Origin of the sequence: Sinorhizobium fredii, from assembly GCF_002944405.1 — a bacterium.
GTDB lineage: Bacteria > Pseudomonadota > Alphaproteobacteria > Rhizobiales > Rhizobiaceae > Sinorhizobium > Sinorhizobium fredii_C.
Map to the genome: position 1 here is coordinate 287712 of NZ_CP024309.1, position 212288 is coordinate 499999.

Consider the following 212288-nt stretch of genomic DNA (forward strand, 5'->3'; position numbering starts at 1 on the left):
CAATCAGTAAGTCGGAGGTGTAATGGCGCTCAGAATCTCGCTGTGGCCGTTGTGGACATTCCGAAATCGATGCGGCAGTCGGCTGTCAAAATAGTAACCATCTCCTGGTTTTAGAACTCGTTTTTGGTTTCCTACCGTAACTTCCACCATACCAGATAACACCATGCCCGCTTCTTGAGCTGTATGAGTGAATTCCTCGCCGCTATCCGCCCCTGGCGCGTACCTCTCGTGCAACATAAGCAGTTGTCGGTTGGGGTGATCCAAGCCTATGACGCGATAGGAAATTGTATCAATCTTTCCAATTTCCGGCAGTTCGGTTGACGCATAGAACGGCGAATACGGTAGGCTCGACTGCAGATCAGAAAAGAAACCAGTTAGAGTCGTACCAAGCGCGTCCAGAACAGCGCCCAAAGTGTCGATGGAAGGGCTCATTTTATCTCGCTCAATGAGAGATATGGTTGAATGAGATATGCCCGAACGAGACGCAAGTTCTCTTACGCCAAGGTCCCGTCGGCGACGCAGTTCACGCAACTTGCTTCCAATCTTCGGCATTCGTCAGTCCTTGTACAATTTAGTCCGAGATTATTACCCCACGATGAAACGAGACCATCAAGAGTGTAATCGCGGACTTTCCTGGTGATCATACTGAACGCGGGGGGTACTGGGCAATTGTCGGACTGCTCCAGTTGCAGGATGCTGGCGTCCATCATCCCACATTGGAGGTCGTATGTCGTCGCGTCTTGAAGCATTGAAAGGCAGATTTACCCAGATCAAACAACCGTCTCGGGATGCCGTCTCAGACACAGCCCCGGTCGAGAAAACCGTCAAGGACATCATTGCGGCCGTCCGCGATCGGGGAGACGCTGCGGTTCGCGAATACTCCCTTGCCTTCGACAAGGCTGACATCACTAACTTCGAGGTCACAGAGGACGAGAAGCGGCAGGCCGTTACTGATCTCGATCCTCAGACCCGCCAAGACACTGAATTTGCCATCGCGAATGTGCGTCGCTTCGCGGAAGCCCAGTTGGGCACCATTTTGCCGCTCGAGATCGAGAGCCTCCAGGGGCTTCACCTCGGTCATCGAGTCATCCCGATCGAGACTGTCGGTTGTTATGTGCCGGGCGGACGTTACCCGCTTCTGTCTGCCCCCGTAATGACCATTGTGCCGGCGAAGGTCGCAGGCTGCGACCAGGTCATCGCATGCCTTCCGCCAAACGCCCACCCCGCTATGATCGCCGGTTGCTACCTTTCGGGTGCCGACCGCATCTTCCGTGTTGGCGGTGCCCAGGCAATTGCGGCCATGGCATATGGTACCGAAACGATTCCAGCGGTCGATGCCGACTTGGCCAAGCGTCAGGTATTTGGCCAAGTCGGCATCGACCAACTCGCCGGGCCGAGTGAAATCTTTATCGTTGCTGACGAAACGGCGAACGCATCGACGATCGCAACCGATCTGCTGGCGCAGGCCGAACATGACATCCGCACCCGTGTTGGCCTCGTGACGACTGATCGAAAGCTTGCTGAAGACGTTCTCCAGGAAGTCGAAAAGCAACTGGAGGACCTGCCGACGGCTCCTGTGGCAGGTGCAGCATGGAAGGATTATGGCGAGATTACCGTTGTTGAAGACGAAGAGGCGATGATCGCCTATTCGGATTACATTGCAACGGAGCATCTCCAGGTCCACACCCGTAATCCGCAGGCAACCGCTAAGAAGCTTCGCAACTACGGCTCGCTCTTTATCGGTGAACTTGCCAGCGTCGTCTATTCCGACAAGTGCTGCGGTACGAACCACACCTTGCCAACGATGGCTGCGGGTCGTTACACGGGCGGTCTTTGGGTCGGTTCCTACGTGAAGATTGCCACCCACCAATGGCTGGACGAGCGCGGTGTTGCTGCTGTGGCTCCGGCCGCCGTGCGCCAGAGTGCGACCGAAAAATTGGAGGGCCACCGGCGTGCTGCCGCGCTGCGGCTTAGCCCCAAACAAATGGTCAGTTAGGTGACCCACATATAGGGCGCCCGCGCCCACCCTCGGAGGCGCACGTCGGATGCTTCAGAAGAACTTGATTCGGCCTAGACGACACCAAACGCGTGATTTCGAGGTCCGTTCGGTTCGATGGAATTGTTCCACCATCTGGCATGAATCGGCGGCGGCAAAACGACCGCTTGGTCGATTGCCGTCGCCTCAGAGGTGATCGAGGCACCTCATATTAAATTGGACGACCCTAGGAGATCGACAGAGGCAGTAATCCTCGCTGCCTCATTTTAGGAGGAGGCTTGCCGTGACAGGCGTGCTCGATTTTTCAAAGCAGCCGTACCAAATGCCACAACCAAGGGGCATGCCTTGTTCCTGGCCCAAGGGCTTGTGCCAACCAAGATGCTTGGGTCCCGCAGGCCGACGGAGTTTGGTTCAGGCCACTTCTGCTTTCAGTCAGCGAGGGATATTACGTTAATCTTCTTCGAGTGACCAAATCCGGAGTGCTTTCTAGGCACCGCCATAGCGGCCCGGTTCATGCGTTGGTACTTCGGGGAACGTGGCGATATCTGGAACACAATTGGATCGCCAACGCAGGGGACTATGCTTTCGAGCCGCCGGGCGAAACTCATACGCTCGTGGTGCCTATTGCCCGAGATAATCACGCTATTCCATGTGAGCGGTGGCTACGTCTACGTTGATCCCCAGAGCGTTCCCTTGGGGTACGAGGACGTATTCACCAAGCTTGCATCTGCTTCGCGCCACTACGAAGCGCTTGGCTCGGGTGAGAGTTTTGTAGAGCAGTTTGTTCGTTAGCAATTTGCCTTCTTCGCGAGCCGCCTGAGTGCCGTTCCGTCGTAATCTGCCCGCAACGATATCGCTTCGTCATGCCAACCTCCGTTTGGCACGTAAGCGGTGCATTGACCCCGTCTGGCGATAGCGGGTTATCGGGCTTGAACCTATGTCCGAACATAGAACGTTCCATATGATCGAAGCCGTTGCGAGTTCAAGGCTCAGGCGGTAGCCGAGAGCATGGAGCCCGGTGCGAGCGTTTCGGCGATAGCGAGGCGCATAGGGATCGACCCATCGCAGTTGTTCACATGGCGGCGCAATGCCCGTCTGAAAGCGGAGGCCGCTGTCGATACGGCTCGGGACGAAAGCTCCACCGCGGACATCATGATCGGCGACTGTGATCCGCGTGAATGTCGGGATCGACGAGCCCATCTCGTCAGGCTGATCCCCGCGGTACGCTCTGCATGATCCCGGCTGGTACGAAGGTCTTCTTGGCCAGTCATCCGGTCGACTTTCCGCAATTATGTGAAGCGTGCAGTTATGTGGAGTCCGCCGCGGCAATTGCTTGCCGCCTGCGGCGTTTGAGAGTGGGATTACTCGACATAATTTGTCGATCGTCCGATGGACTTCAGCATCGCGAGCAGCTTGTCGGGAGCAGCAAAGCGACCCGGCTTGAGCGACGGCGGTGCCATCGCGGCAAGCGCCTCCAGTTTTCGGTTGGATCGTTCCCGGAAAGGGGAGTGCGACCTCGTTGATTGGCCTTCGCTGCCCGACAAGCTGGGGAGCAAGGCTGTGGCGCAGGAGATGCGCACCGGCGCCCCCCCGAGTTCGACCCCGTCATGCCGCAACCGCTTCCGCACGATCCTTGAAACAGGCGCCGCACTCTTGAACGGTCCCACCGGCAGCGTGAACGACAGGAACAGATACGGACTATCCACCTTCGGTCGAGCGCGCAGGATGTAATCGGCGAGTGCGGCCCCGGTCTCCTCGAGGAGTGGCACCACCCGATCACGCTTGCCCTTGGCCCGCCGGACAAAAACCTCGCCAGTCAGTACGCCAGTCGATATCCCGCAGCCGAATGGCGCGTAACTCGCCGTTGCGAATGCCCGTGGTGGCGAGCAGCAGCAGGACGGCTCGATCGCGGATGTCGACCGGCGTCGTTGCGCCGATTGCATCGATCGCGTGCCGAACGTCATCCCATGCAAGGCGAGGCGGCAAATGCGCCAAACGCCAAGAGGGCATTCTTGGGACGACGCGGGCGAGATCTTAATGGCGACCAGCCCAATATAAAACCGAAGAAATGTTCGAATGTGAGAAGTCGCCGCCGTGCGACTGCCGGAGGTCGCCGATAGTGACAGCCGATGCTCGACAGCAGCAAGGACCTGCCCAGCCGTCAACGCCTCGAGGTTCTGGTCGGGATGATGATGGCGGAACCAATCCAGAAAGCGGCGGCCGCCCAGAAGAACGCCTTCGCGGGTGTTCGGCTCTAGCCCCCGCACCCGATGCAGGTAGTCCGAAAAGGAGGCCAGAAGCGGAGCATCCGGATCACACTCTTCACTTGGAACAGAAACAATGAACCGCTCCGGAGCCACTCGCCGTGCGTGTCCTAGCGCCGATACTGCCCCAATGCGCGAATCCGTAGTAAATGTGCGCAAATAGCTATCGACGACATCTTGATGGATCGGCATCGGACCGCAGCGCGTCCCGGCAAACTGGCGAAAGCGCGCAATTCGGCTCAGATAGATCTTGGCCGACGCTCGTTTGTAACCAAGCGCGAGAAAATGCTCCGCGAGGCGATCCATCTCGCCACCGAGCGCACCACTACGCAGGCGCTTGAGCACCCCACCATCCGAAAAATAGAACTCGAGCATATTACCCCTTCGGAATAGCGGCGCAGGGGGATCCCACACCCTCCGAGAGGCACGAAATATTATGTGGCGGAGAATTCCAGATTTGGCAGGCCGCGGCTGGCGCCGAGACGGCGTCCGCCACATAATCTCGCTCGACGCATAAATAGGGTTATGTGCCGAGCCACATAACCTGCTGCCGGTTTTGAGCCGCGTCTTGGCCAGGCTTGTATAGGCCGGTAGCCATCAACCTGCAGGATGCCGCTGAATCCGGCGATGTGACGCGCTACGCAGTCGGCGCCTCTGCTGTCCTCAAAACGATAGGCAACCATCGGCGGGCTGGTTCCACCGTAGGGTCGATCATCGCGTGCATCGGCCCACAGCCAGGCCTTGGTGGTTTTCCCGGAAGGCAAGGGTGGGCAAGGTCGTCTCGTCGGCGAAGACCCTTTCGCCCTCACTTAACGCGCTCCAGGATATAATCGGCGAGCATCTGCAATTCGAAGCCCAGATGCCCCATCCACTGCGCGATCAACGACCGGCTGACCTCGACGCCATCGCGCAAATAGATCGCCTCCTGCCGGTAAAGCGGAAGACCGTCGGCGTGTTCGACACGGCGATGTAGGCGAGCAGCCGCTCCGTCGGCAGGCCGCTTTCGATGTCCCCGGCCGCGCGGTCGAGTGCGCTCTGGATTGCCGAAAGGCCGGTTTCGACCTCCTCGAAAGCAAAGGACACCTGTTCGTCGTTGACGGCCGCTCGTTGGCACTTTTCTCGACGGCCTTCAGCCGGGCGACCGAACATACGCTCGATGACGTTGCGCTGCTTGTAGACAGCGCGTACTAGACCTTGCAGTTTCGACGTGGCGGGATCACGGCCGCGGTACCGCGCTCGTGAGCGGCTTCGCTACCGCCGAGCTACACCACCTGTAGGGACACGACCTGTAGGGACACGACCTGTAGGGACACGACCTGATAAGATGTTGGTCAGTCAACGCTGCTGTCTGATTTGTCGGATCAGTGACACGGTGCATTCTAATGTAACCAGTTGAATAAAGAAGAACATCCTTTCTGCTACCCCGTTTCTCGCAGTTGGCACGACCTTTGAGTGTCTCGCGTTCCATGAACATGAGTCGATCCGATATCGGTTTACGCTCCGGCTCAAAGCGTCTCAGAAGGGACCATGCCACATGCGTGTGATGTTTGGACCTTATGGTCGGCTGTGCGATCTCAATCGAATCAGCTCTCGGCAGCAACACAATGCCCCTGATATCCAAGCCAGCTGGTGCCCAGAGGCAAGTATTCGCATTCTCTAGGGGTAGTCACGGGCATCGTTTGAACGGATTTCAGGTTCAAGGGGAAGTACTTCCACCGGACGGCAGCCAAAGTATAGTCGAAGCATATTTAATAAATCGGCAGAAGGTTCTTGGCCGCCAGAGTGCCGCGGAAGACCACCAAATTCCAGCCCTACATGGAGAAAATACATGGACACCGTTGATCAACAGAACGTACTTCGACAAGCCGCGCAAAAGCGGATCAAGGCTTCACATGCGCTCGACGGTGACGCCGATCGCTTGGCGCGGTACTATCGTGAATGGGCTGAATCCTACGAGCTGGACGTCGACCGCGAACGCTACTGCGGCCCCTCGATCGTCGCGGAACTAGCGGGGGCAGTCCAGGCGGCTTATATCGGCGGGGAGCGAGCAGCCACGGCAATCCTGGACGCTGGCTGCGGTACAGGCCTAGTTGGCATTCAACTGGAGCATCTCGGCTTCCGTTTGATCGACGGCTTCGATCTCTCCGAGGCGATGGCCGAAATGGCGCGCCAAACTGGCGTTTACCGCAATGTTGAAGACGACGTTGACGTAAACAGACCCCTCTCGCGCTACTCGAGCGCAAGCTATGATATGACCGTCTGCTGCGGTGTCTTCACGCTCGGACATGCCGACCCGGACGGGCTGCGCGAGTTGGCGCGCGTCACGCGGCCGAACGGGTTCGTGATCGCAAGCACATGCAAGAGTTATACGGGGGCAATGTCGTTTGAGGATGAGGTGATGTGCCTTCAGGAGGCGAGCGTCCTCACGCCCGTACAGTGTCTGAACGACGGCAGATTCCTCGGGGAGGAAGACGCGCATTACTGGGTTTTGCGGGTGCTCGAGTAGCCCGCGAAGCAGCGTATGACCTGCGGATCTGTCCGACTAACGCCAGTGCTCACGCATCCCGCGCAGCGAGCAATCTGGTATCTTGTTTAGCGAGGTATTTTGCAAGGCACGGCAGACAAAGGATGCCAGCCAGCGCGCCGGCTGTTGGCGCTGGCGTCGATTTATGATGGCGGCTCTCGTGCTGATGCTGCTCGGCTCGGCAGCGTCACCGTTCAGATCGTGCGTGACTGGGTGGTGCGGTTCAACGCGCGCGGTCCCGACGGTTTGATCAACGGCAAGGCTCCAGGCAAGCCGTCGCTGTTGAACGATGATCAACGTGCGGCCTTGGCGCAAGCCATCGAGCGCGGCCCCACACCTATCTCGATCGCGTCGTGCGCTGGCGTCTGTGCGATCTGGCCCTATGGCTTTGGGAGGAATTCCGTGTCTCGGTGAGCGAGCAGACCCTGGGCCGCGAAGTGCGCTCGATGGGCTACCGCAAACTCTCAGCTCGCCCGAGGCATCATGCGCAGGATACCGAGGCAGCCGAGGCATTTAAAAAAACTTCCCCGCCGCAGTGGCAGAAATCGCCGGTGGCCCCGCCAAGGGCAAAGTGATCGAAATCTGGTTCCAGGATGAAGCCCGCATGGTCAAAAGAACAAGATCACACGTCGCTGGGCAAAGCGTGGATCCAGGCCATCCGCGCCGCACGACCAGAGAACTCGCTCGGCCTACATCTTCGGCGCGATCTGTCCCAGCCAAGGCAAGGCCGCAGCCCTGGTGATGCCTTGGTGTGACACCCATGCCATGAACCAGCATCTGATCGAGATATCGCGAAACGTCGCCGACGGTGCGCACGCCGTCCTGATCATGGACCAGGCAGGGTGGCATATGTCCAACAATCTGATGGTTCCCGAGAACATGACCATTCTGCCTCTGCCGCTGAAATCGCCCGAACTCAATCCTGTCGAGAACATTTGGCAGTTCATGCGCGAAAACTGGCTCTCAAACCGCGTCTTCAAATCCTACGAGGATATCGTCGACCACTGCTGTCACGCATGGCGAACACTGCAGGACCGACCCTGGAAGATCATGTCCATCGGTCTGCGGCAATGGGCCCGTGGGTTCTGATCAATGAGGGTTGGTATAAGGCAAGAGGAGCGATACATTCGTTCTGGCCTAGCATACGTCCAAGCGGCTCAGCGTTTGAATTTTCATGTGCGACTGAACGTTTTCCCAATGAACTGCGGGAAAAACCTGGCGCCCTCCGGCATTGGCGTGAAGGCCGGCACCGCATTTGCCGCTTCATGCTCGCGCACCGCACAGATAGGCTTGGATCCGTTTTTTCGTACAGCAGCCGAATCCGCACCCCTCCAGTGAAGGCGAGACGATCACCATGCCGAATGCGGCGTGTTGCTGGCCTAAGGGTACCAGATGGTGGTGCCGACCAGCGAATTCCCCTCTATGACCGCGAGGCCGCGGCCGAGCAAAAGGGACTTTCATTCCCCACGCCGATCCGGCCATTTCACTGCCGTGGAGAGAGTCTGTGCTGCTCGCTGTAGGGAGCTTTCCTTCCCACTGCTTTATGGCAATGGCGGATATGGGACTTATCCTCTCCTCAGGTCGTCAGCCGAAAATGGCGTGCCGCATGACAAAGGCCGGAAACCACAATTAGAGCAGACTTTCATTCAGTTCCAACAAACCAAGCCGCTCTACGCAAACGGGACGACATGTATTCCCATTCAATCATACTGGAATCGATGAATAACATCGAATAACTTTTCAGAATACTACCATCCTGGGTAGGGGCGCGGGGCCCAGATTGCGGTTAAAATGGGTTGCATTTGGCATTTCTCTTCATCGCCAGCTTGAACGGACGCGTGATACTCCGCTTGGGGATTAACAGCAAAATCGGCTTCGCTGTTCGCCTAACGTCTGATCAAGGAAACATCATGCTTCGAGTGCAACTTGGATTGGTTAGGGTTGACTCTCAGGCACAAAGCCAATTCGGCACCATTAGCGAAAGGTAATTAATGGATATTATAAAAAGCTTCAGGTGAAATAGAGGTCACTTGGCAAGGCTTTATTCCTTGAGAATCGGCATAAAATCAGGGACATTGAACATGGAGAATTACATGAACTAAGAGACGCCCCCCTTTCCGTGCCAGAGCCTGAACAAACTTCAGCAAAGATTACTTGATGGTTTTCGAATGCTTCGCATGTTGCGAAGCGGGGTTCGATTCTGATGAAGCCTTTATGGCAGGAAGGCGGAGAGTTGACATCATTTGGCCCGCGCCTCGTCGTCCTCGGGTACAGGTGAGTGGGCGGCAAGGCGGCTGCGTACTGGTATAGTGTCAATCGATGTCGAAAACTCACCCATCAATTTTCCCGCCTTTCTTGAGAGTCTAATCTAAGTGCAACAATGACGAGTGACGGGTAGGGATTACCCGCTATCTCGCAAATGCGCGATGAACACCTCGGCTGGTGTCTGATAGCCAAGACACTTCCTGAGCAGCGAATTTAGATGGTGGGCAAGGGCGACCAGCTGCTGCTGGCTCACGGCGGATAGGTCCGTCGTGCCGGTTTCCCAGTGCGCGCAGCTAGATGTTGTCACTAAGGAGGAGTGAAAAATGGCAATGCCAAGAGGGCCGCAGGCGTTCCCGCGGAGTGAATATTTGAAGCGTCTGTCCGCCGTCAAGGTGGAAATGGAGCGGCATGACGTTGACGCTCTTGTGGTCAATTCAACCGCTAACATAACTTATCTGTCCGGCTACACATCCAAGACTGGCTGGCAGCCGCAAGCCCTTATTGTTTCTTCAATAGACGAAGAGCCGAGCTTCATCACTTGCCGTAAAGATGCCCCTGCAGCGATCCATCAGATGTTTATCGAACGCGGTCGCATTTTCGCCTACCCGGAAGCTCTCCTTGCCGATCCTGACAAGGATGGCTGGGATACGGTGATCGATCTCCTTTTGGACAGTGGCTTCGGACGGAAATGCATTGGAATCGAGGCAAGGCTGTTCCCCGCCCAAACTCTCGAGAAATTAAAGGCAAGGTTGCCGGAAGCCAAGATCGTAGATTTTCGCAACAGGGTTGATTGGATCAGAGGCGTCAAATCGGATCTAGAGATTTCCTACATGCGTGAATCTGCGGCCATAACTGACGCAGGCATGCTGCGTGCCAAAGAATTGATCCGTCCGGGCGTTGCCGAGGCTGAAGCTGCGGCGGAAATCACCTCGACGCTGATACGTGGCGCGAACGGGAAGGCGGGCACGGATCTAACCCACTTCTTTCTGTGCGCCAGCCCGAGAACGTCCACCTGCCACATCCAGTGGGCCGAGGACGTCTTCCGGCAAGGTTCGCAGATCAACCTTACGATCGGCGGGGTTCGTCATGGCTATGTTTCGCCCCTGGCGCGCACATTCTCGATCGGCAAGCCGTCCGCGCGTCTACGCCGTGTGCATGATGCGCACATCGCAGGAATGGACGCCGCACTAAGCGCAATCCGTCCAGGTGTGACCTGCGGTGATGTCGCTGCCGCCTTCAGCACCACCCTTCACAAGTACGGCATCGAGAAGGAGTCGCGATGTGGCTACGCGGTGGGAATTGAATGGGTCGAGCCGACGGCCAGTCTCAAGGTGGGCGATGCTACCATCTTGCAGCCGAATATGACTTTCGATTTGATGCTCGGCAACTGGATCAATGAAGATCTCGGCTATGTAATCAGCGAGATTTTTCGTGTTACCAAAACCGGCGTTGAAACATTCAGTGCTCTTCCTCGGGAGATATTCGAGATCTAATCCCAGCGAGGATGCGCTGGAGACCGGCCAGCTGAAAGGCCCGGCCCGCGAGAGGCTGCTGGAGCGCGAACTGATGGGGACGAGATGGCGCTGCTGGAGAGCAGGTCACCCTTTAGCCTGCAGGACGCAAGGCGATAGGCCGAGCGCTCCGATGGAGCTGTGATTTATGCTTTGGCCTGGCCCGCGTGCCGGATCTGGCGAGCGGGCCTTGGGAGCGTCGCCATCTTTGAGCAACCGGTAGCGTCCGGTCGGGCCGTTCTCCTATTCGGTCCTCACCATTGTAATCGCGACAATCTGGATGAAATTCCCGCGCTTTTCGCCGTCAACTCCATTCAATGGCGGGGATCGCCGGAGGTCATGGCCACGCCTCTGCGTGAGGGCATGCGCACCTTCGTTTCGAAAAAGATCTAAACAGCTATTCACGGGCTCCTTCACCATCGCGCCTTCGCCAAGGAACAAATCTCTTGGGCGAAGGATGGCACCTAGTAAGTCGTGCCACACCGAATGGGTCAGCATCTCAATTTAGGCGTATATGACTGGGTCGGTCTAGAACGTAAGTTCGTACGGGCCGAGATTTCGTAGGTGTCAATTTATCATCAGGCACGCAGCTCGATTGCCGTGGATGACGTAAGCCCGGCAGTGAAATCCACAGTCTCGGGAAAGCTAGTAGGCGCTCGACGAGAGTATAAGGCATTTGTGGAACGCCGGGCCGCGGAGCTTGAGATGCATGTGTATTACGAGGCGGGCTCCACTTGCTACGGCGTTTACCGCCTGATCACGGAGCCTCGGTTTAGCATTGCATTTGGTTACGCGACCAGTTCTCCCGAAGACGCTCCGACCGGATGAAGAAGCATTTCAAAAGAGGGATTTTTTGAAGCGGGCATTTCGGCACGCGCAGCATTTTGGCACAACTCGCCGTGTGCTGTGCGCTAAAAATGAAATTACCAGACACTGATGCCAAGTAAAAGTTCTGGGCAACAAGCACAGCAAAGGGGAACTAAATTGAATGGACTTGTGAAAAGGTTCACAGCGACTGCATCGATCGCACTTGCGTCGTTCTCGTTCGCTATCTCGGCCCATGCGGGCGGAGTACTTGATCGCGTTCTTGCCACGAAGACGCTGACTGTGGCGACGGCTGCCAATTTCCCTCCGGCCTCATTCGTGAATGACAAAGGGCAACTCGACGGGTTCGATATTGAAGTTGCCAAAGAGGTCGCCAAGTATATGGGCGTAGAGGCCAAATTTGTGACGCCGGGGTGGGATATCGTAACTTCAGGCAAATGGGAGGGCCGCTGGGACCTTGCCATGCACATGTCTCAGACCGCGGCGCGCGCCAAGCTATTCGACCTTGAAGCCGTGTACCTCTACAACTACATGGTCGCCGTCGTTCACAAGGATAGCAAGGCGACCAAGCCTTCGGATCTTGATGGCAAGGTGATCGGTGTTACTGCGGGATCTGCAGAAGAATCCTATGCTAAACACACGCTCGAACCGTACAATGCTCCACCAATAAAGTACCAATTCGCGCCCGGCGAAATAAAGAGCTACGAATCAAACAGCAGCGCGAGAGATGATCTTCGATTGGGCGACGGCGTGCGTCTTGATGGAATCATCGATGAGGAACGAACTGCCAATGAAGCGATCAGGGCCGGTTATTCGTTGAAAATAATCGGCGAGCCCCTCAATTCCGCTGCAACCGCAATCCCGGTGCTTCACGGTGACAAGGAATTCAGCGACAAAGTGGCGGCGGCTATCAAGAGCATGAGAGAAGATGGCACGCTCTCCAAGCTGTCGATCAAATGGTGGGGCTCGGATCAGACCTCCGCGAAGTAGCGCCGCAGTGGCCCAGGTTAGCCTGGGCCAATTATCGGGAAGGAATTCTCATGCTTTATCAGGATACGGTCGAATCCGAGGTGCTTGTCCATAAGCCTTGGTTTATCGCCTCGATCTTCGCCCTAGTGCTTGCGGCGTTTCTGATGATCAATCTCACAGGCACTACAATGGGTGAACTCATGCGCCCAGTTATCGGCAACCCGCTGGAAAGCGGCCTCTATGGGCGCTTCGCGATCGCCTTTGTGATTGCGATTATATTCTGCGCCAATCTGGTGCTGATCGGCTTTGCGCCCTTGAAACTACAGATTGGTATTGTGTGGCTTGAACTGCTCGCCCTGTTCATCACTTTCTTCAAACTATTCAACCTGAGCCTGCCGTTTATTTGGGATAAGCTGCCAATCCTGATCGCGCAGGGGGCACTTACGACGCTGTATGTATCGGCAATCTCGCTGATCTTCGCGTCGATCATCGGAATAGCTGCCGCGATTGCGAAGCTCTCAACCAACGGATTTGCCTACGGAATTGCCAGCTTCTATACCTCGTTCTTCCGCGGTCTACCTCTTTTGATGCAAGTTTACCTCGTCTATCTCGGTCTGCCACAGCTAGGCGTCATGATCGACGCCGTCCCGTCAGGCATAATAGCGCTTTCACTCTGCATTGGTGCGTATATGACCGAAATATTCCGGTCAGGCATTGCGAGCATTGATCGCGGCCAGTGGGAGGCCTCCCGATCTATGGGTTTCGGCTTTGGCCTCACCATGCGCAGGATCATCTTGCCCCAAGCGTTTCCTGTGATCATTCCACCGATGGGGAACATGTTCATCGGAATGTTGAAGGATAGCTCTCTTGTCTCAGTTCTCGGTGTTTGGGAACTGACGTTCCTTGCTCGTACGATCGGTCAGCCAACTTTTCAGCACATGGAGATGCTGATCACGGCGGCAATTATTTACTGGATTATGTCTGCCTGCCTTGAAGTTATTCAATCCAGGATTGAGGCCCATTTTTTCAGGAGCAAGGTGCGATGACGAGTAGCAATATCCACCACGTCAAGAATGGCATGTACGAGGGCAGCCCCTCAGAGACTGACAAAGGTCCGTGCGCGCGGCCAGCTCCAACTGGAGAGGCACTGAATCAGGCTCATGCCATAACAACCGCGGACCCGATTATCGAAGCGAAGAGCGTATCGAAATGGTACGGCGCCTTCAAGGTACTGAAAGGCGTCGACCTCACCGTACGTAAGGGCGAGCGCATAGTAATATGTGGGCCCTCCGGTTCAGGGAAATCGACTCTGTTACGCTGCTTCAACCGGCTCGAAGCCCATCAGGAGGGCGAAATCACCGTTAACGGGATCAGGTTACACAATAAGATGCGCAACGTGACTGAAGTCCGCAAGAACGTCGGCATGGTGTTCCAGCACTTTAACCTCTTTCCCCATATGACTGTGCTGATGAACTGCATGGCGGGCCCAATGTGGATCAAAGGTGTATCCGAAGGCGATGCCAAGAAAACAGCCTTGAAGTTCCTCGAGCGCGTGCGCATTCCAGAACAAGCCAACAAATTCCCGGTTCAGCTATCAGGTGGGCAACAGCAGCGTGTGGCTATTGCACGCTCGCTATGTATGGAACCTGCCGTAATGCTCTTTGATGAGCCCACCTCGGCGCTCGATCCGGAGATGGTGTCGGAAGTGCTTGAAACAATGACGGGTCTCGCGCGCGATGGAATGACCATGGTCTGCGTCACCCATGAAATGGGCTTTGCTCGTGCCGTCGCCGACCGGGTGATCTTCATGGATGCGGGCCAAATTGTCGAAGAAGCCGCTCCCAACTACTTCTTCACCAACCCTCAACACGACAGAACAAAGCTTTTTCTCAGTCAGATTTTGAAGCACTGAGAGCCTTGGTGAAATGAGCGGGCGCCGTTGTGCGGACGGGTAAGTCGATAGTAGGTGCGCTGCGGGAGGTGGACCGCACCGCGAGGGGTTACTCGTTCACGAAATTGGCTCCCGGTCTCTAAGACTGGAACAGATCTAGTGTGCGGAATTTGTGCGAACTGAGCTGCGTCCGAAGCCAAAATAACATCACAGGGGCTCAAAAAAAGCTGAAACAAGAACGCATCGAAATGCGAACCTACTCATCAGTAACGCATATCATGACCGATGAGCCGAAATCATTCCTTAACAACATTCGTAACAAAGGAGCGTCATCGATGACGTCGCATGCCAGACTTGTGCTTGGAATTCTTGAGCTTGATGAAGGTCTGATGCCGGATAGCCCGTTCAATGTTCAGCGGGAAGGCGCACTTCAAAATCCAGAGACTTTTAGCGTACCAATCTTAACCGAGCTTGTGGATGGCGCACTAGCGGATACTGTCATTCGCGGTGATCCGTCACTTGAGGGCGCTTGCGTTGCAGCGGCTCAGCGCTTAGTAGCCCGAGGCGCCAATGTGATTTCCGCCGACTGTGGCTTCTTCATTCGGCATCAGGCAGCGGTCTCCGCAGCAGTCAATGTGCCCGTGGCGATGTCAAGCCTTCTCCTTATTCCGACTTTGCTCCGTCAGCTATCACCAGCTCAAAAGCTTGCGGTGATTACGGCAGACTCAAGGCATTGCAGTGAAGATTTGTTTGGTATCGAAAATCCAGCGGACCGAGCGAGAGTAGTTGTCGGCGGGATCGAAGGCGGCAAATACGTACGCGACGCGTTGTCACGTCCGCTGGTTCTAACCAGCATTGATCAGATTGAGCAGGAGGTCGGAGCTTGCGTCGCGCAACTACGCGCCAAGCATCCTGAGATAGGGATGTTGCTCTTCGAATGCACAGGGTTCCCATGTGTTACGAAGGCTCTCCGCCACAAAACAGGTTTACCCATCTACGACATCACAGATCTTTGCCGACTGACTCTTGCCTCCACTGGCAGCCTTGCTTTGCAGTAGGGCACGATCTTACTATTAGACCGCTACCAATGGAGCAATGGAGGCGAAATGTCACGCAGCCATTGCGCTGCTTGATGCCCCTACATCGTGTTTGTCGTCAAACGATTTCATCTGAGGAGATCTTGGAAATGCGTCCGTCGCGATCCGCCTCAAGCTATTAGATTACTCCCAGGTCTCTGCCAACCTCCACAAAAGTCTCAACTGCGCGATCGATATCGGCCAACGAATGTGCTGCCGACATCTGCGTCCGAATACGTGCTTGGCCTTTCGGTACGACTGGAAAGTAAAAACCTACAACATAGATTCCGCGTAACAGCATATTTTCTGCCATCTGCCGGGCCAAGAATGCGTCCGCCAACATGATAGGGATGATGGGGTGGTTCGCGCCGGCTAGGCTGAAGCCGGCACTGCTCATTTTGGTTCGAAAGAGCTCGGCGTTAGAGTAAAGCTTTTGCCGCAACACATCCCCGCCCTCGATTAGCTCAAAAACCTTCAGAGACGCCGAAGCAATAACCGGCGCCAGCGTGTTGGAGAACAGATAAGGACGCGAGCGCTGCCGTAGCCATTCGATGATCTCGGCCTGGGCCGAGGTGTAACCGCCCGACGCGCCGCCGAGCGCCTTTCCGAGCGTGCCGGTGATGATGTCGACCCGGCCCTCAACGCCGCAATATTCCGGCGAGCCGCGGCCGTTCCTGCCGACGAAGCCGACGGCATGGCTGTCATCGACCATGACCATCGCGCTATATTTCTCGGCGAGATCGCAGACGCCCTGCAGGTTGGCGATGATTCCATCCATCGAGAAGACGCCGTCGGTGGCGATCATCTTAAAGCGGCTGCCCTCTGCCTTCTTCAACTCTTCCTCGAGTGCGGCCATGTCATTGTTGGCGTAGCGGAAGCGCTTGGCCTTGGAGAGACGCACGCCGTCGATAATCGAAGCGTGGTTCAGCGCGTCCGAAATGATCGTATCCTCTTCGCCGAGTAGCGTCTCGAAGAGACCGCCATTGGCATCGAAGCAAGAGGAATAGAGGATCGTGTCTTCCATGCCAAGGAACGAGGATATGCGCGCCTCTAGCTCCTTGTGCTCCTCCTGCGTGCCACAAATGAAGCGTACCGAGGCCATACCATAGCCGTACCGGTCGAGCGCCTTCTTCGCAGCAACGGCGATTTCCTCATTGTCGGCAAGACCAAGATAGTTGTTGGCGCAGAAGTTCAAGACCTTGTCGCCGCCAACAATGGTGATCTCGGAGGACTGGCGAGAGGTGACGATCCGTTCTGATTTATAAAGCCCAGCGGACTTAAGTTCAGCTAGTTCCCTTTTAAGATGTGCGAGAAAGGTACTGGTCATTAACGTATCCACGTGCATCGGGTGCAAAAATGCGACGGCTCTTCCGCATAGCAGAGCCGTCGGCTTGGACGAGTATTGATCGAGTTACAGATAGGCTACCGGCGTCGACCAGCCCTTATCGAAATGCTTTTGCCAATACAGATCGGTAAGTTGGCGCGTTACCGGACCTACTTTTCCTGTGCCAACGGTGGAACTATCAATTCGAGTAACCGGCATGATGCCCCCGGCAGTCGAGGTGATGAACACTTCGTCCGCTTGGCTAAGCTCCTCACGAGGTAGGTCCGCGGCAGCAACTGCTACGCCGATTTCCTTGCATAGGTCGAATACCGTCTGGCGTGTAATCCCAGGCAGAACCCCAAAGGCTGGAGTCTTCAACTGACCGTTCTTGACAGTGAAAACATTAAAGCCCGGGCCTTCGGCAATGTTGCCATTGGTGTCCATAATAAGCGCGGTCTCGGCCCCAGCATCGTAAGCGTCGAAAAGGCCTTTCACCAGGTCAAGCCAATGGTAATTCTTGATTGTAGGATCCACTGAGTTTGGCGGGATTCGAACGGTTTCGCTTACGCCGACGTGCAAGCCTCGCTCCAGTTGTTCTTTGTTGGCTACAGAGCCGAAAGGCACAGCGAAGGCAATAAGCCGGTTCTCAGCGTCGCGCGGATCGCGACTAAATGTCGGTGAACCGCCGCGCGTGCATATCATCTCAACATAGGCTGATTTGTGGCCAGAAAGGGCGACGCAGTTCGACAGTATTCTCTCGACCTCATCTCGCTCGTAGGGCACCTTCATTCGGAGACGCTCCATTCCCCTGAAGAAGCGATCAAGATGAAGATCCAGTCTGAAGAAGCGCCCCTCCCAGACGTGGACGGTGTCGTAAGTAGCATCGGAGTGAAGGAATCCCCAGTCAAGGACCGAGACCTTCGCTTCTGACATTGGGAGATACTGCCCGTCCATGAAGGCGACGCCGTGAGGATAACGGCGCATATCTTTATGGCTAGGTTCGACTTCCGGAACGCCCACCATCGGCTCCGTCGTGGCAACTGTCATGTTTTCTTCCTCTAACCGTGGCTACGCCAAGATCTCTGCGCGCGTCTGACTTCATGCTGTCCCCCAGGGACTTCATGTACTTTCCACGCGCAAGCTTGTTGCTGTTAATCGTTCGCTCTATGGTTCCGTTAGATCTGGAACTGCTAAGGTGTGCATGAAGAACAAGAGGACCGAAGCCGCTTGTCCGGTCAATCCGGCACGCACTTATTCATTGCATCAAACTATGCGCATGCACGATCAAATCGCTGCCGCAAGCGCAATAGACACTTCAAAATACACCCTCAGTTGCGGTAAAAAAATCAGTGTGAATAGGCTTTGGACCAGAATACGAGGTTCGAACTTCACACGGTCGAGTGTGATCATGCTTCTAAACTTGCGAACGTTTGGATTGGTATAGAGCTTCGTCTTCACGAACACGTCGAACGCTTCGACGTCTTCTACTGCGACGATCAGAACGAAATCTGCATCTCCCGTGACCATGTAGCATTGGGTTACTTCTTTTGCGGCGCGCATAGCGCGCTTGAATTCGTCGACAAGATCTAGACGTTCCCGGTCTAATTCCACATTAACAACAACGGTCAGGGATTTCCCCAGAGCCTTAGGATCCACAAGCACAATGTCGGCAATTATCACACGGTCCGCTCGAAGCTTATTGACGCGCCGCATACACGAGGCTGCCGAAGAACCAACGAGCTCCGCCAGTTCCGCAAACGACAGTCTGTTGTTCTTTTGAAGTGCGGCGATGAGGCGTCGATCGAGATCATCCAGCATTATCTTGCAGCTCCAGTATTCGTTTTACCCGATCGGCAGCACCGAGGTAAACAGTTCAGCCATCTTAGCCCATGACTTTTTACGACGCACGCTCCAAATTCCGCCCGCAGGTGCAACGTACATTTCGCAAACGGGAGAGGTATGCAAGACAATAGCCCTGGGTTCTGGCGGATTCAATGACGGAAAGCTCGTCATCGGCCAACCGAAATGCAGGGGCTCTTCCCAATTCCATCCACGATGGACAATGAGCTCCGGTTTGGCTCGCGTCATTGCGCATCTCGTGGCGGGCCTGAAGCCGGAGATCAATGCAATGGATTTCTCCGTCAGCCGCGACGCCTGAGCTATTTCACTCGAAACGCCTGGGAGAACTGAACTATGATCGAACAGGTTTCAGCCACCAACGCGCTGGGCGCAATCGGTTCCTACGCGCAGGCGATCAAGGTCGGCGAATAGCTCTTCTTCTCCAGACAACCGCCGCTCAATTGAAGGGAATTGAGTTCTGGTGTTCTGTCGACCGGCCCAGCTAGAAATGCGTGCCGACTTACAAGTATTGTTAAATACTAGAATAACACCGCTCCACTCCGCGAAGTTTCTAGAAAGCGACAGATCATCACTGACGTCGGCCGGATGGAATGTGCTGAGGGAGATTGGCCAAGCCGGATGATTGCTATTTGTTACGGCCGCCCCGAACGAATTCTGCCGGCTGCCGCCATCCCAAAAGCGTTCACAACGTCCATTTCGAATGAGCCGGCCGCATCAAAGCAATCATGCCGAAAAACTGTATGGCCTCAATTCACACAAGCCTCGTTTCATAGGATTTCCTGTTGGCGATGCGAGCTGACCTTAGCCCGCTCGCCTGCCGCTATGCAGCAAGGATCCGGGCCAGGGCTAGCATCTGTGGCAGAGTAATCGGAACATTGCCGACGCTGGCCGGAACGGGATGCGACGCCAAGCGCGCAACCACCATGTCCACCTTAGGGGCAACATAGAGCAGTTGCCCGTGCATGCCTTGGCCCATATATGCGCCCAGCTCATCGTGTGTCACGACCCATTGCGTGCGATATTCGTAGCTACTGTTCTGCACGTCAGCTACTACCGACGCAGGCACCAGCTGCTTTCCGTTCCACTCGCCATTGCGCCGCATAAGCTCGCCGAAACGCGCCAGATCTCGTGCAGTTGCCGAAAGACCTGCACCGGCCATAGGCGTACCGGCGGAATCGACGAAGATGTATCCGTCTTCTTCGCAGCCCAGTGGAGCCCACAGTCGTTCATGCAAGAGTTCCGTAAACGAGCGCCCAGTCACGCGGTGCATTACCCAAGCCAGCGCATCCGTGTTCACGGTTTTGTAGTTCCAGGTTCCGCCGTGAACGCCTTCCTTGCGTATAGTGCAAACGTAATCAAACAAAGTCTGCGGCCCGTCTGAGCCAACCGGCCGAGGTCGCCAGCCGCAGGCGCGCGCATGCTCCCAGAAATGGGCGTGTTTATCGGTATACACTTCGCTGTAGTCTAGGCCTGTCCGCATGTCCATCACCTGGCGCAGCGTCGCGTCCTCGAATGCGCTGCCTCGCAGCTCCGGTACATAGTAAGCGAGCACCTTGGAGTCGTCGAGCACGCCTTCATATACGAGCGTCGCGGCGATGGTGCCAGCATATGACTTCGTAATTGAGTGCAACGCGTGCGGCAGGTGCGGCTCGAGCGCGCCGAAGTATCGCTCATAGACGATGCGGCCGCGATGCAGTACCACAATCCCGTCCGTGTAGGTATCGTAGAGCGCTTCATCGAAACGGAGCATGTGCCCGTTCGCATCAGAAAAGGTTAGCGCGTCGATGTCGGCGGCCCTGTCGCTGCGATCAAACGGTGCAGAGCCGCCCTGACCGCGCCACACGCTCACAGTCGGCACCAGCTCGCACATGTGCGACAGCGACCACCGCAGCTGCGGAAAATTTAGAAATTCGTCACTCTCGAATGTGATGCGCTTGTCATCGACTGGCGGCGAACCGCGCATCCAGCCGAGTTCATTCGGATCTGAAGCGCGACCATCGAGATATCGCTGTCCATTGAATTCAAACATGCCCATCGATAATCTTTCCGTGTTCATGTTGTAGGTTTATGCAACGATTCTTTTCTGACATGAGGCTTAGTAGCGTCTCATCTAAACTTGATATAGTCCGTCTGCCATTTCGTGTGCTAACAGGGAGTCACTATCCCTTTTCTTGGTATCGGGTGGCAGCTCTTATCCCGTCGCAAATGTGGGTTCCCCGTGAGGGCAACCCGTCACATCTAGCAACAAACCAGTATGAGGCAGAGCACCTCGGGTTCGACGTATCCTGATAACGCATGAGAATTTCTTCCTTTAGTGGGCAGAGTTTAATCTGCGCCGCGGCAGTGCTACCTTGGGGAAGTTTGGTCCGAGCCGTACCATTTGATCGACAGCTTGGAGAGCGAGCCGTCATCCTTCATGCTCTTGACGGCCGCCGCAATTTTCTCGCTGAATTCCTTGTCGCCATGAAGCACGGCGATTACCGCCGGCGCGGATACCAGTGGATCGCCGATTACTTTGAACGGGTAACCAGCTTTGATCATCGCTCTTGCATTCAGCTCCTCATCAAGAATGCCATGAAGACGAACGCCATCGCCTAGGCGGAGATCATCTGCTGAAGCAGCGGTAGACGGGTAGCTCTTAACCGCACTCGGCGTAAATTCGTACTTAATCGGTGGAGCGTTGTACATTTCGAGCGCGTGTTTAAGATAGGATTCCTCTGACGAACCTGCAGCAGCACCGATTACCTGCCCATCAAGGTCGGAAGACTTGGTCGCCTTGCTATCTTTGTGAACGACGGCAACAGTGTTGCCGTAGATGTACACGGCTGAAAAGTCGAATAGCTTGGCGCGGGGGGCTGTCGGCGTCATCTGTCCCATGGTGAGATCCCAACGACCGTCCCATTTTCCCGAGGCTACAATATCCCAGTCGGGCGTTACAAATTGCGCCTCGACGCCCATATACTTGGCAACGCCTTTAGCGACGTCGACATCAAAGCCGTCAAGTTGCCCCTTGTCGTTAATGAACGAGGCAGGGGGCCAGTCGGCGCTTGTCGCCACTGTCAGCGCCTCCTTGGCGAGAACGCGATCAAGTACTTCGCCCGCATGGGCGGAGCCTGAGCACGCAAGGACGATCGATGCAGTCGTTGTGAGCCTTCTTAAAAGCCTGTTCAACTTAGCTCCCCTTAGTTGTGTTGGTTGCCAGTACGCTAAAACTGCGATTTAGTGCACGTGATTTGATTGTTAACGCACAGCAATTGGCGGGTTGCGCCAAAATGGGGCGAACGCCGAAATAGTTGCTTCAAAAATGCCTTCTTTTGAAATGGTCCGGCATGGGGTCGCAGCGTTTTCAGGAGAACTGATCGTGCAATACAATGCGACTTCAACTGAGCTCTTAGATAAGGACCGTGAAGGCAGTAGCCAGTGGACGCTGCCTTAACGCAAGCGTAGGTTTCTCACACTTTCGGCTGGGCGCTTCAGCATGCTCTCCTGAGCGCTTCTGCCTTGCCGACGAAAGCGTCGTCCGTGAACTATCCGTGCGCCTCTGATAATGCTCTGTAATTTCAGCTTTCCTGCGGTGTAGTGTTGCAAGAAAGGCGCTCTCTGAGGGCGCTTTTCTTGCAATATGATTTTGCGGTTTTCTGCCTCGGCGCGGCGTGATTCACTGGCTTTAGCGGCGGTGAATCGAGGAGCGGCGATGTCGAGACCACGCGAGCGGCGCGAGACGGGAGAGCAGGACCTGTTCCGCGCCCGGCTGGATCAGATCATCAACATGACGCACGAACTGGTGCGGCTGGCGCAGACGATCGACTGGCCGGTCTTGGAGCGGCGCTTCGGTGAAGTCTATTGCGATGGCCCCGGCATGCCGCCGCTGCCGACGCGGCTGATGGCCGGGCTGGCGATCCTCAAGCATACGTTCAACCTGTCGGACGAGGAGCTGTGCGCCCGCTGGGGGGAGAACCCCTATTTCCAGTATCTCTGCGGCGAAGAATTCTTCCGCCACGACCTGCCCTTCGACCGCTCGTCGATGACGCGCTGGCGGGGCCGCATGGGCGAGGAGCGGCTGAGCGCGCTGTTGCAGGAAAGCCTGGCGGTTGCGGTCAAGACCGGGGCGATGCAGCCCTCCGACACGCGCCGGGTGATCGTCGATACCACCGTGCAGCCGAAGAACGTGATGTTCCCGACCGACGCGAAGCGGCGGCGCTCGGCCGTCGAGCCGGTCATCGGCCATCTCAAGGCCGAGCACCGCATGGGCCGCAACTATCTCGCCGGCGAACACGGCGACGCCATCAACGCCGTGCTGGCTGCCGCCGGCTACAACTTCTCGCTCCTCCTCAACTGGTTGAGGCAGCTTTTGTGGCTGCTGCTCGCCTGGCTGCTCGGGGGAGCGAACCCGCACGCCGCCTAAGTCCGCTTATTGTTCACGGCCGACGAAAGCCCTCCGTTGTGAGTTTGTTTCGCCAGTTCGATGACCTCTTGGCACCTGTCTGGATCCGCGGACACTTGCCGCAATGTACGCCGGCATGTTTGCAAGGGCGTAAAAAGCGACTTGCCCAGCTGTAGAATATGGGTGGCCCCTTTGTAAGCCGGTCAGGGCGTCACGGCTATTTCAAACTACCCCGCTTAATGGTCCAGGCGTTTCACGGAAAACATGCGATTGATCCCCAGTTCGCAAGCGGATGCGCAATTCTCCCGAAACATGATAGGCCAAATTTTTTACTTTCGGCCGATCCTCGGTTTTCGCGAATCGTCTCCTTTGCATTTAATATTAGAGGCGAACGGAGGTTCGGTTTCAATAAGGGCAACGAGCATGACCAACATTGCGAATTTCCAGCAGCTGAAACAAGAGGTTACTGAATGGCGCCGCTACCTTCATCAGAACCCCGAACTTGATTATCGGCTGCACAATACCGCGAGATTTGTTGCTGAAAAGCTCGCTTCCTTCGGTATCAATCACATCGAAACCGGGATTGCCGAAACTGGCATTGTCGCATTATTACAAGGGCAAGGAGGGGACGGGCCCACAATTGGATTGAGAGCGGATATGGACGCCCTGCCGATTACTGAGGCTTCTAGTAAGCCATGGTCGTCCACAGTTGATGGACACATGCATGCCTGCGGTCATGATGGTCACACCGCCATGCTTTTAGGTGCAGCAAAGTACTTGGCCGCCACACGCAACTTCAAAGGTACCGTCGCGCTTATTTTTCAACCAGCTGAAGAGGTGGAGCTTCCTTCGGGTGGCTTTAGAATGGTTCAAGAAGGAGTGATGGACCGTTTTAGGATATCCCAGGTGTACGGGATGCACATTGAGCCGGGTATGGACATCGGCAAGTTTGGTATCCGGTCCGGTCCAGTTATGGGCGCACAAGACGACTTCGATATCGTCATCAAGGGCAAAGGCGGGCATGCCGCATCTCCTCAAGAGACCGTGGACCCCGTAACGATAGCGGCGCAGATTATTTTAGGTCTCCAGACCCTTATCTCTCGAAAAACGGACCCCTTGGACTCGATCGTTCTATCAGTCACAAAACTGAAAGCTGCCCAAGCCTACAATATCATTCCAGATCAGGTCGAGATTTCAGGGACGGTCAGAACGCTGAAGTCAAGCCTGCAAGATTTTGCCGAACGAGAGATCCCTAAGATCGCCGAGGGAATTGCACGTGGCTTTGGTGCGGAAATAGAATTCAAGTATTTGCGGTCAGTGCCGGTTACTTACAACCATTCCGAAGAAACGAGGCATGCCGTTGCAGCGGCGCAGAGTTTGGTGGGCTCAAGTGCCGTGGACGAAGCCGTAAGGATTCAAATGGGTGCGGAGGATTTCTCCTACATGCTGCAGGCGAGGCCTGGCTCCTTCATATTTGTCGGCAATGGACCGACGGCTGCGTGCCATAACCCTGCCTTCGATTTCGATGACGAAGCGTTGCCGTACGGCATAGGGTACTGGGTAAAGTTAGTCGAAACTATCTTGGGGTGATAAATATCACCGCCGCTTTTCCGTGATGGGGCTGAGTGACCGCGCCAACGGCGCTTTCCCGATCAGACGGTGTCTTCCATACCGAGGCCCAGAGCAGGGTGACCTGAATGACCACCACGATCATTCGCAGCGTCGAAGAACTGCGCCGGACCGTCGGACGCTGGCGTCGCACCTATACGTGCGCAGCGGTCGTGCCTACCATGGGTGCATTGCATGAGGGGCATTTAAGATTGGTTCGTGCAGCCCTTTCCCAGGCCGAATGGGTCGTCGTTACACTCTTCATTAATCCGCGCCAGTTCAACAATGTCGATGATCTTACCGCCTGTCCACGGACCGAAGAGAGCGATTTTTTTAGGCTTCAAACTATCGGGGCACACGTTCTGTACGCCCCAGCCATTGAGGAAGTGTATTCGCCAGGCTTTGCCACGACGGTTCAAGTGGACAGTGTCTCGCAGGGGCTTTGCAGCGCATATCGCGCCGGACATTTCGAGGGGGTGGCAACGGTCGTAACCAAGCTTTTCCTCAAACGGCTGCCGATATCGCTTTCTTCCGGGAGAAAGACTTCCAGCAGCTTCATATCGTGCGCAGGCTGGTCCACGATCTCGATATTCCGATCAAGATCGTCGGCTGCCCAACTGTGCGCGACGTAGATGGGCTTGCCATGTCGTCACGCAATATGCGCCTTCCGGCTGTCGAACGCGAGATCGCCTCGACGCTCCCGGCGGTCCTCTTCGACACCGCCGATCAGCTGTCACGGGGTTTTCTTCCGCACGACGTCATCCCCGAGGCCAGGCGCCGACGTCGAAGCGCAGGCATTGATTATTTTGAACCGCGCTCGGAGGCCGACCTTTTGCCGCTTGACCACCTTGACAATCCGGCGCGGCTTCTGGTCGCGGCGACGCTTGGCCAAACACGCCTGATCGACAACGTCAAGGTTATTCCGTGGACAGAGCCGCCAACTGCAGTGGCCGTGCAGCCCCACCGGTTTTATGGAGCAGACCTAACCACAAATTCTGGCTGGCAGCAATGGATATCGCATTCAAACGCCGGTACCGTTGGTGGCGCCGGACGGCCGTTTCCCGCCAAACTAATCTTACGGACAATAGCTCAAACCCGTGAGGGCCCGAAAAATCTGGATGTCAACCAAGGAGTTAAAAATGCCCATCAGCAAAGGCCCCCAGGCCTTTCCACGAACAGAGTTCTTGCGCCGGATTTCCGCCGTAAAAGCAGAACTGGCACGACGGAACGTTGACGCGCTTGTGGTGTTCAACGCACACAACCTCACATATCTGACTGGATACACGACGCCCTCCGGCTATGTGCCGGAGGGACTCGTCGTGTCAGTTCACGAGGAAGAACCCACATTCATTCTGCGCCAAATGGATGCGCCCGCCGCAATTCACCAGACATTCATGTCACGCGAGAATATCATTCCGTATCCGGAAGAACTGATCGGTACTCCCGAAAAGGATGGCTATGATGCCATCATCGCATTCCTTCATGAAAAAGGGCTCGAAAAACGCGGCATAGCATTGGAGCTAGGGGACTTGCGCTTCCATGAGGTAACGAAATTCAAGACCCGCCTCCCGAACGCAAGGATTGAGGATTGTTCCAACCTGGTAACCTGGCTCCGAATAGTCAAGTCAGACCTTGAGGTCGCCGTTATGCGAGAGGCTGCAGCTATTACAGATGCGGCGATGATGCGGGCTGCCGAGGTTATGCGTGCGGGCGTTCGCGAGGCTGATGCTGTCGCCGAGATCGCCGCGACACTCGCGCGGGGAGCTAACGGACGGCCTGGTACCAATATTGCTGAAATCGCCTTCAACTCCTCTCCGCGAACAGGAACAGCTCACATTCCGTGGAGCGAGGATGTGCTCCGTGAGGGCTCACAGATTAATATCGAATTAGGAGGTGTCCGGCATAAGTATGCAGTCGGGCTCATGCGAACATTCTCGATTGGCAAGCCGTCGCAGCGTCTTCAACGAGTCCACGACGCGCACATTGCCGGGATGGACGCAGCGCTGGAAGCGATCCGGCCTGGAAACACTTGCAGCGACGTCGCAAACGCATTTTATCGCGTTTATGAAAGGCTCGGCTACAGAAAAGAATCTCGCTGCGGTTACGCTAACGGCATCGGTTGGCTCGAGCCGACCGCAAGTTTCCAAAAAGGCGATATGACGGTATTGAAGCCAAACATGACCTTTCACCTCATGCTGGGCAACTGGTTCGACGAGGATTTCGGCTACATGATTAGCGAATCAATTCGCGTAACTGAATCGGGCGTCGAGGTGCTGACCAAAACGCCCCGCAAACTCTTTGCCCTTTGAACGCCCGTTTATTCGAGGGGCCGCAACGACTGCCGTTCAAGCCGGATAGTTTGAGTTTGGAACAGCCTGGGTAACACTGCCATCATCGGCAAAAACAATGAGCTTGCGAGCCGGGCGCGAGCGTGTCGGCGATCGCCCATCGGATCGGCATTCGTCCGTCGCAGCTCTTCGCCTGGCGTCGTGACGCTCTGGACCATGCCTCCTCGCAGCGTTCGGCTGGCGAAGTCGCCTCGGTGCGCCCGGTTGCCCCGGTGATCGAGGTTGTCATTGGCGACATTGTCGTACGCGCCGGCGCAGATGTGTATCCCTCCGGCGGGGGACCGCCTTGCGAAGTTCCGCTTATCCGTGAGTCTGCGCTCTTAAGAGTGGACTTAAGAGCGCACTGAGCAATTCATGGGACATGCAGTTTTGCTGACCGGACCAGAGCGGCGGCGGCGAGGGTCGTTGGAAGATCGCGCGCAGATACTGGCGGAGGCTTTCGCGCCAGGCGCGGTGGTTTCTGAAGTCGCACGTCGCTTCGAGGTTTCGACTGGTCTGATCTACACCTGGCGGCGGCAAGCTTTGGTCCAGCAGGCCGAGCCCGCCTTTGTCCCAGCTAAGCTTGCCGACCCAGTCAGCAGTGACGCGGTCGAACTGGCCATGGCGGTGGACTTCCCGAACGGCGTCAAGGTGAGAATTGGCTCAGGAGCGCCCTGCGACCTGGCAGCCGCGATCATGCGAGCGCTCAAATGATCCCGATCACTTCCGGGGTGCGGGTGTGGATCGCGAGCGGTCACTGCGACATGCGCAAGGGCATGCAGGGTCTGGCTCTGCTGTTGCAGGAGGGCCTCGGCCGCGATCTTTTTGATGCGTCGAGCGAGATTATGTGGCGGAGGCCGTCTCGGCGCCAGCCGAGGCCTGCCAAATCTGGAATTCTCCGTCACATAATCTCGCTCGACGCATAAGAATGGTTATGTAGCGCGCCACATAACCATTCAACGGTGCGCTTTACGTCTTCCGGGCCAAACGAGCACAGTGCGTTTCATAATGCATCCCTCTGTTAGAGTCCGGGCAATCGAACAACCTTATCGTATTGATAGTCCTCGTAAAACTTGGCCGGCGATCAACTACACCCTGCACCCCTATCCGGACGGACTCTGAGGTTAGCGCTTAGACGGGGACCATCCACTGTGAGCCCGGCAAGATTGAGTTGCGGGCAATATTCCTTTCTTCGCAAGGCTCTTCGCCGATCCGACACAGATGCCGAGTGTCTCGGCCGCCTTCGTTAGACTAACCATCGGTACGTCCACTTTGGCGGCATCATATTCGGGAATTCTCAGGCGCTCGCGCATTTCGCGAACTCGCACAATCGTCCAGCTCTCGCCATCACCAGTCTTGCAAAGCATCCGATTGCGAGACACCGCGAGTTCCCGATCTGGCCAATGTCCGCCCAGCTTTCGCAACGCCTCGACGGCCGATGGTGCGAGCTCGGCAGGATATCTGCCGGTCTTGACGCGCGCCACGCGCACCTCAGTGTGCCAACCGCCGGTCCAATGGATCGAGAGCACCGCCTCGTTCGTCGCATCATCGAGATCGCAAATAATCTCCTGAACCAGAATGTGGATGAGCCGCTGCTTTGTTCGCGTATCAGTGGAGGGCGCATTCCATACGGTCGGCAAATTGCGCATTCCGATGAAGCCGGCCATTGATTCCGAAACGAAGCCGGCCACCCATTCCGATTTCATTCCGGCCATGATTCCGATCTGAAGCCGGCCAGTCGATGCTCCCCTGGGTCTTTGTGTTGAATGGCTCTTGATTGCCGCGCGGTCAAGCGGCGGATGGGGTCTGGCGCTGCTTTCGCAAGCTCTCGCCTGACAGTTCGATGCGGTAGGCATTGTGGACGATGCGGTCGAGGATGGCGTCGGCGAGCGTCGGATTGCCGATCATGTCATACCAGTGATCGACGGGCACCTGGCTGGTGACGATGGTGGATCGCTTCTCGTAGCGGTCCTCGATGATTTCCAGGAGATCGCGACGCTGCTCGTCGTTGAGCTTCTCGGGACCCCAATCGTCGAGAATGAGCAGGTCGGTTCTGGCGAGTGCCTTGAGGACTTTCGGGTAGCGGCCGTCGCCGCGCGCGAGCGCAAGGGTGGCGAACAGCCTGGGCAGGCGATGATAGGCCACGGAGAAGTCCTCGCGGCATGCTTTGTGTCCGAGCGCGCAGGCCAGCCAGCTCTTGCCGACGCCGGCAGGCCCGATCAGCAGAAGACTGTGATGTTGCCTAATCCAGTCGCAGCCGGCGAGCTTCAGGAACAGATTGCGGTCGAGGCCGCGAGCGGCGCGAAAGTCGATGTTCTCGACCTGGGCGTCATGGCGGAGCCTGGCGGCACGGGCTCTCGCCTCGAAGCGTTTCTGGCGGCGCGCGGTCGTTTCCCGTTCGAGCAGGATCGTGAGCCATTCACCGTGCTCGAGCTGCCTCGCCTCCGCTTGGGCCTCAAGCTCGTGATAGGCGCTTGCCATGCCGGAGAGGCCGAGCTCGCGCAGCATGTCGATGGTGGGATCTTGTCTCCTCAATGAAAGTAGCCGGGGCCGCGCAGGTTTGCGTGTTCCATGACGGCGGCGGGTTCGGTGGAATGCCTGTTGGACTTGTGTGTGGCGATGAGCGCAGTGATGGTCTTGCAGGTCAGGCCGCCGATCTCGACGGCGCGTGCCGACACGGCCTCGGCGCGATCACGAGGAATCTCGCGATAGAGGCGCAGGATGCCGAGGCATGTTCTGAAGCCCTGTTCGGGATGCGGCCGGCTGGCGAGGATTGCGGTGATCAGCCCCTCCGATGGACGCAGCCCAACGCCGGAAGCGATCCGGCGTCCACTCGGCGTAGCGCCGATGCGCGCTCGGCATGTGCACGGGGTCCGTCCCAAAACGCGGGCCCCATAGCGGCGCTGATGCGCGGCGACGCGCTTGCCACGGTGGAATATCTCGATCATCCGGGCAGTGGCGCGGATATCGACCTGCTGGCGGATGAGGCCGTGCGGGACGGAATAGAAGAAGCTCTTGAACTCGACATGGTAATCCGTCGAGACCCGTGCCAAGCGCCATTCGGCGAACTCATAGTCCTCGGCGGGCAGGCTTGCGAGTGCTGGGCGTTCGACCGTTTCGAAGAGATGCCGGCGGCTGACGCCAAGCCGTCGCATGACATGATCGTTGATGCGCGCGAGCATCTCGGCGATTGCGGCATTGGCCTCGGCGAGCGAGAAGAAGGTCTGCTTGCGCAGGCGGCCGAGAATGCAGCTCTGGGCGAAGCGCACGGCGTTCTCGACCTTGGCCTTGTCCTTCGGTCGTCGCGGTCGCGCCGGCAGAACGCCGACGCCGTAGTGAGACGCCATCATCCCGTAGCTGCGGTTGATCTCGGGATCATGGAAGCTGGCCCGGTTGACGCCAGACTTCAGGTTATCGGGCACGATCAGCCGGGGCACGCCGCCGAAGAAGGCGAACATGCGCACATGCGAGCCGATCCAGTCCGGGAGCGTCTGGGTCCAGGTGGCCTCGGCGAACGTGTAGCTCGACGCGCCGAGCACACCGACGAACAGTTCCGCCTCGCGAACCTCGCCGGTCTTGCGATCGACGATCGGCACCCTTTTGGCGGAATAGTCCACGAAGGCCTTGTCGCCGGCCGCGTGCTCCTGGCGCATCGTTGGCGAAAGACGCTGCTCGAAGCCGCGGACAGTTCGCAGAAGCGACTATAGCCGTACCCGTCGGGGTGGACGCTGCGGTATTCCTCCCAGAGGATAAGTAGCGTGACGCCCGGCTTCTTCAACTCGATGGAGAGCTCGGCCCAAACAGGCTCTTGGCGTCGCCGCTGGCCCTGTTTGACCCCGGCGCGAGCGAAAAGCCGATGCTCGAGCGCGTCGTCGGTCAGTTCTCCCGGCAGTGGCCAGGTCAGCCCCGCCATGGCCGCCCGCTTCAGATTATCCTGCATGGTGCTGCGCGCAACACCGAGCATCACCGCGATCTCGCGGCTGCTTGTTCCACTTCCGGCAAGCCGGAGCATCTGTCGTAATTGTCTCATGGTCAGCCTTCTCTTCGCCGGCATCAAACTCTCCTCGTGTACCGGGAGGCTTGATGCCAAAGTTGCTGACCCAGGGGGTATCGTCAGAGCCGGAAACTGGCCGACAATTGATCGGAATCGTGGCCGGCTTCAAATCGGAACGGTGGCCGGTAATTGATCGGAATGCCGGCCGGCTTCACGTCGGAATCCGCAGGCATATCCTGGGCAAGCTGCAGGAGCCGGCCATGATCGATGACTGGTCGCGCTGCTGACAGCCCGGTCAGTTCCTTGATCTTGCGCTCAAGCACGCCTACACGCTCCAAGGCATCATTCCATCGAGCCTCCAGTTCGCGTGCAAGATGCCGCTTGGCCGGATCAACAAGCTCATACCTGCGACTGGCCAGCAACGCCTCGCGGCGGGCGCCCTCAAGGTCCCGCTCAACTGCTGCGATGATATCTCTTTGAGACCGCTCGACCTGATCCGAGGCGAAGATCGCGGCCTCGACGGCCGGTCCGACACCGCCTCCAAAATCTGCGTTCCATGCTGTCTGAGCCAGAGCGGCCCAGGTCGTCATCGATTACGGTTACGGATGCAAAGCCGGCTGCTGCGGCGGCTGCAGCCAGATCATACTGCCGGCGCTGGCTCTCGAGATTGCCTGTCACTTGCGCCATAGTTGACTGACGGACATAGACTACCGCGGCGCGGCCGAGATGGTCAGACGTGATCTTTGTGTTCATCTGCGCCTCCCGTCTTCGCCGTCCTGTTCACCTCCAAAGCTTCCAGCAGAAGTTCCGCCAGCGCTTCCACCAACCCTTTGACATTCTTGACCGGAACCTGAGGATTTTGACGCTCCAGCTGTAGGACGAGCTGGTCGCGCCGCAATAGCTCTCATCGAACATCCAGTTCGGCAACTCACGTGAAAGATCCGGCCGCTCGTCCGTATAGATCGACATCAGCCTCTTGCCGCGCCGATAAGGCGAGATCTGCACCTTTCTCCCGAACAGGGGATGCCAAGGATATGCGATCGTCGCAAAACGAAAACCGTATGCAGAATGTTGGTAATTGGAACGAAGGGCTTCACGTAGGACGGGTTAATCAGCCTGATCTCATGGCCCAGCTTGCCGATCTCCCGCCCCAATAATGGGCGCTGGCGCAGGCTTCCATTGCGACGACACAAATGGGAAGGTTGGCAAAGAACGCAAGCAATCTTCCGCGGTTCAACTTCTTGCGCAGAGCAACTCTTCCGTCGGGGCCAGCGCCGTGAATCTGGAACACGTTCTTTGCCAGATCCAAGCCGATGATGCTAATCTCATTCATGGACGTCCTCCTTGCAGGTCCTAAGCACACCCGCATTCTGGCACAATTGATGCCGTCGGGGGGCGTCCACTCCACCGGCTATGCCGCCTATAACAAGCTGGTCCGCTCCGATGGCGGCAATGACGGCGTCACATTGGCTGGCTGCTGGTCACACAGTCGGCGCAAGTTCTATGAGCTGCATGTCGCGGAAAGCTCGAAGATCGCAACGGCGACGGCCGAGCGGATGGCGAAGCTCTGGCAGGTCGAGGAGACCGTGCGCGGGCAAAGCCCTGAGGCGCGTGTCGCGGTGCGTCAGCAAACCTCCGCCGCGATCGTCGCCGAGCTCTTCGGCCTCTGGCAGAAGACCCTGCCGCGGATCTCCGGCAAATCGAAGCTTGCCGAGGCGATCCGCTATCCCATCTCGCGGCGCGCCATCTTCGAGCGCTTCCTGACCGACGGCCGCATCGAGCTCGACTCCAACATCGTCGAGCGAGCAATCCGGCCCCAGGCAATCACACGCAAGAACTCGCTCTTTGCCGGCAGCGACGGCGGCGGCAGAAGCTGGGCGACCATCGCGACACTGCTGCAGACGGCAAAAATGAACAACGTGGATCCGCTCGCCTCGCTCACGCAAGCGCTCGAGCGCATTGGCTGGCCGAGCAGCGAAATCGAAGCGCTCATGCCGTGGAACTTACGCCGGCTGAACGGCCTCGGCTTGCCGCTTACCTCACAGGCGGTATTGCTCAAGAATCTCATAGCTTCAACCCCATCCTCACCGATCGCCAACGCTTTACGATCATCGAAGGTCACGACGCCGTCGAGCGCAATCGAGGTGCAAACTCCACATTCGGAGGCGTAGTTGATTCTGCGTACGAAGCAGGCGTTGAGCTGATCGTCCCGACGCTATTTCGAGCTCAATCAGGAGGACCTGTCGAGGATGCTGTTTTAACGAAGTTTGCGACATCATGGTCGCTGCAGCAGAAAGGCGATTTTGACGCCATAATTCTTTCTTCCGTTGCATGGGGGGAATGGTCACCCAGGCCTTTGCCGATCCAGAAGGGGTATTGATTGAGCAACTGAGAAAGGTTGTTGGCGACGATGCCCCCATATCGGCAGCTTTCGACCTTCATGCTCATGTGAAAGAAAGCACGGTTGAGCACCTGGATTTCTTGTCAGGATATCTGACCAACCCCCACGAAGACCGTGAGCGCGACGAACAGCCCACTGCTTTCGGCGTTGACGGAACGGCAATAGCGCTTTTTCTCAGAACTTCTGCTTCGCCCGCTTCGGCATAAAATAGGTTCGGATATTGACGAGTGCTTCGGCGACCTCAGCAGCATCCTGGCGGGTCGCTTTCCGTTTTGCCTCGCCGAGCTTGCGGATGGGCGCGACGATATCGCCAGTGGCGGCATGACCTCGAAGGACGGGCTGCCAAAGCTTGGGCGCGTACCTTGTGCCGAGCAGAAAGCACAGGTCCCAATCGAATGGATCAAAGGTCTGATCATCGATCTTGGTGAACCTGGGCCGATGGTCTTTCGGCGTTTCGGCGAGGCTTGCCGATATCCGGTTGTATTCCGCAACGATGGTCTGCACGGCCCGATGCTCGGTTGTTTCCATTGGCAGGTTCAGGGCCTCTGGGCCAATCAGCTCCGGGATCCACTGACGTGGGTCGATAAATCTCGGGCCGATGACGAGCGCCGTGAGATAGCCATCGAGACCGCTCATCGACCAGATCGGCGACACGGGACGACGCGCCCTGATGAAGGCTTCGAACGCCTCGTCATCGAGCTTCGGTCGTGTCGTCGTCGCTTGGCTGTTCTGTGTCATGCCGCCCGTCGCTCCCGATCTGCAATGTCCTCGCGTTCCGCCTTCCAAGTCCACGGCAAGAGGCTTTCCATCCGGTCGGCCTTCACTTTGCCGGAGATGATGCGTTCCAGCACATCGGCAAGCCATTTTTCAGGATCCACGCCGTTCAGCTTCGCTGTGTTGACGAGCGATGCCAGGACCGCGAAGGACTTGCCGCCGCGTTCGTTGCCCACGAACAACGAGTTCTTCCGCGTCAGAGCCACCGATTTCATCGAACGCTCGACCACATTGGAGTCCACTTCGATCCGGCCATCCTCCAGGAAGACTGCCAACCCGCTCCAGTGGTTGAGCGCGTAGGAGACGGCCTTGCCAAGCGCCGATTTCGACGACACCTCTTCGCCCAGTTCGGTGAGTTGGGCCTTGAGTTCGCTCATGACGGGCGCTGCCTCGCGACGTCGGACCACCAGCCGGGTATCGGCGCTTTCACCGCGCAGTCTCGCTTCGATACGATAGATCTCGGCAATCCTGGCAAGGATCGACGGGGCCTCAGCAGACCCGGTCATCTTGACGACTTCGACGAACTTGCGTCGGGCATGGGCAAGGCAGAAGGCCAGTCGCATCGGGGCGACATTGCTCTTCCCCCGGCGCTTGGCCAAAGTTTTAGAGGCTTGGTATCCATCGACCTGAAGCACGCCGGCAAACGACGACAATTGCCCCTCGATCTCGCGAGCGCTGCGGCTTTCGGCAAAAAAGAGCTGCCGCTCCAGGAAGGCAACGCGCGCTTTGAGATCGGCATTCTCTGCATCGAGCGAGAGAATGATCCGGCTCAATTGCGCGGCATCCTGAGGCAAGGGGGTGGGTCGAAGCGGCATGGCAGACCCTAGCACACAAGCCTGAATCTGCAAGCAAATCCAATAGGATCAGCCTGCTTTTGAGGGCCTCCTCACCGCGTTTCGTTTGACGCGCGTCCAGTCAATACCGGCCAGCAAAAGCGCGAACTCCTGGCTACTCATCTGCATCGCGCCATCGCGGATCGGCGGCCAAACGAACTTGCCCGCCTCCAGCCATTTCGTTGCCAGGATCATGCCTGATCCATCCCAATAAATGCAGCGAAGGCGATCGAGACGCTTGGCGCGGAACACGAACACATCGCCACAGTAGGGATCGGCCGCAAGCGCTGACGCCACCAGGGCCACAAGCCCATTCATCCCACGCCGGAAGTCGACGGGCTGCGTCGCCACCAAGATCTTCACGCCATTCGGCGAAAGTCCGATCACCGGCGCCCTCGCAAAGCCGCCACGATCGCCTGAGCCAACTCGGGCGCCACTGAGCCGAACACGGTCATCCGCGCGCCAGCAATCTCGATCTCAATTCGACCGGAATCCGACGACGCGCTCTGGGGAGGCGTTCGTTCTCCAACCACTGTCACCGGCACGAACATGGCCTGCTGTGCGCCGGCTTGCGCGGATCGTCGAGAGGTCAGCCCGGCTTCGCGGCGCCAGACATTCAGCAAGCCGCGATTGACGCCCCAGCGCCGGGCGACGGCCGAGATGTTCACATCGGGTTCTGCGCTTTCGGCAAGGATCCGCGCCTTCTCTTCGTCCGTCCAATTCCGCCGCTGGCGCCGACCGGTGATCACCTCGATCCGACGATACTTTCCCTCATGCCTGGCTTCATGCATGCCTTCATCTATGACTTCAAGCATGGCATCAGCGCGATCTCCAACCATCCCGTTCCACTCCCGTCGATGAAGGAGCTTATCTCGCTGCCGCAATCACAAAAGGAAAGGTGGGGTGTTCGTCGCGCTCACCGAAGACCAATCGGCCACGGCTAAACGTGCATTCCAAGCAACAATGCAGATCTTAGACGGTTTGTTCAACCCTGTTCTCGCCGCGACCTTTCTACCGATGCTGACTCTTGCAACGATACCACGATGGCTGGCCCGCTCCTCGAAATGCGCACGCGCAGAATGCGATCAGAGGGGGTAAGGTCCGGGACAAGCTTAGGTCGGGTGGCAACAGTGGACGCACCAGGTTTGACTTCTTATCGCTTGGATCAGTTTCCGTGGCAGCAGGCGCGTCCACTGCACCCACTCGATCAAATGAATATGCCCCACGACAGTTCACGCGTCGTCGCAAGTGAGCGGAACGAGGGGCCGCCCCCTGTGAACGAGTCCGCTAAAGATACTGCTTCTCACTGAATTCGAATTCCTACCCCATATCCGGCATGCGCATCTGACCCGGCGACATGTGCCCCACGTCAACTAGAATGGTCAGTCCGCCTCTTTTACAGCAGACAGAAATTTTTGCGTTCGCTCCCGCTGGGGGTTACCAAAAAAACTTTCTGGAGCGCCCTGTTCTTCGATCGTTCCGCCAACAAAGAAGCAGACTCGGTCTGAAATATCTCTGGCGAACCCCATTTGGTGAGTCACCATAAGCATCGTAAGCTTGAAATCTGCTACGATTTTTTTAATGACGTTAGTGACCTCACCAATCACCTCTGGGTCCAAAGCCGACGTGACCTCGTCGAACAACATCACCTTTGGTCGCATGGCAAGAGCGCGTGCTATGGCGACGCGTTGCTGTTGACCACCTGATAGTCTCGCCGGATGCTGGTCCTTTTTATCGATCATGCCGACCATACTCAGCAACTCTTCAGCTCGTTCACGAGCTTCCTTTTTCGGAAGACCCAACACCTGTACCGGACCTTCCATGCAGTTTTGTATTGCAGTCATGTGAGGGAAGAGGTTAAAATGCTGAAAGCACATGCCAATGCTTGTACGCATTTTCCTGAGGTATCGTTGATCTGCGGGAACGAGCGAGCCGTTGCGCGGCATATGTGTCAACGGTCGGCCGTCGACATATATCACGCCACCATTAATTGTCTCCAATGTCATCAGCATCCGAAGGACGGTCGTCTTTCCTGAACCCGACGGCCCGATGATGGAGACGACCTCGCCTTCGGCGACGTCAAGATTAAGTTCATCGAGAACGGTGAGCGTACCGTAGCTTTTGTTTACGTGCGCGAAACGCACCATAGGTTTCCCCGGTCCATCTAACCTTAACGGATAGTCGGCATACTTCATCATCAGTAAATCCCCAATTGCCGCCTGGTCCAGCTCTCAATCACTCTTATTAAACCCGCCGTTGGAAGCGAAATGACCAAGAATATAAGTCCAACAGTTGTGTACGGCTCAAGAAACCGATAGTACTCTGCCCCGATCGCGTTCGCATTGTGCATAAGTTCTGCCACTCCTATAACGGACAGCATCGGAGTATCTTTGAATATACCCAAAAGCAAGTTACCCATTCCAGCTAGAGCTGGCGGTATGGCTTGAGGAATGATTATTCGCACATAAGTGTCGCGCGTAGAAAAACTGAGGGCGGTGCATGCTTCCCACTGTCCGGCCGGCACTGCTTCGAGCCCCCCACGATAAACTTCCGACATGTATGAGGAGTAGTAGATCCCTAAAGTGATCATACCCGACATCCACGGCGACAGTTCTATGCCAATTTGTGGCGCGACGAAGTATACAAAGAAGATCTGCAGCAGAAGAGGCGTTGAACGAATAAACTCGATGCCCTCCCGAACCATGAAAGTCAGAAGTTTGATGTTTGTTCTCTGAAGTAACGCCAAAACTAGCCCGAGGACAATGGCCACTGCGTAGCCTGCCGCGGCCGCAGCAAGCGTGTACAGTGTGCCCTCTATCAGAGACGGGAAAACTTTCCAAAAGAAGTCCCAGCGCCAGTAAAGTTCCATGTTAAGTCCTCGAGAGCTTTCTGCGAACCCTCGCCTCGATGCATCTGAGACCCGGCGTAAGCAGGAGGCGCGCCAGCGCGTAGTATATGAGGAGAGCGGTGCCGAACGCCTGCGCGGATAGATACCTCATCTGGTTGATGTTATTCACTTGAAACATCAAATCGGCTACGCCAAGGAGCGAGGCCAGGGCAGTTCCTTTCAACGTGTCTATAAACATGTTGCCCCATGCCGGAAGCATGATCACCATTGCTTGCGGCAAAATGATGCGACACATGCGTTTGGCTGACGACATCGAAAGGGCATATGCTGCTTCCCACTGACCGCGTGGCACAGACAAGATGCCACCGCGCACCAATTCAGCGCCATAAGCGCCAACATTCATCGCTACTGCGATATAGCCCGCGGTGAATTTGTCGAGTGGTAATCCGAAAACCGGTAAAACAAAGTACATCCAGTACAGTTGCACCAGCAGTGAAGTTCCACGGAAAAGCTCGATGTAAGCGCTGGCCAGCCCTCTTACTAGCAAAGAGCTAGAGAGCCTCATGAGTCCGAACAATATGGAAATCATTATCATAAGGAGGGAGGCGATCAGGAACTGCTCTATGGTGACGGTAGTCCCTGCAAGCAGGTTCGGCCAATATTGTTCGAGGAATTCCCAATAGGTCATGGTAGCTCAGCACATATGAGAAACTGAAGCGGGCGCCAACCCCCGCTTTCGTGAACAGGCGGACTGCTTCAAGACTGTTTGCAAATCTCTTTCGAAGTTATCTTGCCGGGGAGCATCCTATCTTCATACCCATATGCCTTGGCGTCTTTCAGCATTTCAGGCGTCCCGATGTAATCCGCACTTGCACGATTGAACGCGGCGATGAAGTCTTCATCGTTTTGACGGAAGCCAAAGGCGACATAATTCCTATCTGGCATGCTTGCTGGATTAGTAGCCTCGAGTTCGCCGTTGGACTCCTTGGCCATTTGGTTGACGCCATCTTCGGCATCGACATAAGCATCCACACGCCCGGCCTTTAGTGCTGCGATCGCCTGGGTTGGACCAGGGAATACCATCAAGCGCTGTTCAGGAATTCCTGCGCGCTTCGCTTGCTCGATCGTAGCGTAACCGGAAATGACCGCGAGGATAGCGTCCTTCTTGGCAATGTCTTGATAATTCTCCAGTCCCTTGGGATTTCCTTTTTTCACCAGCACGGAATTGTATATTACGGTAGTTGGATCGGAAAATCCGATGGTTTCACACCGCTTGCTCGTCACATACATACCGGCAGTGATTATATCTACGCGGCCTGCCTGTAGTGCGGGGACCAGACTACCCCAATCCATCGTCTCGGACTCGATGTTTGTGTAACCCATTTTCTTTAGAATTCCGAGCGCGATGACGTTGTTTGTGCCAACCGGCTTCCCGTCGTCCGAAAGGTAGGATCCAGGTTGGGCAACGTAGAAGCCAAGTCGTATAGGTTTTCCTTCTTTGATACGATCCTTAAGAGGACCGGCAAAGGCGGAAGACGCAGACATTACAAGCAAAACACTTGCAGCGATAAGCCACCGAGCTAGGTTCTTCTTCACAATAGTTCCTCTCTGTTGCTAGCCTTCGCAGGCTTTTCTAGTTGATGTACCTTCCGTACGGGCGAACCCCGCGCACGTGACCACTCCTTCTAGGTCGGATTGCTGTCTTATCCCCATAGCAACCGGTTGCCCCTTTTTCTGCGGCCGAGATACGGCCGCTGCGCCATCGAAAACTTGCTCGAATTCGCCGCGGAGGTAATCTAGATGGTTCCCGACAGGCGTTTCTTTCAAAACGACTTAGCTTTTGAAACATGTGCCGCAAAAACCCATTGTGATGAAATTCCAATGACAATCGCAACTTTAATATGTAATGCCTGCTGCAACGGAGTTGGGAGGCGTTCGGGCGGGTCCTATCGTAACCGCGCGGGCGTCGGAGCCAGCACCCGCTCGACACGGCGCGAAGAAATTTTCGCATCGCACCGTTTTGTGCAAACGGAGATGTCACGCAGTTAGGCGATGCACGCTGTGGAGTTGATGGTTTAAAAACAGCCGCGCGAGATAGCAGCCCTGCAGTGCAGAACACGTGGCGGCACAGCCGAGACATCTTGCTCGACAAGCTCCCATTGATGAAGAACAGTTTGGCCGGTTCGCGGCTAGGCGGTAACTGAAAGGGCCGAATTGTAGGATTTGGGCGGACCGCCAGGATAATGATCGCCATGGCCGAACGGAAGGGGTTCGCCCATTGTGGCCAGGGCTCCCGCTAGCAGGGACCAGAAGGCATCACGTTGCGCCGAGCGCGGGTGACCGCGTTCAAAGTTGGCGAACATTGCAACGCGCAAATCATAACTTGAAGTTCGGCCGCCGCGGTTAACGTTCCCGTCGCGATGTCATGTCTGCTTTTGGTGCCGACCTTACTAAGTCTTATACCCGCCAACGGGAAACTTGCGGTCGTCACTGCCGATTCGAAGCATTGCACCCACGATCTCCTAGGCATCCATGCTGATTTTAATCGATCTAGAGTTGTAGTCGGTGGTGTAGAGGGGGGCATAATGTGGCAGAACGAAATGCGCCGTCCTGCGCGGCCGACCACCGTTGCCGAGATTGAGGCTGATGTAACCAACTGTGTAAGCCGCCTCCTGAATTCTAACCCAGAGATTGCTGCGGTTCTTCTCGAATGCACATTGTTAGCCCATGCGCCGGCTTTTGTGGCCGCCGTTTGACCAGCCGCCAGACCCGCCACACTTCGCGGTGGAAGCGGTTGAGCACCGGAAAGTGTGAGCAGAGGAGTAATTGATGATCCGAACGCGGACCGCTCACTGAGCTCGAAACCGTACTGACCAGCCAACGATGTAGTCCGGTTGTGATCAGAAATTACTGCGCGTATACATGAATTCGTCGACTATCCTAGTGAGCGAGGAATTCCGGTCGCAGATGTGATCGAAGCCCAGGCAGAGCTATCTCTGTGCTATGCGATTGCGCGTTTCTGGAAGTGCCGTGGTCGACCTCCCGGCAAGCTTTGGCGCGGACCAAGAAAACCACTAGAAGGGCCACGGAAATTGAGCCCCCGGGAACCCTTTCCCGCACCCTCCGATAAGTCGTGCCCCTGGGATTCCTGAAAACAAAGCACTTTCCGATTTTTGAGGCGAACCACCTGCAAGACGCTATTCAGCCTACGTGAGACATTGAAGGCGCTTGACATGGCAGGAGGCTTTCAGGGGCCACGTGTAGATCGTCAACTACCAGCCAGCGTAGTATCCGTGCCGGCCGGGGAACTGTAGAAAACTTGTATGCCCGAATGAGAGAAGCTGATGCCGTATTACGCTCGAACGACCGCAACGCAAGGAAAGGTCAACAGCCAATGGCAAGAAGAGCACTTATCTTGGTTGAAGGTTCAAGGACTAACGGTCTGCTATACGTTCAAGCGGCCCAGCGTCTTGGACTTCACCCAATCACCCTGGCGGCTGATCCAACTCAGTACGACTATCTTGCGGCGGAAAGCATTGAGGCCATCCAGGTCGACACCCACAACTTCGATGCACTGGTGCGCGTATGCTGTCGGCTGCTTGCGACGTATGATATTGCTGGCATCACTGGTTTTACGGCCCTCGATGAGTCGCTCTATTTGAAAGTTGCCAAGCTCTGCCGGCATTTCTATTTGCCGGGGCCGGACCCGACGTCGATTGAAAGATGCAGCGACAAATTTACCCAACGTCAGTCCCTCGCGCAGGCCGGCGTTCCAGTGCCCGCTTACCAACTGGCAGAAAATGCGATGGAGGTGGAAAGCTCCGCCGCGCAGATCGGACTGCCGGTGATTCTTAAGCCAGTTGAGGGCAGCGGCAGCAGCGGCGTCCGGTTGTGCCGCGATGTAGATGAGTTAGCCGAGCATACAACATATCTGTTGGGAGGGGCGTACGAATGGCGGTCTTCGCCGAAGATACTGGTCGAAGAGTTTGTACAAGGCCCATTCTATGAAGCTACTACTATCGGATATGCGGTCATTGCCTTCGGTGCTGCCGACTTTAACCGCCCACCGCATTTCATCCCTTGCATGAGCATGTTTCCCGCCCCCCTAACTGAAGAGGAGCAAGGGCGTATTGCTGATGTTTCGCTGAGTTGCTTGCGAGCTCTAGGTCTCGGCTGGGGGCCAGCGAATATTGAATTCCGCTGGACGAACCGTGGCCCAGTCGTAGTGGAAGTCAATGCGCGTCTTCCGGGTTGGACCACTCCTCAGTTGGTTCAGCTCGCTTACGGCGTCGATATCATCAACGAGCACATCAAGCTTGTCATTGGCGACGAAAGCAACCTGCGCCCAAAGTGTTTGAGCATATCGGCCGCCCGATTCTTAGTTGCTGATCGCGATGGCATGCTTGGTCGGATCGAAGGCGACGGGCGGGCGGCAACCGTACCGAGTGTCGTCGAAGTCAAATTTTACGTTGAACCCGGCACTCCGATTGTGCGGAAAGGTGATTACCGAGACATGATCGGACATGTCATCGCCGCGTCGCCCGACCGCACTCAGACCGAGACCATACTTCAACGTGCCATCGACCTAATCGATTGGTCGATCACACCACTTCCCCGCAAGGGGTCATCGCCGCCTGAACCTTCGTCGGATATGGAATAGATATGGAAGGGACACTAGCGCGGCGTGCGGATGGTTGCGTATGCAATCTGATTATCAATCTGAGCAGGCGACGCGGGACATCCTCCGCATCTGAACGAACTCTCGATGAAGTGTGAGATCTCAAGGGCGCTCCGCGTCAAAGACTGCTTAGGTTCATTGAGTTTAGGAGGGAACATTGAACAAGCTTCTTGGCAAATATGTTGATTACCAAATGACCTCGCCTTTGGAAATGGCGCATCATTCGGCGAAGATTAAGCCACTTGCGGCCGACCTCACTAAAAGGGGAATTCTGCTTATCGCAACTTGCTTACGAGTTGAGGCATATAGTGAGGAGTCCGCGCTTAGAAGTCTTAATAGCCCGGTGTTTGCGGATTTTTCATGCAAATTCGTCAAAGGTACTGTCGCTATTGCGCAGCGCCTCGCAGAAATTGCGTCCGGCGCTCATTCCCAGATCCTTGGTGAGAATTACATCAGCGAGCAACTCACGAAAGCTATTGAACTTCTTGATCCAACACTTGCGATTTATCAGATCGCACGATTGGCAATTGACGTAGGTCGCGCCTCGCGCGAGCGGCAGCGGTTCGTTGCATCGTTCAACTACGATCAAATCGTTCGAGAAATCATAGCTGACCGATTTCAGTCTGGAGAGGCACCCGACTGCTTTTACATGATCGGGGCGGGTATGCTGGGTCGCGAGTTTCTCAGGAGTGGTGTGGGAGAGAGGTTCCGTTCAACGATAGTCGTAACGCGAAATCCCAAAAACCTACGCAAGCGTCTCCGCTCCTACACAGACAGAAAAATCTCGTTCATGCGTCCAGCGGAGATTGGATCCGTACCTGAGCCTCGGTCGATGGTAGTAATAGCGACCGCCGATGTCAATGATGACTACAAAAACACTCTTCAAAACGCACTGGTTCGGTTGGGGCCACGCATCATAGTGGATTTATCGTCAATTCCGGTGCTTTCAGAAACGATTGCCAGCCAGTTCAGGTACGTAAGTATGTATGACGCAGAGTTTTTGCATTTCATCGACAAGAACAATGAGCATTTAGCACAGCAACGGTCGGCCCTGTGTTCCGACATAGATGCCTCCCTCCGGATGGAACAAACCCATCTTTCCGCGCGGGCTACATAGCGCTCCGATATGCATTGCATTCGTTGGCCGATATCGATCGCGCAGTTGAGACTTTTGTGGAGGTTGGCAGAGACCTGGGAGTAATCTAATAGCTTGAGGCGGATCGCGACGGACGCATTTCCAAGATCTCCTCAGATGAAATCGTTTGACGACAAACACGATGTAGGGGCATCAAGCAGCGCAATGGCTGCGTGACATTTCGCCTCCATTGCTCCATTGGTAGCGGTCTAATAGTAAGATCGTGCCCTACTGCAAAGCAAGGCTGCCAGTGGAGGCAAGAGTCAGTCGGCAAAGATCTGTGATGTCGTAGATGGGTAAACCTGTTTTGTGGCGGAGAGCCTTCGTAACACATGGGAACCCTGTGCATTCGAAGAGCAACATCCCTATCTCAGGATGCTTGGCGCGTAGTTGCGCGACGCAAGCTCCGACCTCCTGCTCAATCTGATCAATGCTGGTTAGAACCAGCGGACGTGACAACGCGTCGCGTACGTATTTGCCGCCTTCGATCCCGCCGACAACTACTCTCGCTCGGTCCGCTGGATTTTCGATACCAAACAAATCTTCACTGCAATGCCTTGAGTCTGCCGTAATCACCGCAAGCTTTTGAGCTGGTGATAGCTGACGGAGCAAAGTCGGAATAAGGAGAAGGCTTGACATCGCCACGGGCACATTGACTGCTGCGGAGACCGCTGCCTGATGCCGAATGAAGAAGCCACAGTCGGCGGAAATCACATTGGCGCCTCGGGCTACTAAGCGCTGAGCCGCTGCAACGCAAGCGCCCTCAAGTGACGGATCACCGCGAATGACAGTATCCGCTAGTGCGCCATCCACAAGCTCGGTTAAGATTGGTACGCTAAAAGTCTCTGGATTTTGAAGTGCGCCTTCCCGCTGAACATTGAACGGGCTATCCGGCATCAGACCTTCATCAAGCTCAAGAATTCCAAGCACAAGTCTGGCATGCGACGTCATCGATGACGCTCCTTTGTTACGAATGTTGTTAAGGAATGATTTCGGCTCATCGGTCATGATATGCGTTACTGATGAGTAGGTTCGCATTTCGATGCGTTCTTGTTTCAGCTTTTTTTGAGCCCCTGTGATGTTATTTTGGTCGCCCGGTCTCCAGCGCATCCTCGCTGGGATTAGATCTCGAATATCTCCCGAGGAAGAGCACTGAATGTTTCAACGCCGGTTTTGGTAACACGAAAAATCTCGCTGATTACATAGCCGAGATCTTCATTGATCCAGTTGCCGAGCATCAAATCGAAAGTCATATTCGGCTGCAAGATGGTAGCATCGCCCACCTTGAGACTGGCCGTCGGCTCGACCCATTCAATTCCCACCGCGTAGCCACATCGCGACTCCTTCTCGATGCCGTACTTGTGAAGGGTGGTGCTGAAGGCGGCAGCGACATCACCGCAGGTCACACCTGGACGGATTGCGCTTAGTGCGGCGTCCATTCCTGCGATGTGCGCATCATGCACACGGCGTAGACGCGCGGACGGCTTGCCGATCGAGAATGTGCGCGCCAGGGGCGAAACATAGCCATGACGAACCCCGCCGATCGTAAGGTTGATCTGCGAACCTTGCCGGAAGACGTCCTCGGCCCACTGGATGTGGCAGGTGGACGTTCTCGGGCTGGCGCACAGAAAGAAGTGGGTTAGATCCGTGCCCGCCTTCCCGTTCGCGCCACGTATCAGCGTCGAGGTGATTTCCGCCGCAGCTTCAGCCTCGGCAACGCCCGGACGGATCAATTCTTTGGCACGCAGCATGCCTGCGTCAGTTATGGCCGCAGATTCACGCATGTAGGAAATCTCTAGATCCGATTTGACGCCTCTGATCCAATCAACCCTGTTGCGAAAATCTACGATCTTGGCTTCCGGCAACCTTGCCTTTAATTTCTCGAGAGTTTGGGCGGGGAACAGCCTTGCCTCGATTCCAATGCATTTCCGTCCGAAGCCACTGTCCAAAAGGAGATCGATCACCGTATCCCAGCCATCCTTGTCAGGATCGGCAAGGAGAGCTTCCGGGTAGGCGAAAATGCGACCGCGTTCGATAAACATCTGATGGATCGCTGCAGGGGCATCTTTACGGCAAGTGATGAAGCTCGGCTCTTCGTCTATTGAAGAAACAATAAGGGCTTGCGGCTGCCAGCCAGTCTTGGATGTGTAGCCGGACAGATAAGTTATGTTAGCGGTTGAATTGACCACAAGAGCGTCAACGTCATGCCGCTCCATTTCCACCTTGACGGCGGACAGACGCTTCAAATATTCACTCCGCGGGAACGCCTGCGGCCCTCTTGGCATTGCCATTTTTCACTCCTCCTTAGTGACAACATCTAGCTGCGCGCACTGGGAAACCGGCACGATAGTGCGCAGCCCTCTTCGCCATTCGTTGCAACAACTATCTCTCTCGGACTGTTGTACGGTCCAACAGGAACTTGCTGCCGATGAAAGCCCATCCAACGACAATTAAAGAATAACGCATGTGAGAAAGGAATTTTCGTCGGACGGTAGCCGCCGCTGAAATGTACATGACACCAAAGGATGCGATTTGAAACGCAACAATTGTCGAGGAAAGCTTTTGAAAATCGCGAAAGGCAGACCCGCTCTCGGGTAGTTGACGTCTGGGCAGCTCTGATCCTACCCGCGTTCGAACGCAGGACTGATGCTGTCGTTGAGGAACATCATGATCGCTTCGCCGCACGAGCAGAGCGCCCGTTTGCGCTCGACCCGGCGTCACAAGGGGCACGTCCTCGTTTACATCAGCGGGCGCCAATTCGCCGACGGACACTGCCGCTTCTGGGCACCTTGCCAATGGCTGGACAACGAAGTTCAACCCATACAATCGGCGGCTGACGATCGTGCCTCTCTCCCCGATCGATTCAGTGAATGCCCGCGATGAGGTCGACGGCCTTTTCTAAAGCCGCCACGCCAAGACCATCGTCAATGAAGCACTGCACCCAGGAAGTCATTCGATCATTCGATGTAACCTCAGCAGCAATAACCGAGTAGAAACGCCTCAGCTCCAATGTCTAATGGAGTTGCGCCTACCGGCACTTGGAGGTCCTGACAGACGAAATCGACCAAGCTTTCCATCACGCAAGCCTTTCCCCGAGCATCTGCCGCGCGAACGCGTCGTCATTGCCGCGCCAGCGAACTGCCCGTGCTGCGGATCGGCCAAACTGGCGAAGCTGGGTAACACGTCACCGAGACGCTGGAAGTGATCCCGCGTCAGTGTGTATAGCCCCGGGGACTTAACTGACGGGTGTTCGGAGAGATGGCTGACATCGATCCCGAAACCTCCACCGAGCTCGACCGGGTCGCGGGCAATGAGCTTGCGATCGAGCCAAGTCGCGCCATCAGCCTTGATCTGCGCCTCAAGCGAGAGAGCGGAACGAACGGCCAAGGCGACACGGCGGGCGCCCTTCGCGTCCTCGAAGGAACGCAGTTCGACAATCGAGCCCGGCGCGCTGTCGCCCGCCGCCTCGATATCGGGAACACGAAAACCGGACCGGATATAGTCTCGGTCGATGACGAGGTCCTGGCCGTCGTCGGCGCGCCCACGCCAATGACATGGACATGCGGATTGTCGGTGTTCCAAGTGATCGACGCCGACCCAGTCGAGCCTCATCCCGAGATCCTTCTCCGCCTGCGCCATCAGCTCGCGGTTCAAGCGTTGGAGGTCCTCCATATCGGCTGCATCTTCCGGCGAGACGATGAAGCGGAACTGGTGTGGCGGTCGTCGTCTGAGCGGCCGGCGAACGCCTTGGCATCAACATCATCACTCTCGGGCCCGAACAGGCGCGCCTTTTCGCCATCACGGGTAATCGAGGTGTCGCGCGAGAGGCGCGCACTGTCCCTTGTTGCGCACGACGCGCGCCTTAACCATGCAAAGCCGCGTGCGACTGGTGATCAGCCGATTGGCGCGGACGCTGGCAACAAGGCCCCTGCTGAGGAGCGGGAGACACGCCCGCCGACCTTATCCACGGCAGCGAGCGCCTGGGCGGTGTAGGGCCGCGCCCTCTGACTCCGGGAGGATCGGATGCATCCGGGCCGGACTTGGAAATCATCGTCGCCGCGCATCAGCATATCCGGCGCGATGTCTGATCTTCGTTGAACGACAACAAAAATTTGGATGCCTGCACATCGTGGTTCGCGCGGACGATGTGCGCAATTGACCTAAAAGGCCATTCAAAACAACCGACCGTCCGAGTCGCGATGTGCGAGGCTTTTATCTTGCCACACCCGGTTGCCTCGTCGGCTCCCTCACCCTCTGCCGCACGAGTTACGATCCGGACCGCCGCAGCACCAAGAGCAACACTACTCATCGCTGCCGCTCCTCATCGGGTACTCGGCGGACGAAGAGGCCTTCGGAAGCCGGTGCGAGAGCCGAGATCGACGATCGCTGTCGTGTTCCCCGAGCGTTTCGACCGCCTGCCCGCCGACGCGTCTTTCGCTTGATGCACATCGGGTCGCTGCACAAAAAACAACGGCGCATCGGTCCGTTCATTGCGCCGAGAGCGCGCGACTGGCGCAGCTTCCGCGTCAATCATCGGCACGAGTTTTGCCATGTAGTCGATCGTCTCACGGGCAGCGGATTGCCCGTGACGAGGTGCTTTTCGGAGCGGCCTGGTCCGGCATTGTAAGCGGCGAGAAAACCCGGCGAGCCGTAAAGGTCGTGCAGTTCGGCAAGGTGGGCAGCGCCGGCCAGAATGTTGTCGGGGGGATCAATAGCGTCATCGCCAAGCTGATGGCGAATGCACAACTCGGCCCACGTCGCCGGCATGATCTGCATCAGGCCCATCACGCCTTTCGATAAAATCGCGGACGGATCATTGCGGCTTTCGACCCGCATGACGGCGCGTATCCAATGCTCCGGAATGGCGAAGCGTTTGGCGGCTGCGGCGATGAACTCGGCATACGGATCGTACGCGACCGAGATGAATGCGTGGTCCGCGAGCCCATCACTCGACGGCGGATCGGCCGGCACTGGACCACCAAAAGAGAAAGTCAGCACGAGCGTGATCGGCAACGCCATGATCGCTCGCATTACGCAATGGCGGCCCGTCTCTCGAACCGCAGCGAGCCTGCCATCGTGCTCGCTGCGGTCCAGGGCAAGGCTTCGCCGCCGGCCGGAGTTTTCCGGATGGGCAGCGCCCGGAAGGCATGATCGCCATCCGAACAACCGGCCGCCGCCCTTGACCTTCGCTCCGCGCGCCGGCCATCCGGAAGGTGATTGGGTCGAGGGGATTGATCAGCGTGCAATCGATCACGTGGATTGGGCTTGAAGCGCTGCGGGAACGATTGTTTCGCATGGCTCACCCTGTTCGTCGCGCCGGCCTTTGCGCATCCAGTGGAGGTTCCAGATATCCATCTTGGTGTCGGATTCGAACATGCGGGCGCGGATCGGCTCGACGAAGGAGGGATCGTCGATCGGTGCGGTCCCATGCCGCCGACTTCCTGACCCGGCGGCAAAGACGCGGGTGGTTCGGCGCGTTCTCGACGTCGGTCTTTTCGGCCGGCAGGATCGGGACTTCATGTCAAGGTCGTCGAGAGACAGTCTAGCGGATCGACGCCATTCATTTTGCAGGGTTGCAGTAAGGGTGGCCACCGTCGCCCGGGTTCGTCCACCGCCCTCGCTGCCGCCGAATAGACTGTTTTTTCTCGTAATTGTTTGGGGCCTGATCGCCCGTTCGACGATGTTGGAGTCGATCTCGATGCTCCGTCAGTCGGAAAGCGCTCCAGCCCCTCTCGCCGGGTGAGCGAGTAGCGGATCGCCTCGGCCGTTTTGGATTTTCCCGAGACCTTGCCCAGCTCCTTTTCCCAGAGCTCGAAGAGGCTGGTGACGAATTCATCTTCTGTCGTTTGCGTCCCCATGCCAACCCTCAAAATTGGTCGGCCCACCACGAATCAGACGACGCTCAACTCAGGGATCCAAACACGCAAAATGCGGCACTTCGTTCACACAGACCCGTACGAAATCCCAACACCTATCCCACATCGTCAACAAGCAGAATATTCATTTATGAGCTCTTTCACCCTCTGTCTGCGCTGCATCTCGGCACGTGCCCAGCCCTCCCGCATGTTTACGCATTTCAGTTGCGCATCCCTAAAGAGCGTTCTTGCCAAAGATACCTGGACATCGATCGACCGATTGCTGGGTCCGCCTCCGAACTCCAAAGAGTCCCTGCACTCCTCAAGAGTCGCCGGCAACACATCAGCTAGGTGGCTGGCAAGCTCGCTTCGGCAGTTTGCTGAGCAGCCATCTTGAGAAAGGCGCGTTGCGATCTCCCCCACTTGTGTGTGGGCATCCCTAAATGGAACCCCTCGCGAGGACATTCGTTCGGCGGCGACGGTTGTCATTGCCAAGCCGTCTTCCAGGTTTTCCCGCATTGATGGCGCATTGAAGGACATGAACTTCAATATCAGCGATGTAAGCGTGATGGCCCGTTTGAGGGCATCCTCCGCAAGGTCGAGCGGGGAGCAGCCGTAATTGCTTGCTTCGATCGAGTTACTGAAAGGCGCTTTGCAGCTAGCCGCTGCCGCGGAAACGTAGGCGCCGAGCACTGTGCTTGCTGATCCCTTAATGTGTTCAAGCAGAAATGGGTTCCTCTTTTGAGGCAACATGGAAGAACCGCCGGCAAGATTGCGAGGAACGTCGATGAAGGCGAACTCACGCGTCGTCCAAACCTGCAGGTCCTGAGCCAAACGACTGAGCAAGATTGACACGCCAACAAAGAGTGAAAGGCCCTGTAGATGTAGATCTCGGCTCGCAACCGCATCAAGAGAGTTGAACGACGCCTGTTCGAATCCCAGAAGCGTAGCGGTTTTCATTGGATCTATCGGCATGCTGGTGCCACCGCCGGCTCCGGCCCCCATGGGGCAACTCCTGACCTCTTGAAGAAGTTTATGAAGCCGCTGGCGTTCGCGCCCGAGAGCGAAGAAGACCCCGAGCAGGTAGTGTCCCGGCGATCCTGGAAGTGCAATTTGGTATTGACTGTACAGTGGAGCTATAAGTCCCGACGCTTCTTCGACTCGCTGAAGCAGGACATCTTGTGCAATTCCTATTTGTTCCGACATGGAACACGCCGCTTCCCGAAGAGCCAGGATAGAAATGGTCGCGTTTAAGTCGTTTCGAGACCTCGCAAGGTGTAGCCAACCGGCCTTCTCCGGGCCTGCTCTGGCGGCAAGTTCGGCCTCATAGGCCAGATAGAGACCACGCGGAGCACTGCGGCCGTCCAAAGATTGAAAGCCCTCGTCCTGGAGGTTCAAGATGTGCTTGAGTAGACCGGCTGCGGCGGCTTGGCTGATCAAGCCCTGGTCTGCGAGCATCACCAGATGTGCCTCGTCTACGATAGACTGGTACCGCAGAAGGCGACCGTCACGCGAGATTTCGATAGCCGGAGCAAGCAACTTCATCGCTTCGGGATGTAGGTTCCACTTGCCCTGACTTGATCCGGCGACTTGCTTGTTGTCTGCTTCGCCAGCAGTCGTTTCGATATTAATCATCATGGAATCGATCATCAGTTCAGCTGCCGTGACAGCGGTATCGAGTTCATCGCCAACGCCTACTGCGTAGGCTACTCGGTCTCTGAAGTCGCCGTTGATCTGTAATTCCTCCCCCTCAGATTTCAGAAGACCCGCTTCGGGCACAGTTGCCTCTGGAGTTCGAGAAAAACCCAAGCGTTTTAGGTTCCCGGACTTGTGAGCAACTCGGAAACGGATAGCTCCCGCCCTTTTACTCGGTCGTGGGGGTGCAAACGCTTCACCGCCATAAAGCTCGATCACCATGTCCGGGATTGATGTGCCCAAGGCGTGCGAGAGCATAACTGGAATCATCCCTCCAGCCAGCCTGGGATTGACCTCAATAACGACGGGGCCGGAGTCCGATATCACGAACTCAACATGAGCCGGTCCGAAGTCCAATCCTAGAGCCGATACCGCGCCTGCGGCAAAAGAAGCCAGTTCATCCAAGGACGACTGCGGAAGAGGGGCCGGGAAGTCGTGCCCCACCTCTACAAAACAGGGAGGCGGCCCCTTGTGCTTGGCGATAATTCCAAGGCAATGTAGCGTCCCATCGTATGCAATCATTTCTGCAGAGTATTCCTTACCCTCTACGAATTGCTGAATGAGGATCTCGGGGCTGCGCAAATCCACTTGATCAAGCAGCACGTCGTGTGCACTTTCAAACGCCTTGACAACGGCTGCGGCACTGTCGCAAAGCCTTACACCGCTACTGCCGCTTCCGGAGACCGGCTTCACGACGACAGGGAAGATAGCTTGGGCAAGAATGTTCTCGACGTCTCTGAGGGAAGTGGCCAGCCGAGTTTCGGGAACCGAAATTGCTTGTCGCTGCAACTCGGTCACTTGCTTCCATTTGTTCCGGCACGTAGCTATGGCGTCCGGACGCGCTGCTGGTAACCCGATCGCCTTCGCGACTCTTGACGCTGTTTCCACAAAGTAGTCCGACGTCGAATACGTCCCTGCCAAACGTGTTAGCTTTGCGGCGACCCCAATGATTTCATCCGGATAACGCGTCTCAGCTTCTATTATTCTTGCGACGGATCCCTCAAGAAAGGGATAGCGGGCAGGATTACGCGTCACGAGATAAGGTTCAAAGCCTAGGACTCTTGCCCGTTTCATCAATAGCTCGCCAGTCCCTGTCGTGTTGCTTTCCACGAAGAGGAAACTACCTCGGTTCATCGAAACTCTCCAACTCGTTTAGGACAGCTTCCCGACTTCTCCGGTTCCAAAAATATCTGTTCCATGGCGGGAAAGCAGTCACGGGATGCTCCTCGCTAGCCGGAGCGTCCAGAAGAATACCCTGATCCGAAGATCCGTTCTGCTTGAGCCCCTCGTGATCGTAGACAGCTTCAACATAGCGATGGCCTTCATCAGGACATATGACGACCACGGTCTCCTTTGGAAACTGTCGAGCGCGCCAGTGCCCAACGACGTAGCTCGCCCCGGAGGTTGGACCGGCGAAAATGGCGTGCCGCTGGTGGAGGGCACGCGTTGCAGCAAATGCCAGCGATGCCGATATGAAATGCACCTCGTCATATAGTTCATGCTTGACATTCTTGGGGACAAGACTATTGCCTAATCCTCGCAGTTTTCTTTCGCCGTCCGGTTGGCAAAAAATGACGCTATTGAACGTGTCCACTCCGATCAGGCGGGCGGCCGGGGATTTTTGGCGGAGGCGCTCTATTGTTCCGCAAGTAGAGCCGCCTGATCCAACAGACCCCACTAACGTCACGGCGGCGCCGAGCATCTCCGAAATCTGGTCGGCGAAATCCTTGTAGGCTGCCGGATTGTCAGGTGTTTCATATTGACGAGGCCAGAAACATGAGTGGCCGAACTGTGTCATTCTAGCGTGCAATGCGTCGAGACGGCTCCTTTGATATCCACCCTCCCTCGCTTTTTCAGTCACTACGAAAACTTCCGCGCCCAGGGATCTCAACCTGGTTTCCAGTGCCCTATCCATCACTGGGTCTGTAAAAATCTCGAGCTGTAATCCGATTTCCCGGCAGACTACAGCCAATCCCAGGGCGAAGGTCCCGCTCGACGTCTCCAAAACTTTCGCGTCGGGCTTCAACGTCCTCCGATTCAACGCTTGTTCGAGAATATACTTCGCAGGCAGAAGCTTCATGAATGCGAATTGCGCAAGATAAAGATTTGTCCCACACCGAATAATGCGCGGTAGCGAATAGGCATCAGAATAGCTGGAGAATGGCAGGTGTTCTCGGTGCAAGTGTTCTCGGACGGTTCTCATACGACTGGTCATCAGTGTTAACTCATAGTCAGATATATTTTCGGCGAGTTATCAAAAGGCCTTACGTGGTCCACTACGGACCGAAGCTTCCGTGGGAAATCAGGTGCCATCCGATCAAGCATTATTCCGATCATCGTACCGCTGTGCGCCACTATAACTCCGAGCGCGCCGGTCTCCTCGGATGCTTTTAGAGTCGAAACTAGATGCTTCTTCGGAACCCGTTTCTGATGCAGGAGCGCACTTGCGGTAGCTATTTCGCCTACTGCAGCCACGTCGCCCTGCGGAATTGCAACCCGCGCTCGCTCGAGCAATTCGTGATACTGCGTTCTCTGATAAGCGGAGACTTCCCCTCGCCGTTGATCATAGTCGACTGTCTCGACCGTTCCTCCTTCATCGATACCGACGATAGCAAGGGGCGGCATTTGCCCGAGGAAGGAGAGAAGGCTGCATGATCGCTGTTGATATGCGACCGTGCCGGGGTACATCACTCCATCGGATGGCTCGATCTCCGCCATTAGCTTCTCGATCAACGATGTCCGGACCCTACGCTTGAAGCAGGAGGCGATTGACCGTGCAGTCGCAACAAGATCTGCGGACGAACTCGCCAGGCCTTTTCCTTCAGGGAGCTCAGATTGCAAAAGGAGGGTTCCTCCCGGGACACTGAGCGCAGTCACAAGGTTCTCAGCCAGTCGTTTTGCTTTGAACTTATGTTGCGGATAAACGGTTACAGATCGTGTGCCTGCAATCGGCATGAAGTGGGCCCGCGCAAACACCGCGATGGGCATCGTGATCAAGAAATGAGATTCACGGGAAAGATAGCCGATCGGCAATTGGCCTTGCAGCAACTCGCCGAATGTGCCGCAACAAAGAGCTTCACCCTCGCCAGAAGCAATACCAGGCTGCTGCCCATCCTCAACCACGAATTCGGCCGTATCTTCAGCGTCGAACGTCTGATGTTCCGTGTAGGGCCTCCAGACCTTGTCAGCGGCCGCTTTCACAAGTACTGTGGCGGTGGTGACGCTGGCCACGCTTCCTAGAGGGTCGATGGAACGGGTGGGATTCTCGATCGACATATCACTTCCTCACCGGGCTCATTGACATCTGAACTGCTGTGGGGAACGACACCCGGACGCCGAACCAGAATCGCGTTCCCGTGTACCGGGCCCAACTCCGCGACCGATATTCTTAGGATGGCCGATGAGGCTTTTTCGGTCTAGCTACCAGTTCGGGTAGGGCGTCGCAGATGCGATCCTAAAGCAGAATTCGCTAAGACTTACAACGCTTATAGCAACCGCCTCCTGACATGCATCCTTAATCATATGTTTTGGACTTGGATCACTGAACATAGCCAAAGCAAAAGCGCCGTTGTAATGAACTGGCACAGACACTCGAGCGGATCAACGTCAGTGGAGCTCCCTTGGAATCAGAATGAGATCATGAATGTCGGACCAAGCGTCAGGCGAGGTGCATAACTGGCGGTGTGGAGCACGTTCTGGCGCCCTCCAGTTTGCCAATTTTCAGCTGCGACGGATTCAAACCTGCCCGCATTCGCGTGCTCGCAACGCCCCCCGCGGCCTGAACGATCGCTTGCTCGCCTAGCCGCTCTGTCGATCGCTGGTAGCCAAAAAACTCATCGAGAGTTTCCACGCTGACGCGAAGACGAGCGATGACGAAATGCGGGCCAGCATACCCGGAGCCTTATGCCAAGACCGGTGGGCAGCTCTTTAAGCGCCTTCAGACGCTCAATCCGAGGAGGTGAGAAACCTCGCAGCAGACATTATTGTCAGGTTTGTCCAGCAACGGCATAGCGGTACCCGCCTGACTTGCTGCTGCATCCGGATTTAAATGACTGGCAGACAAGAAAAGATCTCCTTCCTTTAAAATTGGCACAACTTTTGAACTGCTCGCAGGAGTGACGACGATCCGCAGCCCTTGAAACGAAGGAAGGAAAGCAGGATGTCAGCTCTGCGTAGACCCACTAATGTCATCGAGAAAAATCTTGATCTCTCTCTAAGAGAAAAAGAGTGTATTTTGTGGGTGGCACGAGGAAAATCGTCCTGGGACATAGGAGTTATTATGAGCATATCTGAAAACACTGTAAACTTTCATATAAAAAACGTAATGCGAAAGTTAGATGCTGCCAGCAGAACCGTTGCCGCTATCAAGGCAATAAACCTCGGACTCATCGAGTTGTAAGATCCGCGATCTTCGAGCTTAGCCACGATCCGCCTTTTCGGCGTGCCACATTTGCGCACTTGCGGGGTGCAATTCATGTGATTCGAACGCACGTGTGGTGCGATCTTCTTGAAATCCGGCATTTCAAAGCGGTGCTGCATTTATTGCACTTGCGTTTTAATGTAAGGGCGACGAGCTCCGACCTTTCCTTCCCTGCCCGAGGTCGCGAGATATGCTCCTCCCTCGGCAGGAGCGGAACGGATTGATCAGAGATCGCGCTGAAGCCGTGCTCGGAAGTCCCTTTTAATGCCTGATGGTCTCTTTCATCACGGCCACGATCGCGGAGGACTCCTCTCTGCTAACGAGATGTATGTCAACCAACACTGTATTTGTCGGACCCGCTTCACTATTGCACTCTCATGTAACATGTCGACAATTATGAATATATTTTCTGCGATCCGTTCTGCATCGTTGGCACCCGCGTTGCATTGAACATGAGTCGTTCCGATCGGTTTGCGCCGAGGCTCAGGGCGACTCAGAAGGGACCATGCCACATGCTTGCAATGTATGGGACCTTGTGATGGGCTGTGCGATCTCAACCGAAAACAAATCCTACTCTCGGTAGCAATACAATGGTTCGATGGCCAAGCAAGCCCCGCGCCCGAGGCATCCGCAGTATTCGCGTTTCAAGAAGGGGGCCGATAATCATTGGCTTAGACGATATCTCAAATTCGGTGCTTCAACCGGACCGGAGCCAAATTGCATCTGCACGGAGGCGCACGTCCTCACGCCGACACAGTGTTTGAAAGACGGCAGGTTCCTCGGGAAGGAGGACGCGCATTACTGGATTTTGCGAGTGCTCAAAAAGCCAGCGGAACAGCGACTATGACCTGCTCGCTTCAGCCGGCAGCTTGAGCGTGTTCAGCACTTCTATCCATAGATCGATAAAGCGGGTGGTTTCCGAGGCCCCCGGAAGGCGCCACGATCAGCCCCCACAGCGCCCTGCGCAGCTCTCGGGCCATTCCGCGGTATCTACCCACGAGATTCGACTCATTATCTGCAGCAGATCGGAGACTTCGGCGAGCCGCAGCGCACCGGGCGGCGGTACGCGCAGGGTGGTGAGCGCGCCGCGGCCTCGCATTGGCCAGTGCAGTTATGACTGGGCTGCAAGGTCGGTGGCCATGCGAATAACTCCTGAGGAGGTTGCCTCCGTTGGCTGGACTTAAGTGGACCGGGGCCCATGGAAGGCGGTCAAACACGAAATGGGACTGTGTTATTAGTCACATGTGCCGAGCGTCAGCCATTTAAGAATGTATTGCTATAACTGTTGACCGCCGGCGCGCCGCCGAGATGCACGTAGAGGACCTTCGATCCCTCCGCAAAGAAGCCTTTCTGGACGAGGTCGATTATTGCGTGCATGGATTTGCCCTCATAGACCGGGTCCGTAATTATCCCTTCGAGCCGGGCACACAGGCGAATGGCGTCTTTCGTACCGTCGGACGGAATGCCATAACATGGGTACGCGTACTGCTCGAACAATCTCACATCATCGTCCGCGATTTCCATGCCGAGATCGATGAGTTTTGCCGTGTGGCGAGCAATCTGGAGCACCTGCGCCTTGGTCTGGTTGGGGGTAGCGGAGGCATCGATACCAATCACGTTTCGCTGTCGCCCGTCCTTGGCGAAGCCAACGACCATGCCCGCGTGCGTTGAACCCGTCACCGTGCAAACCACGACATAGTTGAAGGCAAATCCAAGTCGCTTCTCCTGTGCGCGCACTTCCTCCGCGAACCCGACGTAACCCAGCCCACCATACTTGTGAACAGATGCCCCGGCCGGAATCGCATAGGGTCTGTCTCCCCTTTGCTTCACCTCGGCGAACGCCTGTTCCCAACTGCGGCGGATGCCGATGTCAAAGCCCTCATCGACCAAGCGTACCTCTGCTCCCATGATCCGGCTCAATAGAATGTTGCCGATGCGGTCATATAGGGCATCCTCATGTGGTACCCAGCTCTCCTGCACCAGGACGCATTTCATGCCGATCTTAGCCGCGACCGCGGCGACCATACGCGTATGGTTCGACTGCACGCCGCCGATCGAGACAAGCGTATCGGACTTCGACGCAATCGCGTCGGGGATGATGTATTCGAGTTTGCGGAGCTTGTTCCCGCCTAACGCGAGTCCGGAGTTGCAGTCTTCGCGTTTGGCGTAGATTTCCACCTTTCCGCCTAAATGCTTGCCAAGGCGGTCGAGCTTCTCGATCGGTGTAGGCCCAAAGGTAAGCGGGTAGCGTTCGAATTTTTCCAGCATGTTCTCTCCAATGAGACGTAATTGAGCTGAAGCCAGCTATGCACGACGCCCGCTAAGACGCGTCTTTCTAATTTTAAGTCGACTGCTCTCTTTCGCCCCTGCTGGTTAGTTTCCAACGAAGTCTATGTCATCGAGACAATAACCACATCCTCGCGTTCTCCGTTGAAACAAGCGCCTACGGACCTGCATCCCCCTCGGTTGGAACGACCTGAAACTGGTCGCCTCGTGGAATATCGATGTCCGCCCGAGGAGTGGCGACGTGCTATGCGTGGGACCCAAGCGCGGAAGGGTTCATTCATCATTCTCATGAGACTCGTGCAATCATTAGCGAAACTTCTTGCGAGGCTTCTCGGTTTGGCAAACTCTCTGAATGCGGCAAGACCGCCAGATTAGAAAGAGGACACCTCCGAAATAACTTATCTGAAGAAGCAGCCAACCAGCCAACGTTGCGACGATTACCTGGCGAATGGAATGCGAGAAGAAATAGGCCGTCAGAGCATTACTGCAAAGGAACAGTGCCAGGACAATACAGAAGAGTCTAAGGGGCAACGCCGTTCTCCTGGTTGCCATCAGGCAGCAATCTTGTCAGCCGCAACATGGGTCTGACAGTTCTTCGGGCAGACGCGGGCGCAGGCTCCACATCCGATGCAACGGCCGGCCTGGTCGACGACCATGATCATGCGATTGAGCTCGCCATCGAAGTCATCGTCCTCGTCGTCGCAGATGCCAAGGACTTCACCCGCGTCATCGACGCCGTAAAGGTGCATGACCTCGCGCGAGCAGACCTTGAAGCAGCGGCCGCAGCCGATGCAGGTCGTGCCATCGATAGCAGTCAGATATTCGGGCATCCAGTTCGAGCCGTCGCGGGTAAGGAAAGGGCTCGTCATCATGAGTCCTCCAGCGCACTGAGCTCTCTTTTCGCTGAGTCCAGGTGGGCAAAAGCATCGAACGTCTTCTCGGCGACCACCTTGATCTCGCGCCAGTTGACTGGGAGGTCCTCGGCAAGATCGTGTAGTTCCATCTTCGCAGTTCCGGCTCGCGACTGCAGTTTGCGAACTTTTTTCCTGAGTTCCTCAACATCCGACATGATCTTCTTCCTCGGGTCAGGCCCGTGCCGCGTCGGGATAGGCTTCGATGGTCGCTATGGCATCATCGACCAGTTTCGAACCCGCCTTTGCGAGTTTGCCGAGTGTGTCGAAGCCGAACCGATGGACATCGCGCAGGGTCTTCGAAAGAACCACCAATCGCCCGGTCGTGAGAACAACGCGACCGAAGCCCTCAGGGCTCATCATCATGGTCGACGATGCAAGCAGCCCGGAGCGCTCCTCGATCGCAAGAGCCGCGCAGGTGTAGAAAATCTGGAGCCTCCACAGCACGTCTGGATCGGGATCGCCGATGATCGGGATCTCACGGCGCTGCTCCTTCGTGACGATGAAGTCTGCGAGCAGGTCGGCGTCGGATTTATCCTCCCACATTCCGTAGGTGTCCTGGGCGCGGATCAGGCGTATGAGGCTTTTGAGGAAAGGCGTGGCAAGGGCCTTCTCGTCCGCCTCGACGGCATGGATGACCGGGGTAACCGACGGTGATCTCATCGTTCAGTCCTCGTCCTCGAAGGATTGCTTTTTGGCGGCGCCCGCTTCCATCAGCACCCTGCGCAGCCAGGGTGGAGGACCCGTCCTGAGCATGGTCTGGGTGCGGGTTAATACGTCTTCAATGGACTGGTTTTGCGGCACTTTGATCGGATGGATTCTTGCCGAAACAAGCTTTGCTGCGGAGGGCCCGCCGATTGCCAGACAGAATAGGAGATGACACCCCTTCAAGGCCTCCACCTTCGGAGTGATGCGGTCATCGCCCTCGCTCCGGTGCTTGCCGCTCTCGTCCGAAACATCTTCAAAGGCGACAGCTTCCACGAAATTCCAACCATCGGACGTCACCTCGTAGACGGCGAAGCACTTCGCCGATCCGAAATGGGCATTGAGGCTCTTCATATCCTGCGTGGCAATCGCTACCCGCAAGGAACCTGTTTCCCCTTTTGGCCCCTGTGGGCGAACCGCGTCAGTGACGAGAGAAAGTCGGCGGGCGGCTGTCATCTGGCATTTCCCGGTTGCGGAACGGATCGAGTGATCGAGGCGTCGGCATGTGCTGATTCGCCTGGAAGATGTTGGCGACATCGAAGATCAGGTCGCGTGTCCCCTGATAGAGGGTCGTGAGCTTGTGCTGGCTGCCCAGTCGGTCGAAGATCGGGAACCCCACGCGCATAATCGGAATGCCCAGGCGCTCGGCCGCCTGGCGTCCGTGCGAATGGGTGACAAGCAGATCAGCGCCTCCGGCAAGACCTTCCAGATCGCCAAGATCACCGACCTGGACCTGTTTGGCAGGCACTTTCTCAAGAATGTTCGAGGTGCCGGTTGTCGTGACGGCCGCTGAAATTTCTGCGCCCATGCCGGTAAAGAAGATGGCAAGCTGGTAAAGCTGGTCGGGCTCGGCGGCGATGGCAATTTTCTTGCCGCCGAAATGAAAATGCCCGTCGAGCAAGGCGTCCTGCAGCTGTGCGCGGCGACGACGGATTTTCGCTGGCGCCGGCGCACCGGAAAGGGCAGAAAGCAGGGAGACGAAACGGTCTGTGTCCTTCAATCCTGTGAGCGACTGGAACAATGCGTAAGGCACTCCGGTCAGTCTCTCCAGCACCTCCGCCGGACGGCGCATATGCTCGCCGATTGCGATGCATTGCACAGCCGTGCCAAGCTCCTGAATATCCTTGACGGCCGTGCCGCCATAGGTGGTCGGCACCCAACGGTCGTCAGGTACCGTACCGTCGAGCGAGCCGGAAAGGTCGGGCAAAATCACCGCCTTGAGCCCGAAGCTTTCCACCGTCTCGCGCACATGCTCGATGTCAGCGACCGTGAGGTTCCAGCCTGGCAGAATCGCGATCTTCTTGCCCTGCCTTGCCTGCTCACCGCGCAGCGTAATCCTTTGGATCATGGCGGTGACAGCCTTGGCCCAGCCCTCCTCGATCGCTCCCTCGAAATCCGGCGTGTTTGCCAGCACGATCTCGGTGCCTGCGAGTTCTTTCGCGCGCATCATCTTGATGTTTGCGAGATCCCTTGCAAAATCCTCGCCACGTGTTTCCACCAACGCAGTGGTACAAACCCCGATTAGTTCCGGGTTCGTGCGCGTCTTCAGATTGAGGATCGCCTCTTCCAGATGGTCCATGCCGCCTAGGATCGTCGCCACCTCGTCCATCGCCGTCGTCTGCAACGGGACGGCTTCCTTGAAGTGCCTCACGAGGAGGACCAGGGCGAAGCTGGTGCAGCCCTGGCTGCCATGGAACAAGGGCACCGCATCATTGACTCCCAGAAAGGCGAGCGCGGCACCCAGCGGCTGCGAGGACTTTAGCGGATTGACCGCCACCGATTTGGTTTGGGGAAGGATGCGGGTCATCGGCTCACCTCAGCGCTTGCCGAAGCCGTCGGCTGTTGTAGGGATGCTCTTTCACAGTCGTGGAGTGGCTCGGGTCCGCTCTGTGTGCTAGGCAGTTCTTCCTCCAGGGCAGGTTGGTATTCCCATGGTGCCGGCTCCAGCACCTGGCGCCAGATCGGATTGTGAATGGCAAGGTCGATCTGACGTACGAGTTCCACCATGCCGTCATAGCCGGCATAGGGGTGGTGACGTTCCTGGTTGATATCGAGCCAAGGAGTCTTCGCCTTCAGCGCGATGAATTGCGTACGCCCGCCCGAGAGCATGATGTCGGCCTTGCCTTCTGAAAGCAGGTCGTAAAGCTCGCGCGCAGACATCGACTCGAACATGTGGTTCTCGTCCTCAAGGATCTGCTTGATGCGCTCCTTGTCCTCGATGGTCGATTTCTTGACGGAGGTGCCGACGATCTCGACGCCGATCTCCGTCAGCGCATGGACGACCGACCAGGACTTTACCCCGCCGGTATTGAGCAGCACGCGCTTGCCTTCAAGCCTCGGCCGATACGCCTCAAGCTTCCTCCACGCAATCGCCTCCTCCTTCTCGATCAGGGTTTCCGTGCGCTGGATCAGCTCCGGATCGGCCCCCTTGTTCACAAGCAGCTTGGCGATTTGCCGGAGTGCTTCCGATGTGTCGGTGATGCCGTAGAACGAGCCCTCGAAGAAAGGGATGTCCCAGCGCTCCTCCATCTTGCGGGCAAGATTGATGAGCGCCGTCGAGCACACCAACATGGCCGCCCGGGCACGGTGCGCGGAGGCCACGTCGAGGTAGCGCGCGTCACCCGGAATGCAGGCGCGCACGCGAATGCCGAGACGGTCAAGGAGCGGCTTCACCAGCCAGAACTCGCCGGAAAGGTTGAACTCACCCAGGATATTGATGTCGTGAGGCCCTATATCGTCGGGCTCGACCGTGCCGATGACATGATCAAGCAAGGCCTCGCCGGCAAGCTTGTTGCCGAGGTTTTTGGAGCCGACGAAGCCTGGCGCGTTGACTGGCACCACCGGCAAGCCGAACTTTTCCGCCGCGCGCTTGCAGACCGCCTCGATGTCGTCACCGATCAGTGCCGTCACGCAAGTCGAATAGACGAAGATCGCCGGCGGAGCATACTTTTCCTTGATCTCGCGGATCGCCTTGAAAAGCTTCCGCTCCCCCTGCCCCATCACCACGTCGAGCTCGGTGAGGTCTGTCGTGAAGCTGGTGCGCCATAGCGTTTGCCCCGACGACGCCGCGCCGCGGTTGTCCCAGGAATTGCCCTCGCAGGCAAGCGGTGCATGGATCAGGTGCGCCACGTCGGTGATCGGCTGCAGCACGATCTTGGCCCCGTCGAAAGCGCAGCCGCCGGCTGCCGCCCCGGGGGTCAGCGGCTTCGAGCAGCCTTTCTGGCGCGCCTTTGCATCCTTGCTGCGGTTCTTCTCGCAGGCGGGCTCGTCGAAGACATCATTGATTTTAACGGTGAGCGGTGACATTGCGCCGGTTTCTTAACTCCATTGGGGAAGACGGCCGGCCTTGAGCGAAGGCCAGCCGCCGCTGTTAGCGGGTCAGGTCGAAAGAATAGTCCGTCACACCCGTCTCGCTCGTCTCGCGATCGAGCTTGTCGAAGATCTTGTCGAGGATTGCCGTCAAGACGCGTAGGCCCCCTTGGTAGCCCATGAGAGGGAAGCGATGATGATGGTGCCGGTCGAAGATCGGGAACATCAGCCGGATCAGCGGCGTGCCGGTGTCACGCTCCAGGTATTTGCCGTAGGAATTGCCGATCAGCAGGTCCACCGGCTCTGTAAAGAGCAGCGAGCGCATCGCCCAGAGGTCCTTGCCCGCCCAGACCTGCGCATCCTTGCCGAAGGGCGAGGATTGAAGCAGTTCCTTCATTTCGGTTTCCCAGGCCGTGGTGCCATTTGTGGCGAGGCAGTGGGTCGGCTCGCCGCCGGTCTCCATGACGAACCGGGCGATGGCGTAGACGAAGTCGGGATCTCCGTAGATTGCGTATTTCTTGCCATGCAGCCAGGCCTGGCTGTCCGCCATGGCGTCGACCAGGCGGCCGCGCTCCATACCGATTGCCCCAGGGATATCCTTGCCGGAAATCTCCGAGACCTTCATCAGGAATTCGTCGGTCGCCTTCACCCCGAGAGGATAGTGGAACGAGACCGTCGCCTGCCCGACCTCTTTGCAGTATTCCAGCGTCTTGCGGGTGTTGTAGTGCTGCAGCGACAGTGTCGCTTCGGCATTGAGTGCCGCCTTCACGTCCTTGATCATCGTGCCGCCGTCATACATGCGATACATTCCGTCCGACGGCGTGTCGAACTGGTCGGAGGCGTCCTGGAGGAACGTGTAGGACACCTCCATCAGGTCGAGCAGGCGCTTGAGCTCACGGTTGTTGCCGACGCAGAAGCCGTCGAAACCCGGAATGATGTTGATCGCCCCGCAGGTTTCCTTGCGCTCCTGGCCTTTCCAGAAGTGCTCTAGAATGCCCTTGACCATGACGTCGTAGCCATCGACATGGCTGCCGACGAAGGCGGGCGTGTGTGCGAAAGGAACATCGAAGTCTGGCGGGACCGAGCCTTCGTTCCTGGCGTTTTCGATGAAGCCGTGCAGGTCGTCGCCGATGACCTCCGCCATACAGGTGGTCGAGACGGCAATCATCTTCGGATCATAGAGCGTATAGGTGTTGGCGAGCCCGTCGACCATGTTCTTCAGGCCGCCGAACACCGCAGCGTCCTCCGTCATCGAGGACGAGACCGCTGATGACGGCTCCTTGAAATGCCGCGACAGGTGCGAACGGTAATAGGCAACGCAGCCCTGGCTGCCATGCACGAAGGACATGGTCCGCTCGAAGCCAGCGGCAGCAAACACCGCGCCGAGCGGCTGGCATGCTTTGGCGGGGTTCACGACGAGCGCTTCGCGGGCGAGGTTCTTTTCGCGGTACTCCCAGGTCTTGGTGTATTCCCGCTGATCGGTAACGATCTGGTCCGGGTGCGGGCATTCAAAATTCAGCCTCTTCTCGGCAAGCATCTCCCTATATTCCGGCTCGCGGAACAGCGGAGCGTGGTCGAGAACTTTTTCGGCCGACTGCGGCATGGTGGTTACCTCTTTTCATCTGGCGCACCAGGACGGCGGCACAGGGATGTCGAGATGTTTCAGATTCCCCCGAATGGGGTCGGGGACATGAAGGGCCCCCTGCTCCTCGGAGGCCCTGGTCTTCATTCGGCAGCCAGCGCCATCGGCGGCCCGGCCTTTTTCTTCCAAGGGGCGTCGTAGAGGTCCCAGACCGGGCTGTTGATCGCCAGATCCATGTCACGGGCGAAAATCGCGAAGCCGTCGTAGCCGTGATACGGCCCGGAATAATCCCAGGAATGCATCTGACGGAACGGAATGCCCATCTTCTGCACCGGATACTTTTCCTTGATACCGGAGCCAACGAGATCAGGGCGGATCCCTTCGATGAACCTTTCCAGCTCGTAACCGGTCACGTCGTCATAGATTAGCGTGCCCTCTTTTACGTAATGCCCGGTGCGCTGATAGTCGTCGTTGTGGGCGAACTCGTAGCCTGTACCGACGATCTCCATGCCGAGGTCCTCATAGGCTGTGATGACGTGGCGAGGACGCAAGCCGCCGACATAGAGCATCACTGTCTTGCCTTTGAGGCGCGGCCAGTACTTGTCGATGACGGCGTCGACCAAGGGGCGGTACTTGGCAATGACCGCCTCGGTCTTGTCCTCGATCGTCGGTCCGAAATGCTTGGCTATCTTGCGGAGCGACGCTTCGATCTGGGAGGGACCGAAGAAATTGTATTCCATCCAGGGAATGCCGTACTTTTCCTCCATGTGCCGGCAGATGTAGTTCATCGACCGGTAGCAGTGGATCAGGTTGAGCTTGGCCTTCGGCGCCCGCTCTACCTCAGCGAGGGTCGCGTCCCCCGACCAGTTGCCGACCACGCGCAGCCCCACTTCCTCAAGGAGAATGCGCGAGGCCCACGCGTCGCCGCCGATATTGTAGTCGCCGATGATGTTGACATCGAAAGGGCCGGCCTCGAACTCTACTTCCTTCTTGTCGAGGACCCAGTCGCGTATAGCGTCATTGGCAATGTGGTGGCCAAGCGATTGCGAGACGCCTCGGAAGCCCTCGCAGCGCACCGGCACGATCGCCTTGTCGTGCTCGTCGGCCTTTTTGCGCGAGACCGCCTCAATGTCGTCACCAATCAGGCCGATCGGGCATTCCGATTGAATGCTGATGCCATTGTTCAACGGGAACAGCTCTTCGATCTCGTCGATGATCTTTTCGAGCTTCTTGTCGCCGCCGAATACGATGTCCTTCTCCTGGAAATCGGAGGTGAACTGCAAGGTCACAAACGTATCGATGCCAGTCGTGCCGACATAGTAATTGCGGCGCTGCGACCAGGAATACTGGCCGCAACCGACCGGCCCGTGTGAGATATGGACCATATCCTTGACCGGACCCCACACGACACCCTTGGAGCCGGCATAGGCGCAGCCGCGGATCGTCATTACGCCGGGAACGGACTTGATGTTCGACTTGACGTCGCATTCGGAAAGGATCTCTCCCTCCTTGCCGGCCTCGTCTCCGCTCTTCGCGACGCTCAGGTGCTTCTTGCGGCGCTTCGCCGCCTTGTCTGGATAACGCGACAGCACCTGCTCGATAAGCTTCTCATTGAGAGCGCCGTCATTCTCATGGTCGAGGCTCATGGGCCCTGGTCCCTTTCAGGTTCGGTGACGCCTCGCCGACGAGGCGTTGTTCTTTAGGAAGAGCGCGCCGGGGTCGATGCCGGCGCGCTCCTGCCGGCGGCGGGGGAGGTTAATGGGCAGCCGCCAGCGTGGCTTCCTTGGCCTGAAGCTCGGCAAGCATCTGCTCGTCCGTCTTCATGATGCCAAAGTCGAGCAGCATGTCCTCGAGCTCCTCCATGGTGATCGGTGTCGGGACGGTACCCTGGCCCGAATTGGCATGGATCTTCTCGGCCAGCGCGCGATATTCCCCGGCCTGCTTGGAATCCGGCGCATACTGGATCACCGTCATCTTCCTGAGCTCGGCGTGCTGGACGATGTTGTCACGTGGGACGAAGTGAATGAGCTTGGAATTGAGCTTGGCAGCCAGCGCCTCGGAGAGATCGAGCTCGCGGTCTGTCTGACGCTCGTTGCAAATCAACCCGCCGAGCCGCACGCCGCCAGAATGGGCATATTTAAGGATACCCTTGGCGATGTTGTTTGCGGCATAGAGCGCCATCATTTCGCCGGACATGACGATGTAAATTTCTTGCGCCTTGTTCTCGCGGATCGGCATCGCGAAGCCGCCGCATACCACGTCGCCGAGCACGTCGTAGGAGACGTAGTCGACGTCGTCATAGGCGCCGTTCTCCTCAAGGAAGTTGATAGAGGTGATGACGCCGCGGCCAGCGCACCCGACACCCGGCTCCGGGCCACCTGACTCCACGCATTTGATGCCTTTGTAGCCGACCTTGAGCACGTCCTCGAGCTCCAGGTCTTCAACCGAACCCTCCTCTGCGGCGAGATGCAGAACAGTGTCCTGCGCTTTCGAGTTCAGGATAAGGCGGGTGGAGTCGGCTTTGGGATCGCAGCCGACGATAAGGATCTTCTGCCCGAGATCGACAAGGGCTGCGAGCGTATTTTGGGAGGTGGTGGACTTGCCGATGCCCCCCTTGCCGTAGAAAGCGATTTGACGCAAATCTGACATGTTGCCTTCCTTCCTTCGTTCCATCCAGCGCGCAATGGCGGTTGGCAGCCCGCGCCGCCTCGCAATGAAGGGTTCAAAAGTCGTGCCAATTTGGCAGAGCTCGCCCAGGCAAGAGTCTTTTGTTTGTTTCCAGCTATTTAGCCTCCGACAGGACGAAACATGTTGCACAACAAGCCTGTGTCGCGGTTTCGACAAAGCCTACAGAGCTGACGGCGCCAAGTTTGAGGCCGCCGCATGTTGAGCTTGCCTTCGCGGGAAGTCTGATCGGAAGATCTTTTCTCGTATTCACCGAGCCTGCATCCTCGCCGTCTGAATTGAGAACGCGGCCTGGGTACCGTCATGCCAAGAATGCCTAGGCGTCGGCGCTCATGCTGTACAAGCCGAGAGCTTCGCCTCCGAACGGCCGATGGAGCCGGGTGGGGGTGCGGCCGATGGCGCTGGCTGACCCTTCGGAGAGATACCAGCCGCCGGCCTATGTCATACGCAGGGACTCCACCGGACCCCGCTGCATTGGAGGCGGAATGCGACGGTCTTCAAGACAGGACGGGCATTGCAGTTTCTTATTCTGTCTCCACTTTACCGTGTGCTAGCTCTCGTTCGAAGCCACGGGGAGTGACAGGGGCGGATATGTACAAACCGGTGGAACGATTAGGAGAGAGGCTGACATGCCAAGGCAGCTGGCAGGAAGCTGTGCCTGCGGCACGTCATAAAGAAGTAGGCAACCGCCTGGCGTAGATGGTAGGGTGAGTCATGACGAAAGCTACGGAAACAACCCGCTCAGCGGTGACAGGCAAGTTTGTGACGCAGCCCATCGGCGGCAAAAAGGCTGCCAAATTCGCCCAGGTCGAAGGATTGGAGATGAATGCCGCTTCAAAGGCGCTTTCAAAGAAGCTGGCCGCAAGTGGGCTTAAGGGTGAGGCGTACCGTAGCGAGATCGTCAAAGCCTTCAAAAAAGGCTGGCAGGTGGTCCGCTACAATGCCGTCGAAGACCCGCTGTGCTATCCCGGCAGCCATGTGCTGCGCAACAAGGCGGATATCAAGGACCAGGACCACGAATTCCGCCATCAAGAACTTTTTCGGGACCGAAGACGAAGAGACCTCACAGGGCAACCAGATAGGTAACCAGCGCATCCTTTTCTTGCTGTGCAAGCTTTGTTCCCAGAACCAGGTTGAAGAACTCGACCGTGTCGGCGAGTGTCAGCAGCCGCCCATCGTGCAAATAGGGCGGAGAGTCCTTTATGCCGCGCAGTGTGAAAGTCTTGATCGGACCATCCGATGACATTACGAGATCATTGACCTTTTGGCCGACCTTATAGAAGCGCTCAAGCTTCAGGTCGTGCAAGTTGTTGTCCATGAAAGCGGTCCCCGGGAAATGGCAAAGGGCGCAGCGACCCTTGCCCATAAATACCCGTTCGCCCTCCAATTCCTGCTCACTCGCAAGGCTTGGATCGAGGCGTCCGAACGCGTCCAGCTTGAGCGCTGGCGGGAAGTCGATCATATTCTGCATCTGCGCCATCAGCGAGGCCTGGCTCGCGCGATCGAGCAGGTTCACCCCCTTTCGCGCCGCGCTCACATGATCGCCGTTGAAATAGGCCGTGCGCTGCTCGAACTCAGTAAAGTCTTCAACCGACCGAAGAGACCGTTTGGAGCCATGGATCTGCTGATTGAACAGTCCGCGCAGGCTGGTAGTGTCGAGACGAAACCGCTGCGCCTGTGGCCGGACGTCAGGGGTCAGGTGGAAGGCGGCATTCGTATGGAAGTTGGAATGGCAGTCCAGACAGGCAACGCCCAGGCTCTCTTCGGCAACCTTGCGATCCTCGGTCTCATTAAACTCTTCTTGCGGAAACGGCGTTAGCAGCAGCCGAAGCCCTTCCATCTGCACCGGCGTAATGATGCCGCTCATGATCTCATAGAAGTTCCTGGTCGTCAGAAGCTCGCCACGCGACACGTCACCAAGTTCCGGATGCGTGGTCAGGAAGATCGGCGGCGGGAACTCCGGCGTCAGGTGATCGGGGAGGTCGAAGCCGACATCGAAGCGCCTGAGATCCCTGCCTTCCCGGCGGCCGATCTCATTAATCTGCACCTCGGGAAAGACTTGGCCGCCCGTCGCCTGCTTTACATGTGGCAGCGGCAGAAAGCCGCGCGGCAATAGCGCCTGGTCTCTGATCTCGTCTGGGCTCTTGGCGGCCAATGTGTCCCAGCTTACGCCCTTCGGGAGTTTGACGCGAACGCCTGCCTGAACCGCCTTACGGCGACCTGACATCATCACACCTTTTATCGGACGGTCGGAAAGATCGTATCGCTCCTCAAGCAAGCTGCTCTGACGTTTCATGACGCGCGGCTTCGTACGTTCGTCGAGTTCCTTCGCCTCGGAAAACGGGATAGTCGGAAAACTCCTATAGATCAGATCAGCAGGCAGCGGATAAGTCGCGGTCGCAAGGGCATGCGCGGAAACTGAGAATGCGATAGTTATAGCGATCAGAATAAAAGCTATGATCTCACGCAGACCTGACATGTTGCTTTCGCCTTTTCCACTACAATGCCGGACGGCAGGCTTCGTTTGCCGGTGTTCAGTCACCTTCAAAATTTGTGCCAACAGATCAGGGACATTGTTTTGCGATGTGCTCAGCTGCTTGAACGAGAGCGCGGCCGGACGGACGGTGGGCGAACATCAACGTGTCAGGTACCTGACACGTTGATTCGGCGGCTGCAGTCTGCATTGCTCTTCCAGCCAGTGACGAAGCGGATTACATTCTCCTGGCTGCCTGGGTGGGGTGAGATATTCGTCGCGCGCGGCAAAAGCAGTGGAGCTGGTGCATACACTCCCCCGCGAAAAGACATTACCCACTGACTGATAGAGCTCTCACAGCAGCGAGTTTGGACAGCGCGGCGGTTAGCGGTCTTTCACAACACGGCCGCCTTTGATGATCGTGCGAATGCGCTTGGAGTCGGCAAGGATCGACAGGTCCTTCAGAGGATCGCCGTCGATAACGATCACGTCTGCGAAAGCCCCCGGTCCGATGATCCCGACCCTCCCCTCCAGCTGGAGGACCCGGGCCGCATCCACGGTGGCGGAGCGGATCACTTCGTGTGCCGGTAGGACTCGGCCGCGTAACTCGAATTCTTGCGCTTGATACTCGTGCATCCCGCCGAGTAGATCCGAGCCGTAGCCCATCGTTACTCTGGCTTCTCGCAAGGTCTCCAATGCCATCAGACCCGCGGTTAGGACGAAATCGCTCTTTTCGAGCGAAGCCGCCGGCATCCCATGTTCGGCGCCCTCGCGTGCCAAAGCGGCATATGTGATGTTCGTAGGAACCACTACGGCGCCGGACTTCCGTACCCGCTTGGCGGTCGCGGGGGTGATATGATTTCCATGCTCAATCGACCGCACCCCTGCCTCAAGCGCCTTGGAAATCGCTTCATCCGTGTAGAGGTGGGCGGCAACATAAGTGTGCCGGTGCGCCGCTTCCTCGACCACCGCCTGCAGTTCTGGAAGGCTGAACGCGACCGCATCTATGGGGTCGGTTGGCGAAGAAACACCTCCGCTGCCCATGACCTTGACGAAGCGCGCTCCCGCCTTCAGCTCCTCCCTGGCCGCCCGTCGCACTTCCGGTTCACCGTCGCAAATGCGGCCAAGCGCACCGAGCTGGTCGACGTAATAATCTGAAGGGCGCCGATTGTGCCTATCGCGAAAATCGGTGTGGCCGCCTGTCTGAGACAATGCCTTGCCGCAAATCACAAGACGCGGTCCCTCGATTAGCCCGTGCTCGACGGCGTCCACCAGGCCTTGATCGGCGCCGCCCATGTCGCGGACCGTCGTGAAGCCACGGCTCAGCATTCCGCGCATGGTATTTGCGGCATGGAGCGCGACGAGCGTGTTGGGCAGCTCTGCGTTCGCGGCGAGGTTTCCTTTCACGGCAACCACATGCACGTGACAATCAATCAGCCCCGGCATGACGAAGCGCCCCGCCGCGTCTAAAATGCGAGCGTCGGACGGGGCCTTCAAGCGCTCTCCGACTTCGGCGACGAATCCATCCGCGAGCAGAACATCGACCCGATCCGCAGCACGGTCGGCGGTGCCATCCACGATGGCAGCATTGCGAATAACGATTGTTTTCATCCGTGTGCCCCGTGGTTTTCGCGAAAAATCCACCACATACGCCATCACTTCCAGAAATGACGTGCGGCGCTCCGATCTTGTCTCGATAGGTTGGCCAAAGCACTGATCGTCAGCCTTCACGGAGACTCAGCTAAAATCGATTGCGTCGCGGAGGAGAGTAGCCGCGGGCGAAGAAGGCGGCGCGCTCACCGTTGTCTATGCCGAAACCATGACCGCCGACGTCGAGTTCGTTGAGGTAGGCCGATAGCCGGTCGTCCCGTTTCGTGGTGGCGAGCAGGATCGGCGGGTAGAATCGCCCTGGTTTGAATAGGCCGAGATTTCTTCTCCGGGTTTTCAGTATCGCCGCATTCGTCGCTCCAGCTCGCGCTACGAGTAGCTTCGTAACGGCGCATATCGATAGCGGAAAAAAGCTGCAACGCCCAGAAGTGCCAATGTTCTCGGCGATTGCTTCCCGACCCAGACGAGGCTCCGAGGGCCGGAATTCCCAATCGGGGATTGCGCATTCTTTCCCTCGCTTCCCTGATAATCAAAAGTTATGCCAACTGCACATGACCTTCTTCCCGGATGGGTTCACGAGCTAAAGTGGGAGCAATCAACAGCTGGCCGAACACTCCCGTGTCGCGGACGCGACATCCCGACAGCCGCCGGCTGCTGCTCAAGGTCTCAATGCGCTCCGGCGCTAAGCCAGAGGTGGGACGCTCAGGTGTGGCATCATGATCGCGGAGCCCGAGCGCATGCTGCCTGCCCATACGCACGACGCTCGTGCGGATTAAACCGATCAGACGTAGACGGATCACGCCCCGGGACGCCGCAGCGTTCGAGCTTCCCCGGCCGATCCGGACAGCTAGCCCTTTTTTGATCGAGGCGGCCGCTCCCCGAACTGCACTGGGAGCGGGGAAAGCGTGTGGTGATTGCCGCCGGCAGCCTTGGCGCGCTTCGCCGCTAAGGGGTGACATGCCGCCTACGCGTGTGAAGGCCGCGGATCAGAGCTGAGCCGGACAATATTCGTGCTGGTCCGGACTGTTGAGGAGCTCGGACGCAACAAGCGGAGAGGCCAGTCGGGACCCCTCCTCTACCAGCATCTCGCGCAGCCAACGACTGGCAGGATCACTATCGTGAAGCGCAGGCCATTGAACGGCCTCGGTGAACGGAAGGTGTTGTGGCAGCGGAAGCTCGACGACTTGGAGGGGAAGGATTTGCGCGAAATGTTGCGCCAGGCGCAACGGCATGGTTCCTATACGATCGGTGTCCGACAGCATGGGCGGAATCATGCTGTAGCCGTGCACGACGACGTCGATCCGTCTCTTTTGATCGTACTCCAGCAAGAACCGTTCCTCCAGGCCTAGCCTCAGGGTGTCCCCGAACCCAACGACAACGTGCCCCATCGACATGTATCTTTCGAATGTGAGCGGCTCTGACAGCTGCTTGTTCGAACGACAGCCGACACACACGTGTACATCGTCGAACAATTTCGTTCGAGGATGAGCGTTAGACATGAATATCTCCGGCAGAATCAGAAGATCGACGTCGCCCCGCTGGAGAAGGTCCCCATAGTCGTCGGTGGGAGGCCGAAAATCAAAGCTGACGCCGGGAGCTTCACGCGTCGCACGCTCCACAACCCTTTCGAAAAACACGAGCGTCACGTAGTCGGAAAGGATGATCCTGAAGCGACGATCCGATCGGGCCGGATTAAACGGCTCCCAGGATATGATGGAGAGCTGAATGTGCTGCAGAGCCTCCCGAGCCGCGGCCGCCAGCCCTTGCGCACGAGGTGTGGGGATAAATTCGCGCCCCGCCATTGTAAACAACTCATCACGGAAATAGCTGCGCAATCGCGCGACGGCTGCGCTCATCGCCGGCTGACTGAGATTGATGCTGCGTGCCGCCGCCGTGACGTTACGCTCGGTCATCAGGGCGTCGAGCGCGACGAGGAGATTCAGATCAAGGCCTTTAAAACGCATGTCTCTTTATCCATAACGTGGATGTATATCGCATCCCTTATTAGTAATATAAATTGACGTTTTCACAGCACAGAGACCCGGTACGGAAACTTTAATTCGCGAATTGGACATTAAACGCGAATTTGAACATTGCGGTGATTTGTGGACGCGTGTTCGGGAAAGTCGAGCGATCCAGCCTCGCCCCGCGGCAATTTTCAGCGGGTAAACGGTCGGCCCTGCCATATGTTCTGACTTCGGTCGACACGTTTTGGCGGTCGTCGACAGCGAGTACGGGTGTCAAACAACGCGGAGCGAGTTCCTCCTGCGTCGCTTGCGAAGTTCATCTTTGATGCGGACTGCGAATTGCCGACTAAATTAGATGAAGCGGTTGGACGTGACGGATGTGGTGAGGAGAACGTCGGCGACACCGACGGCGATCATCCGACGGCGCAGAGGTTTATCTGCGGCATCCCCGTCTTTCGATTTTCGCGCGGACCGTCATGCTATTATCGCGTGAGCGCCTTCGCCATGCGCCTTGTCAGGGGGACCTACGAGAATGCGACCCGCTAACGCGCCTCCTCGTTGCGGACGGATTTTCTCCATAGTGTGCCCTATAAAGTGCCGAGAACCTCCCGAATTGAAAGAATCCCCATTTCAGGCAGATTTCCTTCAAGAGCATATGGTTCTCTGGATCGAGGAGGTCCTCCCGCGCTGCCCGCAATCGAAGCATCTGTAGATAGGCTGCAGGCGTTGTGTCCTTGAAAGCTCGAAATCCCGCTTCGAGTGCTCTGGTGGAAACACCCGCTGCATCTGCCACCATTGGCATCGTAATCGGCTTGTTGATATTGGCGTACATGAACTCGATCCCGCGGCGCACATGTCCGGGAGCAATCATGCAAGGCTTCTTATTCAATAGATGCGACAACCGATGAGGCACCATCCTTATTACCATGTCGGCGAGTGCCTGCGTAATATGGGCCATCGCTACAGGGGACTGAATGAGGGGGCCATTATCGCGGATGCCTTGGATTATCGCTTCCGTGACGTTGCCGATTGTCCTGCCGACCGGCGTTGACAGATCCACTTCGGGCAACAGGTCGAGCGAGCCATTGAACGGCACATCGAAAGTTTCGCCAATGGTCCGCTGAATCAACGACCAATTAAGCACCAACTCGTCTATCAGATTGGATTGCCCGTGCATTGAGATGCCGTCAGGCTCAAAGTTCCTGTAAAGAAGCAGTTTCCCGGGTTCGGCCCCGGCCATGCGAGAACCGTACGTGACCCCCATGCCACCTCTGCGCGGCACCACGATCGATAGGTGCTCTGTTGCACCGGCACACCACTGAGCACGGAACTGAAACCCTGTCTGATGGTGACCAGTAATCAATACTGCGCTCTCAGAGGCCGAAAGATCGATCCCCCAATGGAAGTCTTGAGCACGGCCGACGAGCTCGGCGTCGAATGTGCCGAAAACCCCTCCCAGGGTTTCGATCATGCTGTCGAACGTGGAACCACGATATCGAAAAACGGCATCACCGGCGCTATTTTCCATCATGCATTCTCCAGGTTCAGTATTGCTGCTTTTATCGTTCCTGCTGGCTTCAATTTCCAAGGACCTGACGAGAGATGTGCATGCATTCCAATTGCGGCGCGATAGTGCCGGATGTCCGCGCTGCGCCTTGTTACCGCCGAAGACTTGCTTGACAGGAGGTCCTTGAAGCCGAGAAAATCGTCCCCTAATTGCGTTGAAGCGCGGCTCGGACTGACCATGATTTCCGCCGAATTCGCACTGAGCGATTTATAGCAACTGCTCGTCTTGGGAATAGGCCAGTGGCTGGGCGGCGGCCGCACTCAAGGCCGGCTGGCTGAGACTGCGTGCCGCGGCCCGTGACGTTAGGCTCGGTCATCAGGGCGTCTGCGCGACGAGGAGATTTAAGTCAAGAAAGGTCACTGCCAGAACTCCAACGGACGCACGCCAGATCCGCCGACCGGGGCATGCGCCATCGGTCCCGCCGGGCACCGGCTTTGGACTGCGGGCGAGATCGCGTGAGCTCGCCAATGAGCGTCGGCACTTGGGACAAGCAGTCAAGGCGGCTCATAGTTCAGGTCCGTTCCGGTCGATCATCTTGGCGGCGGGCCAGTCGGAGAGCGGCCGACTAACAGGCAGGACGATGACCAGTGGGTCCTCGACGCGCGTCGGCGGCAGGTCGACACGCGCGTGTGGCAGCGTGGATCGTACGCTGATCCCAGACATAACAGTCACCAGGCCGTGTCGGCCGAACCGCTCAATGTGTTTCCGCAGCTGGTTGCGGACGGTACCGAAAGCGAATGGAACTTGAAACTCGTGCAGTGTCGGAAGCATGACATGTATCGAATGGGCGATTCCGAGTCCTTCGAGATCCGGACGCACTCCATACAGGCCGAGTTCAGCCACGAGCAGGTCGACTCCGTCAACCTTGATGAAACGGCGCAGCAAGCCCATGTGAGCCGCTACACCGCTGGAATCGTAGGCGATGGCACGAAGCTCAGGTCTTGCCCCAGCCCAGCTTTGACTGCCTTCGAACGGCTTCGCATTAAAGGCCCCTGTCGGTCCATAGGTCCTTCGAAAGAAGTCCGTGAGTTCGACATGGTCGGAGAGTTGCAACTCGTTTTCCCAACACAATTTCCACTGCACGTTAGAACGCATGCAAAGACCTTTTTTTGCTGTTGAATGAAGTTCGGAAGCGTCGACCTTACGTCCAAGTTTCCTGCTCGCATCGTCAAGGCGCAGTCGGATCACAGCGCGGGCTCCACCGGTTTAACAGGACCTCATGATCGCCGAGGATCTGGCGGATCAGAACGTGCATTAACCCGCAGGAATAGCTGGCGACCGATCTCACGGAGCCGCAACAGGCGATGTTCAGGAAGCTGGAGACGCTGGGCGCGGAAGCGGCCGGCGCATTGCCAGCTATAGCATCCGCCAGAGCCGTCGCGGACGAGTTCATTGGACAGGAGGTCAAACGGCGCATCCCAATTCAGCGGAACACATTCTTCAAGTCCATGCTGTTCGTCCGGACCCCGGCCGTTCTCCAGCCACCCCTTGCGCACCATAGTGTGCGCGACGCGCGCGCTTTGATGCAAAGCAGCGGAAAAGTTTTGGACGACATAGATCGGATCCGGGGCGCCGGCATGCGACAGCTGTCTATCGTCCCTTCGTACCGAAAACGCGCCCCAATGCGAGGTGCAGGGGCGGCTGGGCTTGTTCGTTTCCGGAAGGCTGCGAAGTCCAGCATGAAAGGATCCTGTTCCGACGCTTAGGCCCGCCTGGGCCTGGTGTCGCGACGACGGCAAGGGCATTAAGCTCGCCAAGCCCTTTTAGCGCATCCTAAATTGGGCGTATTTCGATGAACTGACAATCTATATAGAATATCTGCCAGGCCGCTGTTCAGGCATGGCCAGGCACGTGACGAGCGAATGGAGGGTGTCCGGCGCCAAGCAGCCTATCAAGCGGATATCGGCAGGCACGCGATCCGAGGCCGGTGTTGCCCCCATGAGCGCTGGTCGGCCTGAACAATTCTGGTGGAGGTGAAAACCACCAGCAGGCCTATCCGCGGCTGAAGGGGTGGTGCGGTCCTGCGTTCTCGCAGCGGACATGGCCGCGTCCCCACATGAGACCTTGAAAGCCATCGCCTCCTTGAACCCGCGATTGATTTCCCAGGCGGATGCCTCCAAGCGAATGATCACGGATCTAACTGCGGGCAGCTACGCCGAACATATGCGTCGGTCTCCTCAACCGTGACGCATTCGAGATCAACTCGCTTGGATTACCATGCCTCTTTGCTCACACCACCGACGACGTCGCTGCCAGGGGCCGCACCACGAGCTCCGCCGAGCCGAGATCAAGATCTGTAAAGGCAGGGCGTCATTTAAGCTCCATCTATTGAGGATGTGGATCGATGCCATCTACACAATCAATTTATCAAACCTGTCAAATGCTATTAGATGAAGTAAAGAACAAAGGCAGGAGGTTTTGCATAGGTACGATGGCGTCCGTCTCCATAATGGCTATTTGGTCAGGATCACTATCTCAGCCATTCATAAAAATAGGCTGAGGGAGATCCAGGCGACTCCTGTCGTGATCAACCGCAGCGCGACGCACAAGCGGCGCGGTCCCCACCACCGTGATCGTTGGGCTACAGGCAACTCGCCGATAGCTTCCTACAATGGTACCGCCGCTCTTCCGGAGCCTCGCCTAACAACTACAGTTCGGCTCGAGGCACTTATCAGGATAACTACATGCCGCAAGAAATCTCAATCTCCGATGTCAAGGATCTGATCGGCAAGGAGATAGGCGTCTCCGACTGGATCACCGTACACAAGAGACCATTGACAACTTCGCGGGGGCAACCGGAGACTTCCAGTTCATTCACACCGATCCGGTTCGCGCAGCAATGGAGACACCGTTCGGCGGCACGATCGCGCATGGTTTCCTGTCTCTCTCGCTGCTCTCGGCGATGAATTACAATTGCCTGCCGAAGATCCGCGAGCTCACGATGGGGATAAATTACGGCTTCGATAAAGTTCGCTTCATGGCACCGGTCAAGTGTGGCGCACGCGTGCGCGGCCGCTTCACCCTGGCCGACGCTCGCTTCTGTGCCGCCAGCATGCTGATGATTGCCTATGACGCTACAGTTGAGATCCAGGGGGAAAGAAAGCCGGCTCTGAATGCAATGTGGCAGACAATGATCCAATTCGATGCAAAGCTCATGTCTGAGCAGGCCCGGCGGGCGACTTTTGGCGGCACGCGCAGGCGCACTATTCCGGCCGCCGCACAATAGAGGTCGGCTTTCCCTCAACGGGCAGCGTTTCCCTGGAGGGGAGCGATCGACATCGCCTCGACTTGCGAGGGTAGCTGAGCCTCCTCTTCGGCCTCTTCGGCCCGAGCTTGCAATTCTTACATGCTCGGCCTTGCACAAGAAGATCGCAAGGTGGCAGCTCCGATCTCGCTCTTGAGAGCCAGCTTCGCGCATTCGGCAATGCCGCGGTCAAAGGTTCTAGGTCTCAAAGTGGTCACCATCATGCGACGCCTGCCTTGCAATTGTCATACTTAAGGAATTATGCTGCACTGCACCATAATCGGTTTGTCCTGCCCTGTGGTTGCCGTCTCCCTGTGGTGCATGATCGAAGGAGTTACCATGCCAAATTCAGCGAACAATACAGGTGCGCCTGTGGCGAAGCGAGGCCACGTTGATGTCGGTGATACTGTTCGGCGATGTCGAGAAGCGGTTGGATACAGCATTGAGGATCTTGCATTGACCTGCGGACTGACTGGCGCAGAAATCACCAGGATTGAACTGGGTGATGATGTCGACCCGGACAAGCTCAGGCGCATCGCGGCGGCACTTCGAGTGCCAACCTCCACCTTCCTGCTGGACTAACGGAACGGGCGTCACGCTGGCAGCGATACCAGACGCCTCTTGTTTGCACCGCTACGGCTTTGATGGAACTCACCATGATCGGCGACCACCAAATGACCTTATAGCCATTGTCCACGGACGTACTGGCTTTTGGCGGCAGCAAGGTCGGGTTCAGCCCGGCCTTTTTGTGTACGCTACCTGACTGAACCGGCCCACTCTGTTGTGCCGCTGCCAATAGGGCGTACACTGCTCTCATCAGCGGCTGGTTACACGGGCGCCGCTGGCTGGAAGATCTGCGCTTTCGCCCCAACCGAGCGAGATGCGCAATGTATTCTGGCAACGATTCCTATAGCCCTGCTCTCTCACCTGACGACCTCGACTTGCTCCAGAGCATCCTTGATGAGGAAATCAGGGTCCGACGCATTCCGATCACAAGCGACCGAGCCGATGAGCTTGCCGGAAAGCTCATCAGGCTGTTTCAGTCGGGAGTGAGACAGCCTGATGTCCTTCGTTTAATGATCAGGACCGGGTGAAAGCTCGTCGCCAAGCACGGCCGCCTTGACGGCGGTTGGGGCGACTTCGCCATCAATCGAACAAAGGTCGCTCGTCCAATCGTGGCGGGTGATGACACGCGCGTGTGGATAAACCATCGCCATCTCGCCCATTTCACCCGAAAGTTTCAGCCTGACTCTTTGTCGGTTTTGACGAGGAGCGAGGCAAGACAGGGATGACCCACGCCGGCATTGAGGCTTGAGTAGGTTTGTCGACCGGCGCTCCTTAATGTCGTTCTTGGCGGGCCTAACCGAAAGGCCACCTGTACGCCAGGAAATGAGGTCTGGAAGAGTGAAGCCATCAGATGCACCCACCGCGAGCGCAGCGATCACCAGCCCGGGCGCTCGAAACGGCAGGGATCGTTGTGCGCGCCTATGGCGATAGTGCATGCCCTCTCCCCACCTGTCGTTCTGAGGAAATCGTACTGCAGCGCGTCCGTCGGCAATAGCTGTACAAACGGGTTGGGCATCCTTTTCGTCAGCGGCAACAACCCCGCTGCCGGCCGAGTGTGGAGGGCCGCCCGGATCGTCTCATTCTGATCTCCCGCTCAATGCCGAAGCCGCTTCTATAGAGGTCTCGGGTTACGAAGGTCGACTTTAGAACTGTGCGATTTCGCCGCGCCTAACTCGGTCCAGATCGGTTCGGCATCAGGCGTGCCGATCACCATGTCGAACACTTCCAAAAATGGTGTAAGAAGACTCACGCGAGCCGTCGGCTGCAGCGCGACAACCAAGATGAGACGAAGCGTCAATCAAGATGAGACTCGGCAGCAGCGGTGGAACGCAGAGAGGGCGTAGCCCGAACGGAGTTCTACCGCTGCTGCCGCGCCGATTCATCTGGTGATTGCGGTTCGACCGGTACGTTGGGTTCTTCGAAGAACGGGGAACCACCTCTGTGCCAGGTCGTCACATAACCGATCATCAGATGAGGCTTTTCATGAAGTTACGACAAGAGCACAGGGTTGAGGTCGCCACCGCGAAGGCGTCGCTCAGTAGAGCAACGGGCTATCGCATCGAGAAGAATGCGCAACTGCCATCGCAAGTGAAGAAGCCGCGTGGGCGTCGGCGTCCCGATCCACTCGCCGACATCTTCGATGCCGAGGTCGTGCCGCTGCTGAAGGCGGCACCTGGCATCCGCCCGGTCGCCGTCTTCGAGGAGATGTTGCGCCGCCATCCCGACCTCAGCGAAGGCGTTCGCCGGACAATGGAACGGCGGATCCGTGCCTGGCGGGCTATCAATGGCGACGAGCAGGAAGTCATCTTTCGCCAGGTTCATGAGCCTGGCCGACTGGGGCTTTCCGACTTCACCAACATGAACGAACTGGGGATCACGATCGCAGGCCAGCCGCTCGATCACCTGCTTTATCACTTCCGGCTCGCCTATTCCGGCTTCGAACACGCCCATGTCGTCCTCGGTGGCGAAAGCTTCGTGGCGCTGGCCGAAGGGCTGCAGAACGCTCTCTGGTTCCTTGGCGGCGCGCCGCTTTACCATCGCAGCGACAGCCTGTCGGCCGCCTTCCGCAATCTCGATGCTGATGCCAAGGAGGACCAGACGCGGCGCTACGCCGAGTTCTGCGCGCACTACCGGATGACGCCGACCCGCAACAACAAGGGCATTGCCCACGAGAACGGTGCGATTGAGAGCCCGCATGGCCACCTCAAGAATGCCATCCGCGATGCCCTGTTGCTGCGCGGCACCCGTGACTTCGACGATCTCGCTGCCTATCGCGGCTTCATCGATGAGATCGTCAGCCGTCGTAATGCCCGCTATGGCAAGCGCATCGACGCCGAGCGGGCGGCGCTGCAGCCGTTGCCGGGAACGCGCACCAGCGATTTTGAGGAGGTTGTCGTGCGGGTCTCGCGCAGCGGCGGCTTCACCTTACGCAAGGTCTTTTACACCGTGCCCTCACGGCTCATCGGGCACCGGCTGCGCGTGCGCCTTTACGACGAACGCCTTGACCTCTTTATCGGCGGCACGCATCTGATGACTCTCAAAAGAGGGCGTGCGCATGCCAGTGGCAAGCACGACCAGGTGGTCGATTATCGGCATGTCATCCATTCGCTGCGCAAAAAGCCGATGGCGCTCCTTCAGCTTGTCTATCGCGACAAGCTGTTTCCGCGGCAGGAATACCGAAGGGCCTTCGAGACCCTGCTCGACCGGCTCTCCGACAAGCAGGCCTGCAAGATCACAGTCGAGCTTCTGGCCTTGGCCCACGATCGGGGCTGCGAGAGGGAATTGGCAGAGCGGCTCGCCAAAACACTCGATGCGGGCGAACTGCCGGACATCATCGCGCTGAGGACTTTCTTCGCGCCCGATCCGGCACAGTTGCCCACCGTCAACGTTCGTCTCGCCTCCCTTCAGGGCTATGAGGCCCTGATTGACGCGCGTCATCTGGAGGACGCCGCATGAGAAACGCCCCTCCCATCGACGCCGCCACGCTCAGCACGCTGCTCAATGAACTCCGCCTGCCGGCCATCAAGGTCCTTTGGCCTGACTTTGCCGAACGGGCCGACAAGGAAGGGTGGCCAGCGGCCCGGTTCCTGTCGGTGATCGCCGAGCACGAACTCGCCGAACGCGATCGCCGCCGCATCGAACGCCATCTCGCCGAGGCGCGATTGCCACCGGGAAAGACGCTCGACAGCTTTGACTTCGACGCCGTGCCGATGGTCTCCAAGGCACAGGTCATGGCGATCGCCGCCGGCGATAGCTGGCTCGCCAAGGGAGCGAACATCCTGTTGTTCGGCCCGCCCGGTGGCGGCAAGAGCCATCTCGCCGCCGCAATCGGCCTCGCGCTCATCGAGAACGGTTGGCGGGTGCTGTTCATGCGTACGACCCAGAAGCTGCAGGTGGCACGTCGTGAACTTCAGATCGAATCCGCCATCGCCAAGCTCGACAAGTTCGATCTGCTCATCCTCGACGATCTCGCCTATGTGACCAAGGACCAGGCGGAAACGAGCGTGCTCTTCGAGCTCATCTCCGCGCGCTACGAGCGGCGATCAATCATGATCACCGCCAACCAGCCCTTCGGCGAATGGAACAGGGTCTTCCCCGATCCCGCCATGACACTCGCCGCCGTCGATCGTCTCGTCCACCACGCGACCATCTTTGAAATGAATGTCGAAAGCTACCGGCGTCGATCCGCAATGGAAGCCAAACGCCAACGCGGCAGGCCGGCTTCCTTCGCGACAATGAGAAATGCCACCGAGATCGACGCTGCGCGACAATCAGAACCCAACGAAGCCCTTGCCAGCGACAATCATGATGATACCGTCGCCGACGACCGCGACACCAGAATCTCATCCAGTTTGTCGCGCTGATCTCAGCCAGATTGTCGCTTTACAGTCGGCGCTACCAATGCATCTGCAGTATTTCAAAGAGATAGGAGAACGGCATTCTTCGGCCACTCACGGACCAACTTTCATGACAGGAAGCCTCGCGTCATCGCGGGACGGAAAGCCTCAGAAGCATGCTGCCGGAGACAAGAGCGATGCCGAGAACCTGCCGGGGGCCAAGTTCATCTCCGAAAAAAGTTGAAGCGAAAACGCTTCCTGCTACTGGCACGAGCAGCGTCAAGTACGCGGCCCTGCCGACGCCGATGCCGGCAATTGCGTAGTACCAAAGCCAAAACGCTACAGCACCGTTCAACACACCCGAATAGAGAATAGCTAGCACATCGTTCCAGCTTGGAAGCGGAATTGATCCGTTAGGCACCACCGTGAAAATGAAGAAGAAAGGAAGGTTCAGGACGAAAGCCAATATGCATTGCAACGCTACTCTACTGATCCCGGAAATTGAGTGGGAAGGCTTTCCCGCCAAGATTGTTGCAAAAGCCCAGGCACTCGCGTTGATGATCACCAGTATGGCACCCGCCCCGAAGCTGCTGCCACCGATGTACAACAATACGCCGACGACGGCTACGATGGGTGCAAGCATTGCGAACGGATGGAGGCGCTTTCCCGACACAATCTCGATCAGGCTTGTGATGGCGGGCATCGTGTACATCAACGTCAGAACCGCCGACGCTGGAAAGAATGCAAGAGCGATCACATTGACCGTCGACACGACGAACCCGTTGATGACTGCAACGATGAGCGTGTTGTGTCGTTCTTCGATTGACGCTGTTCGAAGCTCCCGCATGCTCTTAGGAAGGAATACAGCTATTGGAAGAAGGCCCGCCAGTAGACTGTAAAAGCGAAAGGGCCAAACACCCAAGTCTTTGATTGCCTCGCGAGAAAGGGAGAACGCTGTGCTCCAAATCAACACCACGGCTCCCCCGGCCAGCAGGGCCAGCAAGGACCTCATATCAAAGGCCGCCCTATTATTCCGCGTCATACCTGACGACTACTGCTATTCGTTTTGCCTTCGGCCGAGCAGTCACCATCGACACAAAATGCGGAATCAAGCGGGCGCTGGTATCAAAGATCAGCGCCTGAAACTCGGTCGGGACCAAACACGCTCTAATCGCCTTGCGATCATCGGTCTGCACCATCGTGAGGCCGCCATGGTTCGGTTCCCACCCCTTCGTCAGATTTAGAACGAGACCGAAACTCTGGCCCGGGTCTGTATGCGTATATAGAAACTCCCCTTCGTCAAACCGGTTGAAGTAGAAGCGCCGGATGGCCGTGGCTTGTCTTCCGGTGATCTGCTTCAAGAGCTCAAACATGGGTTCCGAAGACAAGAGTGTCTTCACACCCCAAAATACGAAGTTCCGGTTGCTGGTTGGGGTGTCTTCCAAACGCTTGAACGAATAGGAGAATTCGCCAGCTGTATAATCGGCGATTGCCATTTCGTGAGCAGCGGCTGCCCGGCTGTCCTGATAGTAATCCGCCACACCATCTCGATTTTTGATGATTGCTGACCAGAAGCGATCCTCGATCCTCTCGACGCCCTCGGCGATCCGCGGCAAGCCGGGCAGGAATTCGGATAGGTCGAAATAGACGAACCCTTCGACGTCAAACGTCTCGCGCAGCGATTCAATCTTGCTCAAAAAGCACCTCTTCACGCGTCGCGTATGTCCTTAACGACATGTGGAATCGCGTCCCCACGAGGTTGCAGTTGTCGTACTTTGTAATAAGTTTCAGGACCTGATCGGCTACAAGACCCGCCATTACCGCCAACGATGGTGAGCTTTGCCACGCGTTGACGCTGCGATTGCCGTTGGCGAACTCATTTTTCAGCCGGGCTTCCTGGAAGCTTCTAACCAGTGCGTCATCACTATAGAATCGGTCTTGAGAAATGCGCCGCAGGTCTTCGAATGAGGGGTGGCTGCCGTCATTGAGATAAATTGGACCGACCGATATATCGAGCGGGTCACCGCCAAGTTCGATCACCGGAATCTGCCGATCGCGAGCGATCTCGTGGACTATCCTCTCGACGCTGTCCTTGCGATAGTACCCCAAGCTCGCCCAAGCCAGAATTGCAACGGTAACTCCTTTCAGCAGCTCTCCCAAGCGAACACGATCCGGTAGGGCAAACTCGTAAAAGGGTTCGACGCGAACATGCGGATTATGCTTCCGAACGTTTGCGGCCGCGGCATCTACTTTTCGTGCCCCAAGATCAGTGGTGTTGTAGAGAACCTGGCGATTGAGATTGGAAAGCTCGACATCGTCCCCATCCACGATCCGCAATGTGCCGATTCCGGAACGTGCAAGGAGGAGGGAGCACCACGTTCCCCAACCCCCCATTCCCAGCACGAGCACACGGGCCTGCTTTAACCGCTCCTGATAGGCTGTCGCATTATCCACCCGATCTTCGTCGATGAGTGAGAATTGCAGCACCTGCCTGTCGTAGCGCTCGATCTCCTCTGAGCTCAACAAGCTGGAAAATCGGGAGCTCTCTTCAATAAGTCCGAAGCCAGCAAGAGCTGAGACAAAATCGTGCACGTCACCGTCCGTGACGTCGTAATGTTCTGCCTTAAGCTCCTTCAGTATCCTCGGCATTGTATGCTCGCCGTCTAGTCTCGAAAGCACAAGTGCAACCCAAGGCGGAGGAGACTGGATGATCTTTGATTTTCCGGGTATTTCACCGATGCAAATGCTCCCGTCCTCTGCTACGAGAACATGGTGGGACCGCTTTAATAAGGGTTTTGCATACTCCACGAGATGCCTCGCTCAAAAGGAAGGGCGAAGTCGCGCATTGACTTCGCCCCCGGATCTACAGCCTAGACGAGGATAATCTTGCCTTTGCTGTACGTTGCGTCTTCTTCGCTGATAGCGGAGATGCGCTTTTCAAGGTCAGAAAATACAAGCTTCTTCATACTCGTTCCTTTCTTTCGAAAACGCGCCACAATCGGCGCAACCCACCGTCGGTGACCTTTCGAGCACGTCAAGACGTGACATCGCGAGGCGCAGACAATTGTGATGGAGCCTTACTCCACCGATTGCGCTCGGCCGTTTTCGGCAGAGCACTTGCGGTCACCAGGTCGCCAGCGCCCCGCTCGAAGGAGACTCAAATATCGTGCCAGTCGGGCCGGGAGCGTGGCAGATCTTTTTTCCCGTGTCGTTCAAAGGCTTGAGTGGATGTGCTTCGAGGTGGCTCGCCGAACAAGACCGTCGCAAAGCGGACAAATCCGACGCGACGCGTCCTCCTGCTCCAATCACGACGTCCCGATCTGTTATCGGGGACAAGCCACAGTTGCGGCCGGGTGCCTGAAAACCGTTCTAGGAAGCGTGGCCGAGTGGTTTAGGCACTGGCCGCGACGCGCAAGGGACGGTGTCGGGATTCACTTGACTGGCCTATGTCGCTGTCTACGCGGTCGAGGACGTTAGTTTTGATCCGAGTACCGGGCTCAAGTTCACGATCACCAGCAGATTGTCCGATCTGCGATAGTCATCAATGGACGGCAGCGCGTCACACCTTCGACTTCCGCCACCCCGCGGCCCAAGCCTCGAACTCCGAACAGAACCAACGCTCCCCATATTGCGGGCTGATCTTTGTCTGCGAGTAAAATCTCTGACCAGGCACGTGGAATATCCGCTCGCCGGTGTCGATGCTGATATTGCCTTTGATATCGCAGGGTCCAGCAGAACCGCCAGTAAGTGAGGCAAGAAGGTCGCCCGCAGTCATGCCCCCGGCTGCACCGACGGCAAGCGCGGCGATCAGCAGGCCAGGATAGGACAGTACAGACCGTCTCTGCGGACGGCCCAGGTGTGGGCGGTAACGCATGCCCCTCTCCGCCAGATCTTCGCGTCATGAGGGTAGATGGCATCTCGCGCCGGCAAAAGCTGCCCAAATGGGTTAGTGCGTAGCGAGGCGGAAAAAACCCTCCTTAATGGAAGATGCAACCGCCAGCAGTCGCTAGAAATTCAAGTAAATATTGACGCCCGGGCGACGGTTGTAGCGGTAATCGTCGCGGTAGCCGTAACTCTGGCTGTAGTCGTAGCGTGGGAAGCACCTGCCGTAGTATCGGCATGAGCGCCAAGCGTCCCGCCTGTTCCAATAGTTGTCTCGCCAATTGCGCCGCTGTCTGACCTGCTCAACCGCGCCCATCTGCACGTGCTCGAGTTTCGAGGCGAAGATCGGCGCAGCGATTAACGGCAAAGCGAAAAACGCAGTCAAGACTGCGGCTGTGAGGGCCGATAAGAACTTACTCATGAAGGGATCCTCCTCGGTGCTAATGAGATTGCGCCGTGGAGGCTGAACCGCCGATGAATGAGTGTACGCATGACAGAAAAGTCCCCTCGCCCACGAAGAGCGAAGGGCTGGCGCCAGTGTGAACCGTCGCCGGGAGCGCGTTGATCCGGTGGTGAGCCGGCAGCCTGGCGGCTGGTGGTGGCAAGGTGCGCTCGGTGTTCTTAAAACTCGTCGCGTCGCCAGGAAGCGTAGCTAAACCAGTCACGCTCGCCGCGCGTATTGATGCAGCGCTTGCATGCCATGGCCAGATTAGATGGATGGCCCGTACCGCCATCAGCGCTGCGATGCAGGTGTTCCAGTGTAGCTGCATATGGCCGGGCAGCGTCGTAAGGAGGGATATGGCTTCCTGCCCCTGCGTGATTTGTACGAGGGGAGTGAGACGGCAGGAGTGCGTAGGTGAGCGGTTTTACTGACGAAGAGCGGGCAGCCGAGCTAAAGCGACGCGACGATGCGATTAAACGGGAAGCGGTAGCCCAAAAGGCAGCGATGCGTCGTGCTGAGCTGGCGGAGCTGGCGCGCGCGGAGACGAGTGCCTCCATTGTGGCAGCCCGATGCGTTGGTGGGAGGCCACGAACCCCGAGATACCTTTGTGCGACATCTGCTTCCGAGGAGACTGTCACGCCGCCGATCGCTCCTGCGGGTCCGCCTCTTTCGCGGGCCGCTATTTCAACTCATATACCGTCGCATCGTCCGCCCTTTCCCGTATCCCCTTAAACGACGGATGCCGCAGCTTGCCCTCGTCCGTCCAGGCGCGATACTCGACCTCAGCGACGAGCACTGGCTCGCAGAATACCGCGCTCTTCCGCTTAAGGTTCACCGCCGGCGAGTCCGTCGCAATCTCCTGCAGCACTTCGCGTAGCTTCCTCGACTCCGCCTGCGTCCATCCGGTTCCGCAGCCGCCGACATAGACGAGCTCGCCGCCTCGGCGTGCCGCCAGCAGCAATCGCCCCATGGCGCCAGACACAACCGACGGCTTGTAGCCGACCGTCGCAAAGCTGTCGCGCCGCGTGCAGGTGATCTTCAACCAGTCTGAGCGCCGGCCTGGGCGGTATGGGCGCTCACGGTGCTTGGCGATGATACCTTCGATCCCGTGGGCGCAGGCGATACGCAGGAACTCATCCCCGTCCGCCTCCACCTCTTCCGAAAGCCGGATGGCGTCGTCTCGCCCATTGAGAACCTGCTCGAGCAGCCGTCGGCGTTCGCGTTGGGGCAGCCGGCGCAGGTCGCAGCCATCGAGATAGAGAAGATCGAAGGCAAAGAAGATGATTTCATCGGGGGCATGCGAAGCAGGGCGGCGACCCAGCGCCCGTTGCAGCATGCCGAAGTCGGAGCGGCCCTGCTCGTCGAGCACGACCGCCTCCCCGTCGAGGATGGCAGACTGCACTTCGAGCTGTAGCGCTGCGGACGCGATTGAGGGAAAGCGATCCGTCCAGTCGTAGCCGCCGCGCGTGATGATGCGCACGCGATGGGGCTCGATATGTACGGCGAGCCGGTAACCATCCCATTTCACCTCAAAGGCCCAGTCCGCCCCCGTCGGAGGCTTGTCGACGAGCATCGCCAGACAAGGGTCGACCCGCGCCGGCATGTAGTCGGGCGGCGCTGCGGGCGGCTTTCTCGAGGATGCGTTGGCCATCCAGATTAACGCGCAGGGCAGCCCCGGCGTTCGGCGCGCCTAGGCGCCCCCAGCTTGGGTGGACAAGGCGATGCTATCTAGGCGATCCACCTCACTCTTCAGTTGCTGAAGTGTGGTGTATCCACAATCTGACAAAGAAATTATTTCCATGATCATCCAAGCAACCCATTGACTAAATTGAGCGACATTCTCTTCCGTAACATGCCGATGATCGCCCCGATGAACAGCTTGCGATCTCAACTCATACAACCTGCTAATAGCATTCTTCGTTTCTCTATAATGATCAACGTCTACAAATCTAAACCCACCAAATGTTAAAACGCTCGTAAGTCCAGATGAAACGCTGTGAGTTATACGTTCTCTTTCAATAGAAAAAAAAGCTTCGACGCAACTCCAGTATTTTACTATTCTCATGACTAATGCCGAGTCACGATGCGCATCGTAGAACCAGTACACAGCCCTTTCTATCGCCAATTCCACTTCGGTCTTTTCGGATTTATCCAATATTGAGAATGCGATTTCTATCATCCGCATCCCGTCCGAGTCCTGCGATAGTTCAGCATCTACCGCAAATGGCTGACCTCTAGGAAATGTGTAATGTGTAGACAGAGCTTTTTCGCTTTCGTCCCAAGACATCCACGCCGATCTTCCCAGGGCATCTTCGGCTGTCATGCCCGTGCTTATCCGGAACCCCGCGGCGCCCTGTTCGTATTTTGCGGCGGCCGCAATCGCGAGCAGACCAATGGTTAAGGCAGCATGTTCTGAGAACACACGTCGCGCCACTTTGGCAGTGCCGTATGCAGAGCCGAGGAGCCAAAGCCTGGCACCACTTGCCTCAAGCACCGAAGTAATCTCTGAAGAGCTACAAGAAACTCCGGCCAAGTCCAGCCAGCCAACGGGATCACGCAGAATCGTCATAGACCCAACTTGGTATGAACTCCCCCTTTCCAGCACTGCTCCAAACATTGGAACTAGAAACTGATGGGATCGTATATCGACGCTCAGACACGCAGAGACTGCATCTAGAACTTCATTGGCTCCCTCTGGCATCTCCCTCTGCGCCAGCCAACCCTCTACCACCTTCCTCCATGCGTCCCAGACGTCAGAGTATTGAGCCTTTCCCTCGAAATAATTATATTTATCTATCAATTCGACTGTTCTCGCGAAATTGGAAAGACCGTGATCACTCAGGTAGATGGTCTTCCGCTCTCCAATCCTCAGTTCACGCAACAACGTTTTATCATTCGGAATATCGCCGATTGAACGCGGAAAGATAAGCGATCTCGGTTTGAAGATTGCCGCCGCATGTGAAAAAAGAACTCTCAATTCTTTTGGCGTCAACTTCATCCTTGCCACCTCTTAAACCTTGGCAGAACGGGTTGCGCGACGCGGCGCGCCCGCTATCCGGCTGGGCAGATTCCAAGCCTTGCGAGGCGCATGCCCAACGTGCGACGCATCAGCCCTCTTACTAAACCAAGGTGGACACGACAATGACCGAAGAACAGCGCGAGGCCGCCGAGAACCTGCGCGAAGCGATGCGGATTTTCAACGATGCCGTCCGCAATGCAACTTATCGCGGCTTACACGTCGAGCTGCAGGTAGTCGAGATGCGCATGAGCAAGGGGCCGACGCCAGTGCCGCAGGTAAGCGCGTCGGCTCGTCTCTGAGCCTCAAATGAGGTCTCCTCTTTTCCCCTCTGCTCTCCTAGCGGTCGCCGTTTCCGCGATTTCCCTCGACCCCGCCTACTCCGCCGACACGACCACCGGCCGTGCAACCGCCATCGACGGCGACACCATTGAAATCATTCGCCTTCGCGGTGTCGACGCGCCGGAGAGCTGGCAAAACTGCGAGGACGGCGACGGCGCATCTATCGTTGCGGCAAGGAGGCAGCATTCGCACTCGAACGCTTCCTCGCCATGTCCCGCCCTGCCCACTGCGAAATCCTCGACCGGTATGACCGTTTCGTCGGCGTGTGCTTTCGTGCCCACGGCCGCGAGGTCAATCGCTGGCTCGTCGAAAGCGGCAACGCGGTGGATTGGGCAAGATACAGCAAGGGCTCATACGCTAGCGTGCAACGGGCAGCGCGCTCTAACGGCGCCGGGATTTGGCGCGGCGAGTTCGAGTTGCCTTGCCAGGCGCGCGCAGCGCGTGCAAAGCGTGATGCGTCTTGCTAGCATAGAGCGGTCGTTTGGGGTGATATGCGGCGCTTTATCTATCATTCGTCAGCGCGTATTGACAGGACTTGCATGCTCGGCTGTCTCCACCTTGGCGTGGGCGTTCGGTGCGACGTCGCATGTGCTCGGTGCAATCGCATGGTCAATCATCTTCCTTATGTACTTTGAGGTGACTCGCTGGTGGAAGGGTATGTTAGGGATTCTCGCTCGATCCAAGGACCTATTTCAACCGAGCTGGGGTAGCTTTGTTGACTGGATCTGCGGGATTTGCCGCTTGGTATTTCGGCGCTGAAGCAAACGCACTCTGGGTGATCGCGATGGCCGCAGTTGCCTCTGCTTGCCTCCACAATGGTCGAGGAGAAATCCAAGAGGCATGGCAAGAAACTGAACTGCTGCGCTTTGAGCGACTGCGCCCCGATGTTGGCGAGAGCGATGCGGCTTGGCTCCAGGGGGTTAAATCAGAGTGGCCGGAAACATCTGAGAATGAGATACGGACGTTCATGCTACGGCGTGCCGCCATGAAGCGTCGTGGCTAGGGCCAAGTCGGATTAAAAAAGATCGGATGATTGGGGCTCCGGCGGCCTCCCTGCATGGGAGTAGCGGGAGATCGGTCTTCCGGGCAGGCTCCAATGGTTCAACCGATTAGGAGGTCTGCCATGGAATTGTTTGTCGGTCTTGATGTGTCTATTCGCACCACCAGCGTCTGCGTGATGGAGGCGAGCGGTAAGCTCATCCGGGAGAGCAAGGTTGAAAGCGAGCCGGATGCGATTGGCGCCCTGCTTCATGCGATCGGCGGACCGTATAAGCGGGTCGGCCTGGAGGCCGGACCGCTGTCGCAGTGGCTCTACAGCGGCTTGGCTGCCGCAGGCTATCCGGTGATCTGCGTCGAGACGCGGCACATGAAGGCCGCGCTCTCGGCGCAGATCAACAAGACCGATCGCAACGATGCCCGCGGGATCGCGCAGATGATGCGCGTCGGGCTTTTCAAGCCTGTGCACGTCAAAACCGTCCGGAGCCAAGAGATCCGGATGCTGCTCACCGCGCGCAAATTCGTTCAGACCAAGATCCTCGATGCGGAGAACAACCTGCGCGGCCTGCTGCGCAACTTTGGCCTCAAGGTTGGCGCCGTGACCCGGCTGCAGTTCGAGCGGCGCATCATCGAGTTGCTCGAACAATCCCCGCATCTGCGCTTGGTGATCGACCCTCTCCTGGAAGTCCGCCGCGTGCTGAGAAAGCAGTTTCAGCACCTGCAAAAGGCGATGGAACGGCTGGCCGAGAGTGACGACACCTGCAAGCTGCTGATGACGGCGCCCGGCGTCGGCCCGCTGGTCGCCCTGAGCTTCCGGGCCGGAGTCGACGAGCCAGCGCGTTTCGGCCGATCACGATCCGTCCCGGCTCACTTCGGATTGACGCCCTCGCGCTATCAATCTGGTGAGATCGATCGGGACCGGGGCATTTCGAAGTGCGGTGATGCCGGTATACGATGGGCGCTGGTCGAAGCCGCCGGGATCCTGCTGCGAATCTCGAAGCGGAGCTCGCCGTTGAAGGCGTGGGGCCTCTCCGTCGCTCGTCGGCGGGATATGGCGAAGGCTACCGTGGCGGTGGCTCGACGCCTGGCAATCATCCTGCATCGGATGTGGGTCGACAACACACCCTATCGCTGGGAGGCCAAGGCCGCCTGAGAGAGCGAGTTAAGGGTTCCGCGTCGCCGCGCGGATAGAGGTCCCGTTCAGGGACGAGTGGGCGGGCAATCTCGAGGCGGGGCTGGACGTCAGCTCAGGCTGACAGTTTCGGAAAAAAGATTGAGATGCCCCTCCATCCGACCCGATCATGAAGCGGTTGCGCGCCGACTTCGCAGAGAAGCCAGACTCCTGACGGGCACCCATCATCTTCCGGCGTGCCAAAACCGTTGTTCGCCAACAATCAAGACAACGACCGACGCCGCGCCTTGTAGGCGCGGAGAGGATGTCCTTTGCTTGACAGACCCAGCCCAAAAAGAGAAGCCCGCCGAAACGGCGGGCTTTTGATTCGTTTTCGGCGGGTGCTAAAGTCCGCATCTCTTGGTCTTTCGACTACTAACCACACAAGGTGTGGCGCGTGGGGAAGCCGTTCCCACCTCGAAAACTATGCTCCTTATATGGGTCATGTGGTGCGTTATGTCAACTGCACTAACACTGCACACACGGTTGTATGGTGCCACTGTACACGCCGCTTTCTACCTTGCCCTCGTCGTCCGCTTCTGCGCCTAACCCGACGAGCGGAATTGCCGTCCGCGACTTACTGAAATCGGTGTCCGGGACTTACTGAAACACGCAAATGGTCATGCAGCAGCCACTCTTGCGGCTTCCAATGCCAGGCGCCAACTCGATCGCCCCCAAACTCCGCGGAGACGCCGACCAACGCAAAGGTCATTCACACCCGACAGATCGAGGCCAAGGTAGATGCGCTCGCCAGGCTCGAGATGACGATGCCGAGCGGCTCCATGCGGGCGCCCTGCGGGGAGTTCAGAACTTTGTAGAGCTCCTGGCCGCGTGCCTGCGCCAACTCGTCACACCGCAGGTGCTGAGAAAAGGCCCTGACCAGAACGGAACGAGGTCGCCGCGATGCGTGCAACAAGGTGATGAACTTCAGTGGCCGGCTCGACAATCTCGAGCTCCAAGCACCACTGACAAAGAGGTCGGCAGGCAAGCTGTTGCTCACGCAACCCGCGCCAGCGGGCGGTTCGGTAGAGGCGTCGGTATTCCTCCGCCCCTTCGCTGCGAATGTCATTCAGCATGAGGCCTACGATGCATCATGAATAGCTGAAATAAGTACGAACGGAATCGATACAGCGTGGGAACAGAAGATGCTTCTCTAACCCGCCAGGATTAGCGATGCGCATCCGTGCGCGGGGGAACTCGGCCGATACAAACTCTAGGCTTGGGAACCTGCGATTCCCCTCTGCGTTGTCCTCCGATCAACGAGGAGGACCTCTGATGGCAGACGACAAAACGAAAACCGCCGCAGATCGCCGCCTGGTCTCAGGCACCCAAGAATACGAAGTTGCATACTTCGCGAAAAAGCACGGCATCAATGCCGCGGATGCGCGACGGATCATCAAACAGCATGGCGGCGATCGGGACGCTGCGGACAAGGCGGCCAACAGACTGAAGGGCTAACGTTCGTGTATGATGCGAAGGAAACTTAGGGCTTCAAATGGCCATGGTCCTCAATCAGGCGCTCGCGGATCTAATCAGCGAACATATCAGGCAACCATGTGACCGAACTCAGGGCCATGCTCTCGACCGTTAACGAGATCACCATGCATGCAGAGTTCACTGTCGGCCGGGACTTCATAATCTACGGAACGGCGAAGGATCACAGCGGAAAATGGGCTATGACGCCGTTCGCTCATATCGTGCAGTTGAACGTCTAAGCAACAAGCGGCCGCTCAATCCCGCCATGCAGGAGAGCGGCCGCACGATCGCCCGTCGCCACGGGAGGGTGGGCGTCAGGCAATAAGTAATACTTAAGGCATTAAGTAATACTTACGTTTATTCTTGCGTCATTATACCTTAGTATAATAGTGTGGCGCCATCGCTTTGGGAGGAGCAAGGATGGTTGTACGCGTCGAAGCCGATAAACTTTCCACGCATGCTGTTACTAAGGTGTGGAATATTCACGATTTTTGCCGCCGGCAACGCTTGTGCCAGGAGGAAGAACGGCGGCTAACCCTCATCTTTGGCGATTTCGCCACGGCTTCTGAATTGCTTTACAATGCGAAGCGCTCTCCGAGGTGGAGATATTAGGGTTGAGGCAGTCCCGGCGACCTCGCGAATTTAAACGTCCGCGGTTCGGCAGCGCTCCAAAGAGAAAAGGCCGCTCGATGGCGGCCTCTGGGAAAATCACCCACTCAAAAATATACGATTTGAGAAGGTGCCCGACCGGACATCACGCGGCGATTTTCTCTGCAATCGGCGTAATTTCCGCCCTCGCCGTCTCGTCAAGGCTGATAAGTCCACGCTTCTCCGCATATGCTGGTGCCTGCCCCTTGATGGCTGCAAACGGAGGTGCGGTGGAGCCGTGATCCTCAAGCGTTGGACTTCTCACGGGTGCGGGGCGCGCTCCGCCGCCTCCGCCATTTCTGCCGTCGTCTCCAGGCCGCCCGTCGTCGCCGAGGGCTTCCCGTGGCCTGCCGGCCGTCGATGCGCGTGATGAGTATCTGCAGCAGCTCGTGCTCGGTGATGCCGTTGTCCGGCGGCAGGTAAGCTTTGACCTGAACCTAAAAAGCGGTAGGTCACTTGCGCAAACCGCAACTTCGCAGAAGCCCCGCTGAAGTCAATATCCGATTGTAGACAGAGATCGGTCCTTGGATTGAGCGTCGCGTCATGGATCCTTTGCGTCACCGTAATTCCGAGGCGATGGGCGAAATGGTGGCTAGAGCAGTCCACGTGAGGGCCGGAAACCATATGCTGTCGCGCTCCTGCGAATTGAGAACAGCCTGTAAGCTAAGTCGATGTTGGGGCCCGGCCCCCACTTCACAATCACCGATCTGAGATCATTCGCAGCCACTATTCGCTCAAGAAGGTCATCGCGGGCATTGATGCCGAACCCTAAAAGGATTTTGCCTCCTTCTGCAAGGAATGCTTGGGCCTCCGACAGAAATCTCTCAAGCTGGCCGTAGCCGGGATCAAACGCTCCACGCTCAATGTCATCGCTAAATTCGAATTTTGCTGGAACGAGATTCCAGGGGTAGTTCCAAAAAATGATGTCGAACTTCTTTCCAGGAGGAATATTACTGAAGATATCACTTCCGATTACGTCGACATTTTCAATACCGTTTCTTGCGGCGTTTTCCAACGTGTTCGCGACAGCCCGCGGATTGATATCGCAGGCTAGCAACGACAGCGCTCCGGTCTTTGCCAAAAGGAGACCCGGGAGACCGAAACCGCAGCCGATCTCCAAGATCCGCTTTCGCGCAAATGGAGGGAAGTTCTCGCTAAACCAACGCCAACTTTGGAAATCTTCGGGAGGAAAAACGCCTTCTCGCACGATCAGATCGAGCCCGAACTCCCGTATCTGCCGCGGAAAAGTTCTCTGTTGACTAGTCCTGAGTGTTGCCCGGATTTTATCGACTTCGCTCAAATGTGCCCTCCGAGATGGGGACGCGCTAGCGCTGCTAGCCGCTCAACTGTTTTATGCCCAAGTGGCAGCTTTCTCAGGCCTTGAGGCAAATATGCGGGTTAATCCAGCCGAACGTTTGCGGCATGTCGCCTTCCACAGACAAGCCGGCGTTGAATGCTGCCCGGCGCGACAAGTGCAGCTATTTGGCCCCGTCGAGAGTCGCTGGAATACCAACGGCCCCGACGGGGCGAACCACCTTTCTCGGCTAGCCGAAGCTGCGGAACGCGGCTTCAGGCGGGACTAGAAGTCCATTCCGCCACCGGGCGGCATTGCCGGCGGAGCTTCCTTCTTTGGCTTCTCGGCAATCATCGCTTCGGTGGTGACGAGCAGGCCGGCAATCGAGGCCGCATCCTGTAGCGCGGTGCGGACGACCTTGGCAGGATCGATCACGCCCATCGAGAAGAGATCGCCGAATTCCCCCGTCTGGGCATTCCAGCCATGGGAGAATTCCGCCTTCTCGCGCAGCTTGCCGACGATGATCGAGCCTTCCGCACCAGCGTTTTCCGCGATCTGCCGCGCCGGAGCTTCGATGGCGCGGCGAACGATCTCGACGCCGACCCTCTGGTCGTCATTGACGGTCTGCACGCCATCGAGAGCCTTGACTGCACGCAGAAGCGCCACGCCGCCACCTGGCAGGATGCCTTCCTCGACTGCCGCTCGCGTTGCATGCAGCGCATCGTCGACGCGGTCCTTGCGTTCCTTTACTTCGACTTCCGTCGAGCCGCCGACGCGGATGACCGCGACGCCGCCGGCGAGCTTGGCAAGGCGCTCCTGCAGCTTCTCGCGATCGTAGTCTGACGTCGTCTCTTCAATCTGCGCCTTGATCTGCGCGACGCGGCCGTCGATGTCGGCTTTGGTGCCGGCGCCATCGATGATCGTCGTGTTCTCCTTCTCGATCGAGACCTTCTTGGCGCGGCCGAGCATGTCGAGCGTGACGTTCTCCAGCTTGATCCCCAGGTCTTCGGAGATCACGGTGCCTGCCGTCAGGATTGCAATATCCTCGAGCATGGCCTTGCGCCGGTCGCCGAAGCCAGGGGCCTTGACCGCCGCAACCTTTAGTCCGCCGCGCAGCTTGTTGACGACGAGGGTGGCAAGCGCCTCGCCTTCGACATCCTCGGCAATGATGAGGAGCGGCTTGCCCGATTGTACGGCAGCTTCGAGAACAGGCAGCATCGCCTGCAGGTTGGAGAGCTTCTTTTCGTGGATCAAGATGTAGGGTTCCTCGAACTCTACCCGCATCTTATCTTGGTTTGTTATGAAATAGGGTGAGATATAACCCCGGTCGAACTGCATTCCCTCGACCACCTCAAGTTCCGTCTCCGCGGTCTTGGCTTCCTCGACCGTGATCACGCCGTCATTGCCGACCTTCTCCATTGCTTCGGCGAGGTAACGGCCGATCTCCGCATCACCGTTTGCCGAGATGGTGCCGACCTGGGCGATTTCCTCATTGTTCGAAACTTCTCGCGCTTTGTTTTTCAGCTCGGCAACGAGCGTATCGACGGCGAGGTCGATGCCTCGTTTCAAGTCCATCGGGTTCATGCCGGAGGCAACGGCCTTTGCGCCCTCCCTGACGATCGCCTGCGCGAGCACCGTCGCTGTCGTGGTGCCATCTCCGGCGATGTCGCTCGTCTTCGAGGCCACCTCACGCAGCATCTGCGCGCCCATGTTCTCGAACTTGTCTTCAAGCTCGATTTCCTTGGCCACCGTAACGCCATCCTTGGTGATGCGCGGTGCGCCGAACGATTTATCGATGACGACATTGCGGCCTTTTGGCCCCAGCGTCACCTTCACTGCGTTCGCAAGCGTATCGACGCCGCGCAACATGCGATCTCGGGCATCGGAATGGAATTTTACGTCTTTTACACCCATGATTTGCTCCTTCGCTGAATTCTGGTCAGTGGCAGCTCTCAGGCGGCCTTTTTATCCGCGCCCAAATCTTCGATGATGCCGAGCACGTCGGCTTCCTTGAGGATCAGCAGGTCCTCGCCGTCGATCTTGATCTCCGTGCCCGACCATTTGCCGAAGAGCACGCGATCTCCGACCTTGACGTCCAGTTCGACGAGTTGACCTTGCTCATTGCGAGCACCCGGGCCGACGGCGATCACCTCGCCTTCCTGCGGTTTCTCCTTGGCTGTATCGGGGATGATGATGCCGGCTTTGGTTTTCTCTTCGGACGAGACGCGGCGGACAAGAATGCGATCGTGGAGCGGTTGGAACTTCATGCCTTCCTCCTGGATAAAATCAATCGGTGATGCTCTCCGCCAGATGAATGCACTGCGGACGGGCAAGGCCGCTCCGGCTACTGGCAGCGGTTGATTCTGGTTCAGTTGAAAGCTGAATTCAAGAGTTTTTAGCACTCGTTGGTCGAGAGTGCTAAAGTGCCGCAGCAAACCGATGGAGCTTTGGCTCACACCGACCTCGAAAGGCCAACGAGCTCTGGCTCGGTTGAGACGGCGGCTTAACCAAGTGGGCTGGCCCCGCGCTTGGGTAGAAGACCGACTTGCGGCGAGGAAGCGATATCGAGGGGATTTTCAAAGAGAGCGGCAACACCGCCTTTATGGAAAGCTGGCGATTAGGAGGCGCACTTGTCGGGAGCAGCGCCTCATCGCGCGGCGGGTGTTATTGAACAACGCGATTAAAGCCGGGATCCTCCAGAGGTTCCTGGGCACGCGGCGAGACCATACGAGACGCCTCCTCTACGAGCATCTCGCGCAGCCAACGACTTGCCGGATCACTGTCGTGAAGGGCGGGCCACTGGATCGCTTCGATAAACGGGGGAAGTGGCAGCGGAAGCTCGACGATCTGCAGGGGTATTGTTTTTGAGAAATGCTGCGCCAGCCGTAGAGGAATGGTTCCTATACGCTCGGTGCCCAACAGCATTGGCGGGATCATGCTGAAGCCCTGTACTGCGACCTCGATACGTTTCTTGAAACCATGCTCGAGCAAATACCATTCCTCGAACGAGGGCTTCCGCGTATTTCCGAACTTCACCGCAACGTGGCCCATCGACATGTATCTCTCGAATGTAAGCGGCTCCGACAGCTGCTCGTTCGTTCGGCAGCCGACGCACACAAATATATCCTCGAACAGCGCAGCGTGAGGATGCAACGACATGCGCGCTTCCGGCATAATCAGAAAATCGATTTCGCCTCGCCGCAGAAGCTCCTCGAAGTCGTCGGCAATCGGCAGACAATCGAAGCTGACGCCAGGAGCTTCCCGCGCCGCACGCTCCACGATCTTTTCGAAAAACACGAGCGTGACGTAATCGGAGAGCACGATTTTAAAGCGGCGATCCGAGTGGGCTGGTTTGAACGCCTCCCAGGAAACAATGGAGTGCTGGATCTGCAGCAGAGCCTCGCGCACCGCCGGGGCGAGCCCTTCCGCCCGCGGCGTCGGGATAAATTCGCGCCCCGCCATTGTGAACAGCTCATCACGAAAATAGCTGCGCAACCGGGCAACGGCCGCGCTCATTGCCGACTGGCTGAGATTGATGCGACGCGCCGCCGCCGTAAGGTTACGCTCGCTCATCAAAGCGTCGAGCGCGACGAGGAGATTTAGATCAAGGCCCTTGAACCGCATGCGTCATCTATCCAAAACGTGGATGGTTGCCACCCCGAAACCGCCAGCATTCTTAATTAGTAATACAAATTGTTCGAAATCAAGGCGGACGCCGCCACATTTATGCAGGATCGCCCGAGGCGGTCGGTAACCCTTTGAATGGCCGCTGCCATTCAGCCGCGGGGCAACCACCGGGAGACAGCACGTTGGCTGGAAGTTGCTTGAAACTGCGCCAGCTCTGACCTTATCGCCCATCATGTTGAGCGGAGCCGGACCCGACCTTCGCCGAGCGGTGGCGCGTGGCCGAGCTGATCGCCGGGATGATCCTGTCTCCCCAAAGTTCAATTTGCCTCAGCGTCGTCTTCTGGTCGAACTCGCCCAATTGGGTCTGAATGGCAATTTGCGTCGGCTTCAGCACGCCAATTTCTTCAAGCAGGCGGTCGATCACCCGATTCACATTGCCGATCGGCAGGTTCTCGCGCATGCTCTCGAACGACAGGTCCTGTTTCGTCGGGACTTCCTCAAGCATATAACCGTCCTCGCTCTGCTGCCGGCGCTGTTGCAACGCTTCAGATAGCCGCCGCTGAAAGCGGGCGTTGTCGAGATAGCTGTTGATCTCCGCCTCGTGGTCGCTGGCATAGCAGCAGCGCAGCAGTGATATCTTGGCTTTCGTGACATTTTTTCTCTCGCAGATCGCTGCCTTCTCGATGCTTTCGCGCAGCGTGCGCAAAGCGTCCAAGCCGTTGTGAAATGCCGTGACGAACAGATTGTGGCCCTCACGATAGGCCCGCCTCATACTGCGCGCGGATCCGGCCGCGATCCAGATCGGCGGGATCGGCTTCTGGACGGTCCGCAATGAAATCGCCGTCGGAGGTATCTTCTGATACTGGCCGTCGTGTTCGAAAACCTTCTGGCTGAGCCCCTTGAGAAGGATATCCAGGTACTCGGAAAAGACGGCAGGCGCCTCGTCGAGATCGACACCGAAGCGCTCGAACTCGAACTGCTGGTATCCGGAGCCGACCCCAAGCTCAAGGCGACCATCCGACACGATGTCGGCGAACCCGATCTCGGCAAGCAGGCGCTGCGGCTGATAGAGCGGCAGTACGCAGACGGCGGTACCGAGACGAATCGTGCTCGTCAGGCCGGCACAATGCGCCACCATCATCAATGGAGAGGGAACGAGACTGTAATTATTGAAGTGGTGCTCGGCAAACCACGCCGTGTTGAAGCCGGCCTGCTCCGAAAGCACTACCTGTTCGATTGAGTTGCGGATGACCGTGTCGGGGGATTGATGATAGCCCCGTTGGGCGGCAAGCAGAAATGTCGCGAATTCCATAGCAAATCCTTCGGTACGGGAGGGTTCTCGATCCGGCTGATCGACGGCGTCGCGACTTGATGTTCATGGAGGACGTTTGCGAACTCGACGGTCGACGATTCGCTCGCCATTCGAAGGTCGTGCCACGAAAGCTGGCATCATTGCAGCGTGCCGTCGCTCGCCCACTAAGGCATGATCGACAACCATTTGGCGGCCGCCACCGGGTATTCTTCGTTGACTCCACTTTCAAATCCAGCTTCATGAAAGGACGTGCAGCCGCCGTCCACGCATAAGGTCGACCCGTTGACGTATGAGGCTTCAGGCGAAGCCAGGAAGAACGCTGCTTCGGCGACGTCTTCAGGTTCTCCCGTCTTGATCGGGATGCGCCGGCTCACCGCTTCCGGGGCGACGCCGCCGACCTCTGCCAACCCGGAGCCTCCGGAAGCGCGTATGTAGCCGGGAGCGATGGTGGCCGTCCGAATACCGACTGGCCCTAGTTCGGCCGCCAGACATCGTGTCAGGATCTCGATCCCTGCCATGGAGGCTTCATAGGCGTGACGCTGTGGGAGGGGCAGAAAGTTGACCATCGATCCAACGTTGAGGATTACGCTTCCGGGGCGCATCATCTTGATCGCCTCACGCGCGCAGGTGAACACGCCTGTGAGATTGACATCCAGGACACGCTGGACCTGTTCTGTTGGTTTTTGGCTCACCGCAACAGAAGGCTCGTTCGCAGCGCTACCGTTAATGAGTACGTCTAGCTTGCCAAAGCGCCCTCGTACCTCGTCGAAAAGCGCCACCACGTCGCTCTCGACGGCAGGGTCCACAGGTTTCGCCATGTGCTTGCCACCGAGAGCGCCCGCAAGCTTTGCCGCCGCAGCGCCGTCTCTATCGGCAATTACGAGGGTATCACCGTTTGCGGCAAAGCTTCGAACAATGGCCGCGCCTATACCGTTCGCTCCGCTCGTGACAAGCACGATTCGCTCCCCGCTGTAATCGGCTGGACGGGAGAGTTCGGCTTCTGGTGTTCCATACACCGGTGGGTGCGCGTCGCCCGGCTGGTTGAAAGACATCCAACCACCATCAACCGTCAGAACCGACCCGTTGACGTGGGCCGCCTGTGGGCTAGCCAGAAAACGCACAACCCCGGCGATCTCGTCCGGACGCGCCATGCGCCCCATCGGTACGCGTCGGCGAATAGCAGCGAGATCCGCCTTGCCGGCACGTTCCAGTTGGCTCACCATCGGCGTCCGCACATAGCCGGGCGCTACTGCCGTCACGCGGATGCCGCGCGGCGCCAACTCGCATGCCAATGTTTTCGTGATCGAGATCAGGCCTGCCTTCGAGGCGGCGTAGGGGCGTTACGCCGGGGATTGCCGAGCACGCCCGCCAGAGAGGCGACGTTGATGATGACACCGCCCGGATGCATACGCCGTGCGGCTTCTCCGGCCATGGCAAAGGGACCGATCAGGTTTACTCCCAAGGCACGTCGGAAAACGTCGACACCGGTGTCAATGGTCTCAGCCATCGACGGCCCGACACCCGCGTTATTGATGAGCACGCCGATCTGCGCGAACCGTGCCTCGACGCGATCATAAAGCGCAAGAGTATCATCCTCTCGCGAGACATCGAACTCAAGGCCGAGATGTCCGGCGCCGAGACCGCGGACCAATTCGAGCACGCCGCTGCCCGGGAGGTCTACAGCGACGACCGTGTCTCCATGCTCTGCAAAAGCATCGACCAAGGCACGGCCAATTCCGCCTGCAGCACCTGTAATGATGATGACGCGTTCTGCTTGCTTCATGAAGATAATTTCTCCTGACCAGCGTTAGCGTTTGGAGGCGAAGGGGCCCGTCGCGTACGGCGGCAAGTTATGGTGACGCAGTCTAGGCCCCGACAGATGTGGTGCATTCCAACGAACCGCCTCATTTTCGTACTCGTGAAGGAATGCGGCGTTTGCCAAGCGCGTAGATCGGGTCATCCGGATGCGATGTTCCGATCGGCTGCCTGAGACCGAACCGCTCAATCTCTGACATCGCCTGAGGTGTCTGCTCCTCGAGCCAATCGTAGACCACCGTGCGCTCGGCAATTCTCCACTCCCCTTCCCGCTTCTGAAAAAGGTCGCAATAGCGACCACATAGGAGAACCTGGCGTATTGTCCTGCCGCCGTCCGGCCCGCGTTGGAGCGCAGTGAAGTAGCTTTCGACGGCGGCTTCAGTCGGGCTGATAAACTCGATTAGAATGTTCGTGATCTGATGGATGTTGCGCGGTTCGGTCTTGAAGACACCCAGCGCGAACTCAATGAAGCCCTCAGCCGAACCGGCATACGCCCCGTGATTGTCATGCGCGTCGGGCCAGTAGGAGCTGCGCAGCGCCGCCTCGTCCGCCCGGTCTATCCCGCGGCAGTACCGATAGAGACAGTCGCGGATCGCTTCGCGGTCGTGTAATTCGACAATTTTCTTGTGGTCCATGGCCTTGTCGCAAGTCTTGAGTTGGAAGAGGCGTGTCCGCGCATCCCGTTATGCAGGTGCAGTTTTCGGTGTTATTCGCCGGTCAGCAGCCGCACGGCGCGCCTGCCTGCCCGCTTGCGCGTCGACTGAAACAGCTCAGTGCCTTAGATTTTCGCGGAGCTTGGACAAACCCGTTTCTTGGGCAGAGGCAATCCTGGTCTCCGCGGCTGCCTTCTATTTGACCCCTCCACGGGCTTGATTGAACAATAGCCGGGTGAGCAAGGCATCGGCTGTGGCATCGATTTCCAGCGCACGCTCGGGGCAGGATCGAGCGCCTCGAGAGGCGAGGAGTTCGTCCCTCTCCGCTACCTCGATGTCTCCAGGTAGGATGTAGCCTTCGTCATCCAGATTGAAGATGCCCGGCGCCTGCGCCCAGCAGCGAGCGTGCCCTTGGCATTTGTTTTTGTGGACGATGATGCGCATGCGCTACTCCATGTCTTTGACCGCGCCTATGGTCAGGACCACTCTAGAATCAGATTCTCGATTCCGAACACATGACCGCCAAAGGTGATGGGTGCCGTACCTTCCTTGATACGGAAGTCGGGAATGCGGGACAGCCATTCCTCCAGACCGATGACGATCTCCCTCCGGGCAAGGTGCGAACCAAGACAACGATGGGGGCCATGGGCAAAGGCGGTGTGGCGGTTGTCTTCCCGTGCCAGATCGATCGTATTGGGACATTCGAATTCCTCCGGATCGCGATTGGCAATCATCGTGGCGCAGGAAATGTAGTCGCCCTTGCGGATGGGCGCGCCATCGAAATCGATGTCTTTCGTTGCCACGCGGATCATCTGTACGGTCGAATAGGCGCGCAGCAATTCTTCGGAGGCAAGTCCGATCCGATCCGGTTCGCTGCGCAGCAATTGCTGATCTTTAAGATTGCGGGCGAGATGGGCTAGGTCAAATCCTATCGCCGTTGCTACCGTGTCGAGTCCCGCGACGAACAGAAGGACCCCGATGCCACGGACCTCCTCATCGGTCAGCGGGCGACCGTTGACCTGCGCCCCAACTGCGAAGCTCATGAAATCGCCGGCCGGTTCCTTGCGGCGCATGGCTGCAAGTTCGTCGATAAACCCCAAGATCGCCAGGGCCGCCGCCGTTCGTTTGACATTCTCTCCGTGAAGCAGATCCCTTCCCCAGCCGACAAACGTGTCCAGCTCCTTATCCGATAGACCAAGAAAGCCAAGGAAGATACTGACAGCAAAGGGGAACGCGAAATTCTTCATAACGTCACAGCTTGTGCTCGGCGCCAAGATCCTGTCGATCAGCGTAATCGCGCGCTCTCGGATGACCGGCTCCAGAACCATGACCCGCTTGGGCGAAAACAGCGGGTTAAGCAGCGAGCGAAAGACGCCGTGCGCAGGTGGGTCGAGTTCCAGTGGTATCATCGGCCAGTTTTCGCCAAGCGCGGAGGCAAAGATGCTGCGATGGCTGGAAAATGTCGCGGTGTCCTGCAGCACTCGGCGCTGGTCCTTGGCGCGCGTGATGACCCAGGTTCCCCGGCCATCCCGCGTGTTGTTGGGAGAGTAAAAGATCGGCGGCGCGTCATGGACACAAGCGACAGCTGCGTGAGGATCCCCGTTGGGCATGCGTTGCATGCCAGGGGACGTGAACAGACTAAAGTCCCTCACCATTTCGGGCGGGACATGATCTGGAACCGGCTTGCAGGCCACGTGGTGTCTCCTCAAGGTCATGCACTCATGCACTCGACTTTTCGCCCGGCGATCATCGATGTTGATTACTGGGGCGGCCCCGTCTTATCCCCCATCTGCTGAACGCTCCCCCGACCCACGCACCAGCGCGGATGAGATCGGTCGCAAATCTCAGCAGCAGAGCATCCGGGCCCCTGGTCCAGGAAGACTGAGCTTACGCGCGCTGAAGTTCAGATGTTGATCAATCACCCGTGAGCTCCTTGAGGTACTGCGGCCATCCGCCCTGCCAAAGCATCGATGCAAGTTCCATGCCGTTGCCGCCGCACGACTTATCCACACCAGCTGCATGCCTTGGACAACTATTTTGGTCCGGTTTCCGACATAGTTGTTCTGCTTCGGACACAAGGAGCCTTGCGGGTAGACACGCGAGAGAGAACGTTGCGAACGCCGCAATCCAATCGGAAGTATGAACCGGCCTAAGCGGGATGAAATGGCCTGCCATCACATACTTGAGCACGATTACCTCCACGCGAGAGGCCTGTGCCTGCTGAACCGCCCGAGGTTTCTGGAGCACCGGAAGCTAGGGTTCTCCGGTGACTTTCCTGGGGGAAAGAAAGGGAAAACTCTAACCGAAATCGGTCTAGCTTGAGGCCATTTCAGTTCTAAGTTTTGGCGAAGCGCACGTGGCGGTTACATCCGCTATGTCAATGCGTTCTATCCAAACAATCAATTACTCTAATTAGCCGACAAGGCATATGAATGAGTTTAGCGACGCGTCGTCGGGCTGTTTGATAAGGTGGATCGCAATGGAAAACACAATTCGAGGCGGCCAGGGTAGCAACAGTCTCTTTGGCAGCAATGGGGATGATATGATCCTCGATCCGACGGGAGATGATTGGATCGATGGTGGTACCGGCAGCGACTCTATCTCGGCCGGCGAGGGCAATGACCGGGTCTTCGGTGGCGTGGGCAATGACCACGTCTTTGGCGAGGAGGGCAACGACTATCTCTACGGCGACCTTGGCCGCGGCAAACCGCGCATCCTCGCTGCGACCATCCTCAATGCGGACAACGACAAGCTCTATGGCGGCCCCGGCGACGACGTCCTCTTCGCGGGCGACGGTAGAGACTCTCTGACCGGGGGTGCCGGCCAGGACACCTTTGTATTCCAGTTCCACAACCCGGCCCCTGGAATTGATAAAAACTACGGGCCAAACGCTGACCACACCACCATTGTGGATTTTGACCCAGCGCAGGATACTTTCACCTTCGATGCAGTAGGTCTTGGCAGCGATGGTATTGAAGCGAATTTCGTGAACCACGCGACGCGTGGCAATCAGGTGGACACTTTCTACAGCGGCCCCGCCGATGGAGCGAACGGCGAGCACGTCGTAGTGATCACTGATCACAGTTTCGCCGATGGCTCGGCGGCAGCCAGGGAAATTTCCGGCGAGGCTGCAGGCGATATAATAGCCTTTTTCAATTATAAGACCATGACGGCGGACCTGGGTTATGTTACCTCCGAGAACCAAGTGGACGACTTCGCGCACCTTGGCAACGTGCAAAGTTTGCTCCACTTGGCTGGCCTGGGCCTGACCGCGTCGGATTTCATGTTCTTCTGATGCGGGACCGACTTTGGCGCACATGGATTGGTGATCTGTATAGTTGCAGCTCGCCCTTCATTGGGAAAAGCACTTTGAAAAAGGCGTCGCTCCAGACGCCGAGTCCGACAATCCTGCCGTTCTCGGAAAGCTCTATCAACGCCAGTGCGTCCGCGGCGCCCTTGCACCGTTAATCCGCGATTGCGAGCAGCTACTCATGGGCAAAAGCACCCCGAGTTGCTCCAGTCTGCTATGAGGCACATCGCGGCCATCTTCAACATAGGTGGCCTTAAGCGCGGCACTAACGCTCAGAAGCTGGGAGGTATAGTGATAGGTCGACCCATCGAAGCTCAGCGCTCACAGGACCGCGGGATTGAGATCCCCAATCCCGGCAGATGCGCCTTCGCAACGTCGCGCGCTTGCGCGTTGGCATGGCATGGTCCTCACGATCAAACCGCTGCAATGCGTGATTATCTACCCTCAGTCCAATGGCATGGCCCTTGTTCTTCTTTGGCAAGATCCCATCAAAGCACTAGAGCTACTAACAAAAACACTGCTCCGGGCAGTTCGTTCGAGAAGATGGAGGATTAGCCATCACGAAGGGTGCACTCGACGGCTGTCTGTCGGGAATGCCTTTTGTTCCAGGTCAATTGAGAGATCCAGAAAGTGGCCGAGTCAAACTCGACAAACCTGCAGGAATTGCGCGCTGCCATCCCCGGCGGCAGGGTACTGGAAATAACGACCACCACAGGCTGCGTCGTCGGATGTTCTTATTGTCCGCAGGAAAAGTTCGTCAACCGGCAAAGAGCAGTATCCCGTGTGAAGCATCTTTGTCTTGACGATTTCAAGCGATGCCTGGCGCGCGTACCGACAGCTGTAGACGTTAGTTTTGCCGGCTACTCCGAGCCCTGGCTCAATCCGGATTGCACCGAAATGGTCGAGCATGCTCACATGTCCGGCCATGGCATCCGGATTTTCACGACACTTGTAGGAATGAACAGGCGCGATCTACGACGCTTGCAGGCGCTGCGCTTCAGGGTATTTGTGGTCCATGTTTTCGATGACGGCGCGTACATGAATAGCCGCCTTGTCCGTGGAAAATATCTGGACTTGATCCGTGAACTGGTCGACTCAGATATTCCCTCAATTCGATTTCTAGTGTTGGGTGAAGTCCATCCCGATATCGCCGGGATAGTTCCTGCGGGAGCGCTAGTTCGGACGCGACCGCTGAGTAGCAGAGGTGGAAGCGTCGATTCTAGGATCGTCGAAACTCGACCGCGCGTGGTCGGAGCACTGACATGTGCTGAGGAACGACAGTATCGGAATGTTCTTCTCCCAAATGGCGACGTTGCTCTCTGCTGCATGGATTTCGAGCGGCGCCATGTCTTGGGCAATCTCCTGCGCGACGAATATCAAGAGCTCTTCGAAGGGCCAGTTTTTAGGGAAATCGCCGATCGCATGAACGGCAAGGATGGTTTTTTGCTTTGCAGGGTATGTGAATTTGCCGAAGCAAAAAAGTAGATTGCTGATTTCTATGCCGGCGGAGCGCCGTGAAGTTGATGACCGCTGCGCCTTGAGGGCGTAGCAGCTGCACGTACGCGAGCAAATCCCTCCAAACTACTCAATGGCAAGCAATCTCCTGCTGTCATATTTCGTTTGTTTCGAACGTTCACGCTAAACGCTACAAAAGCTCGGGTCGAGCCCCAGAAGCGCCAAATGATCTCCTCGACGTCACCTGAGCGCTAGCATCGGCGAAATCTTCCAAGGCGCGGCTATAGGAGGTGGCAGTCAAGCCTTGCCATACTGCTTGCAACACACCGCCGCAACGGCGATCGTCGCCGCACCTATGGAACGCGGTCCGACGTGCTTGGTCGGGGGGCCGACATTCTTGTCTGAATTCGAACACAAGAAAGTTCGCGGCCTAGACACGTAGGCAACAAAGCAAACGCGACGACCCGCGCAAGAGAGCGTAATCCCTGCAATCTGGAATTGGCATGGCACTTGCTTGACCGGAATGTCGGCTAGGTCGATCAGCGTGAGCCTTAACTAAGCAGCACTGCGTTAGTTACTATTCTAGAGGAGCAATATCGATGGCCATGAAGAGGAAGGTTCCCTTCGTCACGTTCCGCACGCGTGTTCGCGATGAGTCTATCCGTGGGCCAAACCCATACCGGTGGGAAACCAAGACGTCGGACGACTATTTCAAGGGCAAGCGGGTCATCCTGTTCTCGCTGCCGGGCGCCTTCACCCCGACCTGCTCCACCTACCAGCTGCCCGATTTCGAGGATCTCTACACCGAGTTCCGGAAGGAGCGCATCGACGAGATCTACTGTCTCTCCGTCAATGATGCATTCGTCATGAACGCCTGGAGCAGGGCCCAGGGGCTGAAAAACGTCAAGCTCATTCCCGACGGCTCGGGCGAATTCACCCGCAAGATGGGCATGCTGGTCGCCAAGGAGAATCTCGGATTCGGGATGCGTTCCTGGCGCTACGCAGCAATAATCAACAATGGCGTGGTGGAGCAGTGGTTCGAGGAGGAAGGCCTGTCCGACAACTGCGAAGCCGACCCCTATGGCGTCACTTCTCCGCAAAATATTCTTGAGAGGCTGAAGGCCCCGGCCGCCGCATGATCTAGAGGAGCAGCCACCGTTTCACCGCTACCATCACGCACGGCAAAGTGCGTCGCTCGACAGGAGTTTCGCTCTTCATGGAGCCCTTTGTAGGCCTTCTTCAGCGTCAGCAGCAATCGCTCGTGATGACGCCCCAACTCATCGCGTCGATACGCTTGCTGCAACTGGCGCATGCCGAACTGCATCAGTTCGTCGAGCAGGAAATAGAGAAGAACCCATTCCTGGAGTTGGCGTCAAACGATACCGCCGCCTCTGCCGATTCATCGACCTCCCCGGGGGAAGATCCAAGCATCTGCGCGCGCGCAAACAACGCAGATGGGCCGAGGGCCGAAAACTCGGAACTGCTCGGGCAATGGAAGTCGATCCGCGACACAACCAACACCGCCGCCGGCGAAAGGCCTGCCCTGGAGGAGTTTGCCGCCTCAGCGGAAACATTGCACGACCATGTCGCCCGTCAGATCGCCCTTACTGCATTCACGCCACAGGAGCGGCTGATCGCCGGCGAGCTTGCCAGTCATCTGGAAGACACTGGGTATATTCATGTAGACCTGTTGGAGCTCGCCCTGAGGCTGAATATCCAAGAGGCTGATGTAGAACGGGTTCTCGGAACCTTGCAGCTCCTTGATCCACCCGGAATATTCGCTCGAACTCTCAGCGAATGCCTGGAGATACAGCTACGCCAACGAGATCGCTTCGACCCGGCGATGGCGGCGTTGATCGCCAATCTTGAGATGCTGGCGCAACGCGACTTTCAGGCTTTGACGCGGCATTGCGGAGTTGACGAAGACGACCTCCTCGACATGTTGCATGAAGTCCGCACGCTCGATCCCAAGCCTGGAAACCGATACCAATCCGGAGCTCCGGACTATATCATACCCGACGTCTGGGTTCTGCCCTCGCCAGGAGGTGGATGGCAAATCGAGCTTAATCCCGACACTCTGCCCAAAGTGCTCATCAACCAAACCTATTTTGCCGAAGTCTCTCGCCTGACCGCAGACAATTCAGCAGATCAGGCATTCCTCAACGAATGCCTGGAAAACGCGAGCTGGCTGGTTCGCAGCCTCGATCAGCGCGCCAAAACGATCCTCAAGGTAGCAACTGAAATCGTCCGCCAACAGGATGTATTTCTAGAGCATGGCATTGCCCATCTTCGGCCGCTCAACCTTAAGACCGTCGCTGAGGCGATCGACATGCACGAGTCGACTGTAAGTCGGGTGACATCGAACAAGTACATGCTCACTCCGCGCGGCGTCTTCGAGCTAAAGTACTTTTTCACGGTCGCGATCGCCTCCACCCAAGGCGGGGATGCGCATTCCGCTGAAGCTGTCCGCCATCGCATCAAGGCGATCATCGCCGCAGAAGCCGCCGATGAAGTGCTTTCCGACGATGAAATCGTCGCCCGGCTCAAGGAAACCGGCATCAGCATTGCGCGCCGCACCGTCACAAAATATCGGGAGGCAATGAACATACCCTCCTCCGTGCAACGCCGCCGCGAAAATCGTGTACGGATTCAATGGCGATCAAAAGCCTGACGGCCCCCGTTTCGCTGGCCGATGATCCCGAGCGTATCCCGGCGAGGCCGCCTAGCCGCCTTCCTCCGGTCCGAAGCAACTCTTGAACTCGTTGCATTCCCGGCAACTCGGCGCGGAACAAAGGGAAAAGCCTTCAGCCTCGCAGAGCTTGTGGTAGAGATACTTCTTCCATTTCATGTTGTTTGTGTTGCCCTCCGCGAGCTTAGGGAAATGCGTTTCAAGCAAACGGCTGAGCTCGGACCGGTCGACGAGGCCGAGCTCCTGCCAGAGATGGCCATCGCGCAAGGCACGCCGGGCGACAATCTTGGCGAAATGGGCGCTCGCGGGGTTGCCGGGGCGGGCATGCGTCGTCAGCAGGCGACGCAGAAGTTCTTCTTCCATGCCCGGCTCGGGATCGCTCACCTCATCCAAGGAGAAGCCGTGGATGAGGCTTGTTGGAAAACAGCGCGTCAGGATGTCCAGCAACTCTCCACTTGAGAGGCCGGTTGCCTCGGTCGCCGTCGCCTCTCCCGCCTCGATCTCCTCCAGCGCACGCGAAAGAACACAGGCAAGCACATGTTCGTCGAAATCCATCTCGAGGTCCATACGCGGCCACCCGCCAGTGCCGGACGGTTGTGAGTGTCGCCGCCGACTGGACCGGTAGGATATACGCACTCCACGGGTGATGCCCGTCCCGGAGAAAATGCGCATCTGACGCCGATCTGACATACTGCTCGTCCTTCCGTTCTCATCCATGGATGTCATATCGGTCGGCAGGTCCCGCCACCCATGACACGGGAATTTCAAAACTCGTGCCAGCTGCGCGAGAAACCTCCTGAAACCCGATTTTCCGAGCTTCATTCAACAACTTAAGATGAGAGTTTGAGCAGGAACGGGTCGAACACGGTGTCTCGGAACAGACAAAACCCGACAGCGCCGCCTCCCGATGCGTCAAACAATCGTCTCGGGGTCGATTCTCGGCGCCGCCGGATGCGAGCACGTGGCGCGCTGTGCCCGATACCCGAAGACGAAACGAAGAAGACCGTCCCAAAAGGTGTCACGATCGCCCAAGCTCGGGCGCTGGTTGGTACGGTGCTTGCAGATTACGCTCGGGGCAAGCGAAAGCTGTGGGGCCACGCCTAGGCTGCTCGCGCGACCATCGATATTCAGAAGGCTGGATGTAGCCCACATGAGGAGGAGCCGCGGCGAATGACATGCATTGTCGGTCTTACCAATAATGGGTCAGTTCACATCGGCGGCGACAGCGCTGGTGTGGGCGGCCAATCGCTTACCATCCGGGCCGATCGCAAGGTTTTCCGCAAGCAAGACTTCATCTTCGGATTTACGAGCTCCTTTAGATTGGGCCAGTTGTTGGCACACTCCTTCGATCCGCCGGAAAGGCATGCCAAAACAGATGTCTACGCATTTATGGTAACCGAGTTTGTGAACGCGCTTCGCCGATGCCTTCAAGATGGCGGCTTCGCACAGAAGCACAACGAAGCTGAGAGCGGTGGCACCTTCCTCGTCGGCTATCACGGACGGCTCTTCAAAATCCACACGGACTATCAGGTTGGCGAGGCGGCCGATGGCTTCGACGCCTGTGGATGCGGCCAACAAATCGCACTGGGCGCGCTTTTCGCATCGGCCGACTCTCCGCCTCATGAAAGGTTGGCGATAGCGCTCAATGCGGCCGAGCGCTTTTCAACCGGCGTACGCGGCCCGTTTCACTTCGAGACGCTCGAAGCCGTTGAGTGAAGAGGTCGATGCCCACGCCCCGCCCGTGCGGCACACCAGGTCTCTGCTAGCCTTCCAAAAGCGCCTGTCGCACCTGACAGGCCTTCGCTCGCATCTCTGCAGCCAGACTGTCGGGGTCCCAAGCCTCGAAGGCAAGGCGTTCTTCCGCCCCAACCATCAACCAGTGAGGAAATTGCGGTCGCGACCATGTTGCAGCAAAATCTTGCCAGACCCGCTGAACGTGGGAGAATTCATAAGGCCGGAACCAGGTCAGAGCGGGTCTGCGAACGCAGGCGCACACGCCGCACTTTCAGCCGATCTCGCCGAAATACGCTCATGATCTTGCGCAGGGGGTTTGGACGTCAGCCGGTAACAACTGCCGCGTGAGAAAATGCATCTCACGACATCGGGCACAATCTGCAGCAACCATCGATGACTTGGCAGTGCCGCGGAGAGCGAGCCGAGGCGAAGTCCAGTTAAGGGCAACCCAACAACGATACTTTGTTGCAGCGTATTGGCTGGCGCCCGGTTTCCTGTCCCATGTGCGACGATGTCGGACATGCGACACCAGCGTCAGAGGCATATTGTTGTTTGCAAACAGTTTTTCCTTTGGCACGGCGGATGCGTGATTGCCCGCCGAACGTATCCGTCCGAGGGAACCCAACGCATGATCACGCTCACCGAGAATGCCGTCGCCGTCATGAAGGCTGCTCTTTCGCGATCCGCCGAGCCGGTGGAAGGTTTTCGAATCATGATCCAGGCGGGCGGCTGCTCAGGCTTCAAATACCTGATGGGGCTGGAAAGCTCGCCGCGCGAGGACGACGCCGTGATCGAGGCCGACGGGGTAAAGGTGTTCGTAGACGTCGCATCGCAATTGCAAGTCGCTGGCATGACCGTCGACTTCGTCACGGAGGTCGAATCCGCCGGATTTGTCTTCGACAACCCAAACGCACAAGAGACCTGCGCCTGCGGAAAGTCCTTTGGCTGATCACCTGACTCAAGTGAGAAGAGCCATGGGAAACAATCGCGGAATGGTCGAGGAATCTTTCTTCAACGCGGTGAATGCCGGCGTTCTTGAGATCACTAGGGTCGGCGCCATCTCCTGCGGCAATAGACTTGACTTGATGACAAGAGTCGATGCGGGAGCGATCACTGCGGCGAGATCCCATCTGTTGCGCTGCAGCTCTGCGATCGCCGCCTTGCCGGAATTTGCCGAGCGCATCTTCGGTACGGCTGCCGGCGGAGCGTGCCGCCTGACCCATCGGGAGACGGTGCGGTTTATTGACAGGCTGCTGCAGGAGAGGACGCACCGCCCCGCGATACGAATTGCTTCGAGGGCCAAAATCCGCGGTATGGGGCGCATCTGGCCACGCGAGCGAGGCGCCCCAGTGTGCAAAAGCTTCAGTGTTGATGAAAGGGTGATCATCAGGACATCCGCATCAACTGTCTCCCCACCAACCGGCAAGTCACTCACGACACGGAGCCTGGTAGCAGCGGAGTTACATGTTCCAAAGCATTGGAGGAAATGCTTGTCGGGGGCCGTGCAGCAATGTTCACCGAAGCCCTCACTGCGTGAGAGAAGGCGTGTCGGCAAAACAAAGGCCGCCGTCGATGCAAAGTCGACCTGTCGCATCACTGTCAAGGACTTGCGTTCGCCTGAAGCCTGTCGGGACCGCGACACTCCTGATCTCAGCGGTGTTCAGGCTGCCTCAGCTCACCACGTGCCTCGGTCCCGTGTCTGGCCGCCTCAGTCATTAAGCGCACGAGCAATCAAGGGGGTCGAGCACACAAATGTTCACGTTGCTCCCCGCCAGCCGAGAATGCGTCCATGAGATCTATCTATCTGGATAACAACGCGACGACACGAGTCGATCCCGAAGTGGTTGAAGAGATGCTGCCATTCTTCACGGATCAATTTGGAAATCCTTCTTCGACGCACGCGTTTGGCTCTTCCGCCGGCGTGGCTGTGAGAAAAGCGCGCCGGCAGTTGCAGGCGCTGATCGGCGCAGAGTTCGACTACGAGATCGCGTTTACCTCAGGCGGGACGGAAAGCGACAATGCAGCGATCCTTTCGGCGCTTGAGGTTTTGCCTGAGCGCCTGGAGATCGTGACTTCTGCGGTGGAGCATTCGGCCGTGCTGACGCTCTGCGCGGATCTTGAGGAGACGCGCGGCATCAAGGTACACAGGGTCCCAGTTGATCGCCTTGGGCGGCTAGACCTCGACGCGTACAAGGCCGCGCTCAGCCCGCGTGTGGCAATCGTCTCGATCATGTGGGCGAACAACGAAACGGGTACGATCTTTCCCGCGATCGAACTCGCAAATTCAGCAAAGGAGGTCGGTGCCCTTTTCCATACCGACGCAGTCCAGGCCGTCGGCAAGGTTCCAATCGACCTCAAGTCGACTGCAATCGACATGCTTTCGATCTCCGGCCATAAACTGCACGGTCCGAAGGGAATCGGCGCCCTCTACGTGAAGCGTGGCGTACCCTTCCGCTCGCTGATCAAGGGAGGGCACCAGGAACGGGGCAGGCGCGCGGGTACAGAAAATACGCCAGGCATAGTCGGGTTAGGCAAAGCAGCCGAACTCGCCTTGAAATTCATGGACGATGAGAACACACGGATAAAATCACTGCGAGACCGCTTGGAGAAAGGTGTTCTCAAGCGTGTTCCATACGCCGTCGTCACCGGCGACCCACTGGAGCGCTTGCCGAATACTGCGAACATCTCCTTCCACCAGGTCGAAGCCGATGGCATGCTGTTTCTCCTCAGCCGTTATGGGATTGCCTGCTCCTCCGGCTCCGCTTGCAGCTCCCGCTCGCTGGAACCGAGCCATGTCTTGAAGGCAATGAACTATCCTGATAGCGCGGCACACGGGACAATCCGCTTCTCCTTCTCACGCCACAACAGCGAGGAGGATGTGGACCGGGTGCTCGAGGTGATACCCGGGATAGTCGAGAAGTTGCGCGACATGCCCCGATATGGATCGCCTGCGGAAGAGCGGCGATCTGGTCTGCGCTGAGGAGAAGAGGCGGCCTCGGCTCATGAAACGGCAAATCTTTCTCAACGATACCACCATGCGCGACGGTGAGCGGGCGCCTGGCGTCGCCTTCACTACGGCAGAAAAGTTGGGGCTCGCCGAGTCGCTCGCCGCCGCCGGCGTCTGGGAAATCGAGATCGGCACGCCGGGCATCAGCCCCGACGAGATCGAAACAATTCGCGCGGTGGTCGCATTGGGTCTCCCCGTTCGGCTCGTCGCCTGGTGCCGGATGACGTCAGAGGATCTCGACGCAGCAATTGAATGCGGGGTGCCCGCCGTCAATCTGGCCCTGCCCGCATCGGACATCCAACTGACCGGCAAGCTCGGCCTTGATCGGGCAGGAGCGCTCAAAGTCGTCGAGAGGGTGGTCGGGCGCGCAGCCAATCGGGGACTCTTCGTGGCGGTGGAATGCGAGGATGCATCGCGCGCCGACCGGGCTCATCTCGCCCATGTGATCGAGACGGCTGCGCGCGCGGGCGCAAGCCGCGTCAGGCTGGCCGACACAATCGGAGTTCTCGACCCCTTCTCGACGTTCGATCTTGTCTCCGAGTTGGCGTCACAGTTCCTGATGGATCTGGAATTTCATGGTCGCAACGACTTCGGCCTTGCTACCGCCAACACGCTGGCGGCGATCCGCGCCGGGGCGTGGCATGCCTGCGTAACCGTCGGCGGCCTGGGCGAGCGCGCCGGCAATGCCGCGCTCGAAGAGGTCGCTGCAGCACTGGCTGTGCTCGACGGCGAAAATATCGGCATTTCCCTCAAAGCGTTACCCGAGCTCGCCGCCCACGTGGCGCGTGTCGTCGGCCGCCGCATACCAGCCATCAAGCCGGTGGTCGGCGCGGATAGCTTCACCCAGGAAACCGGACTGGATGTCGCAGAGCTGCTCAAGGAACCCTGTACTTACCAGGGTCTCGATCCGGCTCTCGTTGGCCGCCGCCAACAGATTGTCATCGGCAAGCATTCTGACGCCACTGCCATTGCACAAGTGCTGAAAGAAAAGGGGCGCGAACTTGACCCGGATCTAGCAGCCGCGATCATCTCCCGCGTCCGCTCCCAGGCGTGCGAGACCAAATCGACCGTCACTGAAACCCAACTGGTCAAGCTTTACGACGAACTATGTCGTGCATCGTCAGACCGCTATCTTGGAAGCGAGTGAGCCGGACAATGTCATTCCGCTCCGCCAGCTTGGTCGATATGGCAGCCGTACGCCGTGAAAAAAGCGTTCCGTGATCGCCGATGACAGTAACGCTCCGGCGTGCTTGCCGATTCTAACGCGCCATCTATCGTCGACCGGAGAATACAATGTGCAAGTGTTCTAATAGGACTGACCATATTAATGCTAGTGACATCCTCGCGCGGCTGAAGGGTCTGTCGGCTGCAGAGGAGTTCTTTGCAGTGCTTGGCGTCTCTTATGACCCGAAAGTGCTCGATGTCTCGCGACTCCACATCATGAAGCGTATGGGCCAATACCTCGCCGAAGAGGACTTCTCCGGTCTACCCGATCAGGTGATCGCGGCCCGGGCCCACGCCATGCTGGAACGGGCCTACGAGGATTTCGCGACTTCATCGCCCCTCAAGCACCGGGTCTTCAAGGTGCTCAAGGATCACGATCCGGATAATCCCGCCACATCGGCCCGCGCCTTTGTCCCGTTAGACTCCGTCCTGAAACCGTTTGGGAGGGAATGAGCGCGTCGCGCTTGCGACAAGATGCTGTCGAAACTCCGACAAACCAGTAGCGGCGCAAACACCCCTTGTCCGGAAATCTACATTCCTTTCAGTCGCATAGGAGAGTGCGGAGCGTTTGGCACAAATGATGCTGGCTAAAGGCGACAAACCGGAAAATTCGGACAGGGAAGAGTAAAAGACCGCCATGCACATCCTAATCTGTATCAAGCAGGTGCCGGACTCCGCTCAGATACGCGTCCATCCGGTGACGAACACGATCATGCGTCAGGGGGTGCCGACCATCATCAACCCCTATGACCTGTTCGCCCTTGAAGAAGCCCTCAGATTGCGCGACTGCCATGGCGGCGAGGTCACCGTGCTGACCATGGGGCCGCCCATGGCAGAGGACTCATTGCGCAAGGCCCTCACTTACGGCGCCGACCGCGCCGTGCTTTTGACGGACCGGTATTTTGCCGGCTCCGACACCCTGGCGACCTCATTCGCTCTTTCTCAGGCCATTGCAAAGATTGGAGAGACCTTCGGTGCGCCTGACATCGTCTTCACGGGCAAGCAGACGATCGACGGCGACACCGCCCAGGTCGGACCCGGCATCGCCAAGCGCCTCGACTTTTTGCAGCTCACTTACGTCGCGAAGATCGTTTCGATCGATCTCGATGCGCGCGAGATCACGGTGGAGCGCCGCTCGGAAGGAGGCACGCAGACGCTGATGACCAAGCTCCCCTGCCTCATCACAATGCTGGAAGGCACCAACGAGATCCGCCGCGGCTCTCTCGACGACGCGCTGCGCGCCGCACGCAGCCAGATCGTGAAGTGGAACGCGGCCGACGCCGGCATTGAGGACCTCACCAAATGCGGCCTGCGCGGTTCTCCAACCGTCGTCAAGCGCGTCTTTGCCCCTACTGCGCGGGCCGAAAAGGCGGAGCAGATCGACACCACCGAAAAGACGTCCCGCGATCTTGCTGAAGAATTGATCGCCGGGATCTTCTCGCGCCAGCCGGCGCTGGAAGACGAGCTCGCCTTCGACGGCGACGATTGAAGGCAAGGAGAGCCGATGTTGGACACGAAACGAGACACCCCTCCTCCAGCCGCTGGCCGGGCCGGCATGAAGAAGGAGCTGCCAGAGCATTTCAAGGACTATCGGCACGTTTGGGTCTTCATCGAGCTGGAACGCGGCCAGGTCCATCCCGTCTCCTTCGAGCTGCTCGGCGAAGGCCGCAAGCTCGCTGACCAGCTGGGCGTCGAGCTTGCCGGCGTCGTTCTAGGCCCGCCGGGGGAGGCTACCTGGCATGCCGTCGCCGAGGCCTTCGCATATGGGGCCGACCTGGCCTACATCGTCGAGGCCCCACTGCTCGCCGACTATCGCAACGAGCCTTTCACCAAAGCGATGACGGATCTGGTCGAGACCTACAAACCGGAGGTTCTGCTTTTGGGTGCGACGACGCTCGGCCGCGACCTTGCCGGTTCCGTGGCGACGACCCTGTTGACAGGGCTAACCGCCGACTGCACCGAACTCGACGTGGATACCGACGGCTCGCTTGCGGCGACACGGCCGACTTTCGGCGGCTCCCTGCTCTGCACGATCTACACGCTCAACTGCCGCCCGCAGATGGCCACCGTGCGGCCAAGGGTCATGGCCATGCCGGAGCGAACGAACAAGCCGGTCGGTCGCGTCATTCAGCACGAAGTGCCGATGGTAGAGGAAGAGATCGTCACCAAGGCCCTCGGTTTCCTCTCCGACGGCCAGTCGTTGAGCGCCAACCTCGCCTATGCCGACGTCGTAGTTGCCGGCGGCCTCGGTCTCGGCGCGGCCGAGAACCTGAAGCTCGTGAAAAATCTCGCACGGGTGATTGGGGCCGAATATGGCTGTTCGCGCCCACTGGTCCAGAAGGGCTGGATGCCGGCTGATCGGCAGATCGGCCAGACGGGCAAGACTATCCGGCCGAAGCTCTATATAGCGGCCGGAATCTCGGGCGCCATCCAGCACCGGGTTGGTGTCGGGGGAGCTGATCTCATCGTAGCGATCAATACCGACCCGAACGCGCCGATCTTCGATTTCGCACACCTCGGCGTCGTAACCGATGCAATCCGCTTCCTGCCGTCATTGACGGAAGTCTTCACCCATCGGCTGTCGCCGCACAGTCGCGACAAGCTTGCGAACTGAGGAATACGGGCCATGACCGAGGAAAAGTTCGACGCCATCGTTATCGGGGCCGGTATGGCCGGCAACGCGGCCGCTTACACGATGGCCAGCCGCGGCCTCAAGGTGCTGCAGCTGGAGCGCGGTGAATACCCGGGTTCCAAGAATGTCCAGGGCGCCATCATGTACTCGAACATGCTGGAGAAAATCATCCCGGACTTTCGAGATGATGCGCCGTTGGAGCGGCATCTGATCGAGCAGCGGTTCTGGATGATGGACGACACATCCCACATCGGGATGCAGTACCGCTCGGATGACTTCAACGAGTCAAGACACAACCGCTATACGGTCATTCGCGCCCAGTTCGACAAGTGGTTTTCCCGCAAGGTGCGCGAGGCGGGAGCGACGGTTCTTTGCGAGACGACGGTGACGGAACTCGCCCGCGACAGCGACGGAAAGGTGATCGGCGTTCTTACCGACCGCACCGGCGACATGATCCTTGCGGACGTGGTCGTTCTCGCAGAAGGGGTCAATGGGCTTCTCGGCACGCGGGCTGGCCTGCGTGAGACGCCAAAGCCTCAAAACGTGGCGCTCGCAGTCAAGGAAATGCATTTCCTGCCCGAAGAGGTGATCGACCAGCGGTTCGGCCTGAAGGCAAACGAAGGCTGCGTGATCGAGGCGGCGGGCACCATCTCCCGCAGCATGGCCGGGCTCGCCTTCCTCTATACCAACAAAGAGTCGATCTCGATCGGCATCGGCTGCCTCGTCTCGGATTTCGCCGCGACAATGGAGAGCCCTTACGAGCTGCTCGAAAGCTTCAAGAACCATCCGTCGATCCGGACGCTGATCGCAGGTTCGGAGGTCAAGGAATATGCCGCTCATCTCATTCCGGAAGGTGGTTACAGGGCCATCCCGCAGCTCTTCGGAAACGGCTGGGTGGTGGTAGGCGACGCAGCACAGCTCAATAATGCGGTGCACCGCGAAGGATCCAACCTCGCCATGACGTCCGGGCGCCTCGCCGGTGAGGCTATCTTCCTGGTCAAGAAAGGTGGGCGGCCAATGACGAAGGAAAACCTCGCCCTCTACAAGTCAATGATGGACAAGTCCTTCGTCATCAAAGACTTGAGGAAATACAAGGATATGCCTGCCCTTCTTCACACGAATTCCCGCAATTTTTTCACAACTTATCCGCAATTGCTGTCGCAGGCGGCACAGAATTTCATGCGTGTCGACAGCACCCCGAAGCTCGATAAGGAACGGGCAACCACTGCCGCCTTCATCAAGGCTCGTTCGCGATGGGGGCTCGTCGGTGATGCAGTGCGCTTGGCATTCGCCTGGCGCTGAAGGAGAGATGAGATGACGATTGCTGTCACCAACTTACGTGTAGAGGACAAGCTCTACCAGAACCGCTACGTCGTCGACTCAGGACGTCCGCACATTAAAGTGCGACCGCACAAGTGGCCGAGCGCGAACCTCTTCGCCCTGACGAGCGTTTGCCCGGCCAAATGCTATGAGTTGAATGACAACGGCCAAGTCGAGATCACCGCCGACGGGTGCATGGAATGCGGCACATGCAGGATCCTGTGCGAGGCAAGTGGTGAGATCGAGTGGAATTACCCGCGAGGCGGCTACGGCGTCCTCTTCAAGTTTGGTTGACGAGGCTCGCGCGCGTATCGGAACCAGCATTCGCTTGTTCAGGTTGTCGAAAACATGCAAAAAGGAGTTGGGGTAATATGCTTCCAAAGTTCAGAAGCAAAAGGTCGCTTGGGAGGAGCACCTGACAACCACTGAGGAATTTCAATGGCTCACATGCTGCGCGGTCGGTTCGAAGAAGGAGGGCGGTCTGGATCAGGCACAAACAACAAGGCGGATCCCTTTGTCAGCGGAATTTACCAGATATCGAAAGTCCTGACCGCACCTACCCGGCTGGAGATCACGCTCACCAATGTCGTGAACATCCTCTCCTCGATGCTGGAAATGCGTGACGCAGCAATCGTCGTCCTGGAAAATGAAAACGAGCCAGAAATTGTCGCGACTGCGGGCATTACACCCTCACCTCATTCCGGCAGCGGCCGAGTTGTATCCCAGGCCGCAATCGACGAGATCGTTGCTACCGGAGCACCGGTCGTCATACAGGATGCCAGCAAGTCGGAGCTCCTTCAACTCGACCGTCAAGCGTCTTCCATCGGCACCACCATCCCAGGCCGCTTTATTGGTGTTCCGGTAAAGGCCGAGCGCAAAATACTTGGCACATTGTCGATCTTTCGCGTCAGGGGCGACACCACCGACATTCCCTATGACGATGACGTAGGCTTTCTCACAATGGTCGCCAACCTTGTCGGCCAGACGATCTGGCTCCATCGCAGTTTTGGCATCGATGACAAGCGGCTCACGGACGAGGAACGCAGCCACGAGAGCTCTCCCGACGGTGAGCGGAACGACATCGGCGGGCGGTTGCCTGCCAAAATCGACTGGATCGTCGGGGAAAGCCCCGCTGTCAAGGAGGTGCTCGCAACCGTTTCGGCCGTGGCCCCGACCAACACCACCGTACTCCTGCGGGGCGAAAGCGGCACCGGCAAGGAATTCTTTGCACAGGCCATCCACGAGCTTTCACCTAGAAGGAAGAAATCTTTCGTAAGATTGAACTGCGCCGCGCTGCCCGAAGGCGTTCTTGAATCGGAGCTATTCGGGCATGAAAAGGGTGCCTTCACCGGGGCTATCTCGCAGCGCGCGGGCCGTTTCGAACTGGCAAACGGCGGAACACTGTTGCTTGACGAGATCGGCGAAATCTCGCCTGCCTTTCAGGCCAAGCTGTTGCGCGTCTTGCAGGAAGGTGAACTGGAGCGGGTCGGCGGCACCAGAACGCTAAAGGTCGACGTTCGGCTAATATGCGCCACCAACAAGAATCTCGAAACGGCTGTCGCCAATGGAGAGTTCAGGGCTGATCTTTATTACCGCATCAATGTAGTTCCGATTGTGTTGCCGCCGCTCAGGGATCGACCCGGCGACATTTCTCGCCTGGCGAAAGTCTTCCTCAAGCGATTCAACAAGGAGAATGGGCGCGAACTCACATTCGCGCCGGCGGCGCTTGACCTGGTCTCGCAATGCCGCTTCCCCGGGAACGTCCGTGAACTTGAAAACTGCGTGCGAAGGACGGCAACTCTCGCGCCGTCAAGGACGATCGGTCCGTTGGATTTCGCCTGCAAGAACAGCCAGTGCCTCTCGGCGCTTCTGTGGAAGGGACCGAACGGTTTAATCGGCGACAATGGCATCGATGAGCCCACCAGAGCGAGGACAATGTCGGCTGGATCCCCGTTTGCGGCCAGGCGCGACGGCGCCTCTCTAGGCGAGGTCTCCTCCAAGGCCTGTGATCCGAACGATCCTGCTTGCCCTGCAATCGGTGCGCGCCTGACTGAGCGCGAACGGCTGATCGACGCGATGGAGAGATCCGGCTGGGTTCAGGCCAAGGCGGCTCGCCTCCTCGGCCTCACGCCACGTCAGGTTGGTTATGCCATCCGCCGGCATCAAATCGAGGTGAAGAAGTTCTAAGCCTGGTGTGGTCGAACGGCAGGCCCGACCTGCCCTCCTCCCCTCATGCACTCGAGCCGCCCCGCCATCTTACCCCGTGTCTTGTCCATGTCGAATGCCTGACAAATGACTGTCTGGTCGCAAATGGAGGGAAACGGACAATGAAGCTAAGCTGTTGAAAAGAGCAGCTCTTTTCATTGGCATGGCCTTTGCTTTTTGAACCGCGACGTTACGCAGCAACGGAGCCTTCAATGTCCCCACCGATGATTTCGCTCAAGAGTCTGACCAGCACCACGACCATGAACCAGCTGCTGGCCACCGCGAAGTCCACTGCTTGCGCCGCGTCATCGTGCGGTTCGTCCGCAAAGCCGCACGACGTCGAGCCGACTGTCTGGGAGAAGATCAAGGATCATCCCTGCTACTCAGAAGAAGCGCACCATTATTTCGCGCGCATGCACGTCGCGGTCGCACCAGCCTGCAATATCCAGTGCAATTACTGCAATCGTAAATATGACTGCGCCAACGAAAGCCGGCCTGGGGTCGTCTCGGAAAAGCTGACGCCTGACCAGGCGCTCAGAAAGGTCGTTGCGGTCGCCAATGAAGTCCCGCAGCTTTCCGTGCTCGGTATCGCCGGACCAGGCGATGCCTGTTATGACTGGAAGAAGACAAAGGCGACATTTGAACGCGTGGCCCGGGAGATCCCCGATATCAAGCTGTGTCTTTCAACCAACGGTCTAGCGCTGCCGGACCATGTCGGCGAGCTTGCCGACATGAATGTTGATCACGTGACGATCACCATCAACATGGTCGATCCAAGAGTCGGCGCGAAGATATACCCATGGATTTTTCATGACCACCGCCGCTTCACCGGGCTGGAAGCCGCCAGAATCCTGCATGAGCGGCAGATGCTGGGTCTGGAGATGCTGACGGCGCGCGGCATCCTCACCAAGGTCAATTCGGTGATGATCCCCGGTGTCAACGACGAGCACCTGCTTGAGGTGAACAGATGGGTCAAGGATCGCGGTGCGTTCCTGCACAACGTGATGCCGCTGATCTCCGACCCGGCGCATGGCACGCATTATGGCCTGACCGGGCAGCGCGGCCCGCGGGCGACCGAACTGAAGGCGCTTCAAGATCGTCTCGATGGGGGTGCGAAGCTGATGCGCCATTGTCGGCAGTGCCGGGCCGATGCAGTCGGCCTGCTCGGCGAGGATCGCGGCGGCGAATTTACCCTCGATCAGATCCCGGATGAGGTCAGCTACGACGCCAGCAAGCGCGAGGCCTATCGTGAGGTGGTCGCGCGCGAGCGAGGCGATCACGTGGCTGCCAAGAAGGAGGCGATCGGAGTGATCAAAGCGGCGGGCTCCAACGGATCGCTTCATTTCGCAGTGGCAACGAAGGGCGGCGGCCGAATCAACGAACACTTCGGACATGCAAAGGAATTCCAGGTCTATGAAGCCTCGGCGAGCGGTATCAACTTCGTCGGGCATCGCAAGGTAGAGCAGTATTGCCGCGGCGGCTGGGGTGAGGAGCATGCGCTCGAGACCGCCATCGCCGCGCTCGAAGGCATAGATATCGTCCTGTGCGCCAAAATCGGACATTGCCCCAAAGATCAGCTCAGGGATGCTGGTATCCGAGCAATTGACGATTATGGCTATGACTACATCGAGACGGCCATCAGCGCACTTTATGCCGAAGAGTCTGGGGCCGAACCACTGACGGCCACTGCTTGAGCCCGATTCCAACCGAACGAGGAGCTGAAAATGGCCTTCAGGATCATCGCATCCCAATGCACCCAGTGCGGCGCCTGCGAGTTCGAATGTCCCTCCGGCGCGATCAAGTTCAAGGGCGAGGCCTACGTGATCGATCCGAACAAGTGCACCGAATGCAAGGGCACTTTCGAGCTGCAGCAATGTGCCTTCGTATGTCCAGTGCCCAAGACCTGCGTTCCCGTTCCGGCATAGTCAGGATTTCCCCCCGGCACGCGTTGCGCTCCTTTATCGATATCATGCAGTCCAAAACGGAAAGAACGCAATGGACCTTTCACGCGAACAGGAGGTCGAGATCCGCAAGCCGCCACTTTTCATGCCCGGTGAGCGGGTCCGTGCTACACGCCACGTAAAAAATGACGGCACCTATCCCGGCAAAACCATCGGTGAAAACCTGGTGCGGAAAGGCGACGAAGGCTATGTGCGCGACATCGGTACCTTTCTCCAGCAGTTCTACATCTATGCCGTCGAATGGATCGATCGCGGCACCGTTGTCGGCATGCGCGCGCGTGAACTGACGAGCACTGAGAAAGCCGCCACCGTTGTCAGCGAAGGAACAGCAAGATGAAGGTAATGATCCGCAGAACCAGCGCCGGCTTGTCGGCCTATGTTCCTAAGAAGGATCTCGAGGAGCCGATCGTCAAGGTCGAAAATGAAGACCTGTGGGGCGGGGCTGTAACGCTCAAGAACGGCTGGCGGCTCGCCCTCCCTGACCTGCCGCGCGATACGCGTCTGCCGATCACCGTCGACGCCAGGAGGATTTTCGACGACGACTGATGCTGCAGAAAATCGAGGACAAACGGCAAGAGAAAGCAGCATGAACACCATCGTGACCACCGACCGTTTCCTTTTGGTGCGCAACAGCGATGCGGAAAAGCGGCTTCACCTGCTGAAGGAAGCGCTCGCCGCCGATACGGTCGTTCCCTATCTCGGTCCGGGTCTTCTAAGGCTCAGCTCTGCGGGGCCGACTGTACCGCACGAGCCGAAAGCCGTCGCGGCGGCACTCAACACGCGGGCGCCAGCCCCTTCCAGAATACGCACCAATATGTGGTCGGTCGCGCAATTCATCGAACAGCGCCGGCATCGCCGGACGCTTCAAACCTGGATGGCCGATATATTCGCTCCGCCGGTGGCGCCGACCATTCTGCATGCCTGGCTCGCAACGCTACCCCTCTCCCTCATCATCGATAGCTGGTACGACGCGACGATGCGGGCGGCCCTTGCTGAGACCGGCCGAACGGACGTGGTTGAGATACAAGGCGTCACTAGGGCAACCGGATACGACGACATCTGGACGAAAGCCTACGATTTGTCCGGGAGGGAAATCGGAATGGGATCAGCGGCAAAGACGGTTCTCTACACGCCGCACGGCAGCGTCAGGCCGGCGGCAAATTTTCTCGTCTCGGATTCCGACTATGTTGAAGTCCTGACCGAGATCGATATTCAGACGCCGATCCCTGAAGTGGTGAAGGAGCGGCGCACCAACAGGGGCTTCTTCTTCGTCGGCTGCCGCTTCAACGACCAGATGCTGCGCACCTACGCCCGACAGATCATGAAGCGCTCCAACGGCCCACGTTTTGCGGTGCTCGATGCGGCAGCGCTGACCAACAACGAACGCCGTTTCCTTGCAGCAAGCGCGATTACGCTCATCGACATGCCGACTGGCGAGGCTGCGGCTCGGCTTGTCGGATGAGGAAAGTGCAGCCAAGGAGTGCTGCGGAGACGAAGCGTCCGTCAGCCGTTCGTCGGGCGGTCGATACTTGAAGGCAGTCGCAGGCCCATTTCCACTGGACGTCGATCATCTCGGCTATTGAGCTAAACGTGGTGAGAGGATAGCGGGTTAGGGAAATCTGAAACGTCTCATGACCTCACGTGGAGAGGGCATGCGGGATGCCTCCTGAAATAACACGTCTCGCATCCAGAGGCTTGCCTGATCGCTATTGTGAAGCGCCGGCCATTGGACGGCCTGGTTGAATGCGGGCATTGGTAGCGGAAGTTCTACGATCTGCAGGGGAATAGTTTTTGCGAGCTGATTGACAAGGCGTAAGGGCATCGTCGCTATGCGCTCGGTCCCTGAAAGCATGAACGGAACCATGCTAAAGCCCTGCACGACAACCTCGATATGTCTCTTAAGCCCGTGCTCAAGCAAATACCATTCCTCAATGGAAGGCGTCCGGGCATTCCCGAACTTCACCACAACGTGCCCCATCGACATGTATCTCTCGAATGTAAGTCGCTCTGACAGCTGCTTGTTCGAGCGGCAGCCTACGCACACGAGAGTTTCCTCGAACAGGGTCGCCTTAGGATGCGCGCGCGACATGAACAATTCCGGAAAGATGAGAAAATCGGCCTCACCGCGCCGCAGGCATTCATCGTAGTTGTCGGCGAGAGGCAGCAACTCGAAGCAGACGCCGGGCGCCTCCCGGGCGACACGCTTCACGACCTTCTCAAAAAAGACGAGCGCGGCGTAATCGGAGAGAATGACCTTGAAGCAGCGATCCGATTGGGCCGGGCAAAACGGGTCCCAGGAGATGATGGAGATTTGGATGTTCAGCAGGGCCTCGCGCACTGCGGGCGCGAGCCGTTCGGCACGCGGGGTCGGAACGAGTTCGCGGCCAACCATGGTAAAAAGATCGTCATTGAAATAGGTGCGCAACCTGCCGACAGCCGCGCTCATGGCAGGCTGGCTCAGGTTGATGGTGCGTGCCGCCGCCGTGAGATTACGCTCAGCCATCAGGGCGTCGAGTGCGACGAGGAGATTTAGATCAAGGCCCTTGAACCGCATGTCTTCATCTACCCGTCGCGAGGTGTCGAGAAGGGTGACGAGGCTTGTTGGCAGGCAAAAGCTTACCTTCTTCCCAGCGTATCTGCTTCCGACATGGAATTCGTTTTAAGCAAAAGAAATGAAGGGCCATGAGCACGATCGAGCTGACTGCATAGAAGAAATGGGCAGGTGACGTTAAAGCCGGCTGCAGAGCGGCTTTAGCTCTCGATTGCCGCGTCAGACGCCGGTAAAGCCGCCGGTCTCATCAACCTGCTCCAACTGAGGAGGCATATTGACCTAGACCTGCAAGCGAAGTTGCGATCGCGAGCACACATTGGCCTGTCGCATGCGCGATTTTGTGCTTCCGGTTCCAAAGACAAAGCATGGTGAGATGCGGTAGGCCACAGTGCCTAAGCCTCCGACGACGCGCCAAAGTCTTGGACCTGGCGGAGGGGAAGATCAACGACACGACAAGCCCTGTGCCAGCAGCGCCGGCAAAGAGTCCGAGCGCTCCGGCGATAGCGAGAAGAGCATTGTGATTCATTTCCGTGGCGCCTCGCTTGATGCTCTATGTTGAAATTGAATCAGAAGTGCACTTTCGAGACCTTGTCGTTCGGGATACCGGAGAACCAAGGATTCGAGCGACACGGCCTGCGCTTGCAGGACATCAGGGGAAAGTTCCGGCGCCTCAGCATCCCGGCATGCAACTACGGAGCTTGACGACGGTTTCTGAGAAAAAACCAGAGAAAACTCCGCCGCCCTTGGCTGCGTCCGAAGAATAGCCGGCGTGCAGACGTCGTCGAATTTGAGGACATTCTGGTCGTGCGCAATGACAACGCTGAGCATCGGCATCTTACCCCTGCGGCTTCTCTAAGATGGAGCCTGGTTCGCCTCCTCCTACCGGTCACGGCCGGCAGGACACGATTGAGGACGCAGCGGATTAAAATCCGCGGCCATCCAGTGTTGGAATCATGCACGACTGGGAGGTTTGGTCGCGCAGGCGGGCCTCAGTGCCCGGGCTTTCGTCAATGCAGCATTACGCGGTACCGGTAAAATCGATTGTATGGATGGACTCCATTCGCGTTATGGATGATAAACGCAAGCAGCGACCGCCAGTGCTGAGGAGAACAACGGGGCATTGGAACGCTGCCGACCGCAGATTGTCCCTGAACCGAAAAACGAGAGCACCATCGAAAGGCAAATTGCCTGCGTGAAGTCCTATCCGGTTGCGCCGCCGAGCTTTCGACCGACGCCACCAATGGCCGTTCGAGCATCGCGTAAGCGGCAATGCCCAGAAGCGTACCCGATAGTACCGCTGCGGCCATCGCAAACGCTCAATCGAGGTTGAACGTGGCTACGGCCTTTGCCGCCAAGGAGATTGCGAACGTGGGCCAAAGATAGATTGAATAGGATGCATTGCCGAGAAGGCTCGGGACCCTCAGGCTAGGCACTCGTCCCGCGGCCTCTAACGTCAGCGCGCTGAGGACCAGCAGCACCGCCAGCGGACCGATCATCCATTCGTCGAACGGCAGATGAAGAATATCCACAAGAGCAAAGCCGCCGAATGCCAAGGCCGTCAGCGCCAGGCCAAAGACCACGGGGGCATCCTACCCTTCAGCCAGAGCCCGCTAACATTCCGGCTACGAACTCCAGAAATGACGGCCCGCGTATAGGTCAGCACCACCGCGTTTTTCGCAGCGGACTTCGAGACCCGCAATCACCAGCAGCAGGAAAAGGCCGACGACAGCCGGCAGACGCCAGTAGATCGGCACGACGCGGCGGATGCGATCGGCAATGAACTTCGCGGGGGCCAACGGTCGGCGCTCGCTGATGACCCACATGACGAAGCCGCTGATGACGAAGAAGACATCGGCGCCTGCCGCACCGACAGCGAAATGATGCCCGGTCCTCTCGGCAGCGTGAAGGATCACGACAGCGAGGGCGGCGCCGGCCCGCAGATACTGGATCGCCCGGATTGTCCCCATCGAAGGCCTCCTAACTGCTATCGCGGCACTCACCCACCACCATATGCGGTGGCTTTCACAGTCCCCCAATGCCCGCGGGCCATCCTTCAACGATCATTGGATCGGAAGATTTTGCATCCGAACGGATGCACGTTCGTCCCAGTACGCAAAGGAGATGCGACTTTCGCGCACAGCGAAGACGCCACATCCTCGCCGGCCGGATGGATCGCGCCATTCGAGTACTGCGCTACCACCTATTTCGTATATGACCTCTGGAACGCAGGTCATTCCCGCGACCGCGAAATCCTCCTCAAACATTTTCTGGATTGCAGAGCGACCTTCGACAGAACGCTGCTTTGCTGGAAGGTGCAGGGCATCTTCCCGATATAGTTCTGCGACGGCGACCGCATCACGCCTGTTGAAGCGTCTAATCCACTCTTCGACCATTTCACGCGGCTTCATAGGGATGTTCCTTCCGCCGGGCAGGATCATCGGAGCTCGCTCTGAAAGACGGCTCCTTGACAGTAATAGGAGACACTCATGAACGCCTCGTCAGTGTTCAAGAACGTTGGTCCCGCACGCCCTAGCAAGACACCTTGGCGCGTGCCGCGTTGACACATCATAGACTGCCGCTCCCGTATTGAGCGCAATTCGTTCCAAGACTTCGCAAAGGGGCGTCATTTCTCCTCCATCCATTGGTCGAGGAATGCCTCGATCTTGAGCGCAAGGGCGACCCGGTCCTCTTCGACCGTCTTCAGATGCAGGTCCGGATTTTCCGGCGCTTCATAGAGTGAGGAGACGCCGGTGAAATTTGCGATTTTTCCCGCAAAAGCCTTCTCATAGAGCCCCTTCGGATCGCGGCGCGCGCACTCGTCGATCGGCGTGTCGACAAAGATCTCGATGAACTCGCCCTCTTCCATCAATTCGCGCGCCATGCGCCGCTCATCGCGGAATGGCGAGATGAATGAGACGAGAACGATCAGGCCGGCATCGGCCATAAGCTTCGCCACCTCCGCTACGCGGCGAATGTTCTCGACGCGATCCCCGTCGGTAAAGCCCAGATCCCGATTGAGCCCATGGCGCACATTGTCGCCATCGAGCAGATAGGTGTGCTTGCCGCGGGCATGCAGGATTCGGTCGAGCGTATTGGCGATCGTCGACTTGCCGGAACCGGAAAGCCCGGTAAACCAGAGCACGGCAGGACGCTGGTTCTTCATTGCGCTGCGCGCGCTTTTGTTCACATCGAGCACATGCCAATGGACGTTGTCGGCGCGGCGGAGCGGGAAGTCGATCATGCCGGCGCCGACGGTTGCGTTTGTCACACGGTCGACGAAAATGAAGTTGCCTGTCGCCCTGTTGTCCTTGTAGGCGTCGAAGGCGATGGGTGACTGCGTCGAGATGTTGCAGACGCCGATCTCGTTCATCTGTAGCGATTTCGCGGCTTCGCGGACGAGGCTGTTGATGTTCACCTGATGCTTGAGCGTGGTCACCGTTGCGTTGACGCTGTCGGTTTCGGTCCTGAGGATGTAGCTCCGCCCCGGGAACATCGGACTTTCATCCAACCAGATCACATGCGCCTGGAACTGGTCGGCCACGTACGGCTGCGCGGCAGCGGGGACCAGCATGTTGCCGCGCGAGACATCGACCTCGTCGGCAAGGACGAGTGTCACGGCCTCTCCCTCCCCTGCCGCCTCGCGGTTCCCGGCATAGGTCACGATCTCCTTGACTGTGGATCGCTGGCCGGATTTGGCAATGACCACTGGATCGCCGACGGAGATATGGCCCGACGCAACCTGACCCGCATAGCCGCGAAAGTCCGCGTTCGGCCGCATCACCAGTTGGACTGGAAACCGGAACGGCCGCTCCTTTGCGGGTGGGTCGAGATCCACTGTTTCCAGGTATTCGAGGAGTGCGAGCCCCTTGTACCACGGCGTGTTCACCGAGGCCGAGATTACATTGTCGCCATAGCGCGCCGAGATCGGGATCGGCTGGATGCTGGCAAAGCCGAGTTCCCTGGCAAAGGCCAGATAGTCGGTTGCGATCTCGTCGAAGACCTGCTGGCGGAACTCGACGAGATCGATCTTGTTGACCGCCAGCACGACGTGGCGGATGCCGAGCAGCGAGGCGATATAGGAATGGCGCCGGGTCTGCTGGAGAAGGCCCTGGCGGCTGTCGACGAGGATGACGGCCAACTCGGCCGTCGAAGCGCCGGTTACCATGTTGCGGGTATATTCCTCGTGGCCGGGCGTGTCGGCGACGATGAATTTGCGTCTCGACGTGGCGAAATAGCGGTAGGCGACGTCGATGGTGATGCCCTGTTCGCGCTCCGCCTCAAGGCCGTCGAGAAGCAGCGCCAGGTCGATCTCATTGCCGTTCGCCGCCCCGACGCGTCGGAGATTGGCCAATTGATCCTCGAAGACCAGCTTTGCGTCGTAGAGCAAACGCCCGATCAGCGTCGACTTGCCGTCGTCGACGGAGCCGCAGGTGATGAACCGAAGGATCGATTTGTTGTCGTGCTCGGCCAGTTGCGCCTCAATGTCATGCGGCGGCATCGACGGCATATACGACATCAGAAGTACCCCTCGCGCTTCTTCTTTTCCATCGCCGCGACTTCGTCAGTGTCGATCAGGCGACTGTGCCGCTCCGACGTGCGCACCGTCATGATCTCCCGCACGATGTGCGGAACCGTGGCAGCCTCGGAGTCGATCGCGCCGGTCAGTGGGTAACAACCGAGCGTACGGAAGCGGACCATCCGCTCCACGACCTCTTCGCCGGGTTCAAGCGGCATGCGGCTGTCGTCGACCATGATCAGCATGCCGCCGCGGCTCACCACCGGCCGGCGCGCCGCGAAGTAGAGCGGCACGATCGGGATATTCTCCTGATGGATGTATTGCCAGATATCGAACTCGGTCCAATTGGAGAGCGGGAACACCCGCATCGTCTCACCGGCACCGACGCGGGTGTTGTAGGTCTTCCACATCTCCGGCCGCTGGCGCTTCGGGTCCCAGCCGTGCTGGGCGTTGCGGATCGAGAACATGCGTTCCTTGGCCCGCGACTTCTCCTCGTCCCGCCGCGCTCCCGCCAAAGCCGCGTCGAAGCCGTATTTCTCGAGGGCCTGCCTCAGCGCCATAGTCTTCATGACGTGGGTGTGCAGGTTGGACCCATGCGTAAAGGGATTGATACCCTGCTCGACGCCGTCCTGGTTGACATGGACGAGAAGTTTGAAGTCGCGTTCTCGCGCCATCCTATCGCGAAACTCGATCATTTCCCGGAACTTCCACGTTGTGTCCACGTGCAGGAAGGGAAAGGGCGGCTTTGCCGGAAAGAACGCCTTCATCGCCAGATGCAGGAGAACGGACGAGTCCTTCCCGATCGAGTAAAGGACAACCGGGTTCGAAAACGTCGCGACTACTTCTCGAAGGACATGAATGGCTTCGGCTTCAAGTCTCCGAAGGTTGGCAAGGGACATGTCACTTACCCCTCCGGCATCAATGCGTCGTCAAGCTCGAAGAATCTCGCGTAAGGTCCGCCTGCGAAATGACGCCGCAACTCTTCGAAATTTTCTACCGTGTCGTCCAGCGGCCGCTGTTCCAGGCGCTGAAGGGTACCACTGCCTGAAAGTTGCAACGCAGGAACGCCCAGAAATCGCCAGGCCGTTTCCAGGCATGCGGTAGGTTCACGCAGAAGTTTCTCGTACTCGATCTCAAGCAACCTGCTCGAAGCGAAGGAGTCCGCGACGCGAGCATGAAACTCATCAGCGGCCCTGAAGTAGTCCTCGCAGGAGGCGATCGACAAGTTGACGCGTGGCGGCGGAGCCGTATCGTCATCCGAACTGAATTTCAGCCATTGGCGGCTTTGCCTTGCCTGCACCAGCGAACGCAGCGACTCCAAGGTGTTCCTGCGAGACAAAAGGATGACCTTGAGCCCTGGCCAACGCGCCAGCTCGTTGAAAAAGCTTGGACGTTCCTGAAACTGCGGTTCGTTGATCTTGCATCCAACATGCGTGACCTTCTTGTCGCTCCGCGTGGGAAATCGCAGATAAGCGAGTTCCAGAAGCTCGCGATCGCTGCGTAGCAGGCGATCCTTATCGGGCCAATTCGCGTCATACGTGTTAAGGAGCTCACCGTTGCTCAACACGTTCGCATGCTCATTCAGCAACTCTTCAAGGTAGTGCGTTCCAGTTCTCGGCATTCCAAGGATCGCAAATGGCTGAGGCGCCGGTGCGGTATGGGTCATTGCACGTGTTCCCGACTCAAATAGTTCATGAAAGTTTGGGTGGCGCCAGCACGACGAACTCGCCCACCCCGTTCCGCAGCGAGTCCAGTTTCACCCGCGTGACTTGTTGAGGATTGCTCAAAGACGGCCACAGAAACCCAATTTGGCGTGTGTTGCAGCAGGACGCCGCCTCGGCTCATGGCCCTGTCGTTCCATAGCGCTGATAGATCGATTGGATACCATCCAGGACTTCGCGTGACAGGTTGACTTCCAGGCTGGCGATGTTGTGCTGCAACTGCTGCACGGAGGTGGCCCCTATCAGGGTCGTTGCCACGAATGGCCGGCCTCTGACGAACGACAACGCACCGTGCACTGGATCGATGCCATGTTCACGGAAGAGCGACGTATATGCGAGCGCCGCGTGCTGAGCCCTCTCGTTGCTGTAGCGGAAGAACCGTCCGAACAAGTTCAGCCGCGAGCCAGTTGGCCGGTGGCCCCCCAGGTATTTCCCGGTCAGCGTGCCCATAGCGAGCGGCGAATAGGCGAGGAGCCCCACCTGTTCGCGCAGAGCCATCTCGGCGAGACCATATTCGAAATCCAGGTTGAGCAGATTGTAGGGATTCTGGGTGCTTATCACGCGCGCCAACCCTTGTGCTTCCGCGTGATGCAGGAAGCGCGCAAGGCCCCAAGCTGTCTCGTTGCAGAGCCCGATGTGACGGACGCGGCCGCTCTCGACGAGCGTGCTCAACGCTTCCAGCGTCTCCAGGATCGGAACAGTATCGTCGTCCAGCTCGTACTGGTAGTCGAGCAGCTGGAAGACGTTGGTGCTACGATCTGGCCAATGCAGCTGGAAGAGATCGATATAATCCGTCTCAAGCCTTCGGAGACTGGCGTCCACGGCCTCGAACAGATTGGCGCGAGTGTAGCTGACCCGGCCGTCGCGCACATAAGGTAGGTTCGCTTTTCCTACCCGAGCAGGCCCGACGGCTTTTGTTGCGAGCACAATGTCCTGCCTGCGGCCGGTCTTTCGTATCCAGCTGCCGATGTAACGCTCCGTCAGGCCATGCGTCTCCAGGCGGGGCGGCACGGGGTACATCTCTGCGCTATCGACAAAGTTTATGCCGGCATCGAGGGCCGCGTCCATCTGCGCGTGCGCCTCCGCTTCGTTATTCTGCTCTCCCCAGCTCATTGTGCCCAGGCCAAGCACGCTTATCTTCAGACCGCTGCGGCCAAGTTCGCGAAGCTGCATCGCGATTCTCCTTCTCGTGTGGTCGTGAGTAGCGTCAAGACATCAGGCGCCGACGAAACAGTGCCGCCGACAGAAAGAACGGCAAGATTGTGTAGAGGCAAAGCGCGCCCATATGCAGGCCTATGCTGCCCGCGGGGCGGCCAAGCATTGCCGGACGTATGAGGTCGATTGCATGCGATAGCGGCAAGAATTGCGCTACCTGCTGAAAGGTCTGGGGCAGCTGCGTGATCGGAAACACCGCGCCGCACAAGAACAGCATTGGTGTGAGGACGAGCGTCTGGTAGAAAATGAAGTAGTCGTAGCTGGGCGCAAGCGACGTGACCACCATCGCCAGGCTCGCGAAGGCAAATCCAGTGAGCACGATGACCGGTAGCGCATAAAGGACGGACGGCCAGGTCGCATAGCCCAGCACGGTGGCGACAATCATGATACCCGTACCGGCGAGAAACGCCTTGCTGGCTGCCCATGCCAACTCACCGAGAACGATGTCGCCGAGTGTCATTTGTGTGTAGAGGATCCCTTCCCAGGTTCGCTGGGCGTTCATCCGCGCAAAAGCCGCGTAAATCGTCTCGAATGTCGCAGCCGTCATCGCGCTTGTCGCCACCATGCCGCCTGCAAGGAACGCAACGTAAGACGTGCCGTCGACGCGACCTACAACAAGTCCGAGGCCAAGGCCGAGGCCGAACAGGTAGATCATAGGGTCGGCCAGGTTCCCGAGAATTGACGCAAGTGCTACCTTCTTCCAGGCCAGATAGTTGCGTCGCCATACCGCGATCCAGTTCCAAGCGTTGGCGGGCAGAGCCGCGGCACAACCTTCACCCATAGCTCACTTCTCCATCTCTCGACCGGTCAGCCGCAAAAATACATCCTCGAGATTCGGCGGACGTTGCAGGACACGCAATCCTGCGCGCTCGCGCAGCCGCACTCGCACCTTTTCCGGATCGGGCGCGTAGCAAAAGAGTGTCTCGCCGCTGATTTCGATGCGATCGGAATATGGTCTAATCAGAGAGTCCAGTTCATGCGGATTGCCGCCATAGATCTCGATGACCTCGCACCCGATCAGTTCGTCGATCAGCGCGTGCGGACGTCCTTCTGCGATGTTGCGACCTCTTTCGAGCACGCAAAGCCGATCGCATAACCGCTCAGCCTCTTCCATGAAGTGGGTCGTCAGGATAATCGTCTTACCGCGGGCCAGCAGGAAACGCAGGCGCTCCCAGATGAGGTGGCGCGCGTGCGGATCGAGACCGGTGGTCGGCTCGTCCATGACAAGCAGCTGCGGGTCATTGATCAATGCACGTGCAAGCGTCAGGCGCCGCTTCATGCCGCCCGAAAGTTCGGAGACTCGCGCATCCACCTTGCTTTCCAGGCGTGCGAACTCAAGAAGCGACGGCATGACCGCCTTGACCTTGCGTGTGTTCATGCCGAAGTAGCGTCCGTAGACCAGCAGGTTCTCGCGTACGGTGAACTCAGGGTCGAGGTTGTCGAATTGGGGGACCACGCCGATGCCCCTTCGCGCCAAGCGAGCCCTTGCCGGCACCGGCACGCCGAGCACAGTAATCTTCCCCGCATCAGGCGCTGTCATGCCGAGGATCATACGCGCAATCGTGCTCTTGCCCGCGCCGTTCGGTCCAAGCAGCCCGAAGCATTCCCCCGGGGCAACACTGAACGACAGCTTGTCGACCACAACCTTGTCGCCATATGTCTTGCTCACGCCTGAAAGGTCGATTGAAAACATGGACATGCGCTCATCTTGCCGTGAGGGCGACGCCGTCGGCTGGCGCTTCTTGGGTTACCTGCGTTTTCGTATAGAGCAGGCCGTCGCACCATACGTGTTCAATGCGTCCCCATTCGCAGGCCGCGGCAGCATCCGGGAAGAAGCCCCGTCCATGGTAATTGGCACTCGTGTTGCAAAGCAGCGGAATGCCCGTCAGCTTTTCATATTCGACGATGAGCTCGGCGACTTCATGTAGAGAGTGCCTGGATATGGTCTGCAATCGTGCCGATCCATCGAGATGGACAACAGCCGGAATTTTGTCCTGCCATTCCAACCGCGTCTGATGATCGAACAACATATAGGGATCCGGAGTTCCAGGGCTGAATATATCCGGCGCCCGGTCCTCCAGGCATATCGGCGCCACGGGCCGGAAGTGTTCGCGAAATTTGACGTCGTTCAGAAAATCCTTCATTTCCGGCGAAGTCGCGGCTGCCAGAATGCTTCGGCCTCCCAGCGCTCGAGGCCCAAGCTCGGCGGCCCCGGAAAGGAAAACCACGGGCTTGTTGCTGGCGAGGATGGTGGCAAGTTCGGGCATGCCGCATAGCTGGGCCTCCCATCCCGGCGGCACACGCCCGATCTGCAGGGCCGGGCCGCTGTAGACCGACCATTCCAGGGGCACGAAACCTTGCTGCTCCACCATTGCGCAGCAAGCGGCGCCGATTGCCGAGCCGCTGTCATTCGGAAATGGCGGTACCCAGACGGCATCGAACAGGCCGGTCTCCCGTAGTGCACTGTTCCATTTGATATTGAGACCGCAGCCCCCGGCTATACACAAGTTCTGAGGTCCCGGAAACGAATGGCGCCGCACAGCATTTGTCATTTCCTGGACAAGGAGACGCTCAAGGAAGAGATGAAACGACGCAAGCACGTCTTCCGGTGCCTTCGTCTCCAAACGCACCACGCTGGCTTCGAAGAAACCATGCACAGCTGCGAGCGAGGACTCGGCGTCCGTGATGTTGGCGCGGTAGCGGCGGGCAAGTGCCGTATCGGCCGCAAAGTGCTCCTCGTAAAGCTCCTGAAATACCGCGACGATATCTTCGTCAACCGAGCCGAGCGCGATATAGGCCATCAGCTTGCCAGCCACCCCTAGGTCCCAACCTCCCCGGCTCGCCTTCCTATAGGGTCCGAAATAATGGCCCGCCGCGGCGTAGGCCTGGCCTATCACCGGGAACAGGCTTTCGAGAAACCGTGCGCCTCGGCCGTCCACATGATAGAGGCGCGGAAAGATGCAGCCGTCCCAAACGAGGCAGAATGCGGGTTGTCCGGTGTTGGCGAAGGGGCTGGTGCAGTATGCGGAGGCCACGTGGGCCGTAACATGAGGATAGCTCTTGTAAGGAAATACCCGGTCGTCGAGAATGAGCCCGGAGCCGTCGAGGGATTCGAGAAGGCCATCGGCATGGCGTTCGACATAAGGTGCCCCTTTTAGAGTTAAGGGTGCCACTCCACTGAGGACCTGGAACTGTGACTCGTCCTCCCCATCCCAGCCGTCGATAACGAATTGATCGATATCGCGCGGATTGAGACCGTGTTGCGCCAAAGCGGCGACAACTGCGTCGAGATTGTCGACGGTTTGATATCGCGGATTGTTGTCCCGCTTCTCCTGCTCAATGCAGAAGACGAGCCGTCCGTCCTCGACAAGCGCAATCGCCCCGTCATGGGTCAGCTTGATACCACAGATGCGCATAGTGTCTCCATGTCTAAAGTCGACGGTTCAGTTCGTCAGGAAGCAGAAACCGGATTGCGGAAGCGGGCGATCAAGCAGTCTTCGTTGACCGACTCGCCCCGGCACTCGAGCCGTTCTACCTCGAACAAAGTTTCGTTCAGCATGCCGATGACCGTCTCAGCACCAGCAACGTGGCCCCAGCGACGGCAATTGGCGTCGCGCGCCGATCCGAAAACCAGATGTCCTCCTGGCGCAAGCATCCGCACCAGATTGCGGACGGCGGCCCGCATCTCGGCTATTCCTCCAACGTAGTAGAGCACTTCCGCCACAACGATCAGATCGAACCGCTCATCAGGTGAAAACTGTTGAACATCAGAGACTATCCAGCTGATGTGCGGCGGCTCATTCATCCGTCGGCGCGCTCTTTCTATAGCTTGAGGCACAACATCGATCACGGTGAGGCGTTGGCAGTGAGGTGCTAGCTGCACCGTGAAGGCGCCGGCGGCGCACCCCACTTCGAGCGCATTTAAGATAGATCCCTGGGCAAGCGACAGGCGGAGCATTTGCGTGTGACGCTCACGCTCGAATGGATTGGCATCGAGTCCCCACGGATCCTCTGCCGCCAGTTCATGATTCAGCAATTGATAATTATCGATCTGTGTCAACTCGATCACCTCGGGTGTGTAGCTCTTACTCGTCGCTGCAAATGCATTCAGACGTCACTAGCCTCGAAGAGTCGCGCGCAAGGTTGAGCCTTCGAAGCGGTGTCATATGTCCCGAACATTCTGTAGCGCGACATTCAGTCGTCGGACGTTGGACGGGGGCCTGTTCCGCCGCTTTCTTCGACGAGCTGCCAGCAGAGCTGCGCGACAGCCAGTCGCTATTGCTCAGTGTGCACAACGCGTAGGCCTTCAAGGGCAGCAACAGAAAAATGTTGATGAATGTGTGCAGAGAAAAGCCCAGGAATCGGAGTTGGCGGGCCCGAAACGCTACAACGGTGCAGCGAACCATCGTCATGGCCACAATCATCAGGGCTGTCCACCAAGGCACGGTGCCTGTCAGTGCGAGCTGTGCGAGCCCCGTCAGCACTGATAGCGCCAGAAGCAGTGGCCCGAGATTCTGTCCGACCACGTCCAGCGTCAAAAAGCGATTGAGGCCGGGCAGCAGGCGCAGCCCAAGCAACGTATCCCGGAACGTGCTGCGTGCCCAGCGCAGTTGTTGGCGCAGATACGGCCCTAGTTTGTTCGGAACGACTGTAGCTGCGATTGCGCTCGGCACGTACTCGGTTCGAAAGCCTGCCTTTAACATCAGAATGGTGAGATGCCGATCCTCACCGAAGTCGCTCGGCTTGCCCCGGAAATATTGTGACTCGTACTGGTCCAACAGCATAACGAGCGCAGAGCGGCGATACATGGCACATGGGCCGCAGCAGCACATAACGGCACCGAAGCGAGCCTGTGCCGCACGCTCCTCGTTGCAAGCCAGCCAGTACTCCATATCGATCAAACGGGTCAGCCAACTGTCGCTGCGGTTGCTGGCCGTCAACTGTCCCATGGCCGCACCGACGGCCGGATCCTGCATCTTGGGTACGAGCTTCGTGATGACATCGGACGCGAGTATCGTGTCAGAGTCGACGTTTAACACCAGATCGCCATGAGAGCGGCGTATCGCGGCGATCTGTGCCTTGCGCTTTCCGACATTCTGAGGAAGCAGAATGATATCGAACCTGGGGTCGCGCGCGAAGGTCTCGTGCACGGGTCGCAAGGCGTCGCGATTGCCAGAACCGTCATCCACGACATAGACGCGCATTTCCCCGGCGTATTGCTGATCTGCAATGGAAGCCAGGCACTGCGAAAGCGTGTCCGGGTCTTCGTTGAAGCAGGGTACGATGACGTCCACGCTCGGCAGCCCGTCGAAGCCGACCGGGCGCTCAGACGCCGATGAATCGAATGCCGGCTGAGAGTAAACGGCCTGCATGCTTTTATAAGCAGTCGAAAGCAGCGCATAAAGCGAGATGGCGACGGTACTGGTTGTATCAAGAAAATTCATGGGATCTCTTCTTCAGTGATCTTGAGGAAGCGAGCGGATTACAAAACCGCGGCCATGCAAGGCCGGAATCAGTCTGGATAGCGCCAAGATGGTCTGCTCGCGCAGATTGCGGCCAGTGCCGGGCTGCATTTCGTTGGGAGGACATCCGTCGTGCAAGAGCACAATTGCGCCCGGCCGGACAGAGTCGAGCACTGCATCGACAATGGCGTCGACGCCAGGGCGGGACCAGTCTCGAGGATCTACCGACCAGTGGACCCCGGTCAGCCCAGCCTTCGCCGACGCCGTCAGCACTTCTTCGCTCCAGATGCCATACGGAGCACGGATGTGCCGTAGCGAGGCGTGAGGGGACGACGCCTTGATGGCCCTGTTCGCCTCGAGTATTTCACGCTCTACTTCGCCTGGTCCGCATTTGGACAGGTCCGGATGTGTCATCGTGTGGTTAGCGACCTCGTGCCCTTCCGCTACCATTCGCTGGACGAGGCTCGACTGGTCGGCCGCGAACTGGCCAATGACGAAGAATGTTGCCGGAACCCGGTGTTCCGCCAGCAAATCGAGGATTGCCGGCGTGCAAAATGGGTGAGGACCGTCGTCGAACGTCAAGTAAACGCTGCGCTCAGCGATAGCGTCAGTGCACCCGCTGCGCACTTCAGACAAACAATCGGGGTGTGTCATAGCTCTGGTCCGTTTCGATCGATGATCGAGCCGGTTGGCCAGTCGGAGATCGATCGTTTAACCGGCAGAACGATGACAAGTGGGTCATCGATGCGTATGGGCGGTTTGTCGAGACGCGCCTCTGGCAGGGTGAACCGCACCTGAACCCCAGACATGACGGTCAACAGACCGTACCGGGCGAATCTCTCAACATGTTTGCGCAGCGCGTGCCGAACTGTGCCGAAAGCGAAGGGAACGCCAAGCTCCTGCAGTACTGGAAGCATGACATGGATCGAATGCGCGATCCCGAGTCCCTCGAGGTCTGGACGTACCCCGTACAATCCCAGTTCAGCCACGAGTTGGTCGACGTCGCCAACCTTGATGAAACGGCGCAGCAAGCCCATGTGGGCAGCAACTCCCCCGGAATCATAGGCGATTGCCCGAAGCTCAGGCCTTGCTCCGGCCCAACTTCGACTACCCTCGAAGGGTTTTGCATTGAACTCGCCGGTCGGCCCATAGGTCTTTCGAAAGAACTCGCAGAGCTCTACATGGTCGGAGAGTTGCAACTCGTTTTCCCAGCATAGACGCCATTGCACCTCAGAGCGCATGCAAAGACCTCCTCATTTTGCTGCTGCTAGCGCCCGATCACACGATCGAAGCTGCGAGCGATAGTTGAATCGTCAGAGGCTGTCGTCAGCGATCGCAATGACCTGTAACTGGAACGCTCAAGCCTTTCGTAACACCCTTCCGGAACTGCTGGGCTGCCTCACCACTTCCGGTCCTTCCTGCGCCACTCGCAAATGTGCCGTCGATGGAACTTGATTTCCGTCAAGTGATGGCCTTCTAATGGAGCAGGCGGATAAATTCGTAAAATCGATTGTTTGGATGGCATGCATCCACGGTATGGATGGCTTGGCGGCCCACGAGCTAATTTGTCCTGTGTCGTTCTGGACCTCTGACGGGCGAGCTGGCAGGCGCTCAGCATCAATGGGCTCCGTCCGGCCGTCTGTCGCGGTTACGCACCGGCTGAGGATGTCCTCAGATCGAAAACTAACGATCCTACTTCGGCCCGCCTGGGGATCCGATGGAGCGGACAGCCGCTCGGTGGAGTCGCAAGACGTCGCCCAATCGGCGGCCGCGTCCTAACGCCAGCAATTGCAAAGCGCCAATTCAACATATGGATGCATGCCATCCATACAATCGATTTTACCAATGTTGCGGAAAGCGGCATGGATGAAAGACGCGAATTCTCGTGCAAAACCACTTGAACCGTCGCGCCTAATGTTAACTGCTACACGGACCTATGCGAGGACATGCGACCGCTACACGAATACAACCCCGTATTTCGATGAGTGACGGCTTTCACTTCGCGCAGGCCTCACGCGGAAATCTCTCCGTGATTGTGTGCGTCTGCCTGGCCTTGGCGGCCACTAAGCAAAATGAAGACTGACCACCGGGTAGATTGAACAAGACAAAGTTCCAGTGTGGAACGGCAGATGCAGCTGGCCCGCTCAGCTTCGTTGCGCAGGGAATGAACCAGGAATTTGGGTGAGGGCAATGGCCGATCAACTGGCAACCGAGATTATCGAAAAGATAAAAGCTCATGCTGACAAAGACAAAGAAATTACGATGGACTCGGAGCTCGGGGATCTTGAAATCCATTCGCTCGAACTGACCGAGATCGTCTTTGATCTCGAGGTTGCCTACGGCATTGAAATCGAGATGAGCACTTCCGAGGCCTGGAGCAATCTCAAGAACGTCGGCGACCTCGTCGAGGCGACACGCGCTTTGATTACGGCCAAGAGTTAGCTTTCGCATGGCCCGGTCCCGTATCGTTATAACCGGCCTCGGCGGCATCTGCGGCTTGGGCGTCAGCGTGCCCTCCATCTGGGAAGCGATGCGCGCAGGCCGATCGGCGATCGGCGAGATCACCAGGGTCCCCCTCCATAAGACGAAAATCCGCACAGGGGCAGAGGTCAAGCAGTTGCCCGAGGTCGAGTTCGATCGAAAGCGTCTTGCGACGATGGACCGCTATAGCCTGCTGGCAGTTCTTGCCGCCGGCGAGGCGCTTCGGCAATCGGGGCTCACCGCCGACAATGTCAACACCGATCGCACCGGCGCGGTCGTCGGAACAGCCATCTTCGGTGCTGAGACGCTTGAAGAGAACTACCGCGGGCTCTTCATCGCCGGGAAATCACACACGAATGTCTTTGCGGTGCCTCGCTCCATGCCAGGCGCACCGGCCAGTCAGGTGAGCATGGTCTACGGGCTGCGTGGGCCGGTGTTCGGCGTAACGTCGGCGTGCTCGTCGTCAAACCACGCGTTCATATCTGCGATCGACCAGCTGAGGCTCGGCAGGGCTGACGTCATGTTGGCCGGCGGTACCGACGCGCCGTTCGCCTACGGTGTGCTGAAGGCTTGGGAGGCGCTGCGCGCCGTCGCCCGCGAGACTTGCCGGCCGTTCTCGGCCGATCGGGACGGCTTGGTGCTCGGCGAAGGCGCGGGCATGGCGGTCCTCGAAACCTATGAGCACGCCGTGGCGCGCGGCGCTCCGATCCTTGCCGAGCTTGCCGGCACTGGAATGTCCGCAGACGCATCCGACATTGTCGCACCGACCGTCGAAGGCCCGATCGCCGCAATCAAGGCCTGCCTTGCCGATGCCGGGCTCCTGCCCGCGGACATTGACTATGTCAACGCTCACGGCACAGGCACCAAATACAACGACCGGCTCGAGACCCAGGCAATTCGCCGCGTCTTCGGCAATCACGCCGATGTCCTTTCGGTGTCCTCGACCAAGTCGATGCATGCCCACTGCATGGGGGCATCCGGCGCTCTCGAGCTGATTGCCTGTGTCATGGCGCTTCGCGACGGTCTAATCCCGCCGACCGCGAACTACCGGGAGAAGGATCCCGAATGCGACCTCGACGTGACACCCAACATTCCGCGCGAGCGCAAGGTGCGGGCAGCGATCAGCAATTCTTTCGCCTTCGGCGGCACCAACGCCGTGCTGGCAATCACGGCGGCCTGACGACTCCACGCGAAGTAGAAGACCTAACGATGTTCGTGGTTTACTCAATCAGGGCTCGCCTGAGTGGGTACCGAGCCCTTGCGTGTCCGCAACACGCAGTTGGGTACCTCGGGGCAGACTTCGTACACGTCAAAAGAAAAAGAGCTGCTATAGCTCTGGCCCGTTGCGTTCTATCGTCATACCGGCGGGCCAATCGGAGATTGACCGTCCCACTGGCAGAACGATGACAAGTGCATCTTCGATACGCGTGGGCGGCTTGTCGAGACGAGCTTCCGGCAGCGTGGACTGCACGCGAAGCCCCGACAAGACAGTCACTGGACTATGCCTGCCGAACCTCTCAACATGGCGCTCCAGCGCGGGCCTGACCGTGCCGAAAGCGAACGGAACCTCAAGCTCCTGCAGCGTTGGAAGCATGACGCGGATTGAATGACTGATTCCGAGTCTTTCGAGATCCCGACGCACCCCATACAAGCCAAGTTCAGCCACCAGCAGGTCAACCGCACCAACCTTGATGAAACGGCGCAACACGCCCAGATGGGCCGCTACACCGCCCGAGTCATAGGCAATCGCACGAAGCTCTGGCCTCGCTCCGGCCCAACTTCTGCTGCCTTCGAATGGTTTGGCGTTGAATTCGCCGGTCGGACCATATGTCTTTTGAAAGAACTCAGCGAGTTCGATATGGTCGGCGAGTTGCAACTCATTTTCCCAGCACAGCTTCCACCGCACCTCAGAGCCCATGCACAGACCTCTCCTTCTTTGTTTAGTTCTGAGACAGGCTACGCGATTGAAAGCGAGCTTCTGAAGCGGGCACGCACAATGCGCTGCTAGCCGATGAAGCTCGTGGCATAGCGCGATGTTCCAGAGCTGATACGTGTTCCAACCACTTCGGTTACTTCCTGCACCACTCGCAATTTGCCGTTGATGCCTTGATTTCTTTCGATTGACCACGATCTAATGGAGTAAGCCGGTAAATGCGTAAAATCGATAGTTTGGTTGTCATGCATCCACGCCATGGATAAATGAGGAAATGCGTTTCAAGGGCCTTGATCTAAATCTCCTCGTCGCGCTCGACGCGTTGATGACCGAACGGAACCTCACGGCTGCGGCACGCAGCATCAATCTCAGTCAGCCGGCCATGAGCGCGGCGGTCGGGCGCCTGCGCACCTATTTCGACGATGAGCTCTTTACAATGATTGGCCGTGAGCTGATTCCGACGCCACGTGCGGAACGGCTTGCGCCGGCGGTCCGCGAGACCCTGCTGCACGTCCAGGTCTCGATCATTTCCTCGGATCCGTTTGACCCGGCCCAGTCGGATCGTCGCTTCAAAATCATCCTCTCCGACTACGCTACACTCGTCTTTTTCGAGAAGATCGTGGAGCGCGCTGCGCGCGAAGCGCCCGGCGTCAGCTTCGAATTTCTGCCTCTTGCGGACGACTATGAGGATCTCCTTCGGCGCGGCGACATCGATCTTCTGATCCTGCCGGAAATCTTCATGTCAAACGCTCATCCCAGAGCGAAACTGTTCGACGAGGTACATGTGTGCGTCGGTTGTCGCACGAACGAGCAACTGTCGGAGCCGCTTACATTCGAGAGATACATGTCTATGGGGCATGTTGTGGTCAAGTTCGGCAATACGCGCAAGCCATCCATCGAGGAATGGTATTTGCTCGAACACGGCATGAAGAGACGTGTCGACGTTGTCGTGCAGGGCTTCAGCATGATCGCGCCCATGGTATCTGGTACCGAGCGTATAGGGACCATGCCTCTGAGACTGGCGCAGCGTTTCGCAAAAACAATTCCCCTGCGGATCGTCGAGCTCCCGTTGCCACTTCCCCCATTCACCGAGGCAGTCCAATGGCCTGCCCTTCACAATAGTGATCCTGCGAGCCTCTGGATGCGCGATATGTTGGTAGAGGAGGCATCCCGCATGGCTTTGCCGCGGGAGTCCAGGTGACGTCCCGGCGTCCCGGTTCAAGCGTTCAAGCCGCAGCGCGGGGTGCCGCCATCGTGGTGCAGAGTACAACACGGGCGTCTTAGCTGAGCCTAATCGCAGCCGCGACAAACATGGCTGAGCTTCGAGCTGGTGTACTCATCGTCAGGCAACTCGCTCAATAATTTCCGACCGAATGGTTGTCGCGGTATAGAGCGAAGCCTCTAATGGAAGGCTTCCAAATGCGAGTTGGCACAGCAGATAGTTGGCGCCTGCCGCGTCCAGCTGATCAAGAAGGGCTTGCCGCACAGAAGCTGCCGTTCCTGCTACGCACAATTCACTTTCGATCGCTGCATCGAAGGTCAAAGGGAGATTTGGTGGTGTCGGGAGCCCGTTGAGTTCGTAGAGAAACTTAAAACTTTCGAGCCACCGGGCGTAGGCAGGCATCGCGAGCGAAACCGCTTCTTTTTCCGAGCGTCCGATTACAACCATGCGAAGCAGGCCCAGAAACGGCGCTCGATCGCCGATGTCAACGCTGCGCTCTCGGTGGGCGCGGTAGGCGTCAGTAACCTTGCGAACTGAAGAGGCAGGCCCTACGCACGCGATGTTTGAACCGTGCGCAGCCGCCCAGCTTGCGGACTCCGGTCGATTGGTGGCGATCCATGTCGGCGGATGCGGACGCTGATATGGCCTCAGCGTCAACGGAACGCTGTTCAGCTCGAAATAGTCGCCTTGATGGGATAGCGTGCCCCCTCTCATCGCATTCATAAGTATCTTGCTGGCTTCCGCATAGCGTTCTGGTGCCGCGTCCGCACCGATCCCGAAGTAACCCAATTCGATCGGGAGAGAGCCGCGCCCTATGCCCAGCTCTAACCTGCCACCGCTCAATTGGTCCAGCATGCAGATCTCTTCAAACGCGCGTAGCGGATGACAAAGGCTAAGCAGCATTACCATTGGGCCGAGACGAATCTGCTGGGTGCGCTGTGCGACGCTCGACAGAAACAGATTTGGCGACGGACCTCTCCCATGAGGGGTAAAATGGTGCTCTGCGAGATGATACGCATAGAAACCGAGGCGATCACACGCCTCCGCCAGCGTCAGGCGATCCGCGTATTGTCGGGCGATATCGCTGCCGTCCTCGTCCAGGTGATCGAAGATGCCGATGGCGAGGTTAGAAGAAGAGGCGTTTCTCATTCAATTATCTCCAACTCTGGCGCGGAAATCTGGATATTTTGGCCGTCGGCCCCAAGCGGCCGCTGGGATTGATGTGTCTCTGGTCCGAGAATTGCCTTTGCTCCTCATTTCGATATTGGTCCTCTCAGCGGCATCGGACAGCGCGGCAGCGGTGACCGTCAATCCGCACGGCTTAGCCCTGGAGCTTTGCTGAGTGGCTCCAGCGAAAGGCGATGCCATTCTTGGTTCGCGGTTCTACGAAGCAAGGATGTGGGCTTGGCTGAATTTGGAAGATCAGTGAGTTAAGCGTGCCTCTGGCTTAGCAGTCAGAATCAACGGCCAGGGTCGTGCTGAAGCCGGCCAGAAATGTCTCTGACAGCTGTGAGGAAAGCATCCATTTGGGCTCTTGTACCGATGCTGACGCGAATGCAGTTTTCGAGGCCATCTTCAGGGAATACGGCAACGAGTATCTTTCGCTTCTTCAGAGATGCTTGCCACCAAGTTCCGTCTTGCCCTGGAGGCACTTGGGCCAGCAGGAAATTGGCATTGGAAGGTGTCACGGAGAAGCCAAGTTGCGACAGCGCCACGCACACTCTCTGTCTTTCCCGCTTGATATGTATGTGGTTCTCTTCATACGCTTCACGATGGGAAAGGATGCCGATGCCAACGGCGTGGCCGATCACGTTCATGTTGAAGACGTTCTGAAGATTACGCAGCCTTCCAACAAGCTCAGGATGACCCAAACCGAAACCAATCCGAATGCCGGCGGCGGCATAGCTTTTCGAAAATGTTCTCAAGATCAGAAGGTTCGAATAGCGATCGAGAAGGCGCAACGCATTGTCCGGCGCAAAGTCGACATAGGCCTCATCCAGCACGATCAATCGGTCCGACTGGGCTACGAGGCTCTCGATTTCGGCAACCGGAAGAAACGTTCCGGTAGGATTGTTCGGATTGGCTAATAGGATGAACTTGGCATCCTTGGCAGGGCCGAATAGCAGTTGCTCTGTCGGCAGCAAACAAGCTTCGGTCAATGGTATTTCGAGAAATCGAGCGCCCTGCAAAGTGGCTAGTTTGCGGTTGAACGAAAATCCTGGCGAAATCATCGCCACGGTGTCGCCTGGACTAAGGAAAGCCTTGTAGATAAGCCCCAGAAGTTCAGAGGATCCGTTACCGGCGATCACCTGATCCCTGCACAGCCCATACGCTTTAGCGGCTGCTTCCCTCAAGCTGATGTTATCATCTTGCGGATAGAGATATTGGCGTTCGAGCGCCGCAACGGCGCACTCCATCACGGGCGCCGGCAGCGCAAATGGATTCTCATTCGTGTTGAGTTTGACACAACGAGCATCAGGCACCGTACAAATGGACGGCAGCGCATTTAACTCACTCGCCTGTTGCGAAAGAGATGAAAGCACGCTCTGCAGTTTTGCGTCAGGCATATCTTTCTCCGTTTCAGTCTCCACGTCCGAGGACTCGCCGTGTAGTTGAGTGCTAAGCGGAGTGGAGCCCAGTTTTGCGTCCCACTTTGGAGCGTGGCCGAATCTTCTGCGTCAGATCGCCACGCCGTAGAAGCAGGCTCACGAGACCAGACTGACAGAGGAGGGTCAACAATTTTTCTTGCGAGATGATAGGATTCTATCTTTAAATCTATCATCATGATAGATTTCTAAAGCTCGCGAATCTCGGTCGAATTTGGAACATTTTCCGGCAAGTAGATGTCGAAGGGCAGGTCGATTTGCCCTGAAGGAATTGCCGTTCCGGTTTCGATGACCCGCGCCATCAACGTCGTCAGCTCGCGGCACAGCCGCCGTAATGGCGTGGCGATCGCCATCGTGATGACGCCATCTACCAGCGCCGCCCGTGAGTCCGGTGTAATCTCATTGACGATCGCGACAAGATCCCGGCTCTCGCGCCCCTCGCGCAGAGCCGCGATGGCTCCCTCCATAGCGCCACCGGGCACATAAAAACCGACGAGCTCAGGTACATGGTGAATGAGATCGAGAGTGGCTTCATAGGTGAGCTGCCGTGTCTCAGGGCTCACCAACGTAGCGAGCACCTCGAAGCTCTGCGCGTTCTCACGGAAATACGAACGGAAGCCGATCTCCCGAAGCTCCTCCCCCAGGCAACGGTGACTCGCAACGAAGACCGCCACTTTGCCCGGCCGTTTTGCGGCCTTGGCCACCATCCAGGCAGCCGTTCGCCCGACTTGCCGGTTGTTAAGCCCGACATAGCCGGCGCGCGCGCCCGCAGCGAAATCGGAAAGCAGGGAGAAGACCGGGACGCCCTTTACCTTCAAATCTTCGACTGCTTCCGTGATCGTCGGGTGGTCCGGAGCGACCATGGCAATCGCATCGCAGCGTGCGCCCATATTTTTGAGTAGCACGACCAGGTCGCCGGGTGCATTCGACGTAACGAACTCGATGGACGGAATGCCATGAAAAGAGGATGCGGCCTTCACTGCCGCCTCGACTTCGCGTGCAAGGCCGGCAAAGAAGGGGTGCGCGGGCTTCTTGAGGATAAAACCCAGCCGGTAGTCAGGGAGATTGCGCTGCCTCCGCTGCTCCATGAGGCGAGCCGTAGGATAGCCGAGCGCGCGCGCCGCCTCGTAGACGCGCCGCGCGGTCTCTTCCCGTACCGGATAGCGGGCGTTCAAGACTCGATCGACCGTCGCAACGCTTAGTCCGGATTCGCGTGCGAGATCGCATATTGTGGGACGCTTGGTCATGGCTCTGTCTGATAAATCGTCATCGGAAAGGATGCAAAGACATGATGTATTTTGATGGATATTCATCAATCCATCCACCGCATCGATGCAGCATCGCAGCAGAAGAGCGGCCGAGGCAGGGACGCGATAAATGGAGGTAAAGCGTGCGGGCGAGGTCAACTTTTCGTTGTGCCTACGGTTCCCCTGGAAAGCCATGGCCGGGTCGCGCAACTCCCCTCAGCAAGGCCGGGACGATCGCCCTGTGCAAGGGAATTGCCGCGGCGAAAAAGAGCCCACCGATCGAGCTGCGGCGGCGCACCAAGGTGGTCATTCCGATAACCTGGCCATCGGCAGGGCCGTCACGAACATCCACCACAATACGAAAATGCAAGTGCCGCGCATCATAGCCGACGACGGTTTCCCGATTGCCGCTATGCATGATCGGAATGCTGCCGATCAGGTCGGATTGCGTGGGCTGCGGGGCTGCGTTCAGCCCAAGGGCAACTGCCACGCAGTTGCGCCATTCCCCAAAACTTCGCAACCAGCCCGCTGCGTTCCGAAGTGCTCGTAGTGCCGCTTCGGCGGCAGTCATTCGCTCGGCGAAGAGGAGAAGCTCGTGACGATCGGCCCAGTCTGCTCCCGGAAGCCAAGGGTTCGGCAAACTGACGGGCACCCTTCGTGGTCTCATGAGTGCTTCCTTTCGCCTTTGCTAGACCGGGGCGCTCGCCGCCACCCTCAATGATCCATGATTGCTCCGGAAGCAGGTACCGGCTAGGAGGCCGCTTGTCGCAGCCGAGCGCCAATCGTCGCACAATGCGTCCGGCCAAAAAGCTGCAGCGGCTTTAAAACGACATGCATCAAAGCCAAGGAGTAAGCCATAGAGGCGGAACGCTGGAGCACGGCAATGGCGTCGGCAGAGCAGGCCGCCTGCTCAAATGCAAATCGGTTGGCAGTTCGCGAGCCCTGCGTCACGGCGGGCCCGCTACTGCATGTCTCGTTAAAATCGACCTCGATTTGAGGACAAAGACATGCAGCAATTCAAAGTGCCACAGCGTCCTTTGCGCGTCTGATAAGACGCGCGGCGCTGTAGTCAATCAGGAGTTGGCGCCACTGGTCCGCTCAGCGGCGCGCTGCACGATTGTTGCGCCAAAAAGATGATTCGGGTTATCGTCCGCGCAAAATGCGCCGAAGATCATTTCGGCTTAGCAAGGTATTCCAAACTTACAACGGAGAAAAACCGACCGGACCAGAAAAGAAAAACCGCCCCGAAACGAATCCGGAAGCGGTTTGCTAAATAATCAATTTTGCCAAATCGTAACTAGCAAACCTCACTTCCCCCGTCAACTTAAAAAACACCGTTTCGGTGAATGGGTTTGCTTTGTCTGGTCTCCAACACAGGAGACGAGAGTGCGAGAACCGACGCCACCAAAGCGGTCGATCGGCCGTAGACAGACGCCCACACGTGCCGAATTCCGCCGGCTGGCACTATCGGCTGAAATCGGGACCGTGACACGCGGACAGCTCGCCGTGCTTGCGCAGAATCTGCCCTGCACGGGGATCGTCAATGCGACCGAAGCGTATCTTTTGACCACACTGATCAACACGGCACCTGCGGAAGCCTTCGACAAAGGCGGCCGGCCAATCATCTTCAAGTCGAACCAGCAACTCGCTTTCGAAATCAATCGTTCGGCTGGACGCGTAAGCCGGCTGCTGTCGAGGCTTTTCGATGCCGGGCTGATCACCATGCAGGACAGCGGCAACTACAAACGATATCCCACCCGAGACGTCGAAGGCGTCATTGTCGACGGCTGCGGGATCGACCTGCGAATACTCATCGTTCGTTACCGCGAGCTTGATGAACTCGTAAGGCAAGCCAGGGTCGAAAAGGCCGCCGCAAATGCCGCGCTGCGGCGGTATCGCGGGACGTTGCGAAACCTGCGACGAGCGCTCGCATCCGCCTACTGCCTTCCCCAGCGCATCCGGGCGCGGCTTGAAGTGCGTCTTGAAAAAGTCGCCACCTTGGTCGGCATCGCGACGCGGGCACCAAGCGCCCTTTTACTCCGCGCGACCGCGCTTCTTGAGTGGTTTGTCGAACGGGCTATGCGTCTCCCCCGTCGACCTGAAGTCGCGTTCGCGCCACAAGATTCGGCATGCAGGTGTGCCGAAAGCGGCATGCACAGACAGAGTACAAGCCCTGATTCACATGAAGAGAGTAGCGATAGCCAGTGTACGGCTACTGCCGGACCAATGACTTCAGCCAGGGAATTGACTCCTGAAGCAGGCCGCAGGCGCGCAGTCAAACAACCACGTCGTTCGCGGCAGGAGATGGTCGCACTGCAGGACATATTGCGAGCCATACCAGCACTGAGCACTTACGGTTTGGCGCTGCCCCGCAGTTGGGCCGATCTCGCCCGGATCGCTCCGCAAATGTGCCGAATTGCCGGTATTTCGGACGATGCGCGGCGCCGCGCCGTCGATCAGATGGGCGAGCACCGGGCCGCCGTTGCGATCGCGATTACCCTCCAGAAGCTCGATCGGCAGGAAGTCTCCTCGCCAGACGGCTATCTGCGAGCAATGACCGAGCGGGCGGGCTCCGGCGAACTACACCTTTCCCGTTCGATCTTCGGGCTCGCAGCCCGCTACACCATGGAGCCGCTGCCTTAAGTTGGAAATGAAAACTTGGGCACGTGAACAGAAGAGCGTTCAAGTGTGCTCTTTCGTTGTCGCATGCCCGACAATATCCGACAAACGTCACAACAGTCTTGAAGTACCACCGTACTTCCAGGCGAATTTCTCCTTGGCACGGTAGGTGCAAGGCTATTTCCAGCCGCATCACACGCCGGGAGAAGGGCTTTGTCGCAAACTGATACGCAACGACACGAGTGCTCCACGTTTTCACACGTCGGCGCCGTTAGCGCCCACGGCTTGCACGACCGCCCTTCGTTCAACACGAGGAAAGAACGTGGCGCACAGGATCTAAACACATTCACCAGAAAAGTGGTGCTTGCACCTGGGGATCGTAGGGCAAGGGAACTCGGTCGGGCAGTGCACGACAGGCGTCCGGCTCTCACGCCAGTGGAAACCTGTTGCAGCGGCGCCGTCGCAAGATCTAGAGATCGTGCGCCCCGTTGGATGCGGACGCAGGATCGAAAGGGACCGACCCATGCCGATTGCCATGAAAAGGCTGCGGACGAAGCGCCTCGCCAAAAATGGCGTTGAAGCGGTGGTAATGTGCGAACGGGCTACCGCGTGCGTCTATCGCCGGGCTTAGCCTCGCTCACGTGTGCAGGAGCAACATGCAGCCTCCGGCGCCACCGCCTTTTCGAGCGTAAGCTCAACAATGCCCTTTGGCTGAATAGGTCACTCAGTTGCCAAGCAGGTGATTGGCCGTGGGCATTCGCCCCAATGGGCGGTCGGAAATACCCATTCAGCAACCAACTCCGAAAGCCGTGCGCAACGGTGGAGTTTCAACCGGAGCAGTCCAATCCCGCTTCTTTGGGATGGCGTCCTGGCACGGTTCCGGATCTTCCACGATCAACCCGCGAGGGGTCCGTGCGCCAAGCTGCGGCCGCTGCCGCTTCGCGTTGCGGTGATCGCGTCCGGAAGCCGTGCCCTTGAGGAGCCATCGAGCGGGATTGGCCCGCTCCGATTGGAGGCTCTCGAATGTCGCACGATCTCTCACTCGCACAGTCCCACGCATTTCAGCTTTCCCGCGACCTGATGGTCCCGGTCACCCTCTTCACCGTCGACGGCCAATACGGCGTTCTCCCGTCCGACGAAATCGAGCCGGACGACGTTCTTGAAATCGTCCATGAATACACGCCTTGGCCTTGAGCCACCGGCATAGCCTGCGGCCTGCCGCTTGCGAGCGGCAGGCCGCAAGGGAGGCTTCGCCGCGGCCGACCTTTGCATGATTCACCAAATTGCCAGCCGCGCCCTTGCGTCCTTTGCTCTTCGCGGCCGCTCAAGCGGCGGACGGATAGAGCTGACGAATTGGAGGCGATCGCTCTCGCGATCGGAAGGAAAATGGAGAGACGAGAAATAGAAGCGCTCCGCGACAAGGTAAGCTGCGTCGCGGTGCTGGAACAGGCCGGTTTTGCCAACGACGCCAAGGAAAGCACCCGGCGGGCCCTGAAGTTTCGGCGCGGCGGCGAGATCATTATCGTCACGCATGAGGGCCGCGGATGGTTCGACCCTCTCAGCGATGCAAAAGGCGATGTCTTCGGGCTCGTCCAGCATCTCGATCGCGTCGCCTTCCTGGAATGCCTCGAAAAGGTCGCGGGCCTCGTGGGGTTCGAAGTTTCCGGCCCCAAGTGGCAGCCTCTCATTGCTGACGACCAACCCGATCTTTCTGTTGCCGATCGCTGGCAAGCGCGACGCCGCCCTTGGCCAGGCTCATCGACGTGGCGCTACCTCCATGATGAGCGCTGCCTGCCCGTGGCTCTGCTTCGCGCCGCGATCAAGGGCAACCTCCTTCGCGAGGGCCCCCGCGGCAGCATGTGGGCCGCACATACGAACCAGGCGAGTGAAGTCACCGGCTGGGAGGCGCGGGGTCCGCAATACCGGGGTTTCTCCTCCGGAGGAACGAAGGTCCTTTTCCGCTTCGGGTCTGGAACTGCACTGCGCCTGGCCGTCACGGAAGCTGCCATCGACGCCATGAGCCTCGCGGCAATCGAGGGACTGCGCGACGGTACGCTCTATCTCAGCACCGGTGGCGGCTGGTCGCCGACCGCGGCCGCGGCGCTTCGCGAACTGGTCAGGCAGCCCGACGTCCAACTCGTCGCGGCCACTGACGCCAATCCCCAGGGCGAGCTGTTTGCCGAGCGGTTGCGGGTGCTCGCCGGTGATTCCGGCTGCGACTGGACGCGGCTCCGGCCGTCGGAGGAGGACTGGAACGAAACGCTGAAGCTTAATGAAAAGGAAGAGAGGAAAAGGAGGGAACGGGGAAAGGCGTGCCGCATGCGCGCCACCCGCGTCAAGGGAGGCTTCGCCCGGCTTCAGCCGGCCCTTGACCCGGCCAGTCGCAATGCCGGCGGCCCGGAAGGGGTCATGAAGGACTGAAGGGGATGGCGAAGTCGAGAAGGCTGTGCCGCGCTTCGGTCCGGAATCCGCGCAAGGAGCCGCAGATGACCTCTTCTCCCGCAATTCGCAAGGTGTTTCAGGGCGTCGCAAGCCGCCAGCAGATGTTCCGCATGTTCGACCGCCATTCCCAGCGACCCAGTCGTTGGGAAACTGACGCCACCCCGCTCTACGCCGGGGAATGGTTCGAGATCGCCGAGCCCGAGCATGATTACATGTTCGACGTTTTGCCGCCGCTGTGGATCCGCGGCTCGATGTTCGGCATGCGCGAATTCCTGACCGGCTCGGTGACGAGCGTATTCTTCGCGCTCAGGATGGACGAACAGACCCGCTATTTCCATGGCTATTGCGACCTTTCTGACAAGGCGTCCGTCGAGGCCATGCGTGTCGCCATTGTCGAACGCGAGAGCCGGCCGTTGCGCGCAATGACGCGCGAGGAGCGCCTCGAGCATATCTGGAGCATTACGTCCGACGATTACCGCGGCTATGCCGGTGAGCGCTGGCCCGCTGTGGCGCGCGGCAAGCGCACGGTGCTGCTTTATGGCGGCAAAGAGGGCAGCTTCCTGAAGCTCCTGGAAGATCTCACTGACGACGAGGTTGCCGCCAAGCTGCCTGTACAGCTGCGCCATCTCCCCTCACCGATCGCAGCATGAGGAGGTGCTGCCATGCTCATTTTCCCGATCGCATCAGTGCGCGAAGTGATGGCGCGCGGCCGCGGCGATGCCACAGCGAATGGCGGTTACCGCAGTTCCTACTAGGGACTGAGGCCCGGTAAGGACGAACAGCCGGGTGTTTAACTGGCCGGAGATTACGGCGTCTGCCTTAAGTCGAACTGCAAGCTCGCCGACAGTGCGAAAGCCGTCGTCGTCTATGCCGACGAATGCAATCCGGCCGGGAAGAACACTGGTTCGAGGTCAAGCGCCGGACAACTGGAGGCGATGATGGCCGCCAACCCCGGTGCCACGCATCTGCGCATCGTCTTCACGTCCGACGCCATGCAGTTGTTCTTGGTCGAGCGCGACTAGCGCTTCGCCACCGTATCCGTACCGGCGGCCATAGACGGCTGCTCCCTTTTCACCCTCTGCGAGCCGGCTGCTGTCTTCCGACGACCGGAAGGCGACGCTCGCTCTTTCATAAGGAGCTTTCAATGAGCAACGATCCCTTCACCCTCGACATGTTTGCCGGAAGCGCGCCATCGTCAGGTCTCGGATTCGGCGGCACCGTCTTTGGCGGTTTCGCCGCCAATGACGACGATCCGGATCCCACGCCGCCCGCTCCTGCCCCGGCGCGTGCCCTCCCGGCGGTCATTCCGAGGGCGCCCCGAAACGAGTGCGAGCGCGCCAACTTCTATCTCGACGATGGCGATCGCGGTTTGGCCGCCACCTGGAAGGAACGCGCGCGCATGAACCTCGCGGCCATCATCACAGCCGGTGAAATCGACAAGCAGGATCGACCAGCCACGCGTGACGAGCAGACGCGGCTGGTCCGGTATACCGGTTTCGGCAGTTCGGACCTGGCGAACGGGATGTTCCGCCGACCAGGCGATGCTGGTTTTCGTCAAGGCTGGGAGGATCTCGCCGGATCGCTGGAGGCGTCGGTCACCGGGACGGACTATGCTTCGCTTGCGCGCTGCACACAATACGCCCACTTCACGCCCGAGTTCGTTGTCCGGGCAATCTGGCAAGGTCTGCAGCGGCTCGGCTGGCGCGGCGGCCGCGTGCTGGAGCCGGGGATCGGGACAGGTTTGTTCCCGGCGCTGATGCCGGCCGAGTATCGTGACACCAGCTACGTTACCGGTGTCGAACTCGATCCGGTCACGGCGCGCCTCGCGCGGCTGCTGCAGCCGCGGGCACGCATCATCAATGGCGACTTTGCGCGGACCGACCTTTCTGCCACCTACGATCTTGCCATCGGCAACCCGCCCTTCTCCGATCGGACGGTCGCTCCGACCGGCGATATCGTTCGTTCGGTCTTCGGCTGCATGACTACTTCATCGCGCGGTCGATCGATCTCCTGAAACCGGGCGCCCTGGCCGCCTTCGTCACCAGCGCCGGCACAATGGACAAGGCAGAGGGCACCGCACGCGAACACATTGCCAAGTCCGCAGACCTGATCGCCGCGATCAGACTGCCTGAAGGCAGTTTTCGGCGCGACGCCGGAACGGATGTCGTGGTCGACATCCTCTTCTTTCGCAAACGCAAAGCAGGCGAGCCGGAAAGCGACCTTTCGTGGCTTAACCTGGAGGACGTCCGACCGGCTGCCGAGGACGAGGGTGCGATCCGCGTGAACAGGTGGTTTGCGCAGCATCCGGGCTTCGTGCTCGGCGATCATGCCCTGACCTCCGGTCCCTTCGGCGAGACCTATACGTGCCGGCCACGCGCCGGCGAGGAGCTTGAAGCGGCGCTGACGGCAGCCATCGCGCTTCTTCCGGAAGGCCTTTATGACGGCGAGCCGACCGCCATCGACATCGATCTAGAGGAGGAGCTTGCCGAGATCGTCGATCTGCGTGCCGACAATCCCAGGGTGCGCGAGGGCAGCTATTTTGTCGACGTCAAACACGGCTTGATGCAGGTCGTCGACGGTGAGCCTGTTCCGGTTCAAGTGCGTAAGGCCCGCAGTGGCGCGGGAATTTCGGAAAAGCACGTCCGGATCATCCGCAAACTGATCCCGATCCGCGATGCCGTGCGCGACGTCCTGAAAGCCCAGGAACTGGACCGGCCGTGGCGCGAACTGCAGGTGCGGCTGCGCATCGCCTGGTCGAGCTTTGTGCGCGATTTTGGCCCGATCAACCACACCACGGTTTCGATCATCGAGTATGAGACGACGGGCGAGGTTCGTGAAACCCATCGCCAGCCGAACCTTCTGCCATTTCGCGATGATCCGGACTGTTGGCTGGTAGCTTCCATCGAGGACTATGACCTCGAAACCGACACCGCCAGGCCCGGGCCGATTTTTTCCGAACGCGTCATCGCGCCCCCTTCCCCGCCCGTCATCACCTCCGCAGCCGATGCCTTGGCCGTCGTCCTCAACGAGCGCGGTCGGGTCGATCTCGATCATATAGCCGAGCTTCTGCATTACGACACGGATGCGGTTCTCGATGCACTCGGTGACACTGTTTTCCGTGATCCGGCGGACGGCTCCTGGCAAACCTCCGACGCCTATCTCTCCGGCGCCGTGCGCACCAAGCTTGGGATTGCGGAAGCCGCGGCCGTCCTCGATGCCGCCTATGAGCGAAACGTCCGTGCGCTTCAGGCAGTGCAGCCCGCCGACCTTCGCCCCTCGGACATCACAGCCCGGCTGGGTGCTCCCTGGATTCCGACGACCGATATCGTCAACTTCGTGCAAGAGACGACGGGCGCCGAGATCAGGATCCATCACATGCCGGAACTCGGCTCCTGGACCGTTGAGGCCCGGCAGCTGGGATGGACGGCGGCCGGGACATCCGAACGGGGTACAGACCGACGTCACGCCGGAGAGTTGCTCGCCGATGCGCTGAACAGCCGGGTGCCGCAGATCTTCGATGTGTTCAAGGATGCGGACGGCGAGCGACGGGTGCTGAATATCGTCGATACCGAGGCGGCGCGCGACAAGCTGCAGAAGATCAAGCAGGCCTTCCAGAATTGGGTCTGGACCGACCCTGATCGTACCGACCGGCTGGCACGTGTCTACAATGACCGTTTCAACAATATAGCGCCCAGGCGCTTTGACGGCTCGCATTTGAAGCTACCCGGCGCCTCTGGCGCCTTTGTTCTTTATGGGCACCAGAAGCGCGGCATCTGGCGGATCATCTCGTCCGGCTCGACTTATCTCGCGCACGCCGTCGGTGCGGGCAAGACGATGACCATGGCGGCCGCGATCATGGAACAGCGCCGGCTCGGGCTGATCGCCAAGGCGATGCTGGTGGTTCCGGGCCATTGCCTCGCCCAGGCCGCCCGCGAGTTTCTCGCCCTCTATCCGAACGCCCGCATTCTTGTCGCCGACGAGACCAACTTCACCAAGGACAAACGCGCTCGTTTCCTGTCGCGGGCGGCGACCGCGACCTGGGATGCAATCATCATCACCCACTCGGCATTCCGGTTTATCGCCGTGCCGTCGAGTTTCGAGCAACAGATGATCCAGGATGAACTGCAGCTCTACGAGGAACTGCTGACCAAGGTCGACAGCGAGGATCGAGTCTCGCGCAAGCGGCTGGAGCGGCTTAAGGAAGGCCTGAAGGAACGGCTGGAAGCGCTTTCCACCCGCAAGGACGACCTGTTGACGATTTCCGAAATCGGCGTCGACCAGATTATCGTCGATGAGGCGCAGGAATTCCGCAAGCTTTCCTTCGCCACCAACATGTCGACCTTGAAAGGCATCGATCCGAACGGTTCGCAGCGTGCCTGGGACCTCTACGTCAAGTCTCGCTTCATCGAGACGAAGAACCCCGGCCGCGCTTTGGTTCTGGCGTCCGGCACGCCGATCACCAATACGCTTGGCGAGATGTTCTCGGTCCAACGCCTGCTCGGCCACGCGGCGCTGGCCGAACGCGGGCTGCATGAATTCGACGCCTGGGCCTCGACCTTCGGTGATACGACGACGGAACTGGAGATCCAGCCATCCGGCAAATACAAGCCCGTCAGCCGTTTTGCTTCCTTCGTCAACGTGCCGGAACTGATCGCCATGTTCCGCAGCTTCGCCGACGTGGTGATGCCTGAGGATCTGCGCGACTATGTCAAGGTGCCTGATATCTCGACCGGCCGCCGGCAGATCCTGACGGCCAAGCCGACCCAGGCCTTCAAGAATTACCAGACGATCCTCGATGCCCGTATCAAGGCGATCGAGATGCGCGAGGGACCGGCGCAGCCCGGCGACGACATCCTTCTCTCTGTCATCACCGACGGTCGCCATGCCGCCATAGATCTCCGCCTGGTCGACGCGGACAATGACAACGAACCGGACAACAAGCTCAACCTGCTGGTCCAGAACGCTTTCCGCATCTGGCAGGAGACCGCGCAAAGCACGTATCTTCGCCCCGACGGCAAGTCTTTCGATCTGCCGGGTGCGGCGCAGATGATCTTTTCCGATCTCGGCACCATCAATGTGGAGAAGAGCAGAGGTTTTTCCGCCTATCGATGGATCCGCGACGAGCTCGTGCGCATGGGCGCTCCGGCATCCGAAATCGCCTTTATGCAGGATTACAAGAAGACAGAGGCGAAGCAGCGTCTGTTCGCCGATGTGCGGGCCGGCAAGATCCGCTTCCTGATTGGCTCGTCAGACACGATGGGCACCGGCGTCAATGCGCAGCTTCGCCTGAAGGCGCTGCATCATCTCGATGTCCCGTGGCTGCCCTCTCAGATCGAACAGCGCGAGGGCCGGATTGTCCGGCAGGGCAACCAGCATAACGAGGTCGACATCTTCGCCTATGCCACCCAAGGCTCGCTCGACGCCTCGATGTGGCAGAACAACGAGCGCAAGGCGCGCTTCATTGCCGCGGCACTCTCAGGCGACAGTTCGATCCGCAGGCTCGAAGACCTTTGCGAGGGGGCCGCAAACCAGTTCGCCATGGCCAAGGCGATTGCGAGTGGCGACGAAAGACTGATGCAGAAGGCGGGGCTCGAGGCCGACATCGCACGCCTGGAACGGCTGCGCGCTGCCCATGATGACGATCAATACGCGGTTCGCCGACAGATCCGCGATGCCGAACGCGATATCGAGATTTCGATCCAGCGCATCGGCGAGGTCGGCAAGGACATCGAACGCCTCGTTCCGACGGCTGGCGACGCCTTCGTGATGGTGGTCAAGGGCGAGACCTACGAAGAGCGCAAGCTTGCCGGCCGGGCGCTGATGAAGGAAATCCTCACGCGCGTCCAAGTCCAACAGCAGGGTAGAAGTGCAATCGCCGCGATCGGCGGCTTCGATCTGTTGTTCGAGGGCGAGCGCTTTGGCAGGGAGAATGGCTACCACTACCAGACGCTCCTGCAGCGAACCGGCGCCACTCAGGAGGTCGCTCTCGCCGTCACCGTGACGCCGCTCGGCGCGATCTCCCGGCTGGAGAAGGCGCTCAATGGATTTGATGATGAACAGGAGCACTATCGTCAGCGTATGCAGGAAGCTGAGCGGCGCCTTGCCTCCTATCGTTCGCGCGAGGGCGGTTTTTTCGCGTTTGCGGACGAACTCGACGAAAAGCGCCGGCAGCTTCGGGACATCGATGAGGCCTTGGCGACGCAGGCGCGCGGAGAATCGGGGGACAGGGCAGAGGCAGTCTAAGCCTCGAGGCCGTGTCGATTGCAGAGTTTTTAGATGCAGTGCAGCATGCAATCAGCTGCACACAATAAATGACTTCCGTCTGCTCAACTAATGTTCATACTGCACGCAGCTGATGCACATGGCGGCCTCTCCTCCCAGTGCCGCTGCAGCAGCTGTTCCCCTCTGGAGGTTCATTGACCTTCACACTTTATGGGCCGCGGTTTCCGCTGGCCCATTTTTTTGCTCTTTTTGACCCTGTCCATTTTCTTAGCCGCCCAAAGCTTGACGCGTGCCCCTGCGAGCAATCCTCGCGCTGTCCTGGAGCATCTGACACTTTCGGTCTTGTGAGCGATCAGCCGCTTGTCCATTTTGTGGCCTTCGGTTGTTGGGACAGATTGGAGCTAGCGAATGCCTGAAACACGGTCTCCCAGACTTGCTGTACTCATTGACGCTGACAATGCGTCGGCAAAAATCGCTGACGGCTTATTCGAGGAAATAGCCAAGATCGGCGAAGCCAGCGTTCGACGCATTTACGGCGACTTTGCAAGCGCTCGCTCGAAAGCATGGATCGATGTCCTCGCGAAGCACGCGATCATTCCCCAGCAGCAATTCGCCTACACGACCGGCAAGAACGCATCGGATATCACGCTTGTGATCGACGCCATGGACCTCCTCCACAGTGGCCGCTTCGACGGCTTTTGCCTTGTATCCTCCGACAGTGATTTTACGCGCCTCGCCTCGCGCATCCGCGAGCAAGGCATCGATGTCTTCGGTTTTGGCGAGCAGAAAACGCCCGAAAGCTTCCGCCAGGCGTGCCGCCGATTTATATACACTGAAAACCTCCTCCCTTCGGCGCCTACAAATGGTGGCGACGCCGCCCAGGCAGCAGCGTCGCTCGAGCCGCCAAGTGCAGCGACGCCGATCATCAGAAAGATCATTGCCCAGATGGAGAGCGAGGATGGCTGGGTACCGCTCGGCGCAGTCGGAACGCAACTTGCAAACCTCGCGTCTGACTTCGATCCACGCACATATGGATTCAGGAAGCTTAGCGATCTCGTGAAGAAGACGAACGCCTTCGAAATAGATCACGCAGATGGAAGACCACTGCGGATCAGAGTCAAACAGCCTCCTGCCAAGAGGAGCGCCAAATGACGTTTTCCGTGGGCTCTGTGAGCATGTTGCGGCGTGCCGTAGGCATGAAACGCCGGAGTGGCACCGGCTGATGTTTTCAAATCATCACTCGGACGTGCTCTACGCATCCTTCGATTAGTGTGGTGAGGCTGAGATCAAGGAAGAGGCGAAGAGAAATAGGAGAAAAGTGGAGGAAGAGTGCTCGCAGAGCGGGTAGTCGGGCGGCGCTGACGCTCAACCGCGCCGCTCGCAATCCCGGCCACTCGTCTTCGCAGGGCTATGAGCCCCGCTTATCCTTCGTGGCAGGAATGCTCGGCCGCAGTTGCACCCGACCGCCCGCTCCGCGGTCCGGGAGATGTCTTCGGAGAGATGAAGACGCGAGAAGGACAGGCAGAGGGCCGTGTCCAAATCCCCGACAAGGAGCATCCCATGCAACTCATGAAGGTCGATCCGCGTGCGCTGAAGGACAACCCCGACAACACGCGTCAGTCGAAGTCGACGCCGCAGGCCGACGCCCTGCTTTTGGCGACGATCAAGGCAGTCGGCATGATCCAGCCGCCCGTCATTTTCCCGGAAGCCGGCGGCAATGGCTACGTCATCGAAGCCGGTCACCGGCGCACCCGTATGGCGATCGCCGCCGGTCTTGAGGAGATCGACGTTATCGTCGTGGAGGCGGCCAACGACAACGGCGCGATGCGCTCGATGATCGAGAACATTGCTCGCGAGCCGCTCAACCCCGTCGACCAATGGCGCGGCATCGAGCGGCTAGTGGCGCTCGGCTGGACCGAGGAGGCGATCGCCGTAGCGCTTGCCCTTCCCGTCCGCCAAATCCGCAAGCTTCGGCTGCTCGCCAACGTGTTGCCCTCCATGCTCGATCAGATGGCCAAGGGCGATATGCCGAACGAGCAGCAGCTGAGGACGATAGCAGCCGCCTCGAACGACGAGCAGAAAGAGGTCTGGAAGGCGCACAAGCCGAAGAAGGGCGACATGGCGGCGTGGTGGCAGATCGCCAACGGTCTTTCGAAGACCCGCATGTATGCCCGCGACGCGAGTTTTGGCGACGATCTGCGCCAGGCCTATGGCATCGAGTGGGCGGAGGACCTGTTCGGCCCCGCCGACGAAGACAATCGCTACACCACCAATGTCGAAGCCTTTCTCGGCGCCCAGCAAGAATGGATGACGAGCAACCTGCCGAAGAAGGGTGCGATCGTCGAGGTCAACAATTGGGGCCAGCCGGACCTGCCGAAGAAAGCCGAACGCGTCTATGGCAAGCCAGGTAAAGGCGATTGCACCGCAATGTACCTCGATCGCGAGGGAAAGGTGCAGAGCGTGCACTACCGGATGCCGGAGGTCAGGAAGTCCGCAGGTCAGACCGGCCCGGCAGCCGATGGGGCGAAGGAGGCCAGCGACAAGGCGGCGGTCGCCGCAAAGATAAGGCCTGATGTCACGCAGAAGGGCCAGGACATGATCGGCGACTTTCGCACCGATGCGCTGCATGAGGCGCTGGCCAAAGCTCCGATCGAGGACGACATGCTGATGGCGCTGTTGGTGATGGCCTTTGCCGGCACGAATGTCCGGGTCGATTCCGGCGCCAACGACACCGTGTTCGGGTCGAAGCGGTTCCAACGTCATGTCGCGCGCCTTTATTCCGCGGATGGCAGGTTGTCGTTCGATATGAACAGCTTGCGCGTCACCGCCCGCTCGGTCCTCATCGATGTGCTCTCGTGCAGGCGCGGCATATCGAACAGCGGCGTCGTCTCGCGCATTGCCGGCGCGGCGATCGGTGCGGACGGTTTCCTGCCGAACATGGGAACGGAGGATTTCCTGCTGTGCCTGTCGCGCCAGGCGCTAGAGGGCGCGGTTAAGGAGGCCGGCGTCCAGCCCCGGCCGAGGGTGCGCGAAACGCGTGCGGTACTCGTCGACCACTTCGCGGGTGATGCAACCTTCGTCCTTCCGGCTGCGCTGTTCGCGCCCGACCCGAAGGACATCGCCGATCTCCTGAAGCATGGCGATTCCTTGGACGAAGAGAATGGCCTGGTCGAAGAGGCGACCGGCGATATCGGGGGCGGGGTGCAGCCGGACGCTAGTGGCGACGCCCACGGTTCAGTCGCACAGGATCTGGATCACCAGGATCCTGACGCTGATGCGGTGACGACAACTGATGACGCGTCCGACACGGAGGAAACCGCCTACGGGATCGCGGCGGAATAGCAGACCCTCTTTTCCGCATGATCTTCCGCCGCCGGTCGCCCCGGCGGCGGTTTCTTTTCCACATCATCAAAACTCAAAGGAGGATGCGCAAATGTCCGCGTCTCTGATCTATGACCTCGCCCCGGTTGGTTCCATCGTCGCCTGGTCGGATGGCACCCCCCGACCGCCTGAGCGTTTCAGGAAAAAGCTCGCCGCGTGGAAGACCCGCAACAGCCAAGGCCGGCTGATCCGCAAGGTGGGCGAGCGCAGCGTCGGCGCCACCAGCCTTTCGCCAAATTTTACGCTTCACGAGGGCGATCTCGGCGCAAATGGCGTCATCGCCATCCGCATTCACCGCACCTTTTCGCTCGATAGCGACCTGGCATTCAAGGTCGTTGAGCGGCCTGTGCTCGGAGCTGTTCGCGTCTTCGATCGGGCCGGCTCGTGCGCCGAACTCGTCCACCTCGCCTTCAATAGGCAAGCGGCCGAGAAATGGCTCTCCGGACATGGCTATCCCAACGCCGTCTTCGAGGAGGTGACCGCCGACGAGATTGCCGCGGATCATATCGAGGGGAGGGCCGCGGCATGAGCACGGTGCGCTCGTTGCCCACTGAGGTCTCCACCGCTGAAAATATAGGGGTGGAATTCGGCCGAGCCGCCGACGGCATGACTGTCGCGCGTATCGGCGATCTCGTCTTCGCAATGGTTCCCGCCAGTGACGGCCGTTATTTTCTCGCGAGTGCGTGGCGCGTGTCGCGGCCGCTCGCCGCGCTGAAACACGAGGATTTCTATTCCCATCATGGCTCGGTCGCGGACGAAGCGGCCTTTCGCGACCGCATGATCGAACAGGCGGACCATTGCCGCGAGTTGGGGCTGCTTTCCCGCAAAAGCGTCCGGGTGACCTGCAGCACGCCCTGGGGTCCGTCGCAAGGCGCCACCGTCTACGCCGATGGTATCGTCTCCCACATGACGGCCGGCCATGGCGGCTTCCAACTCTCCTCCGCTCGCAATGCCAAGGTTCACCCGACGCTCATGGCAGGGGGCGGCTGGTACGAGGAGGATGCCGCCTGGGCGATCGTTGCACTTACCTTTCCGGACTTGTTCACGGCCTACGAACGCAAGTGCGCCGACAAGACGGTCCGCGACAGATGGCCGGATGCCTGGGAAGCGATCTTCGGTCGATCGCTCGCACCCGGTGAATCTTACGAGAAGGACGCCCAGGCGTTCGCACGCGAGCATGTCGAGGACTGGATCGTCATCTCAGCGCTGCGGTCGGAGCGTCATCCCGGCATGACGGAGGTGATCGCCACGGTCGGCGGCAAGCGCGGCGACCACGTGGACGAGCGCCGCTTCCTTGTGCCGAGCGACGAGTATGCGGTCGGCCGGTTCGGTTTCGTCATCGATGAGGCGAAGCATGCCGCCTATGACGGCCCCTCCAGCTTCGCCGGTTGGCGTGGGAGGGCGGCGTAATGGCCAATTCCGAACGACGGGCTGGCGAGCTTGCCAGAATGAAAGCGGCGCGGCGAAAGACACAGCACCAGCTCGATCTCATCGACCGGCAGATCACGCGGCGCATGACAGCGCTCATTCCGCTGCTCGGCCGGCGCCAGGCTGGCTACCGCCGCGGCAAGCCGCAGGAGCCGGGTGCCTTCCTCGAACACTACCGCGCGAACCTGGCAGCTCTGACGGCTGAGCGCCAGCCTGAGGTCGACGCTCTTAGCCGGAAACTTGCCCGGCAGGACGCGGCAATCACGGCATTTCGGGTGCGGGTGGAGTCCGATGGTGCACCCGTCGCAACAGCCCGGAGGGCGTTGCCATGAGCACGATCGGGGACCTGGAGCGAAGAGCCGGTATCGGCACATCGCCAGCCGAGCGAACCGCGTTCCGGCGGCAGTTCCACCACCTCGAAGGGGAAGCCTTTCTGAACGCCGGCGCCGCCGAGCTCAGGCGCCTGATCGCTGCCAGGGAAGTAGAGTCGGATGCCCGGGCAAAGACGCGTGTTGCCCGTTGTCGCCGTGAAGTAATGCCGCCCCTGACGGCGGAACAGCAAGCGGCGCTTGAGGCCTACGCCGCCAGGCATGGCCGCCGCTGGAAATCGATCCTCAGCAACGCCTGGATGGGCGGTCCACAGCATGATGACGGCGGTCTGCTGCGCGGCCTTCGCAACTCGCACGCTCCGACCTGGCTGCAATCATACCGGTTGCGCAATCCGGCCAGGCGATAGCCCGAGCGTGTCCAGCGGGTGGAGAAGACCGGGTTTGGCGGGAGCGCCTCTCGTTCATTCGCGGACGTCATCTTCCTCCCCACGCCGGATTGCCCTTCGGTTTTGCTGCGGTCTGGACCGGCGGCCGTGCGCTTCAAGGCCGCTGTCGCGCCGCGGTGCGGCCGGACCCCGCCGTCCTTCTCGGAGCCGGCTCGCGTGCTCCGTCGAGGGCAGCTTGCCCTCAACGCACGCAAGCCGGCTCCGCTCGTCCAGGTGGGGCCGGACCCTGAGCCGCCCGTCTTTCCGCCGGTTTGGGGTGACCGCACCGAAGGGCAAGCCGGCATGGGTCGGAGCCACTCCGGACGACCTCGAAAGGAAACGAACATGGCCAAACCCGCATCCTCCTCCCGCCAATCCGCACGCATCGTGCAATTGCGCAAGGGCGCCACCGTCGAAATGGTCAGGCTCACCTGCCCCGACGCCAGCCAGGCGCTGAAGATCGCCGAGAGCTTCGGGACCGCCGTCATCGACAGCGACGGCATCCGCGACCTGCATGAGCGGCTTGTCATCGAGACAGCCGACGCGCTCGGCGACGGCCTTGGCGACAAGGCCATGCAGATCCACCTGCAACGGATCGTCGGCGCCTACGTCGGCTCCGCTCACGGCGCCGGCCAGTTCTACAGCCGCGCCGTCACCGAGGCACGCGATGCTACCGCCAAGGCCGCCAACGATGCCCGGGACGAGGACCTCGACGGTCCCGTCGGCTATGACAGCGCCGCCCAGCGCAAGCGGGAGTTTGCCGCCGACATGGGCATACAGGCCCATTCGCTCAGAATGGCGGCCGAAGGCGCCGTCGCTGCCTATGCCCAGGTAATAGGCGAGACCTGGAAGCCTTTCGACAGGCTGGTCGAGCAGCCGGGCCACGCACTCAATCGCAAGGCTGCCGAAGCGCAGATCTCCGCCTTCGACTAGGGCATTTAGCGGGGCTCCGGCCCCGCCTTCTCGATTAACTCGACTTCGGCTGGTTCCATGGCGGGACCGGCCCTTTTCGTGTCGCGGACGCGGCAACGAGCAAAGGGAAAAGAAGCCGATGGCGCGCTCAGCGCAGCCCGTTCCTTCGGCGGGCCTGCAGGAGCTGCCGACGGACGCAACGGCTTTGCCGTCCTCCACTTCGTTGCGGCCGTTCCGGTGCATCCGCCGGCTGACTTGCTCCTGCCCTCGTCCCTCCGCAACGGGCCGCGACGGGCGCGGCCCCGAAACGGAGGTTTGGATATGAGCAACACAGAAAATCAGTGGGTCGATCTCTACAGCCGCATCACCGACAAGATCATCGAAGATCTGGCGAAAGGCGTGCGGCCCTGGATGAAGCCATGGAATTCGGCGAACACGGCAGGCCGCATTACCCGGCCGCTGCGCTATAACGGTCAACCCTATTCTGGCGTCAACGTGCTGCTTTTATGGTCTGAGGGTATTGCACGGGGATATACGTCATCCACATGGATGACGTTCAAGCAGTCCCTCGAATTGGGCGCCGCGGTGCGCAAAGGGGAGACGGGCACGATCGTCGTCTTCGCCAGCCGTTTCACCAAGTCCGAAACCGACGGGAACGGCGGCGAGGTCGAGCGGGAAATCCCCTTTTTGAAGGCGTACAGCGTCTTCAATGTCGAACAGATCGACGGGCTTCCCGACCAGTATCATCACCGGCAGGCGCCGGTTCTCGATCCAGTCGAGCGCATCGAGCATGCCGATCGGTTCTTCCGCAACACCGGTGCTTCTGTTCGCCACGGCGGCAACCAGGCCTTCTTCTCGCCGGCCGCCGATCTCATTCAGATGCCGCTGTTCGAGAGCTTCAAGGACGCTGCAAGCTACTACGCGACCCTGAGTCACGAGGTCACCCATTGGACGGCGCCGGACAACCGTGTGGGCCGCGACCTCAGCCGCTACGCGAAAGACCAGACTGAGCGTGCTCGCGAGGAATTGATTGCCGAACTCGGCAGCTGCTTCCTTTGCGCCGACCTTGGAATTGTTCCCGAGCTCGAGCCCCGCCCCGATCACGCGTCCTACCTCAGCTCCTGGCTGAAGGTCCTGGCCGACGACAGACGGGCGATTTTCCAGGCGGCAGCGCATGCGCAACGGGCCGTAACGTTCCTGCATTCGCTGCAGCCCGACGCAGCCGACGAGCGGCTCGCTGCGTAATGACTTGTCAGCGCCGGTCGTTGGTCTCGCCAGCGGCCGGCAACTCTCGGCCGTCGGTCGCGGTGGGTGTGTCACGATCAGTCGCAAGGTCCAGTTTGCCCCAGATCGAGGTTTTCCGGTCGATCGGCTTGAGCTTCCGGGACGGCTTGGTTTCGACGATAAACGGCTCTGTCTGCTGACGCATAGATCCCCAGGCGACGAATCGCGAGGCGCGACGATAGCGCGGAGGATGGGCAATGCAACGCCCCACGCTCGGTGGTTCAGCGAGGTTTGGGTTTGGCATGTGGTCAGGACAGCGGACCGATCATTGCAGCGTTCGGGGAGCAGTCGAGGGACGGGCCGCCATTACCATATCCCTTCGACCACTGCGCCAGGCCACGACCTTCGCGGGCTCGATGAGGCATGTCTGATCGAAGACCGGCTTCGCCTCGATCGTCTTCCCGCAACGGCCTTCCAAAACTTTCTTCCCCTGAGCGCGATGCGCTCATTCCTCGCGGAACAATAAAGTTTCTCCGGGCCGCCCTCCATTTCATTCCGGCCTTTCAGGTGCAGTCCGATCGTCCCCGATCCTTGCGACAGCCATCGAGGCCGCGATGGGCGCGGCCCGAAACAGCAAAGGAATACGACAATGGCAACCATCGGCACCTTCACCACCTCCGAAACCGGCTTCAACGGCTCGATCCGCACGCTCGCCCTCAACGTCAAGGCCCGCATCGCCCGCATCGAAAACCCCTCCGACAAGGGCCCGCACTTCCGCATCTACGCAGGCAATGTCGAGCTGGGTGCGGCCTGGCAGAAGCGCTCCGAGCAGGACCGTGATTACCTCTCGGTCAAGCTCGACGACCCGAGCTTCCCCGCGCCGATCTACGCAACGCTCACCGAAGTCGAAGGCGAGGACGGCTACCAGCTGATCTGGTCCCGCCCCAACCGGGACTGAGACCCGGACAAGGCCCCGCCCGCAAGGCGGGGCCACTTGGTGCAAGGACAAGCCGGAAGCAGGATCGAGCCTGCCGCCGGCTTTTTCGGTGCGATGCGGAGAGGGACTATTGTCTGCTCAGATGAGGTTATTGTGTCGGGAGCAAATGCCGGCGTCAAAGGACGCGCGGTTCCCCCAATTTTGCCTCCGCTTCGTACCTGCGCTCCAACAAAATCGGCTCCCCCACGCGCCGGCTCCGCCGGTCGCTTCCGCGTTCCTTGACCCGCGTCATCTCTTCCCGCCCTGCGGCCTCGTCTTTCACGAACTCAAGGAGATGAGACGATGACCATCGAACAGCACATCGAAGAATTGCGGGCCGAGCTCAAGAGCGCCTGCGATACCGTCGAGCGCCGCCAGATCCAGGCCGAGCTTGAGCTGGCCCAAGCTGACCTGGCCGTGATGCTTGCCGAACAGGACGGTGCGATCGAGACCGGGCCGCCCTTCTGAGGCGGCACCTTTTTGAGCCGGTCCGCCGGATCCACCGGGGTCACGGCTGTCAGGGTTTCCCCCCCCCGACCCTGTCCTCCGGCTGCTCGCCTGCGTAAAGGACGGCGCGGCCCAGCGGCGCCGATGAGGCATCATGGCCCGCTCCGGCGAGTCTCTCATGTTGGCGCGGAGGCGCGCGGACGATAGCCGCGTTTTCGCTTCCGTCGCAGCAGATCGAGAAACAGTTCGACGGCTTCCTCTTCCCGCCCGAAATGATGGATCATTGTCTGACCCTTTGCGCCAATGCGACCCCACGTCCTGAGCAGGCAGATATCCCCGAACAGGTTCGGCTCGATCGACATGGCGTAGTAGCGCGCCATGTTCCTTGCCGCATCCGTGCGTTCCACATAGAGGTGATAGGGCTGCGAGATCATGAGATCAGAATCGCCGATCCCGGGAATCACGTCCAACGACAGTTATGAATCGTTCGGCAAGGATCGATTCACATCAGTGATAATAAGCGAGGCCTTCCGCAGGGATTTGAGCAAAACGCCTGCGGCGCACGCCCCATTCGCTCGCCAAACCCGCGAGAGCAGTTTTGGCCATCCGAGTGACGATTGTCTCGCGACATCTTAGCCGCACCACCCGTGTCTTGCGCCATCCCAGCGCCTCGCGAGGCCTTCATCGATGAGACTGTCTCCTAGTGAGCGCCCTCCTCGCGTGACGGTACGGAGCTTGCGGCCGTATTTGTCCTCGTCGCTCCAACCGGCCGATAGCGAGAATTTTCCGGCATTGAGCAGCGCCAGCAGGCGTGCCTTCGCCGCCTCGCCTTTGATCCGTTCCGCCTCGCAGCGCGGCGGGCTGAGTTCCGGCGTGTCGATATCCGCGATGCGGATCTTCTCCCCCTTGAACCAGAACGTGTCGCCATCGACGACGCAGTTCTTTCGCGTGCTATCGCCGCAGAATGAAAACGCGGCCGCCGACGTATCCGTCGGAGGCATGTAGGTGAGAGCGAGGACACCCGAGAGATCGCCAGCCCCGCCGAAGGCAAGCCATCCTCCCGCAGCAATGATGATGGCTAAGATGACCGCTGTCCGCGATGTGTGCCGGCCTTTCTTTCCCGATCGGGGCCATTTTCCCTGTGGGCGATTTCGATCTTTCCTGCCGCCGGACTTCCGCGCGCTTCTGATCGGAACCACATTCGATTTCGCCACTTGCCCGTCCTCTTCAGTTTGGCTCAACCTATCTTGGACTCGGTTTCATCTGTCTTCACGGACATGCCGAGCTTCGGGTGGTGTGCGAGGAGCGGGGCGCAGTCGGTCCCGCCTCCCTTCGGGCCACTTTGTTGAGGCTCCTGCGGCTGCGCTGTTCCCACTCCTCGCACGACGAGAATTCCCGAAATCCCGCCCTTAGGCGGCCGCTATGCTGATTTCTCCGATGCTCTTCATCTCTCCGGATCGACCTTGCTCGTTGCACTGCGCGTCGGCCGATCAGGCAAGCTCGCTGCGTGTTTCTCGGCTTCGGAAAACCGGTTCTTGCCCACGCACCCCTTCATATCGTCACGACGGAACCAGATCGCGCGTCCGCAGCGTAACGGTGCATTTCCAGCGGTGAAAACGATCTGTTCGTCGGCACGCATGCGCAGCACCTCATGCGGCTGGATCAGCGGTCGAGCTGCAAGTTGCTTCGATCGTGTGCGCGATGACCCTTTCGACTGGACACTGCGGCTGACCTGGTCGATCTCCACCGTCGTTGTGCCGCAACGGCGGGAAATGTATTCCGCAGTCTCCGGATCGTTGATCGCGGCGAAGGAAATCCAGCTGGCGCTCTCGAACCACTTGCTGGCGGCTTCCCGGCCGCCATAGGTCTCGCGCATCTGACCGATCGACTGGTAGATCATGGTCAGCGTGATCCCATACTTACGGCCGGCGTCCCGGGCGGTCTCCAGGATCCGCATGTAACCAAGGCGCGCCACCTCATCCAGGATGAAGAGTGCCCTCCCCTGCATCGCCCCATTGCGGTTGTAGATCGCGTTCAGAAACGAGCCGATGATGACGCGTGCCAGGCCCGAATGCGTCTCCAGTGTCTTGAGATCGACGTTGATGAAGACGTCCGTCTTTCCTCCGGCAAGATCAATCGTCGTGAAGGTCGTTCCCGAAACCAGGGCGGCGTAGTTCGGGTAGGACAGCCAGTGCGTTTCCTTCACCGCATTGGCATAGACCCCCGAAAAGGTTTCCGGCGTCATGTTGACGAAGGCAGCGACATTTTCCTTCACGAAATCCGAGTCCGAATTTTCGTAGATCGACTGCAGGCGTTGGCGCAACTTGGGTTCCGGCTCGGAGAGATTTTTTCGCACCTGCCGGAGCGTCTGGTCGTTTTCCTTCGTGTGTCCGGAGAGACAAACGTCGGCCATGAGCGCTGTCAGCAGTTGCAGAGCCGAGCCGCGAAAGAAGTCATCGCGAACGCCACGTGCGCCACCGCTGTCGCTCATGATCCACGAAGCAACGGAGGCGATATCCTCCTCTTTCGTTCCGCCGAAGCGGCCGATCCAGTCGAGCGCGTTGAAACCGATCTCGGAGTGTTTCGGATCGAGAACGAAGACGTCGCGGTTGGCGTCCCCACGGTGCTTCGAAACCATCGGCGCTACTTCGTTTGACGGATCGAGGACGACGAGCGCGCCGCCCCATTTGAGTGCCGTCGGGATCGTGACTGACGTCGTCTTGAAGCCACCGGAGCCGGCGAAGACGATTCCGTGCGACGAGCCGAACGAGCCGTCGAAGCAAAGCAGGGGCGACGTGCCGCCCGCTCCCCACGTCTCGGCGCTGTCGGCGCGAAACGATTGTCCAGCGACGCTGTCCCTGTCGACACGGTAGCGCTCGCCAATGACGATGCCGCCGCTCTCGGGAAACAGCGTTCCGGCTTGTGACAGCTTCATCCAGTCGGCCTCGCCGTGCAGAGCCCGCTTGCCGTAGATGCGTTTCGGTTCGGCTCTGGCGAAAGCGCCGTTGCCGCCAATCGCTACCTGAATGCCGAACAGCGCCGACATCAGCGCGATGGTGGCCCCGATCGCAGTCGCGGGATCAAGATAGTTGAATATGGACTTGCCGGCCGGGACCTGTTCGGCGAATGCGGAGAGCCTCATTGTCTCGCGTATGGCTGCGATGAAGAGCGCCCCTATCGCACCCGCGACGACGCCCCATCCGATCGTCCTGATCCTCATCGAGCCCGCGCTCGCGAGCAGGAAGGAGATACCGACGAGCGACACGACGATATAGGGCAAAGTGATGCCGGCACGGCCGAGCATCCGCCGTGCGGCATCCGTCTTGCCGAATTCGGAAAGCCATTGTTCGATCCCGCTCATGCCCGTGGCCGAGAGGATCATCAACACGCAGGGTGCAAGGAAAAGCAGGATCCTAGTCATTGGCCTCACCGAAGGCCTCTGCACCGATCGCCATTAGCCGGGAGCGCTCCTGCTCGTCTTCCTTCAGCCGACGCCTGGCATCGATAAGGAGCCCAAGCAGCAGCGCCCGCTTCTCGTAGCGTAGCCCCGCCTTGACGATCAGTCCGCCGAGTTCGATTTTTTCGCGCGTATCCTTCTTGCGGGTATCGGATGTCGTGGTTCTTCGCATCCGCTCAAGCCTCGCCAGCCCTGCCCTGAGCCGCGCCAGCCGCGTTCTGCGGGGATGGCGTGCTGCTCTCTCCGGCGCCGGCCACCCTATTCCGTCCGGGCGAACGGGCCTCGCCTCCGCGAAAGCGTTTCGCCACATCCTCAAATGCCGCCTGCAGTTCACCTTCCTCGATCTCGATCTCGCCGAACCCGGCCTTGAGCGCGATCCGGCCGATGCGCTCGGCCTCGCGGGTCTCGGCTAGCTTGAGCTGCTCCTGGAGCTTGGCGATTTCGTCGCGAATTCTAAAAGCTGGTTTTTTCATTTCGACGGTCTCCTTTGGGCGCGAAAGCCTGTCTTTCGAACCCAATCTTCCGGAGGTGAGTGCGGAACGCACTACTGTGAATCATACAATCGCCAACGGCGATGCTTTCGCGAATGATCCCGGCCGCTCGGCGAGAGCGGCATCCAAGGGCGCAATTATACGTCGCTGGCGCGACGTTCTTCTTGAGGCCTGGCGGGGCCGATCTCGCTGTCGAACACGTTGATTCGGCTCGTAATCGGGAAAAATTGCGCCATGGCCGTCCCTCATTTCTCTGTCAGCATCGTCGCTCGCGGCTCCGGCCGCAGCGCCGTGCTTTCGGCGGCTTATCGGCATTGCGCCAAAATGGGCTTCGAACGGGAAGCCCGGACGATCGACTACACCCGCAAGCAGGGGCTCTTGCACGAAGAGTTCGTCGTTCCGGCCGATGCACCGGAGTGGCTGCGGGCGATGATCGCCGATCACTTGGTGTCTGGCGCGTCCGAAGCCTTCTGGAACAAAGTCGAGGGGTTCGAGAAACGCGCCGATGCGCAACTCGCCAAAGACATAACGATCGCGCTCCCAATCGACCTTTCGACGGAGCAGAACATCATGCTGATACGGGATTTCATCGACCGCCACGTCACCTCGAAAGGTATGGTTGCCGACTGGGTCTATCACGATGCACCCGGCAACCCGCATGTGCACCTGATGACGACGCTGCGACCTCTTACCGAAGATGGATTCGGCGCTAAGAAAATTGCAGTCCTCGGGCCCGACGGCACTCCGATCCGCAACAATTCCGGCAAGATCCTCTACGAGCTTTGGGCCGGCAGCGCCGCCGACTTCAATGCCTTTCGCGATGGCTGGTTCGCCTGCCAGAACAAGCATCTGTCACTTGCCGGCCTCGATATACGAATCGACGGCCGGTCCTTCGAGAAGCAGGGAATCGAGCTCACGCCGACCATTCATCTGGGCGTCGGGGCCAAGGCGATCGAGCGGAAGTCAGCGGAAGCCGGCCGGGACATTTCGCTGGAACGGCTGGAGCTGCAGGAAGAGCGTCGAGCCGAAAACGCCGGCCGCATCCAGCGACATCCGGAGATCGTTCTCGACCTGATCACCCGGGAGAAAAGCGTCTTCGACGAGCGCGATGTCGCCAAGATCCTGCACCGCTATTTCGACGATGCCGGCCGGTTCCTCAGCCTGATGGCGAGAATCCTGCAGAGCCCGGAAACGCTCCGCCTCGAGCGCGAACGCATTGATTTTGCGAGCGGGCTTCGTGCACCGGCGAAATACACGACGAGGGAGCTGATCCGGCTCGAAGCCGAGATGGCCGACCGGGCAAACTGGCTCTCTCTACAATCGTCCCATGGTATTCGAGACGCCGTGCTGGAGGCGACTTTTGCGCGTCACACTCGTTTGTCGGAAGAGCAGAAGGCCGCTATCGCTCACGTTGTTGCGGGAGAAAGGATCGCCGCTGTGATCGGCCGTGCCGGCGCCGGCAAGACGACGATGATGAAGGCGGCCCGCGAGGCCTGGGAGGCCGCCGGCTACCGCGTTGTAGGTGGCGCGCTTGCCGGCAAAGCCGCCGAGGGCCTGGAAAAGGAAGCTGGCATTCTGTCCCGCACGCTATCGTCATGGGAGCTTCGCTGGAGCGAGGGCCGTGATCTGATCGACGACAGGACCGTCTTCGTGCTTGATGAGGCCGGAATGGTCTCGTCCAGACAGATGGCGCTGTTCGTCGAAACGGCAACCAAGGCCAGCGCAAAGCTCGTGCTCATCGGCGATCCGCAACAGCTCCAACCGATTGAGGCCGGAGCCGCGTTCCGCGCCATTGCCGATCGTATCGGTTATGCCGAGCTCGGAACCATCTATCGCCAACGCGAGCGGTGGATGCGCGACGCCTCGCTTGATTTGGCACGTGGGAATGTCGGCAAAGCGATCGAGGCCTATGGCGCACATGGACACGTCAGTGGCTCTGAGCTCAAGACCGAGGCAATGCAGGCGCTGATCACCGATTGGAACCGCGACTACGATCCAGCCAGAACTTCGCTGATCCTCGCTCATCTTCGTCGCGACGTTCGCATGCTCAACGAAATGGCGCGCGCAAAGCTCGTCGAGCGCGGCATCGTCGACGAGGGATTTGCCTTCAGGACTGAGGACGGAAGCCGCAAGTTCGCCACCGGCGACCAGATTGTCTTCAAGAAGAACGAGGGCGCGCTCGGGGTCAAGAACGGCATGTTGGCGAAGGTAGTCGACGCAGCGCCCGGCCGCATCGTTGCTGAAGTCGGAGAAGCCGAACACCGGCGGCGGGTTACGGTCGAGAGCCGCTTCTACAATAACGTCGATCTCGGCTATGCCACCACGATTCACAAGAGCCAGGGTGTCACCGTCGATCGGGTCAAGGTGCTGGCGTCCTTGTCGCTCGACCGCCATCTTGCTTACGTCGCCATGACACGTCATCGCGAGGATCTTGCCATTTATTACGGCCGTCGGTCTTTCGCCAAGGCCGGCGGCCTGATTCCGATCCTGTCGCGGAAAAACGCCAAGGAAACCACGCTCGATTATGCGAACGGCCGCTTGTACCGCCAGGCGCTCCGCTTTGCCAGGGCTCGGGGTTTCCACCTCGTCAGCGTCGCCCGAACGCTCGTCCGCGATCGGCTCGAATGGACAGTCCGCCAGAAATCGAGGTTCGCCGAGCTCGGCGCACGTCTCTCAGCGATCGCCGGCAAGCTCAGTTTGTCTGCTGCCGCAGCCGGGACCTCTCAACCGCGCACCGTCAAGGAGTTGAAACCCATGGTCTCCGGCATCACCACCTTCGCGAAATCTCTCGAGCAGGTTGTCGAGGACAGGCTTGCCGCCGATCCCGGCTTGATGAAGCAATGGCAGGAAGTCTCGGCACGTTTCCATCTTGTCTATGCCCAGCCGGAAGCGGCGTTCAAAGCCGCCGATGTCGACGCGATGCTGAAGGACGGAGCTGCCGCAAAAACCACGATATCCAGGATCGGTTCGGAGCCCAAAGCCTTTGGCCCGCTGAAGGGCAAGACCGGCATGCTAGTTAGCCGCGCGGAGAAGCAGACCCGTGAAACAGCCATCGCCAACGCTCCCGCACTGGCGCGGAATCTCGAACGCTATCTGCGTCAACGGACCGTGGCGGCACGCAAGTATGTAATCGAAGAACGCGCCATGCGACTGAAGGTGGCATTCCACATCCCGGCTCTGTCGCCGGCGGCAAAGCAGACGCTCGAGCGCGTCCGAGACGCCATCGACCGAAACGATCTTCCCGCAGGGCTCGAATACGCGCTTGCCGACAAGATGGTGAAAGCGGAGCTCGAAGGATTTTCCAGAGCCGTTTCGGAGCGTTTCGGCGAACGGACCTTCTTGCCCCTTGCCGCCAAGGACACGGGCGGACAGGCGTTCCAGTCTGTGAGCGACGGCATGTCGGAAGCGCAGAAGGCGGAGTTGCAATCCGCCTGGAATTCGATGCGTACGGTGCAGCAACTTGCAGCCCATGAGCGCGCCGCCGAGGCGCTGAAGCAGGCGGAAACGATGCGCCAGACGAAGAGCCAGGGACTCTCCCTGAAATGAGGGCTGGAGCTGAAAAACGCCTACCGATTATCCCGCGACGGAGGCTAACGGCTAGCATTCTGTCGGTGGCCGCGGCCGTCATCGTCCTTATCGCAGTAGCTGGCTTCCTGGGCGGCTATCGGATCAACCAGACTCCGAGCGAGGCTCTCGGTCTCTGGCGCATTGTTCCGCTACATCGTCCGCCGGGCGTCGGAGATTTGATGTTTGTCTGCCCAGCCGGGACGGCCGCCATGCCCGAGGCGAGAGCGCGGGGATATCTCCGCTCCGGTCTTTGCCCGGGCCGTGTCGCGCCGCTCATCAAGACAGTCGTCGCCGTCGCTGGGCAGCATGTCGAAATCGGCGCCGAGGTGACGATCGATGGGCGCGCGCTTCCTTCCTCCGCTCTGGCAGAGCATGACGGAAAAGGTCGGCCGCTGAGGCCTTTCCCAAGCGGCGTCGTGCCAGACGGACACGTCTTCCTGCATTCCTCGTTCGTCGGCTCCTACGATTCCCGCTACTTCGGGCCTCTCCCGGCTTCCGGCGTTCTCGGTCTGGCGCAGGAGGTGCTGACCTATGCGCCGTGATTGGCTCCGGCCAACGCTGCTCATCATCGCGTCGGTCATCGCCGGTACGGTAGCATGGAACGGCCATGTCTTGCTGCTGCCGATCGCGCTGGGATTCCCCGTCCTGTGGTCGCTGGCGCGAACGAGGTCCGCGGCAACACTCGTTTCGATCGGGTACTTCCTGGCGGCGTCGCGTGGCCTGCCGCAAGGTGTGGCAACTTTCTATGCCTCGGATCTCTGGCCGGGCCTGCTGCTGTGGCTAAGTGCCTCCGCTAGCTTTGTCTCGTTACACGCGCTGCTTTGGACGAAGGATACCGGCAGCCTGCCCTACCGCTATGTCCAGGCGGCCGTCCTTATGACGGTTCCGCCTCTCGGTATTACCGGCTGGGCTCATCCCGTCACGGCTGCCGGCGTGCTTTTTCCGGGATGGGGATGGTGGGGCCTGGCGGCGACGACAGCCGGCGTTGCGGGTCTCGTCTCACGCCTAAGGACGGCTGTTGGTATCGCCCTCGCAGGCTTCTGGCTCGGGTCCGCCGCGTTCTGGACGGATCCGACGCCACCGCAAGCGTGGCAGGGCGTCAATCTCGAACTGGGTGCTTCGCTTGGGCGGGACACCAGCATACAGCGTCACCGTGATCTGATTGCCAGAGTGAAGGATCGAGCAGCCGAGGACCTCCGCTACATTGCTCTTCCCGAGAGTACCTTGGGTTTCTGGACGCCGAGGATCGAGCGGCTGTGGACGCGGTCGCTGGAGGGGCGGGACATCACGATTCTCGCGGGTGCCGCGGTCGTCAACGCACGCGGATACGATAACGTGCTCATCGCGCTGTCTGCCCAGGGCGGTCAGATCCTCTACCGGGAACGTATGCCGGTGCCGGGCTCAATGTGGCAGCCGTGGCGAGCGCTTTTAGAGGAAAGCGGCGGGGCGCGGGCGCACTTCTTCGCAAACCCGATTCTCACTCTCGGAGCCACACGAGTCGCACCACTGATCTGCTATGAGCAACTGATCGTCTGGCCAATCCTTCAATCGATGCTTAGTGATCCGGATCTGATCGTGGCTGTCGGCAACGGCTGGTGGACAAAAGGGACGTCCATTGTCGCCATCCAGCGTGCCAGCACCGCGGCCTGGGCGAAGCTGTTCGCAAAACCGGTTGTTTTTTCCTTCAACACCTGATGGCGCCCTCAATACACGATGCCCAAGGAAACACCATGCTCGACGCTGCCCTGATCAAAGACTGTGCCCACCCTTCCCTGAAGCCGGCGATCGTTGAACAGTTCGTGACGGCGGCCGGATCGGCCGATCCCCTCTCCGTGACCGTCAGATCGGGTGGTCGATTGATCCTTGTCCCGCCGGCCAAATCAGCCGACGAAGCGTTGGAAATCGTGCGGCAATATGCGGGAAACGCGGTGGTCCGTGTCGGTCTGACGCAGTTTCCAGTTGGCGTGGGAGTCAAGGACCCGGCGGACCTCAATCGGGATTTGCTCGACGCTTGCCAAAACGTCCGCAAGGGCACGGCTATGTTCGCCAAGATCATCAGGATCGTTTCAAAGTGGTACGGCAATCCCACGCACGATAAAGCCTTCCTGCAGATCTTCGAAGACGCCGTCTACGCATGGAAAACGGGAGAGTTCGAGGGGGTGAGGGTGTTTCAAGCTCCCGATCCGGGAGGGAGCGTCACGATGGAAAATGTATCGCCGGTGCGTGCGGAAAACAAAAACAGCGACATCCACCCGGAAGAAGCTGCCACCGAACCGCCCGACGCCAGCAAGATTGGTTCAGCCGAGATGCGGATCGACCTATCGAGCATAGGCGGTAAATGACATTCTCGCGCGACGGAGACAGACGGGAATGTCCCGATTAAAAATGGTCATTCCGGCCGAGGCCTCCATTGCCAGACCTAAGTGGTTGACAAACCGCAAAACTGGGTGGGGAATTTCTCCCACTGCCCCACCTTTTCGGCAGGTGTGGCGTCTATTCCCGGTTACATCTCTGCGCCAGGTGCGGTTTAACCCGGCCGCTTTGTTTTGCCGGAACTAAATTAGAAAGCCTGCGTTTAGTACCGTCGCACACCAGCGACGTAAATGGCAGATGTAAATAAGGAAGCGGTGTTCTCTGTACGCCCTCAAAAATGCCGCTCCTGCCGCTCCCCTATCCGGGCGGCTTCCCAGTTCATGGCTTGTAACAAGGCAGTGTCCGTGTCGCGCGGGCACTGCCTTAGTCGTTGCAGCTCCCGCCGAAGCAAAGCGAGATGCGAAGCATGATGATATTCGATGATGACGTGGAGACAGCGCTAGCTTTCGCCTGCGAAGAACTCCGGATGACGCGGGAAGAGCTGATGCGCCTCCTCGTTCGCGAGTGGCTGGAGTCCTATGCTTACCTGCCCCTCAACGACTTGGATGAGGGCAGCGAGACTGCGGGAAGCGCGTAGGTGCCGCGGCCAAAGCCGAAACGTGTCTCACCGATTGTGCCCTAAGCTGCCACTTTTCCTGCGAAGCCGACGAATGCTATCATCCTTCTTCATCATGGATGGACTGGCCCTCATCGGAGTTCATCTGGCGTTGGCGGAGAGACACGTAGCTGACGGTGCTCGCCACGTGGTACTTCAGCGTGAAATCGTCGCCGATCTAGAGAGCGGCGGCCACAACACCGAACCGGCGCGTGAACTCCTTGCGGTCCTCGAGCAATCGCTTGCCTTTCATCTTTTCGATCGCGACCGGCTCATCAGAGAGAGAGAGAGAGAGAGAGAGAGAGAGAGAGAGAGAGAGCTGCCGGATGGCACCGACTCCGACACCGATGAACCTGTTTGAGTGCAGCACAGGTACGATCATACGGAGCGCTGCTGCCGTCCCTTCGTGGTGTCCGGAAGGGTTCACGAGGGTTACGATCTGGCCCCGGCGGGGTTGTTTCTATAAGGCGTACTCGTTCATTTCTTGTTCACGATTGCTACCGTAAAGTGTTGACAAGGCGCGGATGCGCGCCATTCGATCAAGCGGACGATTGCGTTCCTCGCCTCGACGACGGAAGCAAACGTTGCCAGCCTCTTCTTCCAAAATGGACCGTTCAAAGCGCCATGGAAAACACGCAACTCAGCGTATGGGAAGATTTTTTCCAGTTCGATCACGCACTCAAGGTGATTTCCGATGCCGTCCCTCAGCCGATCATTGTGAAGGACAAACATTCGCGCTTCCGCTTCCTTAACAATGCCGCCTGTGCTCTTCTCGGCAGAGCACGCAGCGATCTGATCGGACGCACGGATCACGACATCCTATCGGCGGCAGAGGCCGATCGCATACGTGCGATGGACCAACAGGTTCTTGAGACCGGGGAAGAATTCTCTTTTGAGGAAGACATCACTGCAGCCGACGGAACCGTCAGAAACCTGGTGACACAGAAACGCCGCGTCGAACTCGCCAGTGGCGGCTCGAAGGAGATGTTGCTGGTGGTGACGATGCTGGACATGACCGCATGTCGTAGGGCAGAGGCAGAGCTCCGCGCCAGTGAAGAGCATTATCGGTCCTTGATCGAGCTCCATCCTCAGGTCCCGTGGACGGCGCGCCCATCCGGAGAGCTTCTTGAAGTCGGCCCGCGATGGAAAGAGATTACCGGCTTCGAGGTTGCCGATGCGCTCGGGACAGAGCGGGCGAAGGCGGTGCATGCTGATGATGTTGAGGACGTGGAGCGGCTGTGGTCCAGATCGCTTTCAACCGGGGACCCGCTGGATGTCGAATTCCGGCTGGCGAGCGCCGAGGGAGGCCACCGTTGGTTTCGCAGTCGCGCGGCTGCACGAAAGGCGGGGGACGGTACGATCATCCGGTGGTACGGGATCCTGGAAGATGTCGACGATCGCCGAAGAGCCTTAGAGGCCGTTAAGGAGAGCGAGGCCCGGTTCAGGGCAATCGCGGACGACGCGCCAGTGATGATTTGGGTGACTGATGAAAACGGCGCTGCCACTTACCACAGTCGTCTCTGGCTCGAAACAACCGGCCAAACCACCGAGCAGTCCCGAGGTCTTGGATGGGCCGATGCAGTTCATCCGGAGAAACGACAAGAGGTTGAGGCTGGGTTCGAGGCGGCAATGCGCGACCGAAAACCGGTTCGCGTGGAATACCGTCTCCGTCGCGCCGACGGGACTTGGGCCTGGGTCATCGATCTCGGGCAGCCACGCTTTGCCTTCGACGGGCGGTTCCTCGGCTATGTTGGTATTGCCCTCGACATCACCGACCGCCGCAAAGCGGAAGTAGAGCGATTGCTGGCGCAGAAGCAAATGCACCACATGGCACGACACGACGCGTTGACAGGACTGCCGAATTGGCAGTTTCTCCGCGAGGAGTTCGAGTGCATATCGGACAATATCGTGCCCGACACGAAAATCGCAATTCTCTGCCTTGATCTCGAAGGCTTCAAAGCGGTCAACGAGGCATACGGTCGAGCCAGCGGCGACCTGCTGCTGCGCCGTGTCGCCGACCGGCTGCGAAATTGTGTCAAGCAGTCCGACATTCTCTGTCGTTTGGGCAGCGACGATTTCGTCGTCTTGCGCACCGGGATAAAGAGCAATGATGAAGCGCGCAACCTTGCTCAGCAGCTTATCGATGTCGTTGAAGTGCCGTATGAGCTCGCAGGATCGCATGTCGATCTTGGGGTTATTGTCGGACTTGCGGCTGCTCCGAAGGGTGACCAGTCGATAGACGAGCTTATCCAGGCTGCCGATATAGCGCTTGATCAGGCCAAAGCCGGTGGCCGCGGCACATATGTAGAGTACGAGCCGGGAATGGACACGCATCTCCAGGCAAAACAGCAGATAAAGGTTTTGCTTCGGCAGGCGCTCGCAAACAATGCGCTTGAAGTCCACTACCAGCCGCTGGTCAACCTCCATACGGGCAGGCTCACGACATGTGAGGCGCTGGTCCGATGGCCGCAATCAGGACGAGGCCAGATCTCTCCGGCCGAGTTCATACCGGTTGCCGAGGAAGCTGGCCTGATCGGGCCACTTGGCGAATGCGTCCTTCGTCAGGCCTGCACCGAGGCAGCGAAATGGCCGCTCGATATCAGTGTGGCGGTCAACCTATCGCCTGTGCAGTTCGACCGCCGTCTTGCTGCGACTGTCTGCGACATATTGAAAGAGACGGGACTGAATGCCTCGCGCCTAGAGCTCGAAATCACCGAGTCGGTATTGCTCGATGAATGCGACCGCAATTTTCAAATACTGAAGGAGCTCCGGCAACTCGGAGTCAAAGTCGCGATCGACGATTTCGGAACCGGCTATTCGTCGCTGAGCTATCTGAGGAGCTTTCGGTTCGACAAAATCAAGATCGACCGCAGCTTCGTTTCCGATCTGCCGGCCGGGAAGGAATCGCTGGCGATCCTCAGGGCGGTTGCCGGAATTGGACGCACGCTGGGAATCACCACAACCGTGGAAGGCGTCGAGGCTCCAGACCAACTCGAGATTATCAAGGCTGAAGGCTTCGATGAGGCGCAAGGTTACCTTTTCTCACGTCCCCTGCCCGCTGCACAGTTACTCGAGCTTATGCAGTCATGGGGTGACAAGTGTTCGCCATAGCAAGTTGCCGACTGACTGCCGACAGCGGCCCGATCTTGTCCGTCAGGCAACCTTTGAGAAAGAAAAGAAAAAGCCCCCACTGCTGCCAAGACAACAGGAGGCTTCGCGCCCGAGGGTTCGAATTCAAATGGGCAGCGACAATAGTGAACCTAAGGCGCACTGCAACGGCTCACCAGCGGCCGGTGAAGAGACTGACACTCGCGTTCGGTATCTCACCCACACCTTGTTCATGGCGAATCGCAGTGTCCCGAGCGTCGATCCTGAGACTGATAAGAGGCTGGCGATCTCGATCAACCAGCCTAGATTTTCTAACGGCGCCGCGTCGGCGTCGTCGGAGGGAATACGATGGATTTCGCGCAACCCATGAGTTTTGATCCACTTGGATCCGACGCCTTGGAAATGATCGAAAGGGCGCTCCACGCCGAACTGCAAAGGCGCGCATTTTCACGCAAGTCAGAAGAAGCTGAAGCGCTCGCCGCGGAGGTGATTGCAGCCTACCACGCCGGGGTTCGTGATGATCTCGGTCTAAGTATTGTTGCAGGGCTGGCTTAAGGCCCGGCGGGGCTCCGTCCCTACTGTACGCCCCTTTAACTGGAAGTTACGCTTTTGGGAACCAATTCCGGAACACCGGAGTTTGTCCTCGTCGCCCTCACCTCAGCCGACAAAGGCAAAAGCAGCGGCGCCTTCGATCCCCTCGGACGCCGCTCTTTTTATGCGTCAGCGCTCAGCCACCATTGTGACGCCGCACCGCTCTGAAATCTGGCTTGCGCTTGTGCAAACGGAAGTGAAGTCAGTATACGCCCGCAGGGGAAGGTCACTGGATCGCAGAACAAATTCAGTCACCTTGCGGAACGAACCGATCATGTGCGTGCCCGAGGCTGACAGCCCGCTTGTCCAATACCGCGGACGAGATCTCAAACGCATGCCGGATGAGGATCTCTATCCTCGCTGCTGCCCAGGCGGTCCGATCGTTCCTACGCCTGGGCCTTCCCGGCGAACGCCTTCGAGAACGCCAACTCCTCATTCTTCGGCTCAAAACCTTCCGGCTAATTCTTCTGGATCTATTGGATCTCTATTGCTATCTGGCGTCATCGCGGCGTGCTCGTGGCTGGCGCTGATAACCCCGGCACTCTTTTCATGAAGATGGGCAAAACCCCGGCAAGGACGCCGCTGGCACCTTACCGCTTGTTGTCGTCGCCGCTCTCACCTGCGCGGGGGGCCTCCATAGTCGTGTTCCCATTGATACATTATGCGATTCTAAACGCACAAAAACGGAACAAGAGGCGTACACCGGGGGTCATCAGGGGGCGTGAGGCTGCCTTACCTCGCGTTCCGACCTGTGTGTGTGTTGGTGACTATCGCCAGGGCCGCACCATCTGGCCTTCAGAATGAACGGAACGGTTGGAAAAGTGGATTGAAACGCCTCATTCCATACAAGCACTAAAGCCATGCCGAAAATCCATGCCCGATCGCGATCCGGCATGGACTGGACGAAGAATGGGTGCCGCAATGAGCGATTGGCTTGGTATACACGATACGACCTACCTTACACACTCATCAAACGGTTCTTCAAAGCCTCTGGCGAAGCCTTTAACACTGCAAAGACGAACGAAGAAATCAAAGCGACGGGGATGCACACGAGCAGTGTTTGAAGGTCGGATACGATCGCTACGATTAGCGAGCTGGCAAAGAAGCAGTCGACCTCGCTGTCATGGGAGGTTTTGTTCTGGTTGCGGCCGTCGTGCTGGTGTTGATCGCGAAGCAGTGGCGCCGGATATCAGCAACACTCAGGCAGTTACGCAACGACTTCGAAGCCGCGGGGCTGATGCGAGCCAAGGACAACGGACGGGACAAGGCGGACTTGCACAAAAGGTCCAAGAGCGGTTGAACGAACTGGAAAACAACGCGAAAGCTAAGGGAGGGAGCATGAACTTTTGGGGCCATTGTGCGGCCGGAGTATTGATTGCTGCGGCTATTTTCTCGACAACACCACGCTACCAGATCAGCAACAGTGGACATGAAGCGATGCGGATCGATACTCACACTGGCGAAGTCAGTTATTGCAAAGCCATTGCAATAGATGAAGTGCCGGTATGCTCGGATTTCGGTTCGCGCAGCCTTAAGCAATATCGAGCCTAGCGGCAAGCAGCAGCGCAACAGACACAGCCGACGAGCCAAACGCCGGTCTCTGACGAAGATTTGCAAACATGGTTCAACGATCTGATGAATGGCAAGGCCCAAACGCGAGCCGACTAGTTTTCACCCTCATATGGAATTGAAGTGCCTTACCTTCTCCTTGGTTTACTCACTGCGGTTGCAACAACCGCAAGGGCAAAAAGTCTGTTGGAAAGCGAGAATGGCTACAGGCACGCGCTGGTTTCGAGCGTGTTCTCTCCGGGCATCTGGTACGAGAAGTGTCCCGGCGACAAAAACGCGCCGGAGTTTGTTCAACGCCGCGAACTCGCTCTGTCGGGGATAGCGGGCTCAGTGGCGACGACAAATCACTTGGCGAAGACCTTGTAAGAACCCACTGCAGGCAAAGACTGACAGAGCGAGCTAATGGCCCTGATCTTCGCGAACAAGGGTCTCCAAACCATAGTGGTCTTCTAGATCGAACCGGCGAGAGAACGTTTCGAACGCGTGAGGAACCGCATCAAATCTGCGGAAGCGTGAACCGTGTTCACGGCCCATTTCGAATAATGCGGGTGATCTTGTCCGATGGGTAATAGATCACCTCTTCCCCCGACAGAACGAACATGCCGTTCGATGTGACACGTAGAAGTCTTGCGTTCACATAGTTTCGATCATCGGCAATGATGCGATACGTCTCTGGCGAGGTTTTCGCTTCCTTGGCGGCGTAATTGCCGTCAATAGCTCCCATCGCGACAACGGAAAAGAAGAAGAGCATGATAACCAGGCCAAGGCGAAAATGCGTACCACGTGAGGCTACCATAGCCACAAGGGTTCCAGCGGTGGTGTTAGCCAAAAACCATGTAGTTACCCCACGCCCATAATCGGCGCTCAAAAGCGGCATTAGAACGATCGAAGCGACCATTGGCCCTAGCGTGAACAGCGCAGCAACCCATGGGTGAGCGTTCCGGCTTTTAAAGGCCTCGAAGTATAGGAATGCAAGGGCAAGCGATCCTGGCGCGTAGTGAGACAGGTTAAAAGCGGTGGCGGAGGCGTCGTAGAGACCACTAGGCAAAACAAGGTTCCACGCAGGCAATCCAACTAGGTCAACAAGGCCGTAGGAATATCCGAGCGCATAGGCCGAGATGGCAGCCACGAATGCGGCCAACACTGTCGTAAGGTCTTGAAATGTCATTATGTCCTGCCCGAATCAAAGTTTTGCAAGAAAGTACCAAATCTACACAGCGGCTACATACTGATCTTGCATTTCAGCTCTAACACAACTAATCGATGAGCCCATTGAAACACTAGCGGTTTCGGGGGAGACGCTGGGCAACAATTCCAAAAAACCACTCAAAATAGAAGTGGCTGAGCCGATTTCGAGCCCGACGCCTTGGCCAAACGCCAATGCGCGGCTTCTTGGGCTGGGCGTCGGCCTACCAGTTAAACCGCTCGATCGGCTCGCCCAGTTCAGTCCCCTCGAATTCGAACGCTTCACTCTCGAATGGGCGACAGACTATCTTTCGCGTGTTGAGCATGTCGTGGAAGTTCAGCAGCGTGGTGGTGCCGGTGACAAGGGCCGCGACGTAATCGTCTGGATCGATCCCACTGATGTTAATCCCCGGCGCTGGCGCCTGTATCAGTGCAAGCACTACTCCTCCCGTCTCGGTACGGCGACTGCATCGAGCGAAATTGGCAAGGTTCTGTATTACACCTTCATCGGTGACTACAGTCCACCGGAAGAGTATTGGTTCGTCACACACCTAGGGGTCGTGGGACCGCTGCAAGACCTTCTTGATGAACCTTCCAAGCTGAAGGCGCACATCTTGGCGAACTGGTCAGACCAGTGTGCCGACAAGATAATGAAGGAAAGCGTTTTGCTGTCAGCAGAACTAATCAAGCATATCCAGGCCTTTGATTTCAGCATCTTCAAGGCAAAGCAGCCGCTTGACCTCATCAACGAGCACTCAAAAACCCGCTATCACCTGCCAGTCTTTGGTTTGCCGCTGATCGATCGGCCGAAACCTCCAGCCCCTCCGTCAACGGTTGGCCCCGGTGAAATGGGATACGTCTCCCAGCTGTTTGACGTGATCGGTGAGAACTTGGGCGTTTCGGTAGGGCAAGTGACGGACTTTGCCCACAGCGATCCCCATCGGCGGCTTTTCGAGAGATCACGTATCACCTTCTTCTGCGCAGAGAACCTCAAGGAGCTGGCGCGTGACCAAATGGCTGACGCTGGGTTCTTCGAAACTCTCGTCGATGAATTTCATGACGGACTTTACCATGTGCACACGGACGATGCCGGAACCGGCCTCAAGAACCTGAAGGCGACAATTCAAGCAGCTCAAAGCCTTCAACTGGGGGGTCATGCGCTTTCCCAGCATGTCGTTGCCAACGATCGGGAGGGGATCTGCCATCACATGGCGAATGACGATCGCATCCGGTGGTGCAAAACATGAGTTCTGACCTGCGCCGCAAATCTCGACCGTTTAACTCGCCACTCGAATGCGGGTTGCGAATGCTCTTCATTCTCACTGCTCAAGCCGAACGGTTCGCCGACTTGCAAAGGCTTGTGAACTACGATTACTTACTAGTGCACTCTGGAGACATCCCCGACGGGCCCAAAAGCCTCCACCCGGATGTCCCGTTTCGCGGGAATGAGTTGCTGGTCAAGCGTGATCTTGTACACGCCGGGTTGACTGCAATGTTCTCGAGAGAGCTGATCGAAAAATCCTTTACGATCATGGGCATCATGTATCGTGCCAATGAACTGACTTTAGCGTTCACAAAGCTCCTTTGCTCAGCCTACGCGGACGACTTGCGTGCACGCTCGCAGTGGCTCGTCGAGCGATTTGGTGACATGCCGGATCACGAACTCGAGATATTCATGGGCGCTAATGTTGGCAAGTGGGGAGCTGAGTTCGACCGCTTCACCGCGGCGCGAGATCTGGAACTGTAAAAATGCAACTTCGCAAGATACGCCTGTCAGGGTCAGATGTACCCAGTGCAGAAATCGCGTTCACTGTGGGCGCAAATGTACTTGCCGGCCAGTCGGACACAGGCAAGAGCTACCTTCTCCATTGCCTGGACTTCATCCTCGGAGCTGATGAGCTAAGGAAACGCATACCCGAAGCTGAACCATATTCGCAGCTCCATGTCGAATTTCAGGAGCCCCTTGGCGAATACCTCACTCTAGAGCGCAACCTGTCAGGGGGAGAACTTGCTGTTCACAGATGTCGGATGGATGAAATCGTCGAAGATGGCGAGAGGGTAATCCGGAGCAGATCTGGAAGCAGTCAGGCCAAAGATCTGTCATCGGTATTGCTTCCATTTGCTGATATGGCCGGCGAAGCGAAGCTTCGAAAGAACGACCGCGGAGAAACGCAGCGCCTGACTGTCAGGACCCTCTTGCCAATTTTCCTCGTCAACGAAATTGCGATGATCGATGAGAAATCGCCGGTCGTCGGTGACGGAACCTTCGATGCCACGGCTCGCAAACGCATGTTCGCTTATCTGTTGTCCGGTAAGGACGATTCGGGGATCATTGCAGCCGAACGCCGCGATATCATCCGTGCGCGGGATCAAGCAAAGCTTGGACTGATCGCAGATCTGCTTGAACCTTTGGAACGCAAGGTCAAATCCTTTTCCGATGACCCTAACGACACCATCGACAAGGTCGACAATGCGATCGGATCGATCACGACGGAGCTTAATACGACAACCGAGACCCGCACCGCAGTTCTTCGTAACCTTCAGACAGAAATAGCGGAACTACAGCGCGCTGAAACACAGATCATAGCAATAGGTGAAGTACTCGATCGGTACAAACTCCTATCGGCGCGATACAAGTCTGACCTGGGGCGGCTCGACTTTATCGCTGAAGGTGCACATTACTTCGATGGCCTTCAAGAGGTTCACTGCCCTTTATGCGACCAGCCAATGAGCCGAGACCATTTGCATGTCGCACAGGAAAGAAGTGCAGATGTTTATGCGGGCGCACGAGCAGAAGCCTCCAAGATCAAGGCACTGAGTACGGACCTGTCTCAAGTGATCATCACCCTTGAGGAACGGCTGGCTGACTGGCGCGAAGGCGAAGCCACATCGAGAAATAACATCAAGGACTTCCAAGAGCGGCTGGATCGTCAGCTGGCGCCGGCGCTTTCAGACTTGAACTCCCGGCTCGAGAAACTGATACGCCGGCGTGTTGAACTCGAAGGCGCGCGCAACGATAAAGATCAACTCGACAATCTTCAGTTGATGAAGGCTGAGATCGAAAGAACGAGCACTGGCAAGACCGGCACGTCGAAATGGGAGCCGCTGCCATCAGTCGCATTGCGGAATCTTTGCAAATGCATCGAAATGGTCTTGATCGAATGGCAGTGGAGTACCGAACCTCGTGTTGAGTTTGATCAAGCGGATTTCGATATCGTTGTCGATGGTCAGTCGCGCCAGTCGCACGGTAAGGGTGTGCGCTCAATCCTTCATTCAGCCTTCGTGATTGGGCTTCTGCGCTACAGCGCCGAATACGAGAAGCCTCACCCTGGTTTCGTTGTGCTCGATTCGCCTCTGACGAGCTATCGCAAGTCTCCATCAGTCAATAACGGGGACGGACCGATCCCACCGATGATCGAAGTGGGCTTCTGGAAATCCTTGGCTGAGGTCACTTCGAAGATTCAGGTCATCGTGATCGAAAACAAGGAGCCGCCCAAAGAAGTGGCTGACGCGGTTTCGTACACATGGTTCGCCGGCGACGACGCGAAAGATGGCGAGCGGAAGGCGTTCATTCCATCGTAGAGAAGAGACTGGTTTGCCAAATCCGATCCCAAACATGGCAAAGCGAACTTGAAACGCTCTCGAAACTCGGGAATTGCGGCAACCCATCTCTGTTGGAAGTCGGTAAGGGAATTTTCGCGCAACCAGTCCGGCCTCTTCAGATGTAAAACTTGATGACGACGTGACCAAGTCCGTGATTCAAGCAACCCTCTACCGGCCCATCCTCATCAAGGTATCATCCATTCTCTGGAATAGCAGATTTTCAGGTGGCTCCCCCACGTCGGCTCCCTCGTAACCATACGGCCGAGGCCGCGGTCGTTTCGATTTCGCTAGCCGGGGTCAAACTAAAGGGCTGCAACGCCCTCAATACATGTCGTAACATCGTCACCGATCCAAATCTGATCTTCGACCAGCTCCACATGAACGCGTCCTTCGCGTCCAAGGACGGTACCCTGGCTGGCAATGTATGACGGAGGCGCGATGCCGTTGCCAATTAACCATTGAGCGATGCCAGCGTTTAAGCTGCCGGTTACCGGATCTTCAAAACCGGCCGCGGTAAAGGCACGCACCTCGAAATCCGAGTGGGCTGGGATGCTCGCGCGGCCGCAAGCCACGCCTGGCTGCGCGCCAGGCCTACTATCTGCTCTGGCGCTGCCAAGAGCCCGTGGATCTCGTATCGGCTTAGCTTCTCGTCCAGGCCCATTTCTAATCTCGAGCCAGCGCAGTGCCGCCGCTCGCCTCAGTCTCTCACGATTTCACCGAAGAAGCCAGTAAGAGGGCGCACGGATGGGTCCCGTGCTGCGCAACCAGAAGCCGAGAAACATCCCCGATTAGCGCTCAGAGTCACTCAGCGCTTGCTTTGTTCGCTGCTTGTTCTATTTTCAGGTTGTCTAGCTTAATCGCTTCGTCCACAGCTTGGTGTGCTTTGTCCACTGTTCTGACGCGAGTCGAGGCGAATCACCATTGAGCGACAGACAGGCTCATGCAAGTTCAGGATGGAACAACGGACCATGAGATGACCAACGCACAGGAAATCCGCGGGAACCAAATGCAAAACAGACCCATCTCCGATGAGTTCGTGTGTTGGTCCCGTATGCAAAGCGAAGCTGGGCAGGGACTTTCCAAAATCCTTCAGCGCAAAGAAAACGAGCGTCAAGCCGGAGAAGGCATTTTTTTTGGGGCGTTGGGAATGCCCCGTCGACGATGATTCCAGCCTTGGCCCGCCTCAAGCGGGAGATTCCCATGTATTTCTCAATCATGAAGAGCAAGCCCAAACTCGTCGACTCTGCACCGTCAAGCGTTGTTGTCTGGCGCCGGTATGTCGATCTTCATGGGGCGGAAAAACCTCTACCGCCGTTCGCTCTAATCACTAGCCGCGGGAATAGCGGAAGTGGTAGCCAGAAGACTAAGCATTTTGCACTTGTATGCCGATCTGACCAAGAACTGAAACTTGAGAACGGGCATGCCTTCGATCATCACATGTACCGGAATGCCGGAGCGAAGGGCGGTCAAGTCGGCGCATCGCAAGTCACCGCGTTGCTGACCCGCGACCCTTCAGTGGCGGCTGGAATAGCTCAGTACGAGATCAACTTACGCGCTAAACTGACCGGCAGCTATTGGGTGCGTCTCACCGACCCTTTGCCACTGTCAGAGTCGCAAATTTCCCTTTATAATTGCGCAGCTGCGCCCAGCGCCGTGGATTGGATCGAGTTCGTGTCAGATCTTCGGCAAAGAACCTCGACACGCGCCGAAGTCGGAGCGCAGCTGGGTCTGTTTTAGAAAGTAGCGGCTCCTACTAAATTGGAACCATAGACGGGACTTGCGTGACAACTGAAGCTCAAAAGCTCCGCCAACAGTTGAGACGTTCCGGCTTAAGTGAAAAAGCCATCGACGCAGCTTGGCCGGCGTGGTGGTCAGATGAATTGGAAGCAAGCCCGTCGAGCCGTGCCGAACTCCGGTTTACGCTGGCACGAAAACTCGGGCTCAGCCCGAAGCCTCTCTTAGGTGAGCGGGTCGAGTTTATTTGGCGCGACCGGGCTCGCTTCAAGCATCTCGCGGCTGGAGACGATGTTCGACAGGACGCTATTACGTCCTTTGGGGTTTCTGTCGGCAAGCTGCTAATCAAAGCAACACCTGCTGTTGAGTTTCCCCCCGTGCGCGCCGATGAGCTTCGCGATGCTGTGCTCTCACAGGCGCCATTTGTCGACCTTCGTTCACTTGTTACCGTCTGTTGGGGGCTAGGTATTCCGGTTATCCATTTGCGGGTCTTCCCCCTCGACCGGAAATCCATGCATGCCATGGTCGTTGAAGATCAAGGAAGATACGCTGTCTTACTCGGTCGAGATTCTCAGTATCCGGCTCCGATCGCCTTTACCCTTGCACACGAGTTGGGGCACGTCATGCTTGGGCATCTTCGTGGAACCTCTGCCATAGTCGACCTTGAGGAAAGTGAGTACGACGTTCCAGGAGACCCTCAGGAAGATGAAGCAGATACGTTCGCGATTTCCCTTCTAACCGGGTCAGCGAACCCGGAGATCACTACCAATGTGGACAACTTCGGCCCGAAGGCTCTAGCTCAGGCGGTGCTCGACGCCGGCCCAAGGCACGGGATCGAACCAGGAACCCTAGCCCTCTGCCTTGCCCACCGAACGCAGAAGTGGCCCGCCGCGATGGCAGCGCTCCAGCATATCTACACCACGGGGAAACCAGTCTGGCAGGAGGTGAATGGTATAGCGAATTCGCAGCTAAAATGGACCGAGTTGAGCGACGATTCCGCCAGTTTCCTCGAAAATGTAATGCTTGGGCCCAATGCATGAACTGATATTGGTCGACAACGACGTCGCGTTGAAGGTCTGTGCGTACGCCAGCGCCACTGACCTCATTGACCTCGGCTCAGCGCCAAATCACTCGCTAGCGATGCTCCGCGTCGCGCGCTTTACGATCGATCGCCGTGTTCAAAGGGCGCGATATGTACGGGATCCCGAGAAGCTCCAGTCTCAATGGACGATTCTCTCGGCGGCGATAAATTGGATTGAACCTACTACGGAAGAGGTTGAGTTCGCTGCCGAGCTCGAAGAGAGCGCGATGAACTTGAACGTAGACCTTGACGGCGGCGAGAGCCAACTCTTCGCAATCCTCGTTTCTCGGCTCTCACCCTTGTTACTCACCGGGGACAAGCGAGCTATCGTTGCAATCGAAACCATTGGTCAGTTGCTTCCGGCCGGGCGTGTTGCCTGCCTTGAGCAAGTTATTTCCACGGTTCTGCAAAAGATTGGTGTCGATGTACTTCGCGAACGCATCTGCAGTGAACCGGATGTTGATCGCTCCCTATCTATAGCTTTCGCATGTCACAGCAATTCATATCTCGTTTCTGTCACTTCGATCGAAGAAGGTCTGGCAAGCTATGTTGCTTCTGTCCAACGGTCGGCGCCCTCGATAATCGTCCCGACCACTGATCTCTCAGCGGTAGTTTCTTAGAAAAACTGCGTACGGGGTCTTTAGCTCTGCTACGAGACTTATTTGACGATCGAAGGCGGGATCCTCGACGTTTGCGAGTTCAGGTTCACTAAGGACCTCAAGGCACGCCTTATCCACTCTGCCATTGATGTATCGGCTGCCGAGGCGCCCCGCACTTGGTCCGACGGGAACCCGCGTCATGTTCAGAGGCAGCTTGAAATTGTCCTCCAAGATTTCATCAATGACCAAAGCATATCGTGATCCTCGCACTTCAATTGAGTCCGGTATGGTCTCCCACTTAATTCCGTCAATTGAATACTCAGCTGCACATAACGGTTCAGCAAAGTGGTTCGAAACCATGGACTCCATACAAAGATGGATGCGCTTGCCAGTTCCTTGGAAGGCCTTTGCGAACGGCTGTACCATTGACGTCGGGTGGCAAGTATTGCCACCATATCCCCAAAGGCCATATCCCGTGTTTTTGATTTCCTCAGTTTTACGTTTGATAATATCTGCCAGCGTCTCTTGAGCGTGCGTCCCTACTTTCATGAACAGAATGCCGTTTCCTGGGGCAATAAGATTAGTCACCTTGTCTCTCCAAAAGTTCCAGCTCGTATTCGTCGTCAGAAGCTTTGCCGTAGTCTGGCCTCTTCCGCTCACGGACAAACTTCACCTTCGGCGCCTGCAGTTTGCCGTAGAAATTTTCGAGGCGCTCCACCGCGGTTGCGGTGCTAGGCTTGTACCGCTCCCCATTTTTCGGAAGCGAGTTTACAAACAAGTTGCATGAACGAAGCTCCGGCGCATCATCCAAATGATACTCGTGAAGCTTGCGCTGCATGCGCGAAACGTAAAACCCGCGCTCTAGCGAGAAAGCCTGAACACTGGCTAGAACCTGCTTCGGCCAATCCAATTCGTCATCATCCGCGATAACGATCATGCCCTCGCCTTCATATCGGACGGCTTCAATACCCCGCTCTACAAAGACATTTACACTCTCGCCATTGTTTGACGCACCCCAAGGTGGGTTCGTGTAGAACAGGTCGTATTTCGTTCGATCCGGAAAAGCGTCCAAACAATTGTAGAGCTCAGCATCAAGATGCTCGAGCCGCTCCCTGTCGGCAAACCTTTTGACGGCGTTGACGGTTCGCTCGTCGAAATCGAAGACCGTGATCTTGGACGGTCCAAACGACAGAACTTGTCGCGCCATGAGATACGCCACGCAGACGCTAATCGCGTCTCCATCTCCGATGAAAGCTAGCCTTTTCTTGTCCGCCCAATCCGCCACCAGTTCGCTTTGGACGACCATGTCGCCCGTCTTCATGTGGATCTGATCAAAATCTCTAAGCGGCCGAGGGCGATTTTGGACCACATCAGATACCGCATTAATCGCTCGATGGAGATCAACTTGCTCGCGCATCCTTGCCCCCGTCTACCTGCTTAGCCGATCGCCAAGCCGACGAATAAGGGCGGCCTGATCGATGCTCGAATCGAAGAGGTAGACCGGCCGACCGATAGCTACTCCATAGGTCGCAGCAACCCCTGCCTGAAGCGAAGTGTGCATTCGCGCCTCCTCGTGATCGATCTGAGGCCGGCCTTCTGCGTCAGAGTTGATCCGCTCTACAGTGACGTTCGGTGGGGTGAACAAAACCCAGATCTCATCCGGTGCAAGAGCTTTCACCTGAGCCTCTGAAAATGCGGTGATCCGGTACCCAAAGTCCTCCTTAGTGACTGGATGGCTGTCTATTACGATTGGATAGGTTCCACGGTTGGTATTAACAAACTCCAAGAGCTCTTTGTCGACCGCCGCAACATCCTCTGGAGTAACCACGTTCGCCGAAAGGCGCCTAAGGTCAGCTTGGCTTCCGATCTGCGCCCGCTCTTTAACATAGCGAGTGAGCTCGGCCCCATACTCCCAAATCTTGAGCCCCGGAATTTGCTGTTTCAGCAAACGCGCAGTCGTACTTTTTCCGGCCGCGGGTGCGCCGGTCAGATATACTGTCTTCATCAACCTCATCCCAACACCACTTGTGGTAAAGTAGTTGATTCCTGAATGACTACAACAGGTTTTGTGCTCGCTATTCGGCTGGCTTCGCCTTGCGCCACGCGGCTCGTGTCTTTGGAGAAATAGCGATTGCTGCGAGCACTTGGGCGAATCTTAGGTGGTCATTAACCATCTGTATTAACGCCTAAAATTTGACAAACGGAAGTCAATTTGCCCAACACTTCCGTCATCCGGACGCCATTTACCGCGCCCCGTTCATTATCATAGGTTCCAAGTATCGATATCAGGGTTAGGCCGTGTATATCTTCGGCTCCAAGCGGGATATTATACATGCTTCTATTCCCAAAGGTGGCGACTTAATCGGGATACATCCGAACACCGTGCTTCTGCAAATCTACGCGGTTCCGCAGCAACGGCACTCTTGGGATTTAGATGGACGGCGACATTAAGCAATCTTGCCGTCCCAAATAGACTAAAATGCGACGCCGACCCAGGGGATGCCACGGCCGACATCGGCAATATCGGCGGATAGACCTGCAACTGACGATGACCGATCCGCGGGGAATGTCCGCCGATTGCAAATGAGATCTACTCGCCTCGCCCAAGTCAGCCGGATTTCGTCACGAGCGCGGCTGGGTCAACACCCAAAGCGTCTGCGATCTGACCGAGAACGGTGACGCTTGCTGAAGCATCAGCGCGCTCGATTTTTCCGATATAGCGCGCGCTCAGCCCCGTGAGGTCTGCCAGTTCTTCCTGCGTGAGGTGTTTGCCATGACGTATCCGACGCAGGTTGATCGCCATGACCTCCTTGAGATCCATGACGTGAGCGGAACTGAAATAGGAAGAATCGTTCCAGGAACGATAGTTCCGATTCGTTTCCGCACGTGTTATTGGTTGAGCCGCCGCGCATTACTTTTAAGTTCGATGAGCTGGCGATTCAGACCGTGCAGTCACGGCGCAAACGATATATTGCGCACGGTAGTGTTCTTGTGAGTGGGTGGCGAAATGAAAGTTGAGGACAAGCGGATGGCCGAGCGTAACGCATCCGGGAAAGCCGAGGAACCCACAGAGGCAGGATCTCGCTACAGCTCACTGAAGAAAGAAGAACTGGCGGACTTGGCGGTTTCGGCAATCCTCCAGCATCGGCGTCTTCTCATCGCCGATGAAGCTGTCTATCAAGAATGGCTCCGCGCCAGCGCCGATCCCTCCGTCTCGAGCGCAGTTCTTCAGAGCCTGCAGGACGAGCATTTGGCTCGGCAGAAAAAGTCGCAAGCCCAGCAGGAGGAACTCTCTGAAATCGTCGAGGCTCTCGGGTATGTCCCTGATGTTCCCCCGGAGGATGAGGACTGATGCTCAGATCAGTCCCCGGTCTTTGACAATCGCAACAAGCTGGGCAACCGTCTTGGCGTCGAACTTTCGCCGCGCGCTGTCCAGATAGTGCTGCACCGTCCTCTCTTTGATGCCCGTCAGCTTGGCGGTGTCCCCCGCGCTCCTCCCCTTTATCGCCCACATCAGGCACATGGCTTCCCGTGGGGAAAGCATCCGCTTAGGCGCGACGAGCATCGTGGCGCCGATGATCTTCAGGCGGTAATGAATCGTCATGACCGCCTGAAGCGCCTTTCGACCGTCCTGCAGTTTCGAAATGTCAGCCTTCCGCTCCGATGACGCCAGGGTCAGCATCATCTTCGAGCCGAAGCTACCCTCGACCGGAATTGTCACCCCGCTATAAATGCCATGTTCGACAGCTTGGTCACGAAACCGTCGGAGCTCGGAAGTGCCGCGATCCGGCCAGTCGTCCGCCGTCCAGGCAAACACGTCCATACGGCGCTTGGCCTCCGTGACGACGGGGTCGATGCGAGCGTAGTGACTGTTGAGATAAACGTCCTGCCATGGCTTTGGATAGGAATTGAAGGTCCGGACTTCCAGGCCTTCGGTTTGCAGATAAGCGAATCGCTCGAATCCGCATGCCTGCGCGAAGTTTTTGACCGCGTTCTTGATCATACGTTCATCGTGCGCGGCTTCCGCCATGTCGATTAGGGAGCGAAAGTCTTCGTCCACTGCTGTTCTCCTACCCACTTGTTTTCTACGAGCCTTCCACCTCGTCGTGCCTGTTGCAAAGCGTTGATCAGATGCCTGTCGTCCAGAGCTGACGCACATTCAACCCAATGTCGACCTAAAACACGAGGAAGAATGTAATACTTTTGTCGCGGTGTGGCTCGACGCGATGCTAACGAATGAACAATGAACCGGCCCTCTTCCCGTCTAGCGGCCGTTGTAGGCTGAAGGAAAAACAATGTCTTGATCCACGAGCACATTGAACTTGTAGCCAGGGCGTACGCGGATCGTCGGCTGAATACTCAAGTTCTTCGAGATCGTCTCTTCAGCCACGCGACCGAAGCTCTCCGCGAAATTGCGCCGTGCCGCGTCCGACGCCATATCCTGAGACGCCAATGTCGAGCTTTCGGGCATGGACATATCGATTCCGGTCCCGATCAGTGAGATCAATGCGGCCGAACCGAATACCCGCCAGAGATGACGATCCACCTTGTCCTTGAATCCGCCGTAGCCTTCCGCGTCGGTGCCGGCCATGCCGCCGAGCTGCAGCGTCGATCCGTTCGGAAAGATAACGTCGGTCCAGACGACAAGTACCCGCTCCTGGCCCAAGGAAATCTTCGAATCGTAGCGCCCGAAGAGTTTCGCACCCTGCGGGATAAGCAGCCGATAGCCTGTGCCGCTGTCGTAGACGTTCTGGCTGACCTGCGCGGTAATCCGGCCCGGCAGATCGGAATTAAGGCCGGTGATCAATGTCGCCGGAATCACTGAGCCGCGCTTCAGCTCATAAGGCGACATCTGTGGCACGACCTGGGCCGGCAAATAGCCGAGATCCTTGATATCCTGGTTGAAGAAGTCCTCCTTCGAGATCTGGGCGTTCGGATCGACGTTCTGTCCCATCAACCCAGATTTCATGGCTGCGGCATAAAGATCGGAGGCGCTGGTCGCCGTTGTGTCCGTGTTGTGGCGGCCGCTGTCGGTGGCATCTGCCGACGCCTTCTCAGCCTCGGAGATATCCACCTTCAGCGGCGAGTCGAGAGCGGTTGCACGCGCCTGGAGGCGAGCCATTCTCTGGCGCTGAGCTTCACGCATATATTGTTCGTCCTGCTCTCGTTTGAGGCGCGCCTTCCAGTCCTCCTCGGACTCCATGCGTGGCCGCCTTTCTTCGCGCTCAACTCGGCGGCGCTCTGCGACTGGCTCCTCCGTCTCGACTTTCTGCTCGACAACGGGGGTTGGCTGAAACGCTTCGCGTTCAACCGGCTCGCCGATGATGCCGTCGGTGACTCCGCGTTTGAGCTGGTCGCCGAAGGTTGTCGCCGGCGTGTTAGAGGCGCTGTCGATATTGTCGCCACGGTTGAGGGAAAGACCGCGCCAGGACAGGCCGATCACGACGGTGCCGCAGAACAGCACCACGAGGACGATGGCGAAAACGATTGGCAGGCGATTGAGGCGGCGGATACCCTTCTGATTATCCGCCGGATTGGACGCGCCGAGCTGGAGCGATTGCACCATGATCTCCTCCCCTCAGTTGCGCTGCATGATCGAGAGCGGGCTCGCCGGCGTGGCGCCGGCCGCTGTCGGCGTATAGACGCGGCCGAGTACGATGGAGGGTGTTGTCAGTCGAGCAAGAACCTGGCCGTCGATCCCGTCGATCGCATAGGCCAGGTCTACCGGTTGGACGTCCTTTGCGGTCTTCCCGTCAATGATGACGGTGTATCCCCAGCCCTTCAGGGCAGCCTCGAGCGCAGTCGCGAATTCCGAACTGTCATTCTCCATCCTGATCGTCGTCGTGCCGGCAGGGCCGATCTGTTCGGCAAGCCGACTTGTCATGTCGCCGGCAATGGCGCTTGCACTTGGTCCGGAAAGAGAGACCGGAGCGGTAGCGGCCGTCAGTGCCTTGTCGGTCGTCTGGCAGCCGGAAAGAAGTGTGGCAGCGATGAGGGTGAGCTGCAGCTTTCGCATGGTCATCCTCCCCGCCGAATCGTGATCTTCTGCTGCCGCCAGCCAACGCCGGAAACGAGGATCGCCTTGTCGACCGCGTAGTCAACGATCATCATGTCGTTCTTCATGCGATAGTTGACGATGCGGTTCTGCCCGCCGGAAACGACGAAAAGAACCGGTGCATCCTGGCCGGAAATCGACTTCGGGAACTGGATGTAGGTCTTGGCGTCATCCGAATAGACCCGCTTCGGCTTCCAGGATGCGACGCCGCTCACCGAATAAGAGAAGTTGAGCTTGTCGGGCGCCGGTCCGGGAATGCCGCCTGACTCCAGACGGGCATTGATGTCGGCGAGCCTGGTGGAGACATCCTCAGGATATTCGAAACCGATCCGGGCCATATACTGGCTCGGATGGGACTTCAGCTGAATGTGATAGGTGCGCCGGGATGTCGTGACGACCATCGAGGTCAGAAGCCCCGATTCGGAGGGTTTCACGATCAGGTGGATTGCCTGCCCGCCGGTCACGCCCGAGGTAGCCGGCTCGACCTTCCAGCGAACGGTATCGCCGACGAGAACGTCTCGAACCATCTCGCCGGCCTGCAGCTCGATGTCGCAGACCTGAAGCGGCGAGCAGACGACGGAGGGCTGGGTTTGGCCGAAAAGGAAGATGACCTTTCCATCGGAGCCGGTGGTAACGAGGCCTGGCGTTCCCCGCCACTTCCTAGAAATGTTCGTTCCCTTCATCTCATTCGTGGTCATGCTCTGCGCCTGGGCGCAATCTACGAAAAAGAGCCCTGCCATGCAGCCGGCGGCTGCGATCAATCCTGTTTTCTGCATCGGAAAAATCCCCCCTAAAGCTGTGCCGTCCAGTCGAAATCCCGGACATAAAGACCGATCGGATTGAGGCGGATAGTTGCCTCGTCCTGCGGCGTTGTCAGCGTAACCGTCGCGATGCCCCGAAAACGGCGCGTGCCGGTTTCCTTTCCCTTGCGGTCGCGCTCGAATTCGGTCCAGTCGATCTGATAGGTCTGGTTTGAGAGAGCCACGATGTTGTTGACCTCGATCGCGACTGTGGACGTTTTCGCCTTCTCGAATGGCGAGTTGCCGCGGAACCACGCGTTGATCTTCTCCGTAGACGGATCTGCAGTCCTGAGAAGCGCATAGGTCCGGTCGATGTGTTGCTTTTGCACCACGGCGTCCGGCGTGATCGAGCGGAAGCTGCTTACGAAGTTGCCGAGCGTCGCGCGTACTACGCGGGCGTCGGCATACTCGATCTGCTCCGGGAAGCCGGCTGTTACCGACGTCCCGAGTTTGTCGACCTCGACGATATAGGGCACGAGCCTGACCTGGGTGCTCAGGTACATCGCGTAACTGAACCCGATCACGGCCATGGACAGGCCAAGGATCCCGACAAGACGCCAGGCTGTGGCCGCTTTGACATAGGAGCCGTATCGTTCCGACCATTCCTGGCGCGCGGCGAGATACGGGTTCTCGGGGGCGCGGTTCGCTGCCATCGATCCAACCTTTCCTTTGCTGTTAGTCGTTGCGTTCGGGAGGTCGCTTTGGAGCGCTGTGCCCGCTGCGGCTCTCGTCGAGCTTGGCGTTCGCGAGCCCGAGGAGCGAGCCAGCATAGGCACCCGGCGAGCCGATCGCCTTCTCCTTCGCCGCCGATCCCGCAGCCTTGCCGGCCGAACCGATGCCCGCGCCGACGCCTATGAAGGCGGACCCCATGACTGAGGAACCCGCGGCTCTGGCGGCTTGCGCCGCCGCAAACCCCGCCCCTGCCGCACCCGCTGTGAGAAATGCGGCCCCAGCAACAAAGGACGCCGCCTGGCCACCATGGCGGATCGCTTCCATCCCCCCGGAGACGGACGCACCATGGACGACGCCCTGGATGATCCCTGGAACGTACATGGCGATGATGAAGACCACGACGGAAATACCGGCGATGGCCAGGGTCGTGACGAACTGATCCGACGTCGCCGTGGGAGCCTGGGCGAGACCGAGCAGGACGTTCGATCCGATCCTGGCGATCATCACCAGGGCCATGAGCTTCATGCCGACGCCAAAGGCATAGACGAGATAGCGAACGGCAAAGTCTTTCGTGAACGACGTACCGCCCAATCCGAGCATGATCATGCCCGCGAGCAGGCCGACATACATCTCGACCATCACCGACACGAAAATCGCCGCCACAAGCGAGAAGCATATGACGACGACGCTCATCGCCAACACTGCAGCGATCGCCAGCGCATTGTCTTCGAACACACCGAACTGCGCCTGTTGCGACATTTGCGAGGCAACCCGTATTCCGGCGTCAAACACTTCTGCGGGCGAGGCTGAACCGCCGCCGGCTCCGATCTGGAAAAGGCTGTCGACGACGGCTCGGGCGAATGTCGGACCCTTATCAAGAACAAACGCGAAGAAGCCGACGAACATGATCCGCCTGACCAGTTCGGCAAACCAGCTATCAAGCGCAGCCGCCTGGATTGCGAGCCAGACCGCCGCAATACCGATCTCGATTGCAGCGAGGATCCAAAATAGCGATCTCGCCGCATCCATGATGGTGGCTTCCCACCCCTTCGCTGCGGACGAGACCTGATTTTCCAGTTCGGTTAGAACCTGTCCCTCCTGTGCGAAAGCCGGAACGGCACATGCGACGCAAAAGAGCCCTGCGATCACGACCGAGCGCGTGAGAATTTTATTCACCATCTCGGACGCAGCTCCTGACCATCTTTAACGGGAGGCAACCCGCTGCCGGAGCCGAAGAAGGTCTGCCCGGCAGAGCGCTGCCCGTCCGTGAGGCCAAGTTTGCTACTGTCTGTCGAATTGACAATCAGCGCGATCGCCGCCATCGCATGAGAGAGGAGAACGAGCGAAAGGGCGATGAGGATAGCGCGGTTCACCAGCGGGGCTCCATCTTTTGACCTTCGGGAATGCTCTTGACCTCGGCGTTGAAGAACTTTTCACGCCGAGCTTGGGCCAGATCCTTGTCGGTCTGTTCGGCTTGCAGCCAGGTGCCCATCATGGTCATCTGCTGGGAAACGAGGCCACGAAGCTTCTGCATCTGCGCGACTTGTTGAGCAGCGATCTGGTGCCCGACCTGCAAGGCCCTCATCTGCCCGTCTGCCGTTTCGGACATCGATCTCAAAGACGACATCGTGCTTTCCTCGCCGTCGAATTGATCGGCCGTGAGGCTTGCCCCCTCTAGCGTGCTGGCGATGGTGTCGCGGTTGGTATCCGACCACGTCTCGTACGTGGACGAAAAGCTCGCTGCATTCGGCAGATTGGTCTTGAGGTTGGCATAGCTCTGAAACCGTTGCTGAAGCAGGTCGTCGGCATTCGCCATCGAAAACGAAACGCTCTGACCCTGGTCGACGATGCTGCGGAGCTGATTGAGATCGCTCTCGACATCACCCCAGATATGGGACGGCAGCGTGGCCGTGTTTTGGAGCAGGTTTTGATAGATGTTCAGCTGGGTTTCGATCTGCTGGGCAAGTTGGCTGATCTGCGTGAGCTGGTTCTGGATTTGCTCGCCGGATTGCCCGACCAGCGAAACCAGTTCACCGTTGTTGAGCACCTGGGTCCATTCAGTGGCGGCACCTGTCGCCGTGCCGGCTTGCGCTGGAATGGCTGCGGCGATGGACGCGGCGGCGAGCAGCCCGGCGAGCAGGTTAGTCGAAGTTGAGCAGCCATGCGGCATCGTGAACTCCTCGCGTTTTCAGCCAATGGATCGGCCATTCGCGGCCATGTTCGGTTTTCAGCGCGCGGACGCGCTTCAGGTCGTCCTTGCCGGAAGCGCCGACAAAGCTCAGCGCTGCAGGACCAAGCGCCATGTCGAAGAGCCGCCGGCCTTCCGGCGTCGCGACGTAGTACTCGCGCTTGGGGATCGCGGCCGCGACGATCTCGATCTGGCGATCGTTGAAACCCAACCGCTCATAGAACTCCCGCGTTCCCGGCTCGCGGGCGGCACCGTTCGGGAGGCAGATCTTCGTGGGGCACGATTCCTTCAGCACGTCGATGATGCCGGAGCTCTCCGCATCCGAAATAGATTGAGTCGCAAGGACCACAGCGCAGTTCGCCTTGCGCAGCACCTTCAGCCACTCGCGGATCTTGGCTCGAAACACGGGATGACCGAGCATCAGCCAGGCTTCGTCGAGGATGATCAGGCTTGGCGAGCCGTCGAGGCGCTTTTCGATGCGGTGGAACAGGCAGGTGAGCACCGGCACAAGATTGCGCTCACCCATGCTCATGAGACGCTCGATCTCGAAAGTTTGGAACCCACCGAGCGACAGGCCGTCCTGCTCGGCGTCGAGCAACTGACCCATCGGCCCGTCGACTGTGTAGTGGTGCAGCGCATCCTTGATCTCGCGCATCTGAACGCCGCTGAGGAAATCTGATAGCGATCGCCCGGGAGCGCTGGCCATCAACCCGATTTGCCGGGAGATGGCATTGCGGTGATCGGGCGTAATGCGCACGCCTTGCAGCGCGACCAGCATCTCCATCCATTCCGCCGCCCAGGCGCGATCTGCGTCGCTGTCCAGATCGGAGAGCGGGCAGAAGGCGAGCACCCTCCGATCTGCGTCGCTGTCCAGATCGGAGAGCGGGCAGAAGGCGAGCACCCTCCCTTCTCCTTCGTTGGCGACGCCGATCTCGTAGTGGTCGCCATCGACAGCCAGCGTCAACGGTAGAAGTGAATTTCCCTTGTCGAAGGCGAAGATCTGGGCCCCGTCGTAACGCCGAAACTGCGCAGCGATCAGCGCCAGAAGCGTTGACTTGCCCGACCCGGTTGGACCGAAGACTAGGGTGTGGCCGACGTCGTCAACATGCAGGTTGAGGCGGAACGGTGTTGAACCGCTCGAAACCTGGATCAATGGGGGTGAATTCGCCGGATAGAAGGGGCATGGCGCGACCGGATTGCCGGACCAGACCGAGTTCAGCGGAATAAGATCGGCGAGATTGCTGGTGTTGATCAGCGGCTCGCGGATATTGCAGTACCAGTTGCCCGGCAGACTGCCGAGGTAGGCGTCGGTGGCATTGAGCGTCTCGATCCGTGCTCCAAAACCTTCCGCCTGGATCAGCCGGCGTATCGACTCCGCCTTTTCCTGAAGTGCCTCGCCATCTTCATCGAAGAGCACGATGACTGGCGTGTAGTAGCCGTAAGCGACCAGTTTCGACGAGGCCTGTGCGATCGCGTCCTCAGTGTCGGCCACCATGGTCATGGCGTCCTGGTCGACTGACCGGCTCTCTGTCTGGAATAACTGGTCGAAAAACGGGCGAACCTTCTGCTGCCACTTCTTGCGTGTGCGTTCAAGCGTCTGGCGGGCTTCTTCCGCGTCGAGAAAGATGAATCGCGATGACCAGCGATAGGTGTGCGGCATCAGGTCGAGACTGTTGAGGATCCCGGGCCAGCTTTCTGCCGGCAAACCGTCAATCGCGACGACGCCAAGAAACCGTTTCTCGATCTTCGGCGTCAGGCCGTGCTCGAGCTCGGCTGTCGCGATCCAATCGAGATACATGGGGACGTCCGGCAGCCGGATTGGATGGTTTTCGCCGGTCACGCAGAAGCGAATGAACTGCAGCAGCTCATCATACCGGGCAAAACGCACCCCTCCCCTTTCGCTGACCTCGCGCGTTTCCATGCGTCGGATCGAGAGCGTGTTCGCCAAATACTGCTCGATCTCGCGAACGGCGTTATTGAACATGAAGAGCACCGTGTCCGCATACGATTTCTTGCGGCTTTCCTCGTCGGAGTAGATGTATTTGCTGAGCGCGGTCTTCGTGGACTCCAGCGGCCGGTAGGTCAGTATCAGCGCGTGCTTGCTCTCGAAATGCCCCCGCTCACGCGCGAAATGCGTCCGGCGCTCGGCGTCGATCGCACGCGTGACCGGATCGGGGAAATGGCATCGATCCTCTGAAGGGTAATCGATCGTCGGAAGGCGGATGGCTTCGACCTGAATCATCCAGCCGCTCCCGAGCCGCGACAGGATCGCATTGATCTGCCGCGCCAGCTCGTTGCGTTCGAGGGCGGTCGCACTTTCAGAATCCGGGCCGGCAAAGTACCAGCCGGCCATTAGACTCCCGTCCTTGAGCAGGAGGACGCCATTGTCGACGAGGCCGGCGTAAGGAACGAGATCAGCGAAGGAAGGGCCTGTGGCCCGGAAGCGTTTCAAAGCAACCACCACAGCCTCCTCAATGCCGCCGCCACGGCGAACTGGTCGCCTTGTAGTAAGGGCTGTAGCAAATGTGCCTGATGTAGATTTGCCGCATCAGTGGATCGGATTTCGCCATCATCCTGAGCAGCCCGACGATCACGACCCAGACGGCGATACCGAAGAGCGCCGAATAGACCGTCAGGACGACGAAGATCAGGATGACGGCGGCGAGCCCGGTGAGCAACACCAGTTCCCGATCGGCGCCCATCAGCAGGTTCGGACGGGACAATGCGCGATGAATGCGATTGCGCTGCAGGCCGGACAGGGAATCAGCCACGGGGCCCCTCCCCTTCTCCGTTGAAGCCGAACGACTGCCTCTCCTCGTCCATCAGGCCGATCGACGCGCCGGTCGCGCCGAACAGACCGACGATTTGGGTGGCGCCGAGCAGGATGCCGGCGACGAGGACGATATAGACGAGCCGCCGCGCAAAATCGTTGAGCTCGCCGCCGAAAATGAGCATGCCCCCGGCGATTGCCATCGCTGCAAGGGCAATGGCGCCGGCAACGGGGCCGGTGATAGACTCCTGAATTTGCTCCAGCGGCGCTTCCCACGGCAGCCCGCCGCCACCAGAGCTGGCGAGCGCGCAAGCAAACGGCGCGAGAACGATGGGCGCGGCAACGAGCGCGACAACGGTGACTTTACGCGACATGGCGCACCTCCTGCTCTTCGGTCAGTTGGTCTGCTTCGATCGCGTACTCGCCGCCCGCAAACCGCTCGACCTGAATGACGTCGCGTATACGCCGTCCGCGCGAAGTTCGTTCGATGGAGACGACAAGGTCGACCGCCTCGCCGATGACCTCTTGCATCGGCTGCTGGCTTGCCTCAGCGGTCAGCTGTTCGAGCCTTCGTAGCGCCGACACGGCGGTATTCGAGTGGATTGTCGCCACGCCACCGGGATGGCCGGTGTTCCACGCCTTGAGCAGTGTGAGGGCAGCACCGTCGCGGACCTCGCCGACGACAATCCTGTCCGGCCGAAGCCGGATGGTGCTCTTTAGGAGCCGCGCCATGTCGACAGTATCGCTCGTGTGCAGGAGCACGGCGTTCTCCGCCGCGCATTGGATTTCAGCCGTGTCCTCGAGGATGACGAGGCGGTCCTGGGGCGCTGACTTGACGATTTCGGCGATGATCGCATTAGCCAGCGTTGTCTTGCCAGACCCAGTTCCACCGGAAATGATGATGTTGAGCCTGGCGGCAATCGCGCTGCGGATCGTCGACGCCTGATGGGCGGTCATGACGCCAGAACGCTCAAAGTCGTCGAGCGGGATCAACCGTGAGGCCCGACGGCGAATGGTAAAAGCCGGCTTCGCCACCACCGGAGGCAGCAGTCCTTCAAACCGGTGGCCGCCGATGGGCAGTTCGCCGGAGATGATCGGTTGCTCATCATCCACCTCCGTCTGAAGGGCATGAGCGACGGTTCCGATCACCATCTCCGCGGCGGCGGCAGACATTTCGCCGGCCGGCGCAACACCGTGACCTAGCCGCTCGATGAACAGCCTACCATCGGGATTGAGCATGATCTCGACGACAGTCGCATCGTCCAGGGCGGCGCACAGGTGATCGCCGAGCGCGTCCTGAAGTTTGCGCACGAGTCGCGGATGGGAACGAAGCTGGTTCATGGCGATCTCCTTTACGCTACCTGGCTGACGGTGAGTTCGGATCGGTAGTTCGGTGGCCGCAGCTTCTGGAATGTGTCCGCATCCGCGGGCAATGTGCCCGCTACGGCCATCGTTACGCCAATCTTCTCGGGAGCACCCATCCGCTGCAGCGGCCAGCCGACGCGAGCGAGGATTCGCTCAAACCGAAGATCGGTCACGGTGACGATCTCGGTGTAGTTATTCCCTATGCACCATTCGATAATGCCCGCGAACATGGTCAGCGTGGCCTCATGGACGGAGCCGTCTCCCCTCCCCTCTTCGAGAGTCGTGTCGACGCAGAACCGGGAGCTCTCGATCATCGACGAATGGGCGGTCAGGCGGCCTTGCGGAAGTAGTGAGGGGAACACATCTGCCAGCATGGTCGGGCCTGTGGCAGGAAGAAGCCGTGCACATCCCGCCAGTCGACCGGCCTTAGAGATGGCCAGGATATAGGTCGGTTGCAGATGGTCGAATGCATCGGCCTCACGGCCTGCCGCAACGTCGACGTCCCAGTTCAGGCGGTCTGAAAAGACCTTGGCGCGCAGCTCGTGATGACTGAGGAGAAGCTCGGCTTCTCGGATATTTCTCGGTCTTGAAATCGCGAGAATCTGCATGAATCTCTCCGTCGTTGTTGGACGACGGGGAAATCAGCACGAATCTCAATCAGGCGGCAGTTGTAGAATCCTACAAGGTTTTTTCAGACCGATTCGCTCGACAACGCGGTTTCGCTCCGCGCCGGACGGACTTCGCGAAGTTTTCGAGGAGGCAAACCTATGTAGGATTCACAGTAAAACAGAAGGGGAACGTAGACGGCCTGTGTTTCCTCTAATACTCGGATTTCACAAGCTAATTTTGATTTGCCGGGGGCAGCCGGCATGGTGTCTGTTAACCGTTCGTTAACCAAGCAGCGTTTGACGCAACTGGGGAATCGGTTAACTGTAGCGCGACGGAAATTGGGCGACGATCATGAAAAAAGCGTCGCGAGTGATGTCAACCATGAATATGCGGCCAGAAAACATGATCGAATCGTCCGCCGAGAAGATTAGCAGGCAGTCTCAGTTGCTGTCCGCACAGCTGCAATCGTTGCGGGAGCGGATATACGAGCCGAATGCGATCAAAACTTTGAAAACCTACACCTCACGCGAGGTGGCTGGCCTGCTCGGAATAGCCGAATCGACTTTGCGGCAAATGTCGTTGGATGGGGAGGGCGTCATCCCTGACCGCCACGACAACGGCCGTCGCGCCTACACACTTGAGCAGATCAATGAGACACGTGAACACTTGGCGCGAAAGCGACCTCACGACGCGCTTGAATTTCTGCCCAGGCGAAGAGGCTCGGACAAGCTGCAGGTCATTGCGGTCGCGAACTTCAAGGGCGGCTCGGCCAAGACGACAACGACTGTTCATCTCGCTCACTATCTGGCCATAGCTGGGTTACGTGTTCTGGCCCTCGACCTCGACCCACAAGCCTCGCTGTCAGCCATGTTCGGCTATCAACCAGAATTCGATGTCGATGAGAATGAGACAGTCTATGCGGCGATTAGATACGATGACCGGCGGCGCCCGATACGAGATGTCATCCGGAAAACCTACTTTTCTGGTATCGATCTGATCCCCGCTAACCTTGAGCTCATGGAGTATGAGCACGAGACCCCACAGGCAATCGCCGACGGTCACGGTCGTGGAGATGAGATTTTTTTTCGGCGTCTGTCTTCTGTCATTCGCGAAGTGGAAGCTGACTACGATGTGGTCTTGATCGACGCGCCACCGCAGCTCGGCTATCTGACGCTCGGGGCATTATGCGCCGCGACCGGGCTACTGATTACCATTCATCCGGCGATGATAGACGTCGCGAGCATGAACCAGTTCTTGGCGATGATGAGCGACCTTATGTACGTCATCGAGGAACGCGGTGGCGTGCTGAAGCACGACTTCATTCGGTATGTCATAACTCGCCACAATCCGAACGACGGCCCACAGGTCAATGTCGTAACTTTGCTTCGCTCTCTGTTCAAAGAGGATGTTCTTGCGCCAGCAGTTGTCGAGACCACCGCGATCGCGAGCGCCGGCCTTGAGAAGAAAAGCCTCTATGAGATGAGCCGCGGAAGCGTCGGCCGCGATACTCTCAATCGCGCGTTGGAGTCAGTCGATTCTGTCAACAAAGAGATCCTTCGGCACATCAAAGAGGTGTGGGGCAGGTCATGACCAATCCGCGCGACCGCAATCAGCGAATGAAAAGCCTGTTCGCCAACGTAAATCCTGACGAGTTGGTCAGACCGTCGGCTACCATGTCCGCTGACGCTGAGAAGCGGCGTGTGGGCTCGGCCGCTGTCAAATCAATGGACAGGGCATTTGTCTCCATCGAGGAAGAAAACAAGCGGCTCCATGAGCAGCTGCTGTCGGCCGAGTCGATAATCGAAATCGATCCTGACAAAGTAGTCCCCTCGTTCGTCAGCGATCGGCTCGATATTGAGGGAGACCGGACGTTTGAAGCGTTTGTCGAGGGAATAAGGGAGGCCGGACAAAAGCTCCCCATCCTCGTCCGCCCCCTCCCCGGCCGACCGGACCACTATCAGGCGGCCTATGGCCATCGACGCCTTCGGGCGTGCCGGATTCTCAAGCGTCCGGTGAAAGCGATTGTACGAGATCTTTCCGATGAAGAATTGATCATCTCTCAGGGGATCGAGAACTCTGAGCGCCTGAACCTCTCCTTCATCGAGCAGGCTCTTTTCGCGCTCACTCTCAAGGAGAAGGGTTACAGCCGCGAGACTATCTCCGAAGCGCTCGGCCGAAAGGAACAGAAGAACGTCGCCTATATTTCCTTCCTGACAAACGCCGCGGCGGCGCTCCCCGAAGGTCTCATCCGACTGATAGGCTCGGCGCCTTCGATCGGCAGACCAAAGTGGGAAAAACTTGGCTCTCTCATTCAGAACCGGTCGCTCAATGCGACGCAACGCTATGCTGTCGAGGCCCTCACCTCGAACGAAGACTGGGCGTCGGCCGACAGCGATCAGCGCTTCTCGTTGGTTTTGGGGGCATTGGACAATCGAGGGAAGTCGGAGAGTGCCGTCACTGAGATAGCGATCGAAGATGGCAGCGTAGTCGTCGCCAAACGATCTGGTAATGCAATGACTATCTCGATCCCTGAGAAGCGGATCCCAGGTCTATCGGCATGGCTTCTGGAACGCCTTCCAGATCTCGTGCAGGAATATCGCGCCACACAAAAAGAGGGCTCTTAGATGAGGTGACAACCGAGACGAAGAAGGGTCTACCGACGCCAATCGGTAGACCCTTGATCCATTAGCCACCAGACCGAAACCGATCCGCGACATCACTTTAGCAATCTGATTCTAGGACGGCCCGGCCAAACAATCAAGTCTCTGTAACTCCAGAGGCCGATTTTTTGCGCCCTCCTGCTGGCTTCCCAAATAACCGAAGATGGGAGCTGTGGCATACGCCGCAGTGGGAATCCTATGTCCGAAATTACACCCGTCGCGTCTTTCAGACGTGTCACACCAGCCATCGTCGCAAGCAGTCGCTTGGCAATGACGAATGACGTGCCGGATACCGCGAAAGGAGACGTTGCCGTGCTACTGAAGCAGGCGGCTCCAATCCTGGGGATAGACGGCACGACGTATCACGTTATGGACATTCTCTTGGGGCTATCGCGTCCAGAGGACTGGAAAGGGACCGGGCGGCCCATTGTCGCCGTCTCGAACGCGAAGCTGGCCGAGTACACGATGCGCTCGGAGCGCACGGTCATTCGATGCATCCGCCGGCTCGTCGAGGCTGGCATCGCCGCTTACCGAGACAGTTCGACCGGCCGACGGTTTGTCTATCGTGACACAGGGGGTGGCATCATCGCTGGATTTGGAATCGACTTCACTCCAGCGCGGGTGCGGTTTGCGGAGATTAAAGAGAAGGTAACGGCCTATCGCGCAAAGCTCGCGGCGGAAAACGAAGCGCGACGAGACGTAGCGCGCTTGGCCCGGGCAATAGAAGATCTTTGCGATGCCTTTCCGGAGGATGCCGAAGATTTGAGGAGCCGAGTCCAAGGAGCTGATTTGACCGCGAACGGCATCTTAGACAAAGCCGAATCATATCGTTCAGTTTATGCAGACGCCCTGGAGAGGATCCAGGCGCGCAATGAAGAGAACAAAATGGCAGCCGAGGGTGACATCAATGTCAGGGCTAATACATATATTAACTCTGAATCTTCCTCTGGATGTAAGGATAAAGGCCCGCGCGGTAACGAGCGAACATATTTCCTAGAGCGCAACGCCGCTGCACCCATGGCTGTTGAAGCACCGCCCGGGGCGAAAGCTCTAGGACTTCAAAACAGATCCCCTCCCCCCTCGAGTGCGAATATCCAGACACAAGTGCTGGGTTCAGTCTCGATCGGACTTTTGCAGAGCGCCTGCCCCGAAGCGCAATCGATGATCGGCGCACGCTTCGACACTTGGTCCGCGCTGGATCGGAGCGGTGAAATGTTGCGGCGAATGATCGGGCTCTCTGAAGGAGGATGGATGGACGGGCGGCGGCGCGTGGGCGCATATGCCGCTGCGGCAATTCTGGCGACTGTTCTCGAGAAATCGTTGCGGGATCCGGAGCAGATCTCGAAGCCGGGGGGCTACTTCAGAGCAATGGTTGATCGTGCCGCCGAAGGAAAGCTCAACCTTGAACGAAGCCTCTTTGGATTGGTGGAGGGAAAATACGCGGTGTAG

At 58.3% G+C, this 212288-nt stretch carries 184 protein-coding genes and 22 pseudogenes; 94 read left to right on the forward strand and 112 right to left on the reverse strand.

Features of this window, described 5'->3' with window-relative positions:
• Window positions 1–3: 3 nt before the first annotated feature.
• Window positions 4–552, reverse strand: coding sequence for a type II toxin-antitoxin system RelB family anti-toxin (locus NXT3_RS22545; RefSeq protein WP_104840528.1), 549 nt, complete (start codon window positions 550–552; stop codon window positions 4–6).
• Between the two features lie 175 nt (window positions 553–727).
• Between NXT3_RS22545 and hisD the strand changes: the two genes are divergently transcribed.
• From hisD to NXT3_RS32980, 3 genes and pseudogenes are all read left to right on the forward strand, one after another.
• Window positions 728–1996 (forward strand): histidinol dehydrogenase, encoded by a 1269-nt coding sequence (gene hisD / locus NXT3_RS22550; RefSeq protein ID WP_104840529.1) that lies wholly within the window; start codon window positions 728–730, stop codon window positions 1994–1996.
• Window positions 1997–2367: 371 nt separating this feature from the next.
• Window positions 2368–2788 (forward strand): annotated as a pseudogene (locus tag NXT3_RS22555) (2,4'-dihydroxyacetophenone dioxygenase family protein); the annotation flags it as partial.
• A gap of 198 nt (window positions 2789–2986) precedes the next feature.
• Window positions 2987–3232, forward strand: a pseudogene (locus tag NXT3_RS32980) (transposase); the annotation flags it as partial.
• A gap of 125 nt (window positions 3233–3357) precedes the next feature.
• Here the strand turns inward: NXT3_RS32980 and NXT3_RS22570 are convergent.
• Together NXT3_RS22570 and NXT3_RS22575 are read right to left on the reverse strand one after the other, a co-directional pair.
• The gene (locus tag NXT3_RS22570) at window positions 3358–4635 is read right to left on the reverse strand and encodes a site-specific integrase (protein WP_234828173.1); all 1278 of its coding nucleotides are present in this window, start codon (window positions 4633–4635) and stop codon (window positions 3358–3360) included.
• A 215-nt stretch (window positions 4636–4850) separates the two neighbouring features.
• Window positions 4851–5418 (reverse strand): annotated as a pseudogene (locus tag NXT3_RS22575) (IS66 family transposase); the annotation flags it as partial.
• Between the two features lie 670 nt (window positions 5419–6088).
• On the opposite strand from NXT3_RS22575, the gene NXT3_RS22580 reads away from it, so the two are divergent.
• Both NXT3_RS22580 and NXT3_RS32675 read left to right on the forward strand, forming a co-directional pair.
• On the forward strand, window positions 6089–6766 hold the full coding sequence (locus NXT3_RS22580) for a class I SAM-dependent DNA methyltransferase (RefSeq protein WP_104840530.1): 678 nt from the start codon (window positions 6089–6091) through the stop codon (window positions 6764–6766).
• 96 nt (window positions 6767–6862) lie between these two features.
• Window positions 6863–7873, forward strand: a pseudogene (locus tag NXT3_RS32675) (IS630 family transposase).
• A gap of 1312 nt (window positions 7874–9185) precedes the next feature.
• On the opposite strand, the pseudogene NXT3_RS32680 reads toward NXT3_RS32675, so the two are convergent.
• Window positions 9186–9323: pseudogene (locus NXT3_RS32680) on the reverse strand (IS30 family transposase); the annotation flags it as partial.
• 49 nt (window positions 9324–9372) lie between these two features.
• Here NXT3_RS32680 and NXT3_RS22605 point away from each other — a divergent pair.
• The 5 genes from NXT3_RS22605 to NXT3_RS32120 all read left to right on the forward strand — a co-directional run bounded on the left by NXT3_RS22605 (window position 9373) and on the right by NXT3_RS32120 (window position 15303).
• Complete coding sequence (locus tag NXT3_RS22605; protein ID WP_104840534.1) at window positions 9373–10542, forward strand: M24 family metallopeptidase; 1170 nt, start codon at window positions 9373–9375, stop codon at window positions 10540–10542.
• 1002 nt (window positions 10543–11544) lie between these two features.
• Window positions 11545–12375, forward strand: coding sequence for a transporter substrate-binding domain-containing protein (locus tag NXT3_RS22610; protein WP_234828174.1), 831 nt, complete (start codon window positions 11545–11547; stop codon window positions 12373–12375).
• Window positions 12376–12425: 50 nt separating this feature from the next.
• Window positions 12426–13400, forward strand: coding sequence for an amino acid ABC transporter permease (locus NXT3_RS22615; RefSeq protein ID WP_104840536.1), 975 nt, complete (start codon window positions 12426–12428; stop codon window positions 13398–13400).
• Window positions 13397–14266 (forward strand): amino acid ABC transporter ATP-binding protein, encoded by an 870-nt coding sequence (locus NXT3_RS22620; RefSeq protein WP_272939864.1) that lies wholly within the window; start codon window positions 13397–13399, stop codon window positions 14264–14266. Before NXT3_RS22615 ends, NXT3_RS22620 begins: the two co-directional genes overlap by 4 nt.
• Before the next feature lie 314 nt (window positions 14267–14580).
• Window positions 14581–15303: an aspartate/glutamate racemase family protein gene (locus NXT3_RS32120; RefSeq protein ID WP_199773396.1), complete on the forward strand. Its 723-nt coding sequence runs from the start codon at window positions 14581–14583 to the stop codon at window positions 15301–15303.
• Between the two features lie 157 nt (window positions 15304–15460).
• On the opposite strand, the gene NXT3_RS22630 is transcribed toward NXT3_RS32120, so the two are convergent.
• The 5 genes from NXT3_RS22630 to NXT3_RS22655 form a co-directional block, all read right to left on the reverse strand.
• Window positions 15461–16648 (reverse strand): glycine C-acetyltransferase, encoded by a 1188-nt coding sequence (locus tag NXT3_RS22630; RefSeq protein WP_104840537.1) that lies wholly within the window; start codon window positions 16646–16648, stop codon window positions 15461–15463.
• Window positions 16649–16732: 84 nt separating this feature from the next.
• A complete protein-coding gene (locus NXT3_RS22635; protein ID WP_423828002.1) occupies window positions 16733–17692 on the reverse strand; it encodes an aminotransferase class IV in 960 nt (319 codons plus the stop codon).
• 237 nt (window positions 17693–17929) lie between these two features.
• Complete coding sequence (locus NXT3_RS22640) at window positions 17930–18463, reverse strand: Lrp/AsnC family transcriptional regulator (RefSeq protein ID WP_234828175.1); 534 nt, start codon at window positions 18461–18463, stop codon at window positions 17930–17932.
• 862 nt (window positions 18464–19325) lie between these two features.
• Window positions 19326–20540 (reverse strand): serine hydrolase domain-containing protein, encoded by a 1215-nt coding sequence (locus NXT3_RS22650; RefSeq protein ID WP_104840539.1) that lies wholly within the window; start codon window positions 20538–20540, stop codon window positions 19326–19328.
• A gap of 311 nt (window positions 20541–20851) precedes the next feature.
• A complete protein-coding gene (locus NXT3_RS22655; RefSeq protein ID WP_104840540.1) occupies window positions 20852–21676 on the reverse strand; it encodes a transporter substrate-binding domain-containing protein in 825 nt (274 codons plus the stop codon).
• A 523-nt stretch (window positions 21677–22199) separates the two neighbouring features.
• On the opposite strand from NXT3_RS22655, the gene NXT3_RS22660 reads away from it, so the two are divergent.
• From NXT3_RS22660 to tnpB (NXT3_RS22690), 7 genes and pseudogenes are all read left to right on the forward strand, one after another.
• Entirely contained in the window at window positions 22200–22910 is a 711-nt protein-coding gene (locus NXT3_RS22660; protein ID WP_104840541.1) for a transposase, read from the forward strand.
• Window positions 22911–23312: 402 nt separating this feature from the next.
• Entirely contained in the window at window positions 23313–24479 is a 1167-nt protein-coding gene (locus tag NXT3_RS22665) for a M20 aminoacylase family protein (protein WP_104840687.1), read from the forward strand.
• Window positions 24480–24586: 107 nt separating this feature from the next.
• Window positions 24587–25731, forward strand: a pseudogene (panC, locus tag NXT3_RS22670) (pantoate--beta-alanine ligase).
• Window positions 25637–26806 carry a M24 family metallopeptidase gene (locus NXT3_RS22675; protein ID WP_104840542.1) on the forward strand — a complete coding sequence of 390 codons (1170 nt, stop codon included), beginning with the start codon at window positions 25637–25639 and terminating at the stop codon, window positions 26804–26806. The pseudogene panC and the gene NXT3_RS22675 overlap by 95 nt, the downstream one beginning before the upstream one ends.
• 116 nt (window positions 26807–26922) lie before the next feature.
• A pseudogene (locus NXT3_RS22680) lies at window positions 26923–27192 on the forward strand (hypothetical protein); the annotation flags it as partial.
• Window positions 27193–27250: 58 nt separating this feature from the next.
• Complete coding sequence (gene tnpA / locus NXT3_RS22685; protein WP_234828176.1) at window positions 27251–27538, forward strand: IS66-like element accessory protein TnpA; 288 nt, start codon at window positions 27251–27253, stop codon at window positions 27536–27538.
• Window positions 27535–27750 carry an IS66 family insertion sequence element accessory protein TnpB gene (gene tnpB, locus NXT3_RS22690; protein WP_104840545.1) on the forward strand — a complete coding sequence of 72 codons (216 nt, stop codon included), beginning with the start codon at window positions 27535–27537 and terminating at the stop codon, window positions 27748–27750. Before tnpA (NXT3_RS22685) ends, tnpB (NXT3_RS22690) begins: the two co-directional genes overlap by 4 nt.
• A 198-nt stretch (window positions 27751–27948) precedes the next feature.
• On the opposite strand, the gene NXT3_RS22695 is transcribed toward tnpB (NXT3_RS22690), so the two are convergent.
• The 5 genes and pseudogenes from NXT3_RS22695 to NXT3_RS22730 form a co-directional block, all read right to left on the reverse strand.
• The gene (locus NXT3_RS22695) at window positions 27949–28539 is read right to left on the reverse strand and encodes a hypothetical protein (protein ID WP_234828177.1); all 591 of its coding nucleotides are present in this window, start codon (window positions 28537–28539) and stop codon (window positions 27949–27951) included.
• 73 nt (window positions 28540–28612) lie between these two features.
• The gene (gene istB / locus NXT3_RS22700) at window positions 28613–29332 is read right to left on the reverse strand and encodes an IS21-like element helper ATPase IstB (RefSeq protein ID WP_199773397.1); all 720 of its coding nucleotides are present in this window, start codon (window positions 29330–29332) and stop codon (window positions 28613–28615) included.
• Between the two features lie 23 nt (window positions 29333–29355).
• Window positions 29356–30854: pseudogene (gene istA, locus NXT3_RS22705) on the reverse strand (IS21 family transposase).
• Between the two features lie 83 nt (window positions 30855–30937).
• Window positions 30938–31408 (reverse strand): hypothetical protein, encoded by a 471-nt coding sequence (locus tag NXT3_RS22715; RefSeq protein ID WP_234828178.1) that lies wholly within the window; start codon window positions 31406–31408, stop codon window positions 30938–30940.
• A 492-nt stretch (window positions 31409–31900) separates the two neighbouring features.
• Window positions 31901–32151 (reverse strand): annotated as a pseudogene (locus tag NXT3_RS22730) (IS110 family transposase); the annotation flags it as partial.
• On the opposite strand from NXT3_RS22730, the pseudogene tnpC (NXT3_RS22735) reads away from it, so the two are divergent.
• From tnpC (NXT3_RS22735) to NXT3_RS32985, 3 genes and pseudogenes are all read left to right on the forward strand, one after another.
• Window positions 32150–32821: pseudogene (gene tnpC, locus NXT3_RS22735) on the forward strand (IS66 family transposase); the annotation flags it as partial. The pseudogenes NXT3_RS22730 and tnpC (NXT3_RS22735) overlap by 2 nt on opposite strands.
• Window positions 32815–33198, forward strand: a complete 384-nt coding sequence (locus tag NXT3_RS33355) for a M81 family metallopeptidase (RefSeq protein ID WP_158665401.1) — start codon at window positions 32815–32817, stop codon at window positions 33196–33198. The pseudogene tnpC (NXT3_RS22735) and the gene NXT3_RS33355, both read left to right, overlap by 7 nt.
• Window positions 33159–33425, forward strand: coding sequence for a M81 family metallopeptidase (locus tag NXT3_RS32985; protein WP_158665402.1), 267 nt, complete (start codon window positions 33159–33161; stop codon window positions 33423–33425). Before NXT3_RS33355 ends, NXT3_RS32985 begins: the two co-directional genes overlap by 40 nt.
• On the opposite strand, the gene NXT3_RS22745 is transcribed toward NXT3_RS32985, so the two are convergent.
• The 8 genes and pseudogenes from NXT3_RS22745 to NXT3_RS22780 form a co-directional block, all read right to left on the reverse strand.
• Window positions 33394–33957: a YecA/YgfB family protein gene (locus NXT3_RS22745; RefSeq protein WP_104840547.1), complete on the reverse strand. Its 564-nt coding sequence runs from the start codon at window positions 33955–33957 to the stop codon at window positions 33394–33396. The genes NXT3_RS32985 and NXT3_RS22745 overlap by 32 nt on opposite strands.
• Window positions 33954–34685 (reverse strand): annotated as a pseudogene (gene tnpC / locus NXT3_RS22750) (IS66 family transposase); the annotation flags it as partial. The pseudogene tnpC (NXT3_RS22750) and the gene NXT3_RS22745, both read right to left, overlap by 4 nt.
• Window positions 34686–34856: 171 nt before the next feature.
• The gene (gene tnpB / locus NXT3_RS22755; protein ID WP_104840548.1) at window positions 34857–35213 is read right to left on the reverse strand and encodes an IS66 family insertion sequence element accessory protein TnpB; all 357 of its coding nucleotides are present in this window, start codon (window positions 35211–35213) and stop codon (window positions 34857–34859) included.
• Window positions 35210–35665, reverse strand: a complete 456-nt coding sequence (gene tnpA / locus NXT3_RS22760) for an IS66-like element accessory protein TnpA (RefSeq protein WP_104840549.1) — start codon at window positions 35663–35665, stop codon at window positions 35210–35212. The genes tnpB (NXT3_RS22755) and tnpA (NXT3_RS22760) overlap by 4 nt, the downstream gene beginning before the upstream one ends.
• A gap of 543 nt (window positions 35666–36208) precedes the next feature.
• The gene (gene ehuA, locus NXT3_RS22765; RefSeq protein WP_104840550.1) at window positions 36209–37024 is read right to left on the reverse strand and encodes an ectoine/hydroxyectoine ABC transporter ATP-binding protein EhuA; all 816 of its coding nucleotides are present in this window, start codon (window positions 37022–37024) and stop codon (window positions 36209–36211) included.
• Window positions 37024–37695, reverse strand: coding sequence for an ectoine/hydroxyectoine ABC transporter permease subunit EhuD (ehuD, locus tag NXT3_RS22770; protein WP_104840551.1), 672 nt, complete (start codon window positions 37693–37695; stop codon window positions 37024–37026). Before ehuD ends, ehuA begins: the two co-directional genes overlap by 1 nt.
• 1 nt (window position 37696) lies before the next feature.
• Complete coding sequence (gene ehuC / locus NXT3_RS22775; RefSeq protein WP_104840552.1) at window positions 37697–38362, reverse strand: ectoine/hydroxyectoine ABC transporter permease subunit EhuC; 666 nt, start codon at window positions 38360–38362, stop codon at window positions 37697–37699.
• 68 nt (window positions 38363–38430) lie between these two features.
• Window positions 38431–39270 carry a transporter substrate-binding domain-containing protein gene (locus NXT3_RS22780; RefSeq protein WP_158665403.1) on the reverse strand — a complete coding sequence of 280 codons (840 nt, stop codon included), beginning with the start codon at window positions 39268–39270 and terminating at the stop codon, window positions 38431–38433.
• A 989-nt stretch (window positions 39271–40259) separates the two neighbouring features.
• Here NXT3_RS22780 and NXT3_RS31820 point away from each other — a divergent pair.
• The 3 genes from NXT3_RS31820 to NXT3_RS22790 all read left to right on the forward strand — a co-directional run bounded on the left by NXT3_RS31820 (window position 40260) and on the right by NXT3_RS22790 (window position 43469).
• Window positions 40260–40430, forward strand: coding sequence for a hypothetical protein (locus tag NXT3_RS31820; RefSeq protein WP_158665404.1), 171 nt, complete (start codon window positions 40260–40262; stop codon window positions 40428–40430).
• A gap of 638 nt (window positions 40431–41068) precedes the next feature.
• Window positions 41069–42334: an ATP-grasp domain-containing protein gene (locus NXT3_RS22785; protein ID WP_104840554.1), complete on the forward strand. Its 1266-nt coding sequence runs from the start codon at window positions 41069–41071 to the stop codon at window positions 42332–42334.
• 175 nt (window positions 42335–42509) lie between these two features.
• Window positions 42510–43469 carry a hypothetical protein gene (locus NXT3_RS22790; RefSeq protein WP_104840555.1) on the forward strand — a complete coding sequence of 320 codons (960 nt, stop codon included), beginning with the start codon at window positions 42510–42512 and terminating at the stop codon, window positions 43467–43469.
• A gap of 246 nt (window positions 43470–43715) precedes the next feature.
• Here NXT3_RS22790 and NXT3_RS32125 read toward each other — a convergent pair whose 3' ends face one another.
• From NXT3_RS32125 to NXT3_RS22835, 9 genes and pseudogenes are all read right to left on the reverse strand, one after another.
• Window positions 43716–44438, reverse strand: coding sequence for an aspartate/glutamate racemase family protein (locus tag NXT3_RS32125; protein ID WP_199773396.1), 723 nt, complete (start codon window positions 44436–44438; stop codon window positions 43716–43718).
• A 170-nt stretch (window positions 44439–44608) separates the two neighbouring features.
• Complete coding sequence (locus NXT3_RS22800) at window positions 44609–45778, reverse strand: M24 family metallopeptidase (protein ID WP_104840534.1); 1170 nt, start codon at window positions 45776–45778, stop codon at window positions 44609–44611.
• Window positions 45779–46751: 973 nt separating this feature from the next.
• Window positions 46752–47551, reverse strand: a pseudogene (locus NXT3_RS22805) (DUF3363 domain-containing protein); the annotation flags it as partial.
• A gap of 466 nt (window positions 47552–48017) precedes the next feature.
• Window positions 48018–48506, reverse strand: a complete 489-nt coding sequence (locus tag NXT3_RS33360) for a lytic transglycosylase domain-containing protein (protein ID WP_423828003.1) — start codon at window positions 48504–48506, stop codon at window positions 48018–48020.
• 231 nt (window positions 48507–48737) lie between these two features.
• On the reverse strand, window positions 48738–49007 hold the full coding sequence (locus tag NXT3_RS33150; RefSeq protein WP_337442178.1) for a DUF736 family protein: 270 nt from the start codon (window positions 49005–49007) through the stop codon (window positions 48738–48740).
• 2 nt (window positions 49008–49009) lie between these two features.
• A pseudogene (locus NXT3_RS22820) lies at window positions 49010–49315 on the reverse strand (IS66 family transposase); the annotation flags it as partial.
• A 156-nt stretch (window positions 49316–49471) separates the two neighbouring features.
• A complete protein-coding gene (locus tag NXT3_RS22825) occupies window positions 49472–52171 on the reverse strand; it encodes a lyase family protein (RefSeq protein ID WP_104840556.1) in 2700 nt (899 codons plus the stop codon).
• Window positions 52158–53252, reverse strand: a complete 1095-nt coding sequence (locus NXT3_RS22830; protein WP_234828179.1) for a cysteine synthase family protein — start codon at window positions 53250–53252, stop codon at window positions 52158–52160. The genes NXT3_RS22825 and NXT3_RS22830 overlap by 14 nt, the downstream gene beginning before the upstream one ends.
• Before the next feature lie 5 nt (window positions 53253–53257).
• Complete coding sequence (locus NXT3_RS22835; protein ID WP_104840557.1) at window positions 53258–54313, reverse strand: GHMP family kinase ATP-binding protein; 1056 nt, start codon at window positions 54311–54313, stop codon at window positions 53258–53260.
• Between the two features lie 925 nt (window positions 54314–55238).
• Here NXT3_RS22835 and NXT3_RS22840 point away from each other — a divergent pair.
• Window positions 55239–55436: pseudogene (locus tag NXT3_RS22840) on the forward strand (helix-turn-helix domain-containing protein); the annotation flags it as partial.
• A 1275-nt stretch (window positions 55437–56711) separates the two neighbouring features.
• Here NXT3_RS22840 and NXT3_RS22850 read toward each other — a convergent pair.
• The 11 genes from NXT3_RS22850 to nifH form a co-directional block, all read right to left on the reverse strand.
• On the reverse strand, window positions 56712–57725 hold the full coding sequence (locus NXT3_RS22850) for a 1-aminocyclopropane-1-carboxylate deaminase (protein WP_104840559.1): 1014 nt from the start codon (window positions 57723–57725) through the stop codon (window positions 56712–56714).
• A 324-nt stretch (window positions 57726–58049) separates the two neighbouring features.
• Window positions 58050–58295, reverse strand: a complete 246-nt coding sequence (locus NXT3_RS22855) for an exopolysaccharide production repressor protein (RefSeq protein WP_234828180.1) — start codon at window positions 58293–58295, stop codon at window positions 58050–58052.
• Window positions 58295–58612: a ferredoxin III, nif-specific gene (gene fdxB, locus NXT3_RS22860; protein WP_104840690.1), complete on the reverse strand. Its 318-nt coding sequence runs from the start codon at window positions 58610–58612 to the stop codon at window positions 58295–58297. The genes NXT3_RS22855 and fdxB overlap by 1 nt, the downstream gene beginning before the upstream one ends.
• Entirely contained in the window at window positions 58612–58812 is a 201-nt protein-coding gene (locus NXT3_RS22865) for a CCE_0567 family metalloprotein (RefSeq protein ID WP_104840561.1), read from the reverse strand. The genes fdxB and NXT3_RS22865 overlap by 1 nt, the downstream gene beginning before the upstream one ends.
• A gap of 16 nt (window positions 58813–58828) precedes the next feature.
• Window positions 58829–59317: a NifX-associated nitrogen fixation protein gene (locus tag NXT3_RS22870; RefSeq protein WP_104840562.1), complete on the reverse strand. Its 489-nt coding sequence runs from the start codon at window positions 59315–59317 to the stop codon at window positions 58829–58831.
• Window positions 59318–59320: 3 nt separating this feature from the next.
• Window positions 59321–59815, reverse strand: a complete 495-nt coding sequence (gene nifX / locus NXT3_RS22875; RefSeq protein ID WP_104840563.1) for a nitrogen fixation protein NifX — start codon at window positions 59813–59815, stop codon at window positions 59321–59323.
• Window positions 59781–61166 carry a nitrogenase iron-molybdenum cofactor biosynthesis protein NifN gene (gene nifN / locus NXT3_RS22880; RefSeq protein ID WP_104840564.1) on the reverse strand — a complete coding sequence of 462 codons (1386 nt, stop codon included), beginning with the start codon at window positions 61164–61166 and terminating at the stop codon, window positions 59781–59783. Before nifN ends, nifX begins: the two co-directional genes overlap by 35 nt.
• A complete protein-coding gene (gene nifE, locus NXT3_RS22885; protein WP_104840565.1) occupies window positions 61163–62665 on the reverse strand; it encodes a nitrogenase iron-molybdenum cofactor biosynthesis protein NifE in 1503 nt (500 codons plus the stop codon). Before nifE ends, nifN begins: the two co-directional genes overlap by 4 nt.
• Before the next feature lie 64 nt (window positions 62666–62729).
• Entirely contained in the window at window positions 62730–64271 is a 1542-nt protein-coding gene (gene nifK / locus NXT3_RS22890; RefSeq protein ID WP_104840566.1) for a nitrogenase molybdenum-iron protein subunit beta, read from the reverse strand.
• Window positions 64272–64393: 122 nt separating this feature from the next.
• Window positions 64394–65896, reverse strand: coding sequence for a nitrogenase molybdenum-iron protein alpha chain (gene nifD, locus NXT3_RS22895; protein WP_104840567.1), 1503 nt, complete (start codon window positions 65894–65896; stop codon window positions 64394–64396).
• A 109-nt stretch (window positions 65897–66005) separates the two neighbouring features.
• The gene (gene nifH, locus NXT3_RS22900) at window positions 66006–66899 is read right to left on the reverse strand and encodes a nitrogenase iron protein (RefSeq protein ID WP_028003516.1); all 894 of its coding nucleotides are present in this window, start codon (window positions 66897–66899) and stop codon (window positions 66006–66008) included.
• A gap of 750 nt (window positions 66900–67649) precedes the next feature.
• Here nifH and NXT3_RS32695 point away from each other — a divergent pair.
• Window positions 67650–68021, forward strand: a complete 372-nt coding sequence (locus tag NXT3_RS32695; RefSeq protein WP_234828181.1) for a hypothetical protein — start codon at window positions 67650–67652, stop codon at window positions 68019–68021.
• Here the strand turns inward: NXT3_RS32695 and NXT3_RS22915 are convergent.
• The 5 genes from NXT3_RS22915 to NXT3_RS22935 all read right to left on the reverse strand — a co-directional run bounded on the left by NXT3_RS22915 (window position 67999) and on the right by NXT3_RS22935 (window position 75645).
• Window positions 67999–69414, reverse strand: coding sequence for a cytochrome B6 (locus NXT3_RS22915; RefSeq protein WP_104840568.1), 1416 nt, complete (start codon window positions 69412–69414; stop codon window positions 67999–68001). The two genes, NXT3_RS32695 and NXT3_RS22915, sit on opposite strands and share 23 nt — an antisense overlap.
• 378 nt (window positions 69415–69792) lie before the next feature.
• Window positions 69793–71019, reverse strand: a complete 1227-nt coding sequence (locus NXT3_RS22920; RefSeq protein WP_104840569.1) for a metal-dependent hydrolase family protein — start codon at window positions 71017–71019, stop codon at window positions 69793–69795.
• Window positions 71020–72002: 983 nt separating this feature from the next.
• The gene (locus tag NXT3_RS22925) at window positions 72003–72980 is read right to left on the reverse strand and encodes a LysR family transcriptional regulator (RefSeq protein ID WP_104840570.1); all 978 of its coding nucleotides are present in this window, start codon (window positions 72978–72980) and stop codon (window positions 72003–72005) included.
• Window positions 72981–73497: 517 nt separating this feature from the next.
• Entirely contained in the window at window positions 73498–74514 is a 1017-nt protein-coding gene (locus NXT3_RS22930; RefSeq protein ID WP_104840571.1) for a helix-turn-helix transcriptional regulator, read from the reverse strand.
• 540 nt (window positions 74515–75054) lie between these two features.
• Window positions 75055–75645: a NodA family N-acyltransferase gene (locus NXT3_RS22935; RefSeq protein ID WP_064254462.1), complete on the reverse strand. Its 591-nt coding sequence runs from the start codon at window positions 75643–75645 to the stop codon at window positions 75055–75057.
• A gap of 1589 nt (window positions 75646–77234) precedes the next feature.
• On the opposite strand from NXT3_RS22935, the pseudogene NXT3_RS22945 reads away from it, so the two are divergent.
• Together NXT3_RS22945 and NXT3_RS22950 are read left to right on the forward strand one after the other, a co-directional pair.
• Window positions 77235–77776: pseudogene (locus NXT3_RS22945) on the forward strand (MaoC family dehydratase).
• Window positions 77777–78133: 357 nt separating this feature from the next.
• A complete protein-coding gene (locus tag NXT3_RS22950) occupies window positions 78134–78376 on the forward strand; it encodes a helix-turn-helix domain-containing protein (RefSeq protein WP_104840691.1) in 243 nt (80 codons plus the stop codon).
• 491 nt (window positions 78377–78867) lie between these two features.
• Here the strand turns inward: NXT3_RS22950 and NXT3_RS31825 are convergent, their stop codons facing one another.
• Window positions 78868–79005, reverse strand: coding sequence for a hypothetical protein (locus tag NXT3_RS31825; protein WP_158665405.1), 138 nt, complete (start codon window positions 79003–79005; stop codon window positions 78868–78870).
• A gap of 796 nt (window positions 79006–79801) precedes the next feature.
• Between NXT3_RS31825 and istA (NXT3_RS22960) the strand changes: the two genes are divergently transcribed.
• Together istA (NXT3_RS22960) and istB (NXT3_RS22965) are read left to right on the forward strand one after the other, a co-directional pair.
• Window positions 79802–81316, forward strand: coding sequence for an IS21 family transposase (istA, locus tag NXT3_RS22960; RefSeq protein ID WP_104840573.1), 1515 nt, complete (start codon window positions 79802–79804; stop codon window positions 81314–81316).
• Window positions 81313–82224, forward strand: a complete 912-nt coding sequence (istB, locus tag NXT3_RS22965) for an IS21-like element helper ATPase IstB (RefSeq protein ID WP_104840574.1) — start codon at window positions 81313–81315, stop codon at window positions 82222–82224. The genes istA (NXT3_RS22960) and istB (NXT3_RS22965) overlap by 4 nt, the downstream gene beginning before the upstream one ends.
• Before the next feature lie 121 nt (window positions 82225–82345).
• Here the strand turns inward: istB (NXT3_RS22965) and NXT3_RS22970 are convergent, their stop codons facing one another.
• From NXT3_RS22970 to NXT3_RS23005, 8 genes are all read right to left on the reverse strand, one after another.
• Window positions 82346–83200: a DMT family transporter gene (locus tag NXT3_RS22970; protein WP_158665406.1), complete on the reverse strand. Its 855-nt coding sequence runs from the start codon at window positions 83198–83200 to the stop codon at window positions 82346–82348.
• Window positions 83201–83225: 25 nt separating this feature from the next.
• Window positions 83226–83894, reverse strand: a complete 669-nt coding sequence (locus NXT3_RS22975) for a 2OG-Fe(II) oxygenase (protein WP_052035333.1) — start codon at window positions 83892–83894, stop codon at window positions 83226–83228.
• Window positions 83881–85005: a HesA/MoeB/ThiF family protein gene (locus NXT3_RS22980; RefSeq protein WP_337442179.1), complete on the reverse strand. Its 1125-nt coding sequence runs from the start codon at window positions 85003–85005 to the stop codon at window positions 83881–83883. The genes NXT3_RS22975 and NXT3_RS22980 overlap by 14 nt, the downstream gene beginning before the upstream one ends.
• A 62-nt stretch (window positions 85006–85067) precedes the next feature.
• Window positions 85068–85163 (reverse strand): pantocin A family RiPP, encoded by a 96-nt coding sequence (locus NXT3_RS33365; RefSeq protein WP_072597249.1) that lies wholly within the window; start codon window positions 85161–85163, stop codon window positions 85068–85070.
• Between the two features lie 593 nt (window positions 85164–85756).
• Window positions 85757–86071, reverse strand: a complete 315-nt coding sequence (locus NXT3_RS22990; RefSeq protein ID WP_104840576.1) for a sunset domain-containing protein — start codon at window positions 86069–86071, stop codon at window positions 85757–85759.
• Window positions 86072–86203: 132 nt separating this feature from the next.
• A complete protein-coding gene (locus NXT3_RS22995) occupies window positions 86204–86500 on the reverse strand; it encodes a hypothetical protein (RefSeq protein ID WP_104840577.1) in 297 nt (98 codons plus the stop codon).
• Window positions 86501–87200: 700 nt separating this feature from the next.
• Complete coding sequence (ligD, locus tag NXT3_RS23000; protein WP_199773377.1) at window positions 87201–88172, reverse strand: non-homologous end-joining DNA ligase; 972 nt, start codon at window positions 88170–88172, stop codon at window positions 87201–87203.
• A 39-nt stretch (window positions 88173–88211) separates the two neighbouring features.
• Window positions 88212–89519: a HEPN domain-containing protein gene (locus NXT3_RS23005; protein ID WP_104840579.1), complete on the reverse strand. Its 1308-nt coding sequence runs from the start codon at window positions 89517–89519 to the stop codon at window positions 88212–88214.
• A gap of 143 nt (window positions 89520–89662) precedes the next feature.
• Here NXT3_RS23005 and NXT3_RS32135 point away from each other — a divergent pair, with 143 nt between their 5' ends.
• The 3 genes and pseudogenes from NXT3_RS32135 to NXT3_RS23015 all read left to right on the forward strand — a co-directional run bounded on the left by NXT3_RS32135 (window position 89663) and on the right by NXT3_RS23015 (window position 92028).
• Window positions 89663–89839, forward strand: coding sequence for a hypothetical protein (locus NXT3_RS32135; RefSeq protein WP_199773378.1), 177 nt, complete (start codon window positions 89663–89665; stop codon window positions 89837–89839).
• A gap of 7 nt (window positions 89840–89846) precedes the next feature.
• Window positions 89847–90346 (forward strand): annotated as a pseudogene (locus NXT3_RS23010) (thermonuclease family protein).
• Window positions 90347–91002: 656 nt separating this feature from the next.
• The gene (locus tag NXT3_RS23015; RefSeq protein WP_072642830.1) at window positions 91003–92028 is read left to right on the forward strand and encodes an IS110 family RNA-guided transposase; all 1026 of its coding nucleotides are present in this window, start codon (window positions 91003–91005) and stop codon (window positions 92026–92028) included.
• Between the two features lie 730 nt (window positions 92029–92758).
• On the opposite strand, the gene NXT3_RS32990 is transcribed toward NXT3_RS23015, so the two are convergent.
• Window positions 92759–92890, reverse strand: a complete 132-nt coding sequence (locus tag NXT3_RS32990) for a hypothetical protein (RefSeq protein ID WP_272939865.1) — start codon at window positions 92888–92890, stop codon at window positions 92759–92761.
• A 431-nt stretch (window positions 92891–93321) separates the two neighbouring features.
• Here NXT3_RS32990 and NXT3_RS23025 point away from each other — a divergent pair, with 431 nt between their 5' ends.
• From NXT3_RS23025 to NXT3_RS32700, 3 genes are all read left to right on the forward strand, one after another.
• On the forward strand, window positions 93322–93504 hold the full coding sequence (locus tag NXT3_RS23025) for a DUF3606 domain-containing protein (protein ID WP_037377580.1): 183 nt from the start codon (window positions 93322–93324) through the stop codon (window positions 93502–93504).
• A 98-nt stretch (window positions 93505–93602) separates the two neighbouring features.
• Window positions 93603–93761 (forward strand): hypothetical protein, encoded by a 159-nt coding sequence (locus NXT3_RS23030; protein WP_199773403.1) that lies wholly within the window; start codon window positions 93603–93605, stop codon window positions 93759–93761.
• A 181-nt stretch (window positions 93762–93942) separates the two neighbouring features.
• Entirely contained in the window at window positions 93943–94134 is a 192-nt protein-coding gene (locus tag NXT3_RS32700) for a hypothetical protein (RefSeq protein WP_097527641.1), read from the forward strand.
• A 628-nt stretch (window positions 94135–94762) separates the two neighbouring features.
• Here NXT3_RS32700 and NXT3_RS23040 read toward each other — a convergent pair.
• From NXT3_RS23040 to NXT3_RS23080, 9 genes and pseudogenes are all read right to left on the reverse strand, one after another.
• The gene (locus NXT3_RS23040) at window positions 94763–95470 is read right to left on the reverse strand and encodes a methyltransferase (RefSeq protein WP_104840581.1); all 708 of its coding nucleotides are present in this window, start codon (window positions 95468–95470) and stop codon (window positions 94763–94765) included.
• A gap of 279 nt (window positions 95471–95749) precedes the next feature.
• Window positions 95750–97378 carry a chaperonin GroEL gene (gene groL, locus NXT3_RS23045; protein WP_037377589.1) on the reverse strand — a complete coding sequence of 543 codons (1629 nt, stop codon included), beginning with the start codon at window positions 97376–97378 and terminating at the stop codon, window positions 95750–95752.
• Between the two features lie 38 nt (window positions 97379–97416).
• Window positions 97417–97731 (reverse strand): co-chaperone GroES, encoded by a 315-nt coding sequence (gene groES / locus NXT3_RS23050; RefSeq protein WP_104840582.1) that lies wholly within the window; start codon window positions 97729–97731, stop codon window positions 97417–97419.
• Window positions 97732–98128: 397 nt separating this feature from the next.
• The gene (nodD2, locus tag NXT3_RS23055) at window positions 98129–99088 is read right to left on the reverse strand and encodes a transcriptional regulator NodD2 (RefSeq protein WP_104840583.1); all 960 of its coding nucleotides are present in this window, start codon (window positions 99086–99088) and stop codon (window positions 98129–98131) included.
• Window positions 99089–99311: 223 nt separating this feature from the next.
• Window positions 99312–100403, reverse strand: a complete 1092-nt coding sequence (locus NXT3_RS23060) for an LLM class flavin-dependent oxidoreductase (protein ID WP_064254474.1) — start codon at window positions 100401–100403, stop codon at window positions 99312–99314.
• Between the two features lie 164 nt (window positions 100404–100567).
• Window positions 100568–102186: pseudogene (locus NXT3_RS23065) on the reverse strand (SDR family oxidoreductase).
• A gap of 121 nt (window positions 102187–102307) precedes the next feature.
• A complete protein-coding gene (locus NXT3_RS23070) occupies window positions 102308–102853 on the reverse strand; it encodes a nuclear transport factor 2 family protein (RefSeq protein ID WP_064254476.1) in 546 nt (181 codons plus the stop codon).
• A 213-nt stretch (window positions 102854–103066) separates the two neighbouring features.
• Window positions 103067–103315, reverse strand: coding sequence for a ferredoxin (locus NXT3_RS23075; protein ID WP_104840584.1), 249 nt, complete (start codon window positions 103313–103315; stop codon window positions 103067–103069).
• A 32-nt stretch (window positions 103316–103347) separates the two neighbouring features.
• The gene (locus tag NXT3_RS23080; RefSeq protein ID WP_199773399.1) at window positions 103348–104526 is read right to left on the reverse strand and encodes a cytochrome P450; all 1179 of its coding nucleotides are present in this window, start codon (window positions 104524–104526) and stop codon (window positions 103348–103350) included.
• 824 nt (window positions 104527–105350) lie between these two features.
• On the opposite strand from NXT3_RS23080, the gene NXT3_RS23090 reads away from it, so the two are divergent.
• The 4 genes from NXT3_RS23090 (at window position 105351) to rpoN (ending at window position 110307) form a co-directional block, all read left to right on the forward strand.
• Window positions 105351–106166 carry a calcium-binding protein gene (locus NXT3_RS23090; RefSeq protein WP_104840693.1) on the forward strand — a complete coding sequence of 272 codons (816 nt, stop codon included), beginning with the start codon at window positions 105351–105353 and terminating at the stop codon, window positions 106164–106166.
• Between the two features lie 645 nt (window positions 106167–106811).
• Complete coding sequence (locus NXT3_RS23095; RefSeq protein ID WP_104840587.1) at window positions 106812–107666, forward strand: radical SAM/SPASM domain-containing protein; 855 nt, start codon at window positions 106812–106814, stop codon at window positions 107664–107666.
• Window positions 107667–108235: 569 nt separating this feature from the next.
• On the forward strand, window positions 108236–108775 hold the full coding sequence (locus NXT3_RS23100) for a peroxiredoxin (protein ID WP_104840588.1): 540 nt from the start codon (window positions 108236–108238) through the stop codon (window positions 108773–108775).
• Between the two features lie 77 nt (window positions 108776–108852).
• Window positions 108853–110307 carry an RNA polymerase factor sigma-54 gene (gene rpoN, locus NXT3_RS23105; protein WP_104840589.1) on the forward strand — a complete coding sequence of 485 codons (1455 nt, stop codon included), beginning with the start codon at window positions 108853–108855 and terminating at the stop codon, window positions 110305–110307.
• Between the two features lie 51 nt (window positions 110308–110358).
• Here rpoN and NXT3_RS23110 read toward each other — a convergent pair whose 3' ends face one another.
• On the reverse strand, window positions 110359–110892 hold the full coding sequence (locus tag NXT3_RS23110) for a nitrogen fixation protein NifQ (protein ID WP_104840590.1): 534 nt from the start codon (window positions 110890–110892) through the stop codon (window positions 110359–110361).
• Between the two features lie 603 nt (window positions 110893–111495).
• Here NXT3_RS23110 and NXT3_RS23115 point away from each other — a divergent pair.
• The 16 genes from NXT3_RS23115 (at window position 111496) to NXT3_RS23190 (ending at window position 125870) form a co-directional block, all read left to right on the forward strand.
• On the forward strand, window positions 111496–112041 hold the full coding sequence (locus tag NXT3_RS23115) for a hypothetical protein (protein ID WP_037390207.1): 546 nt from the start codon (window positions 111496–111498) through the stop codon (window positions 112039–112041).
• A 646-nt stretch (window positions 112042–112687) separates the two neighbouring features.
• Window positions 112688–113008, forward strand: a complete 321-nt coding sequence (locus tag NXT3_RS23120; RefSeq protein ID WP_037390208.1) for an iron-sulfur cluster assembly accessory protein — start codon at window positions 112688–112690, stop codon at window positions 113006–113008.
• A gap of 43 nt (window positions 113009–113051) precedes the next feature.
• Window positions 113052–113852 (forward strand): iron-sulfur cluster assembly scaffold protein, encoded by an 801-nt coding sequence (locus NXT3_RS33370; protein WP_423828010.1) that lies wholly within the window; start codon window positions 113052–113054, stop codon window positions 113850–113852.
• Window positions 113849–115039 (forward strand): cysteine desulfurase NifS, encoded by a 1191-nt coding sequence (nifS, locus tag NXT3_RS23130; RefSeq protein WP_104840592.1) that lies wholly within the window; start codon window positions 113849–113851, stop codon window positions 115037–115039. The genes NXT3_RS33370 and nifS overlap by 4 nt, the downstream gene beginning before the upstream one ends.
• 22 nt (window positions 115040–115061) lie before the next feature.
• Window positions 115062–116213, forward strand: a complete 1152-nt coding sequence (locus NXT3_RS23135) for a hydroxymethylglutaryl-CoA lyase-like TIM-barrel protein (protein WP_104840694.1) — start codon at window positions 115062–115064, stop codon at window positions 116211–116213.
• Window positions 116214–116359: 146 nt separating this feature from the next.
• Complete coding sequence (gene nifW / locus NXT3_RS23140; RefSeq protein ID WP_037390211.1) at window positions 116360–116743, forward strand: nitrogenase stabilizing/protective protein NifW; 384 nt, start codon at window positions 116360–116362, stop codon at window positions 116741–116743.
• 184 nt (window positions 116744–116927) lie between these two features.
• On the forward strand, window positions 116928–117779 hold the full coding sequence (locus NXT3_RS23145; protein ID WP_104840593.1) for an electron transfer flavoprotein subunit beta/FixA family protein: 852 nt from the start codon (window positions 116928–116930) through the stop codon (window positions 117777–117779).
• 15 nt (window positions 117780–117794) lie between these two features.
• On the forward strand, window positions 117795–118904 hold the full coding sequence (locus tag NXT3_RS23150) for an electron transfer flavoprotein subunit alpha/FixB family protein (RefSeq protein WP_104840594.1): 1110 nt from the start codon (window positions 117795–117797) through the stop codon (window positions 118902–118904).
• Between the two features lie 12 nt (window positions 118905–118916).
• On the forward strand, window positions 118917–120224 hold the full coding sequence (locus NXT3_RS23155; RefSeq protein WP_104840595.1) for an FAD-binding protein: 1308 nt from the start codon (window positions 118917–118919) through the stop codon (window positions 120222–120224).
• 12 nt (window positions 120225–120236) lie between these two features.
• The gene (locus NXT3_RS23160) at window positions 120237–120536 is read left to right on the forward strand and encodes a ferredoxin family protein (RefSeq protein WP_064254487.1); all 300 of its coding nucleotides are present in this window, start codon (window positions 120237–120239) and stop codon (window positions 120534–120536) included.
• A 144-nt stretch (window positions 120537–120680) separates the two neighbouring features.
• Window positions 120681–122429 carry a nif-specific transcriptional activator NifA gene (gene nifA, locus NXT3_RS23165; protein WP_104840596.1) on the forward strand — a complete coding sequence of 583 codons (1749 nt, stop codon included), beginning with the start codon at window positions 120681–120683 and terminating at the stop codon, window positions 122427–122429.
• Between the two features lie 230 nt (window positions 122430–122659).
• The gene (gene nifB, locus NXT3_RS23170; RefSeq protein WP_104840597.1) at window positions 122660–124141 is read left to right on the forward strand and encodes a nitrogenase cofactor biosynthesis protein NifB; all 1482 of its coding nucleotides are present in this window, start codon (window positions 122660–122662) and stop codon (window positions 124139–124141) included.
• 30 nt (window positions 124142–124171) lie between these two features.
• Window positions 124172–124372: a 4Fe-4S binding protein gene (locus NXT3_RS23175; protein ID WP_037390218.1), complete on the forward strand. Its 201-nt coding sequence runs from the start codon at window positions 124172–124174 to the stop codon at window positions 124370–124372.
• 70 nt (window positions 124373–124442) lie between these two features.
• A complete protein-coding gene (locus NXT3_RS23180) occupies window positions 124443–124745 on the forward strand; it encodes a nitrogen fixation protein NifZ (RefSeq protein ID WP_018097519.1) in 303 nt (100 codons plus the stop codon).
• Entirely contained in the window at window positions 124742–124954 is a 213-nt protein-coding gene (gene nifT, locus NXT3_RS23185) for a putative nitrogen fixation protein NifT (RefSeq protein ID WP_104840598.1), read from the forward strand. Before NXT3_RS23180 ends, nifT begins: the two co-directional genes overlap by 4 nt.
• Window positions 124955–124994: 40 nt before the next feature.
• Window positions 124995–125870: an SIR2 family NAD-dependent protein deacylase gene (locus tag NXT3_RS23190; RefSeq protein ID WP_104840599.1), complete on the forward strand. Its 876-nt coding sequence runs from the start codon at window positions 124995–124997 to the stop codon at window positions 125868–125870.
• Window positions 125871–126017: 147 nt separating this feature from the next.
• On the opposite strand, the gene nodD1 is transcribed toward NXT3_RS23190, so the two are convergent.
• The 14 genes and pseudogenes from nodD1 to NXT3_RS23260 all read right to left on the reverse strand — a co-directional run bounded on the left by nodD1 (window position 126018) and on the right by NXT3_RS23260 (window position 141114).
• Window positions 126018–126962 carry a transcriptional regulator NodD1 gene (nodD1, locus tag NXT3_RS23195; protein ID WP_037390222.1) on the reverse strand — a complete coding sequence of 315 codons (945 nt, stop codon included), beginning with the start codon at window positions 126960–126962 and terminating at the stop codon, window positions 126018–126020.
• 1004 nt (window positions 126963–127966) lie between these two features.
• A pseudogene (locus tag NXT3_RS33375) lies at window positions 127967–128926 on the reverse strand (acyltransferase family protein).
• A gap of 93 nt (window positions 128927–129019) precedes the next feature.
• The gene (locus tag NXT3_RS23205; protein ID WP_104840600.1) at window positions 129020–129367 is read right to left on the reverse strand and encodes a YybH family protein; all 348 of its coding nucleotides are present in this window, start codon (window positions 129365–129367) and stop codon (window positions 129020–129022) included.
• 215 nt (window positions 129368–129582) lie between these two features.
• Window positions 129583–131475 (reverse strand): bifunctional sulfate adenylyltransferase/adenylyl-sulfate kinase NodQ, encoded by a 1893-nt coding sequence (gene cysN / locus NXT3_RS23210; RefSeq protein WP_104840601.1) that lies wholly within the window; start codon window positions 131473–131475, stop codon window positions 129583–129585.
• On the reverse strand, window positions 131475–132374 hold the full coding sequence (gene cysD, locus NXT3_RS23215) for a sulfate adenylyltransferase subunit CysD (protein WP_104840602.1): 900 nt from the start codon (window positions 132372–132374) through the stop codon (window positions 131475–131477). Before cysD ends, cysN begins: the two co-directional genes overlap by 1 nt.
• Before the next feature lie 5 nt (window positions 132375–132379).
• Window positions 132380–133141, reverse strand: a complete 762-nt coding sequence (locus NXT3_RS23220; protein WP_104840603.1) for a sulfotransferase — start codon at window positions 133139–133141, stop codon at window positions 132380–132382.
• A 175-nt stretch (window positions 133142–133316) separates the two neighbouring features.
• Window positions 133317–134369, reverse strand: coding sequence for an NADP(H)-dependent aldo-keto reductase (locus tag NXT3_RS23225; protein WP_104840604.1), 1053 nt, complete (start codon window positions 134367–134369; stop codon window positions 133317–133319).
• A gap of 34 nt (window positions 134370–134403) precedes the next feature.
• Entirely contained in the window at window positions 134404–135192 is a 789-nt protein-coding gene (locus NXT3_RS23230) for a nodulation factor ABC transporter permease subunit NodJ (RefSeq protein ID WP_037390228.1), read from the reverse strand.
• A 3-nt stretch (window positions 135193–135195) separates the two neighbouring features.
• Entirely contained in the window at window positions 135196–136110 is a 915-nt protein-coding gene (gene nodI / locus NXT3_RS23235) for a nodulation factor ABC transporter ATP-binding protein NodI (protein ID WP_104840605.1), read from the reverse strand.
• Window positions 136077–137827: pseudogene (nodU, locus tag NXT3_RS23240) on the reverse strand (nodulation protein NodU). Before nodU ends, nodI begins: the two are co-directional and overlap by 34 nt.
• Before the next feature lie 35 nt (window positions 137828–137862).
• Window positions 137863–138480: a nodulation methyltransferase NodS gene (gene nodS / locus NXT3_RS23245; RefSeq protein ID WP_104840607.1), complete on the reverse strand. Its 618-nt coding sequence runs from the start codon at window positions 138478–138480 to the stop codon at window positions 137863–137865.
• Between the two features lie 16 nt (window positions 138481–138496).
• Complete coding sequence (gene nodC / locus NXT3_RS23250) at window positions 138497–139855, reverse strand: chitooligosaccharide synthase NodC (protein WP_104840608.1); 1359 nt, start codon at window positions 139853–139855, stop codon at window positions 138497–138499.
• Window positions 139856–139867: 12 nt separating this feature from the next.
• Entirely contained in the window at window positions 139868–140527 is a 660-nt protein-coding gene (gene nodB, locus NXT3_RS23255) for a chitooligosaccharide deacetylase NodB (RefSeq protein ID WP_104840609.1), read from the reverse strand.
• Entirely contained in the window at window positions 140524–141114 is a 591-nt protein-coding gene (locus NXT3_RS23260; protein WP_104840610.1) for a NodA family N-acyltransferase, read from the reverse strand. The genes nodB and NXT3_RS23260 overlap by 4 nt, the downstream gene beginning before the upstream one ends.
• Before the next feature lie 949 nt (window positions 141115–142063).
• On the opposite strand from NXT3_RS23260, the gene NXT3_RS23265 reads away from it, so the two are divergent.
• Complete coding sequence (locus NXT3_RS23265; RefSeq protein WP_037390236.1) at window positions 142064–142315, forward strand: acyl carrier protein; 252 nt, start codon at window positions 142064–142066, stop codon at window positions 142313–142315.
• A 7-nt stretch (window positions 142316–142322) separates the two neighbouring features.
• Window positions 142323–143534: a beta-ketoacyl-[acyl-carrier-protein] synthase family protein gene (locus NXT3_RS23270; protein ID WP_104840611.1), complete on the forward strand. Its 1212-nt coding sequence runs from the start codon at window positions 142323–142325 to the stop codon at window positions 143532–143534.
• Between the two features lie 147 nt (window positions 143535–143681).
• Here the strand turns inward: NXT3_RS23270 and NXT3_RS23275 are convergent, their stop codons facing one another.
• Window positions 143682–144272 (reverse strand): NodA family N-acyltransferase, encoded by a 591-nt coding sequence (locus tag NXT3_RS23275; RefSeq protein WP_104840612.1) that lies wholly within the window; start codon window positions 144270–144272, stop codon window positions 143682–143684.
• Between the two features lie 289 nt (window positions 144273–144561).
• Between NXT3_RS23275 and nodD2 (NXT3_RS23280) the strand changes: the two genes are divergently transcribed.
• Window positions 144562–145488, forward strand: coding sequence for a transcriptional regulator NodD2 (gene nodD2, locus NXT3_RS23280; protein ID WP_037390239.1), 927 nt, complete (start codon window positions 144562–144564; stop codon window positions 145486–145488).
• Between the two features lie 141 nt (window positions 145489–145629).
• Here nodD2 (NXT3_RS23280) and NXT3_RS23285 read toward each other — a convergent pair whose 3' ends face one another.
• The 4 genes from NXT3_RS23285 to NXT3_RS23300 form a co-directional block, all read right to left on the reverse strand.
• The gene (locus NXT3_RS23285; protein ID WP_104840613.1) at window positions 145630–146658 is read right to left on the reverse strand and encodes an LLM class flavin-dependent oxidoreductase; all 1029 of its coding nucleotides are present in this window, start codon (window positions 146656–146658) and stop codon (window positions 145630–145632) included.
• Between the two features lie 311 nt (window positions 146659–146969).
• The gene (gene hisC, locus NXT3_RS23290; protein WP_104840614.1) at window positions 146970–148076 is read right to left on the reverse strand and encodes a histidinol-phosphate transaminase; all 1107 of its coding nucleotides are present in this window, start codon (window positions 148074–148076) and stop codon (window positions 146970–146972) included.
• Between the two features lie 227 nt (window positions 148077–148303).
• Window positions 148304–149362, reverse strand: a complete 1059-nt coding sequence (locus NXT3_RS23295) for a LacI family DNA-binding transcriptional regulator (protein ID WP_104840615.1) — start codon at window positions 149360–149362, stop codon at window positions 148304–148306.
• Window positions 149363–149534: 172 nt separating this feature from the next.
• Window positions 149535–150029: a DUF2867 domain-containing protein gene (locus tag NXT3_RS23300; protein WP_104840616.1), complete on the reverse strand. Its 495-nt coding sequence runs from the start codon at window positions 150027–150029 to the stop codon at window positions 149535–149537.
• Between the two features lie 719 nt (window positions 150030–150748).
• Between NXT3_RS23300 and repC (NXT3_RS23305) the strand changes: the two genes are divergently transcribed.
• The 5 genes from repC (NXT3_RS23305) (at window position 150749) to NXT3_RS33165 (ending at window position 155445) form a co-directional block, all read left to right on the forward strand.
• On the forward strand, window positions 150749–152005 hold the full coding sequence (repC, locus tag NXT3_RS23305) for a plasmid replication protein RepC (protein WP_104840617.1): 1257 nt from the start codon (window positions 150749–150751) through the stop codon (window positions 152003–152005).
• A 999-nt stretch (window positions 152006–153004) separates the two neighbouring features.
• Window positions 153005–153175, forward strand: coding sequence for a hypothetical protein (locus NXT3_RS32140; protein ID WP_037390246.1), 171 nt, complete (start codon window positions 153005–153007; stop codon window positions 153173–153175).
• A 192-nt stretch (window positions 153176–153367) separates the two neighbouring features.
• Window positions 153368–154402, forward strand: a complete 1035-nt coding sequence (locus NXT3_RS23310) for a DUF3991 and toprim domain-containing protein (protein WP_104840695.1) — start codon at window positions 153368–153370, stop codon at window positions 154400–154402.
• 65 nt (window positions 154403–154467) lie between these two features.
• A complete protein-coding gene (locus tag NXT3_RS23315; protein WP_104840696.1) occupies window positions 154468–155073 on the forward strand; it encodes a DUF1419 domain-containing protein in 606 nt (201 codons plus the stop codon).
• A 144-nt stretch (window positions 155074–155217) separates the two neighbouring features.
• A complete protein-coding gene (locus tag NXT3_RS33165; RefSeq protein WP_337442186.1) occupies window positions 155218–155445 on the forward strand; it encodes a DUF3085 domain-containing protein in 228 nt (75 codons plus the stop codon).
• On the opposite strand, the gene NXT3_RS32145 is transcribed toward NXT3_RS33165, so the two are convergent.
• Window positions 155335–155568 carry a hypothetical protein gene (locus NXT3_RS32145; RefSeq protein WP_199773404.1) on the reverse strand — a complete coding sequence of 78 codons (234 nt, stop codon included), beginning with the start codon at window positions 155566–155568 and terminating at the stop codon, window positions 155335–155337. The genes NXT3_RS33165 and NXT3_RS32145 overlap by 111 nt on opposite strands.
• Here NXT3_RS32145 and NXT3_RS23325 point away from each other — a divergent pair.
• The 9 genes and pseudogenes from NXT3_RS23325 (at window position 155568) to NXT3_RS23370 (ending at window position 168365) form a co-directional block, all read left to right on the forward strand.
• Window positions 155568–160666, forward strand: a pseudogene (locus tag NXT3_RS23325) (helicase-related protein). The gene NXT3_RS32145 and the pseudogene NXT3_RS23325 overlap by 1 nt on opposite strands.
• A gap of 387 nt (window positions 160667–161053) precedes the next feature.
• On the forward strand, window positions 161054–161797 hold the full coding sequence (locus NXT3_RS23335) for an NYN domain-containing protein (protein ID WP_104840619.1): 744 nt from the start codon (window positions 161054–161056) through the stop codon (window positions 161795–161797).
• 408 nt (window positions 161798–162205) lie between these two features.
• A complete protein-coding gene (locus NXT3_RS23340) occupies window positions 162206–163987 on the forward strand; it encodes a ParB/RepB/Spo0J family partition protein (protein WP_104840697.1) in 1782 nt (593 codons plus the stop codon).
• 91 nt (window positions 163988–164078) lie between these two features.
• Window positions 164079–164555 carry a UCP036055 family protein gene (locus tag NXT3_RS23345; protein ID WP_104840620.1) on the forward strand — a complete coding sequence of 159 codons (477 nt, stop codon included), beginning with the start codon at window positions 164079–164081 and terminating at the stop codon, window positions 164553–164555.
• Window positions 164552–165436, forward strand: a complete 885-nt coding sequence (locus NXT3_RS23350; RefSeq protein ID WP_104840621.1) for a DUF7007 domain-containing protein — start codon at window positions 164552–164554, stop codon at window positions 165434–165436. Before NXT3_RS23345 ends, NXT3_RS23350 begins: the two co-directional genes overlap by 4 nt.
• On the forward strand, window positions 165436–165786 hold the full coding sequence (locus tag NXT3_RS23355; protein ID WP_104840622.1) for a hypothetical protein: 351 nt from the start codon (window positions 165436–165438) through the stop codon (window positions 165784–165786). The genes NXT3_RS23350 and NXT3_RS23355 overlap by 1 nt, the downstream gene beginning before the upstream one ends.
• Window positions 165783–166190 (forward strand): hypothetical protein, encoded by a 408-nt coding sequence (locus NXT3_RS23360; protein ID WP_104840623.1) that lies wholly within the window; start codon window positions 165783–165785, stop codon window positions 166188–166190. Before NXT3_RS23355 ends, NXT3_RS23360 begins: the two co-directional genes overlap by 4 nt.
• Window positions 166191–166553: 363 nt before the next feature.
• On the forward strand, window positions 166554–167141 hold the full coding sequence (locus NXT3_RS23365; protein ID WP_104840624.1) for a hypothetical protein: 588 nt from the start codon (window positions 166554–166556) through the stop codon (window positions 167139–167141).
• A 300-nt stretch (window positions 167142–167441) separates the two neighbouring features.
• A complete protein-coding gene (locus NXT3_RS23370; protein ID WP_199773379.1) occupies window positions 167442–168365 on the forward strand; it encodes an ArdC family protein in 924 nt (307 codons plus the stop codon).
• Between the two features lie 7 nt (window positions 168366–168372).
• On the opposite strand, the gene NXT3_RS32150 is transcribed toward NXT3_RS23370, so the two are convergent.
• Window positions 168373–168549: a hypothetical protein gene (locus NXT3_RS32150; RefSeq protein WP_199773380.1), complete on the reverse strand. Its 177-nt coding sequence runs from the start codon at window positions 168547–168549 to the stop codon at window positions 168373–168375.
• 444 nt (window positions 168550–168993) lie between these two features.
• Between NXT3_RS32150 and NXT3_RS23380 the strand changes: the two genes are divergently transcribed.
• Both NXT3_RS23380 and NXT3_RS32155 read left to right on the forward strand, forming a co-directional pair.
• Entirely contained in the window at window positions 168994–169302 is a 309-nt protein-coding gene (locus NXT3_RS23380; RefSeq protein WP_015341939.1) for a DUF736 domain-containing protein, read from the forward strand.
• Between the two features lie 321 nt (window positions 169303–169623).
• A complete protein-coding gene (locus NXT3_RS32155) occupies window positions 169624–169788 on the forward strand; it encodes a hypothetical protein (protein WP_199773381.1) in 165 nt (54 codons plus the stop codon).
• A gap of 155 nt (window positions 169789–169943) precedes the next feature.
• On the opposite strand, the gene NXT3_RS23385 is transcribed toward NXT3_RS32155, so the two are convergent.
• From NXT3_RS23385 to traC, 5 genes are all read right to left on the reverse strand, one after another.
• Window positions 169944–170201, reverse strand: coding sequence for a WGR domain-containing protein (locus tag NXT3_RS23385; RefSeq protein ID WP_104840699.1), 258 nt, complete (start codon window positions 170199–170201; stop codon window positions 169944–169946).
• A 198-nt stretch (window positions 170202–170399) separates the two neighbouring features.
• A complete protein-coding gene (locus tag NXT3_RS23390) occupies window positions 170400–170843 on the reverse strand; it encodes a thermonuclease family protein (protein ID WP_423828011.1) in 444 nt (147 codons plus the stop codon).
• Between the two features lie 368 nt (window positions 170844–171211).
• The gene (traG, locus tag NXT3_RS23395) at window positions 171212–173188 is read right to left on the reverse strand and encodes a Ti-type conjugative transfer system protein TraG (protein WP_104840626.1); all 1977 of its coding nucleotides are present in this window, start codon (window positions 173186–173188) and stop codon (window positions 171212–171214) included.
• Complete coding sequence (traD, locus tag NXT3_RS23400) at window positions 173181–173396, reverse strand: type IV conjugative transfer system coupling protein TraD (RefSeq protein WP_104840627.1); 216 nt, start codon at window positions 173394–173396, stop codon at window positions 173181–173183. Before traD ends, traG begins: the two co-directional genes overlap by 8 nt.
• A gap of 4 nt (window positions 173397–173400) precedes the next feature.
• A complete protein-coding gene (gene traC, locus NXT3_RS23405) occupies window positions 173401–173697 on the reverse strand; it encodes a conjugal transfer protein TraC (protein ID WP_104840700.1) in 297 nt (98 codons plus the stop codon).
• 252 nt (window positions 173698–173949) lie between these two features.
• Between traC and traA the strand changes: the two genes are divergently transcribed.
• From traA to NXT3_RS31830, 10 genes and pseudogenes are all read left to right on the forward strand, one after another.
• On the forward strand, window positions 173950–177261 hold the full coding sequence (gene traA, locus NXT3_RS23410) for a Ti-type conjugative transfer relaxase TraA (protein WP_104840628.1): 3312 nt from the start codon (window positions 173950–173952) through the stop codon (window positions 177259–177261).
• The gene (traF, locus tag NXT3_RS23415; RefSeq protein ID WP_104840629.1) at window positions 177258–177824 is read left to right on the forward strand and encodes a conjugative transfer signal peptidase TraF; all 567 of its coding nucleotides are present in this window, start codon (window positions 177258–177260) and stop codon (window positions 177822–177824) included. The genes traA and traF overlap by 4 nt, the downstream gene beginning before the upstream one ends.
• Window positions 177814–178977, forward strand: coding sequence for a conjugal transfer protein TraB (locus tag NXT3_RS23420; protein WP_104840630.1), 1164 nt, complete (start codon window positions 177814–177816; stop codon window positions 178975–178977). The genes traF and NXT3_RS23420 overlap by 11 nt, the downstream gene beginning before the upstream one ends.
• A gap of 35 nt (window positions 178978–179012) precedes the next feature.
• Complete coding sequence (locus NXT3_RS23425; protein WP_104840631.1) at window positions 179013–179624, forward strand: TraH family protein; 612 nt, start codon at window positions 179013–179015, stop codon at window positions 179622–179624.
• 437 nt (window positions 179625–180061) lie between these two features.
• A complete protein-coding gene (locus NXT3_RS23430) occupies window positions 180062–180232 on the forward strand; it encodes a hypothetical protein (RefSeq protein ID WP_199773405.1) in 171 nt (56 codons plus the stop codon).
• 73 nt (window positions 180233–180305) lie between these two features.
• Window positions 180306–180611 (forward strand): hypothetical protein, encoded by a 306-nt coding sequence (locus NXT3_RS23435; protein WP_104840633.1) that lies wholly within the window; start codon window positions 180306–180308, stop codon window positions 180609–180611.
• 263 nt (window positions 180612–180874) lie between these two features.
• Entirely contained in the window at window positions 180875–183361 is a 2487-nt protein-coding gene (locus NXT3_RS23440) for a sensor domain-containing protein (protein ID WP_104840634.1), read from the forward strand.
• Window positions 183362–183706: 345 nt separating this feature from the next.
• Window positions 183707–183913, forward strand: coding sequence for a hypothetical protein (locus NXT3_RS23445; RefSeq protein ID WP_104840635.1), 207 nt, complete (start codon window positions 183707–183709; stop codon window positions 183911–183913).
• Between the two features lie 301 nt (window positions 183914–184214).
• Window positions 184215–184516: pseudogene (locus tag NXT3_RS33380) on the forward strand (hypothetical protein); the annotation flags it as partial.
• 771 nt (window positions 184517–185287) lie between these two features.
• Window positions 185288–185500, forward strand: coding sequence for a hypothetical protein (locus tag NXT3_RS31830; protein ID WP_158665407.1), 213 nt, complete (start codon window positions 185288–185290; stop codon window positions 185498–185500).
• 541 nt (window positions 185501–186041) lie between these two features.
• Here NXT3_RS31830 and NXT3_RS23460 read toward each other — a convergent pair.
• Window positions 186042–186686 (reverse strand): hypothetical protein, encoded by a 645-nt coding sequence (locus NXT3_RS23460; protein ID WP_104840637.1) that lies wholly within the window; start codon window positions 186684–186686, stop codon window positions 186042–186044.
• Window positions 186687–186855: 169 nt separating this feature from the next.
• Between NXT3_RS23460 and NXT3_RS23465 the strand changes: the two genes are divergently transcribed.
• From NXT3_RS23465 to NXT3_RS23475, 3 genes are read left to right on the forward strand one after another with little or no spacing between them, the layout of a single operon-like run.
• Window positions 186856–187950, forward strand: coding sequence for an ABC-three component system protein (locus NXT3_RS23465; RefSeq protein ID WP_104840638.1), 1095 nt, complete (start codon window positions 186856–186858; stop codon window positions 187948–187950).
• Window positions 187947–188450, forward strand: coding sequence for an ABC-three component system middle component 2 (locus NXT3_RS23470; RefSeq protein WP_104840639.1), 504 nt, complete (start codon window positions 187947–187949; stop codon window positions 188448–188450). Before NXT3_RS23465 ends, NXT3_RS23470 begins: the two co-directional genes overlap by 4 nt.
• A 2-nt stretch (window positions 188451–188452) precedes the next feature.
• The gene (locus NXT3_RS23475; RefSeq protein WP_104840640.1) at window positions 188453–190285 is read left to right on the forward strand and encodes a P-loop NTPase family protein; all 1833 of its coding nucleotides are present in this window, start codon (window positions 188453–188455) and stop codon (window positions 190283–190285) included.
• Window positions 190286–190608: 323 nt separating this feature from the next.
• Here NXT3_RS23475 and NXT3_RS23480 read toward each other — a convergent pair.
• A pseudogene (locus NXT3_RS23480) lies at window positions 190609–190845 on the reverse strand (phenazine biosynthesis protein PhzF); the annotation flags it as partial.
• Between the two features lie 661 nt (window positions 190846–191506).
• Between NXT3_RS23480 and NXT3_RS23490 the strand changes: the two are divergent.
• The 3 genes from NXT3_RS23490 to NXT3_RS23500 are packed head-to-tail and all read left to right on the forward strand — an operon-like array spanning window position 191507 to window position 193741.
• Window positions 191507–192043, forward strand: a complete 537-nt coding sequence (locus NXT3_RS23490; RefSeq protein WP_104840642.1) for a hypothetical protein — start codon at window positions 191507–191509, stop codon at window positions 192041–192043.
• A 44-nt stretch (window positions 192044–192087) separates the two neighbouring features.
• A complete protein-coding gene (locus tag NXT3_RS23495; RefSeq protein WP_234828185.1) occupies window positions 192088–193080 on the forward strand; it encodes an ImmA/IrrE family metallo-endopeptidase in 993 nt (330 codons plus the stop codon).
• Window positions 193081–193087: 7 nt separating this feature from the next.
• Window positions 193088–193741, forward strand: coding sequence for a hypothetical protein (locus tag NXT3_RS23500; protein ID WP_158665408.1), 654 nt, complete (start codon window positions 193088–193090; stop codon window positions 193739–193741).
• On the opposite strand, the gene NXT3_RS23505 is transcribed toward NXT3_RS23500, so the two are convergent.
• The 4 genes from NXT3_RS23505 to NXT3_RS23520 all read right to left on the reverse strand — a co-directional run bounded on the left by NXT3_RS23505 (window position 193724) and on the right by NXT3_RS23520 (window position 196541).
• Complete coding sequence (locus tag NXT3_RS23505; protein WP_199773382.1) at window positions 193724–194308, reverse strand: hypothetical protein; 585 nt, start codon at window positions 194306–194308, stop codon at window positions 193724–193726. The two genes, NXT3_RS23500 and NXT3_RS23505, sit on opposite strands and share 18 nt — an antisense overlap.
• A complete protein-coding gene (locus tag NXT3_RS23510; RefSeq protein ID WP_104840645.1) occupies window positions 194301–195137 on the reverse strand; it encodes a bis-aminopropyl spermidine synthase family protein in 837 nt (278 codons plus the stop codon). The genes NXT3_RS23505 and NXT3_RS23510 overlap by 8 nt, the downstream gene beginning before the upstream one ends.
• A 12-nt stretch (window positions 195138–195149) precedes the next feature.
• On the reverse strand, window positions 195150–195725 hold the full coding sequence (locus NXT3_RS23515) for an ATP-binding protein (RefSeq protein WP_158665409.1): 576 nt from the start codon (window positions 195723–195725) through the stop codon (window positions 195150–195152).
• Window positions 195726–196328: 603 nt separating this feature from the next.
• A complete protein-coding gene (locus NXT3_RS23520) occupies window positions 196329–196541 on the reverse strand; it encodes a helix-turn-helix domain-containing protein (protein ID WP_018097600.1) in 213 nt (70 codons plus the stop codon).
• A gap of 207 nt (window positions 196542–196748) precedes the next feature.
• Here NXT3_RS23520 and NXT3_RS23525 point away from each other — a divergent pair, with 207 nt between their 5' ends.
• Window positions 196749–197072: a transcriptional repressor TraM gene (locus NXT3_RS23525; protein ID WP_037385819.1), complete on the forward strand. Its 324-nt coding sequence runs from the start codon at window positions 196749–196751 to the stop codon at window positions 197070–197072.
• A 3-nt stretch (window positions 197073–197075) separates the two neighbouring features.
• On the opposite strand, the gene NXT3_RS23530 is transcribed toward NXT3_RS23525, so the two are convergent.
• From NXT3_RS23530 to NXT3_RS23590, 13 genes are all read right to left on the reverse strand, one after another.
• On the reverse strand, window positions 197076–197780 hold the full coding sequence (locus NXT3_RS23530) for an autoinducer binding domain-containing protein (protein WP_104840647.1): 705 nt from the start codon (window positions 197778–197780) through the stop codon (window positions 197076–197078).
• A gap of 204 nt (window positions 197781–197984) precedes the next feature.
• The gene (trbI, locus tag NXT3_RS23535) at window positions 197985–199286 is read right to left on the reverse strand and encodes an IncP-type conjugal transfer protein TrbI (RefSeq protein ID WP_104840648.1); all 1302 of its coding nucleotides are present in this window, start codon (window positions 199284–199286) and stop codon (window positions 197985–197987) included.
• Window positions 199287–199298: 12 nt separating this feature from the next.
• The gene (trbH, locus tag NXT3_RS23540) at window positions 199299–199736 is read right to left on the reverse strand and encodes a conjugal transfer protein TrbH (RefSeq protein WP_104840649.1); all 438 of its coding nucleotides are present in this window, start codon (window positions 199734–199736) and stop codon (window positions 199299–199301) included.
• A gap of 2 nt (window positions 199737–199738) precedes the next feature.
• Window positions 199739–200551, reverse strand: a complete 813-nt coding sequence (gene trbG / locus NXT3_RS23545; RefSeq protein ID WP_104840650.1) for a P-type conjugative transfer protein TrbG — start codon at window positions 200549–200551, stop codon at window positions 199739–199741.
• A gap of 14 nt (window positions 200552–200565) precedes the next feature.
• Window positions 200566–201228: a conjugal transfer protein TrbF gene (locus tag NXT3_RS23550; protein WP_104840651.1), complete on the reverse strand. Its 663-nt coding sequence runs from the start codon at window positions 201226–201228 to the stop codon at window positions 200566–200568.
• A 22-nt stretch (window positions 201229–201250) separates the two neighbouring features.
• Complete coding sequence (gene trbL, locus NXT3_RS23555; RefSeq protein WP_104840652.1) at window positions 201251–202426, reverse strand: P-type conjugative transfer protein TrbL; 1176 nt, start codon at window positions 202424–202426, stop codon at window positions 201251–201253.
• Entirely contained in the window at window positions 202420–202620 is a 201-nt protein-coding gene (gene trbK, locus NXT3_RS23560; protein ID WP_104840653.1) for an entry exclusion protein TrbK, read from the reverse strand. The genes trbL and trbK overlap by 7 nt, the downstream gene beginning before the upstream one ends.
• Entirely contained in the window at window positions 202617–203417 is an 801-nt protein-coding gene (gene trbJ, locus NXT3_RS23565; protein ID WP_104840654.1) for a P-type conjugative transfer protein TrbJ, read from the reverse strand. The genes trbK and trbJ overlap by 4 nt, the downstream gene beginning before the upstream one ends.
• Window positions 203389–205896 carry a conjugal transfer protein TrbE gene (locus NXT3_RS23570; protein ID WP_104840702.1) on the reverse strand — a complete coding sequence of 836 codons (2508 nt, stop codon included), beginning with the start codon at window positions 205894–205896 and terminating at the stop codon, window positions 203389–203391. The genes trbJ and NXT3_RS23570 overlap by 29 nt, the downstream gene beginning before the upstream one ends.
• Before the next feature lie 10 nt (window positions 205897–205906).
• Window positions 205907–206206, reverse strand: coding sequence for a conjugal transfer protein TrbD (locus tag NXT3_RS23575; RefSeq protein WP_037385439.1), 300 nt, complete (start codon window positions 206204–206206; stop codon window positions 205907–205909).
• Complete coding sequence (locus tag NXT3_RS23580; RefSeq protein ID WP_104840655.1) at window positions 206199–206579, reverse strand: TrbC/VirB2 family protein; 381 nt, start codon at window positions 206577–206579, stop codon at window positions 206199–206201. The genes NXT3_RS23575 and NXT3_RS23580 overlap by 8 nt, the downstream gene beginning before the upstream one ends.
• The gene (gene trbB, locus NXT3_RS23585) at window positions 206569–207546 is read right to left on the reverse strand and encodes a P-type conjugative transfer ATPase TrbB (RefSeq protein WP_104840656.1); all 978 of its coding nucleotides are present in this window, start codon (window positions 207544–207546) and stop codon (window positions 206569–206571) included. The genes NXT3_RS23580 and trbB overlap by 11 nt, the downstream gene beginning before the upstream one ends.
• An 11-nt stretch (window positions 207547–207557) precedes the next feature.
• Window positions 207558–208178 (reverse strand): acyl-homoserine-lactone synthase, encoded by a 621-nt coding sequence (locus NXT3_RS23590; RefSeq protein ID WP_104840657.1) that lies wholly within the window; start codon window positions 208176–208178, stop codon window positions 207558–207560.
• Window positions 208179–208551: 373 nt separating this feature from the next.
• On the opposite strand from NXT3_RS23590, the gene repA reads away from it, so the two are divergent.
• The 3 genes from repA to repC (NXT3_RS23605) all read left to right on the forward strand — a co-directional run bounded on the left by repA (window position 208552) and on the right by repC (NXT3_RS23605) (window position 212288).
• A complete protein-coding gene (repA, locus tag NXT3_RS23595) occupies window positions 208552–209769 on the forward strand; it encodes a plasmid partitioning protein RepA (RefSeq protein ID WP_104840658.1) in 1218 nt (405 codons plus the stop codon).
• Window positions 209766–210803 (forward strand): plasmid partitioning protein RepB, encoded by a 1038-nt coding sequence (repB, locus tag NXT3_RS23600; RefSeq protein WP_199773383.1) that lies wholly within the window; start codon window positions 209766–209768, stop codon window positions 210801–210803. The genes repA and repB overlap by 4 nt, the downstream gene beginning before the upstream one ends.
• Before the next feature lie 234 nt (window positions 210804–211037).
• Window positions 211038–212288: a plasmid replication protein RepC gene (gene repC, locus NXT3_RS23605; RefSeq protein ID WP_104840659.1), complete on the forward strand. Its 1251-nt coding sequence runs from the start codon at window positions 211038–211040 to the stop codon at window positions 212286–212288.

Excerpts from the sequence above, each read along its gene's own strand:
- NXT3_RS22545 (WP_104840528.1), bottom strand. The coding sequence starts at position 552 with ATGCCGAAGATTGGAAGCAAGTTGCGTGAACTGCGTCGCCGACGGGAC.
- hisD (WP_104840529.1), top strand. The coding sequence starts at position 728 with ATGTCGTCGCGTCTTGAAGCATTGAAAGGCAGATTTACCCAGATCAAA.
- NXT3_RS22570 (WP_234828173.1), bottom strand. The coding sequence starts at position 4,635 with ATGCTCGAGTTCTATTTTTCGGATGGTGGGGTGCTCAAGCGCCTGCGT.
- NXT3_RS22580 (WP_104840530.1), top strand. The coding sequence starts at position 6,089 with ATGGACACCGTTGATCAACAGAACGTACTTCGACAAGCCGCGCAAAAG.
- NXT3_RS22605 (WP_104840534.1), top strand. The coding sequence starts at position 9,373 with ATGGCAATGCCAAGAGGGCCGCAGGCGTTCCCGCGGAGTGAATATTTG.
- NXT3_RS22615 (WP_104840536.1), top strand. The coding sequence starts at position 12,426 with ATGCTTTATCAGGATACGGTCGAATCCGAGGTGCTTGTCCATAAGCCT.
- NXT3_RS22620 (WP_272939864.1), top strand. The coding sequence starts at position 13,397 with ATGACGAGTAGCAATATCCACCACGTCAAGAATGGCATGTACGAGGGC.
- NXT3_RS32120 (WP_199773396.1), top strand. The coding sequence starts at position 14,581 with ATGACGTCGCATGCCAGACTTGTGCTTGGAATTCTTGAGCTTGATGAA.
- NXT3_RS22630 (WP_104840537.1), bottom strand. The coding sequence starts at position 16,648 with ATGACCAGTACCTTTCTCGCACATCTTAAAAGGGAACTAGCTGAACTT.
- NXT3_RS22635 (WP_423828002.1), bottom strand. The coding sequence starts at position 17,692 with ATGACAGTTGCCACGACGGAGCCGATGGTGGGCGTTCCGGAAGTCGAA.
- NXT3_RS22640 (WP_234828175.1), bottom strand. The coding sequence starts at position 18,463 with ATGCTGGATGATCTCGATCGACGCCTCATCGCCGCACTTCAAAAGAAC.
- NXT3_RS22650 (WP_104840539.1), bottom strand. The coding sequence starts at position 20,540 with ATGGGCATGTTTGAATTCAATGGACAGCGATATCTCGATGGTCGCGCT.
- NXT3_RS22660 (WP_104840541.1), top strand. The coding sequence starts at position 22,200 with ATGTCGAGACCACGCGAGCGGCGCGAGACGGGAGAGCAGGACCTGTTC.
- NXT3_RS22665 (WP_104840687.1), top strand. The coding sequence starts at position 23,313 with ATGACCAACATTGCGAATTTCCAGCAGCTGAAACAAGAGGTTACTGAA.
- NXT3_RS22675 (WP_104840542.1), top strand. The coding sequence starts at position 25,637 with ATGCCCATCAGCAAAGGCCCCCAGGCCTTTCCACGAACAGAGTTCTTG.
- tnpB (WP_104840545.1), top strand. The coding sequence starts at position 27,535 with ATGATCCCGATCACTTCCGGGGTGCGGGTGTGGATCGCGAGCGGTCAC.
- NXT3_RS22695 (WP_234828177.1), bottom strand. The coding sequence starts at position 28,539 with ATGGCCGGAATGAAATCGGAATGGGTGGCCGGCTTCGTTTCGGAATCA.
- istB (WP_199773397.1), bottom strand. The coding sequence starts at position 29,332 with ATGCTGCGCGAGCTCGGCCTCTCCGGCATGGCAAGCGCCTATCACGAG.
- NXT3_RS22715 (WP_234828178.1), bottom strand. The coding sequence starts at position 31,408 with ATGACGACCTGGGCCGCTCTGGCTCAGACAGCATGGAACGCAGATTTT.
- NXT3_RS32985 (WP_158665402.1), top strand. The coding sequence starts at position 33,159 with ATGGTCACCCAGGCCTTTGCCGATCCAGAAGGGGTATTGATTGAGCAA.
- NXT3_RS22745 (WP_104840547.1), bottom strand. The coding sequence starts at position 33,957 with ATGACACAGAACAGCCAAGCGACGACGACACGACCGAAGCTCGATGAC.
- tnpA (WP_104840549.1), bottom strand. The coding sequence starts at position 35,665 with ATGGTTGGAGATCGCGCTGATGCCATGCTTGAAGTCATAGATGAAGGC.
- ehuA (WP_104840550.1), bottom strand. The coding sequence starts at position 37,024 with ATGATGAAGTATGCCGACTATCCGTTAAGGTTAGATGGACCGGGGAAA.
- ehuD (WP_104840551.1), bottom strand. The coding sequence starts at position 37,695 with ATGGAACTTTACTGGCGCTGGGACTTCTTTTGGAAAGTTTTCCCGTCT.
- ehuC (WP_104840552.1), bottom strand. The coding sequence starts at position 38,362 with ATGACCTATTGGGAATTCCTCGAACAATATTGGCCGAACCTGCTTGCA.
- NXT3_RS31820 (WP_158665404.1), top strand. The coding sequence starts at position 40,260 with ATGTGGCAGAACGAAATGCGCCGTCCTGCGCGGCCGACCACCGTTGCC.
- NXT3_RS22785 (WP_104840554.1), top strand. The coding sequence starts at position 41,069 with ATGGCAAGAAGAGCACTTATCTTGGTTGAAGGTTCAAGGACTAACGGT.
- NXT3_RS32125 (WP_199773396.1), bottom strand. The coding sequence starts at position 44,438 with ATGACGTCGCATGCCAGACTTGTGCTTGGAATTCTTGAGCTTGATGAA.
- NXT3_RS22800 (WP_104840534.1), bottom strand. The coding sequence starts at position 45,778 with ATGGCAATGCCAAGAGGGCCGCAGGCGTTCCCGCGGAGTGAATATTTG.
- NXT3_RS33360 (WP_423828003.1), bottom strand. The coding sequence starts at position 48,506 with ATGGCGTTGCCGATCACGCTCGTGCTGACTTTCTCTTTTGGTGGTCCA.
- NXT3_RS33150 (WP_337442178.1), bottom strand. The coding sequence starts at position 49,007 with ATGAAGTCCCGATCCTGCCGGCCGAAAAGACCGACGTCGAGAACGCGC.
- NXT3_RS22825 (WP_104840556.1), bottom strand. The coding sequence starts at position 52,171 with ATGAACCGAGGTAGTTTCCTCTTCGTGGAAAGCAACACGACAGGGACT.
- NXT3_RS22830 (WP_234828179.1), bottom strand. The coding sequence starts at position 53,252 with ATGACCAGTCGTATGAGAACCGTCCGAGAACACTTGCACCGAGAACAC.
- NXT3_RS22835 (WP_104840557.1), bottom strand. The coding sequence starts at position 54,313 with ATGTCGATCGAGAATCCCACCCGTTCCATCGACCCTCTAGGAAGCGTG.
- NXT3_RS22850 (WP_104840559.1), bottom strand. The coding sequence starts at position 57,725 with ATGCTGGAAAAATTCGAACGCTACCCGCTTACCTTTGGGCCTACACCG.
- NXT3_RS22855 (WP_234828180.1), bottom strand. The coding sequence starts at position 58,295 with ATGGCAACCAGGAGAACGGCGTTGCCCCTTAGACTCTTCTGTATTGTC.
- fdxB (WP_104840690.1), bottom strand. The coding sequence starts at position 58,612 with ATGACGAGCCCTTTCCTTACCCGCGACGGCTCGAACTGGATGCCCGAA.
- NXT3_RS22865 (WP_104840561.1), bottom strand. The coding sequence starts at position 58,812 with ATGTCGGATGTTGAGGAACTCAGGAAAAAAGTTCGCAAACTGCAGTCG.
- NXT3_RS22870 (WP_104840562.1), bottom strand. The coding sequence starts at position 59,317 with ATGAGATCACCGTCGGTTACCCCGGTCATCCATGCCGTCGAGGCGGAC.
- nifX (WP_104840563.1), bottom strand. The coding sequence starts at position 59,815 with ATGACAGCCGCCCGCCGACTTTCTCTCGTCACTGACGCGGTTCGCCCA.
- nifN (WP_104840564.1), bottom strand. The coding sequence starts at position 61,166 with ATGACCCGCATCCTTCCCCAAACCAAATCGGTGGCGGTCAATCCGCTA.
- nifE (WP_104840565.1), bottom strand. The coding sequence starts at position 62,665 with ATGTCACCGCTCACCGTTAAAATCAATGATGTCTTCGACGAGCCCGCC.
- nifK (WP_104840566.1), bottom strand. The coding sequence starts at position 64,271 with ATGCCGCAGTCGGCCGAAAAAGTTCTCGACCACGCTCCGCTGTTCCGC.
- nifD (WP_104840567.1), bottom strand. The coding sequence starts at position 65,896 with ATGAGCCTCGACCATGAGAATGACGGCGCTCTCAATGAGAAGCTTATC.
- nifH (WP_028003516.1), bottom strand. The coding sequence starts at position 66,899 with ATGTCAGATTTGCGTCAAATCGCTTTCTACGGCAAGGGGGGCATCGGC.
- NXT3_RS32695 (WP_234828181.1), top strand. The coding sequence starts at position 67,650 with ATGACGAAAGCTACGGAAACAACCCGCTCAGCGGTGACAGGCAAGTTT.
- NXT3_RS22915 (WP_104840568.1), bottom strand. The coding sequence starts at position 69,414 with ATGTCAGGTCTGCGTGAGATCATAGCTTTTATTCTGATCGCTATAACT.
- NXT3_RS22920 (WP_104840569.1), bottom strand. The coding sequence starts at position 71,019 with ATGAAAACAATCGTTATTCGCAATGCTGCCATCGTGGATGGCACCGCC.
- NXT3_RS22925 (WP_104840570.1), bottom strand. The coding sequence starts at position 72,980 with ATGCGTTTTAAAGGCCTTGATCTGAATCTCCTCGTCGCGCTCGACGCC.
- NXT3_RS22930 (WP_104840571.1), bottom strand. The coding sequence starts at position 74,514 with ATGATGGAAAATAGCGCCGGTGATGCCGTTTTTCGATATCGTGGTTCC.
- NXT3_RS22935 (WP_064254462.1), bottom strand. The coding sequence starts at position 75,645 with ATGCGTTCTAACGTGCAGTGGAAATTGTGTTGGGAAAACGAGTTGCAA.
- NXT3_RS22950 (WP_104840691.1), top strand. The coding sequence starts at position 78,134 with ATGCCAAATTCAGCGAACAATACAGGTGCGCCTGTGGCGAAGCGAGGC.
- NXT3_RS31825 (WP_158665405.1), bottom strand. The coding sequence starts at position 79,005 with ATGGTTTATCCACACGCGCGTGTCATCACCCGCCACGATTGGACGAGC.
- istB (WP_104840574.1), top strand. The coding sequence starts at position 81,313 with ATGAGAAACGCCCCTCCCATCGACGCCGCCACGCTCAGCACGCTGCTC.
- NXT3_RS33365 (WP_072597249.1), bottom strand. The coding sequence starts at position 85,163 with ATGAAGAAGCTTGTATTTTCTGACCTTGAAAAGCGCATCTCCGCTATC.
- NXT3_RS22990 (WP_104840576.1), bottom strand. The coding sequence starts at position 86,071 with ATGCGTTACCGCCCACACCTGGGCCGTCCGCAGAGACGGTCTGTACTG.
- NXT3_RS22995 (WP_104840577.1), bottom strand. The coding sequence starts at position 86,500 with ATGAGTAAGTTCTTATCGGCCCTCACAGCCGCAGTCTTGACTGCGTTT.
- ligD (WP_199773377.1), bottom strand. The coding sequence starts at position 88,172 with ATGGCCAACGCATCCTCGAGAAAGCCGCCCGCAGCGCCGCCCGACTAC.
- NXT3_RS23005 (WP_104840579.1), bottom strand. The coding sequence starts at position 89,519 with ATGAAGTTGACGCCAAAAGAATTGAGAGTTCTTTTTTCACATGCGGCG.
- NXT3_RS32135 (WP_199773378.1), top strand. The coding sequence starts at position 89,663 with ATGACCGAAGAACAGCGCGAGGCCGCCGAGAACCTGCGCGAAGCGATG.
- NXT3_RS23015 (WP_072642830.1), top strand. The coding sequence starts at position 91,003 with ATGGAATTGTTTGTCGGTCTTGATGTGTCTATTCGCACCACCAGCGTC.
- NXT3_RS23025 (WP_037377580.1), top strand. The coding sequence starts at position 93,322 with ATGGCAGACGACAAAACGAAAACCGCCGCAGATCGCCGCCTGGTCTCA.
- NXT3_RS32700 (WP_097527641.1), top strand. The coding sequence starts at position 93,943 with ATGGTTGTACGCGTCGAAGCCGATAAACTTTCCACGCATGCTGTTACT.
- groL (WP_037377589.1), bottom strand. The coding sequence starts at position 97,378 with ATGGGTGTAAAAGACGTAAAATTCCATTCCGATGCCCGAGATCGCATG.
- groES (WP_104840582.1), bottom strand. The coding sequence starts at position 97,731 with ATGAAGTTCCAACCGCTCCACGATCGCATTCTTGTCCGCCGCGTCTCG.
- nodD2 (WP_104840583.1), bottom strand. The coding sequence starts at position 99,088 with ATGCGGTTCAAGGGCCTTGATCTAAATCTCCTCGTCGCGCTCGACGCT.
- NXT3_RS23060 (WP_064254474.1), bottom strand. The coding sequence starts at position 100,403 with ATGGAATTCGCGACATTTCTGCTTGCCGCCCAACGGGGCTATCATCAA.
- NXT3_RS23070 (WP_064254476.1), bottom strand. The coding sequence starts at position 102,853 with ATGGACCACAAGAAAATTGTCGAATTACACGACCGCGAAGCGATCCGC.
- NXT3_RS23075 (WP_104840584.1), bottom strand. The coding sequence starts at position 103,315 with ATGCGCATCATCGTCCACAAAAACAAATGCCAAGGGCACGCTCGCTGC.
- NXT3_RS23080 (WP_199773399.1), bottom strand. The coding sequence starts at position 104,526 with ATGGTGAGGGACTTTAGTCTGTTCACGTCCCCTGGCATGCAACGCATG.
- NXT3_RS23090 (WP_104840693.1), top strand. The coding sequence starts at position 105,351 with ATGGAAAACACAATTCGAGGCGGCCAGGGTAGCAACAGTCTCTTTGGC.
- NXT3_RS23100 (WP_104840588.1), top strand. The coding sequence starts at position 108,236 with ATGGCCATGAAGAGGAAGGTTCCCTTCGTCACGTTCCGCACGCGTGTT.
- rpoN (WP_104840589.1), top strand. The coding sequence starts at position 108,853 with ATGGAGCCCTTTGTAGGCCTTCTTCAGCGTCAGCAGCAATCGCTCGTG.
- NXT3_RS23110 (WP_104840590.1), bottom strand. The coding sequence starts at position 110,892 with ATGGACCTCGAGATGGATTTCGACGAACATGTGCTTGCCTGTGTTCTT.
- NXT3_RS23115 (WP_037390207.1), top strand. The coding sequence starts at position 111,496 with ATGACATGCATTGTCGGTCTTACCAATAATGGGTCAGTTCACATCGGC.
- NXT3_RS23120 (WP_037390208.1), top strand. The coding sequence starts at position 112,688 with ATGATCACGCTCACCGAGAATGCCGTCGCCGTCATGAAGGCTGCTCTT.
- NXT3_RS33370 (WP_423828010.1), top strand. The coding sequence starts at position 113,052 with ATGGTCGAGGAATCTTTCTTCAACGCGGTGAATGCCGGCGTTCTTGAG.
- nifS (WP_104840592.1), top strand. The coding sequence starts at position 113,849 with ATGAGATCTATCTATCTGGATAACAACGCGACGACACGAGTCGATCCC.
- NXT3_RS23135 (WP_104840694.1), top strand. The coding sequence starts at position 115,062 with ATGAAACGGCAAATCTTTCTCAACGATACCACCATGCGCGACGGTGAG.
- nifW (WP_037390211.1), top strand. The coding sequence starts at position 116,360 with ATGTGCAAGTGTTCTAATAGGACTGACCATATTAATGCTAGTGACATC.
- NXT3_RS23145 (WP_104840593.1), top strand. The coding sequence starts at position 116,928 with ATGCACATCCTAATCTGTATCAAGCAGGTGCCGGACTCCGCTCAGATA.
- NXT3_RS23150 (WP_104840594.1), top strand. The coding sequence starts at position 117,795 with ATGTTGGACACGAAACGAGACACCCCTCCTCCAGCCGCTGGCCGGGCC.
- NXT3_RS23155 (WP_104840595.1), top strand. The coding sequence starts at position 118,917 with ATGACCGAGGAAAAGTTCGACGCCATCGTTATCGGGGCCGGTATGGCC.
- NXT3_RS23160 (WP_064254487.1), top strand. The coding sequence starts at position 120,237 with ATGACGATTGCTGTCACCAACTTACGTGTAGAGGACAAGCTCTACCAG.
- nifA (WP_104840596.1), top strand. The coding sequence starts at position 120,681 with ATGGCTCACATGCTGCGCGGTCGGTTCGAAGAAGGAGGGCGGTCTGGA.
- nifB (WP_104840597.1), top strand. The coding sequence starts at position 122,660 with ATGTCCCCACCGATGATTTCGCTCAAGAGTCTGACCAGCACCACGACC.
- NXT3_RS23175 (WP_037390218.1), top strand. The coding sequence starts at position 124,172 with ATGGCCTTCAGGATCATCGCATCCCAATGCACCCAGTGCGGCGCCTGC.
- NXT3_RS23180 (WP_018097519.1), top strand. The coding sequence starts at position 124,443 with ATGGACCTTTCACGCGAACAGGAGGTCGAGATCCGCAAGCCGCCACTT.
- nifT (WP_104840598.1), top strand. The coding sequence starts at position 124,742 with ATGAAGGTAATGATCCGCAGAACCAGCGCCGGCTTGTCGGCCTATGTT.
- NXT3_RS23190 (WP_104840599.1), top strand. The coding sequence starts at position 124,995 with ATGAACACCATCGTGACCACCGACCGTTTCCTTTTGGTGCGCAACAGC.
- nodD1 (WP_037390222.1), bottom strand. The coding sequence starts at position 126,962 with ATGCGGTTCAAGGGCCTTGATCTAAATCTCCTCGTCGCACTCGACGCC.
- NXT3_RS23205 (WP_104840600.1), bottom strand. The coding sequence starts at position 129,367 with ATGAAGCCGCGTGAAATGGTCGAAGAGTGGATTAGACGCTTCAACAGG.
- cysN (WP_104840601.1), bottom strand. The coding sequence starts at position 131,475 with ATGTCGTATATGCCGTCGATGCCGCCGCATGACATTGAGGCGCAACTG.
- cysD (WP_104840602.1), bottom strand. The coding sequence starts at position 132,374 with ATGTCCCTTGCCAACCTTCGGAGACTTGAAGCCGAAGCCATTCATGTC.
- NXT3_RS23220 (WP_104840603.1), bottom strand. The coding sequence starts at position 133,141 with ATGACCCATACCGCACCGGCGCCTCAGCCATTTGCGATCCTTGGAATG.
- NXT3_RS23225 (WP_104840604.1), bottom strand. The coding sequence starts at position 134,369 with ATGCAGCTTCGCGAACTTGGCCGCAGCGGTCTGAAGATAAGCGTGCTT.
- NXT3_RS23230 (WP_037390228.1), bottom strand. The coding sequence starts at position 135,192 with ATGGGTGAAGGTTGTGCCGCGGCTCTGCCCGCCAACGCTTGGAACTGG.
- nodI (WP_104840605.1), bottom strand. The coding sequence starts at position 136,110 with ATGTCCATGTTTTCAATCGACCTTTCAGGCGTGAGCAAGACATATGGC.
- nodC (WP_104840608.1), bottom strand. The coding sequence starts at position 139,855 with ATGAATTTTCTTGATACAACCAGTACCGTCGCCATCTCGCTTTATGCG.
- nodB (WP_104840609.1), bottom strand. The coding sequence starts at position 140,527 with ATGACACACCCCGATTGTTTGTCTGAAGTGCGCAGCGGGTGCACTGAC.
- NXT3_RS23260 (WP_104840610.1), bottom strand. The coding sequence starts at position 141,114 with ATGCGCTCTGAGGTGCAATGGCGTCTATGCTGGGAAAACGAGTTGCAA.
- NXT3_RS23265 (WP_037390236.1), top strand. The coding sequence starts at position 142,064 with ATGGCCGATCAACTGGCAACCGAGATTATCGAAAAGATAAAAGCTCAT.
- NXT3_RS23270 (WP_104840611.1), top strand. The coding sequence starts at position 142,323 with ATGGCCCGGTCCCGTATCGTTATAACCGGCCTCGGCGGCATCTGCGGC.
- NXT3_RS23275 (WP_104840612.1), bottom strand. The coding sequence starts at position 144,272 with ATGGGCTCTGAGGTGCGGTGGAAGCTGTGCTGGGAAAATGAGTTGCAA.
- nodD2 (WP_037390239.1), top strand. The coding sequence starts at position 144,562 with ATGCGTTTCAAGGGCCTTGATCTAAATCTCCTCGTCGCGCTCGACGCG.
- NXT3_RS23285 (WP_104840613.1), bottom strand. The coding sequence starts at position 146,658 with ATGAGAAACGCCTCTTCTTCTAACCTCGCCATCGGCATCTTCGATCAC.
- hisC (WP_104840614.1), bottom strand. The coding sequence starts at position 148,076 with ATGCCTGACGCAAAACTGCAGAGCGTGCTTTCATCTCTTTCGCAACAG.
- NXT3_RS23295 (WP_104840615.1), bottom strand. The coding sequence starts at position 149,362 with ATGACCAAGCGTCCCACAATATGCGATCTCGCACGCGAATCCGGACTA.
- NXT3_RS23300 (WP_104840616.1), bottom strand. The coding sequence starts at position 150,029 with ATGAGACCACGAAGGGTGCCCGTCAGTTTGCCGAACCCTTGGCTTCCG.
- NXT3_RS32140 (WP_037390246.1), top strand. The coding sequence starts at position 153,005 with ATGTCGCACGATCTCTCACTCGCACAGTCCCACGCATTTCAGCTTTCC.
- NXT3_RS23310 (WP_104840695.1), top strand. The coding sequence starts at position 153,368 with ATGGAGAGACGAGAAATAGAAGCGCTCCGCGACAAGGTAAGCTGCGTC.
- NXT3_RS23315 (WP_104840696.1), top strand. The coding sequence starts at position 154,468 with ATGACCTCTTCTCCCGCAATTCGCAAGGTGTTTCAGGGCGTCGCAAGC.
- NXT3_RS23335 (WP_104840619.1), top strand. The coding sequence starts at position 161,054 with ATGCCTGAAACACGGTCTCCCAGACTTGCTGTACTCATTGACGCTGAC.
- NXT3_RS23340 (WP_104840697.1), top strand. The coding sequence starts at position 162,206 with ATGCAACTCATGAAGGTCGATCCGCGTGCGCTGAAGGACAACCCCGAC.
- NXT3_RS23345 (WP_104840620.1), top strand. The coding sequence starts at position 164,079 with ATGTCCGCGTCTCTGATCTATGACCTCGCCCCGGTTGGTTCCATCGTC.
- NXT3_RS23350 (WP_104840621.1), top strand. The coding sequence starts at position 164,552 with ATGAGCACGGTGCGCTCGTTGCCCACTGAGGTCTCCACCGCTGAAAAT.
- NXT3_RS23355 (WP_104840622.1), top strand. The coding sequence starts at position 165,436 with ATGGCCAATTCCGAACGACGGGCTGGCGAGCTTGCCAGAATGAAAGCG.
- NXT3_RS23360 (WP_104840623.1), top strand. The coding sequence starts at position 165,783 with ATGAGCACGATCGGGGACCTGGAGCGAAGAGCCGGTATCGGCACATCG.
- NXT3_RS23365 (WP_104840624.1), top strand. The coding sequence starts at position 166,554 with ATGGCCAAACCCGCATCCTCCTCCCGCCAATCCGCACGCATCGTGCAA.
- NXT3_RS23370 (WP_199773379.1), top strand. The coding sequence starts at position 167,442 with ATGAGCAACACAGAAAATCAGTGGGTCGATCTCTACAGCCGCATCACC.
- NXT3_RS32150 (WP_199773380.1), bottom strand. The coding sequence starts at position 168,549 with ATGCGTCAGCAGACAGAGCCGTTTATCGTCGAAACCAAGCCGTCCCGG.
- NXT3_RS23380 (WP_015341939.1), top strand. The coding sequence starts at position 168,994 with ATGGCAACCATCGGCACCTTCACCACCTCCGAAACCGGCTTCAACGGC.
- NXT3_RS32155 (WP_199773381.1), top strand. The coding sequence starts at position 169,624 with ATGACCATCGAACAGCACATCGAAGAATTGCGGGCCGAGCTCAAGAGC.
- NXT3_RS23385 (WP_104840699.1), bottom strand. The coding sequence starts at position 170,201 with ATGATCTCGCAGCCCTATCACCTCTATGTGGAACGCACGGATGCGGCA.
- traG (WP_104840626.1), bottom strand. The coding sequence starts at position 173,188 with ATGACTAGGATCCTGCTTTTCCTTGCACCCTGCGTGTTGATGATCCTC.
- traD (WP_104840627.1), bottom strand. The coding sequence starts at position 173,396 with ATGCGAAGAACCACGACATCCGATACCCGCAAGAAGGATACGCGCGAA.
- traC (WP_104840700.1), bottom strand. The coding sequence starts at position 173,697 with ATGAAAAAACCAGCTTTTAGAATTCGCGACGAAATCGCCAAGCTCCAG.
- traA (WP_104840628.1), top strand. The coding sequence starts at position 173,950 with ATGGCCGTCCCTCATTTCTCTGTCAGCATCGTCGCTCGCGGCTCCGGC.
- traF (WP_104840629.1), top strand. The coding sequence starts at position 177,258 with ATGAGGGCTGGAGCTGAAAAACGCCTACCGATTATCCCGCGACGGAGG.
- NXT3_RS23420 (WP_104840630.1), top strand. The coding sequence starts at position 177,814 with ATGCGCCGTGATTGGCTCCGGCCAACGCTGCTCATCATCGCGTCGGTC.
- NXT3_RS23425 (WP_104840631.1), top strand. The coding sequence starts at position 179,013 with ATGCTCGACGCTGCCCTGATCAAAGACTGTGCCCACCCTTCCCTGAAG.
- NXT3_RS23430 (WP_199773405.1), top strand. The coding sequence starts at position 180,062 with ATGATGATATTCGATGATGACGTGGAGACAGCGCTAGCTTTCGCCTGC.
- NXT3_RS23435 (WP_104840633.1), top strand. The coding sequence starts at position 180,306 with ATGCTATCATCCTTCTTCATCATGGATGGACTGGCCCTCATCGGAGTT.
- NXT3_RS23440 (WP_104840634.1), top strand. The coding sequence starts at position 180,875 with ATGGAAAACACGCAACTCAGCGTATGGGAAGATTTTTTCCAGTTCGAT.
- NXT3_RS23445 (WP_104840635.1), top strand. The coding sequence starts at position 183,707 with ATGGATTTCGCGCAACCCATGAGTTTTGATCCACTTGGATCCGACGCC.
- NXT3_RS31830 (WP_158665407.1), top strand. The coding sequence starts at position 185,288 with ATGAACTTTTGGGGCCATTGTGCGGCCGGAGTATTGATTGCTGCGGCT.
- NXT3_RS23460 (WP_104840637.1), bottom strand. The coding sequence starts at position 186,686 with ATGACATTTCAAGACCTTACGACAGTGTTGGCCGCATTCGTGGCTGCC.
- NXT3_RS23470 (WP_104840639.1), top strand. The coding sequence starts at position 187,947 with ATGAGTTCTGACCTGCGCCGCAAATCTCGACCGTTTAACTCGCCACTC.
- NXT3_RS23475 (WP_104840640.1), top strand. The coding sequence starts at position 188,453 with ATGCAACTTCGCAAGATACGCCTGTCAGGGTCAGATGTACCCAGTGCA.
- NXT3_RS23490 (WP_104840642.1), top strand. The coding sequence starts at position 191,507 with ATGTATTTCTCAATCATGAAGAGCAAGCCCAAACTCGTCGACTCTGCA.
- NXT3_RS23510 (WP_104840645.1), bottom strand. The coding sequence starts at position 195,137 with ATGCGCGAGCAAGTTGATCTCCATCGAGCGATTAATGCGGTATCTGAT.
- NXT3_RS23515 (WP_158665409.1), bottom strand. The coding sequence starts at position 195,725 with ATGAAGACAGTATATCTGACCGGCGCACCCGCGGCCGGAAAAAGTACG.
- NXT3_RS23520 (WP_018097600.1), bottom strand. The coding sequence starts at position 196,541 with ATGGATCTCAAGGAGGTCATGGCGATCAACCTGCGTCGGATACGTCAT.
- NXT3_RS23525 (WP_037385819.1), top strand. The coding sequence starts at position 196,749 with ATGGCCGAGCGTAACGCATCCGGGAAAGCCGAGGAACCCACAGAGGCA.
- trbI (WP_104840648.1), bottom strand. The coding sequence starts at position 199,286 with ATGGTGCAATCGCTCCAGCTCGGCGCGTCCAATCCGGCGGATAATCAG.
- trbH (WP_104840649.1), bottom strand. The coding sequence starts at position 199,736 with ATGCGAAAGCTGCAGCTCACCCTCATCGCTGCCACACTTCTTTCCGGC.
- trbG (WP_104840650.1), bottom strand. The coding sequence starts at position 200,551 with ATGCAGAAAACAGGATTGATCGCAGCCGCCGGCTGCATGGCAGGGCTC.
- NXT3_RS23550 (WP_104840651.1), bottom strand. The coding sequence starts at position 201,228 with ATGGCAGCGAACCGCGCCCCCGAGAACCCGTATCTCGCCGCGCGCCAG.
- trbL (WP_104840652.1), bottom strand. The coding sequence starts at position 202,426 with ATGGTGAATAAAATTCTCACGCGCTCGGTCGTGATCGCAGGGCTCTTT.
- trbJ (WP_104840654.1), bottom strand. The coding sequence starts at position 203,417 with ATGCCGCATGGCTGCTCAACTTCGACTAACCTGCTCGCCGGGCTGCTC.
- NXT3_RS23580 (WP_104840655.1), bottom strand. The coding sequence starts at position 206,579 with ATGTCGCGTAAAGTCACCGTTGTCGCGCTCGTTGCCGCGCCCATCGTT.
- trbB (WP_104840656.1), bottom strand. The coding sequence starts at position 207,546 with ATGAACCAGCTTCGTTCCCATCCGCGACTCGTGCGCAAACTTCAGGAC.
- NXT3_RS23590 (WP_104840657.1), bottom strand. The coding sequence starts at position 208,178 with ATGCAGATTCTCGCGATTTCAAGACCGAGAAATATCCGAGAAGCCGAG.
- repA (WP_104840658.1), top strand. The coding sequence starts at position 208,552 with ATGTCAACCATGAATATGCGGCCAGAAAACATGATCGAATCGTCCGCC.
- repB (WP_199773383.1), top strand. The coding sequence starts at position 209,766 with ATGACCAATCCGCGCGACCGCAATCAGCGAATGAAAAGCCTGTTCGCC.
- repC (WP_104840659.1), top strand. The coding sequence starts at position 211,038 with ATGTCCGAAATTACACCCGTCGCGTCTTTCAGACGTGTCACACCAGCC.